200 protein-coding genes, 4 tRNA genes and 2 pseudogenes (2 of these 206 running past the window's edge) are annotated in these 230686 nt (G+C 68.5%); 134 read left to right on the top strand and 72 right to left on the bottom strand.

All coding sequences use genetic code 11. The annotated features are described in order from the left end of the window. Both AAFN86_RS07775 and AAFN86_RS07770 read left to right on the top strand, forming a co-directional pair. Positions 1-591 carry the 3' portion of an ABC transporter permease gene (locus AAFN86_RS07775; RefSeq protein ID WP_347542717.1) on the top strand. It extends 288 nt beyond the left edge of the window, so 591 of the gene's 879 nt are visible here — the last part of the coding sequence; the start codon falls outside the window, past its left edge; the stop codon is at positions 589-591. Then, positions 588-1301: a metallophosphoesterase gene (locus AAFN86_RS07770; protein WP_347542716.1), complete on the top strand. Its 714-nt coding sequence runs from the start codon at positions 588-590 to the stop codon at positions 1299-1301. Before AAFN86_RS07775 ends, AAFN86_RS07770 begins: the two co-directional genes overlap by 4 nt. Here AAFN86_RS07770 and AAFN86_RS07765 read toward each other — a convergent pair whose 3' ends face one another. The 3 genes from AAFN86_RS07765 to AAFN86_RS07755 form a co-directional block, all read right to left on the bottom strand. Further along, entirely contained in the window at positions 1302-2063 is a 762-nt protein-coding gene (locus tag AAFN86_RS07765; RefSeq protein ID WP_347542715.1) for a DUF3592 domain-containing protein, read from the bottom strand. A gap of 118 nt (positions 2064-2181) precedes the next feature. Further along, complete coding sequence (locus AAFN86_RS07760; RefSeq protein WP_347542714.1) at positions 2182-2439, bottom strand: hypothetical protein; 258 nt, start codon at positions 2437-2439, stop codon at positions 2182-2184. A gap of 9 nt (positions 2440-2448) precedes the next feature. Then, on the bottom strand, positions 2449-3378 hold the full coding sequence (locus AAFN86_RS07755) for a 3-hydroxyacyl-CoA dehydrogenase (RefSeq protein ID WP_347542713.1): 930 nt from the start codon (positions 3376-3378) through the stop codon (positions 2449-2451). 61 nt (positions 3379-3439) lie between these two features. Between AAFN86_RS07755 and AAFN86_RS07750 the strand changes: the two genes are divergently transcribed. The 6 genes from AAFN86_RS07750 (at position 3440) to AAFN86_RS07725 (ending at position 7456) form a co-directional block, all read left to right on the top strand. Next, positions 3440-3595, top strand: a complete 156-nt coding sequence (locus AAFN86_RS07750) for a hypothetical protein (RefSeq protein ID WP_347542712.1) — start codon at positions 3440-3442, stop codon at positions 3593-3595. After that, positions 3592-4308, top strand: coding sequence for a hypothetical protein (locus tag AAFN86_RS07745; protein ID WP_347542711.1), 717 nt, complete (start codon positions 3592-3594; stop codon positions 4306-4308). The genes AAFN86_RS07750 and AAFN86_RS07745 overlap by 4 nt, the downstream gene beginning before the upstream one ends. A gap of 75 nt (positions 4309-4383) precedes the next feature. Beyond that, positions 4384-4920, top strand: a complete 537-nt coding sequence (locus AAFN86_RS07740) for a hypothetical protein (protein WP_347542710.1) — start codon at positions 4384-4386, stop codon at positions 4918-4920. Positions 4921-4960: 40 nt separating this feature from the next. Further along, positions 4961-5227 carry a YMGG-like glycine zipper-containing protein gene (locus tag AAFN86_RS07735; RefSeq protein ID WP_347542709.1) on the top strand — a complete coding sequence of 89 codons (267 nt, stop codon included), beginning with the start codon at positions 4961-4963 and terminating at the stop codon, positions 5225-5227. 529 nt (positions 5228-5756) lie between these two features. Then, positions 5757-6545, top strand: coding sequence for an alpha/beta fold hydrolase (locus tag AAFN86_RS07730; RefSeq protein WP_347542708.1), 789 nt, complete (start codon positions 5757-5759; stop codon positions 6543-6545). A 371-nt stretch (positions 6546-6916) separates the two neighbouring features. Continuing rightward, the gene (locus tag AAFN86_RS07725; RefSeq protein WP_347542707.1) at positions 6917-7456 is read left to right on the top strand and encodes a hypothetical protein; all 540 of its coding nucleotides are present in this window, start codon (positions 6917-6919) and stop codon (positions 7454-7456) included. Positions 7457-7578: 122 nt separating this feature from the next. On the opposite strand, the gene AAFN86_RS07720 is transcribed toward AAFN86_RS07725, so the two are convergent. Continuing rightward, on the bottom strand, positions 7579-8133 hold the full coding sequence (locus AAFN86_RS07720; RefSeq protein WP_347542706.1) for a hypothetical protein: 555 nt from the start codon (positions 8131-8133) through the stop codon (positions 7579-7581). Between the two features lie 298 nt (positions 8134-8431). On the opposite strand from AAFN86_RS07720, the gene AAFN86_RS07715 reads away from it, so the two are divergent. Beyond that, complete coding sequence (locus tag AAFN86_RS07715) at positions 8432-9502, top strand: alcohol dehydrogenase (RefSeq protein WP_347542705.1); 1071 nt, start codon at positions 8432-8434, stop codon at positions 9500-9502. A gap of 530 nt (positions 9503-10032) precedes the next feature. Here the strand turns inward: AAFN86_RS07715 and AAFN86_RS07710 are convergent. Next, positions 10033-10536, bottom strand: coding sequence for a cupin domain-containing protein (locus tag AAFN86_RS07710; protein WP_347542704.1), 504 nt, complete (start codon positions 10534-10536; stop codon positions 10033-10035). A 68-nt stretch (positions 10537-10604) separates the two neighbouring features. On the opposite strand from AAFN86_RS07710, the gene AAFN86_RS07705 reads away from it, so the two are divergent. Beyond that, positions 10605-11195, top strand: coding sequence for a cysteine dioxygenase (locus AAFN86_RS07705; RefSeq protein ID WP_347542703.1), 591 nt, complete (start codon positions 10605-10607; stop codon positions 11193-11195). 75 nt (positions 11196-11270) lie between these two features. Here AAFN86_RS07705 and AAFN86_RS07700 read toward each other — a convergent pair whose 3' ends face one another. The 9 genes from AAFN86_RS07700 to AAFN86_RS07660 form a co-directional block, all read right to left on the bottom strand. Beyond that, positions 11271-12080, bottom strand: coding sequence for a CHAP domain-containing protein (locus AAFN86_RS07700; protein WP_347542702.1), 810 nt, complete (start codon positions 12078-12080; stop codon positions 11271-11273). 303 nt (positions 12081-12383) lie between these two features. Beyond that, entirely contained in the window at positions 12384-12734 is a 351-nt protein-coding gene (locus AAFN86_RS07695) for a RidA family protein (RefSeq protein WP_347542701.1), read from the bottom strand. Between the two features lie 303 nt (positions 12735-13037). Then, positions 13038-13265 (bottom strand): hypothetical protein, encoded by a 228-nt coding sequence (locus AAFN86_RS07690; protein ID WP_347542700.1) that lies wholly within the window; start codon positions 13263-13265, stop codon positions 13038-13040. 77 nt (positions 13266-13342) lie between these two features. Beyond that, positions 13343-14320, bottom strand: coding sequence for a Gfo/Idh/MocA family oxidoreductase (locus tag AAFN86_RS07685; RefSeq protein ID WP_347542699.1), 978 nt, complete (start codon positions 14318-14320; stop codon positions 13343-13345). Positions 14321-14329: 9 nt separating this feature from the next. Then, the gene (locus AAFN86_RS07680) at positions 14330-15583 is read right to left on the bottom strand and encodes an MFS transporter (protein WP_347542698.1); all 1254 of its coding nucleotides are present in this window, start codon (positions 15581-15583) and stop codon (positions 14330-14332) included. 19 nt (positions 15584-15602) lie between these two features. Next, positions 15603-15983 (bottom strand): hypothetical protein, encoded by a 381-nt coding sequence (locus AAFN86_RS07675; RefSeq protein WP_347542697.1) that lies wholly within the window; start codon positions 15981-15983, stop codon positions 15603-15605. Continuing rightward, positions 15980-16558 (bottom strand): hypothetical protein, encoded by a 579-nt coding sequence (locus tag AAFN86_RS07670; RefSeq protein WP_347542696.1) that lies wholly within the window; start codon positions 16556-16558, stop codon positions 15980-15982. Before AAFN86_RS07670 ends, AAFN86_RS07675 begins: the two co-directional genes overlap by 4 nt. A 38-nt stretch (positions 16559-16596) precedes the next feature. Then, positions 16597-17253 carry a PEP-CTERM sorting domain-containing protein gene (locus AAFN86_RS07665; protein WP_347542695.1) on the bottom strand — a complete coding sequence of 219 codons (657 nt, stop codon included), beginning with the start codon at positions 17251-17253 and terminating at the stop codon, positions 16597-16599. Positions 17254-18237: 984 nt separating this feature from the next. After that, positions 18238-18945, bottom strand: a complete 708-nt coding sequence (locus tag AAFN86_RS07660; RefSeq protein ID WP_347542694.1) for a PEP-CTERM sorting domain-containing protein — start codon at positions 18943-18945, stop codon at positions 18238-18240. A gap of 545 nt (positions 18946-19490) precedes the next feature. On the opposite strand from AAFN86_RS07660, the gene AAFN86_RS07655 reads away from it, so the two are divergent. Beyond that, positions 19491-20750, top strand: a complete 1260-nt coding sequence (locus AAFN86_RS07655; protein ID WP_347542693.1) for an amidase — start codon at positions 19491-19493, stop codon at positions 20748-20750. 139 nt (positions 20751-20889) lie between these two features. Here AAFN86_RS07655 and AAFN86_RS07650 read toward each other — a convergent pair whose 3' ends face one another. After that, entirely contained in the window at positions 20890-21213 is a 324-nt protein-coding gene (locus AAFN86_RS07650; protein ID WP_347542692.1) for a hypothetical protein, read from the bottom strand. Between the two features lie 239 nt (positions 21214-21452). On the opposite strand from AAFN86_RS07650, the gene AAFN86_RS07645 reads away from it, so the two are divergent. From AAFN86_RS07645 to AAFN86_RS07600, 10 genes are all read left to right on the top strand, one after another. After that, a complete protein-coding gene (locus AAFN86_RS07645; protein WP_347542691.1) occupies positions 21453-23348 on the top strand; it encodes a trypsin-like peptidase domain-containing protein in 1896 nt (631 codons plus the stop codon). A 22-nt stretch (positions 23349-23370) separates the two neighbouring features. Continuing rightward, positions 23371-24672, top strand: coding sequence for a hypothetical protein (locus AAFN86_RS07640; RefSeq protein WP_347542690.1), 1302 nt, complete (start codon positions 23371-23373; stop codon positions 24670-24672). Further along, on the top strand, positions 24669-25868 hold the full coding sequence (locus AAFN86_RS07635) for a hypothetical protein (RefSeq protein WP_347542689.1): 1200 nt from the start codon (positions 24669-24671) through the stop codon (positions 25866-25868). The genes AAFN86_RS07640 and AAFN86_RS07635 overlap by 4 nt, the downstream gene beginning before the upstream one ends. A gap of 103 nt (positions 25869-25971) precedes the next feature. Next, positions 25972-28935 (top strand): virulence factor SrfB, encoded by a 2964-nt coding sequence (locus tag AAFN86_RS07630; RefSeq protein WP_347542688.1) that lies wholly within the window; start codon positions 25972-25974, stop codon positions 28933-28935. Beyond that, positions 28932-31529 carry a virulence factor SrfC family protein gene (locus AAFN86_RS07625; protein ID WP_347542687.1) on the top strand — a complete coding sequence of 866 codons (2598 nt, stop codon included), beginning with the start codon at positions 28932-28934 and terminating at the stop codon, positions 31527-31529. The genes AAFN86_RS07630 and AAFN86_RS07625 overlap by 4 nt, the downstream gene beginning before the upstream one ends. Further along, positions 31526-32626: a hypothetical protein gene (locus AAFN86_RS07620; RefSeq protein ID WP_347542686.1), complete on the top strand. Its 1101-nt coding sequence runs from the start codon at positions 31526-31528 to the stop codon at positions 32624-32626. The genes AAFN86_RS07625 and AAFN86_RS07620 overlap by 4 nt, the downstream gene beginning before the upstream one ends. Then, a complete protein-coding gene (locus AAFN86_RS07615) occupies positions 32623-34521 on the top strand; it encodes a vWA domain-containing protein (protein WP_347542685.1) in 1899 nt (632 codons plus the stop codon). The genes AAFN86_RS07620 and AAFN86_RS07615 overlap by 4 nt, the downstream gene beginning before the upstream one ends. 265 nt (positions 34522-34786) lie before the next feature. Then, positions 34787-35515, top strand: a complete 729-nt coding sequence (locus AAFN86_RS07610) for an ATP-binding cassette domain-containing protein (RefSeq protein WP_347542684.1) — start codon at positions 34787-34789, stop codon at positions 35513-35515. A gap of 2 nt (positions 35516-35517) precedes the next feature. Then, the gene (locus AAFN86_RS07605) at positions 35518-36705 is read left to right on the top strand and encodes an FtsX-like permease family protein (RefSeq protein WP_347542683.1); all 1188 of its coding nucleotides are present in this window, start codon (positions 35518-35520) and stop codon (positions 36703-36705) included. 224 nt (positions 36706-36929) lie between these two features. Then, complete coding sequence (locus AAFN86_RS07600) at positions 36930-38792, top strand: SUMF1/EgtB/PvdO family nonheme iron enzyme (RefSeq protein WP_347542682.1); 1863 nt, start codon at positions 36930-36932, stop codon at positions 38790-38792. Positions 38793-38795: 3 nt separating this feature from the next. On the opposite strand, the gene AAFN86_RS07595 is transcribed toward AAFN86_RS07600, so the two are convergent. Beyond that, positions 38796-39581 (bottom strand): SDR family oxidoreductase, encoded by a 786-nt coding sequence (locus AAFN86_RS07595; protein WP_347542681.1) that lies wholly within the window; start codon positions 39579-39581, stop codon positions 38796-38798. Positions 39582-39768: 187 nt separating this feature from the next. Between AAFN86_RS07595 and AAFN86_RS07590 the strand changes: the two genes are divergently transcribed. Genes AAFN86_RS07590 through AAFN86_RS07580 form a run of 3 tightly spaced genes read left to right on the top strand, consistent with a single transcriptional unit; the run spans position 39769 to position 44228 of the window. Then, complete coding sequence (locus tag AAFN86_RS07590) at positions 39769-41847, top strand: 3-hydroxyacyl-CoA dehydrogenase NAD-binding domain-containing protein (protein WP_347542680.1); 2079 nt, start codon at positions 39769-39771, stop codon at positions 41845-41847. Positions 41848-41871: 24 nt separating this feature from the next. Beyond that, complete coding sequence (locus AAFN86_RS07585) at positions 41872-43080, top strand: acyl-CoA dehydrogenase family protein (protein WP_347542679.1); 1209 nt, start codon at positions 41872-41874, stop codon at positions 43078-43080. A 5-nt stretch (positions 43081-43085) separates the two neighbouring features. Next, positions 43086-44228, top strand: coding sequence for an acyl-CoA dehydrogenase family protein (locus AAFN86_RS07580; protein ID WP_347542678.1), 1143 nt, complete (start codon positions 43086-43088; stop codon positions 44226-44228). A gap of 134 nt (positions 44229-44362) precedes the next feature. Here the strand turns inward: AAFN86_RS07580 and AAFN86_RS07575 are convergent, their stop codons facing one another. Continuing rightward, positions 44363-46693 (bottom strand): xanthine dehydrogenase family protein molybdopterin-binding subunit, encoded by a 2331-nt coding sequence (locus AAFN86_RS07575; RefSeq protein ID WP_347542677.1) that lies wholly within the window; start codon positions 46691-46693, stop codon positions 44363-44365. A gap of 332 nt (positions 46694-47025) precedes the next feature. Between AAFN86_RS07575 and AAFN86_RS07570 the strand changes: the two genes are divergently transcribed. Beyond that, on the top strand, positions 47026-48108 hold the full coding sequence (locus tag AAFN86_RS07570) for an acyltransferase (RefSeq protein WP_347542676.1): 1083 nt from the start codon (positions 47026-47028) through the stop codon (positions 48106-48108). Positions 48109-48187: 79 nt separating this feature from the next. On the opposite strand, the gene trxC is transcribed toward AAFN86_RS07570, so the two are convergent. Next, on the bottom strand, positions 48188-48625 hold the full coding sequence (gene trxC, locus AAFN86_RS07565) for a thioredoxin TrxC (protein ID WP_347542675.1): 438 nt from the start codon (positions 48623-48625) through the stop codon (positions 48188-48190). Between the two features lie 86 nt (positions 48626-48711). On the opposite strand from trxC, the gene AAFN86_RS07560 reads away from it, so the two are divergent. Further along, on the top strand, positions 48712-49650 hold the full coding sequence (locus tag AAFN86_RS07560; RefSeq protein WP_347542862.1) for a ribokinase: 939 nt from the start codon (positions 48712-48714) through the stop codon (positions 49648-49650). On the opposite strand, the gene AAFN86_RS07555 is transcribed toward AAFN86_RS07560, so the two are convergent. The 4 genes from AAFN86_RS07555 to AAFN86_RS07540 form a co-directional block, all read right to left on the bottom strand. Beyond that, positions 49644-50147, bottom strand: a complete 504-nt coding sequence (locus tag AAFN86_RS07555) for a YMGG-like glycine zipper-containing protein (RefSeq protein ID WP_347542674.1) — start codon at positions 50145-50147, stop codon at positions 49644-49646. The genes AAFN86_RS07560 and AAFN86_RS07555 overlap by 7 nt on opposite strands. A 105-nt stretch (positions 50148-50252) precedes the next feature. After that, complete coding sequence (locus tag AAFN86_RS07550; protein ID WP_347542673.1) at positions 50253-50702, bottom strand: hypothetical protein; 450 nt, start codon at positions 50700-50702, stop codon at positions 50253-50255. 51 nt (positions 50703-50753) lie between these two features. Next, entirely contained in the window at positions 50754-52493 is a 1740-nt protein-coding gene (locus AAFN86_RS07545; protein ID WP_347542672.1) for a thiamine pyrophosphate-binding protein, read from the bottom strand. Further along, positions 52490-53311: a hypothetical protein gene (locus AAFN86_RS07540; protein ID WP_347542671.1), complete on the bottom strand. Its 822-nt coding sequence runs from the start codon at positions 53309-53311 to the stop codon at positions 52490-52492. The genes AAFN86_RS07545 and AAFN86_RS07540 overlap by 4 nt, the downstream gene beginning before the upstream one ends. Positions 53312-53382: 71 nt before the next feature. Between AAFN86_RS07540 and AAFN86_RS07535 the strand changes: the two genes are divergently transcribed. The 4 genes from AAFN86_RS07535 (at position 53383) to AAFN86_RS07520 (ending at position 57179) form a co-directional block, all read left to right on the top strand. After that, positions 53383-54363 carry a thiamine pyrophosphate-dependent dehydrogenase E1 component subunit alpha gene (locus AAFN86_RS07535; RefSeq protein WP_347542670.1) on the top strand — a complete coding sequence of 327 codons (981 nt, stop codon included), beginning with the start codon at positions 53383-53385 and terminating at the stop codon, positions 54361-54363. Next, positions 54360-55325, top strand: a complete 966-nt coding sequence (locus AAFN86_RS07530; RefSeq protein WP_347542668.1) for a transketolase C-terminal domain-containing protein — start codon at positions 54360-54362, stop codon at positions 55323-55325. The genes AAFN86_RS07535 and AAFN86_RS07530 overlap by 4 nt, the downstream gene beginning before the upstream one ends. A 146-nt stretch (positions 55326-55471) precedes the next feature. Then, entirely contained in the window at positions 55472-56128 is a 657-nt protein-coding gene (locus tag AAFN86_RS07525; RefSeq protein WP_347542666.1) for a peroxiredoxin, read from the top strand. 79 nt (positions 56129-56207) lie between these two features. Further along, positions 56208-57179, top strand: coding sequence for a tripartite tricarboxylate transporter substrate binding protein (locus AAFN86_RS07520; RefSeq protein WP_347542665.1), 972 nt, complete (start codon positions 56208-56210; stop codon positions 57177-57179). Between the two features lie 4 nt (positions 57180-57183). Here AAFN86_RS07520 and AAFN86_RS07515 read toward each other — a convergent pair whose 3' ends face one another. From AAFN86_RS07515 to dctP, 3 genes are read right to left on the bottom strand one after another with little or no spacing between them, the layout of a single operon-like run. Next, complete coding sequence (locus tag AAFN86_RS07515; RefSeq protein ID WP_347542664.1) at positions 57184-58470, bottom strand: TRAP transporter large permease; 1287 nt, start codon at positions 58468-58470, stop codon at positions 57184-57186. A gap of 4 nt (positions 58471-58474) precedes the next feature. Beyond that, positions 58475-58984 carry a TRAP transporter small permease gene (locus AAFN86_RS07510; RefSeq protein WP_347542663.1) on the bottom strand — a complete coding sequence of 170 codons (510 nt, stop codon included), beginning with the start codon at positions 58982-58984 and terminating at the stop codon, positions 58475-58477. Between the two features lies 1 nt (position 58985). Beyond that, complete coding sequence (dctP, locus tag AAFN86_RS07505) at positions 58986-60041, bottom strand: TRAP transporter substrate-binding protein DctP (RefSeq protein WP_347542662.1); 1056 nt, start codon at positions 60039-60041, stop codon at positions 58986-58988. 38 nt (positions 60042-60079) lie between these two features. On the opposite strand from dctP, the gene AAFN86_RS07500 reads away from it, so the two are divergent. Continuing rightward, positions 60080-61735 (top strand): acyl-CoA synthetase, encoded by a 1656-nt coding sequence (locus tag AAFN86_RS07500; protein WP_408906590.1) that lies wholly within the window; start codon positions 60080-60082, stop codon positions 61733-61735. Between the two features lie 130 nt (positions 61736-61865). Here AAFN86_RS07500 and AAFN86_RS07495 read toward each other — a convergent pair whose 3' ends face one another. Both AAFN86_RS07495 and AAFN86_RS07490 read right to left on the bottom strand, forming a co-directional pair. Next, positions 61866-62618: an SDR family oxidoreductase gene (locus AAFN86_RS07495; RefSeq protein WP_347542660.1), complete on the bottom strand. Its 753-nt coding sequence runs from the start codon at positions 62616-62618 to the stop codon at positions 61866-61868. A 52-nt stretch (positions 62619-62670) separates the two neighbouring features. Further along, positions 62671-63414, bottom strand: a complete 744-nt coding sequence (locus AAFN86_RS07490) for an SDR family NAD(P)-dependent oxidoreductase (RefSeq protein ID WP_347542659.1) — start codon at positions 63412-63414, stop codon at positions 62671-62673. 147 nt (positions 63415-63561) lie between these two features. On the opposite strand from AAFN86_RS07490, the gene AAFN86_RS07485 reads away from it, so the two are divergent. From AAFN86_RS07485 to AAFN86_RS07415, 15 genes are all read left to right on the top strand, one after another. Next, the gene (locus tag AAFN86_RS07485; protein WP_347542657.1) at positions 63562-64566 is read left to right on the top strand and encodes a TRAP transporter substrate-binding protein; all 1005 of its coding nucleotides are present in this window, start codon (positions 63562-63564) and stop codon (positions 64564-64566) included. Positions 64567-64630: 64 nt separating this feature from the next. Beyond that, complete coding sequence (locus tag AAFN86_RS07480) at positions 64631-65140, top strand: TRAP transporter small permease subunit (RefSeq protein ID WP_347542655.1); 510 nt, start codon at positions 64631-64633, stop codon at positions 65138-65140. Continuing rightward, positions 65140-66459: a TRAP transporter large permease gene (locus tag AAFN86_RS07475; RefSeq protein ID WP_347542653.1), complete on the top strand. Its 1320-nt coding sequence runs from the start codon at positions 65140-65142 to the stop codon at positions 66457-66459. Before AAFN86_RS07480 ends, AAFN86_RS07475 begins: the two co-directional genes overlap by 1 nt. A gap of 140 nt (positions 66460-66599) precedes the next feature. After that, positions 66600-67949, top strand: coding sequence for a glycosyltransferase family 1 protein (locus AAFN86_RS07470; protein WP_347542652.1), 1350 nt, complete (start codon positions 66600-66602; stop codon positions 67947-67949). A gap of 47 nt (positions 67950-67996) precedes the next feature. Continuing rightward, complete coding sequence (locus tag AAFN86_RS07465; RefSeq protein ID WP_347542651.1) at positions 67997-70210, top strand: glycosyltransferase; 2214 nt, start codon at positions 67997-67999, stop codon at positions 70208-70210. A gap of 94 nt (positions 70211-70304) precedes the next feature. Then, the gene (locus AAFN86_RS07460) at positions 70305-71516 is read left to right on the top strand and encodes an ABC transporter substrate-binding protein (protein ID WP_347542650.1); all 1212 of its coding nucleotides are present in this window, start codon (positions 70305-70307) and stop codon (positions 71514-71516) included. Position 71517: 1 nt separating this feature from the next. Beyond that, positions 71518-72393 carry a branched-chain amino acid ABC transporter permease gene (locus AAFN86_RS07455; protein ID WP_347542649.1) on the top strand — a complete coding sequence of 292 codons (876 nt, stop codon included), beginning with the start codon at positions 71518-71520 and terminating at the stop codon, positions 72391-72393. Continuing rightward, on the top strand, positions 72390-73319 hold the full coding sequence (locus AAFN86_RS07450; RefSeq protein WP_347542648.1) for a branched-chain amino acid ABC transporter permease: 930 nt from the start codon (positions 72390-72392) through the stop codon (positions 73317-73319). Before AAFN86_RS07455 ends, AAFN86_RS07450 begins: the two co-directional genes overlap by 4 nt. Next, a complete protein-coding gene (locus AAFN86_RS07445; protein ID WP_347542647.1) occupies positions 73316-74083 on the top strand; it encodes an ABC transporter ATP-binding protein in 768 nt (255 codons plus the stop codon). The genes AAFN86_RS07450 and AAFN86_RS07445 overlap by 4 nt, the downstream gene beginning before the upstream one ends. Continuing rightward, positions 74076-74777 carry an ABC transporter ATP-binding protein gene (locus AAFN86_RS07440; protein ID WP_347542646.1) on the top strand — a complete coding sequence of 234 codons (702 nt, stop codon included), beginning with the start codon at positions 74076-74078 and terminating at the stop codon, positions 74775-74777. Before AAFN86_RS07445 ends, AAFN86_RS07440 begins: the two co-directional genes overlap by 8 nt. A 2-nt stretch (positions 74778-74779) precedes the next feature. After that, entirely contained in the window at positions 74780-76480 is a 1701-nt protein-coding gene (locus AAFN86_RS07435) for a hydantoinase B/oxoprolinase family protein (protein WP_347542645.1), read from the top strand. Next, the gene (locus AAFN86_RS07430) at positions 76477-78528 is read left to right on the top strand and encodes a hydantoinase/oxoprolinase family protein (protein ID WP_347542644.1); all 2052 of its coding nucleotides are present in this window, start codon (positions 76477-76479) and stop codon (positions 78526-78528) included. The genes AAFN86_RS07435 and AAFN86_RS07430 overlap by 4 nt, the downstream gene beginning before the upstream one ends. Before the next feature lies 1 nt (position 78529). Continuing rightward, positions 78530-79138, top strand: coding sequence for a cysteine hydrolase (locus tag AAFN86_RS07425; RefSeq protein WP_347542643.1), 609 nt, complete (start codon positions 78530-78532; stop codon positions 79136-79138). Positions 79139-79253: 115 nt separating this feature from the next. Beyond that, positions 79254-79961 (top strand): RraA family protein, encoded by a 708-nt coding sequence (locus tag AAFN86_RS07420; protein WP_347542642.1) that lies wholly within the window; start codon positions 79254-79256, stop codon positions 79959-79961. Positions 79962-79966: 5 nt separating this feature from the next. Next, positions 79967-80401: a thioesterase family protein gene (locus AAFN86_RS07415; RefSeq protein ID WP_347542640.1), complete on the top strand. Its 435-nt coding sequence runs from the start codon at positions 79967-79969 to the stop codon at positions 80399-80401. Positions 80402-80585: 184 nt separating this feature from the next. Here the strand turns inward: AAFN86_RS07415 and AAFN86_RS07410 are convergent, their stop codons facing one another. From AAFN86_RS07410 to AAFN86_RS07400, 3 genes are all read right to left on the bottom strand, one after another. Further along, positions 80586-81071, bottom strand: a complete 486-nt coding sequence (locus AAFN86_RS07410; protein WP_347542639.1) for a heme-binding protein — start codon at positions 81069-81071, stop codon at positions 80586-80588. Between the two features lie 68 nt (positions 81072-81139). Beyond that, positions 81140-82759, bottom strand: coding sequence for an amidohydrolase (locus tag AAFN86_RS07405; RefSeq protein ID WP_347542638.1), 1620 nt, complete (start codon positions 82757-82759; stop codon positions 81140-81142). Continuing rightward, positions 82756-84084, bottom strand: coding sequence for an FAD-binding oxidoreductase (locus tag AAFN86_RS07400; protein ID WP_347542636.1), 1329 nt, complete (start codon positions 84082-84084; stop codon positions 82756-82758). The genes AAFN86_RS07405 and AAFN86_RS07400 overlap by 4 nt, the downstream gene beginning before the upstream one ends. 159 nt (positions 84085-84243) lie before the next feature. Between AAFN86_RS07400 and AAFN86_RS07395 the strand changes: the two genes are divergently transcribed. The 8 genes from AAFN86_RS07395 to AAFN86_RS07360 are packed head-to-tail and all read left to right on the top strand — an operon-like array spanning position 84244 to position 91685. After that, a complete protein-coding gene (locus AAFN86_RS07395; protein ID WP_347542634.1) occupies positions 84244-85353 on the top strand; it encodes an extracellular solute-binding protein in 1110 nt (369 codons plus the stop codon). A gap of 9 nt (positions 85354-85362) precedes the next feature. Then, the gene (locus AAFN86_RS07390; protein ID WP_347542633.1) at positions 85363-86301 is read left to right on the top strand and encodes a glyoxylate/hydroxypyruvate reductase A; all 939 of its coding nucleotides are present in this window, start codon (positions 85363-85365) and stop codon (positions 86299-86301) included. Continuing rightward, positions 86301-87071, top strand: coding sequence for a class II aldolase/adducin family protein (locus AAFN86_RS07385; protein ID WP_347542631.1), 771 nt, complete (start codon positions 86301-86303; stop codon positions 87069-87071). Before AAFN86_RS07390 ends, AAFN86_RS07385 begins: the two co-directional genes overlap by 1 nt. Then, the gene (locus AAFN86_RS07380; protein ID WP_347542630.1) at positions 87068-88171 is read left to right on the top strand and encodes an ABC transporter ATP-binding protein; all 1104 of its coding nucleotides are present in this window, start codon (positions 87068-87070) and stop codon (positions 88169-88171) included. The genes AAFN86_RS07385 and AAFN86_RS07380 overlap by 4 nt, the downstream gene beginning before the upstream one ends. Further along, complete coding sequence (locus AAFN86_RS07375; RefSeq protein ID WP_347542629.1) at positions 88168-89013, top strand: ABC transporter permease; 846 nt, start codon at positions 88168-88170, stop codon at positions 89011-89013. The genes AAFN86_RS07380 and AAFN86_RS07375 overlap by 4 nt, the downstream gene beginning before the upstream one ends. Before the next feature lie 4 nt (positions 89014-89017). Further along, positions 89018-89806 (top strand): ABC transporter permease, encoded by a 789-nt coding sequence (locus tag AAFN86_RS07370; protein WP_347542628.1) that lies wholly within the window; start codon positions 89018-89020, stop codon positions 89804-89806. An 11-nt stretch (positions 89807-89817) separates the two neighbouring features. After that, positions 89818-90846, top strand: coding sequence for an arginine deiminase family protein (locus AAFN86_RS07365; protein ID WP_347542627.1), 1029 nt, complete (start codon positions 89818-89820; stop codon positions 90844-90846). Further along, positions 90843-91685, top strand: coding sequence for an alpha/beta hydrolase (locus AAFN86_RS07360; protein WP_347542626.1), 843 nt, complete (start codon positions 90843-90845; stop codon positions 91683-91685). Before AAFN86_RS07365 ends, AAFN86_RS07360 begins: the two co-directional genes overlap by 4 nt. Here AAFN86_RS07360 and AAFN86_RS07355 read toward each other — a convergent pair. Then, complete coding sequence (locus AAFN86_RS07355) at positions 91657-92409, bottom strand: hypothetical protein (protein ID WP_347542625.1); 753 nt, start codon at positions 92407-92409, stop codon at positions 91657-91659. The two genes, AAFN86_RS07360 and AAFN86_RS07355, sit on opposite strands and share 29 nt — an antisense overlap. After that, positions 92406-93995, bottom strand: a complete 1590-nt coding sequence (locus tag AAFN86_RS07350) for an ABC transporter substrate-binding protein (protein WP_347542624.1) — start codon at positions 93993-93995, stop codon at positions 92406-92408. The genes AAFN86_RS07355 and AAFN86_RS07350 overlap by 4 nt, the downstream gene beginning before the upstream one ends. A 126-nt stretch (positions 93996-94121) precedes the next feature. Here AAFN86_RS07350 and AAFN86_RS07345 point away from each other — a divergent pair, with 126 nt between their 5' ends. From AAFN86_RS07345 to AAFN86_RS07260, 18 genes and pseudogenes are all read left to right on the top strand, one after another. After that, positions 94122-94778, top strand: coding sequence for a DUF1028 domain-containing protein (locus tag AAFN86_RS07345; RefSeq protein ID WP_347542623.1), 657 nt, complete (start codon positions 94122-94124; stop codon positions 94776-94778). Further along, positions 94778-95893 carry an aminotransferase class V-fold PLP-dependent enzyme gene (locus AAFN86_RS07340; protein ID WP_347542622.1) on the top strand — a complete coding sequence of 372 codons (1116 nt, stop codon included), beginning with the start codon at positions 94778-94780 and terminating at the stop codon, positions 95891-95893. The genes AAFN86_RS07345 and AAFN86_RS07340 overlap by 1 nt, the downstream gene beginning before the upstream one ends. A 16-nt stretch (positions 95894-95909) precedes the next feature. Continuing rightward, on the top strand, positions 95910-97043 hold the full coding sequence (locus tag AAFN86_RS07335; RefSeq protein ID WP_347542621.1) for a zinc-dependent alcohol dehydrogenase family protein: 1134 nt from the start codon (positions 95910-95912) through the stop codon (positions 97041-97043). Between the two features lie 254 nt (positions 97044-97297). Further along, on the top strand, positions 97298-98131 hold the full coding sequence (locus tag AAFN86_RS07330; RefSeq protein ID WP_347542620.1) for an urease accessory protein UreD: 834 nt from the start codon (positions 97298-97300) through the stop codon (positions 98129-98131). Between the two features lie 78 nt (positions 98132-98209). After that, a pseudogene (locus tag AAFN86_RS07325) lies at positions 98210-98509 on the top strand (urease subunit gamma); the annotation flags it as partial. A gap of 119 nt (positions 98510-98628) precedes the next feature. Then, positions 98629-98934 (top strand): urease subunit beta, encoded by a 306-nt coding sequence (locus AAFN86_RS07320; protein WP_347542619.1) that lies wholly within the window; start codon positions 98629-98631, stop codon positions 98932-98934. A 2-nt stretch (positions 98935-98936) separates the two neighbouring features. Beyond that, entirely contained in the window at positions 98937-100652 is a 1716-nt protein-coding gene (gene ureC, locus AAFN86_RS07315) for an urease subunit alpha (RefSeq protein WP_347542617.1), read from the top strand. Between the two features lie 47 nt (positions 100653-100699). After that, a complete protein-coding gene (locus AAFN86_RS07310) occupies positions 100700-101245 on the top strand; it encodes an urease accessory protein UreE (RefSeq protein WP_347542616.1) in 546 nt (181 codons plus the stop codon). Continuing rightward, positions 101139-101915: an urease accessory protein UreF gene (locus tag AAFN86_RS07305; protein WP_347542615.1), complete on the top strand. Its 777-nt coding sequence runs from the start codon at positions 101139-101141 to the stop codon at positions 101913-101915. Before AAFN86_RS07310 ends, AAFN86_RS07305 begins: the two co-directional genes overlap by 107 nt. Beyond that, positions 101912-102523: an urease accessory protein UreG gene (ureG, locus tag AAFN86_RS07300; protein ID WP_347542614.1), complete on the top strand. Its 612-nt coding sequence runs from the start codon at positions 101912-101914 to the stop codon at positions 102521-102523. The genes AAFN86_RS07305 and ureG overlap by 4 nt, the downstream gene beginning before the upstream one ends. Beyond that, on the top strand, positions 102520-103446 hold the full coding sequence (locus AAFN86_RS07295; protein WP_347542613.1) for a 3-hydroxyacyl-CoA dehydrogenase NAD-binding domain-containing protein: 927 nt from the start codon (positions 102520-102522) through the stop codon (positions 103444-103446). The genes ureG and AAFN86_RS07295 overlap by 4 nt, the downstream gene beginning before the upstream one ends. 51 nt (positions 103447-103497) lie before the next feature. Next, positions 103498-104202: a protocatechuate 3,4-dioxygenase subunit beta gene (gene pcaH / locus AAFN86_RS07290; RefSeq protein ID WP_347542612.1), complete on the top strand. Its 705-nt coding sequence runs from the start codon at positions 103498-103500 to the stop codon at positions 104200-104202. 1 nt (position 104203) lies between these two features. Continuing rightward, positions 104204-104743, top strand: coding sequence for a protocatechuate 3,4-dioxygenase subunit alpha (gene pcaG / locus AAFN86_RS07285; RefSeq protein WP_347542611.1), 540 nt, complete (start codon positions 104204-104206; stop codon positions 104741-104743). 211 nt (positions 104744-104954) lie between these two features. Then, entirely contained in the window at positions 104955-106748 is a 1794-nt protein-coding gene (locus AAFN86_RS07280) for an FAD-dependent oxidoreductase (protein WP_347542610.1), read from the top strand. Then, positions 106733-108574, top strand: a complete 1842-nt coding sequence (locus AAFN86_RS07275; protein ID WP_347542609.1) for a 2-oxoacid:acceptor oxidoreductase subunit alpha — start codon at positions 106733-106735, stop codon at positions 108572-108574. Before AAFN86_RS07280 ends, AAFN86_RS07275 begins: the two co-directional genes overlap by 16 nt. Next, entirely contained in the window at positions 108571-109626 is a 1056-nt protein-coding gene (locus tag AAFN86_RS07270; protein WP_347542608.1) for a 2-oxoacid:ferredoxin oxidoreductase subunit beta, read from the top strand. The genes AAFN86_RS07275 and AAFN86_RS07270 overlap by 4 nt, the downstream gene beginning before the upstream one ends. A gap of 4 nt (positions 109627-109630) precedes the next feature. Then, positions 109631-110296 carry a phosphoribosyltransferase family protein gene (locus AAFN86_RS07265; protein WP_347542607.1) on the top strand — a complete coding sequence of 222 codons (666 nt, stop codon included), beginning with the start codon at positions 109631-109633 and terminating at the stop codon, positions 110294-110296. Continuing rightward, entirely contained in the window at positions 110293-111537 is a 1245-nt protein-coding gene (locus tag AAFN86_RS07260) for an aminotransferase class V-fold PLP-dependent enzyme (protein ID WP_347542606.1), read from the top strand. The genes AAFN86_RS07265 and AAFN86_RS07260 overlap by 4 nt, the downstream gene beginning before the upstream one ends. A 66-nt stretch (positions 111538-111603) precedes the next feature. Here AAFN86_RS07260 and AAFN86_RS07255 read toward each other — a convergent pair whose 3' ends face one another. The 9 genes from AAFN86_RS07255 to fabI all read right to left on the bottom strand — a co-directional run bounded on the left by AAFN86_RS07255 (position 111604) and on the right by fabI (position 121870). Then, on the bottom strand, positions 111604-112626 hold the full coding sequence (locus tag AAFN86_RS07255; RefSeq protein WP_347542605.1) for a patatin-like phospholipase family protein: 1023 nt from the start codon (positions 112624-112626) through the stop codon (positions 111604-111606). Positions 112627-112632: 6 nt separating this feature from the next. Continuing rightward, positions 112633-113841, bottom strand: a complete 1209-nt coding sequence (locus AAFN86_RS07250) for an adenylate/guanylate cyclase domain-containing protein (protein WP_347542604.1) — start codon at positions 113839-113841, stop codon at positions 112633-112635. Continuing rightward, positions 113838-114758, bottom strand: coding sequence for a hypothetical protein (locus tag AAFN86_RS07245; RefSeq protein WP_347542603.1), 921 nt, complete (start codon positions 114756-114758; stop codon positions 113838-113840). The genes AAFN86_RS07250 and AAFN86_RS07245 overlap by 4 nt, the downstream gene beginning before the upstream one ends. A gap of 78 nt (positions 114759-114836) precedes the next feature. Continuing rightward, positions 114837-117143, bottom strand: a complete 2307-nt coding sequence (locus AAFN86_RS07240) for a DUF3141 domain-containing protein (RefSeq protein ID WP_347542602.1) — start codon at positions 117141-117143, stop codon at positions 114837-114839. A 49-nt stretch (positions 117144-117192) separates the two neighbouring features. After that, on the bottom strand, positions 117193-118386 hold the full coding sequence (locus AAFN86_RS07235) for an acetate/propionate family kinase (RefSeq protein ID WP_347542601.1): 1194 nt from the start codon (positions 118384-118386) through the stop codon (positions 117193-117195). Further along, positions 118383-119804, bottom strand: a complete 1422-nt coding sequence (locus AAFN86_RS07230) for a bifunctional enoyl-CoA hydratase/phosphate acetyltransferase (protein WP_347542600.1) — start codon at positions 119802-119804, stop codon at positions 118383-118385. Before AAFN86_RS07230 ends, AAFN86_RS07235 begins: the two co-directional genes overlap by 4 nt. Further along, a complete protein-coding gene (locus AAFN86_RS07225; RefSeq protein ID WP_347542599.1) occupies positions 119801-120451 on the bottom strand; it encodes a 3-oxoacid CoA-transferase subunit B in 651 nt (216 codons plus the stop codon). Before AAFN86_RS07225 ends, AAFN86_RS07230 begins: the two co-directional genes overlap by 4 nt. A gap of 1 nt (position 120452) precedes the next feature. Further along, positions 120453-121106, bottom strand: coding sequence for a 3-oxoacid CoA-transferase subunit A (locus AAFN86_RS07220; protein ID WP_347542598.1), 654 nt, complete (start codon positions 121104-121106; stop codon positions 120453-120455). A gap of 5 nt (positions 121107-121111) precedes the next feature. Next, a complete protein-coding gene (gene fabI / locus AAFN86_RS07215) occupies positions 121112-121870 on the bottom strand; it encodes an enoyl-ACP reductase FabI (RefSeq protein ID WP_347542861.1) in 759 nt (252 codons plus the stop codon). A gap of 250 nt (positions 121871-122120) precedes the next feature. Here fabI and AAFN86_RS07210 point away from each other — a divergent pair, with 250 nt between their 5' ends. The 8 genes from AAFN86_RS07210 to AAFN86_RS07175 all read left to right on the top strand — a co-directional run bounded on the left by AAFN86_RS07210 (position 122121) and on the right by AAFN86_RS07175 (position 130554). Beyond that, complete coding sequence (locus AAFN86_RS07210) at positions 122121-123185, top strand: zinc-binding dehydrogenase (protein ID WP_347542597.1); 1065 nt, start codon at positions 122121-122123, stop codon at positions 123183-123185. Positions 123186-123431: 246 nt separating this feature from the next. After that, the gene (locus AAFN86_RS07205; protein WP_347542596.1) at positions 123432-124112 is read left to right on the top strand and encodes an NIPSNAP family protein; all 681 of its coding nucleotides are present in this window, start codon (positions 123432-123434) and stop codon (positions 124110-124112) included. A gap of 226 nt (positions 124113-124338) precedes the next feature. Next, positions 124339-125907, top strand: coding sequence for an EAL domain-containing protein (locus AAFN86_RS07200; RefSeq protein ID WP_347542595.1), 1569 nt, complete (start codon positions 124339-124341; stop codon positions 125905-125907). Between the two features lie 218 nt (positions 125908-126125). Next, positions 126126-126680, top strand: a complete 555-nt coding sequence (locus tag AAFN86_RS07195; RefSeq protein ID WP_347542860.1) for a manganese efflux pump MntP family protein — start codon at positions 126126-126128, stop codon at positions 126678-126680. Positions 126681-126730: 50 nt separating this feature from the next. Then, positions 126731-127834 (top strand): glycosyltransferase, encoded by a 1104-nt coding sequence (locus AAFN86_RS07190; RefSeq protein WP_347542594.1) that lies wholly within the window; start codon positions 126731-126733, stop codon positions 127832-127834. Further along, positions 127834-129288: a glycosyltransferase family 39 protein gene (locus AAFN86_RS07185; protein ID WP_347542592.1), complete on the top strand. Its 1455-nt coding sequence runs from the start codon at positions 127834-127836 to the stop codon at positions 129286-129288. Before AAFN86_RS07190 ends, AAFN86_RS07185 begins: the two co-directional genes overlap by 1 nt. A gap of 59 nt (positions 129289-129347) precedes the next feature. Beyond that, entirely contained in the window at positions 129348-130283 is a 936-nt protein-coding gene (gene msrP / locus AAFN86_RS07180) for a protein-methionine-sulfoxide reductase catalytic subunit MsrP (protein ID WP_347542591.1), read from the top strand. Between the two features lies 1 nt (position 130284). Further along, positions 130285-130554, top strand: coding sequence for a hypothetical protein (locus tag AAFN86_RS07175; RefSeq protein ID WP_347542590.1), 270 nt, complete (start codon positions 130285-130287; stop codon positions 130552-130554). Between the two features lie 352 nt (positions 130555-130906). Here the strand turns inward: AAFN86_RS07175 and AAFN86_RS07170 are convergent, their stop codons facing one another. The 8 genes from AAFN86_RS07170 to recG form a co-directional block, all read right to left on the bottom strand. After that, positions 130907-131920 carry a tripartite tricarboxylate transporter substrate binding protein gene (locus AAFN86_RS07170; protein WP_347542589.1) on the bottom strand — a complete coding sequence of 338 codons (1014 nt, stop codon included), beginning with the start codon at positions 131918-131920 and terminating at the stop codon, positions 130907-130909. A 250-nt stretch (positions 131921-132170) separates the two neighbouring features. Next, the gene (locus tag AAFN86_RS07165; RefSeq protein WP_347542587.1) at positions 132171-132407 is read right to left on the bottom strand and encodes a hypothetical protein; all 237 of its coding nucleotides are present in this window, start codon (positions 132405-132407) and stop codon (positions 132171-132173) included. After that, positions 132404-132841 (bottom strand): NUDIX hydrolase, encoded by a 438-nt coding sequence (locus tag AAFN86_RS07160; RefSeq protein WP_347542586.1) that lies wholly within the window; start codon positions 132839-132841, stop codon positions 132404-132406. The genes AAFN86_RS07165 and AAFN86_RS07160 overlap by 4 nt, the downstream gene beginning before the upstream one ends. Beyond that, complete coding sequence (locus tag AAFN86_RS07155) at positions 132838-133959, bottom strand: DUF4340 domain-containing protein (protein ID WP_347542585.1); 1122 nt, start codon at positions 133957-133959, stop codon at positions 132838-132840. The genes AAFN86_RS07160 and AAFN86_RS07155 overlap by 4 nt, the downstream gene beginning before the upstream one ends. A 14-nt stretch (positions 133960-133973) precedes the next feature. Further along, entirely contained in the window at positions 133974-135917 is a 1944-nt protein-coding gene (locus tag AAFN86_RS07150; RefSeq protein ID WP_347542584.1) for a GldG family protein, read from the bottom strand. Between the two features lie 5 nt (positions 135918-135922). Further along, complete coding sequence (locus AAFN86_RS07145) at positions 135923-136651, bottom strand: ABC transporter permease subunit (RefSeq protein ID WP_347542583.1); 729 nt, start codon at positions 136649-136651, stop codon at positions 135923-135925. Then, positions 136651-137379, bottom strand: a complete 729-nt coding sequence (locus tag AAFN86_RS07140; RefSeq protein ID WP_347542582.1) for an ABC transporter ATP-binding protein — start codon at positions 137377-137379, stop codon at positions 136651-136653. The genes AAFN86_RS07145 and AAFN86_RS07140 overlap by 1 nt, the downstream gene beginning before the upstream one ends. A 112-nt stretch (positions 137380-137491) precedes the next feature. Further along, entirely contained in the window at positions 137492-139624 is a 2133-nt protein-coding gene (gene recG, locus AAFN86_RS07135; RefSeq protein ID WP_347542581.1) for an ATP-dependent DNA helicase RecG, read from the bottom strand. Positions 139625-139651: 27 nt separating this feature from the next. Between recG and AAFN86_RS07130 the strand changes: the two genes are divergently transcribed. The 3 genes from AAFN86_RS07130 to AAFN86_RS07120 all read left to right on the top strand — a co-directional run bounded on the left by AAFN86_RS07130 (position 139652) and on the right by AAFN86_RS07120 (position 144260). Next, positions 139652-139951, top strand: coding sequence for a succinate dehydrogenase assembly factor 2 (locus AAFN86_RS07130; protein ID WP_347542580.1), 300 nt, complete (start codon positions 139652-139654; stop codon positions 139949-139951). Continuing rightward, on the top strand, positions 139906-143394 hold the full coding sequence (gene mfd / locus AAFN86_RS07125; protein WP_347542579.1) for a transcription-repair coupling factor: 3489 nt from the start codon (positions 139906-139908) through the stop codon (positions 143392-143394). Before AAFN86_RS07130 ends, mfd begins: the two co-directional genes overlap by 46 nt. Before the next feature lie 68 nt (positions 143395-143462). Next, a complete protein-coding gene (locus AAFN86_RS07120) occupies positions 143463-144260 on the top strand; it encodes a hypothetical protein (protein ID WP_347542578.1) in 798 nt (265 codons plus the stop codon). A gap of 412 nt (positions 144261-144672) precedes the next feature. On the opposite strand, the gene AAFN86_RS07115 is transcribed toward AAFN86_RS07120, so the two are convergent. The 6 genes and pseudogenes from AAFN86_RS07115 to AAFN86_RS07090 form a co-directional block, all read right to left on the bottom strand. Beyond that, positions 144673-144748, bottom strand: a tRNA-Val gene (locus AAFN86_RS07115). Between the two features lie 67 nt (positions 144749-144815). Continuing rightward, positions 144816-145475 carry a DsbA family oxidoreductase gene (locus AAFN86_RS07110; RefSeq protein ID WP_347542577.1) on the bottom strand — a complete coding sequence of 220 codons (660 nt, stop codon included), beginning with the start codon at positions 145473-145475 and terminating at the stop codon, positions 144816-144818. 226 nt (positions 145476-145701) lie between these two features. Next, positions 145702-146550 (bottom strand): diguanylate cyclase domain-containing protein, encoded by an 849-nt coding sequence (locus tag AAFN86_RS07105; RefSeq protein ID WP_347542576.1) that lies wholly within the window; start codon positions 146548-146550, stop codon positions 145702-145704. Positions 146551-146720: 170 nt separating this feature from the next. Further along, positions 146721-149867: an efflux RND transporter permease subunit gene (locus AAFN86_RS07100; protein WP_347542859.1), complete on the bottom strand. Its 3147-nt coding sequence runs from the start codon at positions 149865-149867 to the stop codon at positions 146721-146723. After that, positions 149864-150244, bottom strand: a complete 381-nt coding sequence (locus AAFN86_RS07095; protein WP_347542863.1) for a hypothetical protein — start codon at positions 150242-150244, stop codon at positions 149864-149866. The genes AAFN86_RS07100 and AAFN86_RS07095 overlap by 4 nt, the downstream gene beginning before the upstream one ends. Before the next feature lie 10 nt (positions 150245-150254). Continuing rightward, positions 150255-150833, bottom strand: a pseudogene (locus AAFN86_RS07090) (efflux RND transporter periplasmic adaptor subunit); the annotation flags it as partial. Between AAFN86_RS07090 and AAFN86_RS07085 the strand changes: the two are divergent. Further along, positions 150832-150996: a hypothetical protein gene (locus AAFN86_RS07085; protein ID WP_347542575.1), complete on the top strand. Its 165-nt coding sequence runs from the start codon at positions 150832-150834 to the stop codon at positions 150994-150996. The pseudogene AAFN86_RS07090 and the gene AAFN86_RS07085 overlap by 2 nt on opposite strands. Positions 150997-151495: 499 nt before the next feature. Here AAFN86_RS07085 and AAFN86_RS07080 read toward each other — a convergent pair. Both AAFN86_RS07080 and AAFN86_RS07075 read right to left on the bottom strand, forming a co-directional pair. Further along, positions 151496-151582: transfer RNA gene (locus AAFN86_RS07080), tRNA-Ser, on the bottom strand. A gap of 18 nt (positions 151583-151600) precedes the next feature. Further along, positions 151601-153001: an MmgE/PrpD family protein gene (locus AAFN86_RS07075; RefSeq protein WP_347542574.1), complete on the bottom strand. Its 1401-nt coding sequence runs from the start codon at positions 152999-153001 to the stop codon at positions 151601-151603. A 107-nt stretch (positions 153002-153108) separates the two neighbouring features. On the opposite strand from AAFN86_RS07075, the gene AAFN86_RS07070 reads away from it, so the two are divergent. The 32 genes from AAFN86_RS07070 to AAFN86_RS06915 all read left to right on the top strand — a co-directional run bounded on the left by AAFN86_RS07070 (position 153109) and on the right by AAFN86_RS06915 (position 186225). Continuing rightward, entirely contained in the window at positions 153109-154149 is a 1041-nt protein-coding gene (locus tag AAFN86_RS07070; protein WP_347542573.1) for a lytic murein transglycosylase, read from the top strand. Then, complete coding sequence (locus tag AAFN86_RS07065; protein WP_347542572.1) at positions 154146-155015, top strand: RlpA-like double-psi beta-barrel domain-containing protein; 870 nt, start codon at positions 154146-154148, stop codon at positions 155013-155015. Before AAFN86_RS07070 ends, AAFN86_RS07065 begins: the two co-directional genes overlap by 4 nt. A gap of 30 nt (positions 155016-155045) precedes the next feature. Continuing rightward, the gene (locus AAFN86_RS07060; RefSeq protein ID WP_347542571.1) at positions 155046-156263 is read left to right on the top strand and encodes a D-alanyl-D-alanine carboxypeptidase family protein; all 1218 of its coding nucleotides are present in this window, start codon (positions 155046-155048) and stop codon (positions 156261-156263) included. Between the two features lie 46 nt (positions 156264-156309). After that, positions 156310-156936, top strand: a complete 627-nt coding sequence (gene tmk, locus AAFN86_RS07055) for a dTMP kinase (RefSeq protein WP_347542570.1) — start codon at positions 156310-156312, stop codon at positions 156934-156936. Positions 156937-157435: 499 nt separating this feature from the next. Continuing rightward, complete coding sequence (locus tag AAFN86_RS07050) at positions 157436-158437, top strand: DNA polymerase III subunit delta' (protein WP_347542568.1); 1002 nt, start codon at positions 157436-157438, stop codon at positions 158435-158437. Between the two features lie 34 nt (positions 158438-158471). Beyond that, positions 158472-160046: a methionine--tRNA ligase gene (gene metG, locus AAFN86_RS07045; RefSeq protein ID WP_347542567.1), complete on the top strand. Its 1575-nt coding sequence runs from the start codon at positions 158472-158474 to the stop codon at positions 160044-160046. 4 nt (positions 160047-160050) lie between these two features. Continuing rightward, positions 160051-160824 (top strand): TatD family hydrolase, encoded by a 774-nt coding sequence (locus tag AAFN86_RS07040; RefSeq protein WP_347542566.1) that lies wholly within the window; start codon positions 160051-160053, stop codon positions 160822-160824. 46 nt (positions 160825-160870) lie between these two features. Beyond that, positions 160871-161620, top strand: coding sequence for an MBL fold metallo-hydrolase (locus AAFN86_RS07035; protein ID WP_347542565.1), 750 nt, complete (start codon positions 160871-160873; stop codon positions 161618-161620). Positions 161621-161714: 94 nt separating this feature from the next. After that, on the top strand, positions 161715-162362 hold the full coding sequence (gene clpP, locus AAFN86_RS07030) for an ATP-dependent Clp endopeptidase proteolytic subunit ClpP (protein WP_347542564.1): 648 nt from the start codon (positions 161715-161717) through the stop codon (positions 162360-162362). A 100-nt stretch (positions 162363-162462) separates the two neighbouring features. After that, positions 162463-163719: an ATP-dependent Clp protease ATP-binding subunit ClpX gene (clpX, locus tag AAFN86_RS07025; RefSeq protein WP_347542563.1), complete on the top strand. Its 1257-nt coding sequence runs from the start codon at positions 162463-162465 to the stop codon at positions 163717-163719. 143 nt (positions 163720-163862) lie between these two features. Then, the gene (gene lon, locus AAFN86_RS07020) at positions 163863-166268 is read left to right on the top strand and encodes an endopeptidase La (protein WP_347542562.1); all 2406 of its coding nucleotides are present in this window, start codon (positions 163863-163865) and stop codon (positions 166266-166268) included. A 242-nt stretch (positions 166269-166510) separates the two neighbouring features. After that, a complete protein-coding gene (locus tag AAFN86_RS07015; RefSeq protein ID WP_347542561.1) occupies positions 166511-166786 on the top strand; it encodes an HU family DNA-binding protein in 276 nt (91 codons plus the stop codon). A 74-nt stretch (positions 166787-166860) separates the two neighbouring features. Next, positions 166861-166933 (top strand) — tRNA-Val (locus tag AAFN86_RS07010). Positions 166934-167187: 254 nt separating this feature from the next. After that, positions 167188-167264: transfer RNA gene (locus AAFN86_RS07005), tRNA-Asp, on the top strand. Positions 167265-167489: 225 nt separating this feature from the next. Continuing rightward, positions 167490-167858 carry an NADH-quinone oxidoreductase subunit A gene (locus tag AAFN86_RS07000; protein WP_347542560.1) on the top strand — a complete coding sequence of 123 codons (369 nt, stop codon included), beginning with the start codon at positions 167490-167492 and terminating at the stop codon, positions 167856-167858. An 8-nt stretch (positions 167859-167866) separates the two neighbouring features. Then, positions 167867-168424, top strand: a complete 558-nt coding sequence (locus AAFN86_RS06995; protein ID WP_347542559.1) for an NADH-quinone oxidoreductase subunit B family protein — start codon at positions 167867-167869, stop codon at positions 168422-168424. After that, positions 168417-169079, top strand: a complete 663-nt coding sequence (locus AAFN86_RS06990) for an NADH-quinone oxidoreductase subunit C (RefSeq protein ID WP_347542558.1) — start codon at positions 168417-168419, stop codon at positions 169077-169079. Before AAFN86_RS06995 ends, AAFN86_RS06990 begins: the two co-directional genes overlap by 8 nt. Then, positions 169076-170302: an NADH-quinone oxidoreductase subunit D gene (locus AAFN86_RS06985; protein ID WP_347542557.1), complete on the top strand. Its 1227-nt coding sequence runs from the start codon at positions 169076-169078 to the stop codon at positions 170300-170302. Before AAFN86_RS06990 ends, AAFN86_RS06985 begins: the two co-directional genes overlap by 4 nt. Beyond that, a complete protein-coding gene (locus AAFN86_RS06980) occupies positions 170299-170922 on the top strand; it encodes an NAD(P)H-dependent oxidoreductase subunit E (protein WP_347542556.1) in 624 nt (207 codons plus the stop codon). The genes AAFN86_RS06985 and AAFN86_RS06980 overlap by 4 nt, the downstream gene beginning before the upstream one ends. A gap of 2 nt (positions 170923-170924) precedes the next feature. After that, a complete protein-coding gene (nuoF, locus tag AAFN86_RS06975; RefSeq protein WP_347542555.1) occupies positions 170925-172220 on the top strand; it encodes an NADH-quinone oxidoreductase subunit NuoF in 1296 nt (431 codons plus the stop codon). A 431-nt stretch (positions 172221-172651) separates the two neighbouring features. After that, positions 172652-174685, top strand: a complete 2034-nt coding sequence (gene nuoG, locus AAFN86_RS06970) for an NADH-quinone oxidoreductase subunit NuoG (RefSeq protein WP_347542554.1) — start codon at positions 172652-172654, stop codon at positions 174683-174685. A gap of 4 nt (positions 174686-174689) precedes the next feature. Further along, positions 174690-175703, top strand: a complete 1014-nt coding sequence (gene nuoH / locus AAFN86_RS06965; RefSeq protein WP_347542552.1) for an NADH-quinone oxidoreductase subunit NuoH — start codon at positions 174690-174692, stop codon at positions 175701-175703. A 13-nt stretch (positions 175704-175716) separates the two neighbouring features. Next, complete coding sequence (nuoI, locus tag AAFN86_RS06960; protein ID WP_347542551.1) at positions 175717-176205, top strand: NADH-quinone oxidoreductase subunit NuoI; 489 nt, start codon at positions 175717-175719, stop codon at positions 176203-176205. A gap of 9 nt (positions 176206-176214) precedes the next feature. Next, positions 176215-176898, top strand: coding sequence for an NADH-quinone oxidoreductase subunit J (locus tag AAFN86_RS06955; RefSeq protein WP_347542550.1), 684 nt, complete (start codon positions 176215-176217; stop codon positions 176896-176898). A gap of 1 nt (position 176899) precedes the next feature. Continuing rightward, on the top strand, positions 176900-177208 hold the full coding sequence (gene nuoK, locus AAFN86_RS06950) for an NADH-quinone oxidoreductase subunit NuoK (protein WP_198374373.1): 309 nt from the start codon (positions 176900-176902) through the stop codon (positions 177206-177208). Positions 177209-177212: 4 nt separating this feature from the next. Beyond that, on the top strand, positions 177213-179129 hold the full coding sequence (gene nuoL, locus AAFN86_RS06945; protein ID WP_347542549.1) for an NADH-quinone oxidoreductase subunit L: 1917 nt from the start codon (positions 177213-177215) through the stop codon (positions 179127-179129). Further along, positions 179126-180637: an NADH-quinone oxidoreductase subunit M gene (locus AAFN86_RS06940; protein ID WP_347542547.1), complete on the top strand. Its 1512-nt coding sequence runs from the start codon at positions 179126-179128 to the stop codon at positions 180635-180637. Before nuoL ends, AAFN86_RS06940 begins: the two co-directional genes overlap by 4 nt. 4 nt (positions 180638-180641) lie before the next feature. Beyond that, entirely contained in the window at positions 180642-182063 is a 1422-nt protein-coding gene (gene nuoN / locus AAFN86_RS06935; protein ID WP_347542545.1) for an NADH-quinone oxidoreductase subunit NuoN, read from the top strand. Then, positions 182060-182791 carry a biotin--[acetyl-CoA-carboxylase] ligase gene (locus tag AAFN86_RS06930; RefSeq protein WP_347542544.1) on the top strand — a complete coding sequence of 244 codons (732 nt, stop codon included), beginning with the start codon at positions 182060-182062 and terminating at the stop codon, positions 182789-182791. Before nuoN ends, AAFN86_RS06930 begins: the two co-directional genes overlap by 4 nt. Positions 182792-182794: 3 nt before the next feature. Then, a complete protein-coding gene (locus tag AAFN86_RS06925; protein WP_347542543.1) occupies positions 182795-183613 on the top strand; it encodes a type III pantothenate kinase in 819 nt (272 codons plus the stop codon). Positions 183614-183618: 5 nt separating this feature from the next. Then, complete coding sequence (locus tag AAFN86_RS06920; RefSeq protein ID WP_347542542.1) at positions 183619-185265, top strand: ribonuclease J; 1647 nt, start codon at positions 183619-183621, stop codon at positions 185263-185265. A 75-nt stretch (positions 185266-185340) separates the two neighbouring features. Beyond that, entirely contained in the window at positions 185341-186225 is an 885-nt protein-coding gene (locus AAFN86_RS06915; RefSeq protein WP_347542541.1) for a tetratricopeptide repeat protein, read from the top strand. Positions 186226-186249: 24 nt separating this feature from the next. Here the strand turns inward: AAFN86_RS06915 and AAFN86_RS06910 are convergent, their stop codons facing one another. Further along, on the bottom strand, positions 186250-186930 hold the full coding sequence (locus tag AAFN86_RS06910) for a hypothetical protein (protein WP_347542540.1): 681 nt from the start codon (positions 186928-186930) through the stop codon (positions 186250-186252). Between the two features lie 84 nt (positions 186931-187014). Between AAFN86_RS06910 and AAFN86_RS06905 the strand changes: the two genes are divergently transcribed. The 5 genes from AAFN86_RS06905 to AAFN86_RS06885 all read left to right on the top strand — a co-directional run bounded on the left by AAFN86_RS06905 (position 187015) and on the right by AAFN86_RS06885 (position 192255). After that, positions 187015-187278, top strand: a complete 264-nt coding sequence (locus AAFN86_RS06905; protein ID WP_347542539.1) for a DUF1467 family protein — start codon at positions 187015-187017, stop codon at positions 187276-187278. Positions 187279-187741: 463 nt separating this feature from the next. After that, positions 187742-189058, top strand: a complete 1317-nt coding sequence (gene proS, locus AAFN86_RS06900) for a proline--tRNA ligase (protein WP_347542538.1) — start codon at positions 187742-187744, stop codon at positions 189056-189058. Positions 189059-189067: 9 nt separating this feature from the next. Next, positions 189068-190321 (top strand): lipoprotein-releasing ABC transporter permease subunit, encoded by a 1254-nt coding sequence (locus AAFN86_RS06895; RefSeq protein WP_347542537.1) that lies wholly within the window; start codon positions 189068-189070, stop codon positions 190319-190321. A 7-nt stretch (positions 190322-190328) separates the two neighbouring features. Continuing rightward, the gene (locus AAFN86_RS06890; RefSeq protein ID WP_347542858.1) at positions 190329-191579 is read left to right on the top strand and encodes a lipoprotein-releasing ABC transporter permease subunit; all 1251 of its coding nucleotides are present in this window, start codon (positions 190329-190331) and stop codon (positions 191577-191579) included. Continuing rightward, complete coding sequence (locus tag AAFN86_RS06885; RefSeq protein ID WP_347542536.1) at positions 191572-192255, top strand: ABC transporter ATP-binding protein; 684 nt, start codon at positions 191572-191574, stop codon at positions 192253-192255. The genes AAFN86_RS06890 and AAFN86_RS06885 overlap by 8 nt, the downstream gene beginning before the upstream one ends. A gap of 3 nt (positions 192256-192258) precedes the next feature. On the opposite strand, the gene AAFN86_RS06880 is transcribed toward AAFN86_RS06885, so the two are convergent. Then, positions 192259-192879: an NAD(P)H-binding protein gene (locus AAFN86_RS06880; protein WP_347542535.1), complete on the bottom strand. Its 621-nt coding sequence runs from the start codon at positions 192877-192879 to the stop codon at positions 192259-192261. 106 nt (positions 192880-192985) lie between these two features. Here AAFN86_RS06880 and AAFN86_RS06875 point away from each other — a divergent pair, with 106 nt between their 5' ends. Beyond that, positions 192986-193357: a helix-turn-helix domain-containing protein gene (locus tag AAFN86_RS06875; protein ID WP_347542534.1), complete on the top strand. Its 372-nt coding sequence runs from the start codon at positions 192986-192988 to the stop codon at positions 193355-193357. 5 nt (positions 193358-193362) lie between these two features. On the opposite strand, the gene AAFN86_RS06870 is transcribed toward AAFN86_RS06875, so the two are convergent. Next, positions 193363-193932: a HupE/UreJ family protein gene (locus tag AAFN86_RS06870; RefSeq protein WP_347542533.1), complete on the bottom strand. Its 570-nt coding sequence runs from the start codon at positions 193930-193932 to the stop codon at positions 193363-193365. A 209-nt stretch (positions 193933-194141) separates the two neighbouring features. Between AAFN86_RS06870 and dnaE the strand changes: the two genes are divergently transcribed. Further along, positions 194142-197603: a DNA polymerase III subunit alpha gene (gene dnaE / locus AAFN86_RS06865; protein ID WP_347542532.1), complete on the top strand. Its 3462-nt coding sequence runs from the start codon at positions 194142-194144 to the stop codon at positions 197601-197603. 361 nt (positions 197604-197964) lie between these two features. Here the strand turns inward: dnaE and AAFN86_RS06860 are convergent, their stop codons facing one another. Both AAFN86_RS06860 and AAFN86_RS06855 read right to left on the bottom strand, forming a co-directional pair. Beyond that, positions 197965-199365 carry an amidase family protein gene (locus AAFN86_RS06860; protein WP_347542531.1) on the bottom strand — a complete coding sequence of 467 codons (1401 nt, stop codon included), beginning with the start codon at positions 199363-199365 and terminating at the stop codon, positions 197965-197967. Beyond that, positions 199362-201389 (bottom strand): molybdopterin-dependent oxidoreductase, encoded by a 2028-nt coding sequence (locus AAFN86_RS06855; RefSeq protein WP_347542530.1) that lies wholly within the window; start codon positions 201387-201389, stop codon positions 199362-199364. The genes AAFN86_RS06860 and AAFN86_RS06855 overlap by 4 nt, the downstream gene beginning before the upstream one ends. A 128-nt stretch (positions 201390-201517) precedes the next feature. On the opposite strand from AAFN86_RS06855, the gene mazG reads away from it, so the two are divergent. Next, on the top strand, positions 201518-202330 hold the full coding sequence (gene mazG / locus AAFN86_RS06850) for a nucleoside triphosphate pyrophosphohydrolase (protein ID WP_347542529.1): 813 nt from the start codon (positions 201518-201520) through the stop codon (positions 202328-202330). A 132-nt stretch (positions 202331-202462) separates the two neighbouring features. Further along, positions 202463-203281, top strand: coding sequence for a hypothetical protein (locus tag AAFN86_RS06845; RefSeq protein ID WP_347542528.1), 819 nt, complete (start codon positions 202463-202465; stop codon positions 203279-203281). 325 nt (positions 203282-203606) lie between these two features. On the opposite strand, the gene AAFN86_RS06840 is transcribed toward AAFN86_RS06845, so the two are convergent. Then, on the bottom strand, positions 203607-204557 hold the full coding sequence (locus AAFN86_RS06840) for a pirin family protein (RefSeq protein ID WP_347542527.1): 951 nt from the start codon (positions 204555-204557) through the stop codon (positions 203607-203609). Positions 204558-204939: 382 nt separating this feature from the next. On the opposite strand from AAFN86_RS06840, the gene AAFN86_RS06835 reads away from it, so the two are divergent. After that, on the top strand, positions 204940-205875 hold the full coding sequence (locus AAFN86_RS06835) for a GNAT family N-acetyltransferase (RefSeq protein WP_347542526.1): 936 nt from the start codon (positions 204940-204942) through the stop codon (positions 205873-205875). Between the two features lie 329 nt (positions 205876-206204). On the opposite strand, the gene AAFN86_RS06830 is transcribed toward AAFN86_RS06835, so the two are convergent. The 6 genes from AAFN86_RS06830 to AAFN86_RS06805 form a co-directional block, all read right to left on the bottom strand. Beyond that, on the bottom strand, positions 206205-207185 hold the full coding sequence (locus AAFN86_RS06830; RefSeq protein ID WP_347542525.1) for an NAD-dependent epimerase/dehydratase family protein: 981 nt from the start codon (positions 207183-207185) through the stop codon (positions 206205-206207). Between the two features lie 160 nt (positions 207186-207345). Then, positions 207346-208359, bottom strand: a complete 1014-nt coding sequence (locus tag AAFN86_RS06825; RefSeq protein ID WP_347542524.1) for a sulfotransferase — start codon at positions 208357-208359, stop codon at positions 207346-207348. A gap of 151 nt (positions 208360-208510) precedes the next feature. Then, entirely contained in the window at positions 208511-209680 is a 1170-nt protein-coding gene (locus AAFN86_RS06820) for a glycosyltransferase (RefSeq protein WP_347542523.1), read from the bottom strand. A gap of 19 nt (positions 209681-209699) precedes the next feature. After that, positions 209700-211865, bottom strand: a complete 2166-nt coding sequence (locus AAFN86_RS06815; RefSeq protein ID WP_347542522.1) for a hypothetical protein — start codon at positions 211863-211865, stop codon at positions 209700-209702. Next, positions 211862-212152, bottom strand: coding sequence for a hypothetical protein (locus AAFN86_RS06810; RefSeq protein ID WP_347542521.1), 291 nt, complete (start codon positions 212150-212152; stop codon positions 211862-211864). The genes AAFN86_RS06815 and AAFN86_RS06810 overlap by 4 nt, the downstream gene beginning before the upstream one ends. Before the next feature lie 16 nt (positions 212153-212168). Further along, positions 212169-213491 carry a putative O-glycosylation ligase, exosortase A system-associated gene (locus AAFN86_RS06805; protein WP_347542520.1) on the bottom strand — a complete coding sequence of 441 codons (1323 nt, stop codon included), beginning with the start codon at positions 213489-213491 and terminating at the stop codon, positions 212169-212171. A gap of 79 nt (positions 213492-213570) precedes the next feature. Between AAFN86_RS06805 and AAFN86_RS06800 the strand changes: the two genes are divergently transcribed. The 7 genes from AAFN86_RS06800 to AAFN86_RS06770 all read left to right on the top strand — a co-directional run bounded on the left by AAFN86_RS06800 (position 213571) and on the right by AAFN86_RS06770 (position 225235). Next, positions 213571-213831, top strand: coding sequence for a hypothetical protein (locus tag AAFN86_RS06800; RefSeq protein WP_347542519.1), 261 nt, complete (start codon positions 213571-213573; stop codon positions 213829-213831). A 295-nt stretch (positions 213832-214126) separates the two neighbouring features. Continuing rightward, complete coding sequence (locus AAFN86_RS06795; protein WP_347542517.1) at positions 214127-217939, top strand: calcium-binding protein; 3813 nt, start codon at positions 214127-214129, stop codon at positions 217937-217939. 129 nt (positions 217940-218068) lie between these two features. Further along, the gene (locus tag AAFN86_RS06790) at positions 218069-219286 is read left to right on the top strand and encodes a glycosyltransferase family 4 protein (RefSeq protein WP_347542516.1); all 1218 of its coding nucleotides are present in this window, start codon (positions 218069-218071) and stop codon (positions 219284-219286) included. A 285-nt stretch (positions 219287-219571) separates the two neighbouring features. Beyond that, on the top strand, positions 219572-221155 hold the full coding sequence (locus AAFN86_RS06785) for an oligosaccharide flippase family protein (RefSeq protein WP_347542515.1): 1584 nt from the start codon (positions 219572-219574) through the stop codon (positions 221153-221155). Beyond that, on the top strand, positions 221152-222066 hold the full coding sequence (locus AAFN86_RS06780; RefSeq protein ID WP_347542514.1) for a hypothetical protein: 915 nt from the start codon (positions 221152-221154) through the stop codon (positions 222064-222066). Before AAFN86_RS06785 ends, AAFN86_RS06780 begins: the two co-directional genes overlap by 4 nt. A 120-nt stretch (positions 222067-222186) precedes the next feature. After that, the gene (gene asnB / locus AAFN86_RS06775) at positions 222187-224148 is read left to right on the top strand and encodes an asparagine synthase (glutamine-hydrolyzing) (protein ID WP_347542513.1); all 1962 of its coding nucleotides are present in this window, start codon (positions 222187-222189) and stop codon (positions 224146-224148) included. A gap of 133 nt (positions 224149-224281) precedes the next feature. Continuing rightward, positions 224282-225235, top strand: coding sequence for a hypothetical protein (locus tag AAFN86_RS06770; protein ID WP_347542512.1), 954 nt, complete (start codon positions 224282-224284; stop codon positions 225233-225235). Here the strand turns inward: AAFN86_RS06770 and AAFN86_RS06765 are convergent. The 3 genes from AAFN86_RS06765 to AAFN86_RS06755 form a co-directional block, all read right to left on the bottom strand. Then, entirely contained in the window at positions 225210-226346 is a 1137-nt protein-coding gene (locus AAFN86_RS06765) for a glycosyltransferase family 4 protein (RefSeq protein ID WP_347542510.1), read from the bottom strand. The genes AAFN86_RS06770 and AAFN86_RS06765 overlap by 26 nt on opposite strands. Before the next feature lie 44 nt (positions 226347-226390). After that, entirely contained in the window at positions 226391-227233 is an 843-nt protein-coding gene (locus AAFN86_RS06760; RefSeq protein WP_347542509.1) for an FkbM family methyltransferase, read from the bottom strand. 199 nt (positions 227234-227432) lie between these two features. Continuing rightward, on the bottom strand, positions 227433-228347 hold the full coding sequence (locus tag AAFN86_RS06755; RefSeq protein ID WP_347542508.1) for a GNAT family N-acetyltransferase: 915 nt from the start codon (positions 228345-228347) through the stop codon (positions 227433-227435). Between the two features lie 407 nt (positions 228348-228754). Here AAFN86_RS06755 and AAFN86_RS06750 point away from each other — a divergent pair, with 407 nt between their 5' ends. Further along, positions 228755-230686 carry the 5' portion of a glycosyltransferase gene (locus AAFN86_RS06750; protein ID WP_347542507.1) on the top strand. 327 nt of this gene lie beyond the right edge of the window, so the window shows 1932 of its 2259 coding nt (coding positions 1-1932); it begins with the start codon at positions 228755-228757; the stop codon falls past the right edge of the window.

Below are 230686 nucleotides of genomic sequence, written 5' to 3'. Positions count from 1 at the left end.
GTCGTCTCGGTGATGGGCGCCTTGATCGCCGGCGTGCCGCTGGGGCTTCTGGCGGGGCTCGCCGGTGGTTGGGTGGATGCGGTCATCTCGCGCATCGCCGATGCCATGCTGTCCGTGCCTTTCCTGATCCTGGCGATCGCGCTCGCCGCCTTCCTCGGCCCGGCTCTGGAAAACGCGATGCTCGCCATCGCCATCACCGCATCGCCGGTCTTCGTGCGCCTGTCGCGCGGCATGGCGCTGGAGGCAAAATCCACCGATTGGATCGAGGCCGCCCGCGCCCTCGGCAATCCCGCCTGGCGCACCGCCTTCGTCCATGTCCTTCCCAACATTGTCCCGCCCCTGCTGGTGCAGGCGACGCTCGCCATCGCCGAGGCCATCATCGCCGAGGCCGCGCTGTCCTTCCTCGGCCTGGGCCAGCAGCCGCCCAACCCGTCCTGGGGGTCGATGCTGAATTCGTCGCAGCGCTTCCTCACCCAGGCGCCCTGGCTGTCGATCTTCCCCGGCGTTACCATCATGGTCGTGGTCCTCTCCTTCAACCTGATGGGCGACGGCTTGCGCGACGCGCTCGACCCCCGCGCCGAGAAAACATGATCCAACTCCGGCAAGCCCCCGGCACGCTGCCGCGCGGGCGGCGCATCTACGTCATCGGCGATATCCACGGATCCATCGGGAAATTGCGCGACCTGCACGGCCAGATCGCTGCCGACCTGCGCGCGCGGCCCGTCGCCAACGCGCTGTTGCTGCATCTGGGTGACTTCGTCGACAAGGGCGGCGACAGCCGCGCCGTGCTCGACTACCTGATCGAGGAGGACCCGGTGCCCGGCATCGAGGTGCTGAACCTGACCGGCAACCACGAGGAAACCATGCTGGCGGCGCTCGATGGCGACGGCGCTGCGGCGGCCGACTGGCTGTGGGGTGGCGGCCGCGCGACGCTCGACGCCTGGGGGGTGCCCGCCGACGCCCCGCGCGAATCCTGGCTGGAGCACTTCGGTCCGCAACACCTGCGCTTCCTGCGCCGGCTTCACCTGCACCACCAGGAAGGCGGCTACCTTTTTGTCCATGCCGGCATCCGCCCGGGCATCGCGCTGGAAGACCAGTCGCGCGAGGACCTGATCCGCATCCGCCACGACTTCCTGGGATCCGAGCGCGACCACGGCGTCGTCGTCGTCCATGGCCATACGGCGGGCTTCCAGCCCGTGGTGCGCGACAACCGCATCTGCCTCGACACCGCCGCCTGGTCGGGCGGTCCGCTCACCTGCGGGGTATTCGAGGGTGACCGGCTCGGCTTCCTGCAGGCCTGATCAGTTCCGCCGCACGGGCCCAACCTGGGCGGGTCCCGACTGCGGCGCGCGCAGGAACGACAGGTCCATCGCGTAGGGCCCGTTCGGGTCGCCCGGATCGAAGGTGACGGTCACGCTGGTCATGGTCCGCATCTGCGGCACCGGGTCGAAGGGGATGGGCGGGCTCTCGAACAGTCGCTGCACGCCGGATCGCGGGTCGGACCAGCGCGCCTGGAGAATCCAGGCCATCCCGCTCGCCATCGCCTCCCGCCGCAGCCCCGCCAGCGGCACCGCGAAGGTCATCGCACGGCCCCCCGGGCCGGCGTTGGCAAGCGGTGGCATCACCGCCGCCATGCCCGGCCTGGCCACCCGCATCACCGCCGATGCGATCAGCGTCACCACCAGCCCGAAGCCGCCCAGCATGGTGGCGACGAACCAGCTCTCCATGAACCCGGTCATCTGCGCGCGTTCCGGCGCCTCGGGCCGGTAGCGTACGCGGATCGTCTCGCCCACTGTGCAGCAGGGCGGGTTGGACCAGACGCCGCCCTCCGCGCGCTGCAGTTTCCCGCTCGGCAGCGCGAAGGTGAAGACCGGGGCATAGGTGCGCGAGGTGCCGCGGTCGCGGTCGCGGTCGCGGCTGGTGCGCGACATCATCTCCACCACGCGGCCCTCGGTCTCGATGGCGCCGCGGCGGAATTCCACCTCGTGCCAGATGGCGAAGCCGGACCCGCCCAGCAGCGCGAAACCGACCAGCAGCAGCATCCACGGGAGGATGCGCTTCATGCCGCCCGTGCGCCGCCGCGCCTGCCGATCGCGTCCATGCCGGACCCCCCATCGCGTGTCGGCGCAAGCATCGCCGGCCTGCGGCGGATTTTCCAGGGGCGATGCGCGCGCGGCCGGCTCACCCTGCCGGCCCGCCTGGCGCGCGGTCGTCGTCGACCGTCACTCGGCGTCGCCTGGGCATCTGCGGCGCGGGGTCGAAGGGTAGTGGCTCGCTCTCGGGCAGGCGCCCGGGTCCGGAGGGCGAATCCTGCTGCCGCGCCTGCACGATCCAGCGGCGACCCTGCGGCGTTTCCTCCCGGCGCATCCCCACCAGCGGCGCCGGCGCGCGGCTGTTGGTCCTCAGTCTCAGCGGCGGTGGCGGCGTGTCGTTCGCCACGGCGGCACGTCAGCCAGGCTGGCCCCGCTTATGCGCCGCCAGCGCCATCAGCCGCCGGTCCCGCCAGGCCGACCGATCCCCGATGCCCGAGACGTCCAGCGCGCCGCGCCGCGCCTGCGTCACCCGTTCAACCGTTGGCGCGTCATACCGATACGGCGCCTGCTCCTCGGTGATCCCGCCCATCAGCGGCCCGAAGCGCGCGACGTAATCCGCAACACCCCCCGGGGCGTTCAGGTCGATCGTCTCGAACGGCCCCATGAAGGACCAGCGCAGCCCGAGCCCTTCCTTCACGCAGGCATCGACATCCTCGACCGACATCACCCCGTCGCGCACCAGCCGGAACGCCTCCGCCACCAGCGCCGCCTGCAACCGGTTCAGCACGAAGCCGCGCGTCTCCTTCAACGCGACCACCGGCACTTGCCCGACGCCATCCATCAGCGCCCGCGTGCGCGCCACCACCGCCGGGTCGGTCCAGGGCGCACCGACCAACTCGACCAGCGGCACCAGGTAAGGCGGGTTGACCGGATGCGCGACAAGGCAGCGCGAGCGGCCGGCCAACCCTTCCGTGAAGGCACTCGCCGGAATGCCCGAGGTGGATGACGCCAGCACCACATCCGGCCCGCACAGCGCATCGAGCCGCGCGAAGGTCTCCCGCTTCACCTCGACGCGTTCCGGCCCGTTTTCCTGAACATGCGCAGCAGCGGCCAGGCAATCCTCCAGCGCCGCCGTCACTGCCACGCGTGCGGCCACGACATCCGCGGCCTCGCTGATCAACCCCGCCGCATGCAGGTCGGCCAACCGGGCGCGGACCACGCCCATCGCCGCATCGGATGCACCCGGCGCCGGATCCCAGATCCGCACCTCATGCCCCGCGCGGGCGAACACCATCGCCCAGGCGCTGCCGATCAGGCCCGCGCCGACCACCGCAATCCGTTCCATGCACGCCGCCTCCCCGAATGGCGCCTTGAACGCGGCGCCCCCTTGGGCGATCTAAGTCCGCGTGAGCGCACATCGCAACGCACCCTTTGCCGCCCCACCGACCACGCCGCCGCCGCTGGGGGCGCGCATGCTTGGTTTCTTCCTGTTGGGCGGCACCATGTGGATCGCCGGGCTGCTCGCGCTGTTCCGCGCCGTCTTCGCGCTGGTGCCGTCGTGATCTCCGCCTTCTGGCGGCGCTGGCTGCTGCCCTTCACTGTCCTGCCGCTGCTGCCGGCGACGATCGTCAACCTCTTCGCCGGGCGCGAATGGGCGCTGCTCGGCTGCCTGCTCGGCATCGGCCTGCCGATGGGCGCGACCTGGCTGATGCGCCGCGGCCGGGCAGGCGATGCGCAATTTGCGGCTGGAGCCATGGGGGCCGCCGCCGCGCTGGTCGCCTTCCTGGCCGCGGAGGCCGGGCCGGTCGCCGCGCTGCTGCTCGGCGCCGGGGCCTGGGGCGGCACCAGCCTGCTTTATGCCGGCGTGGCCGAGGCGCCACCACCGCCACCGCCGGCCGAACCCGCCCCGCCCGGCCCGCTGGACGACGCTCGCGCCCGCCTCGTCGCGGTCATCGAGGCCGCCCGGCGCGCCGGCGAACCGCGCCTGATCCCCGTCGCCGTCGCCATCGGTGTCGTGCTCGACGAATTCGAACGTCGCCCCGAACGGCTGGCCGAGGCGCGCCGCTTCCTCGGCGTGAACCTCGACGGGCTTGAACGCATCGCAGGGCGATTGTCGGCCGGCGCCGAACCGCCCCCCGGGTTGCCGGCCTTGCTGCGCGACATGGAGGAAGCCGCCCGCGACCTGCGCACCCGCCTGCGCGAACAGGAAAGCGCGGCGCTGGCCGTTCAAGTCAAAGTGCTCGGCGACCGCCTGCGCCAGGAGGGCTACGGTTGATGCCGAACAATGCCAGCTGCGCCCATCTGTGATTTCATGGCGATTGTTGTGAACCGACACTGGGAGATGACGCCGATGATCCGCCGTTCAGCCATCCTGTTCGCCCTCGCGGTCGCGGCCTGCGCCCCCCAGGGCCCGCCGCCGACCCTGCCCGGCGCGTCCGATGCCATGGTCGGGCGCGACCCGATCGTCGCGGTGGGCCAACAGGTCGTCGGCTTCTTCCGCGCCCCGCAGGCCAACCAACCGGCCGAGGCCGCACGCGCCATCGCCGAACTTGAATGGCTGGCGGATACGATGCCGCGTAACCCACGCTGGCAGACCGCGAGCGCCACCGGACTGAACGACCTGGCCCAGGCCCGCTGGGAAGCCCGCCGCGCCCTCGGCATTCCGCAGAACGCGCCGGCCCAGGGGGTGATCAACGGCCTGTCCGCCGCCTCCGGCGCCATCGCGGCCAACAACCAGACCGCGCTCGCCGCGGCTCTGCCGCGCGGCATCTTCACCCTCGGTCCGGCCGCGACGGTGCAGAAGCTGTCGGAACCGCCCTCGGTGCCAAGCGTGATGCAGGCCGCCTGGGCGCTGTCGGGCGGGGCCAGCCCGGGGAACCGTCGCTGACGACCACGATCCGGCCCGAATGGCAGGCGAGCATCAGGGCATGCGCAAGGTCCTGATGCTGCCGCCACTGCTGCTCGCCCTCGCGGGTTGCGTCGTCGTCCAACCCGTTGCCGTGCCCATCCCCATCACGCCGGTCTGCGAGGACCCGGGCGCCGGCGCCGCCTATGGCGCAGCCCTCGGGGCGGGGATCGGCGCGCTCGCAGGGTCCGCCAGCGCGGATGCCGGGCGCGGCGCGTTGATCGGGGCAGGGGTTGGGGCACTCGCCGGCGCGGCGGTCGGGACGCAGCCCTGCGCGGCGATGCCGTGAGGAAAGGTTGGAGGGGCTTTGCCCCTCCAAACCACCCCACCAAAGGCTTAAGGCCTTTGGAAACCGATACTTGGCGATTGGTATTGCGATTTAACGTGAAAGTGTGGGGCGTTTCTGGGGCGGGCCGGGATGTTCGACGGCGCCGCGGGCTGTGTTTCGTCCCCTTGGCGGCAGGCTCTGCCAGGCGGCGGTCCCATGCGCCGCTGGCCTTTGGCGGGTCGGCCTGGAAAGGCGGCGCACTATTGGCGCGACGATCGGAGGGCTGGCATCCGTCCCGGCAACTTGGCCAGGGACCGGCAGGCCCCTGGAGTACGGGGCGCTTGGTGATCGGCATGCGCCGTCGCGCTTGTCGGCGCCGCTGGCCCGAATGGCGCCGCATCCGCTGTCCGGACTCGCGTTGCCCGACGCCATATCCATGGTTTCCAAAGGCGCTGCGCCCTTGGTTGGGGGAGCCCTTCTCCGGGGTTCGGTCGCGGTACGCCGGCGCGGTCCATGCAACGCTGCCGCCCCGTGCGCCATGCGCCGCGTCGTGATCCTCATTGGCCTGCTCCTCGCCGTTCCGCTGCTGCTCGGCGGCGCCCTCTGGGCCGGCCAGGAACGCCTGGTCTTCCGGCCCGACGGCCGTATCATCGCGGCAGCCTCGCCCTGGTCGCGCGAGACAATCCGTGCCGCCGATGGCCTCGACCTCGCCTTCCTCGTTACGCCCGGCGCCCCGGGTCGGCCGGTCCTGCTGCATTTCCACGGCAATGGCGGCAATGCCGAGGATCGCAGCGATCTCATGATATTGCTCAATAATATCGGGTATAGCGTTGTTCTTGCAGAATATCGTGGCTATGGCGGCAACCCTGGACGGCCCTCCGATGCCGCCTTCGCCGTCGATGCGGTGACGTTGCTCGCCTGGACCCGCGCGCGGTTTCCCGAGGCCCCCGTGGTGCTATGGGGCGAGAGCCTCGGCACTGGCGTCGCAGCGCGCCTAGCCGAGGGCCACAATGATATCGCGGCCCTGGTGCTCGAGAGCCCCTTCACCTCGGTCGCCGACCTCGCTGCGGGCGCCTATCCCTGGCTGCCCACGCGCTGGCTGCTGCGCCACCCCTTCGAGGTGCTGGGCCGCATGCCGCGGATTTCCGCGCCCGTGCTGGTGGTGGCCAGCGAGGGTGACCGGCTGACCCCGGCGGTGCAGGCCGCCCGCGTGGCCGCCGCGGCCCCCGCCGCCAGGCTGGTGGTGCTGCCCGGCGACCGCCATCCGGCGGTGCTGAACGACGGCAGCGGGCAGGGGGTGCGGGCGGTGCTCGGCTTTCTGGCGGGGCTGCGCGGCTAGGGACGTCTCCGTTCGCGCCGGCCCAGGGCATCGTCTCCAGAGCAGGATCCGTTCGCTCTCGCTCACGCCTCCTGCTCTATGCCTTTGTTTGATCGTGTGATTCACGCCTCCGGTGAGTCCACCTGCGGCGATCACGCTCTAATCCATTGTTTTCGCGTCTATCTTCACCCCATCAGGTGCTTCGACCTGATCGGGATCTGATCCAAGGCCCATCACAATTCGGATGCGGGCCCTGGAACAGATTGCTGGCGCGAGGCATCGTTCGGTTCGCCAAACAATACGGGCATCGTCAAGGCCGTCTTGAAGAAAGCGGTGAGACAAGGGTGTCCGCGTATCAGTGCCACGTCACGCCTGTCCGGATGGAGACCACCATGCACCGTCATCTCGCTCTGCTGCTGCTTTTCGGCACGGTGGCCTGCGCGCCGCAGGCGCCGACGCCGACCTTGCCAGGCAGCTTGGCGCCCGGCGCGGCCGCCGGTGACCCAGTGGTTCCTGTCGGGATCGACATGGCTTCCTTCTTCCGCAACCCGCAACCCAACCGGCCGGCGGACGCCGCCCGCGCCATCGCCGACCTCGAATGGCTGGCCGACAGCCTGCCCCGCAACCCGCGCTGGCAGAATGCCAGCAGCGTCGGGCTGAACGGCCTGCAGCAGGCGCGGTGGGAAGCCCGCACCGCCCTCGGCATTCCGCGCAGCGCGTCGGGGCAGGCGGTCATCAATGGCCTGGCCGCGGCGGCACGGGCGATCGAGGCAAACGACCAGGCAGCGCTCGGCCGTGCCCTGCCGCGCAATGTCTTCCCACTGGACCCGCAGGAGACAGTGCGGCGGCTGTCGGCGCCTCCGGCGGTGCGCGATGCGGTGCCGGCCTATCAGTCGATCGCATCCGATCCGAACCAGGGTGCGGTGCACTGAGGCGGGGTCACGCCTTCAAAGGAACTGGATAGCGCCGAATGGCCGGAGGGGGCCCACCCCTCCAGGCCGCCCTGGCAAGGCCCTTCGGGTCTTTGGACGCGAATTGCCGGCGCGCCGCGCCGTCAGCCTGTGACCTCGATGACATAGACGGTCACCCGGTACTGGCCGCCATCGTGATTCACCAGGATCTGCTCGCGCTCGAAAGCCAGCATGCGCTGGGAAAGCCAGTGGTCCATGCCCAGGGTCGCTTCCTCCGACCACACGATGGCGACGGCATAGGCGCTGGCGGCCTGGAAATCAGCCTTCCGGTTGCTCGCGGCAAGCTGGACGACATCGTCGTGCACGATCTGCCAGCCCTTGTGATCCATCGTCACGCGGCCAAGCTTCGCAGTGTGAAAGAGCGATTCCACCTTCAGCTCGATGCATGTGAGGGCCCCGCTGGAACAGCAGATGAGGAAATCCACCGCCTCCAGTGGATTGACGTAGATGTACTGCTCGCGCTGCACCCAGGATGTGTTCGGAAGGGTCTTGTAGATATCGTCCAACTCGACCTGGACCCAGCCCTCGGCACCGCCCTTGGTGAGAGCGCCGCCCATCAGCTTGTTGTTGCCCTCATTCTGCGCCTTGAGCAGGAGCCCCAGCGTCCATCCCATGATCTGCTTCGATGTCGTGCACATGCGCGGCTCTCCTCGGGTTGGCCACGAACGGGATGGTGCTTTTCGGGACGAAACGAGACGGCTCCGTTCTTTTCGATCTCGATCCTTTCCCTAAACCCAGTCGGCCCTCGCTGCAACCATTACGCGATGTTTGTTCTTCCTGATACACCTCCAGGTTCCGGGCCACAGGAGGTTTTCGGCCCGTCGTGGGAGGAAGCGACGAGGCGAAGTGCTCCGGCTCGCGGCCTCGCTTCACCTTGACCGCGGGTGTTCCCCTTGGTCACCTTCCGCCCCACTATCCAGCACCGGAGGAAGCACCATGCGCGCCTGGGCCGTCATCGAAACCGGAAAGCCGCTCAAGGAAATCGAATTGCCGACGCCCGAGCCCACCGGGAAGCAGGTGCTGCTCGAAATCACCCATGCCGGCGTCTGCCATTCCGACCTGCATATCTGGGAAGGCGAATACGACCTCGGTTCGCGGGGCAAGATGCGCCTGACCGACCGCGGCGTGGTGCTGCCGCTGGCGATGGGCCACGAGATTGTCGGCAAGGTGCTGAAATGGGGCCCCGAGGCCAATGCGGCGGGCCTCAAGGTCGGCGACCACATGATCGTCTTCCCCTGGGTCGGCTGCGGTAAATGCGCCGAATGCCTGGCCGATGAGGACAATATGTGCCGGGTGAAGCCGGCTTCCCTCGGCGTTTACCAGAATGGTGGCTACGCCACGCATGTGGTGGCCCCGGAGCCGCGCCACCTGGTGCCGCTCGGCAATCTGGACCCCTCGCTCGCCGCCACCTACGCCTGCTCGGGCATCACGGTGTTCAGCGCCATCAACAAGGTCATGCCGATGCCGGCCGACGAACCGATCGTGCTGGTCGGCGCCGGCGGACTCGGGCTGAACGCCATCGCGGTGCTGAAGGCGAAGGGACACAAGCGCATCGTCGTGGTCGATGTGGCCCAATCCAAGCTTGATGCGGCGAAGAAGGAAGGTGCGACCGACACGGTGCTCGCCGACGGTCCCGACACCGCCAAGCGCATCGTCGACGCCGCCGGCGGCCAGGTTGGCGCGATCGTCGACCTGGTGAATGGCACGGATACCGCCCGCTTCGCCTTCGACTCGCTGCGCAAGGGCGGCAAGCTGGTGCAGGTCGGGCTATTCGGCGGCGAGATGAACATTCCGCTGCCGCTGATGCCGATCCGCGCCCTGACCATCCAGGGCAGCTATGTCGGCAACGTGAAGGAGCTTCGGGAACTCGTGACGATCGCCCAATCGGGCGCGCTGCCAGCCATCCCGATCACCAACATGCCGCTGAACCAGGCCGATGCGGCGTTGAACCGGCTGAAGGATGGCAAGGTTGTCGGCCGCATCGTGCTGACGGCCAGCGCCGCGTGAGATGACCGCCGTCCGGGTGGCGCGGGCGGTGCCGTCTTGTCGGCGCGAAGATTGGAGGGGCTCTGCCCCTCCAAGCCACCCCGCCAGGGGGCAACGGCCCCCTGGACCGCGGGTCATTGGCGCGGGGTACGTCGGGTTGTCTTGACCCGGCTCGGAGGCGGTAGAGCAGATCCCGATCGGGTGGCATCACCTGATCGGGTGAAGATGCTTAAAAGAACAAAAGGCCAGAGCCGCCAAGGCGAATGGAAGTGCCTCCAGACGTAGGTCTGGGTTGGCTCAGCCCAGGCGGGGGCGATGTGAGGCGAAAGCTCCCGGGAATTGGGCTGACCTTGATCCCCGATCTTCGGCGCGATGGACTGGACGCGCCATGGAATCGCCCGGACCTTGTCGGGCAGCACTCCGCATAACGCCGCCTCTCACGCCTTGCCCGCCCGGCACCAGAATCCCGCATTCCAAAGGCCCGTTGGCCTTTGGTGGGGGTGGTTCGGAGGGGGCAAGGCCCCCTCCGCCGCTTGCGCGGCCCGCGTGACTCAGCCGATCGGATATGCCCCGCCCGTTACCGGATCCTGCGTCGGGTCGGCTGTCGCCGCGATGGCGTGGCGTGCCCGCTCGCCCTCCTCCGGCGCGCCATGCAACTGGTCCGGTGGCGCGGAGCCCTGCGGATAGGCGCCGACGACCAGCAGTGCGCCCTCCGCACCCAGGTTGCGATGCCCGGTGCCAGCCGGCAGCACCAGCACATCGCCGGCAGCGAGATCCAACTGCACGCCGGCCTCGCCGCCGAGCTGCACCCGCACCGCGCCGTCCACGATGGCCAGCGCCTCATGGGCGTTCGAGTGATAGTGGTGCCAATCGAAGATGCCGTTGCGCCAGGCAGGTCGCCAGCCATGCTGGCGGAACAGCGCCTCGGCCGCCGCGGGGTCGCCGGGAGTGACGGCGCCGCGGTGCAGAAGCACCGGCAGGCGCGGGTTGTTCGGGATCGCGCACCCGTCCGGGAGGAAGATCAACTCCGCTCCGTCCTTGCGGTGCTCGTGCATGTCGCGGCGCCCTTGTTGGGTGGAAGGCTGTTCCCCATCATGCGGCATCGGGACGAAAGGCTCCACACATGACCGACATCACGCCGTTGCGCGATTTCATCCGCGACATGACCAGCCTTGCCAATGAAGGCGCCGGCGAATCCCGCTGGCTGACCGAAGGTGCTGCGCTGCTGCGTCGACTGGTCGCGACCGATTCCTGGCTGCCGGAAGCCTGCGCCGAGGCCGGGCCGCGCTATCGCCAGTACCTGCTGCATTGCGACCCTCTGGAGCGCTTCTGCGTCGTGTCCTTCGTCTGGGGGCCAGGGCAGAGGACGCCGATTCACAACCACACCGTCTGGGGCCTGGTCGGTATGCTGCGCGGGGAGGAAGTGTCCACCGAGATGCGCGCGGGCAGCCCGATGCAGCCCGGCCAGGTCGACCGGCTGCGGGCAGGGGAGGTGGTGGCCGTCAGCGCCGACACCTACGACATCCATGTGGTGGAGAACGCGCTGGCCGACCGCGTCAGCATCAGCATCCACGTCTATGGCGGAAATATTGGCGCGATCGCGCGGGCGGTCTTCGACGCGCAGACCGGCGCGACGAAGCGCTTCGTGTCCGGCTACGATAACGCCACGGTGCCGAACCTGTGGGACCGGAGCAAGGAGATGGCGGCCGCGTGACCACCGGCGCCCCGCACAGCGAAAGGGCCGCCCCTCGCGGGACGGCCCTTGGAGGCTGCGGTGTTTCGCGCCGGTTCAGCGGCGGGTGTTGCGCCCGTAGGGGGCGGCCTGGGCCACTTCCTCAAGCCCGAGGGCGGCGGCCTGGGCCGCGCCGCCCTGAAGGCGGTTGCTGGCGAACATCGCACCGCCGGAGGTGTCCGGCCGGTTGTGGATGAAGCCCGCGATCGGATAGGTGCGGCCGTAGTTCTCGTTGCTGTAGCCGACCTGCACGCGGACCTGCGACCAGTCGTTGTTCGGCGATGCATCGACCACCGACACACCGCGCATGATGGAGCCGCGGCGGATGCCCGGGCCACCCCAATTGGCGTGGTGGATCAGCACTTCGCGGGAGGAGACGACGCGTTCGACCACCGCGACGTGGCCGGCACGCATGCCGCCAGAGCTCGGGAACACCATGACGGAGCCGGCTTCGGGACGGTTGCTGCGGGCGTAGAGGCCGGCGGCGTTATAGAACCACTGCCCGCCATTCCCGCTGATCGCCATGCCGGTCGCCTGACGTGCATAGGGCACGCAGGAAATGCCGCCGCCATAACCACCAGCATAAGCGGCGCGCCCACCGCCGCGCCGGGCGCTGCCGCCGTGCGAGACGACCGCGGTCCGGGACGCCACTGCGCCATGGCGCTGGGACGCGCCACGCTGGGTCGGGTTGACGCTGGCCTGCCGTGTCGGGGTGGCGGTGCTGCGGCTTGCGGAGGCTGGTGCGGCGGTGCGTGTCGCCGGTTTCGCGGCGCGGTTGTCTGGCACCCTGGCTTCGGCGTCCTGCACCGGAATTCCAAGCCCACCCAACAGGATCGCCAAGGCGATCGCAGCCCCCGTTGCTTTCATATGCCCCAACTGCCCCCTGGTTACGCCGGCACGAGCGCTTCGGCCCGTGCTGAAATCTTGGGTAACAATGGGATTCCGGTGCCGCAACCCGGAGGTTGCGTGATCCGCATTACTTTGCGTGATTTCCACGGAGCGATACCGCCCGGGGCAGTAGAACCGGACAACATTCCTTTGAATGCGACCGAAAATGGACCGAGCCACAGTGTGGTGGCCCAAAAACAACAACGCCCGGCGAGATTGCCGGGCGTTGCCGCTAGAGTCGATGAAACATTTCCTGGCCGACATCCGGCCGGGCCGCAGCGTTCAGCGGCAGGCGGTGACCATGATCTCAACCAGGTGGCGAGGATCGGCCATGTTCGCCTCGACGCAGGCGCGGGCCGGGGCCTGGCCTTCGGCCAGCCACGGCGTCCAGATCTCGTTCATCGCGCCGCGATCGGCGATGTGCTTCACCCAGATCGTCGCCGTCAGCAGGCGGGTCTTGTCGGTGCCGTTGGCTTCCAGCGCGGCGTCGATCTTCGCCAGCACTTCAGCCGTCTGGCCCTTGATGTCCTTGGACAGGTCGTCGGCGGTCATGCCCGCGAGGTAGACGAAGTTGTGGTACTCGACCGAGGACGAAAGAATCTTGTTGGTGCCCTGGCGGGTGATCTTGCTCATGCCGGCCGCTCCTTGAGGTTTTGCGCCATTGGCGCAGACGCGATGACGCGCCTGAGGCGCGGGGCGGTTCTAGAACAGGATTCGCGGGGCGGGAATGACCCCTCCATCGACCGCCGTGTGCGGCCGATGGAGGGGCTATGCTGGGCCTCAGGTGCCGGCGCACGCATCCGCGTGCTTGGCTTGCGCGCCGTGCACTGTCGCGCCGCGGTTGGCTGTTGGTTTGGGCGCGGTCGCGCCTTGCGCTCCCGGATCGCGGCGGCGCCGCAATCCGAAAGGGAGGAGGCTGCGGGCGCTGGGTGGACTTCAGCGGCCGCCCATCAGCCGGTGCATGCCGCCGCAGAGCGGGCAGCGCGCGCCGGTGGCCAGCGGCAGGATGTCCTGCAGGGCCTCGCAGGCAATGAAACTGCTGCCGGGATCGCCGCAATTGCGTCCGGTCGGCGGGGGTACCGCGACCGTCGTGGCCTGGCCGGCCGCACGCGGCAGTGCGACCAACGGCAGCATCGCCAGCGGCAGCAAGCGGCGCGAGACCATGGTGTCACTCCTCTAACCGTGCGGGAAGCCTAGCCGAATACTCGCGTCATCGGAATGAATCGATTCGCAAATTCGCGTCACGCGACACGATAGGTGCTGCCCGACGCCGCTGCACCGATCATCGCCTCATATACAGCAACACCGTGGATCGCGTCCTCCACCGGCAACGGATAGGCCGGTCCGCCGGCGACCGCTGCGGCGAAGGCGGCCAGTTCCGCGGCCTCGATGTCGGTCGGCGGGAAGGTCCGTGTCTCCGGCGTGCCGTCGCGTCGGCAGACCGTCAGCGATTCATGGCCGTGCAGCACGGCCCAGGCGTCGGTGCCGAACAGCCCGACGCGCCAGAGGCGCGGGGCCAACGCGAGGGTCGCGAAATTCGCCGTCGCCCCGCTCTCGAAGCGGAACAGCCCGGCGGTCGTGTCGTCCAGGCCATTATCCAGCACGCGGGCGTGGGACTGCACGGTCACCTCGGCGATGCGGCCCGCCAGGTTGATGAACATGTCCACCATATGGATGCCCATCCCCCCCATGCCACCCAACGGGCTTTCCGAGCGATCCGCCCGCCACATCCCCGGCGTATAGGCGACCGCGCCCGGCCCGCTGAACTGGCCTTCGACATGCAGCAGCGTTCCCAGGCGCCCATCGGCGAGCATCGCCTTCATCTCGGCGATGGCAGGCAGGAAGCGGCGGTTGTGACCCAGCGCCATCACCACGCCGGCCGCCCGGCAGGCCGCCACCGCCGCCTCGGCCGAGGCCTTGGTCATGGTGAAGGGCTTCTCGATGAACACATGCTTGCCGGCGCGCGCGGCCGCGATCACCTGGTCCGCATGCATCTTGTGGGGTGACGCGATGGCGACGGCCTTCACCGCGGGGTCGGCGAGCACGGCGGCGAAGTCCGGCAGGATGCGGATGCCCTGGCGCGCGGCCCATTCCGCCGCGCGTTCCGGGCGACCGGTGCAGCCCGCGACGAAGCGCAGCCCGGCGTCATTCTTGCCCTGCACGCTGTCCACCAGCGTTTGGCCCCAGCGGCCCATGCCCACGATCGCGGTGTCGAGCATCGTCATTCCTCAGCGGTTGGCATGGTCGGGCGGCGGACCTTCGAGCACTGCCGCGATGCGGTCGAGCCGCGCCATCCCCCAGGCCACGACCAGCAGGGACAGAACGACCGCGACCAGCGTCGGCCAGCGCAGGCCGAACATCTCGCCCCCCGCGCCAAGCAGCAAGGCCCCCATGGCCGGGCAGGCGCGGGTGATCAGGCCCCACAGGCTCAGCACCCGCCCGCGCATGGCGGGGTCCGACGCGCTCTGCGCCAGCGTCTGCGCGCTGATGCCGTGCACCGAACCGGCGGCCCCCATCAGCATCGCGCAGGCGACGCCAACGACGAACCAGTCCGTGGCGACGAACCCCGCGGTCGAAAGCGCCAGCGCGCCAACCGCCAGCACGGCGAGCCGCGTGGTGCCCGCCAGCTTGCCGCGCGCGGCGACCGCCAACCCGGCGACCAGCGCACCCACCCCGAAGGCGGCGGTTAGCACCGCCAGGGATTCCGCGCCGCGGCCAAACACCCGTTCGACATAAGGGGGGAGGATCTCCTGCACGCCGCGCAGCAGCAGCGCCGAGACGGCGGCGAAGCCGAGAATGGGCCCGAGCCCTGGATGGCGCGCGACATAGCGCAGCCCATCGATCATCTCGGCGAACAGTGACGCCGTCGCGGCATGGCCGCGCCGCGCCGAGGCCTCGACCACCAGCATCGGCGTGGTCGCGGTGGCGAACAGATAGGCGAGCGCGTTGCAGGCCACGGCCGGCCAGACCCCGGCGACGGCGATGATCGGCCCGGCCAAGGCGGGGCCGATGAAGCGCGCGACGTTGAAGGTCAGCGAATTCAGCGCCACCGCCGCCGGCAGGTCGGCCGTCGGCACCAGCCCTGGCATCAGCGACTGCCGGGCAGGCTGGGCGAAGGAGGACAGCACGCCGCCCACCACCTCGAACACCAGCAGCACGCCGATCGTCATGTTGCCGGTGGCCACCAGCGCGGCGATCAGCGCGGCGTTAACGCCGATCGCCGCCTGGCTGAACATCGTCATGCGAAGCCGGTCGGCGCGGTCGGCGACAGCGCCCGCCAGCGGGGAGACGATCACCGCCGGCGCCAGGTCGCAGAACGCCACCACGCCAACCCAGAAGGCGCTGCCGGTCAGCTCCCAGGCGAGCCAGGAGATCGCGATGCGATGCATCCACAGCCCGGTCCAGGCCGTCAGCGAGGCGCCGAAGAAGATCTTCGCATTGCGATGCGACAGCGCGCGCGTGAGCGTCGATAGCGAGGCCATGGCGCGGCAGGCCGCGCCGTCAGTTCGCCCTGCGGCCGCGCGTCGTGCTGGCGGGAGCCGACGGATCCACCGGCTGCGGCCCGGCCTGCGCCGCGCGGATGCATTCGCGGGTCAGCTCCTCGCGCTGGGACCGGCGGTTATAGGCATCGGACTGCACCCGCAGGGTCGGGATGTTGTTGGTGGCGTCCGTCATGAACATCGCATCGTCGTCGCGCGCGGCCTGGCCGCGGTCGCGGAACAGCACGGTGCGTTCGGCCTCGGCCTCGCAACGCTGGCGCAGGTTGCTGTCCTGGCCGGCGCCGGCGGTGGCGGCGCGCATCGAGGTCGGCGCATTCGCATTGGCGCAGGCGCCGAGCAGCAAGGCGGCAAGGACGGCGAGCCTGGGGGCCTGGCGGTTCATGCGGACGCTCCGGAAGGAATCGGGCGCGACAATAGGCGCCTCAGCCCGGTTTCGTCGAACCGCGCCGCCGCGTCCAGGGGCATCGCCGCCGCGGCGCGGAGCAGTTCCGGATGCAGTTCGATCCCTTGCGGCGTCATCGCATACAAGCCCATCAGCCAGCGCGCCCGCGACATCACCTCGACCAGCGCCAACAGCCGCAGGCACAGCGACAGGCCGCCCAGCGTGCCGAGGTCGTGGACGGCATCCACCGCCTCCGCCCAGCAGGCGGCATCGGCATCGGCCAGCAGCATCTCCTGCGGGGTGCCATCCTGCCGGCGGAACACCAGCCGGCGCGGCGGGCCCCAGCGTTCGGCGGCCGCGGCATCGCGGGCACGGTCCCAGGCGGATTCGAGGTCGCGCGGGGCGACAGGGGGCAGGGTTTCGGGCGGCAGGGGGACGGCATAGGCGAGCACGCCGTCCGGGCTGCGCGCGACCCGGATGGAGGAAGGCATCGGCGCAATGTGGCGTGGGCAGGTGCCAGGCACCAGGGCGAGAAAGGACCCGAAAACAGCGGCGACGCCCGAAGGCGTCGCCAAGGTGTCAGATATTCCGACACTGCCCCCCAGGCAGAACGTCAGACCGCCTGGCGGCGGCGCCGTGCGGCAAAGCCCAGGCCGGCCAGCGCGGCTCCAAACAGCGCGAGGGAGGTAGGCTCGGGAACCGGGGTACCCGTCGTGCCCGGAGTTCCCGTAACGGTCCGGGTTGACCACGCCTGCGCGCCGGTGTTCCGCCCATCGGTGAGATCGGCCGAGAAGAAGTAGCCGCCAGCATTCGCCACGAAATCGGTGGTGTCGAGACCGCCGGCGCGGCTCAGGGTGAACAACAGATCACCGTAATATGCGGCGCCTGACCCGTTCCCGGCGCTGCTGTCGATCGCCACGCCAAACGTACCGTAGGGCGTGTTGTCGCCGCCGCCGGTGTTCAGGCTGAGGACGCCAGAGGCATAGATGCCGTTTGCCGGCGTCGTGAAGGCAATAGTCGGCGTGCCGGCGCCAGACAGGTTGAAGGCGAACGGGGTGTGAGGCCCGCCGGTGTTGAGGAAGCCATAGCCCGCCAGCAGATCAACGTTGACGTCCACGCTCGTGTTGTTCTGCGTCAGGGTGATCACGCCGACATTGGTCGGCTGCGTGCCGGCGCTGATGCTGAACGTATAGCTCGGGCCCGCCATGGCCGAAGTGGCGGAAAGAGCGAGTGCTGCAGCGGCGACTGCCGAGATCTGAAGCCGGTTCATGCGGATAACATCCTTCATTCTGCGGGCGTTCTGTATGCCTCGTAAACTGAAAGAGCACGGATCGTGCCAGAGGCGACACCGTGAGTAATTGTTCTTTCTATCAATGGTTTAGAAAGAGGCTCCGAAAGCCTCGGGCGCCGCACGCAGGGCAACCGTAAAATGCGCCGACAGTTCCGCGGGCCTCCTGCCGGACGGCGTCATTTTGCCACCGCGCCCGCTCCCCGGAATGGTAAGCATGCAGAACTTCGGGATGCATTCGACCGGCCGGGTGCGCGCATTTGGATGGGCGTGAGGTCGGAGCCGTCAACTGCGGCAGGCTCGAGACTTTGCCAGCCTCACCGAAAGACGCTCGGCCCGCGCCGGGGCTGGAAGCACGCCGTCGCTGAGCGATCGCCTACGGCGTCGCCCTGTCGCGGCCTGTGGGAACCAACCGGTGCGATGTCGAGGCGGTTGCGTGAGCGTTTGAGCACGCACGCCATCCGGGCTGCGGGCGGCGTGAATTGCGAGGGTGTGCCGGGAGAAGCGCACCCATGGGTGGCAGGGTGCAAACGATGACGAATTCTGAAAGCATCGCCGAAGTGCCGGGAATTCCGATAGTGGCTCGCGGGGTCGGCGTTCAGACCGGCGCGACGGCGCCGCGAAACCAAACCAAGGCCCGTAAGGCCAATGCCGAATAGAACCATAGATATCCGGCTCGGGCACCGGGGGCATCTGTCCGCTGGACGATGGCTGTACTGCAACACGTCCTTTGGCCCGCTGTCAGAGAACGACAAGGCCAACGCAGCTTCCGCCTGACCAATCCAGCCGCCACAGCCGAATCCCCCGGCGACGCCCCGCCGGCACAGCTCAGAGATCCGGGACGCGCAGCATTTCCATTCTGCCTGCTACGCGCCCCTCACATCGACCTCTGCCGCCCGCCCTACTCCGGTGATGAGACGTGCAGATGCCGAAGCGGCATGAGCGGCATCGCTATCCCGACGTCATTCACGCGTCCCGCCGCCGCCGGCGAAGGACCATGCCCAAGCCGAGCAAGCCCGTCCCGAGCAAGGCAATGGCGGCCGGCTCCGGCACTGACCTTGGCCCACCCGATGGCCCTCCCGGTCCGTTCGCGGTGAAGCCGGTGGCGAAGAATTCCGTGCAAGGGCTCGGAGGGATGCATTGCCCGATATGCGCCGCTGCGAGGTTGCCGCTCGCATTGTTGGTGAGCACGACGGAATCGCTCGCCCAGGTCCCGCTGGAGTTCGTCAGCGTGAAGCTGATGGCGCTCGAACGGTTCGTGAAGCCGTCCGTTGTGTCGACGCGGTTCGAGAAGGTCCCGAACCCGTCCATGTTACCGCTGCCGGTAGCGGTGTAGCAGTCGTTGCCTCCGGTGGGGCACGACGCCCCGGGCAAGGCATTGCCGATGATGGCGCTGATGATCGCGGTGCCGTTCGCGTTCACGCCGACGCTGTCAGTGCCAAGGAACCAGTAACCGCCGGCGGTATTCGACGTGAAGGCGATATTCGCGTGGGTCGCATCGGTCAGGGTCACGGAGACGCTGCCGAAGGGCCCGGCCCCCGGCACGCCGCCATTCGTGGCGCTCAGCGGGTAGATGAAGGAGGCCATCGCGGGCGCCGCAGAGGCAAGGACAATGACTGCGACCGCACTGGCACCTGCGAGTTCGCGGAGTCTCTTCGAGATTGTGGCGCGCATCGGTTGTTCTCCACATTCTGCGTTGCCCGGGGCTACGCCCCACGCTGCGTACTCGCAGCTTCCTTATTAATAGCAGTTTTCGTGCCAAACTCTAAGTGACTGATATACTAAAACATAAGTACAATCGAAGGCATGGAAGCCCAGGGCTGTAAATCAGGCTGACACGCTTTCGTTACGGAAACCGAGCGGTGCGACTGCCGGCACCTTGTCCGACGAAGCGGAAGCCAAGAGTGTGCTGGTTCACATTCATTCGCCCATCCCGCTCTAACCCATTGTTTGGTTGCGTGATTCAGACCAACGCCCCATCGCATGGAGCGCTGGTATTCTGCCATTCCTGCCCTCAGACGCCGGGCGCAGACCTACCGGTTTACCTGGCTTCGCCGGACAGCCGGCGGGCCGCATTCGCGGCCTGGGCCCGAGTCATACGCTCGGGCCGCTGGTATCAGACCTCCGGTGCGTTCGCACATGCGACCATCATGCTCTGGCCATCCTACCGTCCTTTCGGCGCCCCTTGACGCCTTCGCCGCGAAGGTCAGGCTCCGATCATGACCGACACCGCCGACCTCACCGCCTCGGAAGCCCTCGCCGCGATCCGCGCCGGGCGCCTGACCGCCACCGACTACCGCGACGCCTGCATCGACCGCATCGCGGCACGGGAAAAGACGATCCACGCCTTCGCCTGGTTCGACCCGGACCGGGTGCGTCGATCGGCGCCGGTGGACGGCCCGCTTGCCGGCATGCCCATCGGCGTGAAGGACGTGATCGATACCGCCGACATGCCGTCCCAATACGGATCTCCGATCTGGGCGGGGCACCGGCCGCGCTCGGATGCCGCCTGCGTGGCCGCCGCGCGCGCCGCCGGGGCGCTGGTGATCGGCAAGACCGTGACGACCGAATTCGCCACCCGCCACCCGGGGCCGACCGCCAATCCGGTCAATCCGAAGCACACGCCGGGCGGTTCATCCTCCGGCTCGGCGGCCGGGGTGGGGGCGGGGTTCTTCCCGATCGCCTTCGGTACCCAGACGGCAGGCAGTATCGTCCGCCCGGCGGCCTATTGCGGCGTGGTCGGCTTCAAGCCGTCCTATGGCATCATGCATCGCGCCGGCATGAAGGTGATGAGCGAGAGCCTGGACACGATCGGCGTGATGGCGCGCTCGGTCGCCGATTGCGCGCTGGCGATGTCGGGGATGACCGGGCTCGATTTCGGCAGCCCCGAGGCGAAGGCGCCGCGCGCTCCGCGCCTCGCATTGGTGATGGGCCCGACCGCCGACCAGGCAGCCCCGGAGACGGTGTCGCTGATGGAACGTGCCGCCGAGGCCTGCCGCCGCGCCGGGGCGACCGTCACGCCGCTGACCTTGCCGCCGATCTTCGACGCGGCCCTGGCCGCCCATCCCTATGTGATGAACATGGAATCGGCCGAGGCGCTTGGCTGGGAGATGGCCCATGCCCGCGGCCGGCTCTCCCCGGTGCTGCGGGAGAGGATGGAATGGGGCGCCGCCCAGCCGCGCCAGCACCTGGTCGAAGGGCGTATCGCTTTCGCCGCCGCCCGCGCCGCCTTCCCCGCCGCCATCGAAGGCTACGACGCCGTGCTGACCCCGGCCGCACCGGGCGAGGCGCCGGAGGGCCTCGGTTGGACCGGCGACCCGACCTTCAACAGCCTGTGGACGTTGCTGCATGGCCCCTGCATGACAGTGCCGGCCGGCAGCGGGCCGAAGGGTCTGCCGCTCGGGGTGCAGCTGGCCGGGCGAATCGGCGAGGACGCCGCGCTGCTCGGCTGGGCGGCCTGGGTCCGGGCGGCGCTGTAGCAGGCCCGCTGGTCCGATCGGGGCATCGTGGCGCGCTTCGGGCACGGCCCGATGAGGCCGCGTCACTTGATCGGGTGACGATGCCCGGCAAAGCAGGAACGTGCAGACGCGCCGTGAGCCGGCGCGAATGGAAGCGGCCTCAGCACCCGTGCAGCCGCCGGCACGACAGGTATTGCTGGAAGCAGCGCTGCATGCACCCCGCCCGGTCGGTGGGCGTGAAGGCGGGCGCGGCCGGGTTCATGCTCCACATCGGCGGGCAGGCGACCTGGCAGGCGCCCTGCTGCGCGAGGCACGCATTGGCGAGCGGAGCAGCGCAGCGCGGCGCCGGGTCGGCCGGCATCGCCCCGAGCGGCGGCGGCTGGTTCATCGGCGCGCCGAGCGGCGGCGGCTTGGTCGTCGGCAGGCCTTGCGCCAGCGCGGGGGTGGCCAGCAGCAATGCCAGCAGCATCAGGACGCGGTGCATCGCGCAAACCTCGGATCGGGCGGCAACGCGCGGCAGGGTCGCGGCGCGGCGGCGGCGTGGTCAATCACGTCTGCCGCACGGGATGAAGTGCTTCACCGCACAGCGCGTTTGCGCCCCCGCAAGGCGCGCTTCGCCATGGCGAAGCCATTCTCCGCTGAGACCATGACGCCTACAGTCCCCATGAGGGGCGCGGGATTCGGACGCGCCGCCGCCAGAACCGGTTCGGAGCCGACCACAGCATGGCGAGTCCGCGCTTCATCCTGAAGACCGAGCTCACGGGGCTCGAACCGGTGGCCGTCGGCGGCGCCGCGGTGCTGGACGCCGATGCCCGGCTGCGGGGGCTGCTTGGCCCCGACCGCGCCGGCCTGTTCGCCGAACCGGTGATCACCTGGGGCAATGGGCGCAATCCCGGCTCGGTGTCCTGGTATGCGGTGGCCGGGGGCGATCCGGTGCCGCTGGCGGCCCTGCCGCCGGCGCGGCGTGCGGCGGTGGAACAGCGTCTGGCGGAGGAACTGGCGGCACTCGGCCCGCTGATGGGTGATCCGTTGCTGCGCGGGGCGCTCGTGCTGGCCGGGCCGGATTCGATCCTTGCCGTCGATGACCGGCCGCTGATCACCGGTTGGGGCCTTGCCCCGCCGGAGGCGCTGCGCGATCCGGCCAGCCGTCTGGCCCATCTGCGCGCCATCTATGGCGCGGCGCTGCCGCCGGCCCTGGCCGCCGAGGGGCCAACCGCAGCCGAGCCGCCGCGTGCCGCCGCCGCCGCGCCCGCGCCGCCGCGCCCCGCCGCGGCCGCCATCCCGCCCCCTGTTGCCCGGGCCGCTGCCGTGGCGGCCGCCCCGGTCGCGGCGCGTGCCGTCTCCTCCGCCTGGAACTGGTGGCTGCTGCCGGTCGGCGTGCTGGTCGCGCTGGTGTTCCTCGGCCTCGGCTTCTGGCTGGGTTGGCAGTTGATCTCGGAGCGCATCGCTTCGCAGCGGCTGGTCGCCCATGTCGCCGATGCCTCGCGCATCGACGACCAGGTGGCGCGCCAGCGCCAGACCAATGAGGCGCTTCGCCAGGAGATCGAGCAGGCGCGCCTGGCCTTGCAGGGCGATGTGTGCCGCCCGGCCGATTTCGGGCGCTCGCCCCTCACGCCGCCACAGATCACGCCGATGCAGCCCTCGTCCCTGCCGCCGACGCCACAGGGTCAGCAGGCCTTCACCGGCTCGTTGATCGAGATGCTGGACCAGGCGACGGTGCTGGTGCTCGGGCCGCTGGCCAATGGGCAGGGGGTTGGCACCGGGACGGGTTTCGTGGTGGCGCCGGGGCTCGTCGTGACGAACGCGCATGTCGTGGCACCGCTCGACCCGGCGCGGGTCTATGTGGTGAACCGGCGACTGGGGCGGCCCGTGACGATGCAGGTGGTGGCGCAGACGCCCGAACCTGCGCCGGGCAAGCCCGATTTCGCGCTGCTGCGGCTGCCGGCCGATGCGCCCGCCCTGTCGCCGCTGGGGCTGACCGGGGTGGCGAGCCGGCTCGATCCGGTGATTGCCGCCGGCTTCCCGCAGGCGATCATGCAGACGGACACGAATTTCCAGGCGCTGCTGGACGGCAATATCCGGTCCATCCCGGAACTCGCGGTGACCGATGGGTTGATCAGCGCGGTGCAGAACCTGCCCTCGGGGCTGACGGTGATGCCGCATACAGCGGCCATCAGCCGGGGGAATTCGGGCGGGCCGCTGGTCGATCGCTGCGGTCGCGTCGTCGGGGTCAACACCTTTGGTTTCTTCAACGCCGAGCAAGGCGAACGCGTCTCTTACGCGCAGAAGGAGGATTCGCTGGCGGTCTTCCTGCGCGCGAACGGCGTGACGGTTACGGAACTGACCGGGGCGTGCCAGCCCGCCGGCCCGCCGCCGCCGGCGGCACCAGCTGCACCGGCTGCTGCCGCGTCCGGCGCGCCGGCCGCGCCGGCGGCCACGCCCGCCGGGCCTGCGCCAGCGGCCCCTGCGCCTGCCGTTCCTGCGCCCGCCGTTCCTGCGCCGGCTTCCCCGCCCGGGGCAGCGCCGCCATCGGCCGCGCCGGCAGCGCCGGCGCCGGCGACACCCGATGCGGGTCCCGTCATTCCAGGCATCCCGGCGATGCCGGTGATACCGCGCTGAGCGGGCAGGGCAGGACCCCATCGTGGACGAGAGCCTGATCGCCACCACTCGGAACCGGGACCTGCTGGCGCAGGGCGTCGGCGGCCAACTGGCGGTGCAGCACTGGGACCAACTGACGCAGTATCTCAAGCGTGCGCTGACGCCGCGCCATGCCGCGCTGTTCGCCGAGCCTAACCCCGACCCGGAGAAGGGCAGCATCGACTGGTATGCGCCCGGGTCCGGCCCGGCGGTGGCGCTGGGCGACCTCGACCCCGCGGCGCAAGAGGCAGCGCGCGGGCTGCTGATGCCGATGGTGGCGGAGATCCAGGCCGCCGCCGAACGCCTCCGCGGATCGGCCAGCGAGGGCGAGCGTTTCCTCGGCGAATTGCTGCGCCTGGCGCTGGAGATACCGGACCCTTCGGCGATCCGCGTGCGCGACGGCGTGCCGGTGCTGGCCCCGTGGGGCCATACGCTGGCCGGCGCCGGCGGGGTGCGCGAGTTGCTGGTGAAGATGATGCCGGCGCCGGTCGCGCCGATGACCATCGTCGGGCCGCCGGCCATCGTGGCCGCCGCCCGGGCGCGGGTGTGGCCCTGGCTGCTGGCCTTCCTGCTGACCCTGCTCATCCTGTTGCTCGCCCTGTGGCTGCTGTGGCGCGATCCCTTCGGCTGGTTCGCCACGCCCCAGGCGCAATGCGTCGCCCCCGAGGGCGAAATCTCGCGGCTGGATGTGCTGCGGGAGGAGGAGGCGCGGGAAGGCGCGCTGCGTGCGGAACTCGCCCGCATCGTCGCCGAGGCCGGGGAACGCCGCCTGCTGTGTCGCGCGCCGGAACCGCCGCCGCCACCCCCGCGTCCGCCCGAACCGCCGCGCCCACCGGAACGGCCACCCCAGCCGCCCCCGCAGCCGCCGCCGCAACCCCAGCCGCCGCCACCCGAGCCGCCGCGCAACAATGACCTTGAGCGTGCCGATCGGCAGGGTGCGCGGCGCGGGCGGACGCAGGTGATCCTGGCCTGGGATGACCGCAACGACCTCGACCTGGCGGTGATCTGCCCGAGCGGGCAGCGCATCGACTTCCGCAACCGCGCGGCCTGCGGCGGTTCGCTCGACATCGATCGTAATGCCGCAGGCGGGCCGACCACGCGCACGCCGGTCGAGAACGTGGTGTTTGACCAGAACCCCGCGCCGGGGCGGTATCGCATCGTGGTGGATTACTTCGACCGGGCCGATGGACCGAACACGCCGTATCGCGTGACGGTGCGGCAGGAAGGGCAGCCGGATCGCGTCATCACCGGCACGGCGCGGCAAGGCGTGCGGGACCAGGTGGTCGGGGAGTTCACCGTCCCATGATCCGCCTCGCCACCAGTCGCGCGCAGGACCTCCGCCCGCTGCTGCCGATGCCGCCGGCCGAAGCCTTCGCCGCGCTGCAGGCGGAGGCCGCGCGCCTGTCCCCCGCCCATGCCGCGCTGTTCGCGACACCGATGGCGGAGGATGGCGGTATCGCCTGGGGTGCCGAGGGCGTGCGGATGGCGCCCTATGCCGACCTCGATGCCGCGTCGCGGGCGACGCTGATGGCCGAGGCCGGGCGCATCCTGTCCGACCTGCGGCGGGAAGCCGAGCGTCAGGCGGCGGAAGGCGGCGGGGCGTTGGCTCGGCTGTGGCCGGCGATCGCCGAAATCCCGTCCTTCGACCTGGTCTTTGCCGTCGATGGCCGGCCGGTGCTGGCGGGCTGGGGGCATGTGGGCGCGGCCTCGCCGGGTCCGCTCGGGCTGCTGGGGCGGTTCGACGATGGGCGGCACTGGCAACCGCCGGCGCGCCGGCCCTGGGGGGTCTGGGCGGCAACGATGATTGCCCTCGCGGTGATCGCGCTGCTGGCTGGGCTGCTCGGGCCGCTGCTGGCCTGGCGATTCCTGGAACCGCCGGAATCGAGTTGCGTTGCGGCGCAGGGCGACCTTGAGGCCCTCGCGCGGCTGGTCGAGGCAGAACGGGGCGAGCGCGACCTGCGCACCGATCTCGCGCGGCTGGAGGAGGAGTTGGGGCGGCGCCGGCTGGCCTGCCCGATCCCGCGAACACCGGAACCGCCTCCGCCGCCGCCGCCGCAGCCCGAACCCCAGCGGCCGCCCGAGCCCACGCTGGAACCACCGCGCGAGGACCCGCTGCCGCCGCCCCCGCCCGAGCCGCCCCCGCCGCCGCCGGAACCCCAGCAGCCGCCGCCACCGCCGCGGCAGGCCGGCCCGCCGCCGGGCACCCAGCCCTGCAACGTCGATACCCAGTCGGGCGGGGCGGGCGAGACGCGGACGCGCCACTACCTCGGCCCGACGCCGGGGCCGGTGACGGTCGACTACGACACCCAGACCGTGCCCGACAGCATCGAGGTCCGCTATCACGGGCGCGTGCTGGCACGGACACCGGGGATGGTCAGCGGCCGTGGGCGGATCGGCTTCGACTGGCGGCCGCAGGGTGGCGACGACGTGGTCGAGGTGGTGGTGATCGGCCCCTTCGCGAACACCCGCTGGCGCTACCGCCTGAACTGTCCGGCGAATTGATGCGTGCAGGTCCTTTTACCGTCACGTTGGCGCCGGGCGCCACGCTGATACAAACTCGCCGCTGCGCGATGCGGCAGGCCTGCCCGCGCGAGATGGGGTGTTCATGAGCAGTTCGACCACCGCCGGGCTGATCAGCCTGGTGCCGTCCTCCGGCATCCAGTTCGTCGATATCGACTTCGATATCGACCGGCTGCCGCGTGGGTCGCGCTCATACTGGGAGGAGATGCTGCGCGAGCAGGTGGACCATGAGGGGAAGTCCCCCACCATCCTGCGCGTGCTGGAACAGGACCCGGACGGCAATCTGGCGGACCCGGTGACGCGGCAGGTGCCGCCGCCGGAGGAGACCTATGCGATCTCCCGCGCGCAGGCGCTGGAATGCTTCCTGAACAAATGGGTGCCGCTGCCATTCTTCCGTGTTCATGCGCGCGGGGCGGATGGCAAGGAAGTGTATGACCGCGGGCCGTCGAACTGGGCGCGCGGCTACGTCGCCGAGTTTCCGCAGCGGGATGGGGAAGGGCGGTCGCACCGGCTGGTGCTCGCCTTTGATACTGCGCTGATGATGCGCGACCCGGCGCGCCCCTATGTGGCGCCGGCGCCGGAGGACAGCGCGCGGCAGCAGGAATTCGCGCCCGTTTTCAATCATGTGGAGAATGCCTGGTTCCTCAATGAATCCTGGGTCGGGCAATGGCTGGAGGAAGGCTTCCGCGAATTGCGCCAGGCGCAGCGCGGCGGGCGTCCCCTGCGGCCGGAGGACTTCCCGCATGCCGCCGAGCATTGGGCGCGGTATCTGAGTTTCCTCGGGCTGCTGGAGGGTGTGGGCATCCTGCCGCGGGTGCGGCTGGTCGATGTGGTGTCCGACAATCGTGGCTATGCGCCGATCAATGTCGATCTGGTGCTGGATGTCGGCAATGCGCGCACGTGCGGGCTGCTGGTCGAGGAAAGCCAGGATGCGCCGTCGCTGAACAATTCGTCGGTGCTCGCGCTGCGGGACCTGTCGCGGCCTGAACAGATCTATGCGCGGCCCTTCGAGAGCCGGGTGGAATTCGCGGTCGGGTCGTTTGGGCGGGATGCGATATCCCGCCGGTCGGGGCGGGCGAATGCGTTCCGCTGGCCCTCGCCGGTGCGGGTGGGGCCGGAGGCGATGCGTCTCGCCGCCGCGACGCAGGGGAATGAGGGGGCGACCGGGATTTCGTCACCCAAGCGGTATCTGTGGGACCGGCGGCCGAATGTGCAGGGCTGGCGGTTCAACGGGCGCGCTTCCGATGGCGTGACGACGGAACCGCCGGTGTCCGGGCCGTTCATGGCGCATGTGACGGAAACCGGCGAGGCGCTGCGCATGCTGCGCGGGCGCGGGCAGCCGGCGGTGCGGGCGCGGTTTTCGCGGTCGTCCATGTATTCCTTTCTGCTGGCGGAATTGCTGATGCAGGCGGTCAGCCAGATCAACGCGCCGGCGACGCGCGCGGCACGGCGATTCGCCGATGTGCCGCGAAGACTGCGCCGCGTGATCCTGACGCTGCCGCCTGCCATGCCGCTCGCCGAGCAGAAGATCCTGCGTGAGCGGGCGGAAGGCGCGATCAAGCTGGCCTGGGATCTGCTGGGCTGGACCGAGGCAGGCGCGACGGCGCCGCCAGAACCGCGCGTGCTGCTGAACCTCGATGAAGCCACGGCGACGCAGGTGGTGTGGCTTTACACAGAGATCACCCAGCGGCTGCAGGGCGATGCGCAGGGGATGTTCGAACTCGCCGGCCGGGTGCGGCCGGAACGCGGGCCGAACCCCTGCCTGCGCGTGGCGTCGATCGATATCGGCGGCGGGACGACCGACCTGATGGTGGTGACGTGGTCCGTGGAGAACCGCGACACCATCGTGCCGCGCCAGGAATTTCGCGAAGGCTTCAAGATTGCCGGCGACGAGGTGCTGGAAGGGCTGATCACGCATCTGGTGCTGCCGCAGGTGGCGGACGCGCTGCGGGCGTCGGGCATGTCCGACCCACAGGCTTTCCTGCGCCAGACGCTGGGCGGGGATCGCGGCGGGCAATCTGAGGTGGAGCGTCACCTGCGCCGGCAATTCGTCAGCCAGGTGCTGGAACCGGTCGGCCTCGCCGTGCTGCACGCCTATGAACGCATCGAGGGGCGCGAGATGGGCGAGGTGTTCCGCGCCTCGATCCGCGCCGTTCTCGACGGGGAGGCGCAGCCGGCCAATCCGCGCGCCATCGCCTTCTTCGAGACGGCCGCGCGGCAGGCCGGCGCGCGCGGCTTCGCCATCGCCGATGTCGAGGTCGCCGCCGATGCGCGGCGGGTGGAGGCGGTGATCCAGGCGGTGCTCGGCCCGGTGCTGGCCGATCTGTGCGAGGTGGTGTGGCACTATGATTGCGACGTGCTGTTGCTGTCGGGCCGACCGTCGCGGCTGCGCGCGGTGACGGATATCGTGCTGGCGAAATCCCCGGTGCCGCCGCATCGGATGATCGGCATGCACCGTTATGCGGTGGGTGGCTGGTATCCCTTCCGCGACGCCAATGCGCGCATCGAGGACCCCAAGACCAGCGCCGCGGTCGGCGCGATGCTGTGCGCGCTGGCGGAAGGGCGGCTGGAATCCTTCCTGATGCGGACCAGCCAATTGGCGATGAAATCGACCGCGCGATTCATCGGGCGGATGGAAATTTCGGGTCAGATCCGCGAACAGGGCGTGCTGCTGTCGGAGGTGGATCTGGAGAAGCGGCCGAATGCTGGCGACGGGGTGGAATTCACCATGACCTTCGCGGCACCGACCTTCCTCGGTTTCCGGCAATTGCCGATCGAACGCTGGCCGGCGACGCCGCTGTATGCGCTGGAATTCGCGAACCCTGAAAGCGTTCCTCGCCTGGCCCTGCCGCTACGGGTGAAGATCCGCCGCGCCGACATGGACCCCGACGCGCCGGGCCAGGAGGAAAAGCGCGAGGATTTCCGCGTCGAGGAGATCGAGGATTCCGAAGGCACCGCGCTGCGGCGCACCGATGTGGAGATACGGCTGCAGACGATGAAATCCGAAGCGGGCTACTGGCGCGATACCGGCGTGGTGGGGATGGCATGAGGCTCGATACGTCATCCGACGCCGCCCTCGCCGCGGCAGCGCGCGGCACCGCCGAGGCCGCCGGGGAGGCGGTGACCTGGCTTGCCGACAATCGCGGCAAGGTGCGGGAGGAAGCGCAGGCCATCGCGCGGGACTTCCGGAAGTTCGCGCGCCGCGCGCGCAAGCTGGAAGTCGCGGCCGAGCGGCCGATGTGCGTCGCGGTCTTCGGGCCATCGCAATCGGGCAAGTCGTATCTGATTTCCGCGCTCGCGCGGCGTGGCCAGGAATCGGTCACCGCGATGTTCGACGGCACGGCGCTGGATTTCGTGCGCGACATCAACCCGGAGGGCGGGCAGGAAGCGACCGGCCTCGTCACCCGCTTCACGTTGCGACCGCCGGTGGCGGTGCCCGGGTATCCGGTGGTGCTGCGGCTGCTGTCGCAGACCGATGTCATCAAGATTCTCGGCAATACCTTCCTGGAGGATTTCGATCCGGCCGAGGTGGATATTCCCTCGCCGGAGACGGTGCAGTCGCATTGCGCGCGCTTCGCCGGGCGTGCCGGCGGCGCGCCGGTCGATCGGCTGACCGAGGATGATGTCGACGACCTGCGCGAATATTTCGAGGGGCTGTTCCGCGGGCATCCGCTGATCCCGGGGCTGGGTTCGGCCTTCTGGGTGCAGGCGGCGTCGATCGCGCCGCGGCTGCCGGTGGCGGAACGCGCGGCGTTCTTCTCGATCCTGTGGAACGGGCATGAGGCTGTGACGAGCGCAGCGCGGGAGCTGCTTGCGGCGCTCGCCGCGCTCGATTTCCCCGACGAGGCGTTTGCGCCGCTCGATGCGCTGTCGCCGCGCGAGACCTCCATCATCGACGTGCGGACGCTGTCGGGGCTGGGCGATCCGGCGGATGGCAAGCTGGCGGTGCGCACGCGCGCCGGGCGCCAAGCTTCACTGCCGCGGGCGGCGCTCGCTGCGCTGGTCGCCGAACTGACCATCGCGCTGCGCGACAAGCCCTGGGATTTCTTCGAGGTCACCGACCTGCTCGATTTCCCCGGCGCGCGGTCGCGCGAGAAGCTGACCCAGCCGGGACGCTTCCTGTCGGAGAAGGGCAAGCTGCCGGGGCTCTTCCTGCGCGGCAAGGTTGCCTACCTGTATCAGCGCTACTGCGCGGAGCAGGAAATCACCTCGATGCTGCTGTGCATCGGCCCGTCCAACCAGGAAGTCCGCACCCTGCCGCGGATGATCAAGGATTGGGTGGATGGCACGCTCGGCGTCACGCCGGAGGAACGCGCGCGGCACCGCAACGCGCTGTTCCTGGTGCTGACCAAGTTCGACACGGAATTCGAGGAGAAGAAGGGCGCGACGGAGGGCACCGGCAGCCGCTGGACCATTCGGCTGAATGCCTCGCTACTGGATTTCTTCGGTAAGGAATATGACTGGCCGCGCAACTGGGCGGCCGGGCGGCCCTTCGACAATACCTATTGGCTGCGCAACCCCAATGTCGCGGCGAAGCACATCCTCGACTACGACGAACATGGGCGGGAGGCGTCGCCGCGTGCCTCCGAAGCCGCACGCATCGGCCGGCTGCGCGAGGAATTCGTCACCAACGAGGATTGCCGCCGCCACTTCGTCGATCCCGAACGCGCCTGGGATGCGGCGATGACGCTGAACGACGGCGGCATCTCGCATCTCGCCGAAAGCCTGCGCCCGGTCTGCGATCCCGCGATCAAGCGCGGGCAGATCGCGGCACGTCTGGAAGCGCTGCGCGGCGACATGGCGGGGCGGCTGTCGCCCTACTGGCATTCGGGTGACCTGACGGCGGAACTCAACAAGCGACGGGAGGAAGCGCGCGTGGTCAGCCGGGCGCTGGTCGCCTGTGCTTCCGCCCAGGCTTTCGGGCGGATGATCCGCAGCCTGCAGGTGACGCATGAGGAACTGACCTCCGCCTGGTGGCGCATGCAGACAGAACCGGCGGAGGAAGCGCCGGTCGGGGCGCGGGCGGGGGAGGAGGACTACCTCGCCGAACTCGGCGACCTTGTCGCACCCGCCGCGCAGGGCGAACACCGCGCGCGTGACGCCTTCGAACGCTATGCCGACCTCGCGGTAGCGGAGTGGATGGAGAAGATGCACCGCGCGGCGGCGGAGCCGGAGACGGTGGAGCAATTGAAGCTGCCGCGCGATGCCGCGGCCGCGTTGGTCGCGCAGATCGGTGCGGGCGCACGCCGCACGGGACTGTCGGCGCGGATCGCGCAGCGACTGCGGGAGGCGGCGTCGTATCGGCAGAAACTGAGCGAGAGCGCGTCGAAGCCGGTGATGGTCGCCGAGGGCATGGTCAACCGCTACGTCCACGGCCTCGGCTACAGCGACCTGCCGCCCGACCAGCGCCCGCGCGCCGGGCGCACGGACCGGCCGGTCTTCGCTCCGCGCCCGCCGGTCAACGGCATGCCGCATCTGGGGCCGCAGCCGGAATCCTACGACAAGCAGTATCACGTCGACTGGATCAGCGCCTTCTCGCGCCTCACTGAGGAGAATGTCACGGCGCCCGGCGGGCTTGAGGTCGATGTCGCGGAGAATGCGCGCCTCGGGAAGATCCTGGGCGCGCTCGGCCAGGCGGCATGAGCGCGGTACTCGCCGCCGCTGATCCCGCCCATCCCGAAGGCGGGCACGCCATCATCCTGCTGCAGGGGGTGATGGACCCGCCCGACGATCCGCGCTTCCGCATCCTGCGCGAAGGCTGGGGGAAGGGGACGCTGGGCGCCGAGGGCTGGCAGGTGAGCGACGCGCTGATCAGCCCCGATCGCGTCGAGACCTCCCCGCAGGGCGTGCGACTGTATCTCGGCCCGCAGGTGGTGGATTGGCTGGAAGCGGGGCCGGTGCAGTTCCGTCTGCCGGCCGCGCGAATCGAGGCACCGCTGTTCTGGCCCGACGTGCCGCCGCTGCATGGCGGGTCGGGGCATACCATCGCGGTGCCGCCGCCGGCGGTGCGGCCGGCACCGCCGCCGGCGCCAGCCTTGCTGCCCTTACCGATCGAGGACCCGGACGCGACCATCGCAATGGTGCCGCAACGTCCGGCAGCGCCACCCGCATTGTCGGTGCCGCAGCCGGCGCCGGCTGCGGCGTCGCGCTCCATGCTGCCGTGGATCCTGCTGGTGCTGTTGCTGCTCGCCGCCGCGGGGGGTGCTGGCTATTGGTGGTTCGTGCTGCGCGAGCGCCCCGTGGCGCCTGTACCGCCGCCGGTGGATCCGATCGAGATCGCCCCCGAACCACTGTCGCGCATGCCGCCACCGCCACAGCCCGAATTGCCGCCGGTTCGCCCGCAAGCCGAATCGCAAGGCCCGGCGAACCTGGACGGGCTATCCGTGCCGGAGGTGATCGCCCGCGCGACCTCGCCCGGCGCGATCGCCGCCGAAGCCGCGCGGCGGTATGAAAGCGGCCGCTACGATGACGCGCTGCTGCTGTGGGAGGCGGCGGCGCGGGCCGGCAATGCGGCTTCCCTGACGCGGCTGGCGCGGCTGTATGATCCGGTGGGCTTCGTGCCCGGCCGGCCGTTCCGAGATCCCGATCCGCGCCAGGCGGCGCGGCACTACCGCGATGCGGCGACTGCCGGGGATGCCGGGGCCGCGGAACCGCGCGCGCGGCTGCGGCAATGGCTTGAGGACCGGGCGCGTGAAGGCGACTTCAACGCGCCGCTGACCATCAGGGATTTCTGGCAATGACGCCGCGCCGCCTGCTCCTCCTCGGCACTGCCGCGCTGCTGCCCTTCGCGGCGCAGGCACAACGGGCTGCGCGCCAGCCGCTGCTGATCCCGGGCAAGACCACGCTGTACCAGCGGGTCATCCTGCGCCCGGGCGCCACGCTGCATGCCCAGCCGGGCGCCGCCCAGGGTCGGCCGCTGCCGGGGTTCAGCGTCATGCATGTCTATGCAAGGCGCGATGGCTGGATCGAGATCGGCCGAGAAGCGGATGGCCGGACCGATGGCTGGATGCGCGAGGATCGGGCGATCGATTGGCGCCACACCATGGTCGGTGCCTTCACCAACCCCGCAGGGCGCGAGCGCACCATGTTCCTGCGCGACGCGGCGTCTTTGCGCGGGTTGCTCGATGCGCCGGACATGACGCAGCAGGCGGTGGCCCTGCGCGCCGCGGCGGGCCAGCCCGGCAGCCCTGTGTTGGCGCTGGAACCCGAGACCTTCATCGACATCCAGCGCAATTTCTACCTGTTGCCGATCCTGGAGGCCGAGACCGTCCAGCGCCGCGACGGCACGCAGATGCGGCTGCTGGAGGTGATCTCGGCACCCGCCGAGCTGCGCCAGGCGCCGACCCAGGCCGACCCGTCGCGACTTCGCGACTTCCGCGGCGGCATCGTCTTCGTGATCGACAGCACGATCTCGATGCAGCCCTATATCGACCGCACGCGGGAGGCGATCCGCCACATCATCGGCCGCATCGGCGACAGCGCGGTGCGCGATAATTTCCGCTTTGGCATGGTGGCGTATCGGGCCGACATCTCGGCGCGGCCGCAGCTGGAATACGTCGCGCGGCTGGTGGCGGCACCGGACCTGTCGCAGCCGCCGGCGGCGATCCTGCCGGCGCTCGAGACAGTGCGCGCCGCGACCGTGCCGACCGAACGCTTCGACGAGGATGCGATCGCCGGGCTGCGCATGGCGATCGACCAGGTGGATTGGCAGGCCTTCGGCGGGCGCTATGTCGTGCTGATCACCGATGCCGGAGCGCTGGAGGCGACCGATCCGAAGTCGCAGACGCGGCTTGGCATCCCCGAGATCAGGGCGCTGGCCGAAGCACGCGGCGTCGCCTTGTTCGCGATCCATCTGCAGACGCCGGAAGGGCGGTCCAACCACGCCCATGCCCGCGCGCAGTATCAGGAACTGACGCGCTACGGCGCAGCGGGTTCGCTGTATTTCCCGGTGGAGGGCGGCAGCCCGCAGGCCTTCGAGCGCGTCGTGAACGGGTTGACCAATGCGCTGTTCCGCCAGGTGGCGGACACCGTCGGCCGGCCGGTCGGCGGCGTGGAGCCGGCGAGCACGCCGGCGGCCGAGCGCATGGCGCAGCAGGTGGAGATCGTCGCGACCGCGATGCGGCTTGCCTATCTCGGGCGCGAGGGCGGGACGACGGCGCCGGATGTGGTGCGGTCCTTCACCACGGATCGCGACCTGCGGGACCCGACGGTCGCGGCGCTGGACGTTCGCGTGCTGCTGACGCGCAACCAATTGTCCGACCTGTCGCAGGCTCTGACGCGCATCCTCGATGCCGGGTTGGCGGGACGGACCGATCCGCGATCCTTCTTCGGGCAGTTGCGTGCGGCCTTCGCGGCGACGGCGCGCGACCCGGCGCGGCTGGGCAACCTCGCGCGGGTGGGACAGGCGCTGGGGGAATATCTGGACGGACTGCCGTACCAGTCGCAGGTGATGGAGCTGTCGGAGCAGGAATGGCTCGCCATGGGCGCGGCGGCGCAGCGCGAACTGATCAACGGCATCGAGACGAAGTTGCGGCTGTACCAGGAATACGCGGCGCGGCCCGATCTGTGGGTGACGCTGGATGGACGGCCGGGCGGGGAAGCGTTCTTTCCCGTGCCGCTTGAAGCGCTGCCGTGAGGATGGAAGACCCCGAGGGCTGGGCAGGAGGGGCTTTGCCCCTCCCGAGCCCTCCCCACCAAAGGCTTAAGGCCTTTGGAAACCGTCACTTGGCGCTGGGCGTGGCATTTTGGAGCGGCACTCAGGGTTGCTCCCGTGCGCGGGGCGGCGTCTTCCATGATTTGCCCGAAACCAAGTTGAGGTTTCCAAAGGCCTTAAGCCTTTGGTGGGGGAGGTCCGGAGGGGGCAAAGCCCTCTCCGGTTCCTTCCGCCGCGCCGCGCCGGCATGAGCACGCTGCTGTCCCTTCACGGCGTGACCAAGGCCTATCGCGGGGACGCCGCGCCCTTCGCGCTGGACGTGCCGGCATTCGATCTGGCGAAGGGCGAGGCGCTGGCGCTGGCCGGACCGTCCGGCAGTGGAAAATCAACGTTGCTGATGATGCTGGCGCTGGCGTCGCCGCCGGATGCGGGCGCTTTCCGCTTCGATGACATGGACATCGCGCGGCTGTGGCGGGACGGCCGGCGCGATGCGCTGGCGGGGCTGCGCGCGACGAGGATCGGCGTGGTGCCGCAGACTGGCGGGTTGCTGCCCTATCTCACGGTCGCGGGGAATATCGCGCTGACGCAGCGCATCGCCGGCCGTGACGATCCGGCGCGGGTGCGGGCGCTGGCTGACGAACTCGGCATCGGCGCGCAGCTGCGCAAGCGGCCGGCGGAACTTTCGGTCGGGCAGCGGCAGCGCGTCGCGATCGCGCGGGCGCTGGCGCATCGCCCGGCGCTGGTGCTGGCGGATGAACCGACCGCGTCGGTGCATCCGGAATTGGCGGATGCGGTGCTGGCGTTGCTGAAGCGGGAATGCGCGGCGGCCGGGGCGGCCCTGCTGGTGGCGACGCATGACCCCGATCGCGCGGTGCGGGCGGGGTATCCGGTGCTGGCCTGCACGACTCACGCGCCGGGGGCCGATGGCATCGCGCGGTCGATCTTTGCGCGGCCCGCTTTGGCCGAGGCGGCCTGACCATGCTGCGCCTGGCGCTCGCGGATATCTGGCATGAGCGGGTGCTGTTCCTGTGCTCCGCACTGGGCTGTGCGGCGGTGCTTGCGCCGCTGATCGTGCTGTTCGGGCTGCGCCAGGGCGTGGTCGCCGGGCTGCGGGCGGAATTGCTGGAGGACCCGCGCGCGCGGGAGGTGGTGTCGGTCGTCAATCGCACGCTGGAACCGGCGTTGTTCGAGCGCCTGGCGGCCGATCCGCGCATCGCCTTCCTGGTGCCGCGGACGCGGGCGCTGTCGGCGACCATCGTGCTGGAGAACCCGGCGCGGCGGGCGAGCGGGCTGCGCGTGGAATTGCTGCCGACCGCCATGGGCGATCCGCTGCTGCCGGGTTTGAGCACGATCGGTGCCGACGAGGTCATACTTTCGGCGACGGCGCTGCAGAAGCTGGGGCTGAATGTCGGGGAGCCGGTGTTGGCTTCCGTTGCTCGCAGCCGCGGTGGGCAGCGGGAGGTCCTGACCCTGTCGATGCGTGTGGGTGGCGTCGCACCGCTGACCGCCGCGACGCGCGATGCGGCCTTCGCCATCCTGCCCGTGCTGCTGCTGGCGGAGGATTTCCTGGACGGCGCGGCCGGCGTCGATGCGCGCCCGGTCAGCGAGGCGGAAGCGCGCCAACGGCCCTTCGCGGGGTTCCGGCTCTACGGCGCGCGGCTTGAGGATGTGCCGGCGCTGGATCGGGAGATGCGTCTTGCCGGCATCGAAGTCGCCTCGCGCGCCGAGGCTGTGGCGGGGCTGCTGCGGCTCGACCACAACCTCGCTTTGCTGTTCTTGGCGATCGCCGGGGCGGGGGGCGTGGGGTATCTGGTGAGCCTTGGCGTCGGGCTGTGGGCGCAGGTGGAACGCAAGCGGCGTGACCTGGCGCTGCTGTCGCTGCTGGGGATGAAGCGGCGGGCCTTGCTGTTGTTGCCGCTGGTGCAGGCAGCGGTGGTGGCACTGGCTGGTGCGCTGTTGGCCTTTGGTGTGGCGGCGGCGGTGGCGGGCGTGCTGAACCGGGCCTTCGCCGGCACGGTGACGGGGGATCGGCCGGTTTGCCTGCTGACGGCGTGGATGGGGTTGGCGGCGGCGGGGGCGACACTGGCGGGGGCGCTGGTCGCCTCGGTGCTGGCGGGGCTGCGCGCCGCGGCGGTGGCGCCGGCGGAAGGGCTGGCGGAGGGATGATGCGGCGGGCAGGCAGAGGGATGGGGAGGAAGGTTGGAGGGGCGCTGCCCCTTCAAGCCACCCCGCCAGGGGCCAGCGGGCCCCTGGACCGCGGGCTTTTGGCGTCGTGCCTTGCCCGCGCACAAACGCTTGGTCACCCGGCGCCAAGAAGGGGGTTTCCAAAGGCCTTAAGCCTTTGGTGGGGTGGGGTCCGGGGAGGGGCAAGGCCTCTCCCTGGCCTGTCCTTGCCTGCTTGGCTCCTGCTTTTCGCCCTGGCGCAACCCGCCGCTGCGCAGGCGCCCTGGCCTGCGGACTTCACCAACCCCCGCGCCGCCGATGGCGACCTGCTGCTGCCGATGCCCTGCGGCGGAGCGATGGCGTTCCGTCCGATCGAGACGCCGACCGGCGCCGGCGCGCTAGAGGACCGGCAGGTCACGCTCGGCACGACGGACCCGGCCGGCGGCGTCGCCGAATTCGCGCGGCGGGAGGCGGTGGCCGGTCCCTTCACGCAGCAGGGGCGCGATGTCGCGGTCTATTGGCTCGGCAAATACGAGGTCACGCGCGACCAGTATGCCGCGGTGATGGAGGAACGCTGCCCGACAGCCTCGGCAGCCGGGCGGCTGCCGGCGGCGACGCTGTCCTGGTTCGATGCGGTGTCCTTCAGCCAGCGCTACACGACATGGCTGTTGCGCAACGCTGCGGCGCGGCTGCCGCAATCGGATGGCACACCCGCCTTCGTGCGGCTGCCGACCGAGGAGGAATGGGAATACGCCGCGCGCGGCGGGGCGGCGGTGAGTGAATTGGATTTCCTCGGCCGTACCTTCCCGATGCCGGAAGGGACGTCGCGCTACGCCTGGTTCCAGGGGCCGCGATCGGCGGCCGGGCGGGCGCAGCCGGTGGGGATGCTGGAGGCCAATCCGCTGGGCCTGCACGACATGCTCGGCAATGTCGGCGAGTTGGTGCTGGAACCGTTCCGCGCCGTGCGGGTTGGGCGGCTGCATGGCCAGGCCGGCGGCGTGGTGGTGAAGGGCGGGGATTTCCGCACGCCGGAGGCCGCGCTTCGGTCATCCCTGCGGATCGAGATGCCGCCCTATGACCCGACGGATGGGCAGCCGACGCGGCTGGCTTCGGTCGGCTTCCGCGTGGCGCTGGCGGCGCATGTGACGACCAGCCTCCGCCGCGCCGAGGCACTGAACCGCGCCTTCGAGGCCGAGAGCCGCGCGAGCGGGACCGAGGCCGAGAACGCGCGGCGCCAGATTGCCGCGATGCGGGAGGGTGCCGAACCACGGCTGCGCCAGGGCCTGGATCGGCTGGAAGCAGGGCTGATGGCGGCGGAACGCCAGCGGCTGGAACAGGAACGCGCTGGGATTCGCGCGCAGTTGGAAGGCGCGGCGGTGCTGGCCCGGGCGGCGGGACAGTCCCAGCGGCGCATGGATGGCATCCAGCCGCTGCTGTCGGGTGCCGATGTGGTGCAGTCGAGCCCCGAGATGCGGCGCCAATGGGCAACGGCGCTGGAACAGCTGCGGGTCGAACGCGAATTGGCGCTGGATGGCTATGCGCGGATCGTCGCCGATCTCGGGCGCTCGGCGGATCGCGCGACGCTGACCACCGAGGCTGGGGTCGTGGCGCGCGAGGCCGAGGCGCGCAACGTGCCGGAACTGCGGCCCTATCTGGATATCGCGGCGCGGCACGCGGCGGATTCGCGCGACCGTGGCCTGCCGCCGCGCGACCGACTGCGGGAGGAAGTATTGGCGGCGAGCCGGGGCGCCGGTGGCTCACCCGCCGCGCCGGCCGCCCAGCCTGAACCGCGGCCCGTTGCGGTGGCGCCGCAGCAGACGGCGCCGCCGCCCCAGCCCGCCCCCCAACCGGCGGCGCCGTCGCATCCACCGCCTGTCGCCCTGCTGCCGCCACCGGCACCGCCCCCGGCCCCGCAGCAGGAGCCTTCGACCGCCGCCCGTCCATCCCAGGCGACGCCACCGCCGCGGCCGCCTGTCACCCCGCCGCGACAGCCCGCCGCGCCGGGGCCCGGGATCAGCGTGAAGCCGCCGATCAATCGCGGCCAGCCGCAGAGCTTCGACCCGAGCGGCAAGCCGCCCGGGTTTCGCTGAAGCCTACTCGTCGTCGGAGCGCGAGGGCGGGCCGGCGAGCACGCCGCCATCGATGGTGATGGTCTGGCCGGTCATGAAGGAACCCGCCGCCGAAGCCAGGAAGACCGCGGCGCCGGCGATCTCGTCCGGTTCGCCGATGCGCTTGAGCGGGGTGTCCTTGGTGCGCTTCTTGTAGATGCCCGGATCCTCCCACAGGGCGCGGGCGAAGTCGGTGCGGATCAGCCCTGGCGCAATGGCGTTGGCGCGCACGTTCTTCGGGCCCCATTCGACCGCCAGGTTGCGCACCAGCTGCATGTCGGCGGCTTTGGAGATGGCATAGGCGCCGAGCACCGGGGAGCCGCGGAATCCGCCGATCGAGGAGATGATGACGATCGACCCGCCGCCGCGTTCAGCCATGCCCGGCGCGGTCATATGGGCGAGCCAGATGTTCGACTTGATGTTGGACGCCATGATCTTGTCGAAGATCTCGTCCGGCATCGTCACGGCCGGGCCGAAATGCGGGTTGATCGCCGCATTGCACACCATGACGTCGACCTGGCCCCAGGCGGCGATCGTCGCATCCACCAGCGCCTGGCATTCGTTCTTGCGGCCGATGTTGCAGGCGACCGCCATGGCGGTGCCGCCCTTCGCCTTGATGGCGTCCACCACGTCCTGGCAGGCGTCCACCTTGCGGGAGGAGACGACGACCTTTGCCCCCTGTTCGGCCATGCGTTCGCAGATGGCGCGGCCGATGCCGCGACTGCCGCCGGTGACGATGGCGACCTTTCCGGTCAGGTCGAAGAGGGACATGTGTTTCGCTCCCGTGGGGTTGATGCCGACAGCGCAGCATGGCCGGGGCCATGTCGCAACCCGGGGTGGCGAGGCGCTTGCCGCCGGGCCCGCCTTGCAAGCCTTGCCCGCGCGCGCATCCTGCACGACACTCCGGCCCGACCGATCGGTCGAGTTCCAGACCGGCAATTTCGAGGGAGAAACGCCAGTGGCCCAGGACGCTGACTTCGTCCAGCATGACGCGCAGGGCGAGGTGCATGTGCTGCGCCTTGCCAACCCGCCGGTGAATACGCTGCGGACCGAGATCCGCGCGGGGTTGTTCGCTGGGCTCAATGCCGCGAAGGCCGCAGGTGCGAAGGCGGTGGTGCTGATCGGGTCCGGGCGCATGTTCTGCGCCGGGGCCGAGATGACGGAATTCGGCAAGCCGCGGCAGCCGCCCTCGCTCACCGAGGTGTTCGACGCGATTGAGGCGTATCCCGGCATCGTCGTGGCCGCGATCCATGGCTCGGCGCTGGGTGGCGGGCTGGAATTGGCTCTCGCCTGCCATGCGCGGGTGGCGTCGCCCACGGCGCAGGTCGGGCTGCCAGAAGTGAAGCGCGGTTTCGTGCCCGGCGCTGGCGGCACGCAGCGCCTGCCGCGCATGATCGGGCCGGAGGAAGCGGCGAAGATCATCGTGTCCGGCGATCCGATCGCGGCGGGCAAGGCGCAGAAGCTCGGCTTCATCGATGCGGTGATCGAGGGAGACCTTGAAGCCGGCGCGGTGGCCTGGGCGAAGGCGAATATCGGCAAGACCTTCACCCTGGCGCGCAACCGCACGGACAAGATCAGCGGGCAGGATCCGGCGGCCTATGACGCGGTCGTCGCCGGGCTGCTGAAGCGGTCGCGCGGGCAGGAAAGCCCCAAGGGCTGCGCCGAGGCAGTGCGTGCGTCCTTCACCATGCCCTTCGACAAGGGGTTGGAGAAGGAACGCGAACTATTCCAGTCGCTGGTGTCCGGCGAACAGTCCAAGGCGCTGCGCCACATCTTCTTCGGCGAGCGCGAAGTGCTGCGCATCCCGGGCCAGCCGGCTGATGCGAAGTCTCTGCCGATCGAGCGGCTGGTGGTGATCGGTGGTGGCACCATGGGTGGCGGCATCGCTATGTCGGCGGCCAACAACGGCGTGCCGGTGACGATCGTGGAGATGACCGAGGAGGCGCTGCAGAAGGGCCTCGCGCGCTGCCATGCGAATTGGGAGCGGACGGTCTCGACCGGGCGGCTGTCGCAGGCGGAGTACGAGAAGCGCAAGGCGCTGCTGACCGGCAGCACTGATTTCGAGGGCACCGTCGGCAAGGCCGACCTGGTGATCGAGGCGGTATTCGAGAACATGGCCGTGAAGAAGGAAGTCTTCGCGCGGCTGGACAAGGCGGCGCGGCCGGGCGTGCCGCTTGCGTCCAACACATCCACGCTGTCGATCGACGAGATCGCGTCGGCCACCTCGCGGCCGGAACTGGTGGTGGGGATGCACTTCTTCTCCCCGGCCAATGTGATGCGGCTGCTGGAGAATGTCCGCGGCGCGAAGTCGTCCCCGGCGGTGATCGCCACGGCGACGGAATTCGGCAAGCGCATCGGCAAGCTGCCGGTGCTGGTCGGCAATTGCGACGGCTTCGTCGGTAACCGCATGACCGGCAAGCGCGGCCCGCAGGTCGAGAAGCTGCTGCTGGAGGGCTGCCTGCCCGCCGACATCGACCGCGTGATGGAAGGCTACGGTATGGCGATGGGGCCGCTGGCGGTGGGTGACCTCGCCGGGCTCGATATCGGTGCCGCGGTGCGCAAGGCGCGCGGGACCGTCGCACCGGTCGCCGATGCGATCGTCGCGCTGGGGCGCTTCGGGCAGAAGACCGGCAAGGGCTGGTACATGTACGACGAAAAGCGCACCCGCATGCCGGACCCGGAGGTGGAGCGCATCATCCTCGACGTCGCCGAGAAGATGCAGGTGCGGCGGCGGAAGATTGAGCCGCAGGAAATCCTGGAGCGCCTGATGCTGCCGATGGTCAATGAAGGCTCGCGCATCCTGGAAGAAGGCGTCGCCTATCGCCCGATCGACATCGACGTCATCTTCGTCAACGGCTTCGGCTGGCCGGCCTGGCGCGGCGGCCCGATGTTCTGGGCCGATACCCAGGGGCTGAAGAACGTGCGCGACAAGCTCGCGCATTACGCTGCGGCGACGGGTGATGCGAATTTGAAGCCCACCGCACTGATCGAGAAGCTGGCGGCGGAAGGCGGGTCCTTCGCCTCCATGGGCGCCTGACGGACACATACGGGAGCAACGGTCATGGAACTCCGGTTCACCGATGAGGAACGCGCCTTCCGCCAGGAAGTCCGCGACTGGATCGACGCCAACCTGCCGGCCGATACGCGCGAGCGCATGGCATCCGGCCGCACGCCGACCAAGGCGATGCAGGTGGATTGGCAGAAGCGGCTGTATGACAAGGGCTGGGCGGTGCCGCATTGGAAGGTGGAATGGGGCGGTCAGCCCTGGACCGCCATCAAGCGGTTCATCCTGTCCGAGGAAATCCAGTCCACCCCGGCGCCGACGCCGCTCGGCTTCAACTGCAACATGCTGGGGCCGGTGCTGATCGCCTTCGGCACGGAGGAGCAGAAGAAGCACTTCCTGCCGAAGCTCGCGAGCCTGGATCTGTGGTTCTGCCAGGGTTTCTCGGAACCCGGGGCGGGGTCGGACCTGGCGTCGCTGAAGACGCGCGCGGTCAAGGAAGGCGACCACTACGTCGTCAACGGCCAGAAGACCTGGACCACGCTGGCGCAGCACGCCGATTGGATCTTCCTGCTGGTGCGCACCGATCCAGGGGCGGCGAAGCAACAGGAAGGCATCTCCTTCCTGCTGGTCGATATGAAGACGCCGGGCATCACCGTGCGGCCGATCATCACCATCGACGGTGCGCATGAGGTGAACGAGGTCTTCTTCGACGATGTGAAGGTGCCCGTCGCGAACCTGGTCGGCACCGAGAATCGTGGCTGGGATTGCGCGAAGTTCCTGCTGTCCAACGAGCGCACCGGCCAGGCGCGCGTGGGTGCGTCGAAGGAACGCATCCGCCGGCTGAAGCTGATCGCCAAGGAAGCTCCCGGTGGCGCGCGGCCGGTGATGGAAGACCCGCGCTTCCGGTCCCGCCTGACGGATGTGGAAATCCAGCTCAAGGCGCTGGAGATGACGACGCTGCGCGTGCTGGCGGATGAGAACCGGCAGCTCAGCCGCGGCAAGCCAAATCCGGCCTCGTCGGTGCTTAAGATCCGCGGGACGGAACTGCAGCAGGCGATCTCGGAACTGTATGTGATGGCGGCAGGCCCTTATGGCTTGGCCGCGCCGAACGATCCCGAAGCCGATGGTCGCAACGAGCCGGATGTGGCGGCCGATTGGCAGACGCTGGCGCAGGCGACCTACTTCAACTGGCGCAAGCAGTCGATCTACGGCGGATCCACCGAGATCCAGAAGAACATCATGGCCAAAGCGTTTTTGGGGCTCTGAGACACATGGATTTCGATCTTTCCGAAGACCAGCGGCTTCTGCAGGACAGCCTGTCCAAGCTGCTGAAGGACAAGTACGGCTTCGAACAGCGCAAGGGGTACATGGCCTCCGCGACCGGCTGGTCGCGGGATGTGTGGGCCGCCTATGCGGAGCTTGGCCTGCTGGGCATGCCATTCGCCGAGGAGGATGGCGGCCTGGGTTATGGCGCCGTCGAGACGATGATCGTCGCCGAGCAGATGGGGCGGTCCCTGACCCTGGAGCCCTTCATGTCCACCGTGGTGATGGGTGGCGGTTTCCTGCGCCATGGTGCCACGGCGGAACAACGCGCCGCACTGGTGCCGCAGGTCGCCGAGGGCAAGCTGCTGCTGGCCTTCGCGCATACCGAAGTGCAGTCACGCTTCGACCTGCACGACGTGGCGACGTCGGCGAAAAAGGATGGCGCGGGCTGGGTCATCGACGGCCGCAAGGGTGTCGTTGTCCATGGCGACACGGCAGACCAGCTCATCGTCACCGCACGCGTGTCCGGCGCGCGGCGCGATCGCGATGGGGTCGAGGTGTTCCTCGTGCCGGCAAGTGCGACCGGCGTGTCGCGCCGCGGCTTCAAGACGTCGGACGGGCAGCGTGCCGCGGACATCACCTTCGACGGTGTGAAGGTCGGTGCGGAGGCGAAGCTCACCGGCGGCCTGGCGCTGGTCGAGCGCGTGGCGGATGAGACCATGGCCGCACTCTCGGCCGAGGCGATCGGCTGCATGGAAGCGGCGAAGGACCTGACCGTCGACTACCTGAAGACGCGTAAGCAGTTCGGGCGGCCGATCGGGTCCTTCCAATCGCTGCAGCATCGCGCGGCGGAGATGATGGTCTGCCTCGAGCAGGCGCGCTCCATGGCGATGCTGGCGGCGATGATGGCGTCCGAATCGAACGACGCCGAGCGGCGCCGGCAGATGCGTGCGGTGAAGGTCGAGATCGGCCGCAACGCCCGCTTCGTCGGGCAGCAGACGGTGCAGATGCATGGCGGCATCGCCATGACGATGGAATATGCCGGTGGCCACTACCTCAAGCGGCTGACCGTCATCGAGAACATGTTCGGCGACATGGACCACCACCTCGCGGCGCTGAGCGAGGAAGGTGGGGTGTTCGTCGCGGCGTAGGAAGAAAGCAAGGTCGGGGGAGGGAACTCCCCCGATCCCCCTCCTTTTTCTGGCTATTGGCGCTGACTGTCGAAGCCAGTCTCCAAAAGACAAAAAGCGGAGGGGGATTCGGGGGAGGTGTTCCTCCCCCGTTCTTACTTCTGCAAGGCTTCCCAAATCCGCTCCGGCGTGGCCGGCATGTTGATGTGCTTCCCGCCCAGCGCATCGGAAATCGCGTTCATCACCGCCGGCAGTGACCCGGCACACCCCGCCTCGCCGCAGCCCTTCGCGCCCAGCGGATTGGTCTTGCAGGGCGATGGCGCGCTCTCGAAACCAAAGCTCGGCAGGTCGTCCGCGCGCGGAATGCCGTAATCCATGTAGGACCCGGTCATCAGCTGCCCGTCCTCGGAATAGGCGACGCGTTCGATCAGCGCCTGGCCGATGCCCTGTACGATGCCGCCATGAGCCTGGCCTTCGACCATCAGCGGATTCACGATCACGCCGAAATCATTCACCGTGACGTAGCGGTCGATCTTCACGTTGCCGGTCTCGGGGTCGATCTCCACCTCGCAGACATGGCAACCGTTCGGGTAGGCCATGGGGGCCTCCTGATAGACCGTCCGGCTGTCGAGGGCGTTCGGGACATCCTGGGGCAGCGGCCCGATCTCGCGCAGCCGCGCCGCCAACTCCATGATGCCGATGCCGCGATCGGTGCCGGCGATGGTGAAGCGGCCGGCGGCGAACTCGATGTCGTCCGCGGCCGCTTCCAGTACGAAGCCGGCGGCCTTGCGGCCCTTGTCGATGACGAGGTCGGCCGCTTCGAGGATCGCCGCACCCGATGCCATCAGCGACTTCGACCCACCCGTGCCGCCGCCGGCGATCAGCCGGTCGGAATCACCCTGCACCAGCTTGATCCTGTCGAAGGGCACGCCGAGCTTCGAATGCAGCACCTGCGCGAAGGGCGTCCAATGCCCCTGGCCGTAGTCGAGCGTGCCGGTGACGATGGTGACCGACCCGTCCTCCTCGAAGATCAGCTCGCCTTGTTCCTTCATGGGCGGGGCGGTGCATTCCAGGAAATTGCCAATGCCGCGACCGCGCAGCATGCCGCGTGATGCGCTGTCGGCCTCGCGGGCGGCGTAGCCATCCCAGTCGGCCGCTTCCAGTGCCTTGTCGAGCAGTGCCGAGAACTCACCGGAATCATAGACCGAGCCTGACGGCGCGCTGAACGGGAATTGATCCGGCCCGATGTGGTTCAGCTTGCGCAGCGCGATGGGGTCGCGGCCCGTCTCCCGCGCGGCGGTCTCGATCAGCCGCTCCATGAAGTAGTTGCCTTCGGGGCGGCCTGCGCCGCGATAGGCGGAGATGGGGGTGGTGTTGGTGACGACGTTCTTCGTCTCGACCAGCAGCAGCGGCGTCGCGTAGTTGGACTGGACATTCTTGCTGAAGTTGCCGGTGCCCATCAGGTTGCCGACCGTGGACAGGTATCCGCCCATGTTGCCGTAGGAGACGAGCTTCACCGCGAGGAACTTGCCCTCCGCATCGAGTGCGAGGGAGGCCTCGGTTTCGTGGTCGCGCCCGTGGCAGTCGGACAGGAAGGACCCGGTGCGCTCATCGGTCCATTTCACCGGGCGGCCGAGCAGCTTCGCCGCGTGCAGCACGCAGGCATATTCCGGATAGGCGCTGGCCTTCATGCCGAAGGAGCCGCCGACATTGCCGGTCAGGATGCGGACCTTGTCGACCGGCACCTTCAGGATGTCGTTGGCCATCTGCGCGCGCAGGCCGAACACGCCCTGGCTGCCGACGCGCAGGATGTAGCGGCCCTCGGCGGCGTCCCATTCGCCGATCGCCGAGCGCGGTTCCATCGAGCAGACAACGATGCGGTTGTTGCGGATCGACAGCGTCGTGACATGCGCGGCGGCGGCGAAGGCAGCGGCGGTCTTCTCGGCATCGCCGTAGCGGAAGTCCAGAACGACGTTGCCGGGGATATGGTCGTAGAGCTGCGGCGCGCCGGGCGCGGCGGCGGCCGAGGCCTCGGTGACCGCGTCGAGGCCGTCGATGTCCATCTCCACTGCCTCGGCGGCGTCCTTGGCCTGCATCTTCGTCTCGGCGACGACGAAGGCGACGGGGTCGCCGACGAAGCGGACCTTGTCGGCGGCGAGCGGCCCGCGCTGGATGTTGATCAGCGGGCTGCCATCCTTGTTCTTGAGCGGCAGCACGGAGCGCATCGGGCCGTATTCGGTCATGTCGGCCGCGGTGAAGACGCCGAGTACGCCCGGCATCGCCCTGGCCGCTTCCGTGCCGATGGCGTTGATGACGCCATGCGCATAGGGGCTGCGCACCATGACGCACCAGGCCTGGCCAGCGACGGCGAGGTCGTCGGTGTAGCGGCCGCGCCCTTGCAACAGGATCGGGTCTTCCTGGCGCGGCACCGGCTGCCCGATCCCGAACTTCATCGTGGTGGGGTCGGCCAGGGTCGTGTCGGGCATTGGGGGGCCTCAGGGGCTGTGTCGGGATACCTTTAGGTTAGGCGCTGTTTGCTGCACTGCAACCCGGCTGGTCCGCCCAGTGAACCATTCCGGCTCGTCCGGGAGGACGCTCAAGGCGGAATTGCCATCGGATCCAGCGATCCCGACCCCAGGATGACCATGTGGCGCTTCTCGCCCCAGCGAGACGCCGATCACGGCCAGTATGGCCCACCTCTGAGGTCGCGAGGGCAGATCCCATCCCGATGTCCACCGATGGCCTGCACAACCGCTGGTCCATGGCGGCGGCGCCCCGTCCATCGTTAACGTGCGGGAATGGATTGGGCGGGTGCGCGATGCAGCGGCATACTTCGACCTATCTGGACCTCATGCGGTTCTCCGCTGCCATGGTCGTCTTCATCGGCCACACGGCGGGGCAGCGTTTGGCGGGCGGGCTTGGCTGGCAGCTCGCTCCCTTCATGGACGAAGCGGTGACGGTCTTCTTCGTCATGTCAGGCTACGTCATCGGCTACGTGATGCAGAACCGGGAGGCGACGCCCGGGGCGTACGCCGTGGCGCGCGCCGCGCGCATCTATTCCGTCGCGCTGCCTGCCGTCATCATCACCATGATCCTCGATGGCCTTGGCCGTTCCCTGCGGCCGGATCTGTATTCGGAGATCTGGGGCTACCGCAGCGACATGCTGGACGTGCAATTCGCCGCGGCGGTCGTCTTCGCCAACCAACTCTGGTTCTGGCGACTGCCGGTCGGCTCCGACCTGCCCTATTGGTCACTCTGCTTCGAAGTCTGGTATTATGTCATCTTCGGCGTGTTCGTGTTTGCCCCGAACCGGTGGCGTTGGCCGGCCGCCGGGCTGCTGCTGCTGTTCGTCGGCCCACGCATCGCGGCCCTTTTCCCGGTCTGGCTCCTGGGCGTACTCGCCTACCGTGTCAGCGCATCCGCCAAGGTCGGGAAGCGGCTCGGCGCCTGGATGTTCTTCGGATCCATCGCCCTTGTTCTGGCCCATCAGCTTTGGATTGCCGACCACGGGGCGCTGCCTGCCCTGGCGCCGGGCTTCCTGGAGATGCCGAACATCAGCAACGACTACGTGGTGGGCATCCTGATCGCCTTCCACCTTGTCGGCTTCAACGCCATGGGCGGCATGTTCAGCAAGCCGCTCCAAGCCCTCGAGCGGCCGATCCGGTGGTGCGCCGGCGCGACTTTTACGATCTACCTGTTCCACCTGCCGCTGACGCAGTTTCTCTCGACCGTGGTGCCCTGGCCGCCAACATCCTGGGCGACGCGCCTGGTCATGTTCGGCGGGACCCTGGTGCTCATGTTCGTGATCGCTGAGCTCACCGAACGGCGGAAGGAGATCTGGCGCCGAGGTTTCGTGCGCCTTCTGCGCGTGCCTGCGCCGCCGGTCGCCACGGCACGCTGATGCCTTCGGGCGCCTCGGGCGCTTGGGCGGACCTGGTGCGGTTGAGCGCCACGTGCTGAATCGTGGCCTTGTGTGACCATCACCCGAGGGCGGACCGCGTCCAGTCGAGGATCCGGCTGGTCGGGATGACGCCGGCCTGTCGCGCAACCTCCCGGCCGTCGCGGAACAGGGCCAGCGTCGGGATGCTCTGGATGCTGAGGTCCCGGGCGAGTGCCGGCGCCTCCTCCGTCGATATCTTCAGCAGCCGAACCCCGGGTTCGAGATCCCGCGCCGCAGCCGCGAAGGCAGGCGACATCATCCGGCAGGGCCCGCACCAGGACGCCCAGAAATCGACCAGCAGAGGAATGGATGACGCACGCAGGTGCTTCCGGAACCGCGCCTCATCAACCGCGACGGGCTCGGCGGTGAACAACGCATGCTTGCAGGCGCCGCAGGTCGGCCGGTCGGGGAGCCTGGCGGCCGGCAGCCGGTTCACCGCATCGCAATGCGGGCAGACGATCTGCAGGGTCTGTGTCATGAAGGGTCCCCCGGGGTCGTGGCGGGCAGCATCTGCGCCTTCGTGCGGCGCCGCCTTGCGTCGGCGCAAAGCGTGGCTTGACCGCCATGCGCCCGCTGCGGAGTGTCGCGCCGGAGCGGGAGAGCAGCATGGGGCGGATCGTCGTCATCGGATCCTATAATCGCGACACCGTGCTGCGCGTCGCTCGCTTTCCCCGGCCCGGGGAGACCCTGGCGGCGACGGGCATGGACCGATTCCATGGCGGCAAGGGCAGCAACCAGGCGGTGGCGGCGGCGCGTGCCGGGGCCTCGGTCGCCTTGGTCGCCGCCATCGGGGCGGATGCCGCGGGGCGCGACGCTATGGCGCTGTGGGCGGGGGAGGGCATCGACGCGGCCGCCGTCAGCACGCTGGACAGCCTGCCGACCGGGGAAGCGCTGATCCTGGTGGATGCGCGCGGGGAGAACGAGATCGTGATCCTCGCCGGCGCCAATGCCGCGGTGCCGGAGGGCCTGGCGGTTGCCGCGGTGGCCGGGGCGGCGCTGGTCGTCGCGCAACTCGAGACGCCGGTCGCGGTGACCGAGGCGGCGTTTCGCGCCGCCCGGGCGCAGGGCATCCCGACGCTGCTCAACGCCGCGCCGGCGCGGGAACTGCCGGATGGTCTGCTGGCGCTCGCGGACATCCTGGTGGTGAACGAGACCGAAGCCGCGCTGCTGCTGTCGCGCACCGCGCCGCCCGAGGCGCTGGCCGCCGCCCTGGCTCCGCGCCATCCCCGTGGGGTGGTGCTGACGGCGGGGGCTGCGGGCGCCTATTGGGCCCGGCGGGATGGTGTGGTCGTCCACGCGCCGGCGATCCTAACCGAGGTGGTGGACAGCACCGGTGCCGGCGATGCCTTCATCGGCGCCTTCGCGACGGCGCTGGCGCAGGGAAGCGCAGCGGAACACGCGATGCGGCGCGGGGCTGTGGCCGGGGCGCTGGCCTGCCGCCGCGCCGGCGCGGTGCCGTCGCTGCCGACGCTTGCGGAGATCGATGCCGCCACGCTTCAGTAACGATAGCCGGCATAGGGGTCAGGCGGCGCGATATAGGGCTGCGGCTGCCAATAGGACCCTGGTGGCGGCTGCTGGTAGGCCTGCGGCGGCGGACCCTGGTACGGGACCGGCGCGCCGACATAGCCGGGCCCGGGTGCCGGATAATAGGTCTGCGCACCCACGGGCGCCGGGGCATAGCCCTGCTGATAGGGCTGGCCTTGCTGGTAAGCCTGCGGCGGCGGTGCGTAGGTCTGGCCGTAGCCCTGCTGCGGGTAGCCGCCCTGGTATTGCGGCTGCGTCGGCGTGGTGACGGCACCAATGGCCGCGCCGCCCAGCCCGCCGGCCAGGGCGCCGATCGCGGCACCACGGCCGCCGCCGGCAATGGCACCGACCGTGGCCCCGGTGCCGGCGCCGATCAGCGCGCCGCCCGCCGCCCGCTGGCCAGGGTCGTAGGGGTTGGTACAGGCCGCAAGAAGCGCCAGCAGAGCGATGGGAAAAAGCCGTGCCGCCTTCGGCATGGTGCGGTCCTTTTCAGGCAAACCCGTTGATGCATGCAGTGGTGCCCCAGCACGGTGGCGGCGGTGTGGCGAAGCAGGGGCAGCATGCAACCGCCATGTCCTGTTTCAGCGACGCTCCATGCCCCAGCGCGGCGCGGGCACGGGTGCAGGCGTGCGCGCCGCGCCCGGCGGCGTGCCGACATAACGACCAGGTGGCAAGGGGCGTTCGAAGCTGTTGTCGAAGGTCGGCGCGGGGCGGGGGGCGCCCCAGTCGCGCGGTGGCGGCTGGCGCCATCCGGGCTGTCGGTACCAGATGGGCGGCCCGGCGGGCTCCCAGCCGTAGGTCAGGGAATTGCCTGGAGGGGGCTGCTCGGGTGGTGCGGTCGCGGCCTGGGGCATCGCCAGGCGCGGCGGCTCGGGTTCCGGTGCCGGCGAAGCCGGGCCATAGATCACCCGCGGATCGGTCTGGCCGTAGATCACGCGCGGCAGCGCCGGGGCATCCGGCGACTGGGCGGCGACCGGGCAGCCGAGGACCAGCAGGACGAAGCAGATCGGGGCGGAGCGACCGTGTGCCATGGTGTTGCACATATTATACCACACCGCCCTGCCGCACCGCCCGGGCGGAATTCAGACCGGCCGGTCGCCTTTTTCCACGCGCAGGGTACGGTTGTCGGTGCCGGGCAGCATGCGCGCCGGATCGCGCGTGACATGGACATCGAGAACCGTCGGGCTGTCGGTATTCGCGAGCCCCTCGCGAATTGCGCCTGCGAGCCTGCTGGGGTCGTCCACGCGGATGCCATGGCAGCCAAAGGCGCGGGCGGCGGCGGCGTAGTCGGTCTCCGCCAGTTCCGAGGACTGGTAGTTCCCCGGCCCGTACACGGCATGCTGGAGCGCCTTCACATAGCCCGAGGCGCCGTTGTTGAAGACGCAGAGCACGTAGTTCGCACCGACGCGGCGTGCCGTCTCGATCTCCCCGATCGTCATGTTGAACCCGCCATCGCCGGTCAGGCCGACGACGCGCCGCTTTGGCCCGGCCGCCATCTGCGCGCCCATGGCGCCAGGCGCGCCATAACCGATGGAGGCGAAGCCGCGATCCGCGATGAAGTGCCGGCCGGCTCGTTTGGTGTCGAACAGCAGCCCGCCCCAATGCCCGGCGAAACCGCCATCCGCGACGAGGATGTCGTCATCCGCCATGGCGATGTTCAACTCGTTGATCAGGCGGCCGACATTGATCGGGGTTTCGTTGGATTCCAGCCGATCGGCGGCGCCGATACGCCAGGCGGCCATGCGCGGGGCGACGGCGGCGGCGAAGTCGGCGCGACCATCGGGCAGCGGGGCATTCGGCAGCGCAGCCAGCAGGTCCTCCAGGGCAAGCCGCGCATCGGCGGCCAGCGCCACATCGGCGCGGGTGGTGCGGCCGATCTCCTCCGGCACGATCTCGACATGCACGACCGGCACGCCGGCGGGCATCAGGGCGAAGCGCTTCGTGGCGATCTCGCCGAGCTTGCAGCCGACGACGATCAGCAGGTCGGCTTCCGCGATGAAGTCATTGGCGATGCGGCTGTAGCGACCGAAGACGCCGAGCGAGAGCGGATGCGTGCAGGGGATGGCGCCCTTGCCGGACATGGTGTGGGCAACGGGGATCTTCTGGCTTTCCGCAAGGGCGAGCAGCGCATCGTAGGCCGCGGACACATGGATGCCGCCGCCGACCAGCAGCATCGGGCGCTTCGCCTTGGCGAGCAGTGCGGCGGCACGGTCCAGTTCCTGCGGGTCAGGCCGCGTGCGCCGTGACTGCGCCTGCAGCGTGCCGGGATCGGCCCAGATCTCATCGGCACCGAAGGTGTGTTCGCCGTGACAGACATCTTCCGGCACATCCAGCACCACGGGGCCGGGACGGCCGGATGTCGCGATGGCGAATGCGCGGCGGACGAATTCGGGGATGCGCTTCGTGCTCTCGACGCGCAGCAATTCCTTGCAGGCGGGGCGCAGGATTTCCACCTGGCGCGCTTCCTGCGTCATGTTCTTCCAGGCGTGGTCGCGATTGGCATCGCCGGTGATCGCGACCAGCGGGATGCCCGCGTTCAATGATTCCACGAGGCCGGTGACAAGGTTCGTCGCCCCCGGCCCGAGCGTCGCATCCACCACGCCCGGCCGGTTCGTCACCCGCGCCCAGGCATCGGCGGCGAAGGTGCCGCAGCGCTCGTCGTTGATCAGGTAGTGCTTGAGGCCAAGGCCGCGCACCGCCTCGTAGAAGGGCAGCAACTGGAAGCCGCCCATGCCGAACATTGGACCGACGTTGTGGGTCTGGAGCATGCGCGCCAGCGCCTCCCCACCGGTGATGGTCAGGGTCGCGTTGGAATTGGTCACGCGCGGTGGTCCTTCGTGCTGGCTTCGGCGAGCAGGGTGACGGCGTCGCGCACGGTCCCGCCGGGCTTCAACCCGAGCGAGGCGGCGCGCGCATTGACGGCAGAGACGATGCCGGTGGCGACGGCGGAACGCCCATCGCCGATCCGCGCCGTCCAGACCGAATAGGTCGCGGCGGCAATGCCGCGCGCATCGAGCGCGGGCAGGCGCGTGAAGCCGGCGCCGTCGATGCCGCCATCGGCATCGTTGTAGAGCGCGGCGAAGACGGCCGCGCGCGCGGCGGAGTCCGGCCGGCCGCCAAGCAGCCCGCCATGGCTGCCGGTGACGACGACGGTGCCGTCATCGTCGGGCGTCATCAGGGAGTTGGAATCCATCGCCGAGGCGCGGGCGCGGCCGGGGACCTCGATGGGAAAGCGGGATTCGACGCTGTCGGGCGCATCGGCCGCATGCAGCGGGGCGGCGGCGAGGCGGCGCGCGGCCTCCCGGCACCACATGCCGGGTTCGATGCCGAGGGTCGCCGCCGCAAGGTTTACATGGCTGACGATGCCGCGGCCCAGCAGGTCGAAGCCGTCGCCGATGCGCGCGGAACGGTGCGAACAACAGGCAGCCGGCATGCCGAGCGGCTGGAGATAGTCCAGCCCCGCGATACCCGCCGCGTCGAGGCCAAGCCCGGCATCGTTCAGCAGCACGCCCGCCACACGCGCCTTGGCGGCGAGATAGGCGGCATAGACCCCGCCATGGGAGCCGCCGACGATCACCCGCCCTTGCGCCTCCGGCCCCAGCCGGGTGACGCTGTCCACGACAATGAGCCGGTCCAGCATGGCCGCGTTCCTTCTCCCTGATCCGGGAGTAGAGCGCAGCCAGGGGGCTGGCAACAGGGGAGAGGCCAGGCATGCCAGGCACGTCCAACGAGACGGCGCGGCGCATCGCGATGTTGCGCGACATGGCACGCATCCGCGCCTTCGAGGTCGAGGCGGTGGCCGCCATGCGTTCGGGCGAGGCGCCGGGCGTGGTGCATCCATCGATCGGGCAGGAAGGTGTCGCGGTCGGCGTCTGTGCGAACCTGAAGCGGGCGGATCGCATCACCTCGACGCATCGCGGTCATGGACATGCCATCGCCAAGGGGGCCGATGCGCGGGCGATGATGCTGGAACTGCACGGCCGCGCCGGCGGGTCCTGCGGCGGCAAGGGCGGGTCGATGCACATCGCGGATTTCGCGGTGGGGATGCTGGGGGCGAATGGCGTGGTCGGCGCGGGCATCCCGATCGCCTGCGGGGCGGCGCAGGCAATCCGCCTGAAACGGGAGGACGCCATCGTCACCTGCTTCTTCGGCGATGGCGCTGTCAATCGTGGCCCATTCCTGGAGGGGATGAACTGGGCGGCGCTGTATCGGCTGCCGGTGCTGTTCGTCTGCGAGGACAATGGCTTCGCCGCCTTCACCCGCAACAGCGCGGTGACGGCCGGTGGCGGGCCGGCGGTCCGGGCCGAGGCCTGCGGCGTGCCGGCGATGGCGGTGGATGGGGAGGACGTGCTGGCGGTCGATGCGGTCGCCGCCGATCTGGTCGCGCGCATCCGCGCCGGGGACGGGCCGCAGTTCCTGCACGCGAAATGCTACCGCTGGGAGGGGCATACCGGGACGGACGCCGCGGCGTATCGCCCGGCTGAGGAAGCTGCCGCGGCGCGGCAGCGCGACTGCATCCGGCGCTTGGCAACGAGCCTGCTCGCCGCGGGCATATCGGCGGCCGAGATCGCCGCCATCGAGGCAGAGGCAGCGGCGGAGATGCAGGCGAGCCGTGCGGCCGCCATGCGCGCGCCCTGGCCCGACCCCGGCGCCGCCTTCAGCGACGTGCAGGATGCGGGAGCGCCGGCATGACGCGCATGACCTTCGCCGAAGCGGCGCGCCGTGCCCTGGCCGAAGAGATGCGTCGCGATCCGCTGGTCTGGGCGCTGGGCGAGGATCTCGTGCAGGGCGGCATCTTCGGCCAGTACAAGGGGCTCGCCGAGGAATTCGGGCCGGACCGCATCGTCTCGACGCCGATTTCCGAGAGCACCATCATGGGTGCGGGGCTTGGCGCCGCCTTGTGCGGCACGCGGCCGGTGATCGAGATGCGCATCGCCGACTTCACATTGTGCGCGATGGATGAACTGGTCAGCCAGATCGCCAAGGTGCGCTACATGTTCGGCGGGCAGGGGCGCGCATCGCTGGTAGTGCGCATGCCGCATGGGATGTGGCGCAATTCGGCCGCGCAGCACAGCCAATGCCTGGAAGCCTGGCTGACGCATATCCCGGGCCTGGTGGTCGCGGCACCTGGCACGCCGGCGGATGCGGCCGCGCTGCTGAAAGCGGCGATCCGATCGGACGATCCGGTCGTGCTGATGGAACCCAAGAACCTCTGGACCGCCGAAGGGGAGGTGCCAGACGATGCCGAGCCGATCCCCTTCGGGCAGGCGCGCTTCGCGGCGCGCGGCGACGGGGTGACTGTCGTGACTTGGTCAGCCTGCGTGCCCGTGGTCGAACAGGGGGCGCGGGAGGCCGGCATCGCCTGCGATGTCATCGACCTGCGCAGCCTGTGGCCGTGGGATGAGGCCGCCGTGATCGGTTCGGTGCGGCGCAGCGGGCGGCTTCTGGTGGTTCATGAGGCCGTCACCGTGTCGGGCTTCGGCGCCGAGGTGGTGGCGCGCGTCGTCGAGGCCATGGCGCCAGGCGGGCTGCGCGCGGTGGAACGGCTTGGCGCGCCGCGGGCACCGGTACCGTTCAGCCCGCCGCTCGAACAGGCGATGCGGGTGACGCCGGCAGGTGTCGCCGCAGCGATCCGGCGCGTCGTCACCACCTGACCGCAGGTATGGCCTTCCCCGCGAGTGGGATACGGGCGCAGGGTTCGTCTCGCGATAGCGAGAGCAGGAGAAGGCATTGCTCGCACTTGCGGGCTGCCGATGCCCGTGCTCGGTTTCGCGCCATCGCCAAAGAGGAGGCATTCGCCATGAGCATCTCGATCGGTCAGGTCGCGCCGGATTTCGAGGCCGACACCACCCAGGGCCGCATCCGCTTCCATGAGTGGATCGGCGATGGCTGGGCCATCCTGTTCAGCCACCCCAAGGACTTCACGCCGGTCTGCACGACCGAGCTCGGCACCATGGCCGGGCTGAAGCCGGAATTCGACAAGCGCAACACCAAGATCATCGGCCTTTCCGTTGATCCGGTGGACAGCCACAGCCGCTGGGCGGACGACATCCGCGAGGTGACCGGCCATGCCGTGACCTATCCGATGATCGGCGACCCGTCGCTCGCGGTGTCCAAGGCCTATGGCATGCTGCCGGCCGATGCGGGCAGCACCTCGGAAGGCCGCACGGCGGCGACCAACGCGACGGTGCGCGTCGTCGTCTTCATCGGGCCGGACAAGCAGGTGAAGGCGTATCTCGCCTATCCGATGACAGCGGGGCGCAACTTCGACGAGATCCTGCGGCTGCTCGACAGCCTTCAGCTGACGGCCAAGCACAAGGTCGCGACGCCGGCGAACTGGAAGCATGGCGAGGACGTGATCATCGCCGGGTCTGTCAACAACGACGACGCGAAGAAGCTGTTCCCGGCAGGCTGGAAGGAACCCAAGCCGTACATCCGCATCGTCCCGCAGCCGTGATCGCGGCGGCGATTTAGCGCTCGCGCCCGACCGATCGGTCGGGGCATGCTTCCTCCCAACGAAAGTTGAGAGGAATGGCATGGACGGTTCCGTTGGCCGGCGTGCGCTGCTGGCCGTCTCCTCGGCCGCGCTGGTGGCGCGGCCGGCACTGGCGCAGTCGCGCTATCCGGATCGGCCGATCCGCGTGCTGGTGCCCTGGACGCCCGGCGGGGCAACCGACATCCAGATGCGGTCGGTCTGCGACCAGGCGTCGAAGCGCCTCGGCCAGCCGGTCATCGTCGAGAACAAGCCGGGTGCGTCAGGCACGCTCGGCGCGCTGTACCTGGCGCGGGAAGCGCGGCCGGATGGCTATACGCTCGGCCAGATGCCCAACGGCACCTTCCGCATGCCGGCGATGACGGAACGCCCGCAATGGGACCCGATGCGGGACTTCTCCTGGATCATCCGCCTGGTGGGATACATGGGTGGGGTGGTGGTGCGGCCGGATTCGCCGTGGCGGGACATGCGCGACGTCGTGGCCTATGCCCGCGCCAATCCGGGGAAGATCAGCTACGGCACGCCCGGTGCCAATACGACGGATGTGCAGATGACGCGCTTTGCGCGCGTGGCCGGTATCGAATGGGTCCCGGTGCCATTCCGCGGTGCGGCGCCGAACCTGCAGGCGCTGCTGTCGGGGGACATCCATTTCTCGGCCGAGACCAGCGCCTGGGCGGATATGGCGCTGGAAGGGCGGGTCCGCGTGCTGGGCGTGTGGATGACCGAGCGGGCGGCGCGTTTCCCCGATGTCGCGACCTTCCGCGAACAGGGCTTCGACGTGCTGGGGGAGAGCACCTACGGCATCGCCGGCCCGCGCGGCATGGACCCGGGTGTGGTGCGCGTCATCCACGATGCCTTCAAGGAGGCGCTGTATGACCCGGCGCATCTGGCGACCATCGCGCGCTTCGACATGCCGGTGCGCTACCTCGGCACCGAGGACTACGCGACGGCGGCGATGCTGCAGAACGAGGAGGAGAAACGCACGGTGCAGGAGCTGGGGCTCCGAGCGTCCTGAACCGTCAGCCCAGCCCCATCACCCGCGGCAGCCACAGCGCGATGTCGGGGAAGACCACGACCAGCGCGAGGGCGACGAACATCGCCAGGATCATCCACACCACCCAGGGGATGGTGGTCTCCATCCCCACCCCCGCGATGCGGCACGACACCATCAGGTTCACCGCCATGGGCGGGGTGAACTGCCCGATCGCGATCTTCATGGTCAGGATCACGCCGAACCACGTCAGGTCCCAGTGGAAGTTGTTGGCGATGGGGATCAGCACCGGCAGCAGGATCAGGAAGGTGGAGACGCCATCGAGGAACATGCCGATCACGATCAGCACCAGCATCAACAGGCCTATGGTGCCGTATTCGCCCAGGCCCAGCCCCACGATCCAGGCGGCGATGGGTTGCACGATGCCAAGCGTGCTGGTGGACCAGGCAAAGACGGAGGCGAGTGCCACCACGATGAGGATGACGGCGGACAACTCGCCAGCCTCGACTAGCATTTCGTAACAGTCCCGCAGCGTGAGCGAACGATAGATCACGAAGCCGACGAACAGCCCGTAGGCGACGGCAAGCACCGCGGCCTCTGTCGGCGTGACGAAGCCCGAGCGCATGGCGCCGAGAATGACGACGGGGGCCATCAGGCCCCAGATCGCCTCCTTGAAGGTCTGCCAGACGCGCAGCCGTTCGTCGCTGCGGGCCTTGCCGCCGAAATCCTTGATCATCGAGATGATGATGATCGGCACGATGATGGCAAAGCCGGCGAGGATGCCGGGGAACATCCCGGCCATGAAGATCGCCGGCACCGAGACGCCCGGCACCAGCACTGCATAGATGATAAAGGCGATGGAAGGCGGGATCAGGATATCGGTCGCCGCTGCCGCACCCACCGTCGCGGCGATGAAGGAGCGCGGATAGCCGTCCTTCACCATCGACCGTGTCACCACTTGGCCGACGGCCGCCGAGGTGGCCGGGCCGGAGCCTGAGATGCCGCCGATCACCATCGCCACCAGCACGGCGACCGAAGCTAGCGCCCCGCGTCCCGCACCGACCAGCGCGGTGGCGAAGCGCACCAGGCGCAGGGCGACGCCGGTGCGGTCGAAGACGCTGCCGACGAGGACGAACATCGGGATCGCCATCAACGGGTATTTGGCGATGCCGGCATAGACATTGGTGGGCATGGCGAACATCGACTGGTCGGCGAGTGCGATCGCGGTCGCGCCCGCCAGCCCGAGGGCAACGGCGATTGGCACGCCGCCCAGCAGCATGATCGTGAACAGGGCAAACAGGGTAACGCCGATCATCGTCTCAGCCGTCCTGCCCGCGCATCACCCGCACTAGCCGCCCCGCGGCCCGCAGCATCACCACCAGGGAGAGCAGCGGCAGCCAGCCTGTATAGATCCAGTTGGGATGGCCAAGGCCATTCGACAGCACCTCGAAGTCGTACTCGTCGTAGGCGAGACGCGCGCCGTACCAGACCAGCAGCCCGAAGCAGATGATGGTCAGCAGCATGGCGATCGCTTCCGCCCGGCGACGGAAGGCGGGGCCGCGCCCGTCGACCAGCACGCCGATGCGGATGTGCCGACCGCTGGCGGTGGCAAGCGCGGTGCCGAGCAATGCGACGATCACCATCAGCGCCACCGAGTATTCCTCGGTGAAGGCGAAGGAGACATTGGTCAGGTAGCGCGTGAGCACGTTGGCCGAGGTGATCACGACCATCGTGCCCATGGCGAGCGCGATCAGGACCTCCTCGACGCGCAGTGGAATGCGCGTCGCCGGGTTGATCCGCTCGGCGGTCGGATCAGGTTCGGCGGCCACGTCAGGCGGTCGCGGCGCGGATGGCGGCCTCGGCCTTGCGCACCAGGTCCGCACCCACGGTCTGTGCCCATTTGTCGTAGGCGGGGCGCGTGGCGGTGGCGAAGGCGGCCTTCTCCTGCGCTGTCAGCATCGTGACCTCGACACCGCGGGCCCGCAGGTCGCGGATCGAGGAATCATCGCCACCATCAAGGCCGAGCCCGCGCCGCGTCAGCGCGATCTGGTTGCGGCCGGCTTCCTCGGCGCAATCGCGCACCAATTGCTTGTCGGCATCGTTGAAGCTGTTCCAGACGGTCCGGGACAGCGCGAAGATCAGCGGATCGTTGACGTAGTTCCAGACCGTCAGGTGCTTCTGCGCCAGCGTATCCATGCGGAAGGCGAGGAACAGGTTGATCGGGTTCTCCTGCCCGTCCACCGCGCCGGTGGACAGCGCCGGCTGCAGGTCGGCAAAGGACATCTGCACGGGGTTGGCACCCATGGCTGCGTAGATGTCATTGAAGATCGCACCGGCCGCGAAGCGGATCTTCAGGCCGCGCATGTCGGCCGGAGTGCGGATGGCGTGCTTGGAGTTCGAGACCTCCCGGAAGCCGTTCTCGCCCCAGGCCAGCGGCACGACCTCGCGGCGTTCCATCAGGCCGAACATGTCGCGGCCGACCTCACCGCGGATCAGCGCGTCGAAGGCCTTGTGGTCCGGCATCAGGAACGGGAGCTGGAACAGGCCGAGCTCGCGTACCTGCGGGGCGATGTTGATGGTGCTGAAGACGCCGAAGTCGATCACGCCCTGGCGCATCGCCACCAATTCGCGGGTCTGGTCGCCGCCGACCAGCTGGCTGCCGGGATAGACCTTCACGTTGATCCGGCCGCCGGAGCGTTCGGTGACCAGCTCGGCCCATTGGAAGGCACCCTCGGCAAAGGGGATCGGGCGGTTGCCGACGACCGACAGCTTGTATTCGGGGCGGTATTGGCCCTGGGCACGCGCGGCATACGGCACCGCGAGGCCTGCCCCGGCGGCGCCGAGCAGCAGCGTGCGGCGCGACGCGCCGGTCCTTGTCGTGGTCATCTGGCGTTGCTCCCTCGGGTTGCGCCGGTGGCCGGCGCTTGGCGCCAGACTGGCAGGGCCGGGCCGGTTCGGGCAAGCGCTTGCGGCGCGCGTCTCGGCGGGGCAGACCCAGGGTCGGGAGGACGCGGTGCATGATACCGACATCGAACCTGGCGAGCCTGCTGCTGCAGACGGCCCGGCGCCTGCCGGATCGCCCGGCGCTGATCTGGCGGGATCAGTGCTGGACCTGGGCGGAGGTCGCGGCGCGTGCGGCCGCGGCGGCGGCGGCATTGCGCGCCCGGGGCATCGGCGCGGGCGACCGGGTGCTGGTGCATGCCCGCAACGGCAACGCCATCTTCGAATCCTGCTGGGCCTGCTGGATGATCGGCGCGGTCTGGGTGCCCACCAATTTCAGGTTGAGTCCGCCCGAGGCGGCCTATCTGGCCGCCAATGCCGGCTGCCGGGCGCATGTCTTCGACACGGCCTTTCCCGAGCACCGCGCCGTCGCCAGGGCCGAGAACGCTGCCTGCATCCTGGAGGTGGCGATCGGGCAGGGGGCAGGCCTGTCCTGGGACGATCTGGTCGCCGAGGGCACCGCCGCGCCGGTGACAGACACCGAGGCGGTCGGCCGCGATCACCCGGCCTGGCTGTTCTATACTTCCGGCACCACGGGACGGCCCAAGGGCGGGACGCTGACGCATGGGCAGTTGGCGTTCGTCGTGGTGAACCACATCGCCGACCTGATGCCGGGGCTGTCGGCACAGGATGCTTCGCTGGTGGTCGCGCCGCTGTCGCACGGGGCGGGCATCCATGCGTTGGCACAGGTGGCGCGGGGGGCGGTGTCGGTGCTGCTGCCGGGGGAACGGCTGGATGTGCCGGAGGCATGGCGGCTGGTGCAGGTGCACCGCGTCAGCAACATGTTCACGGTGCCGACCATCCTGAATGCGCTGTGCCGCGATGCGAGCGTGGATGCATTCGATCATGCCAGCCTGCGCCATGTGATCTATGCCGGCGCGCCGATGTATCGGGAGGACCAGAAGCACGCGCTGCGCAAGCTCGGGCGATGCCTGGTGCAGTATTTCGGTTTGGGCGAGGTGACCGGCAACATCACCGTGCTGCCGCCCGAATGGCACAGCCTGGAGGACGATCCGGCCTTCCCCATCGGGTCCTGCGGCTACCCGCGCACGGGGATCGAGGTGGCGATCCTGGATGCGGCGCATGTCCGGCTGGCGGCCGGTGAGACGGGCGAGATCTGCGTGCGCGGGCCGGCCGTGATGGCGGGGTATTTCGAGAATCAGTCAGCCAACGAGAAAGCCTTTGCGGGGGGCTGGTTCCACACCGGCGATCTTGGGCATCTGGACGTGCGCGGCTTCCTGCACATTACGGGCCGGCAGTCGGACATGTACATCTCCGGCGGGTCGAATGTGTATCCGCGGGAGGTGGAGGAGGCCCTGCTGACGCATCCGGCCGTGGCCGAGGCCTGCGTGGTTGGCGTGCCGCATGAGAAATGGGGCGAGACGGGCGTGGCGGTGCTTGTTGCGGCCGAGGGTGCGGTGATCGACACCGCCGAAGTCATGGCCCAATTGGATCGGCGGCTTGGCCGCTATAAATGGCCGTCGCGCATCGTGGTGTGGGATGCGCTGCCGCGCTCAGGCTACGGCAAGGTCCCGAAGAACGAGGTGAAGCGGCTGCTGGCGGAACGGGGCGACGTGTAGCGCCAAGGCCCGATGCAAAGCATCGGGACCGGAGCGCGAAGCGCGACCAGACTGTCAACAGCATCCGGTGCGCGGCGCGGAGGCAAGGCGGCCCGATGGCCGCCGCCCGCCGTCCGAGGGCGAAAAACCCTCAGCCGCGCCCTTCGAACGGCATCTTCGTCGCCTTGATCGTCAGCGTGAAGATGTTCGATTCCAGCGGCAGGTTCGCCATGTGCAGGATGGCCTGGCCGACATGGTTCACGTCCATCGTCGGTTCCACAGCGGTCGTGCCATCGGCCTGCTTCACGCCCTTCGCCATGCGGGCGGTCATCGGCGTCGCGGCGTTGCCGATGTCGATCTGCCCGGCGCAGATGTCGTATTTGCGCCCGTCGAGCATCACCGACTTGGTCAGCCCGGTGATGGCGTGCTTGGTGGCGGTATAGGGCGCGCTGTCGGGGCGCGGCGTATGCGCGCTGATCGACCCGTTGTTGATGATGCGCCCACCCTGCGGTGCCTGGTCCTTCATGATGCGGAAGGCTGCCTGCGCACACAGGAAGGACCCGGTCAGGTTCACCGCTACGACGCGCGTCCAGTCGGCGAAGGTCAGGTCCTCGAAGGCGGTGCCGGGAACGTTCTGGCCGGCATTGTTGAACAACAGGTCGAGCCGGCCGAATTTCGACTTCACCGTACCGAACAGGGCATCGACGGCGGCGGGGTCGGCGATGTCGGCGGGGACCGCCAGGGCGCGGGTGCCGGCGGCGCCAGCCATGGCGATGGTTTCGTCGAGCGCTTCCTTGCGCCTGCCGGTCAGCACGACGGACCAGCCGCCGCCCAGCAGGGCCAGGGCCGCGGCGCGGCCAACGCCGGTGCCCGCGCCGGTGACGACGGCGATCTTGGTGCTCATGGGTGTTTCCTCACGGTGAATGGGTGGCGGCACTGTGCGCGGCGCCGGCCGGTCAGTAAACCGCGCGGCCGCCCGAGATGTCGAACACCGCGCCGGTCGAGAAGGAGCAATCCTCCGACGCCAGCCAGCAGGCCAGGGCGGCGATCTCCTCGACCTCGACGAAGCGATCCATCGGAATTTTCGAACGCATCCAGGCGATCTGCTGTTCGGTCATCTGCTTGAAGATGTCGGTCGCGGCCGCGGCAGGGGTGATGCAGTTGGCAAGCACGCCGGTCTTGGCCAATTCCTTGCCGAGCGACTTGGTGAAGCCGATCAGACCCGCCTTCGACGCGCTGTAGTGGGAGGCGTTGGGGTTGCCTTCCTTACCGGCGATGGAGGCGATGTTGACGACGCGGCCATAGCCGGCCGCGATCATCGTGGGCACAAGGGCGCGGGCGACCAGGTAGGGCGCGATCAGGTTCACTTCGATCACGCGGCGCCATTCGGCGGGCGGCAACTCCCATGATGGCGCGTTGCCGCCGGTGATGCCGGCATTATTGACCAGGATGTCGATGCGGCCATGGGCCTTGAGCGTCGCATCGCGCGCCGCGGCGATGGCGGCTTCGTCGGTCAGGTCGAGCGCATGGGCGCTGGCGCGGCCAAGGGCGGCGGCGGCTTCGGCCCCGGCCGCGGCATCCATGTCCCAGATGGCGACCGTCGCACCCGATTCGATCGCGCGCCGGGCGATCGCGAGGCCGATGCCGCGCGCCCCGCCGGTCACGACGGCCACCCGCCCTGCCAGGTCCAGTCGGTTCATGTCGCTTCCTCCGTTGGTGGACGCAGTTTCGGCCACCACCTTGCGGACGGGAAGGGGGGTAACCGGACGGTTCCCACCAGCGCGATTTCCCCCTTATAGTCGAATCACAGCCGGCACGAAGCCGGCGGACAACGGGAGAATACGTTCATGAACCGTAGGCAGTTGCTGGCCGGCGCAGCCGCTGGCGTGTCCATTCTGTCGCGCCCCTGGGCGGCGCGCGCCCAGCAGGGCATCACCCTCAACGGGGCGGTCCAGTTCAACGATGACCATGTCTTCACCCGCGCCCTGGTGCGGTTCGAGGAACTGGTGAAGCAGTACTACACCGCCCAGCCGGTGAATTTCGTGCTGCACAAGAACTCCAGCCTGGGGCTTGAGAAGCAGTATTTCGAATACATGTCGGCCGGCCGCGGCGCGGTGGACTACGGCATCGTCTCGCCGGCCCACATGTCCACCTTCAGCCGCGCCGCACCCTTCGTGGATGCGCCCTTCCTGTTCACCGGCCTGCCGCAGTGGAACCTGGTGCTTGACCAGGACCTGTTCGCCCCGGTGGCGCAGGAGATCGAACGCCGCGCCCGCGTCGCGCTGATCGGTTATGCCGGCGGCGGCGTGCGCAACATCTTCGCCAACAAGCGCATCACCGACATGGCGGGGCTGCGCGGCCTGAAGGTCCGCGTCCAGGGCGCGCCGATCTGGTCGCGCACCTTTCAGGCGGCGGGGATGTCGCCATCGGTCATCGCCTACAACGAGGTCTATAACGGCATCCAGAACAACGTCATCGAGGCCGGTGAGAACGAGGCCGCGGGTGTCGAGGCGATGCGCTTCTACGAGGTCGCGCCGAACCTCATCATGACGCAGCACGCCATCACCATCCGCCCGATCTGCTTTTCCACCCAGTCGCTGGCGCGGCTGCCTGCCCCGCTGCAGGAAGCGATCAAGCGGGCGGGCAAGGAAGCCGGAGCCTTCGGCCGTCACGCCGAAAGCACCGAGGACGGCCAGAAGATCGCCGAACTCGAACGCGCGGGGCGGTTGCGCCAGGTCGAGTTCACCCAGCGTGCGGAACTCAAGCGCGCGGTGGATCCGGTGATGGTCGCCTATGCCCGCGAAGTGGATGCGGAAGGCATCTTCAACCGCATCAACGCGATCACGGCGTGATCGCCGGCGGGCCGGCGGCCATGGTGCCGCCGGCCGCCGTTTCCCGAACCTTCCGGAGCCTCCCATGCCCCAGCCTGGCCTGCGCGGTCTGGTGCGGCGGGCGGCCGAGCTCTATGCCCGGTTGCTCTCCGCACTGCTCGCGATCTTCGTCCTGATCCTCGTCTTCCCGGTCACATTGCAGGTCGTCTCGCGCCAGACGAGCCTGCTGCCGCACTACATCTGGACGGAGGAGATGGCCCGCTTCCTCCTGGTCTGGACGGTGATGATCGGCGCCATCGTCGGGCAAAAGGAGGGCATCCATTTCATCGTCGACCTCTGGCCGGAATTGAAGGGACGCGCGCGCGCACTGATGGACATCGTCTCGGGGCTGTTCGTGCTGACCTTTGGGGCGATCTTTCTTTGGTTCGGCATCGAATTCGTTGATTTCGCGTGGTTCCGCATCAGCGAACTCGCGGAATTGCCCCTGTGGCTGATCCACCTGCCCTGGCCGATCCTCGGCTTTTCTTGGCTGCTGTTCGGCGGCGAGAAATTCTTCGACGATATGCAGACACTGATTCACGGGGAGCAGGCCTGATGGGCGGCAATGCACTGGACGCCGCCCAGGCGGCCTGGATCCTGTTCGGCGTCTTCTTCACGCTGCTGGCGCTGCGCGTGCCGGTGGCGGTGGCGCTTGGCCTGGCGTGCCTGCCGATCCTGGTGATCGAGGATCGCCTCGGTCCGATGGTACTGATGCAGGAGACATTCAACGCGTACAACTCCTTCATCCTGCTCGCGGTGCCCTTCTTCCTGCTGACCGCGAACCTGATGAATGTCGGTGGCATCACCGACCGGCTGATGACACTGTCGCGCACTATGGTCGGGCATTTCCCTGGCGGGCTCGCGCAGATCAACGTCGTGCTCTCGATCTTCTTCGCGGGCATTTCCGGGTCATCGACCGCGGATGCGGCATCCCAGTCGAAGATCTTCATCGATGCCCAGCGCAAGGAGGGCTACGACGACAGCTTCTCGGTCGCCATCACCGCGGTTTCGGCGGTGCTGGCGGTGATCATCCCACCATCCATCCTGATGATCGTCTGGGGCGGGGTGCTGACGGTGTCGATCGGGGCGTTGTTCCTCGCGGGCATCGTCCCCGGGCTGCTGATCGGGCTGGTGCAGATGGCCACGGTGCATGCCTATGCGAAGCTGCGCGGATACCCGACCTATCCACGGGCGACGTTCATGGAATTTGCCCGCGCGCTGATGGTGTCCGTGCCCGCGCTGATGACGCCGGCCATCATCATCGGCGGCAAGGTGTTCGGCTGGTTCACTGCGACGGAAAGTGCGTGCATCGCGGTGCTCTACGCCGGTGGCCTGTCGCTGCTGTACTACAGGGAGATGGGCCTGAAGCAGCTTTGGGAGGCCCTGGGCGAGACCGGCCGCCTTGCCGCGGTGGCGCTGTTCTGCGTCGGCACCGCCTCGGCCTTCGGCTGGCTGCTCGCCTATTACGAGATCCCGAAGGCCATCCTGACCGGCGTATCGGCCTGGGGCATGGGGCGGACCGCGACGGGTTTCTTCATTGCCGCGGTGTTCCTTGTGGTGGGCTGCTTCCTGGATGCCATCCCGGCCATCATCATCGTCGGTGCGATCCTTCAGCCCCTGGCCTACGGCGCGGGGATGGATCCGGTGCATTTCGCGATGGTCGGCATCGTCAGCCTGGCATTCGGCCTGGTGACGCCGCCCTACGGGCTGTGCTTGATGATCGCCTGCCACGTGGCGGGCATGCGCATGGCCGATGCGCTGAAGGACACGATGATCATGCTGCTGCCCATGCTGGGCGTGCTGATGCTGGTCATACTTTGGCCCGATGTGGTCCTGCTGCTGCCCAGGCTGGTGTCGCCCGAATTCCTCAACTGACCCCGGCAGGCCTGTGACCCGCTTCGCTTGACCTTCAGGGGGGCACGCCGCAGCCTTGCGGCTCAACTCGACGGCAGGGGGCCGCTCCGGCGGCTTGGCCCCCTGCACGAGAATGCCCGTCTGGAGTGGACCGCCTGCCCATGACTGCCCCGCGCCCGCCGCGAATCTTCATCGATGGCTTCAATCTCTCCCTGACGCAGGGAACGGGCGTTGCGACCTATGCCCGCAACCTGTCCTTCTGCCTGCGCGACCTCGGCGCCGAGGTGGGCGTTCTCTACGGCACGAAATCCTCGACCATCGCCATGAATTCCCTGATCCGGGAGATCGCCTTCTTCGATCCGCTGGTGGGCCGCCCGTCCAGGCTGGCCGAGGTGATGCGCGTGATGCAGCGCGCCCTGACCACGCCGATGGGGGAGATCGCGACACAGGTGCCCATCACCGGCCGGGTGGTGCGCGATACCTTCCGCAGCCGGCTGCCGTTCTTCGACCACATCTGGAACGTGCAGAACCTGTTCGAATCGCAGCGGCTGCACTACAAGCTGTACCGCAACAGGATGACCGTGCATTTCCGGCACCCGCCGCAGTTGATGCACTGGACCTATCCGCTGGCGCTGAAGGTGCGCGGCGCGCGCAACGTCTACACGATGCACGACCTCGTGCCGCTGCGGCTGCCCTACACGACCCTGGACCACAAGCGGAACTACTTCCGGCTGGCGCGACAGCTCGCGCGGCGCAGCGACCACATCGTTACGGTCAGCGAGGCATCCAAGCGCGACATCATCAGCCTCCTCGGCATCTCCGAGGACAAGGTCACCAATACCTACCAGGCGGTTGATATTCCGGCCCAGTTCACCAACAAGCCGGTCGGTGACGTCAAGACCGAGGTGGAGGGCACCTTCGGCCTTGGCTACCAGAAATACTTCCTGTTCTTCGGGGCCATCGAGCCCAAGAAGAATGTCGGCCGCATGATCGAGGCGTATCTCGCTTCCGGCGTGACGGACCCCCTGGTCATCGTCGGCAAGAAGGCCTGGAAGTCGGAGGAGGAACTCCGACTTCTGTTCGAGAACGAGCATGTCCGCTACCTGCTCACGCAGGACGGCATCACCCAGACGCGCCATCGCGTGCAACTGGTGGACTACGCCTCCTTCCCGCTGCTGGTCAGCCTGATCCGCGGGGCGAAGGCGGTGTTGTTCCCGTCCCTGTACGAAGGATTCGGCCTTCCAGCGCTGGAGGCCATGCTTCTGGGAACGCCCGTGATGACGTCCAACACCTCCTCGATGCCCGAGGTTGTCGGGGATGCGGCCATGAAGATCGACCCGTACGACGTCCGGGCCATGGTGGACGCGATCCGCGCGCTTGATACCGACGCCGAACTGCGCGGCAGGCTTTCGGAATTCGGCCCGCGCCAGGCCTCGCTGTTCTCACCGGAACGCTATCGGGTGCGGCTGCGCGACGCCTATGGCAAGCTCGGGGTCAAGGTGGGCGGCTGAGCGGGCCTGTGCCATACCGCCATTCGATGGATCGAGCGGGGACAGCGATGGATCAGGCAGGCCCGGATGGCGGCGATGGCAAGCCCGGCGAGGCGCTGCAGCAGGCCGATTCCCTGCGCGACCAGCGCATGTGGGATGCCGCTGCCGCGGCCTATCGGGGGTATCTCGACCGCCGACCGGAGGATTGGCGTGCCCGCATCCAGCTGGGCCATTGCCTGAAGGAGGCCGGCGACTTCGCGGCTGCCCTCCTGGCCTATCGCGAGGCCGCGGGCGTTGCGCCGAACAGCGCGGATGCGCATCTGCATATCGGCCACGCCCTCAAGATGATCGGCGAGGGGGAAGGGGCCTGGCGCTCCTATGCCCGTGCGCTTGAACTCGAGCCCGACCATGCCGAGGCGATGCGCGGGGCGAAGTCGCTGTCCTTCCTGGCCGCCGCCGTGCCGCGCCACGCGCGCGCGCCCGGCCAGGCGCTGCAGGTCGTCTTCGACTGCTCCGATCTCGTCGCCTATGTCTATCACAACCGCACGCCGACCGGCATCCAGCGGGTGCAGCTGAACGTTACGGCCCGGGCGCTGCTCGATCCTATCGAGGGTGTGGCGACGGCGGCCGTCGCCTTCGACGAAACCTCGGGCTACTGGCGTGAGATTGGGCGCGACCTGTTCCTGCGCCTGTGGCGCCTGTCGCGCACGGGCGGCGAGGTGGACGCACCCGCCTGGGTGGAGGTGACAGAGGAGCTCCGCGAGACGCTGCGCGACGGGCAGGATTTTGTCTTCGCGCCGGGGGCGAGCCTGATCAACCTCGGCACATCCTGGTGGATCAAGGACTACTTCCTGCGGGTGCGCCATGTCGCGCGCCGCTATGGCGTGCGCTACGTGCCGCTGATCCATGACTGCATCCCGCTGATGACCCCGGAGCACTGCGCGCCCGCGCTGGTCGAGGAATTCGCGCAGTGGTTCTCCTGCATGGCGGCGCAGGCGGACCTGGCCTTCGTCACCTCCGACTGGTCGGCGGCGGATGCGCGGCGGATCGCAACGGCGGTGGCGCCGGATCGCGCCTTGCCGATCACGGTGGTCAGCCCCAATGCGGATCTGCGCCAGGAACTCGGCGTGATCCCGGATTCCTGGCCGCCGCGGCCCGACCTGCCGGAGCCGCAGGAGAGCTTCGTGCTGTGCGTCGGCACGATCGAGAGCCGCAAGAACCACCTGATGCTGTTCCACGCCTGGCTGGCGCTGATCCGCCGCCACGGCGCCGCGCGGGTGCCGCGGCTGCTGTGCATCGGCAAGCAAGGCTGGCTGGCGGATGCGGCGATGATGTTGTGGCGCAATTCTCCGGCGTTGCAGGAGCGCGTGTCGATCGCGCATGGCGTGTCGGATGTGGTGCTGGCCGCGCTGTATGGCCGGGCGACGTTCACCGTCACCAACAGTTTCTACGAAGGCTGGGGCCTGCCGGTGACGGAAAGCCTGTCCTTCGGGCGCGTTCCGCTGGTCGCGCGCAACACCTCCTTGACCGAGGCTGGCGGCGATGCGGCGGTGTATTTCGAGCCGGACAATCTGCCGGACCTGGTGGCGAAGCTGGAGCGGCTGATCTTCGATGATGTGGAGCGCGAACGGCTCGAAGCCGTGATCCGCGACACCGTGTCGCTGCGCAGCTGGGCCGATATCGCCGACCAGGTGATGCGGGAGATCGTTGCGCGCAGCGCCGAGGCCGGCAACATGCCGGTGCCGCCGCTGGCGGTCGCCCCCGCCGTGATCTACCCATTGCGATTGACCGGCGGCGTGGCGGCCGAACGCAGCAAGGCCATGGCCGACCTCGTGCGCGACGGGCTGGCTTGGCATCCGTTGGAATCCTGGGGGTGCTGGACGCGGCCGGGCATGGCGAAGCTGCGCCTGCCTGTGGAACCCGCCATCGGTACCGGGCCGCTGCGGCTCTACCTGGGTTGCGTCGCGCCGCAGGGGGCGACCGGGATTCGTCTGCGTGCCTTCGGTTCGGCCTCTCCGCCAGGGCCTTTCCAGCGGATCGGTCTGGACACCGGCAGCGAGGGCCGCTTCGCCTGCGTGCTCGACTGCGACGCGGCCGGTGGCGAGGTCATTGTCGAAATCGATGGCGGTGAGGGAACCGAGATCGATGTCCTGGAGGAGGCGGCTGGGCGGTTCGTCGGGCTCGGTGTCACCGCGATGATGCTGTGCCGCCCGGATGATCTGCCGGCGCGCATCGATTTCCTCGAACGGCAGGCGTATCGCGTGCTCGGCCCGGATCGGTAGCGATTCGCTTGCATTCGACTTGCGTTCCACTTGCACACTGAGTGCTTGCATAATGAGTGCCGGTGATCCGGCGCGGAACAGGAAGGATCGAAGAATGGCCAGGTTCACGGTTCGGCGTCGCGGTCTGCTGCTGGCTTCGGCCGGCGTGCTGGCGGCACCTTGTGTCGCGCGGGCGCAGGCGCCGGCGATCAAGCTCGGCATCTTGCAACCGGTGACCGGGGCGCTGGCACAGGATGGCGAGTACGGGCGGCTTGGCGCCGAACTTGCGATCAACGAGATCAACGCCGGCGGCGGCATCCGTGCCCTGGGCGGGGCCCGCATCGAGACGGTGTTCGGCGATGCGCGGTCCAACCCCGAAGGCGGCGTGGCCGAGGTCGAGAAGATGCAGGCCGAGGGCGTGCTGGCCGTGGTCGGCGGCTTCGCCAGCCCGATCTGCCTGGCCGCGTCCCAGGCGGCGTCTCGCTACGACCTGCCCTACGTCGTCGATGTCGGCGTGTCGGACCAGATCGTTTCGCGCGGGCTGACCAATACCTTCCGCTTCGGGCCGGGCTTCGGCGTGGTGACGAATGCGGCCCTCGACAATCTGGTGGCGCTGAACGATGCGGCGGGCAAGCCATCCCGCACCGTGGTGATCGTGCATGAGGACGGGTTGTTCGGGTCCGGCATGGCGCGGCTGCTGAACGCCGAACTGCCCAAGCGCGGATTCGAGGTGCTGGAGACCATCGCCCACCCGACGCCGGCGCGCGACATGAACAACGTCGCATTGCGCATTCGCGCGCTGCGGCCGGACCTGGTGATCCCGTCCTCCTACTATGCGGAGTTCGTGCTGCTGTCGCGCACGATGCAGCAGCAGCGCATCCGGCTGAAGGGGATCTACTGCATCCTGAACGGTGCCGCGTCCAACTACCGCTTCGTGCGGGAATTCCCCGATGCGGCGAATCTGGTGATGGACTGCAACCACTGGCCCGATCCGCGCAAGCCGAAGACCGCCGAGCTGCGCCGTGCGGTGGAGGCGCAGAACCGTTTCTGGCTCTACAACATCCCGCTCAACTACTCGGCGGTGATGCTGGTGGCCGATGCGTTGGAACGCGCCGGTCGGGCCGATCGCGCGGCGCTGACCACGGCACTCGCGGCAACCGACGGGGCCTTCACGAAACACATCATGCCCTATGGACCGACGCGCTTCGTCAATGGCCAGAACCAGGCCGGCGCACCGGTGAACACCCAGGTCCAAGGCGGCGACATCAAGGTGATCTTCCCGCGCGACTTCGCCGACGCGCAGGCGGTCTATCCCGTCACCGGCTGAGATGGGCCTGCCGCCGGAGATCATCCTGGAGGCCGTGCTGAACGGCCTCCTCACCGGGGCGGTGTACGGGTTGGTGGCGCTTGGGCTGACGCTGGTCTACGGCGTGCTGCACATCATCAACTTCGCCCATGGCGCGCTGCTGACGGCGGCGATGTATGCGGCCTATGTGGCATGGGCGGGGCTCGGGGTTGATCCGTACATCGCGGCGCTGCCGCTGGCGGTGCTGTTCTTCGGCATCGGGTATCTGGTGCAGCGGCTGGTGATCGGCCCGGCCAGCCGGGGCAGGGATGAGAACATCCTGCTGGTCACCCTCGGCCTGTCTATCATCATCGAGAACCTGATGCTGGCGGTGTTCCGGTCCGACACGCGCAGCATCGACGTGTCCTACGCGATGGATGTCGTCGAGTTCGGCCCGGCGCTGCTGTCCTGGCCGCGCGTGGTGGGCTTCGCGGGCACACTCGCGGTCGGCGTCGTGCTGTATCTGCTGATGACCTTCAGCGCGACGGGCAAGGCGATCCGTGCGGTCGCCAGGGAGAGGACCGGCGCGGCGCTGGTCGGCATCGATGTCGCGCATATCTACGCCGTCACCTTCGGCATCGGCACGGCGTGCCTCGCGATTGCGGCGGCCTTGCTGCTGCCGTCCTTCTATGTCTCGCCGCGTGTGGGCAATGCTTTCGTGCTTGTCGCCTTCACCATTGTTGTGCTGGGGGGCATGGGCAGCGTGGTCGGCGCGCTGGTCGGCGGGTTGCTGATCGGGGTGGTTGAAAGCCTGTCGGGGCTGTTCCTTGGCGAAAGCCTGGGCCAGATCGGCATCTTCGTGATCTTCATCCTGGTGCTGCTGGTCCGCCCGACAGGGCTGTTCGGTGCCAAGGCATGATGCCGATCCTGGCCTTCGGCGCGGTGATCGCCGCGGCACCATTTCTGATCGCCAGCAATGTCGTGCTGAACTTCCTGGTCTTCACCATGATCATTGCGCTGGCGGCGCAGGGGTGGAACCTGCTGGGCGGCTATGGCGGTCAGTACTCCTTTGGCCACGCGGCATTCTTCGGCACCGGCGCCTATGCGACCGCAATCCTGCAGATGCGGTTTGGGATGAACGCCTATCCGGCCTTCGCGATGGGCATCGCGCTGGCAGCACTGGCCGGGCTGGCGATCGGCGCGATGGCGTTTCGCTCAGGCTTGAAAGGGTCATATTTCGCGCTGGTGACGCTGGCCTTTGCCGAGGTGTTCCGCGTGTTGGCCAATGCGGGTGAACTCACCGGCGGGGCGGCCGGCATTCTGATCCGGTTGCAGGTTGATCCGGGCAATTTCCAGTTCGCCGGGCGCGGTACCTTCCTGTGGGTGGCCGGAGCGCTGGTGACACTGGCGCTGATCGCGACGCGCGTGCTGGAACAGTCACGTCTCGGGGCGCAACTCGTCGCGGTGCGGGAGAATGAGGCCGCGGCACAGGCGCTCGGCGTCGATATCCTGGCGGTGAAGCTGCGCGCCATCACGCTGTCGGCCGGCATGACCGGGGCGGCGGGTGGGCTCTATGCGCAGTACTTTCTCTATCTCGATGCCAACATCGCCTATGGCACCTGGATCTCGGTCGAGGCGCTGCTCGCGCCGATCGTCGGCGGCGCGGGCACGGTGTTCGGGCCCCTGCTGGGTGCGGTGATCCTGCACGGGCTCGCCGAGGCGACGAAGTCCATCGCCGGGCGCATTCCCGGCATCGACCTGGTGGTGTTCGGCATCGTGCTGATCCTGGTGGTGCGCTTCCCACCGCGCGACATCCCTGGCCTGCTGCGTCGGTGGCGGCGATGACCGGCACCGGGCCCGATCCCGCCTTCCTCGCCGTGCGTGGCGTGACCAAGCGCTTTGGCGGCCTGGTGGCGGTGAACGACGCGACGCTGGATGTCGCTGAAGGGTCGATCACCGGCCTGATCGGCCCGAATGGCGCGGGCAAGACGACGCTGTTCGCGCTCATCGCGGGCTTCGAGACACCAACCGCCGGCCTGGTGCTGCTGGAAGGCGAGGACATCACCGGACGCCGCCCGCATGACCTCGCGCGCATGGGCCTGGCGCGCACCTTCCAGATCGTGCAGCCCTTCGCCGGGCTGACCGTGCGCGAGAACATCGCGGTCGGCGCCTTCCTGCGTGAGGCAAAGCGCGGCGCCGCGCTGGCGGCGGCGGAGCAGGTCGCAGAACGTGTTGGCCTGTCCGACCAGCTCGACAAGCCAGCCGCCGCGCTGACCGTCGCCGGGCGCAAGCGGCTCGAGGTGGCGCGTGCGCTGGCCACCCGGCCGAAACTGCTGCTGCTGGATGAGGTGCTCGCCGGCCTCAATCCTTCGGAGATCCGCGACATCGTCCCGATGGTCCGCGCCATCCGCGAGTCCGGCGTGACGATCCTGATGATCGAACACGTCATGCAGGCCGTGATGAATCTGTGCGAGACGGTGCATGTGCTGGCGCAGGGTCGGATCATCTGCTCCGGCGCGCCGGCCGAGGTGGTCGCGGCGCCCGCGGTGGTCGAGGCCTATCTGGGCCACGGTGCCGCCCGGCGTTTGCAGGGGGCGGCCGATGCTTGAGATCCGCGGCCTCGAAGCCGGCTATGGGCTGACCACGGTGCTGCGCGGCGTGGACCTGAGCGTCCCCGCCGGGCGGGTCGTCGCCGTTCTTGGCGCCAACGGTGCCGGCAAGACGACGCTGAACATGGCGATCAGCGGGCTCGTGAAGCCGCGAGCGGGCAGCATCACCTTCGAGGGGCGGCGCATCGACGGGCTGGCGCCGCCCGCCATCACCGAGGCCGGCCTCGTGCATGTGCCCGAAGGTCGCAAGGTGTTCCCCAACCTGAGCGTGCGGGAGAACCTCGATCTTGGCGCCTATCGTCGCGGCGGGGCGAACAAGGCGCGTAACCTGGATCGCGTCTTCGACACCTTCCCAAGGCTGCGCGAACGCATGCGCCAACGCGCCGGTACGTTGTCGGGCGGCGAACAGCAGATGCTCGCCATCGGGCGGGGGATGATGGCGGAACCGCGGCTGCTGATCCTCGACGAGCCCTCGCTCGGACTGTCGCCGCTGCTGGTCGAGGAGATGTTCGCCCTGATCAGCCGCCTTCACGCGGATGGGCTGGCGATCATGCTGGTGGAACAGAATGTCGCACAGAGCCTGGAGGTCGCCGACGACGCCCATGTGCTCGAGAACGGCGCCTTCGCCATCGGTGGCACGGCGGCGCAGGTGCGTGCCGATCCGCGTCTTCAGCGCGTCTATCTCGGATTGTAGCCATGTCGATCGACCCAGTGACCCTCGCCGTGCTGAAGGGCCGGCTCGAACAGATCGCCGACGAGATGGACGCGACGCTGTATCGCAGCGCCTTCAACCCGATCATCGCGGAGGCGCGCGACGCCTGCCACGGCGTCTATGATGCGGTGACCGGTGATACGCTGGTGCAGGGCACCAAGGGGTTGCCGATCTTCGTGGGTGCGATGGCCTTCGCGGTGCGCACGGTGATCGCCAAGGTTGCCGCCGATGGCGCGCTGCAGCCGGGCGACACCTTCCTGTTCAACGACCCCTACGATGGCGGCACGCATCTGAATGATTTCCGCTTGGTGCGGCCGGTGTTCCGGGATGGCCGCCTGTTCTGCTGGCTGGCGAGTGTGGGGCATTGGCTCGACATCGGTGGCAACGTCCCGGGCAACTACAATCCACGCGCAACGGAAAGCCATCAGGAAGGCGTGCGATTCCCGCCGGTGAAGCTGATCCGGGCGGGGGTGATGCAGCAGGATATCCTCGACATCCTCGCCGCCAATTCGCGCGTGCCGCAGTCGAATTGGGGCGACCTGAATGGGCAGCTCAACGCGCTCGATCTCGGCGAGCGGCGCCTGGCGGAGTTGCTGGACGCCTATGGCGATGCCGCGGTGACCGAAGCCTTCGGCCAGCTGATGGACCGCGCCGAGGCGCTGATGGAAGCCGAGATCGCGGCGCTGCCCGATGGCCGCTACAGCTTCGAGGATTTCCTCGACAATGATGGCGTGGTGGACGAACCGCTGCGCATCGCCCTGACGATGACCATCGATGGCGGACGGATGGTGCTGGACATGTCAGGGTCCTCGCCGCCTTGCGCGGGGCCGGTCAATATCTCGGTCGCGACCACGGTTGCCGCCTGCTACGTCGCGCTGAAGCATGCGTTTCCCGATGTACCGGCGAATGCCGGGGTGCTGCGGCCGGTGACCGTCATCGCGCCGGAGACGACGTTGCTGGGCGCGCGCGCGCCGCGACCCGTGGCGGGCTACACCGAAACCATCCTGCGGCTGATCGGCGTGATCTTCGGCGCCCTCGGCCAGGCACGGCCGGCAACTGCAACGGCAGCCCCATTCGGCACCATCAATGCGTTGTCGCTGTCCGGCTTGCGGGCGGATGGCACGCGCTGGGTGATGTTCTCCTTCTTCGGTGGCGGCCTTGGCGGCAATCCCGAGAGCGATGGCCTACACCACGCCAACAATCCGATCTCGACGGCCACCATCCCCCCGATCGAGATCCTGGAAGCCGCCAATCCCGTGATGTTCACGCAATGGGCGCTGCGCCCGGACAGTGGCGGGCCGGGTCTGCACCGCGGCGGTGTCGGCGCGATCTATGAGATCGAGGCGCTGGCACCGGGCGAGACGGAGGTCGCGCTGCTCGGCGAACGCGGTCGCTTCGCGCCCTTCGGCGTCACCGGCGGCGCGGCGGGCGCGATGAACACTTTTCGATGGGATGGCGAGGATGGTCCGCACACCCCGCCGATGGCGAGCAAGGTGGTCGGCGTTGCCATCCGGCAGGGCGCGCGGCTGCGCCTGGAGAGTCCAGGCGGTGGCGGTTGGGGCGATCCTCATGCGCGGCCGGTCGAAGCCATCGCCCGCGACATCCGGCTGGGCCATGTCAGCGCCGAGGCGGCGATCCGCGACTACGGCGTGACCATCGCCGCGGATGGGAGCGTGTCGCGATGAGCGGCCCGATCGTCGGGGTCGACGTCGGCGGCACCTTCACCGACCTGTTCCTGTATGACGCCGCGACCGGTGCGCTGCGCACCGCGAAGGTGCCGTCCAACCGCGGCGACGAGGCATCGGGTTTCCTTGCCGGGCTGCGCGCGCTGGGCGGTGCGGCCAGCATGGATGCGGTCGTCCATGGCACCACCGTCGGTACCAATGCGCTGCTGGAACGCAAGGGCGCGCGGCTCGGCGTGATTGCCACGTCGGGGTTTCGCGACGTGCTGGAGATGCGCCGGCGCGACCGGCGCCACACCTGGGGCCTGTGGGGGGATTTCACGCCGATCGCCGAGCGCGACCTTCGACTTGAGGTTCCGGAGCGTACGCTGGCCGATGGCACGATCCGCACGCCGGTCGACCTCGACGCGGTGCGTGCGGCGGCGCGCGCGCTGCTCGCCGCCGGCGCCGAGGCCTGCGCCATCGCCTTCATCAATGCCCACGCGAACGGCGCGAACGAAGCCGCGGCGGCCGATGCGGTGCGCACGATCTGGCCGAACCCGCATGTCTCCGTCTCCTCTGAGATCCTGCCCGAGATCCGTGAATTCGAACGCAGTTCCACCACGGCGCTGAATGCCTACCTGCAACCTGGCGTGGCCGGCTATCTCTCACGCCTGGAAGGCGCCTTGGCCGAGGACGGCTTCAGCGGCCGCTTCCACATCGTGCAGTCGAATGGCGGCATCATGTCCACCGCGGCGGCGCGGCGGATGCCGGTGCGCACGGCGCTGTCGGGCCCCGCGGCCGGCGTGATTGCCGCCGCCGCCATCGCCCGCGCGGCGGGATTCGAGAACGCGATCACCTGCGATCTCGGCGGCACGTCCTTCGATGTCTCGCTGGTCGCGGGCGGGCGGATGGAACTTGCCGCGCAGGCAACCATCGATTTCGGCCTCGTGATCCGTTCGCCGATGATCGAGATCACCACCATCGGCGCCGGCGGCGGGTCCATTGCGCAGGTGGATCGCGGCGGGCTGCTGCAGGTGGGTCCCGAAAGCGCGGGCAGCCGGCCGGGACCGGTCTGCTACGGGCAGGGCAATGACCGGCCGACGCTGACGGATGCGAATGTCGTGCTGGGGCGTATCAACGCGGAACGCCCGATCGGCGGGGCGCTGGCGCGGCTGGATGTAGACGCGGCGCGGGCTGCGATCCTGCGGCATGTCGCGGATCCGCTTGGCCTCGATGCGATGGCGGCGGCGGAAGCCATCCTGCGCGTCGCCAACGCGAAGATGGCCGGGGCGATCCGCCTCGTGTCCATCGAGCGCGGCCACGATCCGGGGCACTTCGTCGCCCTGCCGTTCGGCGGGGGCGGCGCGCTGCATGTCGGTGCGTTGATCGCCGATGTCGGGCTCAAGGCCGCGCTGGTTCCCCGCTATCCCGGCGTCACCTCCGCACTGGGCTGCATCATCGCCGATGTGCGACATGACCAGGTGCGCACGCTGAACCTCTCGCTTGACACGCTGGATGCGGCCGCGCTGGACGCGCGCATGGTCGCGGAGGCCGAGGCGGCGCAGGCTGTCGTCGCCGCGGCTGGCCTGCCGGTCGAAACCGTCGAGACCGTCTTCGAACTCGACATGCACTACGCCGGGCAGACCCATACCGTGGCCGTGCCGCTGCCGGTCACGCTTCATGGCCGAACCACCGGCATTTCAGCGGCAGCGGTGCGCCAGGCCTTCGAGGCTGCCTATGGCCGAGCCTTCACCCGCCTGCTGCCGGGCCTGCCGGTGCGGATCGTCACGCTGCGCACCGCCGCGATCGGGCGACGCCCAGCTTTCGACCTGACGATGCTCGCACCGCCCGCGGGGACCAGGCTGGTGGATGCAGCGCGCGGGTCCAGGCCGGTCTGGTTCGGCGGTGCCTGGCATGATGCGGCGATCTTCGCGCGGCTCGACCTGCCCGTCGGCTCGGTCGTGATGGGGCCGGCCATCCTTGAGCAACCCGATGCGACCGTGGTGGTCGATCCCGGCCTTGCGGCGCGGACCGACCGGTTCGGCAATCTGATCATCGAAAGGGCGTGACATGGCCCATGCACCCATCCCCGTCCGCGAGACGGCGCTTCTGCTGTGCGACCTGCAGAACGACTTCATCCATCCCGACGGCGCCTATGGCCGGGCCGGGCAGGGGGCGGCGGCGATCGCCGCGCTGCCAGCCCGGTTGAAGTCATTGGTGAGCCTGGTCCGCGCGAAAGGCGGCTGGATCGCCTCGACGCATTTCACGTTGGTGCCGGGGAAAGGGGGCGAACCCTTCATTGCCGAACATCTGCGCCAGATGCGCCCCTTCCTGAAGAAGGGCGATTTCGCGCCGGGGTCCTGGGGGCATGCGCTGGTGGAAGAGCTGGCCCCATCCGACCTCGTGGTCGAGAAACTCGGCTACGACGCGTTCTGGAATTCACGCCTGGAATGGGTGCTGCGCAAGGCCGGCGTGCGGCGACTTCTGGTGGCGGGGATCGTGACCAATGGCGGCGTTGCCTCGACCGTTCGCGGCGCGCATGTGCGGGAATTCGAGGTAACGCTGCTGGAGGATGGTTGCGCTGCCTTCTCTGATTCCGTGCACCGCGCGGCGGTCGAGGGCCTGCGGCCGGTCGCCGAGGTGATCACCGTTTCGCACGCGCTGACAGCGCTCGGGTAGGAAGCGTCCCGCCGGTGCACTGGCGGGGAGGGCTGCTGCCTGCGGTGAGCATGGGCGAGGTTTGACCGCAACCGCCCACTGGTCGATCCTGGCGGCCAACGGAGGAAACCGCATCATGGCCCAATACCCTTTCACCGCCGCCGATCTGGAAGCGCTGCGCCAATGGGACACCCCCACCATCTGCAATGCGCTGGAGGTGGTCGCCCCGCATCGCCGCGGGTATGGCTTCACGGTGCGGCCGATGACCGCAGTTGACCCGAAGCTGCCGCCGATCTGCGGCCTGGCGCGTACCGGCACGCAGCGCGCCGCTTTCCCGTCGGGTCGCAGCAAGGAGGCCGACAAGGCGATGCGCATCGCCTGGTACGAATACGTCGCCGATGCCGCGCTGCCGACCATCGTCTGCCTGCAGGACCTGGATGATACGCCCGGCGTCGGCGCTTTCTGGGGCGAGGTGAATTCCGCCGTGCACCAGGGCCTCGGCGCGCAGGGCGTGGTGACCAACGGGTCGGTGCGCGACCTCGACATGTTCGCCCCGGGCTTCCAGGGCATCGCCGGGGTGGTGAACCCGTCGCACGCCTATGTGCACATCACCGCGATCCGCCAGGACGTGACGATCCACGGCATGCAGGTGCAGCACGACGACGTGGTCCACGCCGACCGGCACGGCGCCGTCGTGATCCCGCATGACGTGGTCACCAAGATTCCCGCCGCGATCGACCTGGGCGCGCGCAAGGAAAAGGTGATCCTCGACATGGTGAAGTCGAAGGGCTTCAACATCGACCGGCTCAAGGAAGCCCTGGCGAAGTCCGAGGACATCCACTGAGGCCCATGCGAACGCCGCTGTGTTCCGTGCTGCCCGGGTGGGTCGACCACTACGGGCACATGAATCTGGCCTACTACCTGGTGGCCTTCGACCTTGCGACGGACGCGCTGTGGCCGTCGCTGGGCCTGGGGCCGGCGTTCCGCGCGCGCGGCCTGGGCACCTTCGCGGCCGAATCCTGGCAGGCCTACACGCGCGAGGTGACGGAGGGCGCGCCGCTGGCTTTCGACAGCGAGGTGCTGTCCTTCGATGCGAAGCGGCTTCTGTGCCGCCACACCATGTTCCACGCCGCGGAAGGCTGGCAGGCGGCGGAGAATGAGGTGCTGTACCTGTGCGTCGATCTCGAGGCCCGGCGCGTCGGCGCCTGGCCGGCGGAGGTGTTGGCACGCTTTGCCGAACGGGCAACGGGCGGGGCGGCCAAGCGGTTGGCGCTGAAGCGGTAGCTCAGGCGCTGCCCTTGTCGGTCCGGGGAGATAGGGGCCGCCTTCCCAGACCTTCCCGCCATGGGCCAGTGCGTCCCGGCACCACCATCCGCCCGCGCGGGGCAGGATAGTGACGGCAGGCCGCTGGCACGCGCATGCCAGTAACCGAGCCCAACGTTGGCGGTTGCCGAAAAACCTGTCGGTATCAGCCCAACCGCTCGCGGATCCGCGCGATGCCGGCTTCGGCGCATTGGTCGTCGAGATGCCCGCCGGGCGCGCCAGCCACGCCGATCGCGCCCACGACCTCATCGCCCACGCGGACCGCCATGCCGCCGCCCACGATCAGGAAGCCCTGGATATCGACCAGCCGCGCCGCGCCGGGATTGGTGCGCACCGTCTCAAGGATCTGGCTGGTGTTCGCGCGCATGCTCACGGCCGTGAAGGCCTTGGCCTGCGCCGAGGAGACCGTGTGTGGTCCGGCGCCATCCGCGCGCAGCAGCGCCTTCAGCACGCCCGACCGGTCCACGACCGCCGCCGAGACGCGGAAACCCCGCCCGGCGCAGGCTTCGACGGCCGCGGCCGCGGCCTCGGCGGCGAGGCTGGCGCTGATATTGCGTTCGGTCACGACACCTTGGGCGTGGCCGAGCTGTGGCGCCAAGGCGAGGCTGGCGAGAAGGAGCAGTCGGCGCATGGAGCACCCTTTCGGCGCGATTGTATGGAACGAGTCTCGCATGCCGGGACAGGCGGCGGAAAGGGGGGTCAAGCGAGGTGGCGCGGCACGCCGCCGACCACCGTCGCGGTCACGCGCGTGTCGCGGATCGCCGCCGGATCGCAGGTGAGGATATCGGTATCCAGCACTGCAAGGTCGGCCAGCTTGCCGACCTCCAGACTGCCTTTGTCGGTTTCCTCACGCTGCGCCCAGGCGCCGAGGCTGGTATAGGCCGCGAGAGCCTGCATGGGCGTCACCGCTTCGGATGCATCGAGGTCTGCCCCGGTCTGGCTACGCCGCGTCACCATTGCCCCCAGCGCGGTGAACGGGTTCACGCGACACACGGCGAAGTCGGAATGGCCCGGCGCCGGGATCCCGGCCGCGATCAGGGATCGATGCGGCCACATGTGCCGCAGCGCCGCCTGGCCGCGATTGGCGACATAGGCCTCGCCGAGTTCATCCATGAAGCCGGTCGCGGAGGAATCGACAAAGCCGCCGCGCTTCAACCGCGCCAGGATCGGCGGCGTCACGTAGCAGCAGTGTTCGACGCGCATCCGGTGATCGGCGACGGGATGCGCGGCGAGTGCCGCTTCCATCACGTCCAGCGCGAAATCGATGCCGCGATCGCCGACACCCTCGATCATCACCTGCAATCCGGCCTTGTGCGCGGCGGTGGCGCGCGCGGTCAGGTCGTCGCGATCGTACAGCAGCATGCCGGTATTGGGCACCGGCTCGCCCGGCACCGCGGCGCCGATATACGGGTCCCAATAGGCAGCGGTGCGGCCGGAGGTCGAGCAATCCGGACACCATTCAACACCGATCAGCCGCAGCCATTCATCGCCGAAGCCAGACTGGATGCCGGCACCGATCAGGTGCGGGATCAGCGGTTCGTCCCGGCCGGATGCGATGATGCCCATGCGCATCCGCCAGCGCCCGTCGCGCAGCATCCGCTGATAGGCGCGGATTGCCTTGGACGGCGTCAGCGAATTGGCGACCGAGGTGATGCCGTGGCGCAGGCATTCGTCCTGCACCATCTCCATGCCTTCGGCGATGTCGGACTCGCTGTCGGCGTCATGGATGGCATTGAGGAAGATGTGCGCCGCCGTCTCCCGCACCAATCCGGTGAAGGCGCCGGTATGCGGGTCGCGGTCGAAGGCGCCGTAGGGCGGGTCGGGCGCATCCGCGGCCACGCCGCAGGCCGCAAAGGCGGCGCGGTTTGCGAGGCCGAGATGCCCGTCCGTGCGCAGGATGAAGACCGGGTGGCCGGCGCTCGCCGCGTCCAACTCGTCGAGCGTCGGATAGCCGCCGGAGGCACGCTCGTTCAGTCGGTAGAAGGCGCCCCAGCGTCCGCTTGGCAGGACCTCGCAGGCGCGACGGATGGTGGCGAGCAGGGCGTCGCGTGTCGCGACGCGGTCCGGCGATACCAGCGTCCAGGTACGAAGACGCACCGCATAGGAATCCGGATGCGCATGGCTGTCGACGATGCCAGGGATGACGCGGCGACCCTCGGCGTCCAGCACGCGGGTGTCGGGGCCAAGATGGTCGCGGATCGCATCTGAACTACCGATGGCGACGACGCGCCCACCGATCGCCGCCAGCGCCTCGGCCTGTGTGCCCGCTGCATCCATCGTCGCGATGCGGGCATTGAGAAGGACGAAATCGGCGTTCATGCGGCAGCCCTGTCCATATGGTCACGCAGTCGGTACCAGCCGCCGACGATCGGCAGGAACCAGTTGGGATTGCCGTTGTAGAGCGGCGCCGTCGGGAAGTTCAGTCCGTCCAGCGCGAAGCCTTCATTGTCGGCGCCGGCGATCTTCAGCGCAGCGCGATGGCCAAGCCAGGTCGCCATCGCAACGCCGGATCCCTGGCAGCCGGCGGCGTAATGGATGCCGTCCTGCACGCCGATATGTGGCAGGAAGTCGAAGGTGAAGGCGACGTTGCCGGTCCAGGCATGGGTCAGCCGCACGTCCTTCAATTCGGGGAAGACGGACAGCATGAAGCCGCGCAGCACCGGCGCAGCGATGGCGGGTTCGGTGGGGCCAAAGGAAGCGCGGCCTCCCCACAGGATGCGGTTGCCATAGGGCGAGGGGCGGAAATAGTTCAGCACGCGCCTGGTGTCGCTGATCATCCGCCGGCCCGGGAACAGCCGATCCATCGTGTCGGCCGGCAATTCCTCGGTGGCGATGATATAGGACCCGACCGGGATCATCCGTCGCGCCAGCCAGGGCATCGCCGACCGCCCCTGGCCGTCGCGCGAATAGCCATTAGTCGCGACCAGCACCGCATCGGCGCGCATGGCGCCGCGATCGGTGGTCAGGCGGAAGCCGGTGCCGTCCTGGCGGATGCCGTTGACACGCACGCCGTCGACCAGCCGCGCGCCGGCACGGTCGGCAGCATCAGCGAGGCCACGCGCATACTTGCCCGGATGCAGGCTGCCCGAGGCCTCGGCGATCATGCCGCCATAGTAGTGGTCGCTGCCGAGCGCCTCATGCTGGCGGCCCTTCGGCAGCATGTGCGTCGGCAGGCCGGTGATCTCGGCGATGAAGTCCGCTCGGGCGGCGAGCGCGTCATAGTGCTTCGGTGTCCAGGCCGGAACGAAGCGGCCGCAGCGGAGGTAGTCGCAGTCGATTCCCTCCCGCGCGATCGTCTCCTCGATGAAAGGGAATGAGGCAGCGGCCGCCAGCGCGATAGCGCGCGCCGGATCCGCGCCATACGTCTTGTTGAGCTCGCCCGAGGCGACCTTCAGCCCACCCGAGACCATGCCGCCATTGCGCGACGATGCGCCCCAGCCGATCCGTTCGGCATCCAGCACGGTCACTTCATGCCCTAGCCGCCGCAGCGTCAGCGCGGCCGATAGTCCGGCATAGCCGCCCCCGACGATGGCGACGCCGGCGCTGTCGGGCAGGACGCCGTCGCGGGCGGGTGGTTCAGCGGCTTCCCACCACCAGGGGGTGGTCTTGAAGCCGGGCGCGAAGATGGAGTTCGCGGAGGTCATTGCCCGATCAGCCTGCTCATGGTGTGATTTGCGTGGGAGATTTCACGCCGGCACGGCGACAACGGCAAGTGGTCGCAGGCCTCTCTGGCATGCGTCATGCTTTGCGCTGGCGGCGCAACGGCGGGCGCGACGACGCGCGCCCAGTGAGGAGAGACGGTGATGCAGAGCTTTCAGCAGGATTGTGTCGAACTGGCCTTGCGCAGGTTCCGCCGCGGAGAGGTTGACCGGCGCACGCTGCTCGCCGGCCTTGCTGCACTCGGCGTGGGCAGCTTGGCGTCGGGCGATGCGCAGGCCCAGGCGGCGCGCAAGCTGGTAATGGTCAATTGGGGCGGTATCGCCAACCAGGGCTTCGGCAATTTCTACGGTGCGCCCTTCGTCGCGGCGAATCCGGGCTGGACCGTGGAACAGGACAGCACGGGGCCGTCCGCCGGGCGCATCCGTTCCATGGTGGAAAGCGGGCGCACCACCTGGGACCTTTGCGATTCCTCGGCGTCGGCGTCCTTCCTGCTCGGCGGGCAGAACCTTGTGACAAAGATCGACTACAACATCGTCAAGAAGGAGGACACGCTGCCGGTCGGCTTCGCGCTGGAATACGGCGCGGCGCCGTATTCGTTCAGCTCGGTGCTCTGCTACGACAGCGCCAAGTTCCCCAATGGCGGGCCGACCAGCTGGGCTGATTTCTACGACCTGCAGAAATTCCCGGGCACGCGGCTGATGCGGCGCGATGCGCTGGCGACACTCGATGCTGCGCAGATGGCGCTCGGGAAGAGCCCGGCGAGCCTCTATCCGCTGGATATCAACGCCACGGTGCGCAAGGCCGCGTCGTTGCGCCGCAACGCGGTGTTCTGGAACAGCGGCAGCGAGAGCGAGCAGTTCCTGCGCACCGGCGAGGCGGTGATGGGCATGATCTGGCACACCCGCGCGACGGTGCTGGAGCGTGAGACCAACGGCCGCATCAAGTTCATCTGGCCGCAGGCCTTGTTGCAGGCGGGCATCTTCGTCATCCCGCGCGGCAATCCGGGTGGTGAGGGCGCGCAGCGCCTGCTCGCTTCCATGATGCACAATCCGGAACCGCAGGTCGGCCTGCTGACGCTGCTGGGCAACGGCCCGACCAATCCGCGCGCCGCGGCCCTGGTGCCGCAGGAACTGCGCAAGAACAACCCGACCGATCCGGAGAACGCGCGCGTGCAGGTAGTGCTCGACGGTGAATGGTGGGGCCGGAACTACCAGCAGGCCAATGCTGACTTCATCGACGCGATCACGGGCTGATTCCATCCCGTGATTCTTGTCGTGAAGTCGGGAGGCGAGCAGGCGCTGCCGGAATGGCGCGCCAGCTTCGCCGAGGTGGCACCTGATCTTGATGTGCGGTGGTGGGACGACGCGACAGTCGATCCCGCCGCGGTGGACTACGCCCTGGTATGGGATCCGGAGCCGGGGCGTCTCGCGGCGTTGCCGAGGCTGCGCGCGATATTCGGATCGGGGGCGGGGGTGGACGCCATCCTGCGCGACCAGCATTTGCCGAAGCACCTGCCGCTGGTGCGCTGCGTGCCGCCCGAGGCGACGCAGCGCATGGGTGAATTCGTCTGCTGGGCCGTCCTGTCGCTCAGCAAGGATGCGCGGCGCATGGCGATCGCGCAGGCGAAATGCGCCTGGGATGCCTTCGATCCGCCCTTCGCCGCGGCGGCGAAGACTGTTGGCATCATGGGTCTCGGAGCGATGGGGCAACGCGCGGTGGCGATGCTGCGTGGTCTTGGCATCCCCGTCATCGGCTGGTCGCGCTCGCGCAAGACGATCGAAGGCGTGGAATGCTTCGCCGGCCCGCGCGGATTGCCAGCGTTCCTGGCGCGCAGCGAGGTGCTGGTCTGCCTGCTGCCGGCAACGCCGGAGACTGTGGGGCTCATCGCCGCGCCGCTGCTGGGGCAATTGCCGCCTGGCGCGGGACTGGTGCAGGTCGGGCGCGGCGCGCACCAGGTCCTGCCGGACATCGTCGCGGCATTGGACGCCGGGCAGCTTTCCGGTGCGATGCTGGATGTCTTCGAGACGGAACCGCTGCCGTCCGACAACCCGGCCTGGACGCACCCGCGCATCACCGTCACGCCGCATGCGGCAAGCCTGCCGAGCCGGCACGAACGCGCGCGCTACATCGCCGACTGCATCGCCCGCTTCGAGCGTGGCGAGGCGCTGCCCAATCTCTACCTTCCCGAGCGAGGCTACTGATGCCCCTCCCGCCGCCGCCGGTGAAGCCGGACCCCAGCCGCATCCAGACCGAGCAGGAGGTGCGCGAAGACCTCGCCGCGGCCTACCGGCTGATCGCGCTGTTCGGCATGACGGATCTGGTCTTCACCCATCTCTCGGCACGACTGCCGGGGGAGGGGCATCGCTTCCTGGTCAATCCCTACGGCCTGTTGTTCGAGGAGATCACCGCGAGCAGCCTGGTTGTGGTGGATGCCGAGGGCGAGCCGATGCAGGACACCGCCTGGCCGGTGAACCCGGCCGGCTTCGTGATCCATTCCGCCGTGCACCGCGAATGCGCGCATGCGATGTGCGTCATGCACACGCATACGCTGGCCGGCATGGCGGTCGCCGCGCAGACCGGCGGGCTGCTCCCGCTGAACCAGATGAGCATCGAGTTCGACGGCAAGGTGGCGCTGCACGACTACGAGGGCGTCGCGGCGGACGACAACCTGTCCGAACGCGAGCGTCTGGTGCGTGACCTGGGCGACAAACCCTGCATGATCCTACGTCACCATGGGCTGCTGACGGTTGGGCCGACCGTCGCCGCGGCCTTCTACTGGATGTACTATCTGGAACAGGCCTGTCGGATCCAATTGGCCGCACAGTCTTCGGGCGCGCCGTTGGCCATCCCTCCCGCGCAGGTCGTCACCCGCACCGCCGCGCAGTTCGGTACCGGCCCGACGAAGGGCTGGCTGCCCTGGCAGGCGCTGCGCCGGAAACTGGATCGCGAGCAGCCGGACTACGTGACGTGAGCGAGCAGCGCGGGCATGCGCTGACCCTGCAGGAAGTCAGCAAGCACTACGGCACCTTCACCGCGGTGGATCGCGTTTCGCTGGATGTCGCGCAAGGGGAATTCCTGACGCTGCTCGGGCCATCGGGGTCGGGCAAGACGACGATCCTGATGGCGGTGGCGGGATTTGTCGCGCCGAGCGCGGGCAGCATCGTGCTCGATGGTGCGGACATCACCCCGCTGCCGCCGGAGAAGCGCAATTTCGGCATGGTCTTCCAGGGCTATGCGCTGTTCCCGCACATGACGGTCGCCGAGAACGTCGCCTTCCCGTTGCGTGTACGCGGCCTGTCGCGGGCGGATCGTGACACAAAGGTGCGAGCGGCGCTGGACCTGGTGCAACTGGCGGCCTTCGCGGACCGCTTGCCGAAGCAATTGTCGGGTGGCCAGCAGCAGCGCGTCGCCCTGGCCCGTGCTCTGGTGTTCGACCCGAACCTGCTGCTGCTAGATGAACCGCTTTCCGCCCTCGACAAGAAGCTGCGCGCCGAATTGCAGGAAGAACTGAAGGCGCTGCACCGGCGTGTTGGGCGCACCTTTGTCAATGTCACGCATGATCAGGAGGAAGCGCTCTCGCTGTCCGACCGCATCGCCATCCTCAACCATGGCAAGCTGGTGCAGGCTGGCGCGCCGGGGGCGTTGTACGAACGGCCGCGCACGCGCTTCGTCGCGGATTTCCTCGGCAAGTCGAATTTCCTCGAAGGTCTGGTCCGCCAGCCGCATCCGGGCGGCTTCACGCTGGAGGCCGGCGCGGCGCAACTGACCGTGTCGCTGCCGGCAGGCGAGGCTGCGCCGGCGGCCGGGACACGCAGCCTGCTGTCGCTGCGGCCGGAGAAGATCACCCTGCTCGGCGAGGGCGAGGAGGCCGACAGCATCGTCGACGGCCGCATCGTCGCCTGGTCCTATCTCGGGGCTGGATTCTCGCTGCGCATCGAAACCGCGGATCTCGGCGAGATCCGCGCCAACCTGCCATCCTGGCGTTCGGCCTTCGCGCCGGCCGAGGGCCTGCCCGTCCGCCTGGGCTGGCCGGCCGAGGCCGCCGTGCCCGTCGAGGAGGACGCGGCATGACGGCGACCGGGCGCCCAGGTGCCGGATGGTGGCTGCTGATCCTGCCGGCCTTCGCGCTGCTGCTGGTTTTCTACATCGCGCCCATCGTGCAGGTGCTGGCGATCAGCGTCACCGAACCCTCGCCGGGATTCGGCAATTACGTGCGCATCCTGACTTCGGGTGCCGTGCAGCGCGTGATCATGACGACGCTGCGCATCTGCGGCATCACCACGGTGCTCGCGCTGCTGCTCGGCTACGCGATCGCATATTCCATAACGCTGGCGAGCCCGCGGGCGCGCGGATGGTGGATCCTCGCGGTGCTGGTGCCGCTGTGGATCTCGGTGCTGGTGCGCGCCTTCGCCTGGGTCACGCTGTTGCGCCGGCAGGGACTGGTGAACAACACGCTGATGAATGCCGGCCTCATCACCGAGCCGCTGCCGCTGGTGTGGAACGAGTTCGGCATCATCGTCGGCATGGTCCACTACATGGTGCCCTTCGCCGTGCTGCCGATGCTGGCGAGCATGCGGGAGATCGACCCGCGCCTGCTGGCTGCCGCGCGCGGCCTCGGTGCCAGCCGGGGCGAGGTGTTCCGCCACGTCTTCCTGCCGCTGTCCATGCCGGGCGTGATCGCCGCCGGCGTGCTGGTCTTCATCTTCTCGCTCGGCTTCTACATCACCCCTGCAATCCTCGGCGGCGGCAAGACGCTGATGGTGGCTGAATGGATCAGCCTGCAGATCCTCGACCTGATCCGCTGGGGCCTCGGGACGATGATGGCGACGGTGCTGGTGCTGGCGATCCTGGTGACGTTGGCCGTGTTCTCCCGCATCGTCGACCTGCGGCGCATCTTCGGCGCGGGGGCCTGAGGCGATGGACGGCACCTATCGTCCCGGATCCTTTGGCCGGGGACTGGCCTGGGCCACGGCGGCGTATCTCGTGCTGCCGATCCTGATCATCCTGCCGGTGGCGCTGACCGACCAGCGGTACTTGTCGCTGCCGGAGGACGGCATCTCCTTCCGGCATTTCGCCACCGTGCTGACCTCGCCGGAATGGCTGGGGTCGATCTGGCAATCCTTCACCATCGCGGTGGCGGCGACGATCGTGTCCGTCACGGCGGGGACGCTGTGCGCCATCGGCTGCTGGCGCATTTCCCGCCGCGCCACGGAACTGGTGCGCGTGCTGATGCTGCTGCCGCTGATCATCCCATCCATCGTCTACGCCATCGGGCTGTACCGGTATTTCGGGCCGCTCGGACTGCTCGACAGATTCCTCGGCGTGGTGATCGCCCATGGGGTGACCGGGATCCCCTATGTGGTGATCACAGTCTCGACCGCGCTCGCCACTTTCGACCCACGGCTGGAACAGGCGGCGCGCGGCATGGGGGCGTCGCTGTCGCAGACGCTGCGCTGGGTCATCCTGCCGCGCATCGCACCGGGCATCTTTTCCGGTGCGATCTTCGCCTTCATCCATTCCTGGGATGAACTGGTGATGGTGCTGTTCATCGCATCGCGCGACGTCTTCACCCTGCCGCGCCGGATCTGGGATGGCATCAATGAGAATCTCGACCCCGCCATGGCGGCGGTTGCGGTGCTGCTGATCCTGTTCACGCTGCTGCTGCTGATGGCCGACCGTGCCTTGAGGCGCCGCAGCGAAGGCTGACTGAAAGCAACATGAAGGAGGAACGCGCCATGTCGAGCGCGATGTCGGAATTCGACCACCGCTACAACATGCTGATCGAGCGCTTCGCGTCCGAGCCTGAGCCCGCCTTCAACAGCGAGGCGGAGCAGGTCTTCGGATGGGGCCGCCGCTGGGGCTGCAATTCGGATATCGGCCGGCTGCGCGTCGTGCTGATGCACCGCCCTGGCGAGGAGATGAAGGTCCTCGAGACCCTGCCGCTGATCCCCGAACTCGGCGCCCATGGCGACCCTGCCAGCGGCGCCTACTGGCGCGGGGAAGTCATCCCGACGCTCGCCGAGCAGCAGGCCCAGCACGACGCGCTGGCCGCCGCGCTACGGGAGGAAGGTGTCGAGGTGGTAATGCTGCCCCGCGCCGCGACGGGGCGCCACAAATCCATCTACACCCGTGATTCCTGCATCGCGCTTGACGGCGGCGCCGTCGTCACCCGCATGGGGCCGCGCATCCGCCGGGGGGAGGAACGCCCGGTGACCGAGGCGCTGGCGGCGCTTGGCATGCCCATCCTTCGCACCATCGCCGGCACCGGGCTGATGGAAGGCGGGTCCTTCGCCTATCTGCGCCCCGATGTGGCGGTGATTGGCGTCTCCTCCCGCGTCAATGAGGAAGGCGCGCGGCAGATGGAGGAGGTGCTGGCCCTTCAGGGCACCCGTCTGATCCGTGTGCAGATCCCCGGCTATCGCCTGCACATCGATGGCGCCCTGGTGATGCTTCATCATGACGTCGCTCTGGTGAATCCCTCGACGCTGCCCTTCGTCTTCATGGAGGAGCTGAGGCGCCTGGGTATCCGCATGATTCCGCTGAACCACCAGGATCCGTCCTGGGCGATCAACTGCCTCGCCGTCGCCCCGGGGCGCGTGCTGATGAGCGACCAGGTCGGCCCCCGCACCCAGGAAGCGCTGGACAAGGCCGGCATCAGCGTGCGGCTGGTGGCCTATGACCGGGTCTATCTGGGTGGCGGCGGCATCCACTGCTCCACCTCGCCGCTGGTGCGCGACCCACTGTGAACGCCTGGCCCGTCTGGGAACCTGCCCCGGCGGGCCGTTCGCCCTTCTATGCGGCGCCGGGGTATTCCTGCTTCTCCTACTGCCTCTATGTCCCGCGCCAGCGGCCGGAGGGGAAAGCGCCGCTGATCGTCGCCATGCACGGCAGCGACCGCCGACCGGAGGTAATCCGCACCCTGCATGCGCCGCTGTGCGACCGTACCGGCGCCGTGGTTCTCACGCCGCTGTTCCCGATCGGCGCGGTCGCCCCGGATGACGAGCCTGGCTACAAGGTCTGCGCCTTCCGGGGCATGCGCTACGACCTGGCGCTGCTCGCCATGGTCGCGGATGCCGCGACGCGCCTGCCGCTCGACATCGAGCGTTTCATGATGACGGGCTTCTCGGGCGGCGCGCAATTCGTCCAGCGTTTCCTGCTCCTCCACCCAACGCGGCTCGACACCGTCTCGATCGGCGCACCGGGCTACGTCACGCTGCTGGACGAAAACCTGCCCTGGTGGGCCGGCACCGGCGATTTTGCTGCCACCTTCGGCCATCCGCCCGACATTGCGGCGATGCGCGACGTGACCATCCAGCTCGTCATCGGCACCAGGGACACCGGGCTCGACCATATTGCGGTGCCTCGGGGCGATCCTCGGCTGATGGAGGCTGTGGAGCGGTCCGGCGCGACACGCATCGGCCGCATGCTGACGCTGGAGGCCAATCTGCGTGCCGCCGGCTGCGATGCGCGGCTGGACTGGGTCGAGGGCGCTACGCATGCGGTGCGCGAGACCTTCGCCGCGGTGGAGGCGTTCCTCGCGGCGCGGCTCGGCGCGATCAGCCCGGCAGGACGCGTTCCGTCATGATGCCGCGGCAATCCATCTCGTAGTCCAGCCCTTCGACCGGCGGGCGGCAATCCTGCCAGGTCAGGCCGTGGCGCGCCGCGCCGCGGGCGACGACCTCCTCGGTCAATGCCGGCGGCATGGGGAACACCGTATAGGCCTGCACGCCCGTGGTATCGGCCCAGTTGAAGCCGAGCAGCCCCATGCGCCGTTCCATCTCGCCCAGCACATGACGGCCCTTTTTCAGCATCCCCTCCGGCGACGTGTCGCCATAGGCGACGGTGTTCTCGCGGTAGGTGCCCTTGCCCTCGACCGACTCCCCGCTGCCGGCGACCGCGAAGGATGGCGGTGCATCCGCATCCGGCACCGTGAAGCAGAAGGCGTGGAAGCCCGGTTCACTGGGCGGCGATACGCGCGGGCAGACATTGCTGCGGGCGACCGGGTTGTGCCCATCCTGCAGGATTCCCCAAGCGCCGAGCACCTCCGCATAGCCGGTGTTGAACACGCGGAAGCCGTCCTCGGTGAAGGGCGCGGGGGCCCGCAGTTCGCAGGCTGCGAAGGCGGTGCGCGGCCGTCCGATGGCGTCGAGGTATGCGGCGATGCGACGCCAACCCAGCGCCATCGGCACCGGATTGGCGAAGCGGACGCGCTCCAGCCGGAATCCCGGCAGGGCGGCGACCCCGCCGGAATACTGCATCACGGCGGGGATGAAGCGGTATCCGGCCGCGGCGTTGTCGAGGGTGCTCACCGCTTGGTCACGCCCCAGAAGACCGGGATGGTGGTCGGACGCAGGCCTTCGATATTCGCCCGATGCGCCGCGAGGACGCGGAACTGCCCGCCATTGATATAGGGCAATACCTCATACGCGCGGGCATGCACCTGCTCGAGGATGCCGCGGCGCTTCGCGGGGTCGGATTCCTCCCACCAGGCGGCGCGCAGGCGTTCGAGCTCGGCGTCGCATGGCCAGCCTGCCGGAGCGGTATCGCACGGCGCGCCGAGGTACAGGTTCACCAGCGGGTTCTGTGAATCCAGCACGTTGGCGATGGTAACGAACAAGTTCCAGCCGCCCTGTTCGATCGGCTCGCGCCGGTTGCGCCGCTGGGTCAGCGTTGCCCAGTCCATTGCCGCGACATCCATGTTCAGCCCGGCGCGGCGCATGTTCTCGGCCATCGTCAGGGTGACGGCGTTGTTGATCGGCGAATCCGTGGCGTTCATGAAGACCACGCGCTCGCCATTGTAGCCGGCCTGTTGCAGCAATTCGCGGGCGCGCGCGATGTTGACCTCCCGCAGCCCCTGGGCGCCGGTGGCGCTTTCAAGCGGCGTGCCGCACAGGAAGTAGGCTGGGCAATACGGCACCTGTTCCGACGGCGCGACGCCGATCGCCTGCAGGTTTTCCTGCTGGTTGACCAGGTACAGCAGCGCCTGGCGTGCGCGGGGGTCGTTGAAGGGCGGGATCACGTGGTTCGGCCGCAACCACACCATCGACCCGATCGGGTTCAGCGCGAAAGTGCGGATGTTGCGGTTGCGCTGGAGCACCGGCAGCACGTCGGGCGTCGGCTGCTCGACGAAGTCGATCTCACCGGATTGCAGCGCCGCGGCCGCCGTTGCCGGGTCGGACAGGCCAAGCCATTCGACCCGTTCGAGCATCACGACCTTGCCGCCGGCCAGCCCGTCCGCCGGTTCGGGGCGCGGGCGATAGGCCGGGTTGCGGACATAGACGGCGCGCTCGCCCGCCACGAATTCCTGTGGGCGGAAGATGAAGGGGCCGGACCCGGTGGTATCGGTGAAGGCCGTATTGGCCGGCGTGCTGGCGATGCGTTCCGGCACCACGAACAGCGCATTGGCGGTGGGGCGGGCCAGGGCCTCGGTCACCAGGCCGAAGGGGCGGGACAGCCGCAGCGTGAAGGTCTTGTCGTCCACCACCTCGATCGCGGCTGTGGCCGCGAGCAGCGCGCGGCCGGCGATGTCGCGCTGGCCCCAGCGACGGATCGAGGCGACGGCATCGGCCGCGCGCACCGGCTGGCCATCATGGAAAGCGAGGCCGTCGCGCAGCGTGAAGCGGTAGGTCATGCCGTCGGGCGAGACCTCGAACCGCTCGACCATCTGCGGGCGTGCCTCGCCCTGGCTGTCCAGGCCGAACAACTGGTCGTAGACGAAGAAGCCGTGATTGCGGACGAAGGCCGCCGTCGAAACCACCGGGTCGACGCTGGCCAGCGCGTTGACGAGCACGATGCGCAGCGTACCCGACGGGGCCTGCTGCGCCGGGGCGGGGCGAGGCGTGGCCAGCAGCGCGAGAGCCGCCGCCGCCAGCATGGTGAATCTGCGCGTGGCCATTGTCTTTCGCCTCCCTGGAACAGCCCTGCCACATCATGGCAGCCCCGTGGGCCTTGTCCACGGTGCGCCCTGGACGCGGCGCGCGGCGCGGCCTTGAATGCGGCGCCCCCGCGTCAAGGAAACGGCATGACCTTCTCTCTCCTCGGACGTTGCGCGCGAACCGGCCAGTTCGGCGCCGCGGTGACGACCTCGTCCATCGCCGTGGGCACGCGGGTGCCGTTCCTGGCGGCCGGCGTTGGCGGGGTGCTGACGCAGCACCGCACCGACCCGCGGCTTGGGCCGCGTGGGCTCGATCTTCTGCGGTCGGGCTGTTCGGCGGCGGAGGCGCTGGCCGCGGTCGTGGCTTCCACGCCCGATCATCGCTGGCGGCAGATCGCGGTGATGGACCGGCTGGGCCGCACGGCGCATTTCGATGGCGAGCGGGTAAAGTCGTCGCGGAGCGTGGCGCATGGCCTGGATGTGGTCGCGCTGGGCAATATCCTGGCGAATGAGCGCGTCGCGGGCGCCATGGCCGAGGCCTTCCTCGCCAATGTCGACCGGCCGCTCGCCGAGCGCTTGGTGCGCGCGCTGGAGGCGGGCGAGGCCGCCGGCGGCGAGCATGGCGAGGTCACGTCGGCGAGCCTGACGGTCGTCGATCGCGAATGCTTCCCCTATGTGGATCTGCGCATCGACAAGGCGGAAGGTCCGATCCCCAGGCTGCGGGCGCTGTGGGAGGAATATGCGCCGCTTGCCGACGGCTTCGTGCAGCGTGCGATCAACCCCGAAGACGCGCCGATCATCTGATGGACGCGCTGTTCGACCCCGCTGATTTCCGCATCCCGCCCGGCGTCGTGCATGTCTGCGCGGCGGGGGAGACGCCCTTCCTGCGCCGTCACGACGCGGCCTTCGCGGCCTATGCCGAGGACAAGTCGCATGGCCCGGCCGGACGCGAGCGCCAGGAAGCGCGGACGGCCTCGGCGCGCGATCGCGCCGCGCGGCTGTTCGGCGTCGAGGCGGGCGACATCGGCTTCGTCTCTTCGGTGGCGGAGGGGGTGTCCATGGTTGTGGAAAGCCTCGACTGGCGCGATGGCGATGAGGTGCTGCTCGATCCGGACGAATACCCATCCGTTGCCGCGCCGCTGGCGCAAAAGGGCGTGACGCTGCGCTTTGCGCCCATGCTTGATCCGCCGAGCGTCGCCGCTGCGGTGACGCCGCGTACGCGCATGATCGCGGTCAGCGCTGTATCGTTCCTCACCTCCGCGCGGCACGACCTAGTGGCGCTGCGCGCCGCGGCCGATCGCGTTGGCGCTCTGCTGGTGGTGGACTTCACGCAGGGCGCGGGGTGGATGCCGATTGACGCGCGCGCCGCCGATTTCGCGTTCGCCGCAACCTATAAATGGCTGCTCGGGACGACCGGCACGGCGATCGGGTACTGGAATCGCGCGCGTCAGCCTGGCTGGGCGCCAGGGACGGCCGGGTGGCATTCCATCGCCTCGATGGGGCGGCCCGATTGGTCACGGCGGCCCGCGCTGCTGCCGGATGCCGCCCGCTTCACGCGCGGCAATCCGGCGCACGTGGCGCTGTACGTCCTGGACGGCGCAATCGCGTATCTGGAACGCTTCGGCGCGCCGGCGATCGAGTGGCACGTGCAGGCGCTGACGGTGGCGATGCTGGCACGACTCAACGAGGCCGGCATCGCTTCGACCACGCCGCCCGATCCGCGCCGGCATGGCGCGAGCGTCTGCGTCCAATCCCCCCATGCGGCGGCGATCGTCGCGGGAATGGAGCGGCGCGGCGTGCTGGCCTGGAACGGGCGCGGGCGGGTCCGCGTGTCCTTCCATGGATACAATGGAACCGAGGACATGGCGCGCGCGGCCGACGCGCTGGTCGCCGAATGGCGCGCTGCAAACAAGGCTTGAGGAAGGAAACGACACCATGCGCATGAAGGCCGCCATCCTGTTCGAACAGGGGCTACCCCGACCCTATGCCAAGTCCCTGCCGATGGTGGTCGAGGAGGTGGAACTCGATCCCCCCGGGCCAGGGGAATTGCTGATCGAGGTCGCCGCGGCCGGCCTTTGCCATTCCGACCTGTCCACCATCGAGAACCAGCGCCCGCGACCGCTGCCCATCGTCATCGGCCATGAGGGCGCGGGCATCGTGCGCGAGGTTGGGGCTGGCGTGACGGATCTGAAGGAGGGCGACCACGTCGTCACCGTCTTCGCGCCGTCCTGCGGCAATTGCCGGTATTGCGTGCGGGGTCGGCCGAACATCTGCCCGACCGGGAATTCCTTTCGCGCGGCGGGGCAGTTGCCGACCGGCACGCGGCGGCTGAAGCGGCTGGACGGCACGCCGATCAACCACAATTCCGGGCTGTCGCTCTATGCGCAATATGCGGTGGTGGCGCGGCGCTCGGCCGTGAAGATCGGCAAGGACATTCCGCTGGACGATGCCGCGATCTTCGGCTGCGCGGTGATGACCGGCGCTGGCGCGGTGCTGAATACCGCCGCGCTGAAGGCGGGCGAGCAGGTCGCCGTGGTCGGCCTCGGCGGTGTCGGGATGAATGCGCTGTTCGGAGCGGTGGCGGCCGGTGCTGAACGCATCATCGCCATCGACACAAATCCGCAGAAACTTGAGCTGGCGAAGCAATGGGGCGCGACCGATGTGTTCCTTGCCGGCAACGCGGATTGCGCGGCCCAGGTGCGCGAGGCGACCGACGGCGGCGTGGACACGGTGATCGAGACGGCGGGGTCCATCCCGGCCATGCAGCTTGCCATCGCCATCACCGCGCGCGGCGGCGAGACGATCAGCGCCGGGCTGCCCAACATCAACGCGCAGGTGTCCTACCTGCATGCGTCGATGGTCAGCGAGGAGCGCTCGATCCGCGGGTCCTACATGGGCTCCTGCGTGCCGGAACGCGACCTGCCACGTCTGCTCGGCCTGTATCGGCGCGGCAAGCTGCCGGTGGACAAGCTCAAGACCAGCCACATCACCTTCGACCAGATCAATGAGGGCTTCGACCTGCTCTCGGATGGCGCAGTGCTGCGGCAGATGCTGCGGCCGAACGCCTGAGCGACTGGCCGCCGCCGCGGCGGCCAGCCGGAGTTCTTTTGGCCCCGCGGATGGCGGCCAGCCGGCCGCCTTGCTTTCGCACCCAGCACTGGTGCGCCGCGGTACTTGGATGATCTGGGCACGATCCTGGTGTGCTCTCGCGGCCCAATGCGATGCATCGCGCCGTTATGCTTGCCGATTGGGCGTTCACTGCGCGGTTCGTGGGCATGGCGTCCGTGCTTGCAACATCGCAGCACCATGGCAGGGTGGCGCGGATGCCACGCCCCAGCGATGACCGTGTGACCCATCAGCGATCGCGGGGCGGCGCCGCGCTGCGCTTCGCTGTCGCGCGCGGGGCGACGCGGCTCATCGATCTGGATCAGGCCGCACCGATGCGCATCCTGTTCCCCGATGCCGAACCGGGAGAACCGCCGCTGGCGGCGCTGGTGAATACCGCCGGTGGACTGGCGGGCGGGGATGAGGTGACGGTCGCGGTGACGCTCGAACCCGGCGCCCATGCCGTGGTGAGCACGCCGGCGGCCGAGAAGATCTATCGCAGCCTGGGGCCGGAGACGCGCATCGCGACGCGGCTGCATGTCGCGGCGGGCGGGACGCTGGAATGGTTGCCGCAGGAGACCATTCTGTTCGACGGCGCTCGGCTCACGCGGCGGTTGGATGTCGATCTTGCCCCGGCCGCGAGGCTGATGATGACGGAAATGCTGGTCTTCGGCCGCCATGCGCGCGGCGAGGCGATGCACAGCGGCAGCCTGGCCGATTCCTGGCGGCTGCGGCGCGGCGGGACGCTGCTATGGGCCGATGGCCTGTCGCTGGGGCAGGGGATCCGCGCGCGTCTCGACCACCCCTTCGGTTTTGCCGGCGCAGAAGCCTGCGCGACGCTGCTGGTCGCGTCCGAAGCGCCGCTGACCGAGGCGCGCGATGCAGCGCGGGAGGCGGGCGCGGCTGCGACCCTGGCGCGCCCCGGGCTGCTGCTGTTGCGGTGGTTGGGTGGAGCCCCCGCCGTGCGCTACGGCTTGGGCGAGGCCATTCGCCTGCTGCGCGCGCGGGTCCTCGGGGCGGCACCGGTCCTGCCGCGGCTGTGGACGAGTTGAACCCGGGGCGGCCATGATGGCGCGCCGCTTGCTGCGTGGTGGAGCGCATGGGCCGGGTCGGCGGAGGAGCGGAATCGGATGAACCTGACGCCTCGGGAAAAGGACAAGTTGCTGGTGGCGATGGCCGCGATCGTCGCGCGCCGGCGGCTTGACCGTGGGCTGAAGATGAACTTCCCCGAAGCGGTGGCGCTGATCACCGATTTCGTCGTGGAGGGCGCGCGGGACGGGCGCAGCGTGGCGGACCTGATGCGCGACGGCGCCAAGGTGCTGACGCGCGACCAGGTGATGGACGGCATCGCCGAGATGATCCACGAGATCCAGGTGGAGGCGACCTTCCCGGACGGCACCAAACTGGTGACGGTGCATGAACCGATCCGCGACGCGGTGAAGGCGAAGCCAGCTGCGAAGAAACCGGTGGCGAAGGCCACGGCGAAGCCGGCTAAGAAGCCTGCCGCTAAGGCGAAGAAGCCGATCACCAAGCCGAAGGGAGCCCGTCGATGATCCCGGGCGAGATCCTCCCCATGGCCGGCGACATCGAGTTGAACGCCGGCCGCGACGCGATCGAGATCGAGGTGGCGAATACCGGTGACCGCCCCGTGCAAGTCGGCAGTCACTACCATTTCGCCGAGACCAACCCGCTGCTGCGATTCGATCGCGAAATGGCGCGCGGCAAGCGCCTCGACATCGCGGCCGGTACGGCGGTGCGCTTCGAACCGGGGCAGACCCGCAAGGTTCGCCTGATTGAATTTACCGGCGCACGCATCGTGCACGGCTTTCGCGGCGAGACGGAAGGAGCGCTCTGAGCATGGCGACACGCATCTCCCGCGCCGCCTATGCCGGCATGTACGGACCCACCGTCGGTGACCGCGTACGGCTGGCCGACACGGAAATCATCATCGAGGTGGAACGCGACCTCACCACCTATGGCGAGGAGGTGAAGTTCGGCGGCGGCAAGGTGATCCGCGACGGCATGGGCCAGTCGCAGGTGACGCGCGCGAATGGTGCGATGGACACCGTCATCACCAATGCGCTGATCCTCGATGCGGTGACCGGCATCATCAAGGCGGATGTGGGCCTCAAGGACGGGCGCATCGCCGCAATCGGCAAGGCCGGCAACCCTGATACGCAGCCGGGTGTGACCATCGTCATCGGGCCGGGGACGGAAATCATCGCCGGTGAGGGGCGCATCCTGACTGCCGGTGGGATCGACCCTCATATCCATTTCATCTGCCCGCAGCAGATCGAGGAGGCACTGGCATCGGGTGTCACCTCCATGTTCGGCGGCGGCACCGGGCCGGCGCATGGCACGCTGGCGACGACCTGCACGCCGGGGCCTTGGCACCTCGCGCGCATGTTGCAGGCCGCCGAGTCCTTCCCGATGAATCTGGGCTTCCTCGGCAAGGGCAATGCCGCACTGCCCGCCGCGCTGGAGGAACAGATCAAGGCGGGCGCCTGCGGGCTGAAGCTGCATGAGGATTGGGGCACAACGCCCAAGGCGATCGACACCTGTCTGTCGGTGGCCGATGCGATGGACATCCAGGTCGCGATCCATACCGACACGCTGAACGAATCCGGCTTCGTCGAGGAGACGATCAAGGCGATCGGCGGCCGTGTCGTGCAGGCCTTTCATACCGAAGGTGCCGGTGGTGGACATGCACCGGACATTCTTCGTCTGGTGGGCGAGGCGTGCATCCTGCCCTCGTCGACCAACCCCACCATGCCCTACACGGTGAACACCGTGGACGAGCATCTCGACATGCTCATGGTCTGCCATCACCTCGACCCGCGCATTGCCGAGGATGTCGCCTTCGCGGAATCGCGCATCCGCAAGGAAACCATCGCGGCCGAGGACATCCTGCACGACATCGGCGCGATCAGCATGATGTCGTCCGACAGCCAGGCGATGGGCCGCGTGGGGGAGGTCATCATCCGCACCTGGCAGACCGCGCACAAGATGAAGGTGCAGCGCGGCCGCCTGCCGGACGAAACCGGTGAGAACGACAACCGCCGTGCCCTGCGCTACATCGCGAAGTACACGATCAATCCGGCGATCTCCCAAGGTGTGGCCGACCATGTCGGCAGCATCGAGGTCGGCAAGCTCGCCGACCTGGTGCTGTGGTCGCCGGCCTTTTTCGGCGTGAAGCCGGAGATGATCCTCAAGGGCGGGGCCATCGCCATGTCGCTGATGGGCGATCCGAATGCGTCGATCCCAACGCCGCAGCCGGTGCATTACCGGCCGATGTTCGGCGCCTGTGGATCGGCGATGCGGGCGACCTCGATGACATTCGTCTCCCAGGCGGCGATCGAGGCCGATATCGCCGGGCGGGTCGGCCTGGCGCGGCCACTCGCCGCGGTGCGCAATTGCCGTGGCGGGATCAGCAAGCGGTCGATGCTGCACAACGACGCGCTGCCGCGCATCGAGGTCGATGCCGAGACCTATGAAGTGCGCGCCGATGGCGTGCTGCTGGTCTGCGAACCTGCGAAGGCTCTGCCCATGGCGCAGCGCTACTTCCTGTTCTGACCTGGCCCTATGGCTTCGAGAGCCGCGCCCGTGCAACGAGGATGACGATGGACGAGGAAAGCACCCCCCGCGCGACCGACGTGCTGCGCGCCGGCTCCTGGCCGGAAGCGGAGGCGCGCGACGCCGTGCTGGTCGATTTCGACGACCGCTTCCGCCGCCGCAAGCTGTACACGGGGCAGGGGGGGCTCGCCTTCCTGCTCGACCTGCCGGAGGCGATGGTGCTGCGGGAGGGCGACGGCCTCGCCCTGGCCACGGGCGGCTTCGTGCGGGTGCGCGCCGCTCCCGAGCCACTGGTCGAGATCACCGCCAAGGACCACGAGCATTTTGCCCGCATCGCCTGGCATCTCGGCAATCGTCACCTGCCGACGCAGATCGACGGCGAACGCCTGCTGATCCGCGACGACCATGTCATCGTGCATATGTTGGAAGGACTCGGCGCGGTCGTACGCAAGGTGGAGGTACCCTTCGACCCGGAGGGCGGCGCCTATGGCCAGCACAACCACGACCCCGGCCAACGGCACGGCCATCACCACCACGATCACGGCGACCACGACCATCACCACGATCACGACCACAGCGACCACCACCACTGACGCGCTCTACCGGCTGCTGGCCTGGCTGAGCCCGGCCTATCCGGTTGGCGCCTATACCTACAGCCATGGCCTGGAGACGGCGGTGGAGGACGGCGCGGTGCGCGACCGCGATGATCTCGCGGCCTACATCGGCGCCGCGCTGCGCGATGGTGCCGGGCGGGTCGATGGCGCGCTGCTGGCCGCCGCGTACCGCGCCATGGCGGCGGGCAAGTCGCGCGTGCTGGACAAGGTCACCGAACTCGGCGCCGCCTGGCGCGGCACGGCGGAAACGGCGCTGGAGGCCGAGGCGCAGGGCACCGCCTTCCTGTCCGTGACACTGGCCGCCTGGCCGGAACCGCGCCTTGCGGCCTTCATGGCGCGGCATCCACGCCGCATAGTCCACGCCGTGGGCTTTGGCGCGGCGGCGGCGACGCATGGGGTCGATCTGCGTCCGGCTGTCTTCGGCTATCTGTCGGCCTTCGCGGCCAACCTGGTCTCCGCAGGGGTACGGCTGGTGCCGCTTGGCCAGACGGATGGGCAGAAGGCGACCGCCGCCCTGATGCCGGTTGTCACCGCCGCGACGGAGGCGGCACTGTCTGCCGACCTCGACCGGCTTGGCACCGCGAGCCCGGCGCTCGATCTGTTCTCGATCCGCCACGAAACCCAGTACACGAGGCTATTCAGGTCATGAAGAACGGTCCTTTCCGCGTCGGCATCGGCGGTCCCGTCGGTTCCGGCAAGACCGCCCTGACCGAGCGCCTGTGCAAGCATCTGCGCGACCGGCACGACATCGCGGTCATCACCAACGACATCTACACCAAGGAAGATGCGGAATTCCTCACCCGCGCCGGCGCGCTCGATCCGGCGCGCATCACCGGTGTCGAGACCGGCGGTTGCCCGCATACCGCGATCCGTGAGGATGCCTCGATCAACCTCGCCGCCGTCCACGACATGACGGAGAAGTTCCCCGGTCTTGAAGTGCTGTTCATCGAAAGCGGCGGCGACAACCTGGCCGCCACTTTCAGCCCGGAGCTGGCGGACCTGACGATCTACGTCATCGACGTCAGCGCGGGAGACAAGATCCCGCGCAAGGGCGGGCCGGGCATCACGCGGTCGGACCTGCTGGTGATCAACAAGATCGACCTGGCCCCGCTGGTAGGCGCCGACCTGTCGGTGATGGACCGGGATTCGCGCAGGATGCGCGGCGCGCGGCCTTTTGTCTTCACCAACCTGAAGGAGAACAGGGGCGTGGCCGAGATCGCCGATTTCGTCCTGCGCCAGGGCGGAATCGCGGCATGACCGCCCCGCGTCGCCATGCCGTGATCATCGGCATGGGCCTGATGGGCTGCGACATCGCCGCGATCTTTCTCGCCGGGGGCTGGCGCGTGACGGCGGTGGAACCGGCCGAGGCTCGCTGGCCCGATATCCAGGCGCGCGTGCGACAGTCGATCGGGCAATTGGATGGCGATCCGGCCGAAGCGGCGCATTTGGCGCTGCTGGCGACGGCCGAGGCAGCCGACTACGCCACGGCCGAGATGGTGGTTGAGGCCATCCCCGAGAAACTCGCGCTCAAGCAGGCACTGTTCGCGCAACTCGATACGCTGGTGCCGGCGGCCATCCCAATCGTCTCCAACGCATCCGGCTACCGCATCACCGACATCGCCGGTCACATCGCTACGCGCACCCGCTGCGCGAACCTGCACTTCTTCCTCCCCGCGCATCTGGTGCCCGGCGTCGAGGTCGTGCAGGGCGAGCATACCGACCCAGCGATCTGCGATGCCGTCGCCGCCATCATGGATGGCCTCGGCCGCAAGGTGATCCGCGTGGCGCGCGATGTGCCGGGCTTCCTCGCCAACCGCATCCAGCATGCGCTGATGCGAGAGGCATTCTCGGTCATCGACCAGGGCCTCGCCACCGCGGAGGATGTCGACAACGCCGTGCGCTATTGCTTCGGCTTTCGCTACCTGGCCGCCGGGCCGATCACGCAGAAGGAACTGGCGGGGCTGGAGACGCAGCTCGAAGCCGGGCGGACCATCTATCCCTCCCTGTGCAACAGCCCGGATCCGAGCCCCACCCTGGCGCGGCTTGTGGCGGAAAACCGCCTCGGGCCCAAGACCGGACGCGGCTTCCGCGACTGGCCGGCGGATGTCACGGCGAAGGAACGGGCGCGATATGAACGCGCGCTGCTCGCCGCTGTCCGCATCCTGAAGGAAGAAGGTTGACGGGCGGGCCTGGCCGCTTCCACCGTCCGCGCAGAATAGGGAGGAACCATCATGGCGGACCCGATCCCGTATCGGCCGATCGCGGCCGGCAGCCAGCCACCGCTCGACCTGCCGAGCTACCGCAGCACGGCGAACCGGCATCCCACCGCTGCGCCGATCCGCATCCCCACTACCCTGACGGAGGCCTCGGCGCCGCGCTTCGCCACGGCGTGGTACGCGCCGCATGACGACATGTCGGTGGTGGATGGCAGGACGGCGATGGGTGAGCGCATCATCGTCGCCGGCCGCGTGACCGACGAGAATGGTCGCCCATTGGCCAAGGCGATGGTCGAGGTCTGGCAGGCCAATGCCTCCGGCCGATACCACCATGCACGCGACCAGCACGATGCGCCGCTCGACCCGAACTTCCTCGGGCGCGGGAGGGTCTTCACGGATGAGGATGGCACCTACCGCTTCACCACGGTTCGGCCGGGGGCCTATCCCTGGCGCAACCCGGGGCCGGGCTGGCGGCCGCAGCATATCCATTTCGGCCTGCATGGCGCCGGTTTCGCGCAGCGCATGATCACCCAGATGTATTTCCCGGGCGACCCGCTGCTGGCCTTCGACGCGATCTTCCAGGGCAGCGGCGACGCCGCGGCACGCGGTCGACTGGTCGCGGATCTGGACCCGGCGCTGATGCAGCCGGACTGGGCCCTGGGCTATCGCTTCGACATCGTCCTGCGCGGCCGCGCCGCCACGCCCTTCGAGAATGCCTGACATGACCCACGCGACCGCCAGCCAGACCGCCGGCCCCTACTGGCACATGATCGACTTTCCCGAATGGGCGGACCTGCTGCGCGCCGACGGTCCCAATGCGACCGCGGCCGGGGATCGGATCATCCTGACCGGCCGCATCACCGACGGCACCGGCGCCGTGGTGCCGGATGCGCTGGTTGAGATCTGGCAGGCCGATGCCGATGGCCGCTACGATTCGGCGTTCCACGGCTTCGGCCGCTGTGCCAGCGACGCCGAGGGCGTCTATCGCTTCGTTACCTTGAAGCCTGGCGCGGTGCCTGGGCCAGGCAACAGCACCCAGGCGCCGCACATCGTCATCGCCATCTTCGCCCGTGGCCTGATGGCCGGGGTGACGACGCGCGCCTATTTCGCCGGCGATGGGCGGCTGACCGAGGATCCGATCCTCGCCTTGGTGCCGCAGGCGCGGCGCGGCACGCTCATCGCGCAGGCGGCGGGCGGCGGCGCTTGGCGGCTCGACATCCGGCTGCAGGGGGAAGGGGAGACCGTCTTCCTCGAGGCATAACCGCGCTGCGTTGCAGCAAGAATCAGCGCATTGCCGATACATGCGCCTTGGGGCAGCATCAGCCCAAGCCGTGGAACGGCGGGGAGTGACGAACCGGAATGACTATCGCGCTTGAGCGGCCGCCCGTTGCCGGTCGCAGCATGGCTGATCTTGATGGAATCGGCGTTTTGTTCCACGCCACGCGGCATCCAGCCCAAGGGAGGCCGTGCGCGTGAAGCCGACCGACATCACATCCCCCGACTACTTCCACAAGGTCGTCGATTGCCAATGGGCCTGCCCGGCGCATACGCCGGTGCCCGAATACATCAGGATGATCGCGGCCGGGCGCTACGCCGACGCGTACATGGTGAACTGGCAGTCGAACGTCTTTCCGGGAATCCTCGGCCGCACCTGCGATCGCCCCTGTGAGCCCGCCTGCCGACGTGGCCGCGTGGAGGAGGAACCGGTCGCGATTTGTCGCCTCAAGCGCGTCGCGGCCGACAACAAGGGTGATGTCAGCCATCGGATGCCGCCGATCCCGCAGCAGCGGAACGGAAAGCGGATTGCCTGCATCGGCGCCGGGCCGGCCAGCCTGACGGTGGCGCGCGACCTCGCACCGCTCGGTTATGAGGTGCATGTCTTCGACAGCGCATCCAAGGCGGGCGGCTTCATCCGCCAGCAGATCCCGCGCTTCCGCCTGCCCGAGGAAGTGATTGACGAGGAATGCGGCTACATCCTCGACCGCGGCGGCGTGGTCAGCCACATGAACCGGCGGGTGGACAGCCTGAAGGGGCTGCTCACGGACGGCTATGATGCGGTGTTCGTCGGCTCCGGTGCGCCGCGCGGACGAGAGTTGGACGTGCCGGGGCGCGCCGAGGCTGCGGCGAACATCCATCTCGGCATCGACTGGCTGTCCTCGGTGTCCTTCGGCCATGTCACCTCGATCGGTAAGCGGGTCATCGTCCTGGGCGGTGGCAATACCGCGATGGATTGCTGCCGCTCCGCCCGCCGGCTCGGCGGCGCGGAGGTCAAGGTCGTGGTCCGTTCGGGCTTCGAGGAGATGAAGGCGTCGCCGTGGGAGAAGGAGGACGCGCTTGGGGAGGGCATCCCCATCCTCAACTTCCTGGTGCCCAAGGAAGTGCTGCACGACCATGGCCGGCTGACCGGCATGGTGTTCGAGAAGGTCGCCGCGCAATATGACGACAAGGGCCGCCGCCAATTGCTGCCGACCGGCGAGCCGGACGTGACCATTGAATGCGACGACGTGCTCGTCGCGATCGGCCAGGAGAACGCCTTCCCCTGGATCGAGCGCGATGCCGGCGTCGACTTCAACCGCTGGGGCCTGCCCGTGCTGCACGAAGCGTCGCTGCAATCGACGCTGCCGCAGGTCTTCTTCGGCGGCGATGCAGCATTCGGGCCGAAGAACATCATCTGGGCGGTCGCCCACGGCCATGACGCGGCGCTGTCGATCGACCTGTTCTGCCGCGGGGAGGACGTGAAGAATCGTCCTTCGCCGGAGACCACGATCGCCAGCCAGAAGATGGGCATCCATGAATGGGCCTATGACAACGAGGTCTCGCTCGACCTGCGCTTCAAGGTGCCGCATCTGCCGGCCGAGAAATCGCTGCGTGACATCACCGCGGAAGTCGAACTCGGCTTCGACCGGGAGATGGCGTTCCATGAGACGCAGCGCTGCCTTAACTGCGACGTGCAGACGGTGTTCAACGCCAAGACCTGCATCGAATGCGATGCCTGCGTCGACATCTGCCCGACCGACTGCATCACCTTCACCGAGAATGGCGCGGAGGACGATCTGCGCTCGCGCCTTAAGGCGCCGGCGGTGAACCTATACCAGGACCTGTATGTGCAGGACGGCCTGAAGACGGGCCGCGTGATGGTGAAGGACGAGGACGTCTGCCTGCACTGCGGCATGTGCGCCGAGCGCTGCCCGACCGGTGCCTGGGACATGCAGAAATTCCTGCTCGAGACAGCGAAGCCGAAGGCGCACGCATGCCACAGCCGCTAACCGCGACGAACGACTTCGTCGTCAAATTCGCCAACGTCAACGGGTCCGGTTCCGCTTCGGCCAACGGGCTCTTCGCGAAATCCATCATGCGGATGGGTATCCCCATCGCATCGCGCAACATCTTCCCGTCCAACATCCAGGGGCTTCCCACCTGGTTCGAGGTGCGTGTGTCCGAGGCCGGCCACATGGGCCGTCGCGGCGGCGTGGACATGATGGTCGCGATGAACCCGCAGACCTGGGACCGCGACGTCGCCGAGATCGAGCCAGGCGGCTACCTGTTCTACGATTCGACGCGTCCGATGCCGAAGTCGAAATTCCGCGACGACATCAACGTCATCGGCGTGCCGCTGACCGAGATCACCAACGCCGCCTATTCAGACCCGCGGCAGCGGCAGCTGTTCAAGAACATCGTCTATCTCGGTGCGCTGTCCGCACTGCTCGACATGGAAGCGGAAGCCGTCCAGCAATCCATCGCCGCCCAGTTCAAGGGCAAGGAGAAGCTGGTCCCGGCGAACTACGCCGCGTTGGAAATGGGGCGCAACTGGGCCCAGGCGAATCTGCAATGCCCGATCGGCCTGACGCTGAAGCGTGCCGACAAGGTCGGCGACCGCATCTTCATCGATGGCAACGGCGCTGCTGGCCTCGGCGCCGTCTATGGCGGGGCGACGGTCTGCGCCTGGTATCCGATCACGCCTTCCACTTCGCTCGCTGAAGCCTTCGAGAAATACTGCACGCGCCTGCGCAAGGACCCCGAGACCGGGGCGAAGCGCTACGCCATCGTGCAGGCGGAAGACGAACTGGCCTCGATCGGCATGGTGATCGGTGCGGCCTGGAACGGGGCGCGCGCCTTCACCGCGACATCCGGCCCCGGCGTGTCGCTGATGCAGGAATTCCTCGGCCTTGCGTACTTCGCCGAGATCCCCGCCGTGCTGTTCGACGTGCAGCGCGCCGGGCCGTCCACCGGCATGCCGACGCGCACCCAGCAATCCGACCTGCTGTCGGCTGCCTATGCCAGCCATGGCGACACCAAGCACGTCATGCTGCTGCCCGAAGACCCGAATGAATGCTTCACCTTCGGCGCGGATGCCTTCGACCTGGCAGACCGGCTGCAGACCCCGATCTTCGTCATGCTCGACCTCGACATCGGCATGAATGATTGGTTGTGCGAGCCCTTCACCTGGGATCCGAACCGCCGGATGGATCGCGGCAAGGTGCTGGATGCGGCGGGCCTCGATGCCGCGCAATCCTTCGGTCGCTACCTTGACGTCGATGGCGACGGCATTCCGTACCGGACCTGGCCGGGCACGCATCCGGACAAGGGTGCTTTCTTCACGCGCGGGACGTCGCGCGACCGGCAGGCGCGCTATACGGAGGAAGGCGCGCCCTATGTGGACAACATGCAGCGCCTGCTGAAGAAGTTCCACACGGCGAAGTCGCTGGTTCCGCGCCCGGTCATACGCCCGGCGAAGGAAAAGGCGCGTGATGGGGTCATCTACTACGGCTCGACCTCCGCCGCGATGAAGGAAGCGCTGGGCGCCCTCGAAGCCCAGGGCGTGCATCTCGATGCCATGCGCATCCGCGCCTTCCCCTTCCACCAGGATGTGGCCGACTTCATCGCGGCCCATGACCGCGTCTTCGTGGTGGAACAGAACCGCGACGCGCAGCTGCGCACGCTGCTGGTCAATGAGGAAGAGATCGACCCGGCGAAGCTGGTGCCGGTGCTGCATTACGACGGCACGCCGATCACCGCCCGCTTCATCCAGGCTGCCATCGCCGATCGCGCGTCGTCGGCCAATGTCCTGCCGTTCCGCAAGGCCACGCCATGACCTTCCTGCCCAAGCCCAAGCTGCATCACCCGAAGCTGCCGACGAATTCGGTCGGGCTGACGCGGCGCGACTATGAAGGTGCCATCAGCACGCTATGCGCAGGCTGCGGGCATGATTCGATCAGCGCCGCGATCATCCAGGCGTGCTTCAACCTGGCGATCCCGCCGCACCGCATCGCCAAGCTTTCGGGGATCGGCTGTTCGTCCAAGACACCGACCTACTTCCTCGGCGCCGCGCACGGCTTCAATTCCGTCCATGGGCGTATGCCATCGGTGCTGACCGGGGCGTACCTGGCGAACCGTGACCTGGTCTATCTGGGCGTGTCGGGCGATGGCGACAGTGCCTCGATCGGCTTCGGCCAGTTCGCCCATTCCATCCGCCGCGGCGTGAACATGACCTACATCGTCGAGAACAACGGCGTGTATGGGCTGACCAAGGGCCAGTTCTCCGCGACCTCCGACCTCGGATCGATCGCGAAGAAGGGCACCGTCAACACCGACCAGCCGATCGACCTCGCAGCCATCGCTGTGCAATTGGGGGCGACCTTCGTCGCGCGCTCCTTCTCCGGCGACAAGGAGCAGTTGGTGCCGCTGATCGAGGCCGCTCTGCTGCATGAAGGCGCGGCCTTCATCGACGTGCTCAGCCCCTGCGTCGCCTTCAACAACCACCCCGGCAGCACCAAGTCCTACGACTATGTGCGTGAACACAATGACGCGCTGAACAAGCTCGACATCATGTTGAACCGCAGTGAAATCACCGTCTCCTACGCGCCCGGGGAGGTGACGGACGTGGTGCAGCATGACGGCTCGGTACTGCGCCTGCGCAAGCTGCATGAAGGCCACGACCCCACCAACCGCGCCTCGGCCATGCACCACATCCTGGAACGCAAGGCGGCCGGAGAGATCGTCACCGGCCTGATCTACGTCGATCCGGAGCCTTCGGCGCTGCACGAACATCTCGGCACCGTCGCCGGGCCGCTCAACGCATTGGGCGATGTGGATCTGTGCCCGGGCGTGGATGCGCTGGCGAAGGTGAACGCGTCGTTGCGCTGATGCGATGCGCCGGTCCGGCATCCTGTTCCCGGACCGGCGCGACGCCGGGCAGCGGCTGGTGCCGCTGCTCGCCGGGCTCGGGCTGCGTGATCCCATCGTCTACGGTCTGCTGCGCGGCGGGGCGGCGGTGGCTGCGCCGATCGCAAAGGCGTTGCACGCGCCGCTGATCCCCTTCCTGGTGCGCAAGCTTGGCGTGCCCTGGCATGCCGAACTTGCCCTCGGCGCGCTGGCCGAGGGTACCGCAGAACCTCTGCTCAACGCCGACATCATCGCCGCCTGCGGGCTAACCGAGGCGGACATCGCGACGGCCCGCGCCCGGGCGGAACAGGAACTCCGACGCCGGCAGGCGATGTATCTGACAGACTTCGACCGACCCAATCCGGAGGGGCGTTCGGCCATTCTGGTGGATGACGGTCTCGCCACGGGTGCCAGTGCCCGCGCCGCGTTGCGTGCGTTGCGCCAGCAGGGAGCGACACCGCTGATCCTGGCGATACCTGTAGCACCGGCGGACAGCATCGCGGCGTTGCAGGCCGAATGCGACCGCATCGTCTGTGCCGAGGTGAGCGAGATCCCGTTCGGCATCGGCGGCTGCTACGCCGATTTCCACCAACTCGAGGATGAGGAGGTGCTCGCCCTGCTGCTCGCCGCCTCACGGAAGGACCAGCCATGATCGCGATCCCCGCCGCCGGACGCTCGCCTGCCGAAATCATGGCCGACCTCACGGCCCGCAAGGTGGGGGACCGCGACTGGCGGCGCGGCCGGCTCGCCGTCTACTTCTACTGGCTGGACGAGGAACTCGAACGCGTCCAGCAGGAGGCCTACTTGGCCTTCTGGACCGAGAACAACCTTGGCCAGCGCGCCTATCCCTCGCTCAAGACGATCGAGGATGAGGTGGTCGGTATGGCGCTGTCGCTGCTCGGCGGTGGTGCCGGGGCCGGCGGGACCTTCACCTCGGGTGGGTCGGAGAGCATCTTCCTCGCCATGATGGCGGCGCGGAACAAGGCGCGCGCGCAGCGTGGGATCACGCGGCCGAACATCGTCCTGCCCAACAGCGCGCATCTCACCTTCGACCGTGCGGCGGAAGCATTGGGTATCGAGGTGCGGCGCGTGCCGATCGGCGCCGACCTGCGCGCGGTTGTCGAGGCGATGGCCGCGCGGATGGATGCCGACACGGTCGCTCTCGTCGGCTCCGCGCCGAACTACCCCTTCGGTACCTTCGATCCGATCGAGCAACTCGCCGAACTGGCCATGGCGCGTGGTGCCTGGATGCATGTCGATGCCTGCGTGGGCGGCTTCCTCGCACCCTATGTGCGGCGTCTCGGCCATAACGTGCCAGCCTTCGAATTGTCGGTGCCTGGCGTCACCTCGCTCTCGGCTGACATCCACAAGCACGGCATGGCGCCCAAGGGGGCCTCGCTGCTGCTGGTCGCCGATGCCGCCGATCGCGAATGGCACAAGTTCGAAAGCCGCGCCTGGCAGCGCGGACCCTATGCCGCCTACACGACCCAGGGCACGCGCCCGGGCGGCGCCGTTGCCGCGGCCTGGGCGGCGATGAATCACCTTGGCGACGACGGCTATTTGCGCTGCGCGAGGCTGATCATGGAGGCGAAGGCCATCATGACGGCGGGCATCGGCGCCATTCCGGGGCTCGCCATCCTCGAGCCGAGCGACCTGTGCATTTTCGTCTGGCGGGCCACGGACCCGGCGCTTGATGTCGGCAAGGTGGCCGCGGCGCTGGATGCTGAGGGCTGGCTGGTCGGGCGGCAGCAGGAACCCGACGGCATCCATCTGCACCTGAACCCGATCCACCGGGAGGTGGCGCAGGACTACGTCGAAGCCGTCGCCCGCGCGGTCGATGCCGCCCGTGGCGGGCACGGCGCGCGCATCGGCGCGAACGAAGGCACCTACTGACGGGGCGCGCGGCACCGTTGCTCGCGCACGCCACGGGTCGCAGCCGCTTGCGTGGGGGCGGGCGGGCTACAGGAACTTCGTGACGATATCGGTGGACGAGTTCACCCCGATCGCATCGAAATGCGCGTCCAGGAAGGTCTCGGCCCGCGCCACGCCCAGCGCCCGCAGGTGGTGCAGGAAGCCGATGCTCGCATTCATCTTCGAACTCGCATTGAAGGCGGCCAGTTCCTCCTCGGCATCGACCGTGTGGATGAAGCAGCGCAGATGCTTGTCCTTCGGCAACTGCCCCTGGTCGATGAGATCCGTCACGAAGCGGATCATCCGCATCTCCCGCATCAGGGAGGAGTTGAAGGCCAGCGTGTTCATCCGGTCGACAATGGCGCGGATGTCGCGCGGCACCTCGGGGATGTTGATCGGGTTCAACTGCACGATGACGATGTCCGGCGCGCCGCCCATGTAGATCAGGGGGAAGATCGGCGGATTGCCGCAATACCCGCCATCCCAGTAGTGCTGGCCCTCGACATCGACCGTGTGGTGCAGCAGCGGCACGCAGGCCGAAGCCATCACCGCGGCGGCACTCATCTCCGCGCGCTCGAACACGCGCAGCCGCCCGGTCAGCACATTGGTCGCGCAGACGAACAGCGCGGGGCCGGGCGTGCTGCGCAGCCGCGCGAAATCCACCGTGGCTTCCAGGTGCTCGCGCAGCGGGTTCGCATTGGCCGGGTTCAGTTCATAGGGCGAGAACTGCCGCATCAGCACATCGGCGAAGCGCCACAGTGGCGAGAAATCCATATTCCCCGCGCTGAACATCTGGTCGATCGGCGTCGGCTGGATCGGCGACAGGCGCGCCATCTCGCCGATGCCCTCCCAGAACACATCGAGCCGCCGCCGCGCCTCGGCCGGCCCGCCGGCGATCAGCCCGTCGGTCAGTACGGCGGCGTTCATCGCGCCGGCGCTGGTGCCCACCACGGCCTCGACCTCGATGCGTTCATCGGCGAGCAGGCGGTCGAGCACCCCCCAGGTGAAGGCGCCATGTGAACCGCCACCCTGCAGCGCCAGCTTGATCGTCTTGCGGTTGTGCGTGGCCATGCGGTCCTACTTGCTGTCCAGCCGCGTCACGGGCGACCAGCCTGCGGGCGGCCCATCCGGGTATCGCGCGATACGAGCCGCATAGGCCGCCACCAGCGGGTCCTGTGCGGGGTCGCCGGCTTCGCGCAGCGCCTCGCTCGCGCGGGCGAACTGGCCGGCGCGGAAGCAACGGATGGCCTCGCCCCAGGCCGGCAGTCGCGCAACCAGCCCGCGATCGGCGAGCAGCGGCGCCTCCTTCGGATCGGACGCCACGGACAGGCCGACCAATTCATGCACCTCGAGTGCGTCCTGCGCGCCCTTCGCCTGCACCAGATCGACCGGGCGGAACACGAAGCCGCTGCCCGCGCCGAGGCGCGTTGCCTCCGATACCAGGATCTGCGTCCCGTACAGCTTGTTCATGCCCTCCAGCCGGGAAGCGATGTTCACCATGGATCCGATCGCCGTGTAGGCCATGCGATCGGTTGATCCGACATTGCCTACCACCGCATCCCCGCTATGCAGGCCGAAACGTGTGTGCAGGCGCGGCCAGCCGCGTGCGCTGAAGTCCTCCTCCAGCCGCAGCGTCAGGTGGCGGGCGTGCAGTGCTGCGCGGCAGCCATGCAGCGCATGCGCCAGGTCGCGCTTCGGCGCGTTCCAGATCGCCATCACCGCATCGCCGATATACTTGTCGATGGTCGCGTGATGGACCAGCAGGTCATCCGTCAGCGCCTGGAAATAGGTGGAGGTGACGTGCATCAGCTCCTCCGGATCCATGTGCTCGGCGATGGTGGTGAAGCCCTGCACGTCGGAGAACATCACAGTCAGCCGCCGGCGCTCCCCGCCGAGCTTCACCTCGGCACCCTCGGCCATCAGCTTGCGCACCAGGTCGCGGGGCACATAGACGCTGAACAGGCGTAGCGCGGATTTCATCCCGCCCATTGCCTCACCCAGGGCATTCACCTCGGCCGCCCCGCCAGGCGGCGCCAGCGGCCCGGACAGGTCGAGCCGGCGGATCGATTCCGCCTCCCGCCCAAGCCGTCGCAACGCTGCTGCGATGCGATGCGCGACCAGGGCGGCCCCTGTGCCTCCGGCCAGCAGTCCGGCGGCCGCGAGCGCCAAGGCTGCGACAGGCAGATCGGCGGCCAACCACAGCGCGGCGATCAACAACGCCACGGCCATGCCGACCAGCAGCAGCAGCATCGCCAGGAGTGGCAGGCCTCGCGAAGGTGCACTCATGCCTGCGTATCCGCCCAGGCGAGCAGCGCCTCCGCATCCGCGGAATCCATGGTGTCGAGAGCCGCCGCTGCCGCCTCCTCGCTGGCCTCATCCAGGCCGAGGCGCCGCGCCACCCCCGCATAGGCCTCCAATTGTGCGGCACGGACTTGGTCAAGGCCGAGCGCCTGCGCCGGCACGGTCGCCGGGGGCATCAGCTTCAGCAAGGCGACCCGGGCGGCATGGCTCGCGACACTGTCGGCGGATGCCTGGCCTGCCATCGAGAGCTCACGCGCCAGAAGCCGACTGAGGTGGGGCCCGAGCACCGGCAGGCTGCTGCCGAACAGGTCGGCTTCGCGGGCCAGGTGGCAGGCGAGGTCGGGGGCCTCGTGCTCCGCCCACGGCCAGGTCGTGGCGAGCACCATGCGCCGCAGCAGGGCGATGTCCTGCGCCGGCAGGTCCTGCGCCGCGGCGATCGTGGCAGCGGCATCGGCCGAGGCCCGCTCCAGCTTGCCGCGCTCCTCATGGACCCGGCCGTCGTGCAGCAGGTCATGGGCGGCCATCGCAGCGACGGCCAACGCGGCCTGATGGGTGTCGAGCAGACCGCGCCTACGCGCCGCCCCGGCCAGCCAGCCCATGGCGCGCGTGGCTTCTGCCTGATGGTGGCGGTCGTGATAGGCAGGCTCGGCTCCCGGCGGGAATCCGGCGCCGTGCCGCTCAACGGCCTCGGCAATAGCATGGGCTGTGCGTTGCACGGCAGCAGACGGCGACTGGTCGCCGCAGGCGTCCTGCAGGGCCAGCGTCACCGCGCCCGCGACATCCGGCGGTCCTTCGCGTTGCGCCAACATGGCGTGTTCGGCCTGTCGCATGGCAACGACAGGAAAGCCCGCCCGCAGGGCGAGGTCCAGAACCTCGATGCTCGTCTCGGCCGCAGCGGCCATGGCTTCCGTCGGACGTGGCCGAACACCCTAGACCGTCACGACGCCGCGTTGGGAGATTTCCGTCGCGGCCGGCGACCGTCAGGCGACCGCCGGCTTGGGGCCGAGGCCGAGGATCTGGCGCAACCGCCCCAACATCTCCCGCGCCTTGTCGCCCAGTTCCTCATCGGGCCCGGCCACCTGCTCGACAGCGGCAAGCGCCTTGCGGCGTTCCACAGCCGTGCTCAGCAGATTCGGCACCGCGGCGAGCGCTTCCTCCCGCAACAGGGTCACGATCACAGTCTGCTCGCGGATCATCGCCTGTCGTGCGGCCGGGCTCATGCCGACGAAGGGCGGTTCGGTCGTCAGCAGCGTATTGGATCGGGCCAGGCGAGAACGGCGCACGCCGCCGCGCGCATCGGCGAGGAGGATCATCATGCGGATCACGGCCTCCGCATAGCCACCGGTGGCCACGCGGCCGCGCGCCTCGTTCAACTGGGCCGGCTCGACGGGGATGGACCGCCGCGCCGCCTCGGCTTCCTCAGCGCTTTCGTCGCCGGTGACGCCGGCGGCGGCAAGGCCGCCGAAGATGGCGTGGAAGGCGATCTCGCTGCAGGCGTCGCGCATGTCGCGCCAGGCGTCGATGCTGCGCTCGACCCCATCGGCCCAGGCCTTCTCGGCCGCTAGGAACGGGTTGTCCTGCTCGGCCGGCGCGCGATGCTGGCGCGCGAGGCCCGCCATCGCGCGGATCGGCATCATGAAGGGGTTCATGTCGCTGAACATGTAGCGGCGCATGCGCATCGGGCTCGCCTGCCGGCGCGCCTCGGCGGCCTCCTCGGTGACGAACTGGCGCACGATGGGGGAGACCAGAACGTCATAGAGGTTCTGGTTCATCTCCGAGATCTTGGCGACGGCGGGGAATGCCTCGTTGCCGACCTCGCCGGAGATTGCGCGGATGTCGGCGATCTTCCGCTCGACCAGTTCGACCTGCCATTCCTCATTGCCGCCGGACCCGTCATGGCCGGTGATCTTCATCTCGTACAGGCCGGGGGCCACCGCCTCGATCATCTCGAGCGTCGTGGCGATCTCGGTGTGTTCCTTCTTGGCGATCGCGCCCGAGACGAAGATGCCGAGATGCCCGATCTGGTCGTGCAGCAGGTAGACGATGGTCTGGCCGAGCGACTTGATCTCCTGCTCGTCGCGGTAGACGTCGGCGATCCAGCGTAGCGCCTGGCCGACCGGGGTGATGTTGTCGCCCGACGACGCGAAGACGATGACCGGCGCCTTCACCTCGCGCATGTTGAAGGTCTCGCCGCCGCCGGAGCTGATCTGGCCGGTCGAGAAGCGGTTGCCGATGAACAGGTTGTCGACGATCCAGCGGATCTCGTCGCGCGTCATCAGGAAGTAGCCGCCCCACCAGCGCTCGAATTCCAGGAAGCGCTGGGATTCTGTATCGATCTTCGCATAGAGATCGAAATACTTGCGGAACCAGGTCGCGCCCGGCGACAGGCTCTCGAAGTTCGACACCAGCGAGGCGCCGTCGAACTTGCCATTGCCGAGGTCGGCCATCAGCGACGCCGGCCAGCCGCCACCGGCCAGCCCGCCGAGGTAGCGCATCGGGTTGCGTCCCTTCTCGCCGGCCCAATAGGACAGCGGCGCGCCGTTCAGGACCAGCGCGCCCACTGCATCGGGGGCCGCTGCACCGAGCATCATCGACGCCCAGCCGCCCTGGCAGTTGCCGATGACTACCGGCTTGGGCGCCTGGGGATGGTCCGTCGCAATACGCGTCAGGAACGCCGCTTCGGCGGCGGTGACGTCGAGGATCGTCTGGCCCTTTTCCGGGTCACGGAAGAAGATGACGAAATAGACCGGATGGCCGCGGCGCAGCGCCACGCCCACTTGGCTGTCCGACTTGAAGCCGCCGATGCCTGCGCCGTGGCCGGCGCGCGGGTCGATGATGACGAAGGGGCGCAGCTTCGGGTCGAGCGGCGGGGCGCCCTCGGGCGCGCGGATGCGCACCAGGGCGTAGTTGACCGGGCGGGTCAGGCTGCGGCCATCGACAACCGTGTCGTAGTCGAAGAACAGCACGGGCGGGCAGCCGGCCTTCTCATGCTCGACGAAATTATTGCCGGCCTCTCGCATGACGTCCCAGAACATCACCAGGCGCTGGGCGGCATCGGCCGCATAGGCCTGCGCATCCTGCGCCAGCGCGGCGGGCGGGCGGGCGAAGGCAGCGGCGGCTTCCCGCAGGGCGGCCATGGCCTGTTCGGGTTGCATCATCGGCATCAGCGCGGCGGCGTGGCGGCCGACCACATCCGTCATGTCACGCACCTGGTCGAGCACGCGCGTCGCGGTCTCGCTGGCCTTTTCCATCACCTCACGGGTCGGGAGGGCGGCGGTCTTCGGCATGATTTGCGTTCCCTTTTATGCGCCCTTGTGGTCCCCCGGCGCCCGCGGTTCAAGTGTTTTTGCTGCAATGCAACAAAGTCAGAACGTGCCGGGCGATCATCGATTCCTCGTCGGTGGCGCGCACCAGCACGCGGGTCGGCCCGCCGGGCAGGGCGATCTCGGGGTCATTGGCTGCGTTGCGATCCGGGCAGATCGCGATGCCGAGGAAGCCGAGACCCTCGCAGATGCGCGCGCGCAGGGTGCGGGCGTTCTCCCCGATGCCGGCGGTGAAGACCAGCGCATCTATCCCGCCCATGGCGGCGGCCAGCGCGCCGATCTCCCGCCGCACGCGCCAGGCGAAATGGCTCAGCGCCTGGGCGGCGCGCGGGTCGGTGCTTTTCTCCAGGTCGCGCACATCCTGGCTGATGCCCGACATGCCCTTCAGCCCGGCATTGCCGTAGAGCAACCCGGTCAGGTCGGCCGCATCCATGCCCTCGGCCTGCATCAGGTGCAGCAGCACGCCGGGGTCGATCTGGCCGCAGCGCGTGCCCATCGGCACGCCGTCCAGCGCGGTGAAGCCCATGGTGCTGTCGATGCTGCGCCCGTTGCGGATGCCGCACAGCGAGGACCCGTTGCCCAGATGCGCCACCACCACGCGCCCGGCGGCCAGCGCAGGATCCTCCTCGGCGAGAAGGTGGGAGATGTATTCGTAGGACAGGCCATGGAACCCGTAGCGGCGGATGCCGCGGGCGTAGAATTCCGGCGGTAGGGCGAAGGTGTCTGCCTCCCAGTCATGGGCGCGATGGAAGGCGGTGTCGAAGCAGGCGATCTGCGGCACGCCGGGGAAGCGGCGGGAGGCGGCCTCGATGCCGGCGATGTTGTGCGGCTGGTGCAGCGGCGCCAGCGGCATCAGCGCCCTCAGCTTTCCCATCGCCAGCTCATCCACCAGCATCGGCGCGGCAAGGTCTGGCCCGCCATGCACCACGCGATGGCCGACGGCGATGATGCGGCGTCCTTCGATCGCCGGGCCGATGCCTTCCATGATGCGCACCAGCGCGGCGACATGGTCGGCAACGTCGGGGCCCGGCCAGCGATGATCGGCGAGCACCTGGCGCCGCGCGTCGCGCGCGATCAGGTGCGGCGAGGCGCCGATCCCTTCCATCTGGCCATCGAGGCGCGTCTCGGCGCGGTCGCCGACCACCTCGAACAGCTCGAACTTGATGGAGGAGGAGCCTGCGTTGAGGACGAGGACCGCATCGCTCATGCTGCGCCGAGCTCCGGCACCAGGCAGACGCCCGTGCGCCGCCAATGGCCATACAGCACGGCGAGGGCGGCCGACATCAGCCGCGCATGTTCGTCATCGGCTCGGGACGTCAGCATGACCGGCACCTTCGCACCCACCACCAGCCCGCCGGTATCGGCCTGCGAGAGGAACACCAGCTGCTTGGCCAGCATGTTGCCAGCCTCGAGGTTCGGCGCGACCAGCACATCGGCACGGCCGGCGACCGAGGAATGGATGCCCTTGGTGCGCGCCGCTTCCAGGTCCACCGCGTTGTCCATCGCCAGCGGCCCATCCACCAGCCCGCCCTTGATCTGCCCACGCTCTGCCATCTTCGCGAGCGCGGCGGCGTCGATGGTGGACGGGATCGCCGGGTTGATGGTCTCGACCGCCGAAAGGATGCCGACGCGCGGCTGTTTCAGCCCGATCGCCTGCGCCAGGTCGATCGCGTTCTGCACGATGTCGGCCTTGGTCATCAGGTCGGGCAGGATGTTGATCGCCGCGTCGGTGATCAGCATCAGCCCTTCATGGCCGGGAATGTCGAGCACGAAGACATGGCTGATGCGCCGGCCGGTGCGCAGGCCTCCATCGGATTTGGTGACGTGGCGCAGCACCTCATCCGAATGGATGTTGCCCTTCATAATGGCCTCGGCGCGGCCTTCATGCACCAGGCAGACGCAGCGGGCGGGCGCGTCGTGGTCCGTCGTCACCGCTTCGATCCGCACGCCGGCGAGGTCCCAGCCGATCTTCAGCGCCTCGGCACGGATCGTCGCTTCCGGACCGACCAGGATCGGTTCGATGAGACCTTCCTTCGTCGCTTCCCAGGCACCGCCGAGGGAATTCCCGTCGGTCGGCGCGGCGATGGCGGTTGGCATCGGCGGAATGCCTCGGCAGGCCGCCAGCAGGCGGGAGAACTTGCCGCGCGGCAGCAGGGTGAGTTCCGGAATGATCACGCCATCGGTGACCAGGCGAATCGGCGGCGGGCTGACCTCGGCGGTGCCGTCGACCACGAGGGTGCCATCCTCCTTCTCCAGCCGGCAATCGATCACGAGAAGATTGCCCGGCAGCTTCTCCCGCACGGTCACCGCGGCGATCACCGCATCGCCGGATTCGACACGGGCATGGAAGCGCAGCGTCTGCGCACGGTAGACGGTGCCCGGCCCCGGCAGCTTGTTGCCCAGCACGGCTGAGAACAGCGAGGCGCACCACATGGCTGGTGCGACCGGGGCATGGCCGGTTTCCTGTTCCGATTCGCCAGGCAGGTGCACCGGGTTGAAGTTGCCCGAGGCATGCGCGAAGACGATCAGGTCGTTCGGCGTGCAGACGCGCGTCATGGTCGCGGTCTCGCCGACCTTGATGTCGTCCCAGGCGTGTCCGACCAGGGCGGGGGCGGTGATGGTCACAGCGTCATCTCCGGGACGGTTGCAGGCAGGATCAGCGGAGCGGTGGTGGCGGCGAGGATCTCGCTGACCGCGACTCCCGGGGCCCGTTCGCGCAACACCAGGCCCTCGGCCGTGGGTTCGATCACGGCAAGGTCGGTAACCACCAGGCTGACCCGGCGGGAGGAAGTCGGTGGCAAGGTCAACTTCGGCACAATCTTCGCTTCCCCCTTGGCCGCGTGCTGCATGGCTATGACGACGCGCTGCGCGCCGGCGACGAGGTCCATGGCACCACCCATGCCGGCGACCATCCTGCCCGGCACCATCCAATTGGCGAGATGGCCCTGCGCATCCACCTGCAGACCACCCAGCACGGTCATCGCGAGATGCCCGCCGCGGATCAGCGCGAAGGATGTCGCGCTGTCGAAGGCGAATGCGCCGGGCAGGGCGGTGATGAACCCGCCGCCGGCATCGGTCAGGTTGGGGTCTTCCATCCCCTCCGGCGGGCGTGCGCCGAAGCCGATGATGCCGTTCTCGCTCTGGAAGGCGACGAGCATGCCGGCCGGCACGTAATGCGCCACCAGCGTCGGCAGCCCGATGCCGAGGTTCACCAGGGTGCGGTCACGCAATTCCTGCGCCACGCGGCGGGCGATGATCTCCTTGGCGTCCATCTCAGCGCGGCCTTTCCACCAGATGCGTCACCACGATGCCCGGCGTGCGGACATGGTCGGGCGGAATGACGCCGATCGGCACGATCTCGTCCGGTTCGGCGATCACCAGGTCGGCGGCCAGCGCCATCACCGGATTGAAGTTCTGCGCCGTCAGCCGATAGGTGAGGTTGGCGTAGTAGTCGGCCTCGAAGCAATGCAGCAGCGCGACATCGGCGCGCAGCGGCTTCTCCAGCAGATAGTCGCGGCCGTCGATGGTCAGCACCTGCTTGCCCTCGGCGACCACGGTGCCGATACCGGTGGGCGTCAGCACGCCGCCCAGCCCCGCGCCGCCGGCGCGGATGCGTTCGGCCAGCGTGCCCTGCGGCACGAGGTCGATCGCCATCTCGCCGGCCATCATCTTCCGCTGCGCCACGGGATTGAGCCCGATATGGCTGACGATGCAGCGCGCGACGCAACCCGCATCGATCAGCACGCCGATGCCGTGACCGGGCCGCGCCGTGTCGTTGCCGATGATCGTCAGCCCCCGCGCCCCACGCGCCGCCAGGGCGGCGATCACGCGATGGGGCGAGCCCACCCCCATGAAGCCGCCGATCATCACCGAGGCCCCGTCCGGGACCAGCTCCGCGGCCCGCTCGGCCGAAATCGCCTGGCGCATCGTCGTCAGGCCACGTTGTGCAGGCCGGCATCGACATAGATCGTGTCGCCGGTCATGCCCGAAGCCGCGCCGCCCACCAGGAAGGAGACCACCCGGCCGACTTCCGCGATATCGACCAGGCGATGCGCCGGCGCGCGTTCAAGCGCCATCTCGATCAGCTCGTCGAACTGCGCGATGCCGCTGGCCGCGCGGGTCTTGAGCGGGCCGGGAGAGACAGCATAGACGCGGATGCCCTTGTCGCCGAGTTCATTGGCAGCATAGCGCACCGAGGCTTCGAGCGCCGCCTTCACCGGCCCCATCATGTTGTAGTTCCCGACCACCTTGTCGGCGCCGTAGTAGGACATGGTGACCAGCGCGCCGCCATCGGTCATCAGTGGTTCAGCCAGCTTCGCCATGCGCAGGAAGGACCAGCAGGACACATGCATGGCCTGGGCGAAGCCTTCGGCCGAGCAGTCGATCACCCGGCCATGCAGGTCGGCGCGCGGGGCGAAGGCGATGGAATGAATGACGAAATCGAGCCGCCCCCAGCGATCGGCGATATGCGCGAACAGCGCTTCCAACTGCCCGGGTTCCTGCGCGTCGAGCGGGGCGACGATCGACGCTCCGAGGGCCTCCGCCAGCGGGCGGACATGCTTCTCGGCCTTGTCGTTCAGATAGGTCACGGCGAGGTCCGCGCCGAAGGCGCGCAGCTTCACCGCGCAGCCATAGGCGATGGAATTGGCATTGGCGATGCCGACGACAAGGCCGCGCTTGCCCTTCAGCATGTCCCCCACGCGGCTGTCCGGGTCCCACACGCGCGGCAGCGGGTCGGTCGGTCGGGTCTCGTCGGCCATGCAAGCCTCCTGGCGCTTTGCCGGCAGCGACGTGCCATGGCTCGCCGCTCCACGCCTTGACCTAGAACATAAATGGCGCCGTCCACCATCTCAGTTTTGCTGCATTGCAAAAACAACCGACCTGGCTGGACCGCGCCGCGGCTCGGTGGTTGGCTGCCAGCAAGCGCAGGAGGAACGCCGCATGAAGGGTGTCGTATTCACCGGGGACCGCAAGCTCGAACTGATGGATTTCCCGGACCCGTCGCCAGGCCCGGGGGAGGTGGTGCTGGAGATGCGTGCCTCCGGCATGTGCGGGTCCGACCTGAAATTCTATCGCGCGGCGGGCGGGCCGGGGCGGACGGCCGCACTCGGCCTTGGCGCCACATCCGGGCCGATCATCGCGGGGCATGAACCCTGCGGCGTGGTGGTCGCGGTGGGGCAGGGCGTGGCGGCGAACCAGGCCTGGGTCGGCATGCGCGCCATGCAGCATCATTATCGCGGCTGCGGCGTCTGCCCGCGCTGCAACACCGGCTGGATGCAACTGTGTGACGAGGGCGTGAAGGAGGTCTATGGCGCGACCGGCCATGGTGGCCATGCGCGATACCTGAAATGCCCGGCGCGCACGCTGGTCGAATTGCCGGAGGAACTGTCCTTCGAGACGGGGGCCGCGATTTCCTGCGGCACCGGCACCGCCTGGGGCGCGCTGCAACGGCTGGGGCTGACCGGGGACCAGACCATCGCGGTGTTCGGCCAGGGGCCGGTCGGCCTGTCGGCGACGCTGCTGGCGGCGAAGATGGGGGCGCGGGTGATCGCGCTCGACACCTCGCCCGAACGGCTTGGGCGGGCGAAGGATTTTGGCGCCGACCTGCTGATCAACCCGGCCGAGACGAATGACGTCCTCGGCGCCATCAAGGACGCGACGCACGGCCTGGGGGCGCATGCCTCGCTCGATGCCTCGTCCAATCCCCTGGCGCGGCGCCAGGCGGTGCAATGCGTGCGCACCTGGGGCAAGGCCTGCTTCGTGGGGGAGGGCGGGGAGGTCACGCTCGACGTCAGCCCGGACATGCTGCGCCGGCAGGTGACGCTGATCGGGTCCTGGACCTTCTCGACCGGCGGTCAGGCGGAATGCGCGCGCTACATCGCCGATCGCGGGGTGAACGTCGATGCGCTGTTCACCCATCGCTGGCGCCTTGACCAGGCCGAGGAAGCCTATCGCCTGTTCGATCGGCAGACCGATGGCAAGGGCGTGATCCTGCCCGCGGCATAGCCGGTTCCTGGACGGCGGGCGCCGCACATCCGTGCGGCTTGCCTTCGCGCCCCGGGCTCACGCGCCCGGTGCCGCAGGCGGGTTGGGCGCGGTCGCGCCCCGGACCGCCTTTACGGTCCGCGAGACGGCAGGCATCGCGCCTCCGCGCGCGCCGCCTCCTTCCTTCGCGGACCGATGATGCCGACACGTCTTGCCTGACCTTGCCGGCCGGTCGAATGTGCCGCGCGCGCTTGAAGAGGACACGCCATGTACATCGAACACCGCCAATACACCTTCCATCCCGGCAAGCAGCCGCAATGGATCGACGCCTTCGGCAACTATGGATTTCCGGCCTCGACCCGCACGCTGGGAGCGCCCTCGCTCGGCACCTTCACGACCGAGGTCGGGCCAATCAACCGCTTCGTCTTCATGCGCGGCTGGGACGACATCGACACCCGCGATGCCGGCATCGCGGCACGTGAAGCCGATGCCCAGTGGGGTGAGTTCAAGAAGGCCTCCGCCGGCTGCCTGATGGCGCAGGAGGTGAAGTTCCTGAAGCCGACCTCGTTCTCGCCGATCACCTCGGCCAAGGACTTCGCCTTCAAGCGTGAGATCGGCGGCACCGGCATGGTGGTGGACCACCGGACCTACGACTTCCATCCGGGCAAGATGCCGGCCTGGATCAAGGCGTATCAGGAGGTTGGGCTGCCGGTGCAGAAGCGCATCCTGGGCCAGATGCTAATGTTCGCGGTCACCGAGATCGGGCCGATCAACCAGGTGGTGTTCTGCTGGCTGTATGAAGGCTTCGGCGATCGCGACCGCCGCCGCACGGCGATGGCCAACGACCCGGAATGGCAGGAATTCGGCAAGATGGTCGGCGGCCTCGGCGCGCTGAAGCAGCAGACCGTGATGGGGCTGAAGCCGACCTCCTTCTCGGTGGTGAAGTAGCCTGGCCGCCCGGGTGAGGGGCTTCGGCGCCTCACCCGGCGCTGCGGTGCGGCATCGGGGATTTTGAGCCTTGGGGCCTTGTCCCGCCCGTCGTGCAGGGAGCACGGCGACGGCCGGGATGCCAGGACGATGCAGGGGATCGGCAGTCGTACACGGCGCGACGCGCGGTTAACCAGGACTTCAGCACCGGCGGCGAGGATGCATCCCTTCTCGCCCCGGTAGGACCATGCAGGAAACCGTTCGCCACCCGGCCCCCAGCGCAGCGGACCGCTTCCTGACCTTCGCCTTCGCCGCGGCCGAAATGCTGGTCGAGACCGATGCCGATGGCCGCATCACCTTCGCCGAGGGCGCCTTTCCGGCTCGCTTCGGCCGACCAGGCCGCAGTTTCCTGGGGCAGCCCTTGCAAACCATGGTGGCGCGGGATCAGCGATCGGGCATCGGCACCGCACTCGAACTGCTCACCGCCACGGGACGGATCCGCCCGACCGCCATCCGGCTGTCCGACGCGGCGCGCTCGGCCTTCAGCATGGCGGGGCTGGCGGCGCCCGGCGGCCATGGCCGCTACTGCCTGACCTTCGCGCCGCTGCCGGCCGAACTTCCCGGCGGCCCGCTGCCCGGCGGTCCTGGCCTGGCCCGCGCGGCCGAGGAGATGTTGCGGGTTGGCGAAGGTGCGACCGGGGCGCTCGGCCTGATCGAATTGACCGGTGACGGCGGCGCGCTGGCGCCACGTGCGGACCTCGCGGCGCGCATCCAGGATGTGCTGTCCAGCCATGGCGGTGCGGGGGCGGTGGCGGCGGATTTCGGCTCCGGCCGTTTCGGGGTGCTGCCGGCCGAGGGCCGGCCCGATGTGCACGTCCTGGCCGATCAGGTGGCGCTGCTGATGGCCCAGCATGGCCTGCCGGGCAGGATCGGGACGCGGAGCCTGCCGCTGGAAGCCGGCGGCCTCAGCCCGTTGCAGACGACACGCGCTCTGCGCTTCGCCCTGTCGGCCTTCTCGCGTGGCGGCGATGCCGCACTGGCCAAGGCGGGCTTCGCGGGGGGCCTCGCAGGTTTCGTCTCCTCGGCTTCCGACCGTGCGACGGCGCTGCGCCGGACCATCGCGGAACGGCGCTTCCGCCTGGCGTTTCAGCCGATCGTGCTGCTCGCCGACCGCCGTCCCCATCATTACGAAGCCCTGCTTCGCCCGATCGCGACCCCCGGTAGCCCGTATGACCAGGCCTCGGAATTCATTGCTCTCGCCGAAACGGTGGGCCTGTCGGAGGCGCTCGACTGGGCGGTGGTGGGGACCGCCTGCGACGCGGCGCGGGCGGCCAGCGGGGCGCGGATCGCCTGCAACCTGTCGGGCCTGTCGCTGCAAAGCCCAGCCTTCAGGCACCAGCTCTGCACCATGCTCGACGCCGATCCCGCCCTGGCGCGCCGCCTGCTGGTCGAGATCACCGAAACCGCCGAGATCGAGGACGAGGCCGAAGCCTGCCGCACGGTCGATGCACTGCGCGGGCTCGGCCTGCCGGTCTGCATCGACGATTTCGGCGCGGGTGCGGCCGCCTTCCGCTACCTCCGCATCTTCCGCGTCGATTTCGTCAAGGTGGACGGCATCTATGTGACCCATGCGGTCGAGAGCGGCCGGGATCGGGGCTTCATCTCCGCCATGGTGGACCTGGCCACCGCCGTCGGCGCCCAGGTGGTGGCCGAACGCATTGAGACGGAGGCCCAGGCGACGTTAATGCAGAACCTCGGCGTCGCCTTCGGCCAAGGCTTCCTGTTCGGCCGGCCGGGCGCGCTGCCGGGCCGGTAGGCGTTCCGATAGGGCGTGGATGTGCTGGCCGATGGCTGCGGGTGGCGGAACCGGAGAGGACATTGCGCCCTCCAACTCTCCCCCTGGCCGCAATCAGGCAAGGCCTTTGGCGACATGCGCGCTCTTCTGATTCGCAACAAATTCGCAGTTCCGCAAAATCGACAGTTACTGTAGGTATCGCGCGCTTAAGGAGACTCCGCGTGACACCACTGACCACGATGACCTTGGCATTCAGCCTGTCGGTCGATGCCTTTGCTGCTTCTATCGGCAAGGGTGCGGCCCTCGACCGCCCGCGCTTCGGCGAGGCGCTGCGTACCGGGCTGATCTTCGGCGTGGTGGAAGCCATCACCCCCGTCATCGGCTGGGTCATCGGCCTCGCTGCCGCCAGCAGGATCGATGATTTTGATCATTGGATCGCATTCGTTCTGCTCGCCTTGGTGGGTGGCCGGATGATCTTCGAAGCCGGTCGTGGCCGTGACGGCGAAGCGCCGCCAGCCAAGCCGAGCCGGCACGGGCTGCTGGTGCTGCTGGCCACCGCTGTCGGGACCAGCCTCGATGCCATGGCGGTTGGCGTCACCCTTGCCTTTGTCGGGGCTAACATCACCGTGGCTGCGATCGCCATCGGGCTCGCGACCGCCGTGATGGCGACGCTCGGCATGCTGCTCGGACGCTACCTAGGCGGGCGCTTCGGGCGGATCGCCGAGGCGCTGGGCGGGCTGGCGCTGGTCGGGCTCGGCACGAAGATTCTGCTGGAACACATGCTGCTGGCCTGATCTGGCGCGTGCGGCTTGCCCTTCCCGGCGGCGCAGCGCAGGAAGCGGCCATGACGCCGCCCGCCCCGCCGCGACTCGCCGTGGTGATCCCCTGCTACAACGAGGCCGCCAATGTCGCCCCCATGGTGGAGCGACTGGATGCGGCGCTCGCCGGCATCGCCTGGGAAGCGATCTTCGTCGATGACGACAGCCCCGATGGCACGGCGGCGCGCGCCAAGGCGATCGCTGCGCGCGACCCGCGCATCCGCTGCATCCGCCGCATCGGGCGGCGAGGGCTCGCCTCGGCCTGCGTCGAGGGCATCCTGTCCAGCGCCGCGCCCTATGTCGCCGTCATCGATGGCGACCTGCAACATGACGAGACGATCCTGCCGCGGATGCTGGCCCTGCTGGAGGCCGACCAGGCCGAGGTGGTGGTCGGCAGCCGCAACGTCGAAGGCGGGGCGATGGGGGAAGGGCTGTCGCCGATCCGGCGCATGGTCTCCGATGGCGGCGCGGCCCTGGCGAACGCCGCCCTGCCGGTGAAGGTGGCCGATCCGATGAGCGGCTTCTTCGCAATGCCGCGGGCGTTGTTCGACAACCTCGCGCCCAAGCTGACCGCCACCGGGTTCAAGATCCTGCTCGACATCCTGCTATCGGCGGGACGGCCTCTGCGCGTCGCCGAGATCCCCTACACCTTCCGCGCGCGGGAAGCCGGCGAGAGCAAGCTCGACGCCGCGGTGCTGCTGGAGTTCGGCGGGCTACTGGCGGACAAGGCCCTGGGCGGGATCGTACCGCTGCGCTTCATGGCCTTCGGGCTGGTGGGGGCGATCGGCGTGCTGGTGCATCTGGTCGTGCTGGGGCTGCTGCACGGCATCGGGCCGGTCGGCTTCTGGCCGGCGCAATGGGCGGCGACCTTCGTTGCCATGACGGCGAATTTCCTGCTCAACAACCGCATCACCTATCGCGACCGGCGGCTGCGCGGGGCGGCACTCCCGCGCGGGCTGCTGCTGTTCTACGTCGTGTGCGGCATCGGGGCGGCTGCCAATGTCGGCATCGCCGGGCTGCTGCTGCGCGACGGGCTGGTGAATTGGGGGCTGGCGGGCGCGGCAGGGGCGCTGCTGACGGTCGTCTGGAACTACGCCGTCTCCTCGACGCTGGTGTGGCGTCCGCGCTGATGGGCTGGCTTGCCGCTCTGGCGGGACTGACGCTGCTGCGGCTGGCGATCGCCGCCATCCTGCCGCTGGCGCCGGACGAGGCGTATTACTGGGTTTGGTCGCGCGACCTGCAGGGCGGCTATCTGGATCACCCGCCGATGGTCGCGCTGTTCATTCGCGCGGGGACGCTGCTGGCCGGGGAGACGGCGCTCGGCATACGGCTGATGGGGCCCGTCTGCCTCGCCATCGGGTCGATCATGCTGGCGCGCGCGACGGAGGACCTGTTCCCCGGCCGTCGGGCAGGGCCCTGGGCGGCTGCGCTGTTCAACGCGACGCTGTTCGCCGGCATCGGTGCGGTGGCGATGACGCCAGATACGCCGCTGATCGCCTTCTGGACCGCGACGATCTGGGCGCTGGCAAGGCTTCACCGCAGTGGGGATGCGCGCTGGTGGCTGGCCGTCGGCGTCTTCGCCGGTGCGGCCCTGTTGAGCAAATACACCGCCGCGCTGCTCGGCCTCGGCATCGTGGCGTGGCTGTTGCTGGACCCCGCCGCGCGCCGCTGGTTCCTGCGGTGGCAGTTGTGGGCTGGCGGGGTCGTGGCTGTCGCCGTCTTTGCCCCGGTGGTGCTGTGGAATGCCGGCCATGGCTGGGCGTCCTTCGCCAAGCAGGGCGGCCGCGCGGGCACGATCGAGGCAGGCCGGGCGCTGCGCTACCTGGGCGAGTTGATCGGGGGTCAGTTGGGTCTGGCGACGCCGCTGGTCTTCGTGTTGTGCGCGGCGGGGATGGCTGCGGCGGCGTGGCGCTGGTGGCGCGGGCGCGACGGCGCCGCGCTGCTGCTGGCGGCCTTGACTGTCCCGGGGGCTGCGATCTTCCTGTGGCAGGCGACGGGCAGCCGCGTGCAGGGGAACTGGCCGGCGATCCTGTATCCGGCGGCCTGCATGGCCGCCGCGGCCCTGCTGGTCGCGCCGGGCTGGCTGCGGCTGCGCCGGCCAGCGGTGGTGCTCGGGCTGGTGATGACCGGGGCGGTGTATCTGCAGGCGCTCGCCGCACCGCTGCCGCTGCCGCGGCGGAGCGATCCGACTCTGGCGCGGCTTGGCGGCTGGGATGGGTTCGCGGCCGACCTCGACGCCGCCATGACGCGGGAGGGGGCAAACTTCGTCGCCGCGGAGGAATACGGGCTCGCATCCGTCCTGGCCTTCCGGCTGCCGCGTGGGCGCGTGGTGATCGCGATGGATCCGCGCTGGCGATTTTTTTCGCTTCCCGCCCCGGCGCCGGGCGTAACCGGCCTGCTGCTGCGCAGCGAAAGACGGGGGGAGTGGCCTCCACTCTGGCCCGGTGCGGAAGCGCTGCCGGACGGGGTGGGGCGCCTGGTCCGCAGCCGCCATGGCATCGAGGCGGAGGCCTATCGCCTCCATCGTGTCACGACGGGGCCCGGACAGCCCCCGGCCGCGGTGTTGCCAAGGCCGGGGGACTGACGTGACGCTTGACCTCGGGCCGGGCAGACCGATCTTTGAGGCACAACGGAGGTTTGAGCATGCCGATCCGCATTCCGCGTGGCTGGGAGATCCCCGAGCGTGAAGCGAGCCCCGAGCATCTGGTGTTCGGGCGGCGCAAGGCCTTCGGGATCGGTGCGGGGCTGATGGTGGCCGCACCCGCCATGGCCCAGACAGCCGAGGCATTCCCGCCGGCGATGCGCAACACGCGCTACGTCCCCGGCCGCGACATCACCGCCGAGCGCGATGCCACCACCTACAACAACTACTACGAGTTCGGTACCGACAAGGGCATCAGCCGCGCCGCCCAGCGGCTGCCACAGCGGCCCTGGACCGTGAAGGTCGAGGGCATGGTCGGCACGCCCCGCGAATTCGGCATCGAGGACCTGCTGCGCACCATGCCGATCGAGGAGCGCGTCTATCGCCTGCGCTGCGTCGAGGCGTGGTCGATGGTGGTGCCCTGGACCGGCTTCCCGCTCTCGGCCTTGCTGGCACAGGTCAATCCGCTGGCCTCGGCGAAGTATGTGGTGTTCGAGACAGCGGCGATCCCCGCCGTCATGCCCGGGCTGCGCCAGTCCTGGTATCCCTGGCCCTACACCGAGGGCTGCACCATCGAGGAGGCCGGCAACGAGTTGTCCTTCATGGTGGTCGGTGCCTATGGCAAGGCACTGCCGGCGCAGAATGGCGGGCCGATCCGCTTCCACCAGCCGTGGAAATACGGCTTCAAGGCGGGCAAGAGCATCACCCGCATCCGTTTGACGGACCAGCGCCCGGTATCGTTCTGGGAACGCATCCAGGCGACGGAATATGGCTTCTGGGCCAATGTGAACCCGGAGGTCAGCCATCCGCGCTGGAGCCAGGCGAGCGAGCGGGTGATCGGCACCAATGAACGCGTGCCGACGCGGCTGTTCAACGGCTATGCGGATTTCGTCGCGCCTCTCTACACTGGACTGCAGAACGAGCGACTCTGGGCATGAGATGATCCTGCGACTGATAGGACTGCTGTTCGGCGCCGCGGCGCTGGTGATCGGGTTGTCCTTCGGTTGGGGATGGCCGTTCGGCGTTGCGCTGACGCGCGTCAACCCGACGGCCCTGACCACGATGCAGAGCGGCGTTCAGGGCGTGCTGTGGCAGGGGGCGTGGGATTCGCTGTTCATGCCGCTGTTCGGCATGCCGGCCTGGACAGTGCCCGCGGCCATCTGCCTGATCATGTTCCTGGTCAGTGCGATGCGGCCCGGCCGGGGGTGATACGTCGGCGGCCGCCTTCAGTCCGCGGTATCGGCCGGCTACAGCATTTGCTCCCCTTCGAGCCAGCCGGGCGGCTCTGACGGCCATGAGGGCAGCACCGCTCGCGAGGTGATGAGCTGCCAGGGGCGGGCATATTGTTCCTTGGCCGACCTATACGCCCCCTCCTCCAAGGGCGGGGGCGATTGGATACCTTCATCTGCCGATAGGCGCCGTGGCCGCCTCTGACCCATGCCGACCAGGTCCCGGCGGTCCAGTGTGGCCGGCACCGGCACCCTGGCGGTCTGCGGCTTGGACAGAGGCGGCGCCTCACTCCGATCACCATCACCGCAATGCAGCGCCCGCGGGCCGCCCACTATTCGATGCGCGCGCCCGAAATCTCGACTAGACGCTGCCAGCGCGGCGTCTCGGTCTGGATCATCGCCGCTGCGGCGGCTGGACTGTCGCTGAGCACCACGGTGTAGCCGAGCGGGCGCAGCCGCTCGACGAATTCGCGCTGGCGGGCGACGGCCTGCACCGCGTCGAACAGGCGCTGAACGATGGGTGCGGGGGTGCCGCCGGCGACCGAGACCACATTCCAGTTGACCAGCGCATGATCGCCCAGGCCCAGATCGGCGAAGGACTTCATGCCGGGGATATTGGGCAGGATCGGCAGCGGGTCGGCCGAGGAGACGGCGAGGGCCTTGAACTTGCCGCCTTCCACATGCGGCATCAGCGCCGGCATGACGTCGAACATCATGTCGATGGTGCCGGCGAGCAGGTCATTGATGGCAGGCCCGCCGCCGCGATAGGGCACGTGCAGGATCTTGGCATCGGCGAAGCGGTTGATCGCCGCGATGTTGAGATGCGATGAGGTGCCCGAGCCCGAGGAGCCCATGCGCACCTGTTCAGGATGCGCGCGCGACCATTGGATCAAGGCGCGGAAATCGGTCCAGCCATTGCGCTGTGCCGTCTCGGCATTCACCACGCAGAGCAGGGCACCGTCGGTCAGCTGGGTGATCGGCGTCAGGTCGCGCCGGACATCGAAGGGCATGCGCGCATGCATGAAGGGCGCGGCGCACCAGGTGGTGGCGCTGAGCAGGCCCATCGTGCCGCCATCGTTGTCGGATTTGGCGATGGCGTCCGCGCCGATCAGCCCACCGGCGCCGGCGCGGTTTTCCACGACGACGGTCTGGCCAAGACCCGGGCCAAGGCGTTCCGCGAACAGGCGCGAGGTGATGTCCACCGCGCCGCCGGGCGGGAAGGGCACGATGACGCGGGCGGTGCGGCCGCCGGCGACCGGCTGGGCACGCAGAATGCCAGGTGCGGCAATCAGGCCGACAGAGCCCAGAAGCAGCAGGCGTCGGTTCAGGACGGGGGCGATCGGCATGGCAATGTCTCCGGCAGTGCGTCTGCGCCGGAGCGTGCCGTGTCGGTGCGGTTGGGGGAAGGGCCGACGGCGCATGGGCCGCAGCGAGGCGATGCGTCCCTCCGGGCGCGCCTCGTCATTCGGTGCAGCGCGCGTCCAAGCGGATCCATCCGACCACATGGCGATGCTTGCCGAATGACTGCTGCAACAAGCGGCCTGAACGCATGCGAACGCGGCATGGTTCAGCAAACGGGCGCCGACAGACACTCCTTCAACGGCAGCGACAATTCCCACCGACATCCGACCGCAGGTTCTGCCGCACCCAGGCGACGCCATCCGGCTGGGAGTCGAAGGACGGGCCGATGATGCAGATCTTGGAGTGACCACGGCCGCTCTGCATCTGCGACAGTGTCGCGCGCTCGACCATGATGCGGTTGTTGACGCAGTAGACGACGGCGGGGGTTTTCTGGGCGATGGCGGCGGGGGCCAGGATGGCAGGCCGGATCACCCCCGGGCCAGCGCATCCCTGGCGGCCGCGATGGCGTTGTGCGCTGCCGGTGTCAGGTCGTAGAGGACCAGCTCCTCGTGTCGTGCCCAGGCGACCTCGCTGACATCGTCCCCGGCGCGGGCCTCACCGGAGATCCAGGCGGCGGCGAAGTCGATGATGGTATAGTGATACAGGGCGCGTCCTTCGTCATCATGGCTGATGGCATCAACGACGATGGCCAGCGCCAGGGGACCGACCTCGATCCCGGCTTCCTCGAACAACTCGCGCCGCGCGGCCGCTTCGGCGGTTTCGCCGACATGCTGTGCGCCGCCGGGGATGGACCAGCTGCCCATGCGCGGCGGCTTGCCGCGACGCACCAGCAGCACCTGTTCGTCACGGAACACGATGCAGCCGATGCCGACCCAAGGGCGGTCGGGATACTCGCGCCCGGTCACTGCGGACGCGGCGGTGCCTCGCCGGCCGGTGCCGTGGCCGGAGCGTCAGGCGCGGCGGGAGGGGCCGTGGCTGGGGTATCCGGCGCGGCGGCGGGTGCGTCCTCGGCCGGTGTGGTGGGTTCCTCCTGCCGGCGCAGATCGGCGATCAGCGGCACGAAGGATTTCTCCTTCCATGGCCCGACCTGATAGGCCCAGCCGCGCCAGCGCGCATTGAGCCGCGCGGCCTCGTCATCGCCCTCGGCTGCCAGGGTCACCCAGATCGCCTCGCCATCCTTGCGGGGGCGCACGACGACGGCGAGGTTGTCGGTCAGTACGAAGCGGCTGTCGCCGAGCGCCTCGCCCGGGATTTCGGTTTCCGGCTTGACGTCGAGGAATGTCAGGAATTCGAAGGCGCGGCCAACCTCGTCGAGATTGGTCTCGTCGGCGGGCGGCGCATCGGCGGGTTCGGTGACCTGCAATTTGCCGTCCGGTCCCTCGGCGCGGGTCAGCACCAGCGGCGGCTGGCCCGTGCGGTTGATGGCGACGCGGCGGACGCGCTCGCGCGGCAGGTTGGCAATGTCGCGGTCGAGCCACAGCTGCGGGTCGGAATCGACGGGAATGCGGCCTTCGGCAAGCCAGGCCTGGTTCTCGCCCGGGCGACGCACGAAGGCACTTTCCGGCACATTGCCTTGGGTACGCACGCGGCGGCGGCCGATCACCAGTTCGGCGATGACCCCGCCCTGCGCATCCAGCACGCGCAGCAGCGTGGCGGTGGAGCCTTCCTTCGTCGGGTCATCGAGGCCAAGCCGGTCCAGCATGTCCGGATTGGCGGTGCGTGGTTCGGTCAGGCGCAGTTCAGTCAGGCCGACCAGCAGTTCCCGCACCTTCTCCTGGCGCACCGGATAGCCACCCTTGGCGGGCAGCACCCAGGTCTCGCCGCGGCGGGTGATCTCAAGTGTGCCGTCATGGCGGGTGGCGACGATCTTGGCCGCCGATTGCAGCCGCTGGGCGAGGCCCGGGAAGGCCAGTGCCGCACCGGCCGGCGTGGGGGCGGGCGCCGGGCCGGGGTTCAGCACCAGCGCGCCACCGACGGCGACGATGGCGGCGCCGCTGAGCACCAGAAGGGTACGACGTTGCATCGGTCGTTTCCCCCTCAGGCCCGGGCCGCGCCGCGCCGGCGCGCGCGCATCACGCCGAGGCCAATGGCGAAGACGGCGAGCAGCAGCGGCACCGCGGCGATGTTGATGATGCGCATCCACACCTCCATCCCCTCGATGTCGCGGCGTAGGTCGAGTTGCACAGCGCGCAGCTGCTGGCGGGTCTGCAGGATCTGCGCGCGGGCTGCGTCGATCTCGGCGCGCTGTTCCGGCGTGATGACCGCGCCACCCTGGCCGCGATCGCCGCCCTGGCCCTGGCGGAGTTCGCGCAGACGGCGTTCGGTCTGCTGCAGGCGTTCAGTCAACTCCCGCTCGGTCTGGCGGAAGCGGGCATCGGCGTCGCGGCGGATGTCGTCCACCACGATGAAGGGGCGCTGCGATTCGCCGCGCGAGCGCAGCGAGATCAGCGCATCGCCACCCGCGAAGGTATCGACCAGGTTCGCCACCAGCGAGCCGTTGTCGCTGAACGGCGTGGCGACGGACTGGCCGAAGAAGTCCTGGGTACGAACCCAGAAGCGGTCCTCCAGCACGTCGGCATCGGCGAAGACGACGAAATTGGCCGGGCCGGTGCTGCGCGCCCGGTGCGCCGGGAAATCGGCCGGGCGTTCGGTGCCTTCGGGCGGCGGCGGCGGGCCGTCGGGGAAGGCGGAGGTCAACTCACCGCGCACGCGCGCGGCGATGGTCCGGCGCAGGTGCTCGGGGCGGAACTCGGCGAGGATGCGGGCGGGGTCGGGGTTGTCCTTCACCCGCTCGACATTGGCGAGCATGCTGCGCTCGCTGCTGGTCAGCAGCGGGGTGAATTCGATGGCGGCGCCGTCGCGCTGGCGCAGGTGGCCGGCCGAGGCGACCGTCACCTGGTTGAGCTGCGCGGTGGCCACTTCCTGGTTGTTGATCGAATCGCCCTGCATGTTGAACCAGGCGAGGTAGTCCACTGCCTGCACGCGGTCATTCGGATTGGCGCGCACCCGCCAGGCGCCGCGCAGGTCGAGCACCACAGCCTCATTCGGCGCATCGATGCCCCAGGCGTTCAACAGGCGGTTCAACTCGGATGCGGTGCTGGCAGGCGGCCGCCCGCCGGGGCCGGGGCGTCCGGCCTGGCCCTCGGAATGCGGATCGACGAAGACGATCAGCTTGCCGCCGCGCATGACGAACTGGTCGATGGCGTATTGCGTGGCGTCCGACAGGCCCTGCGGATGTACCACCATCAGCACCTGGACATCATCGGCGATGCGCTGCGCATCGAGCGGCACGTCCTGCACCGTGTAGAACTGGCGCAGCGTCTGCATCACCGCGAAGGGCTGCGGTGCCGGGCCGCCGCGCATCATCATCATCATGCGCGGGTCGCCGTTCATCGGCAGGGTGGACATCACCCCCACCACCGGGCGGCGCGGGGACGACAATTCATAGACGAGCCGGGTCAGGTCGAATTCCAGGAAGCGTTCGCGCTCCGGCTGGAAGAACGGGATCGAACGTTCGTCATCCAGCAGGTTGCTGCCGGCGAGGCCGAAATAGATCTGCTCGCCGGACTGGTCGACCGGCACGCCCTGCATGCCGAGTGCGAGTGCGCGATCCTCGGTTTCCGAGAAGGGTTCGGGGTCAAAGACTTCAAGCCGGACCTTGCCGCCGGAGACAGCGACGTATTCCTCGAGCATGGCGCGCACGCGCTCGGCATAGGAGCCATAGGCCGGCACCGCCGCACCCAGGCGCCGCGAGTAGAACAGCCGCAGCGTGACCGGTTCCTGCAACCCGCGCAGCACGGACACCGTACCGCCGGACAGCGTGTAGAGCTGCTGCTGGGTGAGATCGACACGCGCTCGCGGCGCGAGGCGATCGACCAGCATGTTGACGCCGATCGCCAGCGTGGCGGCGGCGGCGAGGCCGAGGGCCGAGGACCAGATGCGCCGCGTCCCGGCGCGGGCAGGGGAGGAGGTGCCGCTCATCTCGGTCAATCCGCCTTCCGGTGGTCAATGACCACGGCATTCACGAACAGGAAGAAGCCCATGAAGGACCCGAAGAACACCACGTCGCGCAGCGCGATCACGCCGCGCGTCAGGCTGTTGAAGCGCTCGGTGATGGACACGCCGCGCGCCACTTCGGCCAGCACCGGCATTCGCTGGGACAGGAATTCGGTGATCACGGGACTGCCGGCCGCGGTGAAGACGAAGCAGACAGCAACGGCGAGAACGAAGGCGACGACCTGATTCTTGGTCATCGCCGACATCGCCGCGCCCACCGCCAGGAAGGCACCCGCGACCAGCAGGCAACCGGCGTAGCCCGCGGCAATCACGCCATTGTCCGGATTGCCGAGGTAGTTGACCGTCAGCACGAGCGGAAAGGTCAGCAGCAGCGCGATCGCGCAGAAGGCCCAGGCGGCAAGGAACTTGCCGACCACCGCCTGCCATTGCGGCAGCGGCAGCGTCAGCAGCAATTCGATGGTCCCCAGCCGCCGTTCCTCCGCCCAAAGCCGCATGGTCAGGGCGGGAACCAGGAACAGGAACAGCCAGGGCACGAAGGTGAAGAAGGGCGACAGGTCAGCCTGCCCGCGGGCGAAGAAGCCACCCAGGGTGAAGGTCAAGGCGCCCGACATCATCAGGAAAATCACGATGAAGACATAGGCGACGGGCGTTGCGAAATACCCGGCGAGCTCGCGTCGCGCGACGATCAGCGCGCCCATCAGGCGGCGTCCTGCGGCATGGTCATGGTCCGGAACACCTGTTCGAGGGTCTGTCCCGGCGGGGTCAGCGAGGCCGGCGTGCCATCGGCGAGAACCGTACCGCGGGCGATGATGATGGCACGCGTGCAGACCGCTTCCACTTCCTCGAGGATATGGGTCGAGATCAGGATCGCCTTCTGCGGCGCCATGCGGCGGATCAGTTCCCTGACCTCGTGCTTCTGATTGGGGTCGAGACCATCGGTCGGTTCGTCCAGCACCAGCACGGGCGGGTCGTGCAGCAGCGCCTGCGCCAGGCCGACGCGGCGCTTGAAGCCCTTGGACAATGTCTCGATCGGCTGGAGCTGCACGCCTTCCAGTTCGGTCAGCTCCATCGCATCCTCGACCCGCTCGGCCGCCTCGATGCCGCGAAAGCCGCGGATGCGGGCACAGAAGGTCAGGAAGGCGGTGACGGTCATTTCGGGGTAGGTCGGGGCGCCCTCGGGCAGGTAGCCCAGGCTACGCTTGGCGGCGACCGGGGCATCCACGACATCCTGGCCGCAGATGCGGGCGGTGCCGGCGGTGGGCGTCACGAATCCGGCCAGCATCTTCATGGTGGTGGATTTGCCGGCGCCATTGGGCCCGAGGAAGCCCACGACTTCGCCGCGATCGACCGAGAACGATACGTCGTCCACGGCCATGAAGGCGCCAAAGCGCTTGGTCAGGCGCTCGATCTCGATCAAGGCGGGCAAGGCCGGACTCCCTTAAGCGTCACCAATCCGGAAGGATGCCCCGGCGGGCGGCGGGCGATTTGACCCGTGCGGTGGCGGGATGCAAGCCCCCGGCCGGTGACGAGCTGTAACCCTACCCGGCGTCGAGCGGGGCCATGGACAGGTCGTGGCCGAAGATCGCCAGCAGCAGGCGGGCGGCCTGGCCGCGCGGTGTGGTCAGCGCCGGGTCGCGTTGCAACAGCACTTCCGCGTCGTCATGGGCGATGTCGACCAGCCGGGCGTACTCCTCCGGTTCCTCCCGCGGGTCGAGCAGGCGCGCCCCGGGCATGCCCGCCTGCCGCGCGCCAAGGGCATCCCCGCCGCCGCGCGCGCGCAGATCCTCCTCGGCGATCACAAAGCCGTCGTCGGAGTCGCGCAGCACCATCAGGCGCTGCTTCTCGCCGTAAGTGAGTCCGGGCGAATGGACCAGCAGGCAGGATGACGGTTTCGACCCCCGCCCGACCCGCCCGCGCAATTGGTGCAGAGCCGCGAGGCCGAAGCGTTCGGCCTGTTCGATCAGCATGATGGTGGCTTCGGGGACATCGACACCGACCTCGATGACCGTGGTGGCGACCAGGATCTTCGTCCGTCCGGCGGAGAAATCGGCCAGCGATGCCTCACGCACGGCAATGTCCTGCAACCCGTGCGCCAAGCCAACCAGGCTGGGAAAGCGTTCGTTCAATTCGGCGAAACGATCCTCGGCGGCGACGGAATCATCGCGTTCGGACCCGGTGATGGCGCGCACCACCCAATAGGCGCGCTCGCCCCGGCCGATCGCCTCGCCCAGTCGGTCGACGATCTCCGGCAGCCGGTCCTGGCTGACGACGCGGGTGGCGATGGGCTGGCGGCCGGGGGGCTTCCCGGCCAGGCGGCTGACCGCCATCTCGCCCCATTGGGTCAGCAGCAGGGTGCGCGGGATGGGTGTCGCGGTCATCACCAGCATGTCCACCGCCTCGCCCTTCTCGGCGAGCATCAAGCGCTGGGCGACGCCGAAGCGGTGCTGTTCATCCACCACGGCCAGGGCGAGGTCGCGGAAGGCCACGCCTTCCTGGAACAGCGCATGGGTGCCGAGCACCAGCGGGATGCTGCCATCCTGCAAGCCTTTCAGGACACGCTTGCGTTCCTTGCCCTTCACGCTGCCGGTCAGCAGCGCGACTTCGACCCCCGCGGCGAGGCACAGCGGCAGGAAGGTCCGAAGGTGCTGGCGGGCAAGCAGTTCCGTCGGCGCCATCAACGCGGCCTGCGCACCTGCCTCGGCCGCGCGCAGCATGGCCATCACCGCGACCAGCGTCTTGCCCGAGCCGACATCCCCCTGCAGCAGGCGCAGCATGCGACGCGGGGCGGTCAGGTCGGCGTCGATCTCGGCGATCGCCTGTCGTTGCGCCTCGGTGGGCGGAAAGCCAAAGGCGGCAAGCGCCCGGCCGCGCAGGGCCTCGCCAGGCGGCAATGGCCGCCCGGGGCGTTCGCGCGACCGCCGGCGCACCAGGCCGAGCGCGACCTGGCCGGACAGCAACTCGTCATAGGCAAGCCGACGGCGCGGGGCGATGCCGGGGTCCTGGGCGGGCGCCTGGATGGCATGCAAGGCGTGGTTGAAGCCCGGCCAGCCCTCCCGTCGCAGCAGGGGGACGTCCTGCCATTCCGGCAGGTCGGGCACCAGCGCCAGGGCGGCAGCCATCGCCCGCGTCACCTGCGGCAGACCGAGCGCGCCGGTCAGCGGCCAGACCGGCTGGACCGTCGGGATGCCGTCCTCCTTTGCCGAAACCTGGGGATTCACGATGACCCAATCGTCGCCTTCCTCCTTCAGGGTGCCGGCGAACCACCGCGTGGCGTCGACCGGCAGGGCCTTTTCCGCCCAGGGTTTCTGCCAATTCATCATGAAGGCGGTGATGGCTTCGCCGCCCGCCTCGCAGCGGACGCGGACATAGGGGCGGCCCTGTGCCGACCGGCCGGATTTATGCGACCCGATGACGACAGGCATCAGCGCCTCGGAGTCGGGCAACGCCTGGGAGGGGCGTTCGATACGGCGGCGGGTCAGATAGCGCTCGGGCAGGTGCAGCAGCAGGTCGATCACGCGCGATCCGTCCGCAGCCTTGGCGATCAGCCTGGCCTCGGCTTCCTTCACGCCCTTCAGCCCGGCGATTGGCGCGAACAGAGGCGCCAGCGCATCGCCGGCCGCAATGCTGCCAGGGCGCAAAGTTGCATCTGGTCGGGCTGACACGATTCCCATCGCCCTCTATATGGCAGGGCGGAGCCCATGCCCGAACCCCAGGACCTCGCCCCCCGCCGCCGCCGTCTCGTCTACCGGGCGCTGCACCGCGGCACGAAGGAAGCCGATCTCATGATCGGCGGCTTCGTCGCGCGCAACATCGCTGTATTCACCGAGGCCGAGCTGGATGATATCGAGGCGGTGCTGGAGCACTGGGATGTGGACCTGGCCGATTGGTTGTCCGGGCGCCGCGCCATCCCGCCGCAGGCCGATACGCCCATGATGCGCCGCATGGCGGCCGAATGTGGGCAGACTGGCGCGGGCGTGCCGCCAGGGGCGGAACGGTGAGGACCGTCACGGTCCACGGTGCCCCCGAAGGCTTCGACGCCCTTCTCCTCTGCCGCCGCCGGGCGGAAACCGACACCCCGGTCGTCCATATCTGCCGCGACGATGCCCGCATGGCCCGCATGGCCGATGCGATCGGCTTCTTCGCCCCCGAGGTCGAGCTGTTGCGATTCCCGGCCTGGGATTGCCTGCCCTATGACCGCGTCTCGCCGAATCCCGAGATCGTTGCCGAACGCGTCGCCACGCTGACGCGGTTGTTGGAGAAGCCGGCGCGCCCGCGAATCCTGCTGACCACGGTGAATGCCGCCGCCCAGAAAGTGCCGCCGCCGGCGACCTTCGAAGGCGCGACCATGACCCTGAAGAAGGGTGGGCGCGTGGCGCCGGAAGTCCTGACCGCCTTCCTGGAATCGAACGGCTACCACCGCACCGGCACTGTGATGGAACATGGTGAATACGCCGTGCGGGGCGGCATCGTGGACCTGTTTCCGGCCGGCGAATCGGATCCCGTTCGTCTCGACCTGTTTGGCGACGAGATCGAGGATCTGCGGCGCTTCGATACAGCGACGCAGCGCAGCGGCAAGGGGGTGCCCGAACTGCGCCTGCGCCCGGTCGGCGAGGTGTTCCTCGACGAGAATTCCCGTGCCCGGTTCCGGTCCGCCTATCGCGACCTGTTCGGCGCGGCGGCGGCGGAAGACCCGCTCTATGTCTCGGTCAGCGCCGGACGCAAGCACCCGGGCATGGAGCACTGGGCCGGGCTGTTCCATGAGGGCATGGCGACACTGATCGACTACCTGCCCGGCGCTTCCGTCAGCCTGGACCACCAGGCTGGGGACGTCGCGACGGCGCGTTTCGAAATGGTGGCCGACCACTACCAGGCCCGCCGCGTGCCGGTGCGCGTGGCGGAAGGCGAAGTGCCCTATCGCCCTGCGCCGCCGGACACGCTGCATCTGGACCGCGAGGGCTGGAACGAGATGCTGTCGGGCGGCCCGGTGCTGCTGTTCAGCCCCTTTGCCGGCGGTGCCGAGGGCGGGCAGGGGGTCGAGGCGGGCGGCCGTCCCGGTCCGCTGCTGACCGATGCGCGCGCGGCGGGAGAGAACGTCTTCACCGCCTATGCCGGGCTGGTGGGCGCGCATCTGAAGGCGAAGCGCCGGCCCTTGCTCGCGGCCTGGACCAAGGGGTCGCGCGAACGGCTCGCCAACCTTATGCGAGAGAACGGCATCGCCGCCGTGGCCGCCGAGGATTGGAAGGCGGCGCGCGCGCTGCCGGATGGCGTCGTCGCCCTGGTGGTGATGGGCCTCGAACGCGGCTTCGTCGCTGATGGCATTGCCGTTACTGCCGAACAGGACATCCTGGGCGAGCGCATCGCCCGCCCGCCGCGCCGCCGGCGCCGCGCCGACCAGTTCATCGCCGACGCCACCGAGATTGCGGATGGCGACCTTGTCGTCCATCAGGACCACGGCATCGGGCGGTATGAGGGCCTGACCACCATCGAGGTTTCCGGAGCCCCGCATGACTGCCTGCGACTGACCTATGATGGCGGCGACCGGCTTTTCGTGCCGGTCGAAAACATCGAGATCCTGTCGCGCTTCGGCACCGAAACGGCGGGCGTGGCGCTCGACAAGCTGGGCGGCGTGTCCTGGCAGAACCGCAAGGCCAAGGCAAAGTCCCGCATCCGCGACATGGCGGGCGAACTGATCCGCACCGCCGCCCTGCGGCGGATGAAGGACGGCACGCTGGCGACCCCGCCCGAGGGGTTGTGGGACGAATTCTGCGCCCGCTTCCCCTTCGCCGAGACCGAGGACCAGTCCCGCGCCATCGCCGATGTGCTGGAGGACCTGTCCGCCGGCCGGCCCATGGATCGCCTGATCTGCGGCGATGTCGGCTTCGGCAAGACCGAGGTGGCGCTGCGCGCCGCCTTCGTCAGCGCGATGTCCGGGTCGCAGGTCGCGGTCGTGGTGCCGACCACGCTGCTGGCGCGCCAACATGCGCGCACCTTCAGCGCGCGCTTCGAGGGCTTCCCCATCCGCGTCGCGCAGCTGTCGCGCATGGTCACGGCCAAGGAAGCGGCCGAGGTGCGCGCCGGCCTCAAGGATGGCACCGTCAACATCGTCGTCGGCACCCATGCGCTGCTGGCGAAGGGCATCGAGTTCGACAATCTCGGCCTGGTGATCGTCGATGAGGAGCAGCATTTCGGCGTCAAGCACAAGGAAGCGCTGAAATCGCTCAAGGCCGATGTGCATGTCCTGACGCTGACCGCGACCCCCATCCCGCGCACGCTGCAGCTGGCGCTGACCGGTGTGCGGGAGATGAGCGTGATCGCCACGCCGCCGGTCGATCGCCTCGCCGTGCGCACCTTCATCATGCCCTGGGACCCGGTGGTGCTGCGCGAGGCTGTGCAACGCGAGCGCTTCCGCGGTGGCCAGATCTTCTGCGTCGTGCCGCGCATCGAGGACATGGCGAAGGTCGCCGAACGCCTCACCGAGATCGTGCCGGAAGCGCGCGTGGTTCAGGCCCATGGCCGGCTCAGCCCGACCGAACTCGAACGCATCATGACCGAGTTCGGCGACGGCAAGCACGACATCCTGCTGGCGACCAACATCGTCGAGAGCGGGCTCGACATGCCGGCGGTGAACACGCTGCTGATCCATCGCGCCGACATGTTCGGCCTCGCACAACTGTATCAGCTGCGCGGGCGGGTCGGGCGCGGCAAGCTGCGCGGCTATGCATACCTGACCTGGCCGCAGTCGCATCGCCTCTCGCCGGCGGCGGAAAAGCGGCTGGAGGTGATGCAGACGCTCGACAATCTCGGCGCCGGCTTCACCCTGGCTTCCCACGACCTCGACATCCGCGGTGCGGGCAACCTGCTCGGTGAAGAACAGTCCGGCCAGATACGCGAGGTCGGCATCGAGTTGTACCAGCAGATGCTCGAGGAGGCCGTCGCCGACATCAAGGCCGGGCAGGGCAAGGGCGGCGATTCGGAACGCGACTGGACGCCGCAGATCAATCTCGGCCTGCCGGTGCTGATCCCGGAGACCTATGTCGCCGACCTGCCGGTGCGCCTTGGCCTCTATCGCCGCATCGGCTCGCTCGCCTCCGATGGCGAGACGGATGCGATGGGCGCCGAACTCGCCGACCGTTTCGGCCCGGTGCCGCCGGAGGTCGAGAACCTTCTCCAGGTCGTCGCCATCAAGCGGCTATGCCGCGAGGCGGGGGTGGAGAAGCTCGATGCCGGGCCGAAGGGCGTCGTACTGTCCTTCCGCGGCAATCGCTTCGCCGACCCGGCCGGCATGGTCGGCTGGGTAACGGCGCAGAAGGGCCAGGTGAAGCTGCGCCCGGACCATAAAATGGCGCTGCTGCGGGAGATGGACCTGCCGCAGCGGGTCAAAGCGGCCCGCGACCTGCTGACCGCGCTCGCCAAGCTGGTGCGGCGCGCCCGAGCGGCCTGAACCGAGGGTGGTTGCAAGCCGGCGGTCCTGGACGTAATCGGAACGTGATCCGACCAAGGTGCCTCTACATGACCGTTGTGTTTTCCCGGCCTGCGCGTCTGGCCTCCCTGGCGGCCGCGGCACTGATGCTCGCTGCCGGTGGCCCGCCGCCTGAGCGCGTCACGACGCCGCGCCAGCAGGCCCTGCCGGCGGCTGAGAGCGCGCCAGCCGTGGCGCCGGTCTCAGAGCCCGCGCCGGTGCCGGGGCCGCTCAGCGCGCCGGCCGCCGCCGTGGCGGCGATCACGGCGACGGACCTCGCGAACCTCACGCCCGCCAACCGCGCGCGCGCTTTGGCCGATGCGCGGCCCTGGTCAGGGACGCTCTTCGTTGGCTCCTCGGTGGCGGATGGCTATTTGCGCGAACTCATCATCGAGCCATGGACCGGCTCATGGGGTGACGACACGCTGGTCGGCGGCGCCGTGCAGTACCGTCTCGGCCGCTTCTGGCGGTTCTTCACGGTCGATCTGGAATTAGGCAGCCAATACCGCTTCGGCCAGACCGAGGGCGGCGAATTCTGGGCCGTCGCCTATCTCCGTTATGACGGCTTCCCCTGGTCGAACTACATTTACACGACCTTGGGCCTGTCAATGGGCCCCGACTTCGTGACTAGGCTGCCGCAGGTCGAGCGCGGCACGGATGCGCGGCCCGAACAGAACCAGTCGGCCTTCCTCAACTACTTCTCGCCGGAAATCACCTTCGCCCTGCCGGAGCACCCGCAGTACGAGGTGGCGCTGCGCTACATGCATCGCAGCGGCATGTTCGGCCTGTACAATGGCGTGTGGGAAGGCGCGAACAGCTTCGCCGTGGGCTTCCGCTACCGCTTCTGATCGCTCCGGCCGCGCTCGCCGCGGTCGTAGGCGCCCGCGACAGCTGGCGTTGCCTGTTGTCGCACCTCACGCCAGCGGCGCGGCGCGTGCCTGGCTGCGCGCCAGGATCGCCGCGTTGGCGGCCATGGTGCATCCGGAACCGCTCGCGCACTGACCCGCGACCCGAAGGCGCATCTCTGGTCGGTTCCACCCTGAATATCCTGCTGCAGCCGCCGGGAGCGTGACCGCCGCAGTTGCGCGGGCACCGAAGGTCTGACTCACGTGATCGGGCGAGAGGTTCAAGCGTGACGGCTGAACGAAGGTGAACGCATCACGCTCCCGTTCTGGCCAAGGCGATGCGTCCACTGGCGAGGCTAGCACGCCAAGCCCGCTGATATACGGGCCGACACATAATTCATGAGATCGAGGGGAATGGTGGGCGCACGTGGGATCGAACCACGGACCTCCTGCGTGTCAAGCAGGCGCTCATACCACTGAGCTATGCGCCCCCGTCCTGGCCGGGGTCGCCCTCTTAGACGCGGTCGGCGGACCGCGCAAGGCCCCTGCCGGATTCGATCACGCTTCGACCAGCGCGACGTCGAGCAGACGTTCCAGCACCTCGGGTTCCTGGGCGCCGGCAATGGCGTGGCGGCCGGCGACGACGAAGCACGGCACACCGTTGATGCCGAGGCGATGTGCGCGGAGATTCTCCGCATGCACGGCATCGGAATCGGCGCCGGATTCGAGGAAGCGGATCACCGACATGGATTCGAGTCCGACGCGCGTCGCCAGCTTGGTCAGCGTCTCCAGATGGCCGAGATCCGCACCCTCGGCGAAGTGGCCGTGGAACAGCGCGTCGACCATGGCGTCGCCGAGACCCTCGCGCACGGCGAAACGCACCAGGCGATGCGCGTCGAGGCTGGAGGGCATGCGGCGGATGTGGTCGAAGCGGAAGGGCACGCCCTCCGCGAGCCCCAGTTCGGCGATCGTCGCGTGCAGGCGCCGGGCCCGCTCCTCGCCGCCGAACTTGCGCGTGAGGAATTCCTGGCGCGGCAGCCCCGCCGATGGAATGTCGGGGTTCAGCAGGAAGGGCCGCCACACGATGTCGACCAGGATGTCGGGGCGTGCCCGAAGCGCTCGCCTCAGCCGCCGCGTGCCGAGATAGCACCAAGGACAGACCAGGTCGAAGACGACCTCGACCTGCAGCCTCGCGCGAGGGGGGACGAGAAGGTTCACCAGGCTATCCTAGAGCAGCCCTCGCCACGGTGGAACCTTCGCGGGCCAAGCCATTCTGTCATTTCGTCTTTTGCGGGGAGGGTGGCGGCGCCCAGGTCGGCGGGCGCCCACCCCGGGGGCTCCATGCCACTGGGCCGGCGTGCCGGAACGGCGTGGTCCGGCCGCGCGCGATCCACCGGAACGCTTGGCCGACGGGAGCGTCGTCGCCCCCCGGGCGGCCGCTGCGCTAGGCCGATACGCCCGCCTGGCGACCCGGGGGCGTGGGGGCAAGCCGGATGCGGTCACCGCCATCGGCCATCGCGCCCCGCAAGGCGGTCAGCGCGGACGATATGGCTTCCTCGAGTGCGGCGGGTTCGGCGCCGTCACCGACCATCGCGACGCCCACGCTGATCGTCATGCGCTGGCCACTCATCTCCGGATCGATCATGCGCTCGGATGACAGGGCGCGCAGGCGGGCGGCAACGCGTTCGGCGGCCTCCTCGGTGGCGGCCGGAAGGAGGGTGCCGAGCACATCGGGTTCGACATGGCCCGACAGGTCCCCTGCGCGCGTCGTGTCGCCGATACTGCCGGCAAGGCTGCGAAGCATCTCGGCGGCCTGGCCCGGGCCGCGATGTGCGCGCAGGTCGTCCAGGCCGTCGATGCTTGCCACCAGGAACATCGCCGGCGCCGCATCGCGCCGGCAACGGGCGAGGGCAGGGATGATCTGGCGCAGCAGGAGCGGATGGTTGGGCAGGCCGGTGGCATGGTTGAAAGGTGCGTCGCGCGCCGCGGCGCGGGCCTGGCCGTCGCGCCGGTGCAAGCTTCGCAACTGCAGCAGGATGACGAGCGGCAGCGCCGCCTGGGGCACCAGTCGAACCAGTGCGAGCCAGCCGGACCCCGGGGATGCCGCGATGGCGTCGATGCCGACAATGGCCGCATTGACCAGCAGGACGATCGCCCCAAGTCCGGCCAGCATGGCCCTGCGCTGGTCGTGGCGCGATTGCAGCGCCGTGCGCACCGCCAGCGCCGCGCTGGCCAGGGTCAGCAGCAGGACGGCAACCTGCGTCGCGACAAGGGCGGCGGCGGCAGGGCTCAAGGCGAAAAACTCATGTCACGGCGCCAATCCAACCCGGCGCTGCTCGGGCTGTGGATCCGGCCTGCGTTGCGTCTGGTGTCCGATGATAGGACGGGCAACGTTAACAGCGCCAGCACCTCCGGCCCGTGCCGTGCCGTGAAGCGCCGTCGCATCGGCTTGGCCGCCGGCCATCAGGTCGGGTCGCGCAGCACCCGGTACAGGGCCGGGATCGCCAGCACGGTCAGCAGCGTGGACGACAGCAGCCCGAACAGGAGCGCCACCGCGAGACCCTGAAAAATCGGATCGGCGAGGATGAAGCCGGCACCGATCATCGCCGCAGCGGCCGTCAGCGCGATCGGCCTGAAGCGCACCGCGCCGGCCTCAAGTGCCACTGCGCGCAGGCTGCGTCCCGCACGGGGCGCGTGCCGCATGAAATCCACCAGCAGGATCGAATTGCGCACGATGATCCCGGCGAGCGCGATGAATCCAATCATCGATGGCGCGGTGAAGGGGGCTCCGGTCAGCGCATGGCCGAGCACCACGCCGGGCAGAGCCAACGGCACCGGTACCAGCACCACGAGCGGCAGCAGGAACGACCGGAACTGTGCCACCACCAGCACGTAGATGCCGAGCAGGGCAGCCGCGAAGGCCGCGCCCATGTCGCGGAAGGTGATGCGGGTGACCTCCCATTCCCCGTCCCACAGAAGCACCGGGCGCGCCGGCGCGTCCGGCTGGCCGGCGAAGTGGATCTCCGGCGCGCCCGGCGCGGCGGCGAGCGCATCCGCCACGGCCAGCATGCCGTAGACGGGCGCTTCGTAAGCGCCGGCGAGTTCGGCCATCATCATCTCGGCCGGGCGGCCGTTGCGGCGGTAGATCATCGGCGAGGCCGGCTCCTGCCGCACCTCGATCAGCGATCCGAGCTCGACCGGCCCGCGCCGGCCGGGCACGGGCGTGGCGAGCATCCGCTCGCCCAGCACCAGCTGGTCCTTCGGCAGCCGCACCATGATGGCAAGCGGGTTGCGCCCCGCGCCACGATGCGACCAGCCGGCCAGCACGCTGCCCAGCAGGGCGCGGATGGTGTCGTGCACCGCCGCTTCCTCGACCCGGTGGAATTCGAGCTGGTCGGGCAACAGGCGCAGGCGCAGCCGCGTGCCGGGGTCGGCGATGGTGTCGTCGATATCCACCAGGAAGTCGATGCTCCGGAAGGCCTCGCGCACCGTCGCCGCCGCGGCGCGGCGCGTCTGCGGGTCCGGGCCGTCGATCTCGGCGAGCAGGGTCGCGAGTACCGGCGGCCCGGGCGGCACCTCCACCACCTTGAGCCGCGCGCCTTCCGGCAGCGGCATGGCGCGCAGGCGCTGCCGCACATCGAGGGCGATGGCATGGCTTGACCGCGACCGCGCATGCCGGTCGGTCAGCTGCAGGTCGAGGTCGCCGAGCCGCGGCGCCTGCCGGACGAAGCTGTGGCGCACCAGGCCGTTGAAGTTGAAGGGCGCCGCCGTGCCGGCGTTGAGCGTCGTGGCCTCGACCTCGGGCACTGCGCGCAGCAGATCCGCCGCCGCGATCAGCGACCGTTCCGTTTCCTCAAGGCTGGTGCCGGCCGGCATGTCGAGCATCAGCGCCAGCTCCGACTTGTTGTCGAAGGGGAGCAGCTTGACTGTCACGTCGCGCGTGACGAACAGCGCCATCGAGGCGAGCGTGGCGAAGCCGGTCAGGCCAAGGAAGATCCAGGCGACCGCGCGGCGTTCGATCACCCGCCGCGCCACCGCCCGGTAGATGCGCGCAAGCGGCCCGCCATCGTGCCCGGCATGGGACGCGCCGAGCTTCACCATAAGCCACGGCGTCAGCACCATGGCGACGAAGAAGGAAAAGGTCATCGCGGCCGACGCCACCGCCGGTATGGGCGCCATGTAGGGGCCCATCATGCCGGAGACGAACATCATCGGCAGCAGGGCCACGATCACGGTCAGGGTCGCGACGATGGTCGGGTTGCCGACCTCGGCCACCGCATCGACGGCCGCCGCGGCGCGGTCGCGCCCATCCTGCATCGCCCAGTGGCGGTCGATGTTCTCGACCACCACGATGGCGTCGTCCACCAGGATGCCGATCGAGAAGATCAGCGCGAAAAGCGATACGCGGTTCAGCGTGTAGCCGAGCAGATAGGCACCGAACAACGTCAGCAGGATGGTCACCGGAATGACCACCGCCGTCACCGCCGCCGCCCGCCAGCCGATCGCGAGCCAGACCAGTGCGACGATCGACAGCGTCGCAAGGCCAAGGTGGAACAGCAGCTCGTCCGACTTCTGCTGTGCCGTCGCGCCGTAGTCGCGCGTCAGGTCGGCGGCGATGCCGTCCGGGATCATGGTGCCGGACAGCGCGGCGAGGCGCGCCTGCAAGGCGCGCGTCACCTCCACTGCATTCGCCCCCGGCCGCTTCGCGATGGCGATCGACACGGCGGGGGCCTGCACCCAGGCGCCGCCATCGCCACGCGTCAGTCGCCAGGCGCGCGCCTCCAGCGGGGCCGGCGCGGCCGAGATGCGTGCCACGTCGCCCAGATAGACCGGCCGCCCGTCGCTGGTGGTCAGCAACAGCAGCCCGACATCGGGCACGCCCCGCAGCGTCTCGCCGGCCTGCACGCTCAGCGTGCGACCGTCGTGGCGGACCTGGCCGGCATGGAAGGAACGGTTGGCCCCCTGCAGCTTCTCGATCAACTGGTTGAGCGTGATCCCATGCAGCATCAGCGCCGCGGGGTCTGGCTCGATGCGGATCTCCGTGGGACGGCCGCCGACCAGGTAGGTCAGCCCGACCTGCGGGATGGTCGCGAGGTCGGACAGGACGCGGTCCGCCACCTCATGCAGGGCGGCGTCGTCCCAGCGTGCATCGGCGGCGCGCGGGCGCAGCGTGACCACGGCGACCGCGACATCGTTGATGCCCCGCCCGATCACCAGCGGCTCGGGGATCCCGAGCGGAATGCGGTCCCAGTTTGCCCGCAGCCTTTCATGCACGCGCAGGATCGCCTCGTCCGCGCTGGTGCCGACCAGGAAGCGGGCGGTGACCATCACGGCGTCGTCCTGGGTCTGGCTGTAGACATGCTCCACGCCGGGAATGGCGGTGACGATGGCCTCGAGCGGGCGGGTCACCAGTTCCATCGCGTCGGGCGCGGCGAGGCCATCGGCGCGCACGCTGATGTCGACCATCGGCACGCTGATCTGCGGTTCCTCCTCCCGCGGCAGGGACAGCAGGGCGAGCAGCCCAAGTGCCACCGAAACGACGAGCAGCAGCGGCGTCAGCGGTGACCGGATGAAGGCCTGGGCAAGGCGGCCCGAAATGCCGAGGCTCATGGCCGGATAAGCGCATCGCCGGCGGCGAGGCCGGAGAGGATCTCGATGCCCTCGCCCAGCGGCATGGGCACGGCGCGGCCGCGCTGCACGGGCACCACCGCGCCGGAGGCGAGGCGCACCATGTCCACGCCCGGCCCCGCGATCAGGAAGTCGCGCGGGATGACGATCGCCGGGCGTTGGTCGGCCTGGATGGTCACGCGGACGCGTTCGCCCACGAAGAAGTCGCCGAGACCCGCCACCTCGGCATCGGCCACCACCTGGCCCTGCTGCAGTTCGGGATAGACGAGGCGAATGCTGCCCTCGCCGAGCGGCGGGCCCGTCGGCGAGACCCCGCGCGCCGACCGTGATCGCGTCGCCTGCCTTGAGGAAGCGGGCATGGCGTTCCGGCAGGCGCAGTCGCAGGACGTAGCGGTCGGTGGCGATTGTGGTGATGGGTTCGCCCGGCAGCACGACGGCGCCGACCGTGCCGCGCACCCGCAGCACCCGGCCGGCCTGCGGCGCCAGCACCTCGCCCTCCCGCTGCTGCTGCACGGCGACAGCGCGTTCGGCGCGGGTCGCGGCAATCTGCGCGGCCACCACATCGAGCGTGGTCTGCGCGTCCTCGAGCCGTGCCTGGGTGGCGGTGCCGGTGGCTCGCAGCGCGCGGGTGCGCTCGAGGTCCTGCTGCGCCTGGCGGTGCTGCGCCTCGAGCGCCGCGAGGCGCGCGTCCAGCGCGGCCAATTGCAGCGGCTGCTTGGGGTCGTCGACCACGGCGATGACCTGGCCGGCGGCGACGGCGTCGCCCTCCCGCACGGTGAGCCGGGCCAGGGTGCCGGTGATGCGCGCGCGGGCTTCCACCTCGCGCACGCTTTCGACCGTGGCGAAGACAGGACGCAGGTCGGCGACCGTCACCGGCGCGACGGTGAGGGGCGCCTGCGCGAGTGCCGGCGTCGCTTGGAGCAGCAGGAGAACAAGGAGACGGCGCATGGACGGCGATCCTGATGGTCTGGCGGCCGCAGCCGCGCCGCGGGTGATGCGGGCCATTCTGCCGGGCCGGGTCGTCGGCCCCAGGCTTGGCCTGACCGCCACGCCGCCCGATGACCGGGAGGGGAGGGAACGGCACGGGAGCAACATGACCGGCCCCGCATAGAGTGCGGGAATTCTTATATAGAGAGTTCTAATGTTCTTGCATACGCGCGCCGGCCGGCCGGCGTCTTGATCCGCATCAAGGCCCACAAGGCGCCCGGCCGCCCGCCGCAGTCGCCTACCGCCCGGTCACGACGCCCATGACCGTGCCATCGATGCCGAGGCTGGCGACCACCGCAGGGGTGGAGGATCGCCGGCGACTGCGGCCAGGGCAGGGGCATCACGCCCGGATGCGCGATCGTTGCGCGGCACGCTGGGCGACTGCCGCCACCAGGGTCCGGCTCGATAAGCGGCGCCGGCCGTCCGGCGGGACCCGATGTCCTGCATTGACAGGTTCACGCTGGGCGCACAGCGCGTCGTCATCGCTCGCCAAGCCGCGCGCCGCATGGGCTGGCGGCACCATGCCGTATGCCTCGGCAATCAGGTCCATGGCGACGAATGGCGGCCAAGCGCATCAGCCGCCGGGCGCTTCAGCGCGCCGGCGAGGCGGAAGGCAAAGGATTAGGATGAGGTGGGATTCGAACCCACGATACGCTCGCGCGTATGGCGGTTTTCAAGACCGCTGCCATAGACCACTCGGCCACTCATCCAGGTGCGGCGGGTTCCGCCTATTCGCCGGCCAGCCTGGCCGCCATCATCGGCGCACCAAGGCGCATCATGCCATGGACATCGGGCGCGCGGTCGAGCGACAGGACCGCATCGGCCAACTGCGCGGCGCGCTCCGAGCCCAGCACGGCATCGGCCAAGCCGTGGAACTTCGCGCGGATCTCGGCCTCGGTCAGGAAGTTGGCCGGCTCGCCCTTGGGGATGTTCACCTTCTTCACGAAGGTCTGGCCGCGCGCCTTCACCGTCAGCTTGCCCGACATGAAGGCTGGGAAGTCGGCTTCGACCTCGGCATCCTCGACCGGCAGGATCTTCTTCATCAGCCCGCGCAGGTCCGCATCCTGCAGCCAGGCGTAGCTGTCCCAGCCGAAATGGCCGCGGGCCAGGGCGCAGGCCACCACGAAGGGGCCGGAGAACTGGCCATCGACGATGTTCTGCGGGTTCTGCTTGTACTGCGTCGGTGCGCCCACCAGCAGCATGCCCTTGTTGGGCAGGCCCATGGTGACGCTCTCGATCTCCTCGGTCTTGAGGCCGAGTTCCGCGCGCAGCGCGAGTGCCGCGTCGACATTGGCATGGCCATAGCGGCAGGACGGGTAAGGCTTCACCGCCGTTTCCATCAGTTCCCAGGCCTTGCCGAGGTTCTCGATCGCGCGCGCCGGGTTCGGGTTCGGCGCATAGGCGCGCAGGAAGCCGGCACGGCCTTCCAGCGCCTCGCCGGCGCCGCGGAAGCCTTCGCGCGCCAGGGATGCGGCGGCCAAGCCGTTCAGCGCCGACCAGCCCACCTGGAACCGCTTCGTCCAGGCGCCGTTGTTGAGGAATTGCAGGCTGCCCGCCGCCTGGGACAGCGCGATGCCGAAGGCATCCTCGACCTGCGCCGCCGACAGGCCGAACACGCGCGCGGCGGCGGCGGCGGCCCCGAAGGCCCCGCAGGTCGCCGTCGGGTGGTAGCCGCGGTCGTAATGGTCCCCACCCGGCAGGGACAGCGCGAGCCGGCAGGTCACCTCATACCCGGCGACGATCGCGCCCAGCACGGTGCGGCCATCGGCCCCGACCATTTCGGCCGCGGCGAGCGCCGCCGGGATCACCGGCGCGCCGGGGTGCAGCGTGCCGGCCGCATGGGTGTCGTCGAAATCGAGCGAATGCGCCGTGGTGCCGTTGACCAGGGCCGCCCCGGCCGGGGTGTAGCGCGCCGAGTCGCCGAACACTGCCGCCGAACCGGCCGCCAGGCCCAGGGAGCGCGCCGCAGCCAACAACGGCGCCGTGCTCTCGGCATCGTGACGGCCGCGCAGCATGTTGCCCACCAGGTCGAGCACCAGGAAGCGGGTCCGCTCCTGCACCTCGGCCGGCAGCGTTTCGAAGCGGATCGCCGCGGTGAAGGCAGCAAGGTCGCGCGTTACGGCAGCCATGGCGTTTGTCCTCCGGTCTATCGCGACGCTTGTAGCACTCCCCGCGCGACGGCCAAGGCATGCAACAGGTGTTTGCGTCGCGCGGGGACGCATGGCACCTGAGCGCCATGATCACGCGCCGTATCCTCCTCGCCGCAGCGCCGCTCGCCGGCTGTGCCGCCTCGCCCTCCGCCGTCACGACGCCGTCGGCCGCGACCCTGCCGGCCCCGGTTCCGCCCCAGGCGGGAGAGCCGGAGTACCAGACGGTCGCCTCGGTCCCCTTCGAACGCTTCGTCGAGGGGGTGAAGACTGAGGGGCGGCGGCGCGGCCTGTCGCAGGCCATGCTGAACACCGCCTTCGCGGGCGTGCGGCCGAATCAGCGTGTCATCGAACTCGACCGCCGCCAGGCCGAGGGTGGCATGCAGTGGGAGGAATATCGCGACCGAATCATGGTCTCGCCGACCCGGGTGCAGAACGGCCGGCGCAACTATGCCGAGAACGCCGAACTGCTGCGCCGGATCGAGCAGCGCTTCCGCGTCTCTCCGCGCGTCATCGTCGCGATCTGGGGGGTGGAGACGAATTTCGGCGGCAATACCGGCGGCTTCAAGGTGGTCGAAGCCCTGGCGACGCTCGCCTGGGAAGGCCGCCGGGCGTCGTATTTCCGCACCGAGCTGTTCGCCGCGCTGAAGATCCTGGATGACGGCCATATCCGCAACGACCGGATGACGGGCTCCTGGGCGGGCGCGATGGGCCAGCCGCAATTCATGCCGACCAATTTCGAACGCCTCGCGGTCGATTTCGACGGCGACGGGCGGCGCGACATCTGGGACAGCAAGGCGGATGCGCTGGCCTCCATCGCCAACTACTTCAACCGCAATGGCTGGCGGGAGGGTGAATCCTGGGGCCTCGCCGTCACGCCGCCGCCGGGCTTCACCCTGCAGGGCGCGGATACCGAGACACGGCGGCCGATGCGCGACTTCGCCCGGCTGGGCTTCCGCACCGAGGCCGGCGGTGCCCTGCCCGACGGGCCGGAGGCGCAGGTCGTTCTGCCCAATCGCGGCAATGGCCAGGTCTTCCTCGGCCACCACAATCTGCGGGTGATCCGCCGGTACAACTCGCCGGTGAACTATGGGCTTTCGGTCGGACTGTTGTCGGATCGGGTGGCTTGAAGGCGCGCGTCCTCCTGCCGCTGCTGCTGGCCGCCGCCTGCAGCACGCCGCAGCCGCGCTACCTGGTGGGCGAGGCCTACAGCCTCGGCGGCGTCTGGTCCTATCCGCGGGAGGATTTCACGCTGGTCGAGACCGGCCTCGCCACGCGCCAGGCCGGGCCGGGCTGGAATACGCCGACTGCGAATGGCGAGGCCTGGAGTTCGTCCCGCGCACTCGCCGCGCACCGGACGCTGCAACTGCCGGCCGTGGTGACGGTCACTAATCTCGAGAACGGGTCCTCGCTGACGCTGCGGGTCAATGACCGCGGGCCGGTTAATCCGGGTCGCGTCATCGGCTTGTCGGACCGCGCGGCGGATCTGCTCGGCATCCCTCCCGGCGGTGCGGCGCAGGTGCGCGTCGCAGTGGACGGGGACCGCAGTCGTGCCCTGGGCGAGGGCGTGCTCGGCCGGCCGCCGGAAGCGATCGCGATCGAGGCCGCTCCGCGCGCCGCCGTCGCGTCCGAGAGCCTGGCACCGCCGCCCGGCGCGCGTGATGCGGGCCAGCGCAGCGTTGCCGTGCCGGTAACGGCCAGTGCGGCGCCGGTCGCGGCCTCCGCGCCGGCACAGGTCGTGCTGCCGGAGACGGTTACGCCCGGCATGCCCAATCCGGGGCGGATCTTCGTCGAGGCCGGCATCCTGTCGCGCGCCGATGCGGCGCAGCGCCTGGCGGCGCGGATCCCCGGGGCGCGGGTCGAGGCCTTCGGCCCGCGGCGGGACCAGCGGTACCGCGTGCGGGTCGGGCCGTTTTCAACCGCCGCCCAGGCCGACGCGACGCTTGAGCGGACTCTAGCCGCAGGAGTATCCGGTGCGCGTATCCTGGTGGATTGAGATGACGCCCCGCAGTCAGGAATGGATCGCATGACCGATCGTCGCACGCTGCTCGGTGGCGCCCTGGCCGGGCTTGTCGGCCCGGGCCTCGCCACGCCGGCCCTGGCGCAGCGCGCGCCGGCGCGCCGTCCGGCATCGCCGACGCGCCCGGCCGGATCGCCGGCGGATACGCCGCTCGGCCCGGTCGATGTCCAGGCGCGCCAGGCGCTGATCGTGGATTTCGCGACCGGGGCGACGCTGCTCGAGAAAAACGCCGACGAGCGCATGCCGCCGTCATCCATGTCCAAGCTGATGACGATGTATGTCGTCTTCGAGAAGCTGAAGGCCGGCCAGCTTCAGCTCGACCAGACGCTGCCGGTCAGCGAGCGGGCTTGGCGGATGGGCGGGTCCAAGATGTTCGTGGACCTCGGCGCGCAGATCAAGGTCGAGGACCTGATCCACGGCGTCATCGTCCAGTCCGGCAACGATGCCTGCATCGTGCTGGCCGAGGGCATCAGCGGCAGCGAGACGCAGTTCGCCGAATTGATGAACGAAACCGGGCGGCGGATCGGGCTGACCAACAGCAGCTTCCGCAACGCCACCGGCTGGCCCGACCCCGAGCACCGCATGACGGCGCGAGACCTGGCGATCCTGGCGCGCCGGATCATCACGGACTTCCCGGACTACTATGCGTTCTACAATATGCGGTCGTACCGCTATAACAACATCACCCAGGAGAACCGCAACCCGCTGCTGTCGCGCGTCGCCGGGGCGGATGGGCTCAAGACCGGGCACACGGAAGAAGCGGGCTATGGCCTGACCGGCAGCGCCAAGCGCGGCGATCGCCGGGTGATCCTGGTGATCAACGGCCTGCCGTCCATGCGGGCCCGTGGCGAGGAGAGCGAGCGCCTGATGGAATGGGCCTTCCGCGAGTTCGAGGCGGTGGTGCTGTTCCGTGCCCAGGACACCATCGAGGAAGTGCCGGTCTATCTCGGCGAACGGTCGAAGGTGCCGATGGTGGGCGGGCGCGACCTGGTGCTGACCCTGCCGCGGCAGTGGCGGTCCCGGTTGCAGGTGCGCCTGCACTACGACGCACCGCTGACCGCCCCGGTCGCACGCGGCCAGCAGATCGGCGAGATGCAGGTCGGCGGGCAGGGCGTGCCGGAACTGCGCATTCCGCTGCTGGCAGGGGCTGATGTCGAGAAGCTCGGCCTGATCTCCCGCATTCCCGCGGTGGTCAGCCAGATGGTCTTCGGGTCGCGCGGCTGACACGCTGGTTTGACGCCGCCCCGATGCGGCGCCAAACGAACGGCTGATGGTGGATCCGGGACGCTTCATCACTCTGGAAGGCGGCGAGGGGGCCGGGAAATCGACGCAGGCGCGGCAGCTTTCCGCGGCGCTGGCGGCGACCGGTCGCGCCGTGTTGCGCACCCGCGAGCCAGGCGGCACGCCGGGCGCGGAACGCATCCGCGACCTGCTGCTCGGCCACGGGCCGTGGGACCCGGTCGCCGAGGCCATGCTGCATTTCGCCGCGCGGCGCGAGCATGTGCTGCGCGTGATCCGGCCCTTTCTGGCCGCCGGCGGCTGGGTGGTCTGCGACCGCTTCGCCGATTCGACGCTCGCCTACCAAGGTGCGCAGGGTCTGCCGCGCGAGGTCTGGACGCGGCTGGCCGAGGTCGCGCTGGAAGGCTTCGCGCCGGACGCCACGCTGGTGCTGGACATGGCGCCGGAGGCTGGCATGGCCCGTGCCGCCGCGCGCAGCGGCGCCGATCGGTACGAACGCATGGGCACGGCGTTCCATGCCCGGGTCCGGGCGGGATTCCTGGCGATTGCCGCGGCCGAGCCGGCGCGCTGCGTGGTGGTTGATGCCTCGGCGGGGCCGGATGAGGTCTTCGCCGGTATCGCCGCCGCCCTGCGCACCCGGCTCGGGGTCGCGCTGTGAGGGCGTTACTTTATTCCTTTAACACTTTAAGCCTTTATTTTGCCCTGGCGGCGCAGGCGGTCAGGCGCTTGTCCTTGATAATATTCCTATATCCTATCGCAGTGGTGTGGCGCAAGGGTTCGCTGCGGCGGGACGGCTTCCGGCGGCGATTGGAGGGGTTCCACCGCATCGGCGCGACGGTAGGCCAGGAGAATTGGAGGGGCTTTGCCCCTCCAAACCACCCCACCAGGGGCCAGCGGGCCCCTGGACCACGGGTTTTTGGCGCCGGGCAGGGGGGCGTTCCGTCGTTGGGGCTTGCGTGCCGTGCCCGACACCAAGCGGGTTTCTGCCCTGCTGCGCGCAAGGGATGGTTTCCCATGGAAACGACACTCCCGCCGGGCACCAAGTTGAGGTTTCCAAAGGCCTTAAGCCTTTGGTGGGGGAGGTCCGGAGGGGGCAAAGCCCTCTCCGGTCCCTCCCTGCAGGCCCTTGTCCCATCGCTTATGCGGCAATGCCCGACATGACCGACCCGCGCGCCACCCCCGACCTGGCCGGCCATGACGCCGCCGCGCTGACCCTCCGGGACGCGGCGCGGTCCGGGCGCCTGCACCATGCCTGGCTGATCTGCGGTGCACCTGGGATCGGTAAGGCGACGCTCGCCTGGCGCTTTGCGCGCTGGCTGTTGGCGGGCATGCCGGACACCACCCCGCCGCTTTTTGTCGACCCGGCCAGCCCGGTGTTCCGCCGTGTTGCCGCCGACACCCATGCCGATTGCTTCACGCTGGAGCCGCACACCGGCGACAAGGGCGTGAAGCGCGTGCTGCGCGTCGATGATGCACGGGATGCGGTGCGCTTCCTGACCCAGACCGCGGCCGAAGGCGGCTGGCGCGTGGTGGTGATGGATGAGGCCGAGCGCGCCGACCAGGCGCAGGTCCAGAACACTCTGCTGAAGACGCTGGAGGAACCGCCGCCGAAGACGGTGCTGCTGCTGGTCTGCTCGGCGCCGCAGAAGCTGCTGCCGACCATTCGCAGCCGTTGCCGGCGGCTGGACCTGAACCCGCTGTCTGCCGCGGAGATGGAGACGCTACTGGCGCGGCTGCTGCCAGAGGTGGCGGCGGGCGAGCGCAGGCGGTTGGCCACGCTGTCGGCGGGGTCGCCGGGGCGGACGATGGCGCTGATGGAGGCGGGTGGGCTCGCGTTGCAGGATGCGGTGGAGTCGAGCCTTGCGGCGCTGGCGAAGGCGGAGGAGGCGCGTGACCACGCGCTGGCGGATCGGCTGGCGATGGATCGCACGGGTGGAGCCTTCGCGATCTTCTTTGGGCTGCTGCGCGGCGCGATCGCGGTGGCGCTGCGCGATGCGGCGCGGGGGCGGCCGGCGCCGGCCTGGATGGTCCGCCATCCGCTTGCCGTCTGGGCAGGGCTGTGGGATAGGCTCGGCACTCTCGCGGACGATACCGAGCGGTTGAATCTCGACCGCAAGCAGGCCGTGCTCACGGGTCTCTCCTGGCTCGCGCGCCCCTGAAGACGGAGCGTCCGGACCCCAGACCGGACACCCCATGGCGAAGCCAAGCATCTACCTCACCACGCCGATCTACTACGTCAACGACAAGCCCCATATCGGCCACGCCTACACGTCGCTCGCGACCGATGTGCTGGCGCGCTTCAAGCGGCTGGACGGGCATGAGGTCTTCTTCCTGACCGGCACGGATGAGCACGGGCAAAAAGTGGAGAAGGCGGCGAAGGATGCCGGGGAGGACCCGCAGGCCTTCACCGACCGCGTCAGCCAGGCCTTCCGCGACCTGACCGTGACGATGGGATTTTCCAACGACGACTTCATCCGCACCACGGAACCGCGCCACAAGGCGGCCTGCACGGCGCTGTGGAACGTGCTGGCGGAGCGCGGCGAGATCTACCTAGGTGACTACGAAGGCTGGTACGCCGTTCGTGATGAAGCATTCTACGGCCCGGACGAGCTGACCGAGCGCGATGGCGTGAAGTACGCGCCATCCGGCGCGCCGGTAGAGTGGGTGCGGGAGCCTTCGTATTTCTTCCGCATGTCGAAGTGGCTGCCAGAACTGCTGCGGCGCTACGACCTGCCGGAGGGCCATCCCGACCGCATCGACATCCAGCCGGAAAGCCGGCGGAACGAGGTGCGCGCCTTCGTCGCGCGGGGACTGAAGGAATTCGGCGAAGGATCTGCGAAGCTGGATCTTTCCGTCTCCCGCACCTCCTTCACCTGGGGGGTGAAGGTCCCGGGGGATGAGAAGCACGTGATGTATGTTTGGGTCGATGCGCTGACCAACTACATCACGGCGGCGGGGTATCCCGAGACGACGAATCCGCGCTGGCGCTTCTGGCCGGCGGATCTGCATTTCGTCGGCAAGGACATCGTGCGCTTCCACACCATCTACTGGCCGGCGATGCTGCTGGCCGCCGGGCTGCCAGTGGCGAAGCGCGTGTTTGCCCATGGCTGGTGGACCAATGAAGGCCAGAAGATCAGCAAGTCGCTGGGCAATGTGATCGATCCGGTGGCGCTGGTGGAGGAATACGGGCTCGACCCCGTGCGCTACTTCCTGTTGCGGGAAGTGCCTTTCGGGCAGGATGGAGACTTCTCCCGCAAGTCGCTGGGAAACCGGCTGAATGGGGAGTTGGCGGATGCGCTGGGGAATCTCGCGAACCGGACGCTGTCGCTGATCCAGCGGAACTGCGAGGGGAAGCTGCCCGAAGCCGGCGATGCGGTGGTGGGCCGTGAATTCCTTGAAGGCGTGGTGGCGCTGCCGAGCCAGGTGCGCGAACGGCTCGACCGGCAGGAATTCCACCTGGCGCTGGAGGCGGTGATGGCCTCGGTGCGCGATGCCAATGGCTACATCACGCTGGAAGCCCCCTGGGCGCTGAAGAAGACCGATCCGGTGCGGATGGGCGTGGTGCTGCGGCACCTGCATACCGCGCTGCGGACCTACGCCACGTTGCTGCAACCCTTCATGCCGGAGACGGCGGGCAGGATGCTGGACCAGCTCGGCGTGCCGGCGGAAGCGCGCGACATCGCCGCGCTGGGCACCGCGCTGCCGGCCGGTATTGCCCTGCCGCCGCCCGCGCCACTGTTTCGCAAGATCGAGCTGCCGGCGGCCTGATCCGATGCTGATCGATAGCCATTGCCACCTCGACTACTTCACCGAGGCGGAGAGCGAGCAGATCGTCGCCCGCGCCAGGGAAGCCGGCGTCACCCGCATGGTGACGATCGGCGTGCGCATGTCCCAGGCGGCGGCGGTGAAGGCGCTGACCGAGCGCTTCCCCGAGGTCTGGGGGACGGTCGGCATCCATCCGCACAATGCCGGGGAGGGCGAATTGCCCACGCCAGAGGCGATCGCCGCCGAGGCGGAGCATCCGCGCATCATCGGCATCGGCGAGAGCGGGCTGGACTACTTCTACGACAAGGCGCCGCGGGAGGCGCAGGCGGAGAACTTCCGCCGGCATATCCGCGCAGCGCGGCTGGCCGGGCTGCCGCTGGCCATCCATGCGCGGCAGGCCGATGACGACATCCTCACCATCCTGCGCGAGGAGCGCGACGCCGGCGGCTGGTTCGATTTCCTGCTGCATTGCTTCAGCAGTGGCCGGGAACTGGCGGAAAAATCGGTTGAAATGGGCGGCTATGTCTCTTTCTCGGGCATCCTGACCTTCCCACGGAGCCAGGACATCCGCGACGTGGCCCGGGATTTGCCGGCGGATCGCCTGCTGGTTGAGACGGATTCGCCCTATCTCGCCCCCGTGCCCTTCCGCGGCAAGCGCTGCGAACCAGGGATGGTCACGCATACCGCCCGGGTGTTGGCGGAGGTGCGGGGGATGGAGATGGCGGCGCTTGAGGATCTGACCAGCGCGAATTTCCGTCGGCTGTTCAGGAAGATGGCGTAACACATTGCTTAAAGTAACGATTCTAGGTTGTGGTGGGTCCGGTGGCGTGCCGCAGATCGGCGGCGAGGATGGCAGCGGTTGGTGGGGTGCCTGCGATCGGGGCAATCCGCTGAACCACCGCACCCGCTCCTCCATCCTGGTGGAGGGCGATGGCAACGGCCGGCTGCTGGTCGATACCGGGCCGGATCTGCGCACCCAGCTGCTGGCCTGCCGGGTCGCGGGGGTGGATGCGATCCTGTTCACCCATGACCATGCGGACCATGTGATGGGCCTGGATGAGGTGCGGATCCTCAACCGCATCGTCGGGCGGCCGCTCGAAGCCTTTGGCACGGAGCGCACCCTGTCGATCCTGAAGCAGCGTTTCGACTATGCCTTCCTGCCTTCAACGGGACCGGTCTTCTACCGGCCGGCGGTGGATGCGGTGCGGTTGCAGCCGGGCGATGCGGTGGCGATCGCCGGCCACCAGGTGCAGACCTTTCGCCAGGACCATGCGGTGATGGAAACCCTGGGCCTGCGGATCGGCGGCTTTGCCTATTGCACCGACCTGGTTCGGCTGCCGGAGGAAAGCCTGGCGCTGCTTCACGGCCTGGATACCTGGGTGGTGGGATGCTTCCAGCGGCGGCCCCACAAGGTGCATGCCAATCTGGACCAGGTGCTGGAATGGGTGGAGATGCTGCGGCCGCGGCGCACGGTGCTGACGCATATGAGCCCCGACCTGGACCATGGCTGGATGACCGCCAACCTGCCGCCAGGCGTCGAGCCCGGGTACGATGGCATGGTCCTGACCCTGACCTGAAACAGGCGGGGCTTTCACGGGGGCGGGGGATGCCCCACATTCGGCACGAACACGGCCGGCTGATTCGGAGCCGCCGGGACGAAAGGACATCATCATGATTCGGGATCGTGACCCGGTCGAAGTCTACAACAATACGCTTGTTCCGATGGTCATCGAGCAGACGGCCCGCGGTGAGCGCGCGTTCGATATCTATTCGCGCCTGCTGAAGGAACGCATCATCTTCCTGACCGGGCCGGTCTTCGATCAGGTGTCTTCGCTGATCTGTGCCCAGCTGCTGTTCCTGGAAAGCGAGAACCCTTCGAAGGACATCGCTTTCTACATCAATTCTCCCGGCGGCGTGGTTTCTGCTGGCTTGGCGATGTACGACACCATGCAATACATCCGCGCGCCGGTCAGCACGGTGTGCATCGGGCAGGCGGCGTCGATGGGCTCCCTACTGCTGACCGCCGGCGCCAAGGGCAAGCGCTATGGCCTGCCGAACAGCCGGATCATGGTCCATCAGCCCTCCGGCGGGGCGCAAGGCCAGGCGACCGACATCGAGATCCAGGCCCGCGAGATCCTGAAGTTGCGCCAGCGGCTGAACGAGATCTACGTGAAGCATACCGGCCAGCCGATCGAGGCCATCGAGCGCAAGCTGGAGCGCGACAGCTACATGTCGGCCGAGGAGGCCCGGGATTTCGGCCTGATCGACCATGTGGTCGAGGAACGACCGGTGCCGGCCTCCGAGACCACGAAGGCGTGATGGACCCGGCCGGTCTGGCCGTGTTTCGCTTTCCCCCCGGGCGACCGGGGGCTACATTCCTGTTGCAGTTCCCCGTACTTGCGGGGAACACGGAGACCGCATGAGCAAGTCCGGCGATTCCAAGAACACCCTCTACTGCTCGTTCTGCGGGAAGTCGCAGCATGAGGTCCGCAAGCTCATCGCCGGGCCGACGGTCTTCATCTGCGACGAATGCGTCGAGCTGTGCATGGACATCATCCGCGAGGAGCACAAGACCACCCTTGTGAAGTCGCGCGACGGCGTGCCGACGCCCAAGGAGATCTGCAAGGTTCTCGATGACTACGTCATCGGGCAGGACCATGCGAAGAAGGTCCTCTCGGTCGCGGTGCACAACCACTACAAGCGGCTGGCGCATGGCGGGAAGAACCCCGACATCGAGATCGCCAAGTCGAACATCATGCTGGTGGGGCCGACGGGTTCGGGCAAGACGCTGCTGGCACAGACGCTCGCGCGCATCCTCGACGTGCCCTTCACCATGGCGGATGCGACCACGCTGACCGAGGCCGGCTATGTCGGCGAGGATGTCGAGAACATCATCCTCAAGCTGCTCCAGGCCGCGGACTACAATGTGGAGCGGGCGCAGCGCGGCATCGTCTACATCGACGAAGTCGACAAGATTTCGCGCAAGTCGGACAACCCCTCGATCACCCGCGACGTGTCTGGGGAGGGGGTCCAGCAGGCGCTGCTGAAGATCATGGAAGGCACCGTCGCCTCCGTGCCGCCGCAGGGCGGGCGCAAGCATCCTCAGCAGGAATTCCTCCAGGTCGATACCTCCAACATCCTGTTCATCTGTGGCGGTGCCTTCTCGGGCCTCGAGAAGATCATTGGGGCGCGCGGCAAGGGCTCGGGCATCGGCTATGGCGCCGATGTGCGTGACCCGGATGAGCGCCGCACCGGCCAGATCCTGCGCGAAGTCGAGCCCGAGGACCTGCTGAAGTTCGGCCTGATCCCGGAATTCATCGGCCGCCTGCCTGTGGTCGCCACGCTGGACGACCTCGACGAGAAGGCGCTGATCGAGATCCTGACCAAGCCGAAGAACGCCCTGGTCAAGCAGTATGGCCGCCTGTTCGAGATGGAGGGAGCGAAGCTCACCTTCACCGAGGATGCGCTGAAGGCCGTCGCCACCCGCGCCATCCAGCGCAAGACCGGCGCGCGCGGGCTGCGGTCGATCATGGAGGCGATCCTGCTGACCACCATGTTCGACCTGCCGGGCCTTGAGGCGGTCGAGGAAGTGGTGGTGAACCGGGAGGTCGCGGAAGGCCGCGCCCAGCCGCTGTTCATCTATGGTGAGAGGCCGGCCGAGCAGACCTCGGCGTGAACCGATACGGGGCGTCCCGCGCGGACGCCCTGTCAAGGTCTTGAGCGGGCGCCGTCCGGGTCCCACATCCCGGATCAACCGTGGCGCCTCGCCCGTGCCGCTGTCTGGGCGGGTCGGGCGCCGACTGTCCCTAGTGAGGTCACATGACGGATACCATCCGCGGCGAATTGCTTCCGGTGCTCCCCCTGCGGGACATCGTGGTATTTCCGCACATGATCGTCCCGCTGTTCGTCGGCCGCGAGAAGTCGGTCCGCGCGCTGGAAGCGGTGATGAAGGACGACAAGCAGATCCTGCTCGTCGCCCAGAAGAACGCGGCCCAGGACGATCCTGGGGCCGATGACCTGTATCAGGTCGGCACCGTCTCGACGGTGCTGCAACTGCTGAAGCTGCCGGACGGCACCGTTAAGGTGCTGGTCGAGGGCGGCCGCCGCGCCAAGATCGCCGCCTTCAAGGAGACCGCGAACTACTTCGAGGCCTTCGCCGAGCCGGTCGAGGAAACCACTGCCGAGCCGCGCGAGGCGGAAGCCCTGGCGCGCACCGTGGTTTCCCAGTTCGAGCAGTACATCAAGCTCAACAAGAAGATCGCCCCCGAGGTGCTGGTCTCGATCAACCAGATCGAAGAGCCGGCCAAGCTCGCGGACACCGTCGCCTCGCATCTCGGCCTGAAGATCCCCGAGAAGCAGGAGCTGCTGGAAACGCCGTCCGTGACGGCGCGGCTCGAGCGCGTCTTCGCCCATATGGAGGGCGAGATCGGCGTGCTGCAGGTGGAGAAGCGCATCCGTAACCGCGTGAAGCGGCAGATGGAGAAGACGCAGCGCGAGTACTACCTGAACGAGCAGCTCAAGGCGATCCAGAAGGAACTGGGCGAGGGCGAGGACGGCAAGGACGAGGCCGCCGAGCTGGAGGCCAAGATCAAGGCCACCAAGTTCAGCAGGGAAGCGCGCGAGAAGGCGATGCAGGAACTCAAGAAGCTCCGGTCGATGTCGCCGATGTCCGCCGAGGCGACGGTGGTGCGCAACTACCTCGACTGGATGCTGACCATCCCCTGGAAGAAGCGCTCCAAGGTCCGCAACGACATCATCGAGGCGGAGAAGGTGCTCGATGCCGACCATTTCGGCCTGGAGAAGGTGAAGGAGCGGATCATCGAGTATCTGGCGGTGCAGTCGCGCTCGCCGAAGATCCGTGGGCCGATTCTGTGCCTGGTGGGGCCGCCGGGCGTGGGCAAGACGTCGCTCGGCAAGTCCATCGCGCGGGCGACGGGGCGCAACTTCGTGCGCATGTCGCTCGGCGGCGTGCGGGACGAGGCCGAGGTGCGCGGCCATCGCCGGACCTATATCGGTTCCATGCCCGGGAAGGTGATCCAGGGCATGAAGAAGGCGAAGACCAGCAATCCGCTGTTCCTGCTCGATGAGATCGACAAGCTCGGCGCCGATTGGCGCGGGGACCCGTCCTCCGCACTGCTGGAGGTGCTGGATCCCGAGCAGAACAGCACCTTCGCCGACCACTACCTGGAAGTGGATTACGACCTGTCGGACGTGATGTTCGTGACGACCGCCAACAGCCTGCGCATGCCGCAGCCGCTGCTGGACCGCATGGAGATCATCCGCATCCCCGGCTACACCGAGGATGAGAAGGTTGAGATCGCCAAGCGCCACCTGATGAAAAAGGTGAGCGAGGCGAACGGGCTGAAGGATGGCGAGTGGTCGGTGACCGACGCCGCGCTGCGCGACCTGATTCGCTACTACACGCGCGAAGCCGGCGTCCGCAGCCTGGAGCGCGAGATCGCGGGCCTCGCGCGCAAGGCGGTGAAGGAGATCGTCTCCAAGCAGGCCAAGAAGGTCGCGATCACCCACAAGAACCTCGAGAAGTTCGCCGGCGTGCGGAAGTTCCGCTACGGCGAGGCCGAGGCCGAGGACATGGTCGGTGTCGTCACCGGCCTGGCCTGGACCGAGGTGGGTGGCGAGATCCTGACGATCGAGTCGGTCATGTTGCCCGGCAAGGGCAATGTGAAGACCACCGGCAAGCTCGGCGACGTGATGCAGGAATCCGTCTCCGCCGCGATGTCCTATGTGCGGTCGCGTTCGACCAGCTTCGGCCTGAAGCCGACGATGTTCGAGAAGCGCGACATCCATGTGCACGTCCCGGAAGGGGCGACGCCCAAGGATGGGCCTTCCGCGGGCATCGCCATGGCGACGTCCATGGTGTCGGTGCTGACCGGCATCCCGGTTCGGCGCGACATCGCCATGACCGGCGAGATCACGCTGCGCGGCCGGGTGCTGCCGATCGGCGGGTTGAAGGAGAAGCTGCTGGCCGCGCTGCGCGCGGGCATCAAGACGGTCTTCATCCCGAAGGACAATGAGAAGGACCTCGCCGAGATCCCCGACAACGTGAAGAAGAACCTCGAGATCATCGCGGTGTCTCATGTCGACGAGGTGATCGGCCGGGCGCTGGTGAAGAAGCCCGAGGCGATCACCTGGGCGGAGCCGGAGGAGACACCGGCACCGCGCGCCGGGGAAGCCGCACCGGTCGGGACCGTGCTGCCGCACTGACCCCGATTCGCGCATGACGCAAACGTCAGAAACCCCGGCGGAGCATGGCTTCGCCGGGGTTTTCTGTGGAAAACCCAGGCCAGCGTTGCATTCCTGCCGCATGATGCGCCGCAAATGGCGGTTTTCCGCGGCGCATCCGATGGTCTGTCGTTGACGGTGCGAAACCCGCGCTCCTAGTCTCCGCCCCGACCCGGTTGGCCGACTCGCCGACCCGTCATCCGCACCATCGGAGGGGATACCCAGTGAACAAGCAGGACCTCATCACCGCCGTCGCCGAGGCCACCGACCTGCCCAAGGCGAAGTCTGGCGATGTCGTGGACGCGGTTTTCTCCGCGATCGAAAAGGCGCTGTCGAAGAAGGGCGGCGAGGTTCGCCTCGTTGGCTTCGGCACCTTCTCGACCTCGAAGCGCAAGGCCGGCAAGGGCCGCAATCCGCGCACCGGCGAGGAAATCAAGATCCCGGCCAGCACGACCGTTCGCTTCAAGGCCGGCAAGGGCCTGAAGGACGCCGTGAACTGATCCTGCCGCCATCGGCAGGCGTCACGAGGGCCGGTCCGCAAGGGCCGGCCTTTCGTGTTATAGGCATAGGGTAGGGGCGCTTAGCTCAGCTGGTAGAGCGCCTGCTTTACACGCAGGATGTCGGCGGTTCGAACCCGTCAGCGCCCATTCCTTCCCGGCACAATCCGCACGACGCTTGGCAAGGACGATTCGCCGCAGCGGCTGCCGCGCGGCGCTCCGCATGTCGCGATTCGCCACCACTGCACCACGCCGCGCCGTGCTTTCGACGACGCTGCGCGCAGGCCTCCGGCCTTGTGTGAAGGCCAACTCTGCGGGCTGCATCTTCCTCAGGCGGAATCACTCGCGCGGCCGCTTGACTATCCTGTCGCCGGGCCCTATCCCCCGGCTCCTGTCGCGGTTACGCGGGTGTAGCTCAGTTGGTTAGAGCGCCGGCCTGTCACGCCGGAGGTCGCGGGTTCGAGCCCCGTCACTCGCGCCACGCGCGACTGGAAACGAATGCGGCGCCCCGGAACCCTGGGGCGCCGCTTTCGTTTTGTGCCCGCCGCGCTAAACCCGACGTAACCCAAATGCTTGAAAACAAGGCTCCGCGGACTATGGCGAAGCGCGAAAAGGGCGGCTAATGTCCGCCCGCGCTGCGCTGCGGTATGCTGCAGCGCAGCGCAACCATGTCCCCGCATTGCGGGCAGGGGAGAGCAAGGTTCCGATGACCCAGCCGCTGCTGGCCGAATATTTCCCGATCCTCGTCTTCCTCGGGATCGCGGGGGGCATCGCCATCGCCATGGTGGGCGGCGCCTTTCTGGCCGCGCGCCAGAAGCCCTATGCGGAAAAGCTGTCGACCTATGAATGCGGCTTCGCGCCCTTCGACGACACGCGCCACCGCTTCGACGTCCGTTTCTACCTGGTCGCCATCCTGTTCATCATCTTCGACCTGGAAGTGGCGTTCCTGTTCCCCTGGGCGATCGCACTGGGCGGGATCGGCTGGCTCGGCTTCGGATCGATGATGGGCTTCCTGTTCGTGCTGACGGTCGGGTTCGTCTATGAATGGCGCAAGGGCGCCTTGGACTGGGAGTGAGCGCGCCCATGAGCAGCAACAGCAGCGAGATCGCCTGGAACAGCCAGGCGCTGCCGCCCGGCGCGGCGCAGGACGCGGTGATCGGCGCGGTGAACGACGAGATCACCGAGAAGGGCTTCGTCGTCGCGAACATCGACAAGGTGGTGAACTGGGCGCGCACCGGTTCGCTATGGCCGATGACCTTCGGCCTGGCCTGCTGCGCGGTGCCGATGATCCACGCCTACATGGCGCGCTACGACCTCGACCGATTCGGCGTGATCCCCCGCGGGTCGCCGCGCCAGTCCGACGTGATGATCGTGGCCGGCACGCTGACCAACAAGATGGCTCCCGCCCTGCGCAAGGTCTACGACCAGATGTCGGAGCCGCGCTGGGTGATTTCGATGGGGTCCTGCGCCAATGGCGGCGGGTACTACCATTACTCCTACAGCGTGGTGCGCGGCTGCGACCGCATCGTGCCGGTGGACATCTACGTGCCTGGCTGCCCGCCGACGGCCGAGGCGCTGGTCTACGGTATCCTGCAACTGCAGAAGAAGATCCGGCGGACGGGGACCATCCTGCGTGGCTGAGAACGAGACGACGGCCGTCGAGGCCGTGCCCGAGAACCCGCTGCGCGTGCTTGGCGCGGCGATCGTCGAGGCTGCCGGCGCGGCGGTGACCGGCTTCACGCTGGAATGCGCCGACACCGAGCTGGTGGTGCAGGCGCCACGCCACGCGTTGGCGCCGCTGATGACGATGCTGCGCGACGATCCGCGATTCGCCTTCGAGCAATGCATGGACATCTGCGCCGTCGATTGGCCGGAGAAGGCCGAACGATTCGAGGTCGTCTACAACCTGCTTAGCCTGTCGCATAACCACCGCGTGCGCGTGGTGGTCACCACCGATGCGGCGACGCCGGTGGCCTCCGTCGTCGGCCTGTGGCCCTCGGTGACTTGGTTCGAGCGCGAAGTGTGGGACATGCACGGCGTGGTCTTCTCGGGCCAGCCAGACCTGCGCCGCATCCTGACCGATTACGGCTTCGACGGGCATCCGCTGCGCAAGGATTTCCCGCTGACCGGCTTCGTCGAGCTGCGCTATGACGAGGAGCTGAAGCGCGTGGCCTATGGCCCGGTGCAGCTGACCCAGGAATTCCGCGACTTCGACTATATGAGCCCGTGGGAGGCGATGACCTCGCTGCCTGGTGACGAGAAGGTCCATCTGAATCGCCTGGAGGGCCCGGCATGAGCGCGCAGCCCCTGCCTGCCATCGGCGAGGCGCCGATCGAGACGGTGACGCTGGATGGCGGCGACAGCCACACCATCAATTTCGGCCCGCAGCATCCGGCCGCGCACGGCGTGCTGCGCCTGGTGCTGGAGATGAAGGGCGAGGTCGTCGAACGCGCCGATCCGCATGTCGGGCTGCTGCATCGCGGTACCGAGAAGCTGATCGAGCACAAGACCTATATCCAGGCGCTGCCGTATTTCGACCGGCTGGACTACGTCGCGCCGATGAGCATGGAGCATTCCTTCGCCATCGCGACGGAACGGCTGCTGGGCATCGAGGTGCCGGAACGCGCGCAGTATATCCGCGTGCTGTTCGCGGAAGTGTCGCGGCTGCTGAACCACCTGCTGAACATCACGACTTATGTGATGGATTGCGGTGCGATCACCCCGGCACTGTGGGGCTTCGAGCAGCGCGAGACGCTGCTGGAATTCTACGAGGAAGTCTCGGGCAGTCACTATCACGCGAACTACTTCCGTCCGGGTGGCGTGGCGAAGGACCTGCCGGCCGGCCTGGAAGCGAAGATCGGCGACTGGGCAACCAAGTTCCCGGCCTTCATCGCCGACATGGAGCGCCTGGTCACCGAGAACCGCATCTTCAAGCAGCGCACCGTCGATATCGGCGTTATGACGGCGGAACAGGCGATCGAATGGGGCTTCTCCGGCCCCTGCCTGCGCGCATCAGGCTGCGCGTGGGACCTGCGCAAGGCGCAGCCATACGACGTATACGACCGGATGGAATTCGACGTGCCGGTGGGCACGCGCGGCGATTGCTACGACCGTTATCTCGTGCGCGTGCTCGAGATGAAGGAGAGCCTGAAGATCATTCATCAGTGCCTGGCGCAGATGAAGCCGGGGCCGATCAAGACGCAGGACCACAAGATCACGCCGCCGAAGCGCAGCGAGATGAAGCGCTCGATGGAAGCGCTGATCCATCACTTCAAGCTGTATACCGAGGGCTATCACGTGCCCGCGGGTGCGACCTACACGGTAACGGAAGCGCCGAAGGGCGAGTTCGGCGTCTATCTGGTCGCGGACGGGACGAACAAGCCGTATCGCTGCAAGATCCGCTCGCCGGGTTATGCGCATCTCCAGGCGATGGAAGTGCTGTCGAAGGGTCACATGCTGGCCGACGCCGTGGCGATCATCGGTTCGCTCGACGTGGTGTTCGGGGAGATCGACCGGTGAGCGTTCATCACGAGGAGCCTTCGCACTTCGCCTTCGATGCGGAGAGCGAGGCGCAGATCGCGAAGATCGTCGCGCGCTATCCGGAAGGGAAACAGGCGAGCGCGGTGATCCCGCTGCTCTATGTCGTGCAGAAGCAGATGAAGCGGCAGACCGACAGTGGCTGGGTGCCGCGCGTCGGGATGGATGCCGTGGCCGAGCGGCTGTCGATGCCGCCGATCCGCGTCTACGAGGTCGCGACCTTCTACTTCATGTTCAACACCAAGCCGGTGGGCAAGTACCATCTTCAGGTGTGCGGCACGACGCCGTGCTGGCTGCGCGGGTCGGACGACGTGCTGCGCGCCTGCAAGGATGCGGGCGGCGTGAAGCATTATGGCGACACCAGCGAGGACGGGCTGTTCACCATGACCGAGGTGGAATGCCTCGGTGCCTGCGTGAATGCGCCGATCCTCCAGGTCGATGATGATTTCTACGAGGACCTCGACTACGAGCGCACCGTCGCGCTGATCGAGGCGCTGAAGCGCGGCGAGCGGCCGAAGCCGGGCAGCACGATCGGGCGGTTGAACAGCGCGCCGGATGGCGGGCCGTTGGTGCTGACCGAGGTGCCGGGGGCAGGGGAATAGTCATGGCTCTGGCCGACAAGGATCGCATCTTCACCAACCTCTACGGTGCGCAGCACTGGGGGCTAGAGGCGGCGCGCAAACGCGGCAACTGGGACGGCACGGCGGGCATCATCGCCAAGGGCCGCGACTGGATTGTCGAGGAGATGAAAAATTCCGGCCTGCGCGGCCGGGGTGGCGCGGGCTTCCCGACCGGCATGAAGTGGTCCTTCATGCCGAAGCAGTCGGATGGGCGGCCGTCTTATCTCGTCGTCAACTGCGACGAATCCGAGCCTGGCACCTGCAAGGACCGCGACATCGTCCGGCACGATCCGCATACGCTGATCGAGGGCTGTCTGCTCGCCGGCGTCGGCATGGGCGCGCATGCGGGCTACATCTACATCCGTGGCGAGTTCTACAACGAGAGCGTCACACTGCAGGCCGCGATCGACGAGGCCTATGACGCAGGGCTGCTTGGCAAGAACGCGGCGGGGTCGGGCTGGGATTTCGACCTGTACCTGCACCGCGGCGCGGGTGCGTATATCTGCGGCGAAGAGACGGCGCTGATCGAATCGCTGGAAGGCAAGAAGGGGATGCCGCGGCTGAAGCCGCCATTCCCGGCGGCTGTCGGACTGTATGGCTGCCCGACCACGGTGAACAACGTCGAGACCATCGCGGTGGTGCCGGAAATCCTGCGGCGCGGGGCGACCTGGTTCAGCGGCTTCGGGCGACCGAAGAATTCCGGCACCAAGCTGTTCTGCATCCAGGGCCATGTGAACAAGCCCTGCAATGTCGAGGAGGAGATGAGCATCCCGATGCGGGAGCTCATCGAACGTCACGCCGGCGGCGTGCGCGGCGGGTGGGACAACCTGCTCTGCGTGATCCCGGGCGGGTCGTCCACGCCGCTGCTGCCCAAGTCGATCTGCGACGATGTGCTGATGGATTTCGACGCGCTGCGCGAGCATCGCTCGGGCCTCGGCACTGCGGCGGTGATCGTGATGGACAAGTCCACCGACATCATCAAGGCGATCGCGCGGCTCGCGGCCTTCTACAAGCATGAAAGCTGCGGCCAGTGCACACCCTGCCGCGAAGGCATGGGCTGGCAGATGCGCCTGATGAACCGCATGGTCGAGGGCAACGCGGAGATCGAGGAGATCGACCTGCTCGAGAACGTCACGCGGCGCATCGAGGGGCACACGATCTGCGCGCTCGCCGATGGCGGCGTGTGGCCGGTGCAGGGGCTGATCCGGCATTTCCGACCGGTGATGGAAGAACGCATCATGGCCTACAAGGCGCGGCATACGCGCATGGCCGCGGAGTAAGCGGCGATGGCGCGTGCTCCAATTCCTGCGGCCGCACCCGAGGAAAAGCCCACTCTTTGGGTCCAAGGAATCAGGCTCGGTATAACGCAGATGATTGTCGCAGCTGTTGTTGGTGTCGGTACTTCGTTGGGGGTATTATTTCTTTCGGGGCTCTATATTTTTGAATACCGTAGCGTAGTGCAACAAGGCGGTACCGCGACTCTATCATGCTCGCATGGGTTCTCTGTTGTCTCCAGCAGTTGTGCAATTGATACGAGGGGGCAGTCTGCGCATCTTCAGCAGATTGGCAGCTACACGTCGAGCCCGAGAAGTCAAATGTCTTGCGTTTATACAAGTAACGGCATTGTTGCTCAGCCCACATCGGAAGCAAGGGTCTTCGCACACGCAATTTGCGGACGAAATTTCCTATTCCAGGGGGGCGAGTAAGCGCGATGGCCAAGGTCACGGTTGACGGCATCGAGGTCGAAGTTCCGAACGGGGCTTCCGTGTTGCAGGCCTGCGAGGCGGCAGGGAGGGAAATCCCGCGCTTCTGCTATCATGAGAGGCTGTCCGTCGCGGGCAATTGCCGCATGTGCCTGGTCGAGGTGGAGAAGGCGCCGAAGCCGGTCGCGTCCTGCGCCTATCCGGTGAATGACGGGATGAAGGTCTTCACCGACAGCGCCGTGGTCCGACAGGCCCGGCGCAACGTCATGGAGTTCCTGCTGATCAACCACCCGCTGGATTGCCCGATCTGCGACCAGGGCGGCGAGTGCGACCTGCAGGATCAGGCCGTTGCCTTCGGCTCCGACGCGTCTCGCTACAGCGAGGCGAAGCGGGCGGTGAAGGACAAGAATATCGGTCCGCTGGTGAAGACCGTGATGACGCGCTGCATCCAGTGCACGCGCTGCGTCCGGTTCTCGGCCGAAGTGGCGGGCACGCCGGAACTGGGCGGGACCAATCGCGGCGAGAGCCTTGAGATCGGCACCTATGTCGAGAAGGCGCTGACCTCGGAGCTGTCGGGCAACCTGATCGACATCTGCCCGGTCGGCGCGTTGACCTCGCGACCCTATGCCTTCGTCTCGCGCCCTTGGGAATTGAAGAAGACCGACAGCATCGACGTGCTGGACGCGGTCGGCTGCAACATCCGCGTCGATGCGCGCGGGCCTGAAGTGCTGCGCATCATCCCCCGCATCAATGAGGCGGTGAACGAGGAATGGATGGCCGATCGCGGCCGCTTTTCCTTCGATGGGCTGAAGCGGCGGCGGCTGGATCGGCCATGGGTCCGCAAGGACGGCAAGCTGGTCGCGGCGACCTGGCCCGAGGCCTTCGCGGCGATCGCGGCGAAGCTGTCCTCGCTGCCGGGCGATCGCATCGGTGCGGTTGCCGGCGCTCTGGCGGATGCCGAGAGCACGCTGGCGCTGAAGGACCTGATGGCGGCCTATGGGTCGGCCAACATCGATTGCCGGGATGACGGCGCGGCGATCGATGCGTCCCGCCCGGATTTCTACCGCTTCAACACCACCATCGCCGGTATCGACGAGGCCGACGCGCTGCTGATCATCGGCAGCGATGTGCGCCGCGAGGCACCGGTGCTGAACGCGCGCATCCGCAAGCGTTGGACGCAGGGTAAGTTCCCGGTCGCCTATGTCGGGCCGCGCGGGCTGGACCTGACCTATCCGGCGACGCATCTGGGCGACGGCCCGCAGGCGATCAATGCCTTCGCGGACACGCTAAAGGCGGCGCAGAAGCCGATGATCATCCTCGGTCGCGGCGCGTTGCAGCGGGCGGATGGCGCGGTGGTTCTGGCCGCGGCCTGGGCGCTGGCGGCGGAAGTCGGCGCGCTGACGCCGGAGTGGCACGGCTTCAACCTGCTGCATCTGTTCGGTGGCCAGGTCGGCGCGCTGGAACTCGGCTTCGTGCCGCGGCAGGGGGCCAAGGGCCTGGATGCGATGCTGGCCGGCGGCGTCAATGCGCTGTGGCTGCTGAATGCGGATGGCTTCGACCCGGCGCGCATCGTGGAAGGCACCTTCGTCGTCTATCAGGGCCACCATGGCGACGCGATGGCCGGGCGCGCCGATGTGATCCTGCCGGGCGCGGCGTATACCGAGAAGGACGCGACCTGGGTGAACACCGAGGGTCGCGCGCAGCGTGGGCGCCTCGCGATCTTCCCGCCCGGCGAGGCGAAGGAGGATTGGCGCATCATCCGCGCCTTCAGCGAAGGCGTGGGCAAGGCGCTGCCCTATGACGACGCGGCCGCGATCCGTGCGGCGCTGGTTGCCGCCAGCCCGGTGTTTGGCCGGGTGGGCGAGGTCCAGCGCGGCGGCTGCGGCGATACGACCGGCCCGGCCGGCGGTGCGGTCGGCGGGGCGCCCTTCGTGCTGCCGCTGCCGGTCTATCACCAGGCGGATGTGATCAGCCGCGCATCGGATGTCATGGCGGAGTGTGCCGCGATCTACGGGCCGGCGCCGGCCCTGGCGGCGGAGTGACGTGATGGTCGACTTCCTGTTGAACCACCCGATCGGGATCCTGATCCTGACCGTCGTGAAGGCGCTGGCGCTGCTGGTGCCGCTGCTGGTCGGCGTCGCCTACCTCACCTATGCGGAACGCAAAGTGATGGCGGCGATGCAGATGCGAAAGGGGCCGAATGTCGTCGGGCCCTTCGGTCTGCTGCAGCCCTTCGCCGACGCGATCAAGATGCTGATGAAGGAAACCATCGTGCCCACGGGCGCGAACCGGGTCCTGTTCCTGATCGCGCCGATGCTGACCTTCTCGCTGGCCATGATCGCCTGGGCGGTTATCCCGGTGAATGACGGCTGGGCGATCGCCGACATCAATGTCGGTATCCTGTACCTGTTCGCGATCAGCTCGCTCGGCGTCTATGGCGTGATCATCGCGGGCTGGGCGTCGAATTCGAAATACGCTTTCCTGGGCGCTATGCGCTCGGCGGCGCAGATGGTGTCCTACGAAGTCTCGATGGGCTTCGTGATCGTGACCGTGCTGCTGTGCGTGGGGTCGCTGAACCTGACGGAGATCGTGCGCGCGCAGCAGACGGTGTGGTTCGCCATCCCGCTGTTCCCGATGTTCGTGATCTTCTTCATCAGCACGCTGGCCGAGACCAACCGCGCGCCGTTCGATCTTCCCGAAGGTGAATCCGAACTCGTCGCCGGCTTCTTCGTCGAATACAGCTCGATGTCCTTCGCGCTGTTCTTCCTCGGCGAATACGCGAACATGATCCTGATGTCGTCGCTGACGGTCATCCTGTTCCTGGGCGGCTGGCTGCCGCCGATCGACATCGCGCCGTTCAACTGGATCCCGGGTCCGATCTGGTTCGTGGCGAAGATCTGCGTCTGCCTGTTCACCTTCGTCTGGGTGCGCGCGACCTTCCCGCGCTATCGCTATGACCAGCTGATGCGCCTGGGGTGGAAGGTGTTCCTGCCGTTCAGCCTGGTGTGGCTGGTGCTGACGGCCGCCGTTCTCAAGCTGACCGGCTGGCTGCCGGCTTGATGGGGTCCTGACCATGGCTTCCCTCGACCGCGTCGCACGCAGCCTGCTGCTCTCCGAGCTCGTCTCGGGGATGGCGCTGACGCTGAAGTACTTCTTCAAGAAGAAGGCGACGCTCAATTATCCGTTCGAGCGGGGGCCGCTGGGCCCGCGCTTCAAGGGCGAGCACGCGTTGCGCCGTTACCCCAATGGCGAAGAACGCTGCATCGCCTGCAAGCTGTGCGAGGCCGTCTGTCCCGCCCAGGCCATCACCATCGAGGCCGAGCCGCGTGAGGACGGGTCTCGCCGGACCACGCGCTACGACATCGACATGACGAAGTGCATCTATTGCGGCTTGTGCGAGGAAGCCTGCCCGGTCGATGCGATCGTCGAGGGTCCGAACATGGAATTCGCCGCCGAGACGCATGAGGAGCTGATCTACACGAAGGAGAAGCTGCTCGATAACGGTGACCGCTGGGAGCCGATGCTGGCCGAGCGGCTGCGCCTTGATGCGCCCTACCGGTAAGGCCGTCCGATGATCGCCGCTCTCGCCTTCTATGCCTTCGCCGCCATCCTGATCGCCTCCGCGGTCATGGTGGTGACCAGCCGCAACCCCGTGCATTCGGTGCTGTTCCTGATCCTTGCCTTCTTCAACGCGGCGGGGCTGTTCCTGCTCGCGGGCGCCGAGTTCTTGGCGATGATCCTGGTCATTGTCTATGTCGGCGCCGTCGCGGTGCTGTTCCTGTTCGTCGTGATGATGCTCGACATCGACTTCACGCAGCTGCGCGAAGGCTTCCAGCGCTACGCGCCGATCGGGGCCATCATCGGGGCGATCCTGCTGGTCGAATTGCTGATGGTGGTCACCACCTGGCGCTTCGCGCCGGAGGCGGCGACGCTGCGGCTGAACCCGACGCCGGCGGGCATGACCAATGCGGAAGCGCTCGGGCGCATCCTCTATACGGACTACATCTACCTGTTCCAGGCCTGCGGGCTGATCCTGCTGGTGGCGATGATCGGTGCCATCGTGCTGACGCTGCGCCAGCGGCCGGGCACGCGCCGGCAGAATGTTGCCGAGCAGATCTCGCGCAGCGGATCCGTCTCGCTGCGTTCGGTGCCGCAGGGGGCGGGGCTGAAGGTGATCGGCATCGAAAGGCCGCCGGCGCCGGAGGAAGCGAAGCCCAAGGAAGTCGAACATCACGGTCATGGGGGGCATCACTGAGATGGCCGTTTCCCTCGCGCATTTCCTGACCGTCTCGGCGATCCTGCTCGTCCTTGGCGTGTTCGGCATCTTCCTCAACCGGAAGAACGTCATCGTCATCCTGATGTCGGTCGAACTGATCCTGCTCGCCGTGAACCTGAACCTGGTGGCCTTCTCGGCGGCGCTGGGCGACCTCACGGGCCAGGTCTTCACCATGTTCATCCTGACGGTGGCGGCGGCAGAGGCGGCGATCGGCCTCGCCATCGTGGTCATCTACTTCCGCAACCGCGGTACGATCGAGGTCGAGGATATCTCGACCCTGAAGGGCTGAGGCCATGTTCGTCGGCGCCGTTTTCTTCCCGCTGCTGGGTGCCATCATTGCCGGCTTCTTCGGCCGCTGGATCGGTGACAAGGCATCCCAGGCGGTCACCGTCCTGTGCATGGTATTGGCCGCCGCCTGCGGGGTCGCCGCCTTCTACCACGTCGCCTTCGGCCACGCGCCGCAGACGCTGGAGATCCTGACCTTCGTCGATGTCGGTGACTTCGAGGTATCCTGGGCGCTGCGCTATGACACGCTGTCGGCGGTCATGGTCGGCATGGTCACCTTCATCTCGACGCTGATCCACATCTACAGCGTCGGCTACATGTCGCACGACCCGTCGCGTCCGCGCTTCTTCGCCTATCTGTCGCTGTTCACCTTCATGATGCTGATGCTGGTGACGGCGGACAACCTGGTGCAGCTGTTCTTCGGCTGGGAAGGGGTGGGCCTCGCCTCCTACCTGCTGATCGGCTTCTGGTATGAGAAGGAAAGCGCCTGCGCGGCGGCGATGAAGGCGTTCATCGTCAACCGGGTCGGCGACCTGTTCTTCATGCTCGGCCTGGCGCTGACCTTCTGGACCTTCGGCTCGGTCGAGTTCGGCACGATCTTCGCCGCGGTCGAACAGCACCGCGACGCGACCTTCGCGGGGCTGCCGGCCTATGAGGTGATTTGCGTTCTGCTGTTCCTCGGCGCTTGCGGCAAGTCGGCACAGCTAGGCCTGCATGTCTGGCTGCCGGATGCGATGGAGGGGCCGACGCCGGTCTCCGCGCTGATCCACGCCGCAACGATGGTCACTGCAGGCGTGTTCCTGGTCGCGCGGATGTCGCCGGTCTTCGAATACGCGCCGACGGCGCTGGCCATCGTCACCGTCGTGGGCGCATCGACCGCGCTGTTTGCGGCGACGATCGGCTGCGTGCAGAACGACATCAAGCGCGTCATCGCCTATTCGACCTGCTCGCAGCTTGGCTACATGTTCTTCGCCCTTGGCGTCGGCGCGTACCAGGGTGCGATCTTCCACCTGTTCACCCATGCCTTCTTCAAGGCGTTGCTGTTCCTCGGCGCGGGGTCGGTGATCCATGCGATGTCCGACGAGCAGGACATCCGCAGGATGGGCGGCATCTGGAAGAAGATTCCGGTCACCTACACGGTGTTCTGGATCGGATCCCTGGCGCTGGCGGGTGTGCCGTTCTTCGCCGGGTACTACTCGAAGGACTTCATGATCGAAGCCGCCTTCGCCGCGCATTCCGGCGTCGGCATGTATGCCTGGGCCTGTGGCATGGCCGCCGCCTTCCTGACCGCCTTCTATTCCTGGCGGCTGATCATCCTGACCTTCCATGGGGAAGCGCGTGCCGACCATCACACGATGGAGCATGTGCATGAGAGCCCCTGGGTGATGCTGGCGCCGCTGCTGGTACTCGCCGCCGGCGCGATCGGCGCCGGTGCGGTCTTCGCGCCGTATTTCATCGGGCATGACTGGGAGCATTTCTGGAACGGGGCGATCGTCAACGCGCCGCACAACCACATCATGCACGCGGTCCACGAGGTACCCGAATGGGTGCCGCTGGCGCCGACCGTGGTGGGGCTGTCGGGCATCGCGCTCGCGTACATCATGTACATGTTCGCCCCGTCGATCCCGGGGAAGCTCGCCGCCACCTTCCACGGCATCTACCTGTTCCTCCTGAACAAGTGGTACTTCGACGAGCTGTACGACGCGATCTTCGTCCGTCCGGCACGCGCGCTCGCCCGGGTGCTGTGGCAGAAGGTCGATGCCGGGGTAATCGACGGTGTGCCGAACGGCGCCGCCTCCCTGGCCGTCGAGGTCGCGGAGGGTGCCGTGCGCATCCAGACGGGCCGTGTTGCCAATTATGCCTTCACCATGATCGCGGGTCTCGTGGTCTTCGTCTCCTTGCTCGTCTTCGGAGCCGCCCGATGAACGCCGCCGGCTTCCCGCTGCTGAGCCTGCTGACCTTCCTGCCGCTGGTGGGCGCCGCCTTCATCCTGACCCTGCGGGGAGAGGAGGAGGTCGTCGCCTCCAATGCGCGCTGGACCGCGCTGTGGACCAGCCTGATCGTCTTCGCGCTGTCGCTGATCCTGTGGTTCCGCTTCGACAAATCCGATCCCGGTTTCCAATTCGTCGAGCGGCTCGACTGGCTGACGGAATTCGGCATCACCTATCACGTCGGCGTTGACGGCATCTCGGTGCTGTTCATCCTGCTGTCCACGCTGCTGACACCGATCTGCATCCTGTCCGCCTGGGATGCGGTGCGGATCCGCGTCCGGGAATACATGGTCGCCTTCCTGGTGCTCGAGACGATGATGGTGGGGATGTTCTCGGCCCTCGACTTCATCGTCTTCTACGTCTTCTTCGAAGGCGTGCTGATCCCGATGTTCCTGATCATCGGGGTATGGGGCGGCAAGCGGCGCGTCTATGCGTCCTTCAAGTTCTTCCTCTACACGCTGCTCGGCTCTGTGCTGATGCTCCTCGCGATCCTGCTGCTGTGGTTCCGGGCAGGGACGACCGACATCCCCGCGCTGTTCGAGCACGCCATTCCGCCGTCGCTGCAGACCTGGATTTTCCTCGCCTTCTTCGCGTCCTTCGCGGTGAAGGTGCCGATGTGGCCGGTCCATACCTGGTTGCCGGACGCCCACGTCGAAGCCCCGACGGCAGGTTCGGTGATCCTGGCGGGCGTGCTGCTGAAGATGGGGGCCTATGGTTTCCTGCGCTTCTCGCTGCCGATGCTGCCGCAGGCATCGGCCGACTTCGCGCCCTTCATCTACGCCCTGTCGGTCATCGCGGTCGTCTACACCTCGCTGGTCGCACTGGCGCAGGAGGACATGAAGAAGCTAATCGCCTATTCCTCCGTCGCTCATATGGGCATCGTCACCCTCGGCATCTTCACCTTCAGCGTGCAGGGGCTGTCGGGTGCGCTGTTCACCATGCTGAGCCATGGCGTGGTCGCCAGCGCGTTATTCCTGTGCGTCGGCGTGCTCTATGACCGCGTCCACTCGCGCGAAATCGCGCGCTATGGCGGGGTCGCGAAGATCATGCCGGCCTATGCGCTGGTCTTCATGCTGTTCACCATGGCATCCGTTGCACTACCGGGCCTCGCCGGCTTTCCCGGGGAGTTGCTGGTGATCGTCGCGGCGTGGAAGGTGAATGCGTGGGTCGCCTTCGGTGCGGCGCTCGGCATGATCCTGGGGGCGGCCTACATGCTGTTCCTCTACAAGCGTGTGGCCTTCGGCAAGGTGACGAAGCAGGACCTGTTCGGCCTGTTCGACATGTCGCCACGGGAACACCTGGTCTTCGCGCCGCTCGTCATCCTCGCCGTGTGGATGGGCGTGTCGCCGCAATCCTTCCTGTCCTTCTTTGAAGCCTCGGTGACCGCGCTGGTGGTGCGGCATGAGGCCGCACTCGGTGCGGCACGCCTGGCGGGGATGTGAGCCGATGAACTGGACCCTCGCGCTGCCGGAACTCGTCCTTGGGCTGTCCGGCCTCGCCATCCTCGGCGTCGGCGTCCTGCCGAAGGGCAATACATATTTCCCCTGCGCCATGGCGGCGATCGGTGCCTTCCTGCTGACCGCGGTGCTGGTCCTGGGTGCGCCGGAAGGGGCGGGCTTTGGCGGGCTGGTGGTTTCGGACGCCTTCACCCGCTTCGCCAAGGTGCTGATCCTGATCGGCGCCGCGGCGGGTGTCGCGCTATCGCTCGACTTCAACGCCCGGGAAGGGCTCGACCGCTTCGAGTATCCGGTGCTGCTGGTCTTCGCGACGCTCGGCATGCTGGTCATGGTCTCGGCGAACGACCTGATGGCGCTCTATGTTGGGCTCGAACTGCTGTCGCTCAGCCTGTATGTCGTCGCCGCCTTCAACCGCGATGATGAACGCTCGGCCGAGGCGGGCCTCAAGTATTTCGTGCTCGGCGCGCTGGCCTCGGGGCTGCTGCTCTACGGCTCCTCGCTGGTCTACGGCTTCGCGGGCACGACGAATTTCGACCGTATCGCCGATACCTTGTCGGATCCGGCCAAGGCGACCCCTGGCGTGATCGTCGGCATGGTCTTCGTGATCGTCGGCCTGGCCTTCAAGGTCTCGGCGGTGCCGTTCCACATGTGGACGCCCGATGTCTACGAAGGTGCGCCGACGCCGGTGACGGCCTTCTTCGCCGCCGCCCCCAAGGTCGCCGCCATCACCCTGTTCGCCCGCGTGCTGGGCGGGCCATTCGGGGATCTCGCCGGACAATGGCAGCAGGTGATCGTGGTGATCTCGCTGCTCTCCATGGTCCTCGGCGCCTTCGCCGCCATTGGGCAGTCGAACATCAAGCGCCTGATGGCCTATTCCTCGATCGGCCATGTCGGCTATGCGCTGGTCGGCCTCGCCGCGGCGTCGGAAGCCGGCATTCGCGGGCTGCTGGTCTACATGGCGATCTACCTGCTGATGAACCTCGGCGCCTTCGCGGTGCTGGTGGCGATGCGGCGGCAGGGCAGGGCGGTGGAGAAGGTTTCGGACCTCGCCGGGCTGGCGAAGACCGACCTGTCCATGGCGGTGTGGATGGCGATCTTCATGTTCTCGATGGCGGGCATCCCGCCGCTCGCCGGCTTCTTCGGCAAGATGTTCGTCTTCAAGGCGGCGATCGATGCCGGGCTTTGGACGCTCGCCATCGTCGGCGTGCTGTCCTCAGTGGTGTCGGCCTTCTACTACCTGCGGATCGTGAAGGTGATGTTCTTCGATGAGTCGGCGGGCGCGCTCGATGCCCGGCCGGCGGCGACCTCCTTCGTGATGGCCGCGTCGGGGTTGTTCACCACGCTGTTCTTCCTCTATCCGGCGCCGCTGATCGCCGCGGCGCAGGCGGCCGTCGCCTCGATCCTGGGGTGAGCCCGGCGGGCTTCCGCCTTGAAGTCCATGAGGCGCTGTCCAGCACCTCGGACGAGGTGATCCGGCTCGCTGAGGCAGGCGGACCGGATGGCATTGCCATCCTTGCCCGGCAGCAGACGGCCGGGCGCGGCACCAAGGGGCGTGCCTGGCAGGGGCCTTCCGGCAACCTCCATTTGTCGGTGCTGCTGCGGCCGGACGAACCGATGCGGCTGGCGCCGCAGTGGAGTTTCCTCGCGGCGGTCGCCTTGGCCGATGCGTTGCTGCCGTTCCTGCCCGCCCCGTCCTTGCTGACGCTGAAATGGCCGAATGACCTGATGCTTGGCGGTGCCAAGGCGGCCGGGATCCTAGCCGAGACCGGGACCGATGGGGCAGGGAACCTCGCCTGGGTCTGCCTGGGGATCGGCGTGAATCTCGCCCAGGCGCCGGAGGTTCCAGGCCGCACCACGGCGAGCCTCGCCGGCCTTGGCATCGTGCCGCCGGCGCCCGAGGCCTTTGCCGCCGACCTGCTCACCGCACTCGATCGCCGTCGCGCCGAGCGCCGGGTCGATGGCTTCGGCCCCATCCTGGCGGCTTGGCTGGCGCGCGGCCCGGTGGCGGGCGCGCCCCTTGCCATTCGCCGCCAGGGCGCCGAGATAGCCGGCCGTTTCGCAGGGCTTGCCGAAGATGGCCGGCTGCTGCTCGACACCGGCGGACGCGTGGAAGCGTTCGCCTCCGGAGAGGTCGCCTGAGTCATGCTGCTTGCCGTCGATGCGGGCAATACGAACGTTGTCTTCGCCGTCCATGACGGGAAGGAATGGCGCGGACGCTGGCGTATCGCCACCCGCACGGACCGCACATCGGATGAATACGCGGTCTGGTTGCTGGCGCTGTTCCAGCATTCCGGGGTGAATGCCAATGACATCACCCGCTGTGTCATCGGCACCGTTGTGCCGGCCGCGCTGTACAATTTGCGCCGGCTGTGCCGCGACTGGTTCGATACCGAGCCCCTGATCGCCCGAGCCCACCTGAATTGGGGTTTCGAGATCCGGGTGGACCAGCCCAATGAGGTCGGCGCCGACCGGCTGCTGAACGCGCTGGCAAGCCACACCCATTACCGCGGCCCGCTGGTGGTGGTGGATTTCGGCACGGCGACCACCTTCGACGTGGTGGACGGCGATGGCGCCTATCTCGGCGGCGTCATCGCCCCGGGCATCAACTTGTCGATCGAGGCGTTGCACCGTGCCGCCGCCCGCCTGCCACGCATCGGCATCGGCCGGCCGCAGGCGGTGATCGGCCGCTCCACCGTGCCGGCCATGCAATCCGGCATCTATTGGGGTTACGTCGGCCTGATCGAGGGCATCATATCCCGCATCAAGGCCGAATACGGGGCGCCGCTGAAGGTTGTCGCAACCGGCGGCCTGGCATCCCTGTTTGCCGAGGGGACCCTTGTCATCGAGAAGACAGACCCCGACATCACGTTGGAAGGTCTGCGCCTGCTTGCGGACCGCAATCCCGTGCCCGTTTTCCACCACAGCGCCCTGCGCGACCCCCTCCGATCGGATTCCGACTGAACACGATGAACGCCGTATCCGGCGACCTCGCCTTCCTCCCGCTGGGCGGGACCGGCGAGATCGGCATGAACCTCAGTGTCTATCGCTGCGACGATGCGCTGCTCGCGGTCGATTGCGGCCTGGGCTTCGCCGGGCATGACAACCCCGAGGTCGATGTGATGGTGCCCGACCCGGCATGGCTCGCGGAACGCCGCGACCGGTTGCTGGGGCTGGTGATCACCCATGCGCATGAGGACCACATCGGCGCCGTGGTCCATCTGTGGCGGCAGTTCCGCTGCAAGATCTTCGCGACACCCTTCGCCGCGGCAGTGCTGACGCGCAAGCTGACCGAAGCGGGCATGATGCAGGAAGTGCCGCTGTTGGTGACGCAGCCGCGCGCCCGCTTCACCCTCGGCCCGTTCGACCTGCAATACCTGCCGGTCGCGCATTCGGTACCGGAATCCCAGGCGCTGGTGCTGCGCACCCGCCATGGCACCGTGCTGCACACCGGCGATTGGAAACTCGACCCCGATCCGCTGATCGGGCCGCGTACGGATGAGGCCGCCTTCGCCGCGCTGGGTGAGGAAGGCGTGCTTGCCATGGTCTGTGATTCCACCAACGCCATGGTGGAAGGCCATTCGGGCAGCGAGGCCGATGTGCGACGCAACCTGACGGCGCTGATCCGCGGGATTCAGGGGCGGATCGCGGTGACCGGCTTCGCCTCCAACGTCGCGCGGCTGGAATCGATCGCGCTCGCCGGGCGCGCGGCCGGGCGGCAGGTGTCCCTGTTCGGGCGCTCCCTGCGCAACATCGAGGCCGCGGCGCGCGAATGCGGCTACCTGAAGACCGTGCCCGCCTTCGTGCCCGAGGAAGAAGCGGACTACCTGCCCGATGACGAATTGCTTCTGATCTGCACCGGAAGCCAGGGCGAGCCGCGATCGGCCATGTCCAAGATCGCCGACGACACCCACCCCAACATCGCCCTGGGGGAAGGGGACACGGTGATCTTCTCCTCCCGCCGCATTCCGGGGAATGAAAAGGCGATCCAGCGCGTCCAGGATGGCCTGGCGCGACGCGGCTGCAAGGTGATGACGGATGAGGACCACATGGTCCACGTCTCCGGGCATCCTGCGCGCGACGAGTTGAAGCGGCTCTATGCCCTGGTGAAGCCACGCTATGCCGTTCCGGTGCATGGCGAATGGCGGCACATGCAGGAACATGGGGCGCTGGCGAAGGAATGCGGCGCAATCCCGTTCCTTATTGAGGATGGCGACGTGCTCCGCCTGTCGGGCAATCGGCCGGAGGTCGTGGAAGGCGTGCCCACCGGGCGTCTGGCGATCGATGGCGACCGGCTGCTGCCGATCGACGGCGCGCTGATCGCTGCCCGCCGGCGCATGATGTTCAACGGCATGGTGGTCGCGTCGCTGGCGGTGGATGCGCAGGGTCGGGTGCTGGGCGAACCGCAGATCTCCGCCCCCGGCCTGTTCGAGGTTGGCGACGCCGAGCCGGTGGTGATCGCCGCCGAGTTCCGCCGTGCCCTGGCCGACATGCCGGCGGCCCTGAAGCGCGAGGATGACCAGCTGCGCGAGGCAGCACGATCGGCGCTGCGCAAGGCGGTCGGCAAGCGGCTGCGCAAGCGGCCGATGGTCGAGGTGCATCTGCTCAGGCTCTGACGCCTCCTGCCGTCATGTTGGCAGGGTCCTGGCAGATCTGCGCCGTCTGCCGCACGGTGCCAGAGGGGGATGGCCATGGCTCACAATAGCTTCCGGGACGCTCGTCACCCGCTGTTGCTGCTCGTCATGGCCGGCCTGGTGTCGGGCTGTGCGGTGTTCGGCGGCGGCGCATCGGTCCCGAGTCAGCCACCGCCTGTTCCCACCGCGCAGGAGCGGGCGCAGGCCGCGGGACTGCATCGCGACGGTCTGCGCGCCATGTACCCGCCGCGCGGCACCGCACCCGACCCCGACCGTGCATCCCGGCTGATCGAGGCCGCCGCCGATCTCGGCGATCCCGACGCGCAGTTGCTCGTCGCAGGCAGTCACCTCTATCGCACCGACGGCGGGCGTGACGCCGCGGCGGCGATCCCCTGGCTGCATCGTGCCGCCCAGCAGGGCGTGCCCGACGCGCAGTATCGCCTGGCCCGGCTGATCGAAGCCGGCGACGGTACGTCGCGGGAGCCCGCCTGGGCCGCGGTCTGGTTCCAGCGCGCAGCCGAACGCGGCCTCCCCGAGGCGCAATTCGCCATGGGCCTGATGCAGGTCGTCGGCGACGGCACGGCACCCGATGAGGCGGAGGCACTTGCGCGCATCGCCCTGGCGGAACGTCGGCGCGTTCCCGACGCGCAGCGTTACCGCCAGGCTCTCCAGCGACGCGTACCGACGACGCAGGCGCGCCAGGCTGCGGCGCGGATCGCCGCGGAGACGGCGCGCGGCCCGGTGGTGACGCCTGACCGGCCGCTGGTCCGCTTCGCGCAGTCGGTGCTGGCGCGTCGGGGGGGCTGGACCGTGCCGGTGGATGGGCGCGATGGCCCGCAGATCCGCGCCGTGCTTGCGGATTTTGCTCGCCGACAGGGCATTGCCGCCGCCTCGCCCTATGACCCCGCGGTGATCGACCGGCTCAGGGCCCTCGCCTCGTGAAGGCGAGGGGCCCCGGACGAGTTGTTACCGCGGCACCCCGAGCGTCGGGTCGGAGGGCGGCAGGCCGAGCAGGCTGTCGACGCGGGACACCACGTCCGCGCTGACCGGGCGATTTGCCGCGGCGGCGAGTTCCTGCGCCCGGGCCGTCGCGATTGCATGGTCGCGAACCGCAACCTCGGCCGGGGTCCGCGCTGGCAGGGAGAGTGCGCTCAGCATCGCCTGCTCATAGGAAGCGATCTGCCCGACGCGGGAATTCGGCGCGGCGTTGGCGCGCGCCGTCGGCGAGGCATGCGCGGCGTTCAGCGCACCGAGGGCGCTCGCGACCGCACCGCGGTCGCGACCGGCGGTATCGCCACCGCGGCCCTGGCTGCCTGAACCACCGCGACCGGAGGCTGAGGCCGACCCGCTGTCGCCGCGCCCGCCGCCGATGCCACCGCCCTGGCCCTGGCCCTGACCTTGGCCATGCCCACCGGCGTTGCCGGCATTATTGCTTCCGCCGCCCTGGCCACCGCCATTGCCGCCCGCATTGCCGCCACCATTGCCACCACCTCCGCCGCCACCACCTCCGCCACCACCGCCGCCGCCTCCGGCGGCATGGGCAGCGCTGTCGAGGACAGGCAGGAGCGACGGCAGGGTCGCGAAGGCGACGCCTCCGAGCAGCAGGAGCATGCGGGATGATGCGAACGGCCGCGCGATACTGGACATCAGAATTCCTCCATCCGGAAGGCCGGTGTGGCAGGGGCGAGGCCCCTCTGGCGCGCCAGCGGAAAACGCTCCACCTAAGGCAGTATGACAGTCTTTACCGGTTTCGTCGTTTACCTGCTGGTCTGGTGGACGGTTCTCTTCGCCATCCTGCCGATCGGCACCCGCACCGATCCGGAGGGCGACCTGGCCGCGGGTGGCTGGCGCGGCACGCCGGTCGCGGCGAATCTGCTGCGCAAGGCAATCGCTACGACAGTGGTTTCGGCCATCATCTGGGTTGGGATTTGGGCTTTGGTGGAGAGTGAATGGCTCTCCTTCCGATCGGGCCCGCTGGCGCTGCCAGGGCCTTGAACAGGAAAGGGGCAGATCCGCGCCGGGTTTGCTCCGCTTTCGCGCAGGACGCGGTTCATCGCCGCTTTTTTCATCCTGCGCTGCGGTATTTTTCGTTGTCGCCAGGGCCGTGTGCGGCCATTCTTATTTTCAGGAAGAGATTGGTTCTCTTCCTGCCGTGTGACTGGCGTTTCCTCCCTAAACTTGGGCCGCGACCTTTGGGGCGCGGCCCTTTCTTTTTCTAGGGCTTCTGCGTGCGCGGCCGCAAGCGGAAACCATGCATTCACACCTTGCTTGCGTATTTTTCTGTCGCCAGGCCGTTCGCGGTCGCAGCATTATTGCAAAACTGAAGGCCCACGCGACGGCGTCGTCTCGCCGGAACCATCAGGCGCGGCGTTCGCTGTCCTGCGGTTCATCCTGGCCCCTTCCGGCCTGGCGCCCCGGCCAGTAGGTTCCCGCCGACGATCGCTGCAAAGGACTGACCGTGCGCCTCTCCCGCGCTTTTCTGCCGACGCTGAAAGAAACCCCTGCCGACGCGCAGATCGCATCCCATCGCCTGATGCTGCGCGCCGGGCTGATCCGCCAGACATCCGCGGGCATCTATGCCTGGCTACCGGCCGGGTTGCGCGTGCTGCGGCGCGTCGAGCAGATCGTGCGGGAGGAACAGGACCGCGCCGGCGCGCAGGAGATCCTGATGCCGACCATCCAGTCGGCCGATCTCTGGCGCGAATCCGGTCGCTACGACGACTACGGCAAGGAGATGCTGCGCATCACCGACCGGCATGATCGCGACATGCTGTTCGGCCCGACCAACGAGGAAATGGTCACCGACATCTTCAGGACCTATGCGAAGTCGTATCGCGACCTGCCGCGCAACCTCTACCACATCCAGTGGAAGTTCCGTGACGAGGTGCGCCCGCGCTTCGGCGTGATGCGCGGGCGCGAGTTTCTGATGAAGGACGCCTATTCCTTCGATCTGAACAAGGAAGGCGGCGAGCATTCCTACCGCCAGATGTTCCTCGCCTATCTGCGCACCTTCCAGCGCATGGGGCTGACAGCGGTGCCGATGCGCGCCGATACCGGGCCGATCGGCGGCAAGCTGTCGCATGAATTCATCATCCTCGCCGAAACGGGCGAGAGCGGCGTGTTCTACGACGCGGCCTATGAGACGACGGATTGGGCCGGCGCCGATGTCTCCACCGATGACGTGGATGGCCTGAAGACCTTCTTCGACCACGTGACCACCAACTACGCCGCGACGGATGAGATGCACGACACCGCCGCGTGGGCCACCGTGCCCGAGGCGCGCCGCCGCGAGGGCAGGGGCATCGAGGTCGGCCACATCTTCTTCTTCGGCACCAAGTATTCCGAACCGCTCGGCCTGTCCCTCGCTGGGCCGGACGGGACGACGGTGGTGCCCGAGATGGGCTCCTACGGCATCGGCGTCTCCCGCCTGGTCGGCGCGCTGATCGAGGCGAACCACGACGAGGCCGGCATCAAATGGCCGGATTCCGTCGCCCCCTGGGCCGCGGCCATCCTGAACCTGCGCGTCGGCGACGCTGCCACGGACGCGATGTGCGAACAGCTCTACGCCGCGCTGGGTGACCAGGCCGTCTATGACGATCGCGGCGCGCGGGCCGGCGAGAAATTCGCCGATGCCGACCTGATGGGCTTCCCGTGGCAGGCCATCATCGGCCCGCGCGGTGCCGCCGCAGGAAAGGTCGAGCTGAAGCGCCGCGCCACGGGCGAACGCGCCGAGGTCTCACTTGAGGACGCGATCGCGAAGATCCGCAGCGTCTGAGTCGCGCGCATGTTCGATGCCTTCGAGCGCGCCGTCGCCTTCCGTTACCTGCGGGCGCGGAAAGGGGAGCGGTTCGTCTCGATCGTCGCGCTGTTCTCGCTGGTCGGCATCACGCTCGGCGTGGCGACGCTCATCATCGTCACCTCGGTGATGAACGGGTTCCGGGCCGACCTGATGAACCGGATCATCGGGCTGAACGGGCATCTGACGATCCAGCCGGAGCGTGGCCGGGCACTCGAAGGGTATGAGGCGATCCTCGCCCGGCTTGGCAGCATCGGTGGCATCGCGCAGGCAGCCCCGGTGGTGGAAGGTCAGGTGCTGCTGACCGCACCGTCCGGCGGCGCGGCTGCGGCCCAACTCCGCGGCCTGCCGCCCGAGGCGCTGCGCGCCCGCCCCGCCATCCAGCGCGCGTTGCGCGTCGGCAGCCTCGATGCCTTCGACGCCGAGGATTCGGTCGTGATGGGCTGGCGCCTCGCCCAGCGCATGCGTGTCCAGACCGGGGACAGCGTCACCCTGCTGCTGCCGCAGGCGCGTGGCGGGGATTTCACCACGGCACCGCGCCAGCGGACGATGACGGTGGTCGCGACCATCGATCTCGGCATGCCGGAATATGACGGGCGGACGATCTTCGTCCCGCTGCCTACGGCGCAGGCGCTGTTCAACCTTGGCGACGCGGTCAGCCAGGTGGAGATCCTGGTGGCCGACCCGTCCCGCATCGCGCCGGTGACGACGGCGGTGCGCGCCACCTTCGCCGGGCAGCCGCTGCGCATCACCGACTGGCAGGGGGCGAACAGCAGCATCTACGCGGCGGTCGTGGTCGAGCGGAAGGTGATGTTCCTGATCCTGACGCTGATCGTCGTGGTGGCGGCGTTCAACATCATCTCCTCCCTGACCATGCTGGTGAAGGACAAGGGGCGGGACATCGCCATCCTGCGCACCATGGGCGCGCGGCGCGGTGCGGTGCTGCGCATCTTCATCCTGTGCGGGGCGACAATCGGCTGCGGCGGCACGCTGGCGGGCTTCGCGCTCGGCCTCGGCGTGGCGACGAATTTCCCGGCGCTGCGCAATGGCCTCGCCTGGCTGGAGGAAACCGGGCTGTTCGGGGCGGAGCTGCGCTTTCTGATGCAATTGCCCTCCGTCGTGGAACCCGGCGAGGTCGCGGTGATCGTGGCGATGGGCTTCGGGCTATCGCTGTTGGCCACGTTGTGGCCGAGTTGGCGCGCGGCGCGGATCGACCCGGCCGAGGCGCTGCGGCATGGCTGAGCCCGGCATGTTCGGTGCCTTCGAACGCGCCGTCGCCGCCCGCTACCTGCGGGCGCGCAAGGGTGAGCGCGCGGTATCGCTGATCGCCGGCTTCTCGCTGGCGGGCATCGCCTTGGGCGTCGCCACGCTGATCGTCGTGCTGTCGGTGATGGGCGGCTTCCGGCAGGAATTGCTGAGCCGTATCCTGGGGCTGAACGGCAATCTCGGCGTCGCCGCGGCCGAGGGGATGCTGGGCGACTACGATGCGATCGCCGCGCGCATCCGCACCCTGCCGCAGGTCGCGCAGGCGACGCCAACCCTCGAAGGACAGGTGCTGATCACCACCGATGCCGGGGCGTCCGCCGGCGGTCTGGTGCGCGGCGTCGCGCCCGAAGAACTGCGCCAGCGCCCCATCATCGCCGGCAATATCCGCGCCGGCACCCTGGCGGATTTCGCCGGCGACGACGTGGTGGCGATCGGCACAGTGCTGGCGCGCCGGCTCGATGCCGGGGTGGGGGACCGGATCACGGTGATCTCGCCGGAGGGCCGCACCACGGTGTTCGGCACGGTGCCGCGGCTGCGCGCCTATCGCGTGGCTGCGATCTTCGAGGTCGGCATGCAGGAATACGATGCCGCCTTCGTCTTCATGCCGCTGCAGGCGGCGCAGATCTTCTTCCAGCGGCGCGGCCTGGTCAGCCAGATCGAGGTGCATCTGCGCGACCCCGACGCGGCCGGACCCGTGGCACGGGCAATCCGCCAGGCGCTGATGGGCCAGCCCGTCGCCATCCTGGACTGGCAGACTGCCAACAGCAGCTTCTTCCAGATCGTGCAGGTGCAGCGGAACGTGATGTTCCTGATCCTGACGCTGATCATCGTGGTGGCGGCATTCAACATCATCTCGTCCCTGATCATGTTGGTGAAGGACAAGGGGCGCGACATCGCCATCCTGCGCACCATGGGCGCGGGGCGCGGCGCGATCCTGCGCATCTTCCTGCTGTGCGGCGCGGCCGTCGGCGGCGCGGGCACCGTGGCGGGGCTGCTGATCGGGCTGGCCTTCTGCGCGAATATCGAGACGATCCGCCAGGCGCTGATGAGCGCGACGGGCACGACCATCTTCGACCCCGAGATCTACTTCCTCACCCGCATCCCCGCCGTGGTGGACCCGTGGGAGGTCGGCCAGGTGGTGGGACTCGGATTTCTTCTGTCGCTGCTGGCGACGATCTTCCCGAGCTGGCGCGCGGCGCGGCTCGACCCGGTGGAGGCGCTGCGCCATGAGTGACGTCCCGCTGCGCCTCGCAGCCGTCGAGCGGCGCTACCGGTCCGGCGCCGGTGAGCTGCCAGTGCTGCGTGGTGCCGAGCTGACGCTCGCCGCCGGGGAGATCGTGGCGCTGGTAGCACCGTCCGGCACCGGCAAGTCGACGCTGTTGCACCTGGCCGGCCTGCTGGAGAAGCCCGATGGCGGGGAAGTCTTCGTCGAGGGCCGTGCCGCGGGGTCGCTGTCGGATGATGCGCGCACGGCAATCCGCCGGAACACCATCGGGTTCGTCTACCAGTTCCACCACCTGCTGCCGGAATTCACGGCAGAGGAGAACATCGCCCTGCCGCAGATGGCCGCCGGGGTGTCGCGCAAGGCGGCGGGCCAGCGGGCGCGGGAGTTGCTGGCGGCCTTCGGGCTGACGGGGCGGGAGAGCCATCCGCCAGGCAAGCTTTCGGGCGGCGAGCAGCAGCGAGTGGCGATCGCCCGCGCTCTGGCGAACCGGCCGCGCATCCTGCTGGCGGACGAGCCGACGGGGAATCTCGATGTCGGGACCTCCGACCACGTCTTCGCGGAGTTGCTGGAGCAGGTGAGGGGGCATGGCGTCGCTGCGCTGGTGGCGACGCATAATCCGGCCCTGGCGCAGCGGATGGACCGGATCGTGACGCTCAGCGAGGGGCGGGTCATCCCCGCCCCGTAGGGCTCAATAGGCGGCGGTGAAGATCGTGCCGCGATGGGCCGGTCGCTCGACCTCATCGAGCAGCGCGACCGCGTAATCCTCGGCGCTGATGCGGCTCTGCCCGTCGGCATCCGTGAGCAGCGTCCGACCGCCGAGACGGAAGGTCCCGGTGCGTTCGCCCGGCGCAATCATCCCAGCCGGGGCGAGCACCGTGTAGTCGATGCCGCTGGCGGCGATGCGCTCGAAGGCGGCGCGCATGGCCCGCGCCTCGGCGTTGTAGGGTTCCGGCACATGGTCGGCGACCGGGCTGCCATCGGGCAGGTTCAGCGACCCGGCACCGCCCACCAGCACCAGGCGCTTGCCCGTGAGGGCGGCGATCAGTGCCTCGGCATAGGCCAGGGCCTCGACGGCGGGTTTGCCGGTGCTGCGCGGGCTGGCGGCGGCGATCACGACATCCGCCGAGGCCGCAGCGGCGGACAGGCCCGGAACGTCGGTAATCTCAAGGCGCAGCGGCGTGACGCCGGCGCGGGCTTCGATCCGGTCCGGATTGCGCGCCGCGGCCGTGACATGATGGCCGCGCGACAGCGCTTCATTCAGCAGACGGCTGCCGATCATGCCGGTCGCGCCGATCAGGAGGATGTTCATGGTCGTGATCCCTTGCCAGGAGTGATGCAGGCAGGGCAATTACGGATGGTAACCTGGTTCCACCAGATCCATTTCCGTGTCACATGGTTACCCGAAGGGAACCGCGATGCCCGCGCCGCATGCCACCAGCCATGCCTGCCCGATCCGTGACGTGCTCGACCGCGTCGGCGATGCCTGGTCGGTGCTGGTGATCACCGAACTGAACAAGGGGCCATGCCGCTTCAATGCGCTGCGCCGCGTGGTGGACGGAATTTCCCAGCGCATGCTGGCGGTCACGCTGCGGCAGCTGGAACGCGACGGGCTGGTGTCGCGGCGCGTGACGGATGGCCGCCCGCCGCAGGTCACCTACGGGCTGACGGCGCGCGGCGTGTCATTGCATGCCGCGCTGGCGCCGCTGGCCGATTGGGCGGCGCGGCACCAGCAGGCGATCCGCGACTCCCGCGCAGCCTTCGAAGCCACGCAGGCCCTCGCGGCCTGACCGTGTCAGGCGAGAACGAGCAGCACCGCGCCGACCGCCGCAATGCCGGCGCCGCCAGCGCGCAGCACCGCCGCCCGGCCGGTCGCCACGCGGCCCATGGCGAAGCCCGCCGCATGCAGCACCGCCGAGGCCGCCAGCATCCCAGCCGCCGTCAGCAGCACCAATCCGCCGATCTCCCCGCCATGCGCCGCGCCATGCAGCAGACCGAAGCCGGCCGCGAGCGACAGGGCGACCGCCGCGCGCATCGGCACCGCCAGCGCCACCACCAGGCCAAGGACCAGCACCGTCGCCGCCACACCCGGTTCGATCCAGGCCGGCAGCGTCGTCAGCAAGCCGAGGCCGATCCCGGCGGCCATGCCGGCCAGGAAGGCCGCGGGCAGCGTCCAGGCCCGCGCCAGCCCCGACTGCGCCGCCCACAGCCCGATTGCCAGCATGGCGACCAGGTGATCCACGCCCAGCAGCGGATGCGAGAAGCCGGCGGCCAGCCCTTCGGCATGGCCGCCATGGGCGAGCGCCGGACCGGCAGCGAGTATGGGAAGGATCAGGGCGCTGGCGCGCAGCAGGCGCGGGGGCATGGCGGGCTCCGTATGAAGGCGGTTTCGCCGGCGATCCTGATGATGCCACCGGACGCGTGCAAGGCAGGCAAGGCGCATGCCGCGATGGGCCGCCGGCGAGCAGCGCATTGCCCCGGGGGCCGCAAACGGAGCATCCGCTTTCCCGCGACCGCCTGCGTTCCGCGCGGCGGTGCGCCGGGCTACCCTGCCGGATGCCCGCGAGTCCTGTCATGACCGACCAAGCCGCCTTCATCCATCTGCACGTCCATTCCGCCTATTCGCTGAGCGAGGGCGCCATCAAGGCGGACAAGCTGGCGGCGCTGGCGGCATCGAACGGCATGCCGGCGGTGGCGCTCACCGACAGCGCGAACATGTTCGGTGCGCTGGAATTCGCCGAATACTGCACGAAGAAGGGCGTGCAGCCGATCATGGGTTGCCAGCTGTTCCTGACGCGCGCCGAGTCCGATCCGGACCGCCCCGACGTCGCGCGGCAGAACCCGGATCCGCTGGTGGCCCTGGCGATGGATGCGGCTGGGCTTCAGAACCTGCAGAAGCTGTCCTCTAACGGCTATCTGCGGGAAGATCCATCCGGCCGGCCTGCTATCACGCTGGATCTGCTTCGGAAGCATTCGGCGGGCATCTTCCTGCTGACAGGCGGCACACTGGGGCCGGTGGCGCGGTTGCTAGGCGATGGACGCCGTGATGCCGCCGAGCGGATCCTGCACGCATTGCGCGAAGCCTTTCCCGACCGCCTGGCCGTTGAACTGCACCGCCACGGCCTGCCGCAGGAACGCGCCATCGAGGCCGGGCTGCTGGCGCTGGCGCAAGACGCGCGGCTACCCATCGTCGCCGCCAACGACGTCTATTTCGCCGCGCGCGAGATGCATGAAGCGCATGATGCGCTCCTGTGCATCGCCGAGGGCCGCACCATGGCCGAGCGTGACCGCCGCCGCGTCACGCCCGAGCATTGGTTCAAGCCTGCGGCGATGATGCGCGAATTGTTCGCCGACCTGCCCGAGGCCTGCGACAACACGCTGTCCATCGCGCGGATGTGCGCCGTGATGGCGGAGAGTAAGAAGCCCGAACTGCCGATCTGCCCCAAGGTGGGCGAGGGCATGACCGAGGCCGAGACCGTCCGCGCCATGGCGAAGCAGGGGCTGGAGAAGCGCCTGGACGCCATGCAGCCGGCGCCGGATGAGGCGAAGCGGCAGGTCTATCGCGACCGGCTCGACTATGAACTCGGCGTGATCGAGAAGATGGGCTTCCCGGGCTACTTCCTGATCGTGGCGGACTTCATCCAGTGGGCGAAGGCGCAGACGCCGCCGATCCCGGTGGGCCCGGGTCGTGGGTCGGGTGCGGGGTCGGTCGCCGCCTGGTCGCTGCTGATCACCGATCTCGACCCGCTGCAATTCGGCCTGCTGTTCGAACGTTTCCTGAACCCCGAGCGCGTGTCGATGCCGGACTTCGACATCGATTTCTGCCAGGACCGGCGCGACGAGGTGATCCAGTATGTGGTGCGCGAATACGGTGCCGATCGCGTCGCGCAGATCATCACCTTCGGCAAGTTGCAGGCGAAGGCGGCGGTGCGCGACGTCGGCCGCGTGCTGGGCATGCCCTATGGCCAGGTGGACAAGATTGCGTCGCTGATCCCGTTCAACCCGGCCAAGCCGGTCACGCTGGGCCAGGCGATCGAGGGCGAGCCGCGGTTGCAGGAGATGCGTGACGGGGATGAGCAGGTGGCCCGCCTGCTCGACATCGCGCTGCAGGTCGAAGGGCTGTTCCGCAACGCCTCGACCCATGCCGCCGGCGTCGTGATCGGACGCAGGCCGTTGGTCGAGATCGTGCCGCTGTATCGCGATCCGCGCTCGCCGATGCTGGTGACGCAGTATTCGATGAAATACGCGGAAGCGGCATCGCTGGTGAAGTTCGATTTCCTCGGCCTGAAGACGCTGACGGTGATCGAACGCGCGCTGGCGATCCTGAAGGGGCAGGGGGTGGAGGTCGATATCGCCGCCATCCCGCTCGACGACCCCAAGACCTACGCCATGCTGGCCAAGGGCGATGCGGCGGGGGTGTTCCAGTTCGAAGGGCAGGGAATGCGCGACTGCCTGCGGCAGATGCGTGCCAGCCAGTTCGAGGACCTGGTCGCCGCCGTGGCGCTGTATCGCCCCGGGCCGATGGCGAACATCCCGGCATACTGCGCGCGCAAGGCGGGCGAGGCGTGGGAGCCGCCGCATCCGGCGATCATGCACATCCTGTCCGAGACCTACGGCATCATGGTCTACCAGGAGCAGGTCATGCAGATCGCGCAGGACTTGGCCGGGTATTCGCTCGGCGCCGCGGATCTGCTGCGGCGCGCCATGGGCAAGAAGATCCGCTCCGAGATGGAGGCGCAGCGCAAGATCTTCTGCGACGGTGCGGAGACGCGCGGGATCGAGCCGGCCAAGGCGGCCGAGATCTTCGACCTGATGGAGCGCTTCGCCGACTACGGCTTCAACAAGTCGCATGCGGCGGCCTATGCGCTGGTCAGCTACCAGACGGCCTGGCTGAAGGCGAACCACACGGTGGCCTTCCTGGCGGCGTCGATGACGCTCGACCTGTCCAACACCGACAGACTGGCCGGGCATATGCAGGAATGCGCGCGGCTCGGGATTCCGGTGCTGCCACCAGACATCAACCGCTCAGGCGCAGACTTCCGCGTGGAGACGACGCCCGAGGGCAAGGAGGCCATTCGCTTTGCGCTGGCCGCGGTCAAGCGCGTCGGCGAAGCGGCGATGAAGGACCTGGTGAAGGCGCGCGACGCGGATGGGCCTTTCGTGTCGCTGGCCGAGTTGGCAGCACGGGTGGACCCGAAGCTGCTCAACAAGATGCAGATCGAGAACCTGGCCCGCGCCGGGGCCTTCGAATGCCTGGAGAAGAACCGCGCCAAGGTGATGGCCGGCGCCGAAACGATCCTGCGCCGCGCTCAGGCCGATGCCGAGGAACGCGGGTCGGGCCAGATCGGGCTGTTCGGCGGTGAAACGAAGAGCGATGAGCCGCTGCGGCTCCCCGAGGTGCCCGACTGGCCCTTACTGGAACGCCTGGCGCATGAGGCGGAGGCGGTCGGCTTCCACCTTTCCGCCCATCCGCTCGATACCTATCGCAAGGCGTTGCAGCGGCTCGGGGTGACGCCATCGGCGCTGATCGCCGACCGGGCGCGGGCGGGATCGTCGCGGATGAAGCTGGCCGGGACGGTGGTGAACGCCAAGGAACGCACCACCAAGACCGGCAGCCGCATGGCCTGGGTGCGGCTGTCCGATGCCCAGGGATCCTTCGAGGTGACGTGTTTTTCGGAGGTCCTGAACCGGTCGCGGGAGTTGCTGGCGGAAGGCCAGGCGGTGCTGGTGACCTGCGAGGCCCGGATGGAGGGCGAAGCGTTGCGCCTAACGGCCAATGACGTCGAGGGGCTTGAGAAGGCCGCGAGCGGTGCGGGTGGCGGCGTGCGGCTGTGGCTGGATGACATTGCCGGGGTGCAGCCGATCCAGGCGCTGCTGACGCGTGAAGGTCGCGGGCGCGGCCGCGTGGTGCTGGTGCCGCGCACCGGACCGGGCCAGGAGGTTGAGATGGCGTTGCCCGGCGGCTTCAATATCGGGCCGCGGGTGATGCAGGCGATGAAGGTGCTGCCCGGCGTTTCGGCAATGGAAGAGATCTAGATCGGCGCCGTCGTGCCGATATTTCCGTCGCCAAGCGGAAATGGGCTGGGCGTGCCGGCATCTGCCTGTCAGTTAAAATTTTCCATAATATACCTTATGCGGTATTTGGACGCCTGATAGCCAAGACACGCGCCGAGCGCCGCTGAGCCTTCCCGCTGTGCCAGCCAGTCAGGTCCGAGAGCCGTCAGCGAGCCCCCCCTGACACCAGGGGCCCGGGCCTTTGACTTGGACCAGCGCCGCGAAGGCGGCCCGCCGGTCGTCCGGCGAAAGCCAAGCAAAACGCCAAAGGCGTGTCCGTCACCTGACCGCCGCCGGCCGGGTCTGTCGGCGATCCCGCATCGATGGCGTGATGGCCCTCGCTTCAGCTCGCGAAGGCCGGCCTGAAGGGCTGTGCCCGCTGGAACGCATCGGCGATGCGAAGCACCATCGCATCGGTGCAGCGGGCGCCGGCGATCTGCAGCCCGATCGGCAGCCCCTCCCCGGTCCGCCCGCAGGGCACGGACACCGCCGGCCCATGCGACAGGTCGAAGGGGTAGGAGAATTCCGCCCAGACCAGCCAATCCCAGACATGGTCCGGCCAATGCGCCGGGCGCTGGCGGCCAACCTCGAAGGCGGCGACCGAGGCGGAGGGCGTCACCAGCGCGTCCCAGCCGCCATCGGCGAACCAGCCATTCACCTCGGCGGCGTACGCGATGCGGCGGCCGGCCGTGGCGATCGCCTCCTTCACCGTCAGCCCGGTGTATTCGTCGAGGCAGGCAACCAGGCCCGGATCCATTTCGGCGCGGCGGGCCGGATCGGTTTCGATGAACGGATACATCGCCACCGCCCAGACCAGGCGTTCCAGTTCCGGCCCCTTGGGACCCCAGGGCGGCGTCACCTCCTCGACCGTCGCACCGAGCGCCTGGAGCGTGGCGAGGGACGCACGGACCGCCTCGGCGACATCGGGATCGACGCGGGCATGGCCAAGATCGGGGCTATAGGCGATGCGCAGCCCCTTGAGGTCCGGCCCCCACACATCGGTGGACTGAAATTTCATCGGTAATGTCGTATGATCCGCAGGATGCAGGCCAGACATGATTTCCAACATCAAGGCCGCATCGCCCACGCTGCGTGCCAGTGGCCCGGCATGGGAGACCGAATTGTTGTTCGGCACCGGTGCATAGGGCACCAGCCCGAAGGTCGGCTTGTGCCCGACCACGCCGCAGAAATGCGCCGGCAGACGGATCGATCCGGCTCCATCGGTGCCGAGATGCAGCGCTCCGCAGCCCGACCCCGCCAGCGCCGCGGCACCCGAGGACGACCCGCCGGCGGTCCGCCCACGCAGCCAGGGATTATGCGTATCCCCGGTCAGTGGGCCGCTGCTGACGGCGGTCCAGCCATTCTCGGTGGCGGTGGTCTTGCCGAGGATGATGCCCCCTGCCCCCCGCAGCCTGGCCACCAGCGGCGCATCGGCGGCGGCCGGCGTGGTGGGTGTCAGGCGCGACCCACGCCGGGTCGGCAGGCCTTCCACCGCCTGGACGTCCTTGATGGTCACCGGCACGCCATGCAGCGGGCCGAGCGGCACGCCGGCCATCACCATAACCTCGGCCGCGCGGGCCGCGTTCAGCGCACCTTCGGCGTCCAGGGTGGCGAAGGCGTTGATCCGTGGCTCCCAGGCGGCGATGCGGTCCAGCACCGCCTTCGTCACCTCGACCGGCGAAGCCCGCCGGTCGCGGATCATCTGCGCCTGTTCGACCGCGGTCAGGGTCGCGAGGTCGCTCATGCCGCGCGCTCCCAAGCCGCGACGTCGAGGAAGGTGGATTGGTAGCAGGCGCCCTCCCCCATATCGGTCAGGCGGTCGTCGCAAAGCATGTTCACGGTGCCGGACACCGCCTCGCCATCCGGCCGCTGACCGGGAACGAGGACGACGCCCTGCTGCACTTCATCGCTGACCCGCAGCACCAGGCCGACCGTGCCGAGGTCGTTGAACAGGCGCACCTGGTCGCCTTCGGCAAGGCCGCGACGGGCCGCTTCGGCCGGATGCAGGATGGCGCAGGGCGCGCCCTCCCGCTTGCGCAGGAAGGGCGAGGCCGCATAGGCGGTGTGTGCCTGGAAATAGCCCGGCGCGGTCAGCAGCCGCAGCGGCCAGCGGGCGGCGTCGGCGGCCTCGGTGGGGTCTTCCTCCCACACGGGCATGGGCGCCACGCCCTGCTGCGCCAGGGTTTCCGAGTAGATTTCCAGCCGGCCCGACGGCGTGCGGAACTCCTGTGCCGTCGGCGGACTGACCTTCACCGGGCCATCGAAGACCCGGGCGGGATCGACCTCGGCGATGATGCCCGTCGCGCCGGCAAAGAAATGCGGGACGATGTCCTTCGGCGTCATGGAGAAGGCCGGATCGGTCAGCCCCATCCGCTGGCCGAGCGCCTGGGCCAGATGGAAGTTCGACATGGCCTCATGCTGCGGGGCAACCGCCGCCGGGGCGTACTGCATGCGGTAGGAACCGTAGGAGCGGTAGAAATCCTCGGTTTCCAGATAGGTCGTGGCCGGCAGGATAATGTCGGCGAAGCGCGCGGTGTCGGTCATGAAGGGGTCATGGACGACCGTGAACAGGTCCTCCCGCGCCAGCGCCCGGCGCAGCCGGTTCACATCCGGGTTGGTCACCGCCGGGTTGTTGGCGGCGATGAACAGGGCGCGGATCGGCGGGTCGCGCATCTCCTCCAGCGCCTCGCCGAGCGCGAGGTGGTTGACCATGCGCGCGGAGGCCGGGCCGGAGGGCTTGCCCACGAAGCCGAACTGGAAATCCATCGATCCGGCGGCGAGGAGCAGCGCCCCGCCCCCTTCCCGCCCATAGGCGCCGGTCAGCGCCGGTAGCGTGGCGACCGCGCGCAGTGCCTGGCCGCCGCGGGCAAGGCGCGTCATGCCCTCCCCCAGCCGGATCAGCGAGGCCTTGGCCGCGCCATACATGGCCGCGAGGCGTTCCACGTCATCGACCGACAGGCCGGTGATCTCCGCCACACGCGCCGGCGGGAAATTCGGCAGCACCTCGGCCGACCAACGTTCGAAGCCGAGCGTATTGGCCTCGACATAGGCACGGTCCAACAACCCATCGCGTTCCAGGATATGAGCGATGCCGCAGGCAAGCGCCGCATCCGTGCCGATGCGGATGGGCAGGTGCCAATCGGCACGCGCGGCGGTCTGGCTGCGCCGCGGGTCGATCACCACCAGCTTCACGCCGGTCTTGCGCACCTTCTCCAGCAGCGCCCAGAAATGGACGTTCACCGCCATCAGGTCGCAGCCCCAGGCGATCACCAGGTCCGAATGGACCACAGCCTCCGGGTCGGTTCCGCCGACCGGGCCGCAGGTCATGTCCCAGGCGGTCTCGCAGCAGGTGTCGCAGACCGTGCCGGCCTGCAGCCGGGAGGTGCCGAGGGCATGGAACAGCCCCGACACCAGCCGCCGGTTCATATGCCCCTGATGGGCGGAGTAGGCATAGCCGAGGATGGCTTCCGGCCCGCTCTCGGCGATGACGGCCTTCCAGCGGCTGGTGATTTCCTCTAGCGCGGCATCCCAGGTGATCGGCTCGAACTGCCCGCTGCCCTTGGGCCCGGTGCGCCGCAGCGGCGTGCGCAGCCGGTCGGGCGAATGCACCGTCTCCATGTCCCGGTTGACCTTGGCGCAGGCGAATCCGGCCGTGTAGGCCTCGTCCGGATCGCCCTGGAGGCGCACTAGGCGCCCCTCCTCGACCTCCGCGACCAGGGAGCACATGTCGGGACAGTCATGGGCGCAGACGACGCGGACCTTGGTCATGGGTGGGCGTATTCCTTCGGACAGGGCGGCAGTCTCGGAAAGGATGGCGCGCGGCGCAACTGGCCGCGGGGGCTTGCCAGGGCGCGGCGGTCGCGGGACGACAGCATGCCACCCGCACCGGATCCGCCATGACCGACGCACCATCCGCCATCACCCACCTGCTGGACGTCATGGCGCGGCTGCGCGACCCGGACACCGGCTGCCCCTGGGACCAGGTGCAGGATTTCGCGACCATCGCCCCCTACACCATCGAGGAAGCCTACGAGGTGGAGGACGCCATCGCCCAGGGCAACCCGGCAACACTGCTGGATGAACTCGGAGACCTGCTGTTCCAGGTGGTCTACCACGCCCGCATGGCCGAGGAGCGCGGCTGGTTCGCCTTCGCCGACGTCGCCGCCGCCATCAGCGCGAAGATGGTGCGCCGCCACCCCCATGTCTTCGGCGACGAGGAAGCGAGGACCGAGGATCAGCAGATCGCCGCCTGGGACGTGCAGAAGGCCGCCGAGCGGGCGGCACGGGCGGAGACCGGCACGCTCGCCGGCATCCCGACCGGGCTGCCGGCGCTGACCCGGGCGGCCAAGCTGACGCGGCGCGCCGGACGGGTCGGCTTCGACTGGCCGAACGCCGCCTCGGTGCTCGACAAGCTGGAGGAGGAGGCTGCGGAACTACGGGTTGAGTTGGAAAATGGTCAGCATCAGCCTGATCAAGCAGCAATTCGGGACGAGGTTGGAGACCTGCTTTTCGTGTTGGCCAATCTGGCGCGGAAGCTCGATCTCGATCCCGAAGATTGCCTGCGCGGGGCCAATCGAAAATTCGAGCGACGCTTTGGATTTATCGAGCAATCACTTAAAAATAAAGGAAAAACACCGGCCGATTCCTCGCTGGGTGCGATGGAGGAGCTGTGGCGGGAAGCCAAGCGCCATGAGCGCGATGAAGGTTGATCGCAGATGCGCATCTTGATCTTTATACTTCTGATTTTACAATTTATCTCAACCAATGATGCGATCGCGCAGCCGCGCCGGACCTTGCTGGACACCGGAGCCGAGGGCCGGGTTGTAGCGGCGCCGCAGGGCGTGGGCGAAACCTTGCGCCTGACACGCAACGGCCAGACCCTCTGGCAGGCTCAGGCCCAGCGCTTCGAGCCCTTCGCCGGGGGTGAACCCATCACCATCGCCCCCGGACAGGTTGCCACCGGCATCACCGGCTGGACCGGCGGTGCCTATTGCTGCTGGACCCTGCACCTGTTCCGCGCCGATGCCGGCACCTTGCAGCACATCGGGTCGCTGCCGCTTGGCAAGCGGGAGCCATCGGAGATCCGCCTTCCCCCGCCCGGCGGTGGCCCCTCCATCCTGCTCGCCGACGCCGCCTTTGATTTCTGGGAGGCGCCGATCAGCCGGTCCACCGACCTGCATCCCACCGTTCCGTTCCGCTGGACCGGACGGCGGCTGGAACCCGATGTGGCGGCGATGCGCCGGCCGGTCACCGCGGCGTTGGGGACAGCCTGTGTCGAGATGGCCGCTCCGGCTGATCGCCCACCGCCGGAGCAACGCGTCACGACCTACCCCGACCTCGCCGCCGCGCTCGCCAGTCTGCGCGCAGCCGATTGGAACGCCCAACGCGGCACGCATCCGGGTGTGGAGGCGGCGCGCCTGGCTGCCTGCCTGATCTATGCTGGCCACGCCGCCGAGGCACAGCGCCTGCTGAGTGAGGCTTGGCCGCCTGGAAGCGCCGGCTTGCCTGAAACGGAACGGCAATTGGCGGCCCGGCTGGCGTGCAGCCCCTTCGTCGCGGCGGTGCGGGCGGCCAATGCGCCGGGGGCGCCCTATCTCAGCGGCCGCTGCGCTCCGCGGGGAAATGACCAGACCGCATTGTACCGGCTGGGATGGCGCTGAAGCCGGAAGGGCGTGGACCATCGACGCCGGAACGGGCTGGCGCTGCGAAGCAATCGGAGAGGGCTTTGTTCCCTCCGGACCTCCCCCACCAAAGGCCAGTGGGCCTTTGGTGACCTCGACCTGGCGCTGGCCGCGATCGTCAGCGCCAAAGGTATGGTTCACGTCGGGCGGAGAGCGTCATCCCAGCCCCCAAGACTGGCCATGATGCCCAGCACCAATTGACGGTTTCCAAAGGCCCACTGGCCTTTGGTGGGGTGGCTTGGAGGGGCAACGCCCCTCCAATTCTTCTGCATCACCATCACTCAAACAGGACGCCGCCCACCCATCACGCGGGCCGCGTCTCCGCCTTCACCGTAACCCGCGCCTCCGGCAGCGGGATGAACTCCTTCTCGTCCCCCGGCACCTTCGGGAAGGCTCCGGCCTTCCAATCCGCCTTGGCCTGTTCCAACCGCTCGCGGGACGATGCGACGAAGTTCCAGAACAGGTAGCGTGGCCCATCCATCACGGCTCCACCGAGCATCAGAACCCGCGCCCCACGCGGCCCCGCCGTCAACGCCAGCGCATCCCCGGCACGGAACACCAGCATGCGCCCTGCGTCGAAGGATACGCCGGCCACCTCGACCGACCCTTCAACGACATAGGCGCCGCGTTCCTCGTGCTGGTCCGGCAGCGGCAGGCGCGCGCCCGGCAGCAGCACGGCATCGGCGTAGAACAACGGCGAGGAGACATCGACCGGTGCGCGCAGGCCCCAGGCCTCCCCGGCGATCAGCCGCAGCGACATCCCACCCTCATCGACCATCGGCAGCGCCGCGGCATCGTGATGGGCGAATGCGGGGGCGCTGTTCTCGGCCGATTTCGGCAGGGCGACCCAGGACTGGATGCCGAACATCCGCCGCGGCCGGTCGCGCAATGCAGGGTCGGTGCGCTCGGAATGGACGATGCCGCTGCCGGCGGTCATCCAGTTCAGCGCACCCGGGCGGATCGGCTGGGCGCTTCCCAGGCTGTCGCGGTGGAAGATCTCACCCTCGAACAGGTAGGTCACGGTGGACAGGCCGATATGCGGGTGTGGCCGCACATCGAGGCCCTTGCCGGTGAGGAACTCGCCCGGCCCCATCTGGTCGAAGAAGATGAAGGGCCCGACCATCTGGCGCTCGCGAGCCGGCAATGCGCGGCGCACCTCGAAGCCACCGATGTCGTGGGCGCGAGGAATGATGACGGTCTCGAGGCCCGGCGGCGGCGGCGGGCAGACCGGGTCGGCTTCGTCGAGGGTGCTCATGGCGGTTCTCCTGCTGCGCGCAGTATCGCGATGCGATGCGGACACTGCCATGCCCTGCCCCTGATGGCCGCCATCACGAAGCGGCATGTGCCCGCCCTCACGCCGGTCGGGCGACGGAAGGGATGGGCCAGGGCGGCCGGGAACCCGGCCGGTTGCGCCAGGATGTCGCGGAAAACATTCGGTCGCGCCGCAGGCGCGAACACAAGGTCCCGTCCCGCCGCGGTGATCGATGTTTGCCTATCCCTGCGCGCCATGATGCTTTGGCATCATGTCCGTGCGAATCACAGCGCGCCGCATTGCCGAGGTCGCCGGTCTTGAAGCGGAATGGCGGGCATTGGAGGCGCGCGCGCCGGGGGCATCCTTCTTTCAAGGATGGACCTGGATGGGCTGCCTGGCCGAGGAACGGTTCCCCAACCCGGTCGTACTGCGGGCCGAATCGGACGGAATGACTCTGGGCCTTGCGCTGTTCAACCGCCGCCGCGGCGGGCTGCACCTGTCGGAAAGTGGCGAGGCTTCGCTCGACGCGCCGTTTGTCGAGCACAATGCGCCGCTGATCGACGACGGCATCGCGGTGGACCTGCTGCCCGCGTTGATGCAGGCGGCCTGGGCGGCCGGCGGCGTCAGCCACATGGCGCTGAGCGGCGTGCCCCCCGCGGTGGCGGGCGCGGCCGGTGGCTGGGCCTGGCGCCGCCATGAACACGTTGCACCGCGCGTGGACCTCGACGCCATCCGAGCCGCAGGCGGCGACTATCTGGCCCGGCTGAGCGCCAATACGCGTCAGCAGATTCGCCGATCCCTGCGCGCCTATGCCGCGCAGGGCGCGTTGCGCATGGACCGTGCGGCCAGCATCGGCGAGGCGACCGACTGGCTCGATGCACTCGCGGCGTTGCACGGACAGACGTGGCAAGCCCGCGGCAAGGTCGGCGCCTTCGCCAATCCGTTCATGCTGCGCTTCCACCGTGCCCTGATCAGGCGCGGCCTGCCGCGCGGCGAGGTTGAGCTGCTGCGCGCTCGCGTCGGGGAGCGGGTGATCGGCTACTTGCTCAACCTGCGGCGCGGCGGATGGGTTTGCGCCTATCAGAGCGGTTGCGATCTCGCCGCCGCGGGAAGGGACGAGAGGCCAGGCATCATTTGCCACGTACTGGCGATTGAGCAGGCGCTGCGGCTTGGTGAGCGGGTCTACGACTTCCTGGCCGGCGATGATCGCTACAAGCGCAGCCTCGGCACCGATGAGGCGCGCCTGGTCTGGCAACGGAGTCTGCGCACACGCTGGTTCGTCCGCGGGCACACCGAATTGGCGCCGCTCGCTGCAATGTGATGTATTTGGGTCACTTTCAGTGGAGAATCGGCCTTTAGGTGCCATCGCACGCAATCCGACGTTGAATGTTGCGATCTCGGTCCGCAATTATAGGCTGCAGCAACGGCATCCACATTCAGAACGATAGTGGTGCGCTGCAGCAGATAACGTGAGGCGATCGGACGTGCTTGATCATCCAGTTGAGGGCTCTCGCGCCGAAACGAGCGTTCTGGGATATCTCCCCAGCGACGTGCCGCGGCGGCTGGCCTGGCCGGCGGCGGCAGCCAGCATCGTTGTGATGTCCGCGGCATTGTGGGGCATTGTCGCGGTCGCGGCCTCGGCACTTGGCCTTATCTGACGCCCTCACCCTGGGCGGTCGTCGCCTGACCGCCGCCCAACGAATCGAGCAGGTCACGAAGACCCTCCTCCACCGACAATGTTGGCGGCAGACCGAGCGCAGCGCGCGCTCTCACCGGTGAGCCAAGCGAGTCGCGAATCTCGCCCTGCCGCGGCGGCGCCAGGTGGACATCTGGCCGGACCCGGCAAATCGAGCCGACCATTTCCAGCAATTCGGCGATCGAGCAGGCGTTGCCCGAGCAGACGTTGAACACCGGCGCCGCACAGGCCGCATTGGGCAGTGCCGCGACGAGTGCCGCGACGACATCCCGCACATGGATGAAGTCCCGGGTCTGTCCCCCGTCCCCGAAGATGGTCACCGGCTGTCCGCGGCGGATCCGGTCGCAGAAGATGCTGATCACGCCCGAATAGGGCGAAGCCGGGTCCTGCCGTGGGCCGAAGACGTTGAAGAAGCGCAACCCGACCGTCGGCACACCATGGACGTGCCCGGCGACCAGCGCATGCAACTCGCAGCCGAGCTTGTCAGCGCCATAGGCCGAGAGCGGGCGGGGCGTGGTGCTTTCCTCGATCGGCAGGTCCTGTGCATTGCCGTAGACCGCCGCCGAGGACGCGTAGATGACCGGGACCGGCGCACCACGCACCGTCGCGGCCGCCCGCGCGGCATCGAAGACCGCGATGGTGCCCGAGAGGTTGGTCCGGTGGGTTCCCAACCAATCCCGAGCCGCCCGCTCCACCGAGGCTATGGCGGCCAGGTGAAAGCAGGCATCCACCCCGTCCATCGCCCGCGCCAGCGTGTCCGGGTCGGCGATGTCGCCACGGAACAAGGTACTGCCAGGCAGCAGATGCGCCATCTTGCCGGTGGAAAGATCGTCGAGCACCCGCAGCCGATCCCCGCGTGCCGCCAGTGCAGCGCAGAGGTGCGAGCCGATGAAGCCGCAGCCGCCGGTGACGAGTATGGTGCGTGGTCGCGGCATGAAGCCCCCTCCGCCATGGTCCCGTCGGTCACGCCCATCCATGGAGGCTGCCGTGGGGATTGCTCGGCTTCGCCGGCGCTGCAATGGCGACGAAGCCCGTGGTCATTATGGTTCGGTCACCGCCCGGAGGCGGTGTTACGTGGCACACATCCCGCGACTGTCAGAATCCCGGCTGCGGCACGCCGCTGCGCACCGTCTCGCCAATATCACTGAACATAGCGCCCATCCTTGTCTGCCGAACGATCCGCATGATGCTCTCCTGTACGTCGGCATCGAGTTCCTTCTTCCACCTGATGGCCGATTCATTGGTGTTCTTGAAGATTTGATAGTATCGATCCACGCCTGAATAGCTCGTGCTGTCGCGGACAAACTGGTCGGTCTGCGGATTGGGAGCGAGTTGCGCGAAGTGAAGCAGCTCGCGCGCCTGCATCTCGGGATCGGCGCAGAAATCCTCGTAGCGAATGACCTTGAAATGGGCTGCGTCGCGAAGCTGGTCCATCGCGAACTCGTTCATGATCGCCCAATCCCAGGCGTGCTGTTCCGCGGGACTCAAGGCTGCAAGGATTTCGGGCGTCAGGCCGTACCGGCGGCCGGTGCTTGCCATCGCGCTGCCCCCCGTGCCGAGCGAACCCTCGAACTTGCCGAGCGCCCGACCACGCAGAAGCGAGGCCACCTGCCCGCAGGGATGACGCAGGATGAGCACGAAACGGCTCCGCGGCATGGCGGCAGCAAAAAGGCCGGCACGCCCCAGTGCACTGACCGACTTCATCACCAGCCGCAATTCCGGGCGGCGTCGGATATCGACGAAATCGGGGATCTGTACGCCGCCGGCGAAGGGCCTGAGCGGGCGCACCTCCTCCATGGCCCGCAGGCCCAGCAGAAATGCGCGCCGCAGCGCCGGCGCCAGGGCACCATGGAAACTCTTGGGAAACACCGGCAATCCGCCAGCCGTCCGCAGCGACCGCGCATCGATCAGCCGCTCAAGGTAGCGGCTGGCGGTGGCCTGGTAGCGCGGTATCTCCTCCGTCTCGCACAGCGTCGGGAAGCTGTAGTCCTGGAGGTCGATGTCGGGTTCATGCCGGTACAGAACGTCCGGGTGGCTGTCGAGGATCTTGGCAATCCAGGTGGTACCCGACCGTGCTCCACCGAGGACGAACACGGTCCGCTCGGACACATCGCCTGCGCGCCCTGGCGCTGCGTCCCCGGGGGGCGCCGTGGTGTCAGCTACGTCTGTCATTCACTACCTACCGTGCCCGGACGCGATACAGCGTCCAGGTCGATGCGCTGCCCGGCACCGGGACAATGCAGGCCGAAGCAGATACCCGTCAAAGGGTTGGTCCTCCCGCCATCGGGACGACCGCCGCCGGCGCGCGGCTGAAAAGCGCGCGATAGGCCTCGAGCATGACGCCTTCGTCGAAATCCCGCTCGGCCTTCGCCCGGTTCGCCGCCCCCAGCCGCAGCCGCAACGCCGGATCGGCGGCAAGGCCGGCCAACGCGGCCACCAGCGCCGTTTCGTCACGCGCCACCACGAAGGGAGCATTTTCGGCGGCGAGCATCTCCCGCACATCACCGACATCCGTGGCTGCGACCGGTAGGCCGCTCGCCATCGCCTCAAGAATCGACAGAGGCATCTGCTCGGTATCGGAGGACAGGGCGAAGATATCGAAGCGGCGATAGGCCCCCGAAGGGTCACCGAGTTCGCCCTCGAACCGTACCCGATCCGTCAGGCAGCGTTCGGCCGCCAAGGACTCGAGGCGTTCGCGTTCCAGCCCGCCACCCACAATCACCAGCCGCGCAGCGACGGAGGTCGGCAGGCGTGCAAAGGCGCCGATCAGCCGGGCAATGTTCTTTTCCGCCCGGAGCGAGGCGACGGTGCCGATCGTCACAGCCTCGGCGGTGCCGCCCAGGCTCCCGCGCGCGCTGAAGCGGGCAAGGTCGATCCCGTTCGGGATGTAGCGCAGATGGCGCTCGCGCAGCCGCCAGACATCGGCGGCGATGCGCCACAGGCTGCGCGACGGCACGACCACCGGCGTGCGTCGCAGCAGCAGGCGACGCATCCAGATCCGGCGCGGGAACTGGCGCGACTGTTCCTCCGGGCCGAAGCCGTCCTCGATATGGATGTGGCGCAGCAGGGGCGGCACGTTCGCCAATGCCCATTCGATGGTGCCCCAATTGTGGGTCACGAGCAGGTCGGGCTTCAGCGTTCTCAATGCCGCGCGGAAGCGCCGGACGTTGCCGAACGTATCCCCCTTGCGGATCGACACGTCCGGCCACGCCACAGCCAGCGCCGGGTCGAGCCGCGCCGCACAATCCGTCATGCCGTCCATCGCAATGACGGAGTGCCGGAAGGCATCGCCCCAGTGGTTCGCCAGGGTCGCGAAGCGCCGCTGAGCGCCGCCCATCTCGAATGAGGGAAACACGCTCAGCATCAACGGCGCCGGCGCGCCGGGCGTCGCTGAAAGCCGAGTTGGTGCCAGGTCGGGGGCAGCGTCCACGGGGCTGGCCACTGTCACGTCAACGCCGCGTCGCCGTGCATCGTGGGACACGGCCGGGAACACGGGGCAGGCTGCGCGGCGTGATGTTGTTGGTGGGCACCTCCGCGTGATCGGCGGGCCCGGTTCGTGGTGGTGGGTTGCTCGACAAGAGTGACTGATAGACTGCGCGCGCCCCGGGGTGTCCAAGCACGTCCTGCAGCAGGGCGAGGCTCTGCAAGGCCAGGCGTCCATACTCTCCGGCGCTTTTCTGCCAACCGGTGCCGTTGCTTTCCCCCCGGCTGCGCATCGCGGCGCCGATCTCGGCCCAGGTTCGATAAAAGGCGCGCGGCAACTCGACAGGTTCGGAGACCGTCATGGTGAAGGCGGCCCCGTCATTGCGGGCGAAGCCTTTGCTCTCCGCCTGGAAACGACCGACCAGGTACTGCGCCATCCAGGCCAGCAATGCGCGCGCATCCTCATTGCCCTGCCGCGCCGCGGCGGCGACCGAGGTCGCGAGGTAGTCCTGCTGCCATGGCGCGATGGTCCCGGGACCAAAACTGAACGGCGGCAGCCAGCCCTGTGCCTCCCCCTGCATGGCGCCCCAGGCCGTGGTGCGCGAACGCGCCCAGCGCCAGTTGCGCGATGCGACGTCTCGGAAATAGGCCTGCTGTGGGCTGTCGTCGGGACTGATCCAGGCGGCCTCGTTGATTTGGCGCATCGCCCAGGCGTAGGAGCGGACCTGGCGGCCATACAGCATGTTAACCCCCTGGGCGGCACCCGCGGCCTCCCGCCGCGGCAAGGGCCATACCGTCAGCACGTTCCAGGCTGCCTGCGCCTCGAGCTCATCGAGGAAGGCGCGCCGGCCGCTGAGCAGGTAAGGAACGAAGGCAAGGTCGGGCTGGTGCGAGGGCTCGGCATACCAGCCAGAGACGGAGTGGTCGTCCACCACTTGCAACAGCGACTTCGGCGGCGGGCCGTTGCGCTGGTCGAACCAGAAATCGGGCCAACGTCGCTCATCCATCCAGCCGCCGCGCGGGTCCCACATGTGCCAGGGTACCGAGCCCGCCGTCTCCGCCTGCCCAAGGCAATACGCGGCGGCGCGCGGATCGCCGGTGGTCAGCCATGCTGCCTGCCACAGCGTTGTCGCGCCGATATCCCCCCGCGCCCCCGCCGTTTCCATATAGGCGGTCACCCCGCGCCGGCCGAGCGGGGCCGCCCAGGTCGGGTCGGCCATTTCCCGCGCCATCCCGGCGAGCAGCGTTTCGTCCACGCCGGTCGAGAGATCGTAATGCGCAATCGCGCCGGTCTCGGCCAGGTAGGCCGTATCCGGCCGCAGCAGGGGAGGCCACATCTGGGCATAAGGGGCCGCGCCGATCAGCCGCCCCCAACCCTGGTATTGGAAATGCCGCAGATCGCCGGTGCGAAGGACCTGTCGTCCGTCCAGCGTCAGGAGCACGTTGTAGGTCGCCGTGCCGCCACCCTCGCGCATCGCGATGTCGTTGCGGAACCAAATATCCAGCCAGATCGAGCCATCCACCTGCACGGCGATGTCGGCGACCAGGCGCATGGAGGTCGCGCCGCCCACCGCACCGGCCGGCACCTGCGCCGTGACGCGGCGCTGCACGGCGATGGGCCCCTGCCGCCAGGGCCGCTCGGCTGACGGCGAGGACTGCGCCATGGCGAACAGGCTGGCCCGCCAGGGCGTACCTCCGCCAACCGGGCTGATGGTCAGGACGGCTTCGTGCCCCGACAGCGCCGCCGCGTAGTCGAGCGGCGGCATGACGGGCTCGGCGGTCGCGCGGGACAGCACCACGCCGAGCCGCCGGCCACGCGGCGCCGCCGGGATGACAAGGCTAACCGTGGCGAAGCGTGCCGACCCATCGGGATGGCGGACCGAGACATCAGCCTGCACGGCCATGGCCTGGCCGTCGGCGGACCGGGCCGCCAGCCGCGCCTCGCGCGGCAGGTCGCCTTGCCGAAAGGCCTGGCCGATGGTCACCACGGCCCTGTCCGGCGTCCCGAAGCCTTCGAGCAGAAAGCCGGTGATGTCGCCGGGCCGGTCGGCGCAAGGCACCGGCGCGGCGAGCACCAGCCCCCCCTGCCTCGGCGCGCCGGACTGCGCGAAGACATCTTCCGGCGTCGTGCAACCGGCGATCAGGGCGGTGGCGATCTTCGCCACCTCGCGTCGGCCCTTGCCGCTTGTCATGACGGACGCCGGGGGTGGGCGGGCGCGGCGGCATGGCGCCGGTCGCGATCCGTCTTCGACGGGCGCTGGGCCGTGGCCCGCGCCGCCCTCTGGCGCCAGGACACCACCTCCTGCCCCGCCGGCACGCCGGGGTCGCCCGGTTCCGTCGCCGTTGGCGGCGCGAGGCCATCATCCTTCATCGCGAAGGGCCACCAGAGACCATCCTCGCTCCCTTCCGGCAAGGCCGCCCAGATCAGGAGCCAGCCCACACATGCCACCATGAGAACGAAGTAGAGCGTCTGCATCATGCGGCCTCCACCGTTCTCACCGCGCCACTGGCGCAGGGAGTGCCACGGCGCCGCGCGGAGCCGCGAGCGCCGTGGCGATTGCGATCCTTTGTGCGGGTGCCCGCACGGCCTGGGCCACCAGCGCATGCGTGGCCGCCATCACCACCATCAGCGCCCAGAAATAGTCCCAATATGCAAGGGACAGGAATGTTCCCCCGGTCACATAGGCGACCATCGAAACTTGCGCCATCCGGGCGAGGTCGTAGGCCCAGCGAAGGTCGGGTCGGTCCTGTGCCAGCGCTACGACGCGGAAGGCATAGAAGGCGCCCGCCAGGATCACCCCGAGCCAAACGGCGAAGGTGGGGAAGCCGTGCTCGCTCAGCGCTTCGATCCAGATGCTGTGATCGGCGCGCGCGCGCACGTCCGGCAGGTAGCGATCGACGATATCCTGCTGGTAGACCGCCTTGAAACCGCCACCCGTGAACGGCCGATCAAGGGCAATCGCAAGGCCCGCCTGCCAGATCCGGACCCTGCCCATGGCGGAGGCATCCTCCTCATAGGTCTCGATGGACCACATGCGCTCGGTCCAGCTGGGCGGCATGAAGGTGACCGCGCCGGCGACTGCCGCGCCGATGACAATGCCAGAGACAAGCTTGCCGGATGTGCGGAGCCATAGCACGGCACTCGTCGCGGCCAGTGCGATCAGCGCACCGCGCGACTGGCTACCGACCACCGACAGCAAGGTGAAGGCCATCGCCGCCACGAGCACCCAGCGCACCGAACGGTGCGCGGAATGCAGGCGAAGATAGTTCATCAGAGGCAGGCAGACGAGCAGCGCGACTGAAAGGTGGTTGCGGTCACCGATGATGGAATCCTCGGGGCCGAGCACAATGAAGCTTCCGCCGGTCAGCAGCGTGAAGACACCACCCTTGACGCCGAAAAAGGCGAGCGCGATCGCCATCAGCCAGATGAAGGCATGGATGCGCCGCCGGTCGGTCAGCAGCGCCGCGGTCAGCAGCAGGCCCAGGATGATCTTGGAGACGTAGTCCCACTTCGCCCAGACCGTCTCAGGCGGGGCGAGCGCGACCGACGATGTCGCGGTGATGCAGGCGAGCAGGACGACCAGCAGTACGGTCACGGCGTTGATCGGCAGCCGCTTCGGTTCCCGCGCCATCACGCAGCCCAGCAGCGTCACCCCGAAGGCCATGGCCGCGAGCGGCATGGAGGAGATGAATCCCCAGGCGAGCCGGTGGGGATTCATGAACGAGACCCACGACCACATGAGGATGCCGACGAACGGCCTCGCGGCCGCCAGCGGCAGCATGGCGAGTATGAAGGCGAGCAGCCCGATATCCCGCATGGACTGTCGTCAGCCAGCCCGATGGGCGTGACAGGTGGCGAGGCGCAGGCGGCGGTCTGCCGGCAGGTCAGGCTGCGGCATGGCAAGCGAAGTCAGGGCGATGGCGTTTCGGCATGCGTTCAAGTCCATGCACCTCGTCTCCATCCGCGCCCTTCCGTCCAGCCAGCAGGGCAACTCCGGTCAAGCGCCGAACATAGCGCAGGCGGCCTTCGCTGCCGAGCGATCTGGCCGCCACGGCGGTGTCACCGGAACGATGACAGGCTTGAAATGTAGCGAATCGGGCGGCTTCTACAAAAATAAAAAATCCATGAATAAATGCTCGTTCTGCTTCGAATATTGATGCGCCTGTCGAGCCGCAGCACAACCAGGACTTTGCATACCACCGCGCGATCGATTCGGCGAATGCCACACTAAATGCGGATGGGGTGGGCATTCTCATCATAACAATACGAGAATGTCTATTTCTTGGAAAGCCAATTGGCATGCTGGAATTCATGATAACTATTTTTGCGTGCTCCAGGCGCCCGGAATGACTGCCGCCGGTTGTGGTGGTTCATACAAAACAGTGGTTGTGGTTGTGCTGGCCTTCGGATAGAGCTTTTCGCGACAGGGCCTATCGGGGGTTGCATTAAAAAATGAGTGATGTTGCTGCGTTTGCGTCGGCTGCCGTGCCGATCGGCGGATTCACCTTGGAAAACGCTGGCGCTGGCACACTCGCAAGCGGCATCGCCACGCTCGGCCAAGTCTTCGCACAGGGGGAATTGCCGACCGGGGCCGCCCTCACCGCGAGCATCGGCGGGGTCCTCGTCTCTGTTCAGGCAGACGTGAAGTCAACCTGGCCCGATGGATCGGCCAAGATGGTCGTGCTGGCCGTCGAGCGCCCGGCCCTCGTCTCCGGCGCCAGCGTCGACGTTGTCCTGGAGCGCGCCGGCGCGAGCGCCGGGGGCGCAGCTGCGCTCAACATCGACACCGCACTTCAGGGGCAGTCCTTCACTGTCGATCTGGCGATCAATGGCGCCGCGGCGCAGCATGTCGACGTCCTCGCGGCGCTGCATGACGCGATCGCCAACGGCACTGCGAGCTTCTGGCAGGCCGGTCCGCTGGCGACGCAGGCGCGCGTCGAGATCGCCGTTCCGAACTCGTCCATGCGCATGGTCTTCGACGTCACCGCCTATGAAGGCGGCGGCTTCAAGGTCGACGCGCAATTCGCCAATGACCGCGCGATGGAAGCCGTCGGCGGGCGGGTGGACTACGATGTCGTGGCGCACCTGAACGGTCAGGAGGTGCTGCACGACACGCTGAGCCAGGCGCAGTACCAGACCGTCCACGAAACCTTCGCCTCGACCGCGACAGATGGCGGCCAGGGGCTTGGTGATGCGGCGCATGGTTGGCTGAACATCCGCCAGGACATCGCGGAACTCGGTCGGTTGGGGGTCGTCGCCGACTACGACCTGTCCGTGAAGATCCCGGCGACGACGCTCGCCGCCTATCAGGCGGCGGTATCCGCTGCCGGCTGGGGCGACCCGCTCGCCACCAATGGCATCACCACCGACATGCCGTTGGCCGGCGGGCGGCCGGATCTCGGCATCACGACGCAGGCCAATAGCGCTTGGCTGATCTCCCAGGATGCTTGGGCCGCCGCCTATTCCCTTGGCCAGGCCGACGCGGCGAACGCCGTGCCCTGGCATTTCTGGGACGAGGCGCGCGGCAGCGTGCTCAGCCTCGACAACTATCCGCTGCTCTGGGTCGATGGGCGGGGTGGCACGGGCAGCCCGGGCGATTCCACCTCATGGGGCCTGACGCAGCAGGTGGAAGGTGTCGACACCACGGGCTGGACCACCGACCGGGCGCACCAGCCGGACCTGTCCTTCGTCCCCTATGTGCTGACCGGCGATCGATGGATCCTCGACAACGTGTTGGCACAGGCCGCCTGGAACGTGCTCGACCAGTGGCCCTACCCGCGCGAGAACGGTGCGGGGATCGTCGTGGATGCTTCCAACGGCCAGCTCCGCGGTTCCGCCTGGGCCATGCGCCAGATCGAGAATGCCCTGTGGGCCGCTCCCGATGGCAGCACCGAGAAGGCCTATTTCCAGGAGCTGTCCGATGCGAACTGGCACTGGATCTCATCGAAAATTCCGGAATGGACGGCACAGCAGGGTGAAGCCTACGGCTACATCCCGCTCGCGACCGAGAATTCGCATATCAATCCATGGCAGCAGGACTATTTTGCCTCGACCGCGATTTCAGCGGCGTCACGCGGCAACCAGGATGCGCTGGCCTATCTGAACTGGGCGAAGAACTTCCTGATCGGCCGCTTCCTGGAAGGTCCGGAGGGTTTCAATCCACGCGACGGCGTGGCGATGCAGATCCAGGTCAGCAACCCGGTGACGCATGAATACTACCAGACCTGGAAGGAGATCGGCGACGCGACGGTTGCCGCCGGCTGGTCCCATGGCGACGGATGGAACGGCATTGTCGGCGAATATGGCCGTATCGGCCTCTCGACCCTCGCGGGCATCTACTATCTGACCGGCGATGCGCAGGCGCTCAGTGCCTATCGGTTGCTGGAGCAGCTCGACTATCCGAGGACCGCGGACAGCGACTACGGGCTGGAGCCGCAATTCGCGGTCAGGATCAACGACACCTCCGTCCCTCCTCTGGGTAACACCTCTATCGTCGATCCCGGCTATGAGACGATCCATGGGGGGGCCGGCGCCGACACCCTGACGGCCGGGGCGAAGCCCGCCATGCTGATCGGCAGCACGGGCGATGACCTGTACTATGTCCATGCTGCGCTCGACCGGGTGATCGAGCTTGCGGGCGGAGGCACCGACCGAATCATCTCGAGCGTCTCCCTGACGCTGATGAGCGAGGTCGAGAACCTGACGTTCGTGGGCACGACAGCCTTGAATGCGACCGGAAATGCGCTCGACAACACGCTTGTCGGGAATGCGGGTGCCAATGTCATTGCCGGCGGCCTGGGCAATGACACGATCTGGGGCCTTGCTGGTGCCGATACGCTGCTCGGCGACGGCGGCGCCGACTACCTGATGGGCGGAGAGGGTGCCGACAGCATGGCCGGTGGCGCCGGCGATGACATCTACCTGGTGGACAGCGCGGCCGACGTCATATTCGAGGCCGCGGGCTTCGGTCGCGATCTCGTGCGCTCCACGGTCGACTACACGCTGGGGCTGAATGTCGAGGATCTGCTGCTCCTCGGACCGGGTACCAAGGGCACCGGCAATAGCGCCGACAACGTGATCACGGGCAATGGTTCGGACAACATTCTGAGCGGGTTGCAGGGGAATGACATGCTGGTCGGTGGCGCCGGCGCCGACACGCTCCAGGGCGGCGACGGCGCCGACACGCTGAACGGCGGCACGGGCGCCGACAGCATGATCGGAGGCGCGGGCGACGACGTCTATTACGTCGACAACGCCCAGGACCGCGTCCTGGAAGGGCCGGGCGGCGGCATCGACCATGTGATCTCGACCATTTCCATCAATCTGATGGCAGGGGTCGAGAACCTCACCCTCGGCGGGACGCTTGCGCTTAATGCCACGGGCAACGCCCTCGACAATTTCATGACGGGCAATGCCGCCGGCAACTCTCTCAATGGTGGTGTCGGAAACGATACGCTGTCCGGCCTCGGCGGCGATGACACCTTGATCGGCGGGGCGAACGCCGACTCCCTGCTCGGAGGCATCGGCAACGATACCCTGTATGGTGGCGACGGCGCCGACACGCTGAACGGCGGTACGGGCGCCGACAGCATGATCGGGGGCGCGGGCGACGACGTCTATTACGTCGACAACGCCCAGGACCGTGTCCTGGAAGGGGTGGGCGGCGGCACCGACCATGTGATCTCGACCATTTCCATCAATCTGATGGCGTGGGTCGAGAACCTCACCCTCGGCGGGGTGCTTGCGCTCAACGCCAACGGCAACGCCCTCGACAATTCCATGACGGGCAATGCCGCCGGCAACTACCTCAATGGCGGTCTCGGAAACGATACGCTGTCCGGCCTCGGCGGCAATGACTCACTGGTGGGCGGTGGGGGGCAGGATCTCCTGATCGGTGGGCCAGGTGCGGATACCCTGACCGGCGGTGCGGGCAGCGACGCCTTCCGGTTCGATGTCCCGAACAATGGGATCGACCGGATCACGGACTTCACCCATGGGGTCGACCACTTCGAGGTTTCCCAGGCCGGGTTTGGCAATCTGCTGCCCGCCGGTGCGCTCGACCCGGCCATGTTCTCGGGCAATGGCGTGGCGGTCGGGACCGGGCCGCAGTTCATATACAATGCCACCACCGGCGTGTTGCGCTGGGATGCCGATGGCACGGGTAGCGGCGCTGCCGCCACGCTCGCCGTCCTCGACGGTGCCCCGGTGCTCGCGGCGGCAGATTTCCACGTGTATTCGGATACGAGTGTCCTTGTGTTCTCCTGATCTACGCCAGCGTTCCGGCCGATATGGGTCTATGCGGCAGTAGCGGCCGGCCGGCGTGGACTTCTTGATCCCGTCGGCCGGACGTGAAACCTTTCGTCGCGACTAGGCACGACGGAAGGCCCGCATTGGATGACACGCCCCCTGCCCGTCCTGTTCACGCATTTCGGGGAGGAGTGGATCCGCGGCAGCGAGCAGGTCTTGCTGGACCTCCTCAATCACATCGACCGGGCAAAGGTCGCGCCGGTCGTCTGGTGCAACGGGGATGCGCTGGCCGGCGCATGCCGGCAGATGGGCCTGCCCACCTACCAGACACCCTTCGAGTTCTATTTCGACTACAATCAGCCGCGCTTCAGGCCCGGCCGCTACCTGTCACTGGTCCGCGAGGGCATTGGCATCGTCAGGCGGCACGGCATCCAGGTGCTGCATGCCAATGGCGCAGCGCCGTGCCAGTGGCTGGTGCCGGTGCGGACCCTGACGCGCCGGCCGCTGCTGGTCCATCTGCACATCGACTACCTGCGCCGCAGTCGCTACGTGCTGCTGCTGCACATGGCAGATCTGATCGTTGGCGTCTCCCGCCAGGTCACCGACGGCTTCCGCGATGACGGAATGCCGCCTGAGCGTCTGAAGGTGATCTACAACGGCCTCGATTTCTCCCGAATCCCCCCGGCGCGGCAGGACCTTCGCGCCACGCTCGGCATTGCGCCGGGTGCGCCTGTGGTCGCCACGGTGGGCTCGCTGGTGCGTCGCAAGGGGCATGACCTGCTGCTGCGCGCCGTGGCGGCGCTGCCGCCCGGCCCGCCTGAAGCGATGCCGCACCTGTTGGTGGGCAGCGACGGCGAGGTGCGGGGCGAGCTGGAGGCCTTGGCTCACGAACTTGGCATCGCGGAACGGACGCATTTCCTCGGCTATACTGACGATATCGCGGCAATCTACGATGCGGCGGACATCTTCGCGCTGGCGTCGCGGGCGGATGCCTTTGGCCTTGTGTTGGCGGAAGCTGGGCATTTCGGTCTGCCGGTCGTCTCGACGAGAGTGGGCGGCATTCCGGAGGTCATCGTGGATGGTGAGACGGGGCTTTTGGTACCAGCAGAGGATGTGCCTGCACTGCGCGACGCACTTGGACGACTGATCGGTTCCGCGGATCTGAGGGCAGAGATGGGGGCGGCAGGACGACGACGGGCGGATGAATTGTTCGCCGTGTCGCGGATGGCAGGCGAATTCGCCGCCTGCTACCGCGGGCTGGCCGAGGGCACCGAGGTGGCGAGGCCGCGAGCGACACGCTTCAGGCCCTATGCAGCCTTGCTCAGGTCCCGCCACGCGACGACGCAGGATGCACGGCGGCCGTGAAGTGAATGGCCGAGACTGGCTGCCCGACGCCGTCGCGCGCATGGTAGCTGGGCACGCCCGGTGCCATCACGACGTCTGCCGCTTGCTGCGAGGTAAACTCGGCGGACGGCATCGGCGCCCGTGGCCCAAGGCAGCCCAGCTTTCCCGCCGCGCCATCCAGAATCCTGAGGCCCCGGTGAGCGTAGCCGCCCGAATGGGCCACTGCGCGAGGCAGGGCACGGGACCCGGCCGCCTCTCGCCCCCGCGCGCCTGCGCCGCGGAGACGCGGCCGCGAGGTGCCCGGCCATGACTGACGGTGTGCCGCCGGCTCCGCCGGAAAAGGAGGTGCATCAGGACGAGGCCAGCAAGGTGCTGGGCCGCGTCGCCGTAGGCGCGTCGCTCATGGTTGCCGCGCGATTCGTCATTCGTGGCCTCAGCATCATCGGCATGCTGGTGCTGGCGCGCCTCCTCGTCGCGGAGGATTTCGGCTTGGTCGCGCTGTCGGGCGCTGCCGTCGCCTTCGTCGAAGTGCTGAGTGTCACGAATTACGGGCTGCTGCTCGTCCGGGAACGGCAGCCGACACGCGACCTCTATGATACCGCCTTCACGCTCAATATCCTGCGCTGCCTGCTGATCGGCCTACTGATCGCGAGCACGGCGCACTGGCAGGCGCATTTCCTCGGTGATGCGCGCATCGCCGGCGTGCTGCAAGTCGTGTCGCTGATCATCATCCTCGACGGCCTGACCAGCATCGGCATGGTCCGCCTGCAGCGGGACCTGCACTTCGACAGCCTGTTCCGCTTCCAGGTGGTGAGCAAGGTGGTGGCCTTCGTCGTATCGGTCATCCTGGCGCTGATTCTGCAGAACTACTGGAGCCTGGTTCTGGGCAATCTTGCGGCGCGGCTGGTCGCGATCCCGTACAGCTACTGGCTGGCGCCGCACCAGCCGCGCCTGTCCCTGCGCAATGCCGGCCAGTTGTTGCAGTTCTCGGGCTGGATGCTCGGGATCAACGCGCTGACCACCGTCGATTCCCAGGGGCCAAACCTGCTGCTCGGACGGCTTCTTGGCCTCCCGGCGCTCGGTACCTACCAGGTTGCCTATTTCGTGGCGGCGATGCCGGTGCATGAAGTGGCGGTGCCGGTGCGCCAGCCGATCTATGCTGGCTACGCCGAGGTCCAGGGCGACCGCACCCTGCTTCGGGAGCATTTTCTTGACGGCTTCGGTCTGCTCGCAGCGGTGATGGTGCCGCTCTCGGTGGGCATCGCGCTGACCGCGCCCGAGATCGGGCGCATCGCCCTCGGACCCGCCTGGGCAGACGCGATATCGCTCATCGCCCTGTGCGCGCTTTATTCCCTGGCCGATTGCCTCGCCGGCTTCAGCACGAACATCTTCTTCGTGCTCGATCGGATGCGCCCCTATGTGAAGACCCTGGCGTTGCTCGTCCTGCTACGGATGGCGCTGATCCCCTTGGCCATCCTCCAATGGGGCGTCGTGGGCATGGCAACCGTCATGGTTGGCACCGCCGTCCTCAATGCCGTGCTGTGGCACTGGCAGACGGCGAGTCTGCTCGGCCACAGGTTGATCGACATCGCCTTTGAAGCCTGGCGCAGCATGGCGGCGGCCTGCGTGATGGTGGCCGCCGTGCTGGCGCTGCGAACCATACTGCCCGACACCGCGCTGAGCCTCGCCCGCGCGGCCTTCAATCTGTGCCTGCTGAGCGTGGCGGGGGCGGCTGTCCATATTGGTACGCAATACCTCCTTTGGCGCCTGGCGGGGCGGCCAAAGGGCGCGGAACGACGTGTGCTCTCTGCCGCCACCGGCCTGATGCGCCGGCTGGGCTGGCGGGTGCTGGCGCCGGCGACACGTGCGGGCACGATGAAGGAGAGATGATGTTCGACTCGCTGCGCCGCAGGTTCAATACACGGAAGTTCTCGTGGCTCTGCCGGGGAATAATGGACACGCCGCCCATCCGGCACCGTCCGGCGCCGCTACGCATCGTCAGCATGGTGCGGGGCGATGACCTTTCCATGTACCTGATCGCCATCAAGTCCTTTTATCGCCAGCTGCCAGGCGGCTCGATAACCGTGATGGACGATGGCACATTGACCGAAGCGCATCGCGCTCTTCTGCGCCATCATCTCGGGGAGCCCGAGATCGTGCGGATCGACGATATTGCGACCGGCCCCTGCCCGTCCGGCAGTTGCTGGGAGAGACTGCTCTTCATCCTGGACCGGACGGCCGAATCCTACGTCGTGCAACTCGATTCCGACATGTTGACCACCGGGCCGGTGCCCGAGGTGGTGGCGGCCATCGAGGGCAACCGTGCCTTTACCCTCAACTCGGCGCCGGATCAGCCGATCGTCGACCTCGAGACGGCTGCCCGGCAGGTGGCCGACCACGACGCCCGCTTCATGCAGATACGCGCCGAACAGGCCCTGCCCCGCCTGCCACCTGACGCCGGGCGGTTCTATGTCCGCGGCTCGGCCGGCTTCGCCGGTTTTGCCCGCGGCGGCCCTGACCGGAGAGCGGCTGAGGCCTTCTCCACCGCCATGCAGGATCTGCTTGGACCGAGCTGGCTCGAATGGGGAAGCGAACAGATCAGTTCCAACTACATCGTCTGCAACTCGCCTGATGGCTTGGCGCTGCCTTGGCCGAAATATTGCTGCTTCATCCCCGGCGTTCAGGCCGAGCATGCCGCGATGATGCACTTCATCGGGACCTGGCGTTTCCAGCACGGGATGTATGCACGCAAGGCACGCGGCGTGGTTGATGCAATGCTCAAGGATACCGCCGCACGGTAGCAGCAACCCGCGATACGGGCTGGCGTCCATGGGTGGTCCACGCCCTGGCGGCGGAAAACTGCGCGGCCAGGGCGGAAACTCCGATACAGGACATCATGAATTGGGGAATATTCTGACCCCATGTGCGGAATCGTAGGTTACCTCAATCCTGGTGGCGTCGAGCCAACCGCTGCCACCGTCCTGGTGGATGCGATGCGCGACCGCCTCGTGCATCGCGGCCCGGACGATGCCGGGAGCTGGGTGGATCCGGCCGCAGGTCTCGCCTTCGGTTTCCGGCGCCTGTCGATCATGGACCTCTCGCCGGCCGGGCATCAGCCGATGCTCTCGGCCAGCGGTCGCTACGCGATGATCTTCAATGGCGAGATCTACAATTTCGCCGAGATCCGCGACCAGATCGAGGCGGCGCGCGGCGCGGCGCATCCCTGGCGGGGCCACTCGGATACCGAGATCCTGCTCGAGGCCGTCGCGCAATGGGGCTTCGAGGAGACGCTGAAGCGGGCGAACGGCATGTTCGCCATCGCGCTTTGGGACCGCGCCGAGCGCGTCCTGTGGCTCGGTCGCGACCGGATCGGCAAGAAGCCGCTCTATTATGGATGGGCAGGCCGCACCTTCGTCTTCGGGTCGGAATTGAAGGCGCTGCGCGAACATCCCGATTTCGACGCGACACTGTCCGCCGCCGCCTTCGGCGACTTCATGCAACTCGGCTACACGCTTGGGCGCCAGACGATATTCTCGACCATGCAGCGGCTGCCCCAGGGCCACTTGCTGCAGCTCAGCTACGATGCCGCGACCGGGCACGCCACGCCGGACAGTCGCCCCTACTGGGACATGCGCGCCGTTGCCCTCGCCGGGCTGGAGGCGCAGGCGAGCGGTCGCACGGCGACGACCGAGGAATTCGAAGCGCTGCTGCGCGACGCCGTGGCGCGGCGCATGGTCGCCGACGTGCCGGTGGGTTCCTTCCTGTCGGGCGGGGTGGATTCCAGCCTGGTCACCGCCATGATGGCCGCGGTCGCCCCGGGGCAGGTCCGCAGCTTCGCGATCGGCTTCGATGTGCCCGGCTGGGATGAGGCACGGTTTGCCAAGCCGATCGCCGCCCATCTCGGCACGCGGCATGAGGAGCTTTATCTCGGCAAGGCCGAGATCCTCGCCGCGACGCGCGACGTGCCGGCGATCTTCGACGAACCCTTCGCCGATGATTCCGCCATCCCCACGGTCCTGCTCTGCCGTATGGCGCGCGAGCATGTGACGGTCGCCTTGTCCGGCGATGGCGGGGATGAGTTCTTCGCCGGCTACGCGCAGCGCTACGCCGGTGCGCTCAAGCTCATGGCCTGGGCGGGGGCGGTGCCGGGGCCGCTGCGCGCGCTCGGCGCCAACCTCGCAGGGCGGCTCGCGCCGCTCGCCGGCGGCGTGGGCGGCAACCGGCAGGCACGCCGCATGCGCCTTCTCGGGCGGCTGCTCGGCGCCGCCGGGGCGGAAGGTTTCAACGCCGCGCTCATGTCGCCGATCCTCGAGCCCGCCACGTTGCTCACCTCCCATGCCGGTGACCGGCCCCGGCTCGAGGATCCATCCTACAGCCTCGGCCGGTCCGGGGCGCTCGATCGCATGACCTTCATGGACCAGGTGAGCTTCCTGGTGGACGACATCCTGGCCAAGGTCGACCGGGCCAGCATGTCGGTTTCCCTCGAAGTCCGCTGTCCGCTGCTCGACCACCGGATCATGGAACTGTCCTGGCGCATGCCGGCCGAGGCGAAGCTGCGCGACGGCGTGGGCAAGTTGCCGCTGCGCGAGGTGCTTTACCGCCACGTTCCGCGCCCGCTGGTCGATCGCCCGAAGCAAGGCTTCGGCGCCCCGGTGGAGGCCTGGCTGCTCGACGAGTTGCGCGATTGGGCCGAGGCGCTGATGACGCCCGCCGCGCTCGGCGCACATGGGCTGCTCGATGTCGCCGCCTGTCGTCGCCTGTGGGAGAGCTACGCCCATCATGGCCGGGGCTGGGACAAGGCGATCTGGAACCTGCTGATGTTCCAGGCTTGGCACGCGGAACTCGGTGCGGCGCATCCGGCGGGTGTGCGTCTCGCGGCCTGATTCGGTCTGGCGCTGGGCACATCAGCGTCGGGCCGGGACTGCAAGGCGATCGCTTTCGCCACTGTTCGAATTGGCGGTATCGTGCGGCATCATGGCTGCGAGTAGGCGTGAACCACCCCGCGCCAACCTTGGGATGGCAGCCACCCTGAAGGCCGGCCGCCTGTGTTGGGCGCTCGCCACTGCGGGCTTCCTCTTGCCCGTACAGGAGATCGCGGCCGAGACGCTGCGCGTCGGCCCCACAGAGCGCTTCAAGCTTCCGAGCCAGGCCGCCGCCGTGGCGCGCGAGGGCGATACCGTCCGGATCGCCCCGGGCCAGTATCGCGATTGCGCGGTCTGGCGGACCGCGCGCCTGACCATCGTCGGGGCCGGTGCGGAGGCGGTCCAGATCGGCGGACCCGTCTGCGACGGCAAGGCGCTGTTCGTCCTGACCGCGCCGGGCATCACCATCGAAGGCATCACCTTCCGCGGCGCCGCCGCGCCCGATGGCAACGGCGCCGGCATCCGCGCCGAGGGCGGCGACCTCACGGTGCGCCATGTGCAGTTCGAGGACAGCGAAAGCGGCATCCTCACCCGCGCTGAGATGCCGGCCGCGCGGCTGCTGATCGAGGACAGCGTCTTCCTCGGCAATGGCGCGATGCGCGGCGCGGCGTGTTCGGGCCATGCGCTGTATGTCGGGCATCTCGCCGCGGTCATCGTGCAGCGCACGCGCTTCGAGGCGCAGCGCGCCTGCCACCATGTGAAGTCCCGTGCCGCCCGCACCGAGATCACCGACAGCAGCATCGTTGACGGTCCTTTGGGCGGATCGAGCTACCTAATCGACCTGCCGAATGGCGGCGACCTGGTCCTGGCGCGCACGCGGTTGATGAAGGGCCCGCGCACGGGCAATCGCCGGGCCGCCGTCGTGATCGGCGCCGAGGGCGTGCTGCGGCCGACCAGCATGCTGCTGATCGAGGGCAACCGCTTCGAAAACCGCACCGGCGGCCCGACCATTTTCGTCGAGAACCGCAGCACCGCGCCCGCGCGGCTCGAAGGCAATACGCTGGAGGGGCTGGTCCTCGCCCTCACCGGGCCGGGAACGGTGCGCTGACCGGCTCGCCACCGGCGGCGCGCTCCAGCCGAACCGTCTCGATCAGCGCGGTGACGCGGCGCGCATTGCCCTGCCAGGTCAGGTCGCGGGCAAGGATCTCTGCCCGTGCGGCGGCGCCGATCCGTGCCCGCAGGGCCGGGTCCGTCGCCAGACTGACCACCGCGTCCCACAAGGCGCCCTCACGCGCGGGATCGAACAGCAGCGCGGTCTGCCCGTCCTGCAAAACCTCACGCAGATTGGGCTGGTCGGGTGCCACGATCGGCCGGGCCGCCGCCATGTATTCGAATACCTTGAGCGGCGAGGCATAGGGAACGGCGGCCGGCTGCAACGCGATGTCGAAGCCCGCAATGAGGTTGGGCACCGCCTCGCGTGCCGCGAGGCCGGTGAAGCGCACGCGATCGGCGATACCGAGCTCCGCGGCAAGGCGTTCGAGCCCTTCGCGGGCAGGCCCCTCGCCCACGACCACAAGGGACATGCGCGGGTGCTGCTGCCAGGCCGCGATGGCCCGGATCAGCGCGTCGAGTCCGTGCCAGGGGCGCACGAAGCCGACGAAGCCAAGGACGATCTCCGCCGGCGGTGCGCCGGACGGCGCCGGCGTCTCGGGAAAATCCGCGAGGTCGATGCCATTGGGCACCACCACGATCCGCCGCGGATCGACGCCGGCAGCGGCGACGTGGCCGGCCAGCACCTCCGTCACCGGCAGGACGCGGTCGGCGGCACGCCAGACATGGGCCTCGGCACGCCGCGCCAGGCGCCGCAGCTTCAGCCCGCCGAAGCGGGCACGTTCCTCGGCAAGCGGGGCGTTGACCTCGACCAACAGAGGCAAGCCGTGGCGCCGCGCGATCAGCGCACCGGCCTGGTGGAACAGGTTGTAGCGCTCATAGATCGCGTCGGGCCGGAACGCCCGCACCGCACGCGAAAGCCGACGATAGGCCGGCACGCCATAGGCCAATTCGGCGATTTCCATCAGGGCCGCGGGTATCCAGCGGCGCAGCACGGACAGGCCGCGGCTCTCGCCACCGAGGCTCGCCTGTTCATAGGCGGGTGGGCCGACGACCAGCACGTCGTGGCCCGCGTCACGCAATGCTTCGACCATCGCATCCAGGTGCACGCCCTGGCCGTCACGCGACTGGATGCGGTGGCTGTAGAGGATCTTCAGGGCGCGCCCTCCCCATCCATTCGCGGGCGACGGAAGCAGAACATGTTCTCGCCGCGGAAAAGCCGATCGAAGCGGCGACGGCCGACCTGGGCAAAAAAGCCGTCGGAACTGCCCTGCCATGGATAGAGCCAGTCGTGCAGTTCGATGACGAGCATGCCGACCCTGTCGAGCCAGGGCGTCTCACCGTCGAACAGCGCCTGCTCCCCGCCTTCGATATCGACCTTCACGATGAGGGCACCTGCGGAGCCGGTCTGCTCCAGTATCTCCTCGATCGTGATCGCGGTGACATCGTCCTGCCCTGCATCATTGGCGGGAACGGCACGCCGGCCTGCCATGCCGGCTGCCGCATCCGTCAGCCGCAGCCTGCCTGGCTTGTTCCAGATGCCGCCCTCGAACAAGGTGACGCCGGCCTCGCCGTCGAGGTTGCGACGGAACACGGCGGCATTCGCCGGGTTCGGCTCCACCGCGAAGATCAGCGCTTCGGGGAATGCCCTGCGGAACCACAGCGCCGAAAAGCCGACATGAGCGCCGCAATCGATGATCAACGGTCGCTCGCCGCGCCGGAGCATGTCCCGGTAGGTGTCTTGGATATGCCGATACTGCACGGCCTCGGCCATATCGTATTCACGCTTGACGAAGACCTGCTGGAAGATCGCCAGGTCCTTGGCGGCGGGGCGAAGCCATGCCGGTCGCGCAAATCCCGGCACACGCAGGGAGCGCGCCTCCGTGTCCTCCGATGCCTCAAGCATCGCGGAACGGAACCACAGCCCCATGCCGCCCAGCACACCGAAACGCCGTAGATACGTTGGCAGCCACCTCGCGAATGCGACGCTCGACACCAGCCTGTCCCTTCCAGCGGGATCAGCGCGCCGTCGCGCCAACCGCAAGCGCGACCGAGCGATCGAGCCGGGTTCAACTTATACAAGGACGCATGGCCTCGCCACGGTTCCCGCGCCGGATCGCCTCGCAGCGGTTTCCGTTCGATCCGATGCACGCGACTCACCACCAACCGTTGTCCAGGCGCGTATCTTCACCCGCTCAGGTGGCTCCGCTTGGCCGGGATCGGCTCCATCTCCGCAATCGGGACCGTGCCGCCCCCGCGGCTTGGCGCGCGATGGCCGCCAGCCCCAGCGGGTGCATCGGATCGGCGAGCACATACCCGACCCGTCCGCGGCGCCGCGCGACCCATAGCCGCTTGTACGCGTCGTCGCCGCGGCCGAAATCGAGGCTCCTCACCGCATCCTGCTCGATCAGGTGGCGGATCATCAGCGCCGTGAGCACGGTGCCCGGCGACGACGATCGCGCGGCGTCATCATGGGCGAGTTTCAGGACCGTCGCCCGCAGCCCATTCGCCTCGCCGCCATGGTCGAGCACCCAATACTGCGCCGCCACTGCGCGCCCGCCGGCTGACTCGCGCAGCACGCCGAGCCGCAGCGCGCCGGCGCCGGCGAGCACGCGAAGCAGCGCTGCGTCGAAGTCGGGAAACGGCTCGTCAGGTTTCCAGCTCGTCGCGCGCACCGCGACATAGGCGGCGATCCCGGTCTCGAGCGCCTGGCCGGGCGTGGATACGAGTTCCCATGCGAAGTGGCGTTCCGCGCGAGCCAGCTTGCGCGCGATCGTGTTGCGCAACGCTGCCGGGCGCGCGCCGAGATACGCATCCCAGCGCATGTCCGGTTGCAACGCCTCATGCCAGTTGCCGAAGGACGAGAAGCGCAGCGTAAGCATGCGTGCCGCACGAAAGCCCTCGAGCAATGGCGCCAGCCCGGGCTGTTCCGCATCCAGCGCTTCGAGCAGGACGGGTGGGCCAAAGCGCAGCGCCCGGCCGAGCGAAGCTCCCGCCTCCCGCAGCGCGCCTGTCCCGGCAGCCGGTGCAATCAGGGGCTTCCAGGCGACGCTGTAATCCGTCACCAGGCTCGCGATGTGACCTTGGTCACGCCGCAGCGGCAGCAGCACCGCGTCGGTCGCGGCCAGCAGCGGTTCGGCGCCTGATGGCAGCGCATGCGCCATCACCGTGTCGTACCAGAGGCGGCTTGCGAACAGATCCCCGGTTGCACCATCCTCGAGAAATCGGTCGCACCATGGCGGCAGGCCATTGCGAGGTGACGGCACCAGTCGGGCGGACGACCGCGGAGGCATGCAGGGTCCTTGGACCAAGACCGGCGATACGGCGGCGTTGCCGCCCCTCAGCATAGGCGGCGGGACGGCGCGCCGCCACCAACAGCGGGCCTTCCCCGATGGGGCGGCGCGAAATTTTCTGTATCGGCCACGCGCGCGCGCATGCATCGTCCGGCCGGCATGCAGACCGAACCATCAGCGCCCCGGGGCTTGCCCGCGCGGCTGTCCAGACGGGCCTTCGACCGATGACCCAGGCACCCTCCGGCCGGCCTCGCCGGGTGCTGCACCTTCTCAAGCGATACCGTCCGGATTTCACCGGTGAAGGCGTGTTCCTGGAACGCTGCAGCGCCGTGATGCAGGAACTCGCGCCAAATGTGCAGCACGACCTGCTGGTGACGCATACGCCGAGCCCGGCGCGTCCATCCGACGGTGCTGCCTGCTCGGCCCTGTCGCAGGTCATCTACCTGACCCGGCGCCCGGTCGGCGAGGCGCGGCGGCATATCCTGCTTGTCTGGTGGCTGCTGCGAAATCTGCGCCACTACGACACGGTCCATGCCCGCACCCATGTGGACTGGTATTTCATCGGCTACCTCATGGCGCGGATGATGGGACGGCGGCTCGTCCTGTCGGCGACGCTCGACGATAGCCTGCCGGTCCTGATCGGGTGGTACCGGCAGCAACTCCGCCCGCTCGCAGCGCGCGCCTTCCGACTGTTTCACGCCTATGTCGGCATCAGCCCGAAGCTGCACGCCGAGAATCGGGCGGCGGCCGTCGACCCGGCGCGATGCCACCTGATCCCCTGCGGCATCACTGTCCCGCCCTCGCCCTCCGGCCAGCGCGAGGCAATGCGTGCGCGCATCGGTGCCGGACCGAAGGATCCGGTGCTGCTGTTCGTCGGCGGGTTGTGCGAACGCAAGGATCCACTGACGCTCATCGAAGCCCTCCCCGCATTGCGCGCAGTGCATCCCAACCTGCGTCTCGTCCTCGTCGGTCCGCCGCTCGAACGCGACTATGTCGAACGCATGCGGGCACGCATCGACGCCGACGGCACCCAGGATGCGGCGAGTTTCGTCGGCGAGCAGCTGGACCCGCATCCCTGGTTCGAGGCCGCGGACATGCTCGTCTTCGGCTCTCGCCTCGAAGGTTTCGGCACGGTCGTGCCGGAGGCGATGGCCCACGGGCTGCCGGTTGTCGTGCGCGACCTTCCTGGCGTGAACGACAGTTTCGCCATCGAGGGCGAGACCGCCTTCCGCTTCACCGATCCCGATGGCTACATCGCGGCCGTCCTGCGCCTGGCGGGCGACGCCGCGTTGCGGCGACGGATGGGCGAGGCCGGGCGCGCCCTGGCGCGGCGGGATTTTTCGATGCGCAGCGTCGCCGCGCGCTACCTTGATGTCTATGGACTCGCGGCGGAAATGTCGGGACCGCAGGATGCGGAACCCGAATCCGGCCTCGGTTGTACGGCATCGATCCTCGATCCGCGCTTCCATGAGTGGGTTCCGGTCCCCGATGGCCCACCGTTGCTCATCACCATCATCGATGCCGAGGAAGCATTCGACTGGAGCAAGCCGCTGACGCGCAACGCCTCGGACGTCTCCTCGATGGCAAGCCAGCACCTCGCGCACCGCATTTTCGACCGCCACGGCGTGGTGCCGACCTACATGGTCGATTATCCCGTGGTAGACCAGGAAGCCGGGCGTGCGCCGCTGCGCGAGCTCCTTCAGGATGGGCGCTGCGAAATCGGCGCGCAGCTCCATCCCTGGGTGACGCCGCCCTTCCTCGATGAGGTGAACGATCGCAACAGCTACGCGGGCAACCTGCCCATTGGGTTGGAATTCGCCAAGGCGCGCCAACTGACCGAACGGCTCGGCGAAACCTTCGGCGTCGCGCCGCGGATCTATCGCACCGGGCGCTTCGGTGTCGGATTGCGGACGGCGGACATCCTCAAGCGGCTCGGCTATCTCGCCGACAGCAGCCTGGACCCCTACTGGCCACCGGCTGGAGCGCCGCATGGGCCGGACATCTGGGCGCTGTCATCGCGGCCCTTCTGGGTCGATCGCGAGCGCAGCCTGATCGAGATCCCGACCTCGGCCGCGCTGGTCGGGCGGCTGAACCGGCATGGCGGCAGTCGCCTCGCGCCGCTCGTCTTCAACCGCGCCGCCGAGGTCAGCGGCGTG

Origin of the sequence: Roseomonas sp. CAU 1739, assembly GCF_039839775.1 — a bacterium.
GTDB lineage: Bacteria > Pseudomonadota > Alphaproteobacteria > Acetobacterales > Acetobacteraceae > Neoroseomonas.
This window is presented reverse-complemented; position numbering and strand designations above follow the sequence as displayed.

Excerpts from the sequence above, each read along its gene's own strand:
- AAFN86_RS07770 (WP_347542716.1), top strand. The coding sequence starts at position 588 with ATGATCCAACTCCGGCAAGCCCCCGGCACGCTGCCGCGCGGGCGGCGC.
- AAFN86_RS07765 (WP_347542715.1), bottom strand. The coding sequence starts at position 2,063 with ATGAAGCGCATCCTCCCGTGGATGCTGCTGCTGGTCGGTTTCGCGCTG.
- AAFN86_RS07755 (WP_347542713.1), bottom strand. The coding sequence starts at position 3,378 with ATGGAACGGATTGCGGTGGTCGGCGCGGGCCTGATCGGCAGCGCCTGG.
- AAFN86_RS07740 (WP_347542710.1), top strand. The coding sequence starts at position 4,384 with ATGATCCGCCGTTCAGCCATCCTGTTCGCCCTCGCGGTCGCGGCCTGC.
- AAFN86_RS07735 (WP_347542709.1), top strand. The coding sequence starts at position 4,961 with ATGCGCAAGGTCCTGATGCTGCCGCCACTGCTGCTCGCCCTCGCGGGT.
- AAFN86_RS07725 (WP_347542707.1), top strand. The coding sequence starts at position 6,917 with ATGCACCGTCATCTCGCTCTGCTGCTGCTTTTCGGCACGGTGGCCTGC.
- AAFN86_RS07720 (WP_347542706.1), bottom strand. The coding sequence starts at position 8,133 with ATGTGCACGACATCGAAGCAGATCATGGGATGGACGCTGGGGCTCCTG.
- AAFN86_RS07715 (WP_347542705.1), top strand. The coding sequence starts at position 8,432 with ATGCGCGCCTGGGCCGTCATCGAAACCGGAAAGCCGCTCAAGGAAATC.
- AAFN86_RS07710 (WP_347542704.1), bottom strand. The coding sequence starts at position 10,536 with ATGCACGAGCACCGCAAGGACGGAGCGGAGTTGATCTTCCTCCCGGAC.
- AAFN86_RS07705 (WP_347542703.1), top strand. The coding sequence starts at position 10,605 with ATGACCGACATCACGCCGTTGCGCGATTTCATCCGCGACATGACCAGC.
- AAFN86_RS07700 (WP_347542702.1), bottom strand. The coding sequence starts at position 12,080 with ATGAAAGCAACGGGGGCTGCGATCGCCTTGGCGATCCTGTTGGGTGGG.
- AAFN86_RS07695 (WP_347542701.1), bottom strand. The coding sequence starts at position 12,734 with ATGAGCAAGATCACCCGCCAGGGCACCAACAAGATTCTTTCGTCCTCG.
- AAFN86_RS07690 (WP_347542700.1), bottom strand. The coding sequence starts at position 13,265 with ATGGTCTCGCGCCGCTTGCTGCCGCTGGCGATGCTGCCGTTGGTCGCA.
- AAFN86_RS07685 (WP_347542699.1), bottom strand. The coding sequence starts at position 14,320 with ATGCTCGACACCGCGATCGTGGGCATGGGCCGCTGGGGCCAAACGCTG.
- AAFN86_RS07680 (WP_347542698.1), bottom strand. The coding sequence starts at position 15,583 with ATGGCCTCGCTATCGACGCTCACGCGCGCGCTGTCGCATCGCAATGCG.
- AAFN86_RS07675 (WP_347542697.1), bottom strand. The coding sequence starts at position 15,983 with ATGAACCGCCAGGCCCCCAGGCTCGCCGTCCTTGCCGCCTTGCTGCTC.
- AAFN86_RS07665 (WP_347542695.1), bottom strand. The coding sequence starts at position 17,253 with ATGAACCGGCTTCAGATCTCGGCAGTCGCCGCTGCAGCACTCGCTCTT.
- AAFN86_RS07660 (WP_347542694.1), bottom strand. The coding sequence starts at position 18,945 with ATGCGCGCCACAATCTCGAAGAGACTCCGCGAACTCGCAGGTGCCAGT.
- AAFN86_RS07655 (WP_347542693.1), top strand. The coding sequence starts at position 19,491 with ATGACCGACACCGCCGACCTCACCGCCTCGGAAGCCCTCGCCGCGATC.
- AAFN86_RS07650 (WP_347542692.1), bottom strand. The coding sequence starts at position 21,213 with ATGCACCGCGTCCTGATGCTGCTGGCATTGCTGCTGGCCACCCCCGCG.
- AAFN86_RS07645 (WP_347542691.1), top strand. The coding sequence starts at position 21,453 with ATGGCGAGTCCGCGCTTCATCCTGAAGACCGAGCTCACGGGGCTCGAA.
- AAFN86_RS07635 (WP_347542689.1), top strand. The coding sequence starts at position 24,669 with ATGATCCGCCTCGCCACCAGTCGCGCGCAGGACCTCCGCCCGCTGCTG.
- AAFN86_RS07630 (WP_347542688.1), top strand. The coding sequence starts at position 25,972 with ATGAGCAGTTCGACCACCGCCGGGCTGATCAGCCTGGTGCCGTCCTCC.
- AAFN86_RS07625 (WP_347542687.1), top strand. The coding sequence starts at position 28,932 with ATGAGGCTCGATACGTCATCCGACGCCGCCCTCGCCGCGGCAGCGCGC.
- AAFN86_RS07620 (WP_347542686.1), top strand. The coding sequence starts at position 31,526 with ATGAGCGCGGTACTCGCCGCCGCTGATCCCGCCCATCCCGAAGGCGGG.
- AAFN86_RS07615 (WP_347542685.1), top strand. The coding sequence starts at position 32,623 with ATGACGCCGCGCCGCCTGCTCCTCCTCGGCACTGCCGCGCTGCTGCCC.
- AAFN86_RS07610 (WP_347542684.1), top strand. The coding sequence starts at position 34,787 with ATGAGCACGCTGCTGTCCCTTCACGGCGTGACCAAGGCCTATCGCGGG.
- AAFN86_RS07605 (WP_347542683.1), top strand. The coding sequence starts at position 35,518 with ATGCTGCGCCTGGCGCTCGCGGATATCTGGCATGAGCGGGTGCTGTTC.
- AAFN86_RS07595 (WP_347542681.1), bottom strand. The coding sequence starts at position 39,581 with ATGTCCCTCTTCGACCTGACCGGAAAGGTCGCCATCGTCACCGGCGGC.
- AAFN86_RS07585 (WP_347542679.1), top strand. The coding sequence starts at position 41,872 with ATGGAACTCCGGTTCACCGATGAGGAACGCGCCTTCCGCCAGGAAGTC.
- AAFN86_RS07580 (WP_347542678.1), top strand. The coding sequence starts at position 43,086 with ATGGATTTCGATCTTTCCGAAGACCAGCGGCTTCTGCAGGACAGCCTG.
- AAFN86_RS07575 (WP_347542677.1), bottom strand. The coding sequence starts at position 46,693 with ATGCCCGACACGACCCTGGCCGACCCCACCACGATGAAGTTCGGGATC.
- AAFN86_RS07570 (WP_347542676.1), top strand. The coding sequence starts at position 47,026 with ATGCAGCGGCATACTTCGACCTATCTGGACCTCATGCGGTTCTCCGCT.
- trxC (WP_347542675.1), bottom strand. The coding sequence starts at position 48,625 with ATGACACAGACCCTGCAGATCGTCTGCCCGCATTGCGATGCGGTGAAC.
- AAFN86_RS07560 (WP_347542862.1), top strand. The coding sequence starts at position 48,712 with ATGCGCCCGCTGCGGAGTGTCGCGCCGGAGCGGGAGAGCAGCATGGGG.
- AAFN86_RS07555 (WP_347542674.1), bottom strand. The coding sequence starts at position 50,147 with ATGCCGAAGGCGGCACGGCTTTTTCCCATCGCTCTGCTGGCGCTTCTT.
- AAFN86_RS07550 (WP_347542673.1), bottom strand. The coding sequence starts at position 50,702 with ATGGCACACGGTCGCTCCGCCCCGATCTGCTTCGTCCTGCTGGTCCTC.
- AAFN86_RS07540 (WP_347542671.1), bottom strand. The coding sequence starts at position 53,311 with ATGCTGGACCGGCTCATTGTCGTGGACAGCGTCACCCGGCTGGGGCCG.
- AAFN86_RS07535 (WP_347542670.1), top strand. The coding sequence starts at position 53,383 with ATGCCAGGCACGTCCAACGAGACGGCGCGGCGCATCGCGATGTTGCGC.
- AAFN86_RS07530 (WP_347542668.1), top strand. The coding sequence starts at position 54,360 with ATGACGCGCATGACCTTCGCCGAAGCGGCGCGCCGTGCCCTGGCCGAA.
- AAFN86_RS07525 (WP_347542666.1), top strand. The coding sequence starts at position 55,472 with ATGAGCATCTCGATCGGTCAGGTCGCGCCGGATTTCGAGGCCGACACC.
- AAFN86_RS07520 (WP_347542665.1), top strand. The coding sequence starts at position 56,208 with ATGGACGGTTCCGTTGGCCGGCGTGCGCTGCTGGCCGTCTCCTCGGCC.
- AAFN86_RS07515 (WP_347542664.1), bottom strand. The coding sequence starts at position 58,470 with ATGATCGGCGTTACCCTGTTTGCCCTGTTCACGATCATGCTGCTGGGC.
- dctP (WP_347542662.1), bottom strand. The coding sequence starts at position 60,041 with ATGACCACGACAAGGACCGGCGCGTCGCGCCGCACGCTGCTGCTCGGC.
- AAFN86_RS07495 (WP_347542660.1), bottom strand. The coding sequence starts at position 62,618 with ATGAGCACCAAGATCGCCGTCGTCACCGGCGCGGGCACCGGCGTTGGC.
- AAFN86_RS07490 (WP_347542659.1), bottom strand. The coding sequence starts at position 63,414 with ATGAACCGACTGGACCTGGCAGGGCGGGTGGCCGTCGTGACCGGCGGG.
- AAFN86_RS07485 (WP_347542657.1), top strand. The coding sequence starts at position 63,562 with ATGAACCGTAGGCAGTTGCTGGCCGGCGCAGCCGCTGGCGTGTCCATT.
- AAFN86_RS07480 (WP_347542655.1), top strand. The coding sequence starts at position 64,631 with ATGCCCCAGCCTGGCCTGCGCGGTCTGGTGCGGCGGGCGGCCGAGCTC.
- AAFN86_RS07475 (WP_347542653.1), top strand. The coding sequence starts at position 65,140 with ATGGGCGGCAATGCACTGGACGCCGCCCAGGCGGCCTGGATCCTGTTC.
- AAFN86_RS07470 (WP_347542652.1), top strand. The coding sequence starts at position 66,600 with ATGACTGCCCCGCGCCCGCCGCGAATCTTCATCGATGGCTTCAATCTC.
- AAFN86_RS07465 (WP_347542651.1), top strand. The coding sequence starts at position 67,997 with ATGGATCAGGCAGGCCCGGATGGCGGCGATGGCAAGCCCGGCGAGGCG.
- AAFN86_RS07460 (WP_347542650.1), top strand. The coding sequence starts at position 70,305 with ATGGCCAGGTTCACGGTTCGGCGTCGCGGTCTGCTGCTGGCTTCGGCC.
- AAFN86_RS07455 (WP_347542649.1), top strand. The coding sequence starts at position 71,518 with ATGGGCCTGCCGCCGGAGATCATCCTGGAGGCCGTGCTGAACGGCCTC.
- AAFN86_RS07450 (WP_347542648.1), top strand. The coding sequence starts at position 72,390 with ATGATGCCGATCCTGGCCTTCGGCGCGGTGATCGCCGCGGCACCATTT.
- AAFN86_RS07445 (WP_347542647.1), top strand. The coding sequence starts at position 73,316 with ATGACCGGCACCGGGCCCGATCCCGCCTTCCTCGCCGTGCGTGGCGTG.
- AAFN86_RS07440 (WP_347542646.1), top strand. The coding sequence starts at position 74,076 with ATGCTTGAGATCCGCGGCCTCGAAGCCGGCTATGGGCTGACCACGGTG.
- AAFN86_RS07435 (WP_347542645.1), top strand. The coding sequence starts at position 74,780 with ATGTCGATCGACCCAGTGACCCTCGCCGTGCTGAAGGGCCGGCTCGAA.
- AAFN86_RS07430 (WP_347542644.1), top strand. The coding sequence starts at position 76,477 with ATGAGCGGCCCGATCGTCGGGGTCGACGTCGGCGGCACCTTCACCGAC.
- AAFN86_RS07425 (WP_347542643.1), top strand. The coding sequence starts at position 78,530 with ATGGCCCATGCACCCATCCCCGTCCGCGAGACGGCGCTTCTGCTGTGC.
- AAFN86_RS07420 (WP_347542642.1), top strand. The coding sequence starts at position 79,254 with ATGGCCCAATACCCTTTCACCGCCGCCGATCTGGAAGCGCTGCGCCAA.
- AAFN86_RS07415 (WP_347542640.1), top strand. The coding sequence starts at position 79,967 with ATGCGAACGCCGCTGTGTTCCGTGCTGCCCGGGTGGGTCGACCACTAC.
- AAFN86_RS07410 (WP_347542639.1), bottom strand. The coding sequence starts at position 81,071 with ATGCGCCGACTGCTCCTTCTCGCCAGCCTCGCCTTGGCGCCACAGCTC.
- AAFN86_RS07405 (WP_347542638.1), bottom strand. The coding sequence starts at position 82,759 with ATGAACGCCGATTTCGTCCTTCTCAATGCCCGCATCGCGACGATGGAT.
- AAFN86_RS07400 (WP_347542636.1), bottom strand. The coding sequence starts at position 84,084 with ATGACCTCCGCGAACTCCATCTTCGCGCCCGGCTTCAAGACCACCCCC.
- AAFN86_RS07395 (WP_347542634.1), top strand. The coding sequence starts at position 84,244 with ATGCAGAGCTTTCAGCAGGATTGTGTCGAACTGGCCTTGCGCAGGTTC.
- AAFN86_RS07385 (WP_347542631.1), top strand. The coding sequence starts at position 86,301 with ATGCCCCTCCCGCCGCCGCCGGTGAAGCCGGACCCCAGCCGCATCCAG.
- AAFN86_RS07375 (WP_347542629.1), top strand. The coding sequence starts at position 88,168 with ATGACGGCGACCGGGCGCCCAGGTGCCGGATGGTGGCTGCTGATCCTG.
- AAFN86_RS07370 (WP_347542628.1), top strand. The coding sequence starts at position 89,018 with ATGGACGGCACCTATCGTCCCGGATCCTTTGGCCGGGGACTGGCCTGG.
- AAFN86_RS07365 (WP_347542627.1), top strand. The coding sequence starts at position 89,818 with ATGAAGGAGGAACGCGCCATGTCGAGCGCGATGTCGGAATTCGACCAC.
- AAFN86_RS07350 (WP_347542624.1), bottom strand. The coding sequence starts at position 93,995 with ATGGCCACGCGCAGATTCACCATGCTGGCGGCGGCGGCTCTCGCGCTG.
- AAFN86_RS07345 (WP_347542623.1), top strand. The coding sequence starts at position 94,122 with ATGACCTTCTCTCTCCTCGGACGTTGCGCGCGAACCGGCCAGTTCGGC.
- AAFN86_RS07340 (WP_347542622.1), top strand. The coding sequence starts at position 94,778 with ATGGACGCGCTGTTCGACCCCGCTGATTTCCGCATCCCGCCCGGCGTC.
- AAFN86_RS07335 (WP_347542621.1), top strand. The coding sequence starts at position 95,910 with ATGCGCATGAAGGCCGCCATCCTGTTCGAACAGGGGCTACCCCGACCC.
- AAFN86_RS07330 (WP_347542620.1), top strand. The coding sequence starts at position 97,298 with ATGCCACGCCCCAGCGATGACCGTGTGACCCATCAGCGATCGCGGGGC.
- AAFN86_RS07320 (WP_347542619.1), top strand. The coding sequence starts at position 98,629 with ATGATCCCGGGCGAGATCCTCCCCATGGCCGGCGACATCGAGTTGAAC.
- ureC (WP_347542617.1), top strand. The coding sequence starts at position 98,937 with ATGGCGACACGCATCTCCCGCGCCGCCTATGCCGGCATGTACGGACCC.
- AAFN86_RS07310 (WP_347542616.1), top strand. The coding sequence starts at position 100,700 with ATGGACGAGGAAAGCACCCCCCGCGCGACCGACGTGCTGCGCGCCGGC.
- AAFN86_RS07305 (WP_347542615.1), top strand. The coding sequence starts at position 101,139 with ATGGCCAGCACAACCACGACCCCGGCCAACGGCACGGCCATCACCACC.
- ureG (WP_347542614.1), top strand. The coding sequence starts at position 101,912 with ATGAAGAACGGTCCTTTCCGCGTCGGCATCGGCGGTCCCGTCGGTTCC.
- AAFN86_RS07295 (WP_347542613.1), top strand. The coding sequence starts at position 102,520 with ATGACCGCCCCGCGTCGCCATGCCGTGATCATCGGCATGGGCCTGATG.
- pcaH (WP_347542612.1), top strand. The coding sequence starts at position 103,498 with ATGGCGGACCCGATCCCGTATCGGCCGATCGCGGCCGGCAGCCAGCCA.
- pcaG (WP_347542611.1), top strand. The coding sequence starts at position 104,204 with ATGACCCACGCGACCGCCAGCCAGACCGCCGGCCCCTACTGGCACATG.
- AAFN86_RS07275 (WP_347542609.1), top strand. The coding sequence starts at position 106,733 with ATGCCACAGCCGCTAACCGCGACGAACGACTTCGTCGTCAAATTCGCC.
- AAFN86_RS07270 (WP_347542608.1), top strand. The coding sequence starts at position 108,571 with ATGACCTTCCTGCCCAAGCCCAAGCTGCATCACCCGAAGCTGCCGACG.
- AAFN86_RS07265 (WP_347542607.1), top strand. The coding sequence starts at position 109,631 with ATGCGCCGGTCCGGCATCCTGTTCCCGGACCGGCGCGACGCCGGGCAG.
- AAFN86_RS07260 (WP_347542606.1), top strand. The coding sequence starts at position 110,293 with ATGATCGCGATCCCCGCCGCCGGACGCTCGCCTGCCGAAATCATGGCC.
- AAFN86_RS07255 (WP_347542605.1), bottom strand. The coding sequence starts at position 112,626 with ATGGCCACGCACAACCGCAAGACGATCAAGCTGGCGCTGCAGGGTGGC.
- AAFN86_RS07250 (WP_347542604.1), bottom strand. The coding sequence starts at position 113,841 with ATGAGTGCACCTTCGCGAGGCCTGCCACTCCTGGCGATGCTGCTGCTG.
- AAFN86_RS07245 (WP_347542603.1), bottom strand. The coding sequence starts at position 114,758 with ATGGCCGCTGCGGCCGAGACGAGCATCGAGGTTCTGGACCTCGCCCTG.
- AAFN86_RS07240 (WP_347542602.1), bottom strand. The coding sequence starts at position 117,143 with ATGCCGAAGACCGCCGCCCTCCCGACCCGTGAGGTGATGGAAAAGGCC.
- AAFN86_RS07235 (WP_347542601.1), bottom strand. The coding sequence starts at position 118,386 with ATGAGCGATGCGGTCCTCGTCCTCAACGCAGGCTCCTCCTCCATCAAG.
- AAFN86_RS07225 (WP_347542599.1), bottom strand. The coding sequence starts at position 120,451 with ATGGACGCCAAGGAGATCATCGCCCGCCGCGTGGCGCAGGAATTGCGT.
- AAFN86_RS07220 (WP_347542598.1), bottom strand. The coding sequence starts at position 121,106 with ATGCGCCAGGCGATTTCGGCCGAGCGGGCCGCGGAGCTGGTCCCGGAC.
- fabI (WP_347542861.1), bottom strand. The coding sequence starts at position 121,870 with ATGCTGAAGGGCAAGCGCGGCCTTGTCGTCGGCATCGCCAATGCCAAT.
- AAFN86_RS07210 (WP_347542597.1), top strand. The coding sequence starts at position 122,121 with ATGAAGGGTGTCGTATTCACCGGGGACCGCAAGCTCGAACTGATGGAT.
- AAFN86_RS07205 (WP_347542596.1), top strand. The coding sequence starts at position 123,432 with ATGTACATCGAACACCGCCAATACACCTTCCATCCCGGCAAGCAGCCG.
- AAFN86_RS07200 (WP_347542595.1), top strand. The coding sequence starts at position 124,339 with ATGCAGGAAACCGTTCGCCACCCGGCCCCCAGCGCAGCGGACCGCTTC.
- AAFN86_RS07195 (WP_347542860.1), top strand. The coding sequence starts at position 126,126 with ATGACCTTGGCATTCAGCCTGTCGGTCGATGCCTTTGCTGCTTCTATC.
- AAFN86_RS07190 (WP_347542594.1), top strand. The coding sequence starts at position 126,731 with ATGACGCCGCCCGCCCCGCCGCGACTCGCCGTGGTGATCCCCTGCTAC.
- AAFN86_RS07185 (WP_347542592.1), top strand. The coding sequence starts at position 127,834 with ATGGGCTGGCTTGCCGCTCTGGCGGGACTGACGCTGCTGCGGCTGGCG.
- msrP (WP_347542591.1), top strand. The coding sequence starts at position 129,348 with ATGCCGATCCGCATTCCGCGTGGCTGGGAGATCCCCGAGCGTGAAGCG.
- AAFN86_RS07175 (WP_347542590.1), top strand. The coding sequence starts at position 130,285 with ATGATCCTGCGACTGATAGGACTGCTGTTCGGCGCCGCGGCGCTGGTG.
- AAFN86_RS07170 (WP_347542589.1), bottom strand. The coding sequence starts at position 131,920 with ATGCCGATCGCCCCCGTCCTGAACCGACGCCTGCTGCTTCTGGGCTCT.
- AAFN86_RS07155 (WP_347542585.1), bottom strand. The coding sequence starts at position 133,959 with ATGCAACGTCGTACCCTTCTGGTGCTCAGCGGCGCCGCCATCGTCGCC.
- AAFN86_RS07150 (WP_347542584.1), bottom strand. The coding sequence starts at position 135,917 with ATGAGCGGCACCTCCTCCCCTGCCCGCGCCGGGACGCGGCGCATCTGG.
- AAFN86_RS07145 (WP_347542583.1), bottom strand. The coding sequence starts at position 136,651 with ATGGGCGCGCTGATCGTCGCGCGACGCGAGCTCGCCGGGTATTTCGCA.
- recG (WP_347542581.1), bottom strand. The coding sequence starts at position 139,624 with ATGGGAATCGTGTCAGCCCGACCAGATGCAACTTTGCGCCCTGGCAGC.
- AAFN86_RS07130 (WP_347542580.1), top strand. The coding sequence starts at position 139,652 with ATGCCCGAACCCCAGGACCTCGCCCCCCGCCGCCGCCGTCTCGTCTAC.
- mfd (WP_347542579.1), top strand. The coding sequence starts at position 139,906 with ATGTGGGCAGACTGGCGCGGGCGTGCCGCCAGGGGCGGAACGGTGAGG.
- AAFN86_RS07120 (WP_347542578.1), top strand. The coding sequence starts at position 143,463 with ATGACCGTTGTGTTTTCCCGGCCTGCGCGTCTGGCCTCCCTGGCGGCC.
- AAFN86_RS07100 (WP_347542859.1), bottom strand. The coding sequence starts at position 149,867 with ATGAGCCTCGGCATTTCGGGCCGCCTTGCCCAGGCCTTCATCCGGTCA.
- AAFN86_RS07095 (WP_347542863.1), bottom strand. The coding sequence starts at position 150,244 with ATGCCCGCTTCCTCAAGGCAGGCGACGCGATCACGGTCGGCGCGCGGG.
- AAFN86_RS07085 (WP_347542575.1), top strand. The coding sequence starts at position 150,832 with ATGGACGGCGATCCTGATGGTCTGGCGGCCGCAGCCGCGCCGCGGGTG.
- AAFN86_RS07075 (WP_347542574.1), bottom strand. The coding sequence starts at position 153,001 with ATGGCTGCCGTAACGCGCGACCTTGCTGCCTTCACCGCGGCGATCCGC.
- AAFN86_RS07070 (WP_347542573.1), top strand. The coding sequence starts at position 153,109 with ATGATCACGCGCCGTATCCTCCTCGCCGCAGCGCCGCTCGCCGGCTGT.
- AAFN86_RS07060 (WP_347542571.1), top strand. The coding sequence starts at position 155,046 with ATGACCGATCGTCGCACGCTGCTCGGTGGCGCCCTGGCCGGGCTTGTC.
- tmk (WP_347542570.1), top strand. The coding sequence starts at position 156,310 with ATGGTGGATCCGGGACGCTTCATCACTCTGGAAGGCGGCGAGGGGGCC.
- AAFN86_RS07050 (WP_347542568.1), top strand. The coding sequence starts at position 157,436 with ATGACCGACCCGCGCGCCACCCCCGACCTGGCCGGCCATGACGCCGCC.
- metG (WP_347542567.1), top strand. The coding sequence starts at position 158,472 with ATGGCGAAGCCAAGCATCTACCTCACCACGCCGATCTACTACGTCAAC.
- AAFN86_RS07040 (WP_347542566.1), top strand. The coding sequence starts at position 160,051 with ATGCTGATCGATAGCCATTGCCACCTCGACTACTTCACCGAGGCGGAG.
- clpP (WP_347542564.1), top strand. The coding sequence starts at position 161,715 with ATGATTCGGGATCGTGACCCGGTCGAAGTCTACAACAATACGCTTGTT.
- clpX (WP_347542563.1), top strand. The coding sequence starts at position 162,463 with ATGAGCAAGTCCGGCGATTCCAAGAACACCCTCTACTGCTCGTTCTGC.
- lon (WP_347542562.1), top strand. The coding sequence starts at position 163,863 with ATGACGGATACCATCCGCGGCGAATTGCTTCCGGTGCTCCCCCTGCGG.
- AAFN86_RS07000 (WP_347542560.1), top strand. The coding sequence starts at position 167,490 with ATGACCCAGCCGCTGCTGGCCGAATATTTCCCGATCCTCGTCTTCCTC.
- AAFN86_RS06995 (WP_347542559.1), top strand. The coding sequence starts at position 167,867 with ATGAGCAGCAACAGCAGCGAGATCGCCTGGAACAGCCAGGCGCTGCCG.
- AAFN86_RS06985 (WP_347542557.1), top strand. The coding sequence starts at position 169,076 with ATGAGCGCGCAGCCCCTGCCTGCCATCGGCGAGGCGCCGATCGAGACG.
- nuoF (WP_347542555.1), top strand. The coding sequence starts at position 170,925 with ATGGCTCTGGCCGACAAGGATCGCATCTTCACCAACCTCTACGGTGCG.
- nuoG (WP_347542554.1), top strand. The coding sequence starts at position 172,652 with ATGGCCAAGGTCACGGTTGACGGCATCGAGGTCGAAGTTCCGAACGGG.
- nuoH (WP_347542552.1), top strand. The coding sequence starts at position 174,690 with ATGGTCGACTTCCTGTTGAACCACCCGATCGGGATCCTGATCCTGACC.
- nuoI (WP_347542551.1), top strand. The coding sequence starts at position 175,717 with ATGGCTTCCCTCGACCGCGTCGCACGCAGCCTGCTGCTCTCCGAGCTC.
- AAFN86_RS06955 (WP_347542550.1), top strand. The coding sequence starts at position 176,215 with ATGATCGCCGCTCTCGCCTTCTATGCCTTCGCCGCCATCCTGATCGCC.
- nuoK (WP_198374373.1), top strand. The coding sequence starts at position 176,900 with ATGGCCGTTTCCCTCGCGCATTTCCTGACCGTCTCGGCGATCCTGCTC.
- nuoL (WP_347542549.1), top strand. The coding sequence starts at position 177,213 with ATGTTCGTCGGCGCCGTTTTCTTCCCGCTGCTGGGTGCCATCATTGCC.
- AAFN86_RS06940 (WP_347542547.1), top strand. The coding sequence starts at position 179,126 with ATGAACGCCGCCGGCTTCCCGCTGCTGAGCCTGCTGACCTTCCTGCCG.
- nuoN (WP_347542545.1), top strand. The coding sequence starts at position 180,642 with ATGAACTGGACCCTCGCGCTGCCGGAACTCGTCCTTGGGCTGTCCGGC.
- AAFN86_RS06925 (WP_347542543.1), top strand. The coding sequence starts at position 182,795 with ATGCTGCTTGCCGTCGATGCGGGCAATACGAACGTTGTCTTCGCCGTC.
- AAFN86_RS06920 (WP_347542542.1), top strand. The coding sequence starts at position 183,619 with ATGAACGCCGTATCCGGCGACCTCGCCTTCCTCCCGCTGGGCGGGACC.
- AAFN86_RS06915 (WP_347542541.1), top strand. The coding sequence starts at position 185,341 with ATGGCTCACAATAGCTTCCGGGACGCTCGTCACCCGCTGTTGCTGCTC.
- AAFN86_RS06910 (WP_347542540.1), bottom strand. The coding sequence starts at position 186,930 with ATGTCCAGTATCGCGCGGCCGTTCGCATCATCCCGCATGCTCCTGCTG.
- AAFN86_RS06905 (WP_347542539.1), top strand. The coding sequence starts at position 187,015 with ATGACAGTCTTTACCGGTTTCGTCGTTTACCTGCTGGTCTGGTGGACG.
- AAFN86_RS06895 (WP_347542537.1), top strand. The coding sequence starts at position 189,068 with ATGTTCGATGCCTTCGAGCGCGCCGTCGCCTTCCGTTACCTGCGGGCG.
- AAFN86_RS06890 (WP_347542858.1), top strand. The coding sequence starts at position 190,329 with ATGTTCGGTGCCTTCGAACGCGCCGTCGCCGCCCGCTACCTGCGGGCG.
- AAFN86_RS06885 (WP_347542536.1), top strand. The coding sequence starts at position 191,572 with ATGAGTGACGTCCCGCTGCGCCTCGCAGCCGTCGAGCGGCGCTACCGG.
- AAFN86_RS06880 (WP_347542535.1), bottom strand. The coding sequence starts at position 192,879 with ATGAACATCCTCCTGATCGGCGCGACCGGCATGATCGGCAGCCGTCTG.
- AAFN86_RS06875 (WP_347542534.1), top strand. The coding sequence starts at position 192,986 with ATGCCCGCGCCGCATGCCACCAGCCATGCCTGCCCGATCCGTGACGTG.
- AAFN86_RS06870 (WP_347542533.1), bottom strand. The coding sequence starts at position 193,932 with ATGCCCCCGCGCCTGCTGCGCGCCAGCGCCCTGATCCTTCCCATACTC.
- dnaE (WP_347542532.1), top strand. The coding sequence starts at position 194,142 with ATGACCGACCAAGCCGCCTTCATCCATCTGCACGTCCATTCCGCCTAT.
- AAFN86_RS06860 (WP_347542531.1), bottom strand. The coding sequence starts at position 199,365 with ATGAGCGACCTCGCGACCCTGACCGCGGTCGAACAGGCGCAGATGATC.
- AAFN86_RS06855 (WP_347542530.1), bottom strand. The coding sequence starts at position 201,389 with ATGACCAAGGTCCGCGTCGTCTGCGCCCATGACTGTCCCGACATGTGC.
- mazG (WP_347542529.1), top strand. The coding sequence starts at position 201,518 with ATGACCGACGCACCATCCGCCATCACCCACCTGCTGGACGTCATGGCG.
- AAFN86_RS06840 (WP_347542527.1), bottom strand. The coding sequence starts at position 204,557 with ATGAGCACCCTCGACGAAGCCGACCCGGTCTGCCCGCCGCCGCCGCCG.
- AAFN86_RS06835 (WP_347542526.1), top strand. The coding sequence starts at position 204,940 with ATGGGCTGCCTGGCCGAGGAACGGTTCCCCAACCCGGTCGTACTGCGG.
- AAFN86_RS06830 (WP_347542525.1), bottom strand. The coding sequence starts at position 207,185 with ATGCCGCGACCACGCACCATACTCGTCACCGGCGGCTGCGGCTTCATC.
- AAFN86_RS06815 (WP_347542522.1), bottom strand. The coding sequence starts at position 211,865 with ATGACAAGCGGCAAGGGCCGACGCGAGGTGGCGAAGATCGCCACCGCC.
- AAFN86_RS06810 (WP_347542521.1), bottom strand. The coding sequence starts at position 212,152 with ATGATGCAGACGCTCTACTTCGTTCTCATGGTGGCATGTGTGGGCTGG.
- AAFN86_RS06805 (WP_347542520.1), bottom strand. The coding sequence starts at position 213,491 with ATGCGGGATATCGGGCTGCTCGCCTTCATACTCGCCATGCTGCCGCTG.
- AAFN86_RS06800 (WP_347542519.1), top strand. The coding sequence starts at position 213,571 with ATGGCAAGCGAAGTCAGGGCGATGGCGTTTCGGCATGCGTTCAAGTCC.
- AAFN86_RS06795 (WP_347542517.1), top strand. The coding sequence starts at position 214,127 with ATGAGTGATGTTGCTGCGTTTGCGTCGGCTGCCGTGCCGATCGGCGGA.
- AAFN86_RS06790 (WP_347542516.1), top strand. The coding sequence starts at position 218,069 with ATGACACGCCCCCTGCCCGTCCTGTTCACGCATTTCGGGGAGGAGTGG.
- AAFN86_RS06785 (WP_347542515.1), top strand. The coding sequence starts at position 219,572 with ATGACTGACGGTGTGCCGCCGGCTCCGCCGGAAAAGGAGGTGCATCAG.
- AAFN86_RS06780 (WP_347542514.1), top strand. The coding sequence starts at position 221,152 with ATGATGTTCGACTCGCTGCGCCGCAGGTTCAATACACGGAAGTTCTCG.
- asnB (WP_347542513.1), top strand. The coding sequence starts at position 222,187 with ATGTGCGGAATCGTAGGTTACCTCAATCCTGGTGGCGTCGAGCCAACC.
- AAFN86_RS06770 (WP_347542512.1), top strand. The coding sequence starts at position 224,282 with ATGGCAGCCACCCTGAAGGCCGGCCGCCTGTGTTGGGCGCTCGCCACT.